Source organism: Occultella aeris (assembly GCF_902703175.1).
Classification (GTDB): domain Bacteria; phylum Actinomycetota; class Actinomycetes; order Actinomycetales; family Beutenbergiaceae; genus Occultella; species Occultella aeris.
In genome coordinates this window covers 1-227,818 of record NZ_CACRYJ010000068.1, presented here as the reverse complement: position 1 = coordinate 227,818, position 227,818 = coordinate 1, and the positions used below count along the sequence as shown (strand labels likewise).

Below are 227,818 nucleotides of genomic sequence, written 5' to 3'. Positions count from 1 at the left end.
CGCCCGGGCCGTCGCGATCCTGGCCGGCTCGCCGTCCGAGGCTTCCGCGACGGCCGGCGCCGAACCGGCGCACCGGTCCACGGCGCTACCGCGCGCGTCGTGGACGAGCCGCCTGTTCGCCTGGCTGAACGACGCCCAGGAGCCGCTCTGGGAGCGGCCCGGACCCAGCAGGACCCAGCAACGCCGGGACATCCTCGGCACGATCGTGTTCATCATGGTGGGCCTCGGCCTGACCGTGGCCACCAAGTCGTTCGGCCTGGTGATCGAGGGCGAGGAGTCCTGGCGTGCCTACGTCGCGGTCGCCGCCATGATCGCGCCGTTGGCCATCCGGCGGCGCTACCCGATGGTCGCACTGGTGATCTCCTCGGCCCTGTTCCTCGGCCTCGCCTACCTCAGCCCCGAGGCGAGCGTCCAGCTCCCGTTCCAGACGGCCTACTTCGCCGCGATCTACGCGGCCGTCGCCTGGGCGCGCGAGCGCCGCTGGCTCTGGATCGCCGTGGCCCTGGTGCTGCTCGAGATGGCCGCCTGGATCGTCATCTCGTTCACGATCTCCAACGCCGTCGCGATGTTCTACGGCACCGATGGCCCCACCGGCCCGCTCGACCCGGTCCTCGCCTACGTGCTCTACACGGCGGTCATCAACCTCGCCTACTTCGGAGGGGCCATCCTCGTCGGCCGGAACTCGTGGCGGGGCGCGCTGCAGCGTGCCCGGCTGGCCGACCAGGCGACGCGGATCCACGCCCAGGCAGACGAGCTCGCGCGCCGGGCCGTGGTGGACGAGCGGCTCCGGATCGCCCGTGAGCTGCATGATGTCGTGGCCCACCACGTCTCGGTGATCGGGGTCCAGGCGGGCGCGGCCCGGCGGGTGCTGACCCGCTCACCGGAGGCCGCCGAGGGTGCACTACGCACGATCGAGGGAGCGAGCCGGGACGCCGTCGGGGAGATGCGCGCCCTGCTCGGGGTGCTGCGCAGCGAGACCGACGCCGGCCGCAGTGCCGAGTCCCGGGCGCCGGAGCCCGGCCTCGCCGACCTCGACGACCTGGCGCAGCAGCACCGCCGGCAGGGACTGCGGATCACCCTGACCCGGGTGGAGGCCGCCCCGGGCGACCTGGATCGGGTGCCGCCCGCACTCGGCCTGTCCGTGTACCGCTGCGTGCAGGAGTCACTCACGAACGTGGTCCGCCACTCGACGGCGGGTTCCGCGTCGGTCACCCTCCGCACCGGAACCGCCGGTCGCACTGCCGACGGCGGACCCACGGACTCAGCCGCCGGCGCCTTCGTGGAGGTCGAGGTCCTCGACGACGGACAGCCGCGCGGTGGCACGTCCGGAACCGGCTACGGTCTTCGCGGGGTGTCCGAGCGCGTCTCGCTGCACGGCGGTCAGGCCGAGATCGGCCCACGCCTGACCGGGACCGGCTGGCGGGTCCGAGCCCGGTTCCACCTCCGCGACACCGACACCAACACCGAGAGCGAGACCCGATGACCATCCGCGTCGCCATCGTCGATGACCAGGCCCTGGTCCGGTCCGGGTTCGCCATGGTGCTCTCGATCGAGGACGACATCGAGGTGGTCGGCCAGGCCGCGGACGGCGCCCAGGCCGTCGACCTGCTCGCGACCACGCCCGCGGACGTGGTGCTGATGGACGTGCAGATGCCCGTGCTCGACGGCATCGCGGCCACCGAGCGGATCGTCGCCGCCGGCGGCGCGAAGGTCATCATCCTGACCACATTCGATCGCGAGGACTACCTGTTCGCGGCGCTGCACGCGGGCGCGAGCGGCTTCCTGCTCAAGAACGCCGACCCGGACGACCTGGTCGCCGCGATCCGTGCGGTTGCCGACGGTCACGCGCTGCTGTCCCCGGAGGTCACGGTCAAGGTGATCGCCCGCCTGGCAGCCGGCGCCGACCCGGTCCCGGATGCACCCGGCTCGCCCGGCCGGGCGACCGACGGCACAGCCACCAACCGCGCGGCGGCACCGGGCTCGGATTCGGCGCGTGCCGTCGAGAGCCTGACCGCCCGGGAGCGGGACGTGCTCGCCCTGCTGGCCGAGGGGTACTCGAACGCCGAGATCGCGACCGAGCTGTTCGTCGGCGAGTCCACGGTCAAGACCCACGTCTCCCATGTGCTGGCCAAGGTCGGTGCCCGGGACCGCGTCCAGGCCGTGGTGTTCGCACACCGATCCGGCATCGTCGGCGCCGGCGACTGACAACAGCGCCGCTCACCTCCGGCTACCGGCGCCCACGTCTCCCCCTCGCGGCGGATCTTCACGGCTCCCCCGTGCGGCCGACGCGCCGGGGCACCCGTCCTTCCTAGGCTCGGACCAGGCCGAACGGCAGCGACCAGCGCCGCGGCGAGGACCGGAACAACAGGAGGACCAGCATGAGGCAAGCGGACGCCAGGCTCGAGGTGCGGGGACTGACCCGCCGCTTCGGCGAGAAGGTGGCCGTGGACGACGTGTCGTTCACGGTGGAGCCGGGCCGGATGACCGGGTTCGTCGGCGCGAACGGCGCCGGGAAGACCTCGACCATGCGCATGATCATGGGCGTCCTGGTGATCCACGGCGGCGACGTCCTCTGGGACGGCCGGCCCATCACGGCCGCGGACCGCTCCCGGTTCGGGTACATGCCAGAGGAACGTGGCCTGTACCCGAAGCAGGGCATCCTCGACCAGCTCTGCTACCTGGGCCAGCTGCGCGGGATGAGCCGAGGTGACGCCGCCAAGGAAGCCACCCGCCTGCTGGAGCGGTTCGGGCTCGCGGACCGGGTCAAGGACAAGCTCGAGTCGCTGTCCCTCGGGAACCAGCAGCGCGTTCAGATCACCGCGTCGCTGCTGCACGGGCCGAGCGGTCTGATCCTGGACGAGCCGTTCTCCGGCCTCGACCCCGTGGCCGTGGACTCCATGGTGGAGCTGCTCCGCGACCGCCTCCGCCAGGGCGTGCCCGTGTTGTTCTCCAGCCACCAGCTCGACCTCGTCGACCGGCTCTGCGACTCGCTCGTGGTCCTCTCGGACGGCAAGGTGATGGCCGCCGGTTCGGCGGACGACCTCCGCAACGCCGGCCCGACCCGCTACCGCATCGTCACCTCGCCGGACGCCGGGTGGCTCCGCGACGTGCCCGGCGTGAGCGTGCTGGACGTCGACGGCCCGAGCGCCGTCCTCGAGCTGGCAGACGGCGCCCGGGAGCCGCTGCTGAAGCGCGCCGTCGAACGCGGCCTCACCGAGTTCGCCCCCATCACCCGGTCCCTGTCCGACATCTACCGCGAGGTGACCCGATGACCACAACAGACTCCTCCCCGCAGACGCCGACGCCGTCCCTGGACGAGCAGAGCCCGCCGGCCCCGGTGCGCAACCCCTGGCTGATCGTCACCATCCGCGAGATCATGGTGAAGCTGGCCGACAAGAGCTTCGTGATCTCCACCATCGTCACCCTGGCGATGATCGCGGCCAGCGTCGTCATCGGCGCCGTGGTCGGCAATCGCACGTCGGACTACACGGTCGGCACGAGCCAGGCCGAGGCGGCCGTGGTGGCGCAGGCCGGCACCGAGTCCATCACCTCCTCCGGCGACACCCTCGAGATCACCCAGTTCGACTCCGAGGACGCCCTGCGTACCGCGGTCCTCGAGGGCGATGTGGATGCCGGCCTCGTCGCCGGCGGGGACGGCTGGGTGCTCCTGGGCGGTTCCGAGGTGGACTCCGCCCTCTCCGCCGCGCTCACGGACGCGGTGAGCCAGTCGGTCCTCGCCGCCAATGCGGAGGCGGCCGGGACCACGCTCGGTGACCTCATGGCCGGGTCGGAGGTCACCACGGAGCTCCTGGACCCGGACGCCGACCGTGGCGCCCTCGCCGTCATCGTCGGCTTCATCTTCGCGTTCCTGTTCTACATGGCCGCGATCATCTTCGGGATGACCATCGCCAACTCGGTGCTCGAGGAGAAGCAGAACCGCGTCGTCGAGATCCTCGCGACCGCCATCCCGATCCGCCAGCTGCTCTACGGCAAGGTCCTCGGCAACTCGCTGCTGGCGTTCGCGCAGATCCTGCTCTACTGCGTGGTCGGCCTGACCGCGGTGAACCTGACCGGACTGGCGGGCGACATCGGCTGGATCCTGAGCGCCTCCGGATGGTTCATCGCGTTCTTCGTGGTCGGGTTCACGGCGCTCGCCGCCGTCTGGGCCGTACTCGGCTCCCTGGCCAGCCGCAGCGAGGACCTGCAGTCCAACACCGGCCCGATCATCACCGTGATCATGGTCGCCCTGTTCGTCGGACTGTTCGCCGAGGGGATCTGGCTCGACATCGCGAGCTTCGTACCGGTGGTCTCCTCGGTCGCGATGCCGATCCGGATGCTCGCCGACGACGTCCCGGTCTGGCAGGGCCTGGTCTCCCTGGCCCTCACGGCCGTCGCCGCGTACGGACTGCTGCGCCTGGGCGAGCGGATCTACCAGCGAGCAGTGATGCAGGGCGGCACCGCGCTCTCCTGGCGACAGGCCCTCAAGCTCCAGGCCTGAGGCCGGAGTCAGCCAGATACCCCTCGAGGAATACCCTCGGGGGGTATATGGTTCCACCACCATGGAGCCGCACCACACGCACGCCACACCAGAGCAACACGCCCCCGATGCTCATGACGAGCACACCGCGCGGAAGGAACACGCCGAGCACGACCAAGGCCAGCACGACGCCCACGCAGGCCACGACGCCCACGCAGGCCACGACGCCCACGCAGGCCATGGCGGCCACGAGGGCCACGTCGCCCAGTTCCGACGGTTGTTCTGGGTCACACTGATCCTCGCGATCCCGACCGCAGCCTTCAGCGGCATGTTCGCGGACATCCTCGGGTACACCCTGCCCGCCGGCACCGGTTGGGTCTCCCCCGTGCTCGGCACCGTCATCTTCGTCTGGGGTGGGCGCCCGTTCCTGACCGGTGCCGTCGACGAGATCCGGTCCCGGCAGCCCGGCATGATGCTGCTCATCGGAATGGCGATCACGGTCGCCTTCGTCGCCTCGCTCGGCTCGAGCCTCGGGCTGTTCGCGCACGACCTGGACTTCTGGTGGGAACTCGCCCTGCTCGTGGTGATCATGCTCCTCGGGCACTGGATCGAGATGCGCTCGCTCGCGCAGACGACGTCGGCGCTGGACTCACTCGCCGCCCTCCTTCCCGATGAGGCCGAGCGCCTCGACGGCGAGCAGATCACCCTGGTTGCCCCGGCCGACCTCGTGGTCGGCGACGTGGTCCTGGTGCGCCCCGGCGGCCGGGTCCCGGCCGACGGGCTCGTCACCGACGGCTCCGCGCACGTGGACGAGTCGATGATCACGGGCGAGTCCGCGCCGGTGCGCCGCGGCGCCGACGACCGGGTGGTCGCCGGCACCGTGGCCACGGACTCCGCGATCAGGGTGCGGGTGGCCGCCGTCGGTGACGACACGGCCCTCGCCGGGATCGGCCGGCTCGTCGAGCAGGCGCGCTCGAGCTCCTCCCGGGCCCAGCGGCTCGCCGACCGGGCCGCGGCAGCGCTGTTCTGGTTCGCGCTCGGGGCGGCAGCGCTGACCCTGATCGCCTGGCTCTTCTGGGGTACCCCGGAGGAGGCCCTGATCCGGGTCATCACGGTGCTGGTGATCGCCTGCCCGCACGCGCTCGGCCTCGCCATCCCGCTGGTCGTCTCGATCTCCACCGAACGGGCGGCGCGGGCCGGGATCCTCGTCAAGGACCGGATGGCCCTCGAGCGGATGCGGACCGTGGACACGGTGCTGTTCGACAAGACCGGCACCCTGACCAAGGGCACCCCCGCCGTGCTCGCGGTGACCTCCGCCGTCGGGCAGGACGCGGACGAGGCACTGCGCTACGCGGCTGCTGCCGAGGCGGCGAGCGAGCATCCGTTGGCCCGCGCGATCGTCGCGGCCGCGGCCGAGCGTGGCCTGGCGGTCGAAGCCGCCACCGATTTCCGCGCGGTGCCAGGTCAGGGCGTCCGGGCCGTGGTGCCCGACGGCGCAGGGGCGGCCCGCGAGGTCTCGGTGGGTGGCCCCGGGCTGCTCGCCGCGACGAGCCGGGAGCCGCTCGCCGACACCGCCTGGCTCGCCGAGCAGGCGGACGCCGGACGCACGGTCCTGCACGTGCTCGTCGACGGCCGGGTGGTCGCCGCGCTCGCGCTCGCCGACGAGGTCCGGCCCGAGTCCCGCGAGGCGGTCGCGGCGCTGCGCGATCGCGGCGTCGAGGTCGTCATGATCACCGGCGACGCCGAGCCGGTGGCCCGTGCGGTGGCCGCCGACCTCGGCATCACCGAGGTGTTCGCGGGGGTGCACCCCGAGCACAAGAGTGCGAAGGTGCGCCAGTTGCAGGAGCGGGGAGCCGCGGTGGCTATGGTCGGCGACGGTGTGAACGACGCACCGGCGCTGGCCCAGGCCGACGTCGGCATCGCGATCGGCGCGGGCACGGACGTCGCGATCGCGTCCGCGGGCGTGATCCTCGCCTCCGATGACCCCCGGGCCGTGCTCTCGATCATCGAGCTGTCCCGGGCCGCCTATCGCAAGATGAAGCAGAACCTGTGGTGGGCCGCCGGCTACAACCTGATCTCGGTGCCGCTCGCGGCCGGGCTGCTCGCACCGATCGGGTTCGTCATGCCGATGGCGGTCGGGGCGCTGCTCATGTCCGCCTCGACGGTGGTGGTGGCCCTGAACGCGCAGCTGCTGCGGCGCCTGGACCTGCGGCCGGACCGGCAGGGCTGATCACCCCGCCGGCCGGCGCGTCGGTCAGCTCACGCCGACAGCGACGACCGCCTCACCGGCGCCGTCGGAGTACTCCGACATCATCAGGATGTAGACGCCCGGATCGACGGCCTCCTCGACGAAGGGGTCGTAGGTGTCGCCACCGACCTGCCCGGCGATGTCCGGCCCCCGGTCGTCGTTGGCGATCCAGCCACCCAGCGGGCTGATCACGGTCATCAGGAGATCCGCGTCGTTGGTGGTCCGGGCGTCGATCGTCATGGTGCCGGCCGCGTCGACCACCACGTAGTTCACCCACACGTTCCCGGCGGTCATCGAGATCGTGACGTCGGTGTCCTGGGGTAGCTCCGGGATCGCGGTGAGATCCTCGGCGAGGACCTGGAACGAGGCCGGGGCACCGGCGAGCTCGGTGATCACCACCGCGTACTGCCCGGCCTCGAGATAGATCGGCAGCAACGGGTTCAGGGAGTTGGGCTGGAGGACGTCGGCACCCTGCGGGATGTCATCGATGAAGGAGATCGCATTGAGTCCCTCGTCGTACAACGTCAGCTCCAGGTCCTCGGCACCGTCGGCGAGCCCATGGAGGAGGTAGACGCCCGGCGTGGTGATCGGGAGCAGGGCCCCCCAACTCCCGTGCGCCGCGAAGGAGCCGGGCAGTGCCGTGCCCAGTGCGAGCGTCTCGACCATCTCCGGCATATCGCCGGTGGGAGCGTCGGTGGGGCCCTCGACGGGTTCGGTCGGGGCGTCCGTCGGGGCGTCGGTCGGCGCGCTGGTCGGCCCGGGTCCTGCGGTCGGCTCGGGATCGCCCGGGTTGAGGGCGCGGAACCCGAAGTAGCCGCCCACCCCGAGGACCACGACCAGGACGGCGACGAGAGCGACGATCAGACCGGTGTTCTTCTTCTGCGGCCCGCCGCTCTGACCGTAGCCACCGCCGTAGGCACCCGGGCCGCCGGGTTGCCCGTATCCTCCGGCCTGGCCATAGCCGGCAGGTGCGCCCGCCTGGCCGTAACCAGCCGGCGCGCTCGCCTGGCCGTAGCCGCCGGACGGGACTCCGGGCACGGGCGGCACGGTGGGACCGGCGCCAGGACCGCCGTACGGCCCCGCCTGTGGGTAGCCGGCGGGGGCCGGCGCCGCAACGGCCGGGGCAGCGACACCCGGGGCAGCGGCTGCGACCGCTGGGGCGGGCGTGGTCGGCGCAGGCGTGATCGGGGCGGTCGGCGCTGCCGACGCATCCGCGGTCGGGGCCGCCCCAGCGGGCCGGGGGGCGTAGTTCTCGGTCCAAACGGCGCCGTCCCAGTAGCGGAGGCGGTCCTGCCCCTCCGGATCGGGGAACCAGCCAGCAGGTGCACTCATGGAAACCTCCAACGCAGTTGGCCCAAGGGGACCGGTGAGATAGGGCGACGACGGGAGGCCGGGCCGCAGCCGAGGCATCTGGAGTCTATGGTTCGCGCGATCCCGGCGTCCGGTGATCGAGAGGACAGTTCCCCGCGGTCTGATCCGGCGGGGTGCGGGGGGGGTCAGTCCACCGTGACTGCGATACTCGCCTCGGACTCGGCTCCGGTCCAGTCGGAGACCATCACGAGGTACACCCCGGGTTCGACCGGGAAGGTGAGATACGGGTCCCACTGACTCCCGCCGTACTGGGCGGCCGACTCGCTGCCCCGGTCGTCCTGGTCCTGATACGTGCCATCCGGGGAGATCACGGTCAGGACCGGGTCGGCGTCGGTGGTGGTGCGAACGTCGACGGTGACCATTCCCGTGGCCGACACCGGAACGTAGCCGAGCCAGACGTTGTCCTCGGGGATGGCGATCGAGTGCGCTCCGCCGGTCGGGATCTCGGTGACGACGTCCAGGAGCGCGGCGGTGAAGTCGAACTCGGTCGCGTAGCCCCCGTACTCCTCGAGGCGGACCGTGTACTCCCCCGGCTCCAGGTACAGGCCCAGCAGCGGATCGCGGCGGTTGGACACCAGGACGTCGGCGTTGCCGGGCGGGTCGTCGTTGAAGGCGATCTGCTGACCGCTCCCGTCCAGCAGCGTGAGCGTCAGGTCGATGCCCTCCTCGGCATGACCGATGAACGCGTACACGCCTGCGGCAGCGATCGTGACGACGCCGTCCCAGGTGCCGTCCGCGGGCAGCGTGCCCGCGGTCGTGGCGCCCAGGGTCACCGGCGCCGGAGCGCTCTGCGTGGGCGCGGCCGTCGGCGTCGGCGTCGGCGTGGCTGTCGGCGTCGGTTCCGAGGTCGGTTGGCTGGTGGCGGTCGGGCCGGCCGTCGGGCCGGGCTCGCCGCGGTCCGTCAGCGCGCCGTACGCGAAGAAGACGGCCACGGCGATCACAAGCACCACGGCCACCGCGACCGCCACGATGACGGGTGTCTGGTTCGGGGACGGCGGCGCGCTGGCCGGGCCGTAGTAGCCGGCGCTACCGGGTGCACCGGCCTGGGTGCCCGGCGCGGCGTACCCGCCGGAGCCGCCGTAGGCGCTCGTGGTGTCGGCGCTGTACGCCGTCGGTGCTGCCGCGTAGCCGGACAGTCCGGCGCCGCCCGGCCCGCCGGCGTTCTGCCCGTACGCATGGGTCTGGGCGTGCCCGCCGGTGGCCAGCCCGTACGGATCAGCCTGCGTGTGACCCGGGGCAGCACTGGCCGGCCCGTACCCGCCAGGCGCACTCGCCTGCCCGAACCCGCCGGGCTGCGACCCGCTCGCACCGACGTGCTCCGACCAGTTGGCACCGTCCCAGTACCGGAGCTGGTCGGCGCCGCTCGGATCGGGGAACCAGCCGGCTGGTGTCGTCACAGGGGCCTCACAGGGTCGTCGGGTCCGGGGCGCGGATCGGCTCCGGTCGGGGCGAGATCCGCATGATCATACGATCCGCATCGGGGCCACCGGCGAGCGCGTCCACGGGCAGAACTCCCCTGACCGACCGGCGGATCGGTCCGTCAGCCCTCCCTCAGCACCGTGACGCTCCAGGGCGCCACCGCGTAGCCGCCGACCACATCGGCCGCCGTGGCGGTGGGCGCACCCGCCTCGTCGAGCCACACGTTGAACTCCGGCTCCGCCCACGGTGCGGTGTCGATGATCCGTCGCCAGCTGGCGCCGCGCGGACAATCCGGGACCGCAAACCCGACCTCCGCCGTCGACATGTTCACCAGGACCAGATAGTCGTGCCCGCCCACGCCGGAGCCGTCGATGTGCACCCGCACGGCACGTTCGCCCTCGCCGGGACCGTCGGAACCGTCCGGCCGGGCGAAGAAGTACGAGACGTCGTCGTCATCGTGGTCCAGGTCCCCGTAGCGCGCCTGCCGCAGCGAGGGCTCGGCCGCGCGCAGCCGCGCGAGCGCGACCGCGAACCGGAAGTACGGGTTGATGTCCGACGGCGTCGCGGCCGCTCCGAAGTTGTCGTGGTAGGCGATCTCGGGTCGGGCCGGGTCGACGCCGATCCGGTGCGGGGCATTCGTGGCCAGCATCCCGTAGTTGCTCCAGATCCCGATGGAGTTCAGGCTCCACGGGTTGTTGTTCCCGTTCTGGGTGCGTCCGAACTCGTCGCCGGAGACCGTCATCGGCACGCCGCGGGAGAGGAACAGGATCGCCCAGAAGTTGCGCAACCGGGCGCGGCGCAGCGCGTGGTCACCGCCGGAGTCCCAGGACTTGTTGTCGTCGCTGCCGCCGTCCGACGGTCCGAACGGTGGCGGGGAGTCGTTGACCTTGGCCGGGTAGCTCACCAGGTCCATCAGGGTGAACCCGTCGTGCGCCGTGATGAAGTTGATGGAGCGCTGCGCGCCGCCCTGGTCGGCGAAGTGGCGGTGGTCGCCGTTGAACGTGCGCATGAACTCGGCGACGTTGCCATCACCCTTGAGATACCCGCGCATGGTGTCCCGGTAGCGCCCGTTCCACTCACCCCAGCCCGGCGGGAAGTTGCCCACCTCGTAGCCCCACAGGTCCCACGCCTCCGCGATCACCTCGATGTGCCGGCGCCGGGCGAACTCCGCTATCTGGACCAGCAGCGGGTGCTCGGTGAGGAACCGGCGCTGAGCCTGCCAGTCCTCACGCCCGAAGGCGCTCGGGGTCCGGCCGAGCACGGTGGCGAGGTCGAACCGGAAACCGTCCACGTCCATCTCGTCGACCCAGTACCGCAACGAGTCCAGGACGAGGGCCTGACTCGCCGGCGAGGAGTGGTTCATCTGGTTCGAGGTGCCGGTCGCGCCGTCGATCAGGCGATGCTCGTCCGTCATCGAGTAGTACTCGGCGGTCGCGAAGTGGCCGAGGGAGGTGAACCCGGTGGTGTGCAGGTCGCCGGCCCAGTGCCCACCCTCACCGGTGTGGTTGTAGACCACGTCGAGGTACACCTCGAGTCCGTGGTCGTGGAACGCCCGGACCATCGCCTTGAACTCGTGCGTCGGACCCCCGGGCCGCTGGTCGTGCGCGTAGTCCCGGTTCGGCGCGAAGAAGGCGAGGGTCTGGTAGCCCCAGTAGTTCGAGGTGCCCGCGTCACCCGGCACGGCCGTGGTGTCCGACGCGTGCACGGGCAGCAGCTCCACGGTGGTGAATCCGGCAGCGCGCAGGTACGGCGCGAGCAGACCCAGCCCCGCGTAGGTGCCGCGGAGTTCTTCGGGGATGTCCACCACGTCCTCGAACCCGGGCACGCCAGCCAGGGTCTCCCGCAGGGCGCCTGCCGATGGGTGCGCCGTGGACGTGCGTACGTGCGCCTCGCAGATCACGGCGTCCTCGGCGCGCCGCCGGGGTCGCACGCCGGTGGGCGTCTGGTCGTGGACGAGGACGGACTTCGGCGCCCATCGGCCCGAGTCGAGCTCGCGTCGCGGCCTGCCCCGCACGATCTCGCCGCCGGTGCCGAGGACCTCCGCGGCGCCCTGGGGGCCGGCGAGCGCGGGGTGCGACAGGTTGTGGCTGATCTCCCGCGCGTACGGGTCGAACACCACCTTGTTCGGATTGAACCGGTTCCCGACCTCGTCGAAGTCTGCGCTGAATCCGGCGCCGCTGTCCCCGCGGGTCCACTCCGGCGCCACGTCCCAGCCCGGTCCCCAGACCCGGAACGCGTAGAGCACTCCCGGTTCGAGGCCGCCGATCCTTGCCCGCCAGACACCGTCCGCGCCGCGAGCCATCACCGCGTCGGCGGCTGCGTCCGCGCCGACCGCATCGGGATAGAACTCCAGGAGCACCCGGCTGGCGAGAGGTGCATGGACGGCGAACGAGGCGGTGCCGGTGGCCTCGTCCCACTCGGCCCCGAGCGGCCAGGTGGCCTGCGCCCACCCGGCGGCATCCTCGTTCGTGATCATCAGACCCATCAGACGTCCCCTCCAGCCCTTCAGCGACGGCGGCCCCCACGGCCCGGCGTTCCGGTGACGGTATCCAGGTGGGATGAAGTTCGCACGGACAGCGCGTGAACCTCGCCCCTACCGGACGTGACATGCGTCTCACAGAATTTAGTTGATGGACCTCAACCATCAGCGTATAGTTGCTGTCGATCAACTAATTCTTCGTCGTTAGGAGCACGCTCGCGTGAGCACCAACACCGCAAGCAGTGCCGGCCGGCCAGCCGACACCGTCACAGCCGCACCACCCTCCAACGAATCCCCCGCCCGGATGACGCACGCCGAGGTACTCCAGGCCCTCACCGGCCTGCTCCTGGCGATGTTCGTCTCCATGCTCGCCAGCACCGTTGTGGGCACGTCCCTGCCGGTCATCGTCTCGGACCTCGGCGGCTCCCAGACGTCCTACACCTGGGTGATCACGGCGACCCTGCTCGCGACCACCGTCTCGACCCCGATCTGGGGAAAGCTCGCCGACCTGTTCAACCGCAAGTTCCTCCTGCAGCTCGCGCTCGTCATCTTCGTGGTGGCCTCCGCGGCCGCGGGGTTCTCCCAGGACACGTCGATGCTGATCGGCATGCGCGTGATCCAGGGCCTCGGCGCCGGCGGCCTGGCGGCCCTGACCCAGATCGTCATGGCGGACATCGTGAGCCCGCGTGAGCGCGGCCGGTACATGGGGCTGTTCAGTGGTGTGATGGCCCTCGGCATCGTGGGCGGACCGCTGCTGGGCGGGTTCCTCACCGACACGATCAACTGGCGTTGGAACTTCTTCGTCGGCGTCCCGGTCGCGATCGTCGCGATCGTCATGCTGCAGAAGACGCTGCACCTGCCCGCGATCAGGCGGCGCACGGTCAAGATCGACTTCCTCGGCGTGGTGCTGCTTGCCGCCGGTGTCTCGCTCCTGCTCATCTGGGTCAGCCTGGCCGGCACCCAGTTCGAGTGGGCCTCGGCGACCACGGCCTGGATGGTCGGTGGCGCCGTCGTCGCCCTCGTCGCCCTGGTGTTCGTCGAGCTGCGTGCCGACGAACCGATCATCCCAATGTCCATGTTCAAGAACCGCACCTACACGTTCTCGGTGCTCGGTTCGATCGCGGTCGGCGTGGCCATGTTCGGCACGTCCGTGTTCCTCGCCCAGTACATGCAGCTCGCTCGCGGGGCCAGCGCCACCCAGTCCGGCCTGATGACCATCCCGATGGCCGCCGGCATGCTGATCCTCTCCGCCGTCGTCGGCGCCGTGATCACCCGGACCGGCGTCTGGAAGCGCTACATGGTGCTTGGCTCGATCCTGTTCACCGCGGGTCTGCTCCTGCTCAGCACGATCGCCTATGACACCAACTTCGCACTCGTCTCCCTCTACATGTTCATGCTCGGCGCCGGCGTCGGCATGGTGATGCAGAACCTCGTCCTGGTCGTGCAGAACGCCGTGCCGCCGGAGGAGATCGGCGTGGCCAGCTCCGGCGTCGCCTTCTTCCGCAGCCTCGGTGGCACGATCGGCATTGCGGTCCTGGGCACCGTCCTGGCGGACAAGGTCACCGAGCTTCTGACCGCTCGCCAGACCGAGCTCTTCGGTGCGATCGCTGCCCTCGGGGACGAGGGCACCCCGATCGCCGACGGGTTGGCCGCGGGCACCATTCCGGCCGTGCACTCCCTGCCCGAGTCCGTGAAGGTGATCATCGAGTCGGTCTACGGTGAGGCCGTCGCCCACGTGTTCCTCGTCGCCGCACCCCTGGCACTGCTGAGCATCGTGGCCGTGGCGCTGTTGCCGAACCTGCCGCTGAGCAACCAGACCCGCCACGAGCGCGAGCTCGACGAGGCCGGCACGGCCGAGGCGGAACTCGTCGGCGTGGCCGCGGCAAGCGCCGGGGTCGCCACCGTCGGCGACGGTCGCGATGGCGTACGAACCGAAACCTCGGACGGCGACGGACCCGCTACCGGCGAGCAGCCCCGCGTGGTCGTGCCGGCTCAGTAGGATGCCCACCATGACCCGGTCCGGATCCGATGTGGCCCAAGCCGCGTCGGGTCCGGACGACCCGGAGCTGCAGGAGGCCATCCGCGAGGTGGAGATCCAGTTCTCCAACCTGTTCGTGCACGCCAAGCAGTTGTTCCGGCGCCGCGCGCTGGGGATCCACCCGGACCTGTCCATCCTCGGATACCGGATCCTCGGCACCGTCGTCCGCGAGGGCGCCCTGCAGCAGGGGCACATCGCGGAACGGCTCGAGCTGGACAAGGCCGTGGCAAGCCGCACCATCAAGCACCTCGAGGACCTCGGCCTGGTGGAGCGGGCGGCGGATCCCAGCGACGGCCGCGCGTTCCTCGTCACGGCCTCCGAAGTGGGTCGGGCGCGCTACGACGCGGTCAGTCAGCGCGAGCGCGCGGTGCTGCAGGCGCGGCTCACCGAGTGGGGTGTGGAGGACCTCCACCGGTTCAGCGACCTCCTCGGCCGGCTCATGGATGGACTGGACGTACGCCACGGGGAGTAGGTCCGCCTGCACCCCGCAGCGGACGACGCCAGGGCCCGTACGGCCTAGCGTGGTCTGGTGACCTGGGCCTGGGACGAGCAGACGCGACTGCGACGGGGTCGACGCGCGGCCGTGTTCGGGCCGGTGGCGATCGCCGTCGTCGCGCTGTTCGGGACGTTCGGCGCCTGGCACAACCAGCCGGACGCCAGAGGGCCCGGGCCGCTCGGGGTGCTGCTGCTGCTGGCCGGCCCTGCCGCGCTCCTCGCGGCACGCCGGCGCCCCCGGGCCGTCCTGCTGGCGGTCCTCGCGATCACGCTCGGCTATCTGGCCCTCGGCTTCCCGTACGGGCCCGTACTCCTCTCGCTCGCCGCGGCCGTGATCGTCACGGTGGTGCGCGGGCATCGCGCGTTCGCCTGGCTGACCGCCGGTGTCGCCCTGCTCGGTGTTCAGCTCATCCGGGTGGGCCTGCGCGGCGAGGACTTCTCCTGGTTCGGTCTCACCGCGACCATCGCCTGGGGCCTGATCGTCCTCGGCGTCGGCGAGCTCATCCGGCTCAACCGGGCCCGGCAGGCGGAGTGGCGCCGCGCCCGCGCCGAGGCGCAGCGGCGCCGGGCGAGCGAGGACCAGCTCCGAGTGGCCCGCGAACTGCACGATGTGGTGGCCCACCACATGTCGCTCATCAACGTGCAGGCAGGCGTCGCCCTGCACCTGGTGGATCGGCGGCCCGAGCAGGTCGAGCTCGCGCTGACCACGATCAAGGACGCCTCCAAGGAGGCGCTCACCGAGCTCCGGGCGCTCATCGGGGTGCTGCGCGCCGAAGGGGAGGATGCGCCTCGCGCGCCCGCGGCAGACCTCGCCGGGCTCGCGCCGCTCATCAACCGCGCCTCCCAGGCGGGCGTCACTACCACCCTGGAGGTGGACGGCGACCTCGACGACGTGCCCGCCGCCGTCGGCGCCGTCGGCTTCCGGATCATCCAGGAGGCGATCACGAACGTGGTCCGCCACAGCGGCGCCACCCGCGCCCGGGTCCGGGTCACTGTCGGTCCCGGCACCCTGGACCTGGGCGTCACCGACAACGGTCACGGGCCGGGCCCAAACCCGGTGCCCGGCAACGGCCTGCGCGGCATGACCGAGCGGGCGACCGCCGTCGGCGGCACGGTCCGGCTGGACGACGGGCCCGACGGCGGGGCTGCTCTTGTCGCACATCTACCGTGGGGGATGGACTCATGATCCGGGTCGTGCTCGTGGACGATCAGGCGCTGCTGCGCGCGGGCTTCCGCGCGCTCATCGACGCCGAGGACGGCCTGGAGGTGGTCGGCGAGGCCGGTGACGGCCGCGACGCCGTCGAGGTGGTACGCCGCACCCGGCCGGACGTGGTGCTGATGGACATCCGGATGCCTCGCCTGGACGGGCTCGAGGCGACCGCCCGGATCACCGCCGACGCGGACCTGGGCGGCACCCGGATCATCATCCTGACCACCTTCGAGCTCGACGAGTACGTGTTCGAGGCGATCCGGCAGGGCGCGAGCGGTTTCCTGGTCAAGGACACCGAGCCGGTGGACCTGCTCGCCGCCATCCGCGCCGTGGCGGACGGTGACGCGTTGCTGTCGCCCTCGGTCACCCGCCGGCTCATCGGGGAGTTCGCGCAGCGTAGTCGCGCGGCCGCGCCGACCGGCCGACTGGACCGGCTCACCGACCGCGAGCGCGAGGTGGTGGCGCTCGTCGGCGAGGGCCTGAGCAACGACGAGATCGCGACCCGGCTGGTGCTCAGCCCCGCCACCGCGAAGACACACGTCTCCCGCGCCATGATCAAGGTCGGCGCCCGCGACCGCGCCCAGCTCGTCGTGCTCGCCTACGAGACCGGCCTGGTCCGGCCCGGCTGGGCACCCTGACCGGTTCCCGCCAACCCGTCAAGTACTCCCGCCGGGGTAGTTGCACGGCCCTCCGGTGGTCCCGGCGACGCAGCCGAAGTGTCCTCCCCCGCCCGACGACGTAGCGGCCCGCGATCGCGAGGATCGATCACGTCCCGAGACACGGGATCGAATCCGCACCGAAGGAGCACACCATGAACACCCTCACCGACATCGCGGCCCAGCACGGGCCGATGTGGGCCGGTGGCGGCGGACCTGGCTGGTGGATCGTCTTTCCCATCGTCTGGTTCCTCGTCATCGTGACCGTGATCCTGCTCGTCGGCCGGTTCGGCCGCCGCCGCTGGGCCGAGGCCCGCAGTGGCGTGGGAGCCGGGCGGTCCCGGCTCGCCGAGCGGTTCGCCGGCGGCGAGATCGACGAGCAGGAGTACCGCCAGCGCCTGGCCGTCCTGGACGAGGTTCGCCGCAAGTAGGCGGCCGGGCCACCCGAAGCCCGACCCTGCCGACCTCTCCACCGGGGGTGTTGCTGCGACCGTCGTGGTCCCGGCAACACCCCCGTTCGCGTCCGTGCCCACGCACCGCCCCACCTACACTGGCCGGGTGCGGAGGTTGTGGGCGTCACCGGCGGTCCGGATCGGCGCCTCGATCGCCGTCGCGACCGGGCTGTACGGCGTGTCGTTCGGCGCCCTCGCCGTCGCGTCCGGACTGAGCGTGCCCCAGACGATGGCACTCAGCCTGCTCATGTTCACCGGCGGCTCCCAGTTCGCCTTCATCGGCGTGATCTCCGGCGGCGGGACGGGCTCGGCGGCATTCGGCGCGGCCACGCTGCTCGGGCTCCGGAACGCCGTCTACGGCACCCAGATCAACCGGATGCTCAAGACCCGGTGGCCGCTCAAGCTGGCCGCCGCCCACGTCACCATCGACGAGTCCACCGCGACCGCCGTCGGGCAGGAGGACCCGGACGAGCAGCGCCGCGGGTTCTGGGTCGCCGGGGTCGGCATCTACGTGCTCTGGAACGCCTTCAGCCTCCTCGGTGCGATCCTGGGCGGCGCCTTGGGCGACCCGGCCCGGTGGGGGCTCGACGGCGCCGCCGTGGCCGCGTTCCTCGGCCTGCTCTGGCCCCGGCTGAAAGGGCGCGAGCCGGTGGCCATCGCCGTGGTGTGCGCGCTCGTCACGGTGCTCGCGGTGCCGCACCTGCCGCCGGGCGTACCGATCCTGGTGGCCGGCCTGGTCGCCGCGGTCTGGGGCTGGATCAGCCACGGCAGGGCGGACGAGGGTCTGGAACCGGACGTCGATCCGTACCCGTCGGACGGGCACGGCCCCACCGACCCGACCCACGGGGAGGTCCGGTGAGCACCGGCATCTGGTTCTGGATCCTGCTGGCCTGTGCCGTGGCGTTCCTGACGAAGCTCGTCGGCCACCTCGTACCGGCGCGGCTGCTGGAGGACGAGCGGATGACCCGGGTCGCAGGGGCTCTGACGATCGGCTTGCTGGCCTCCCTGGTCGCCATGAACACCGTCTCCAGTGGGCAGCAGGTCGTTCTGGACGCCCGCCTCGGCGCACTCGTCGCCGCGGCCATCGCCCTGGTGCTGCGGGCTCCGTTCCTCGTGGTTGTGCTCGTCGGTGCGGGCGCCGCCGCGCTGTTGCGCCTGACCGGGATCGGCTGACGAGCGGCTCAGGTCCGCCCGAGCCGCCGGGGCAGCAGCACCCACAGCCCGAGCAGGACCACGACCGCCAGCCCGGCGGCGATGAGCGCGGTCGTGCGGCCGGCCACGACGTCGAAGACGAACAACGCCGTCCCGGTGATCACGAGCGCCAGGGTGAGCAGGCCGACCTGCGCGAGCCGGTTCGCGGCCGAGACCAGCTCGGGCTTGCGCCGACGCCGGAACAGCACCCGGTGCAGGCTCACGGGTGCCACGACGAGGGCCGTCGCGGCGAGCGCCAGGGCGACCAGCACGAGGTAGATGGCCACCTGATCGGGGCGCAGGTCCGCGAACCGTTGCTGGAACGGCAGCGTGAGGAGGAAACCCGTGAGGATCTGGGCGCCCGTCTGGGTCACCCGAAGCTCCTGCATGAGTTCGTCCCAGTTGCGGTCGGCGCGCTCGGAGGCCGACTCGTCACGTCCGTCGCCGTGAGGTTCCGCGGTCATGACACCAGTGTGCCGCGCACCGGCGGGCGGCGCCCGTGGTGCGCACCACCGGCTGGACGTCGGAGGCGACGCCCTCGCCCGCCGGGTAGGTTGCCACGTGAGTGGCGGCCCCTGTGCCGCGGAGAGTGAGCATGGTGGCAGTAGGCAACGCGCCGGAGAACCGGCTGTGGACGAGGGACTTCGTGTTCTCGATCGTCACGAACTTCTTCATCGCGATGATCTTCTATCTCCTCATGACGACGATGGCCGTGTACGCCATCGACCGGTTCCAGGCCAGCCAGACGGCGGCCGGGCTGGCGTCCAGCGGCTTCATCCTCGGCGCGGTGGCCGGCCGGGTGTTCGCCGGGAAGCTGCTCGACGCGCTCGGGCGGCGCCGGATCCTGCTGGTCTGCCTCGCCCTCTTCGTGGTCATGTCACTGCTGTACATCCCGGCGCAGAGCCTCGGCCTGCTGATCACGGTCCGGGTCCTGCACGGGATCGCCTTCGGGGCCGGCACCACTGCGCTCGCCGCCTCCGTGATGGGCTTGATCCCACCCCTGCGCCGCGGCGAGGGCACCGCGTTCTTCGGCACCAGCAACACCCTCGCGACCGCGATCGGACCGTTCCTGGCGCTGCAGCTCGTGGCCGGCCCGGGCTACCCCACGCTGTTCGCGCTGTGTGCCGTCGTGTCCGCCCTGGCCATGGGCGTCGGGGTGCTGATCCGGTTCCCGACCGTGACGCTCTCGGTGGACCAGCGCGCCGCCGTCCGGCGCCTGCACCCGAAGGAGTTCGTCGAGGTCAGCGTCCTGCCGATCGCCTCGATGATGCTGCTCGTCGGACTCGCGTACTCCGGGATCCTCACCTTCATCAACTCCTACGCCCTCGAAACGGATCTGGTCGACGCGGCCAGCACGTTCTTCATCGTGTTCGCGGTGGTGACCCTGGTCTGCCGCCCGTTCGCGGGCCGCCTCCAGGACAGCCGCGGCGACAACATCGTGGTGATCCCGGCGATGCTGGCCTTCGCCGCCGGCCTGGCCGTCCTCGCCCTCGCGCAGTCCCCCGCGATGATGTGGACGTCAGGCGGCCTGGTCGGCCTCGGCTTCGGAACCCTGATGTCGAGTTCCCAGGCGATCGCGGTCACCTCCGCGCCGGTCCACCGGGTGGGGCTGGCGACGTCCACGTTCTACCTCGCGACCGACCTCGGTGTGGGCGTCGGCCCCCTCCTGCTCGGGCTGCTGCTCGGAGCGACCGACTACCGCACGATGTACCTGACCCTCACCTTCGTGGTGCTGGGCGGCATCGTGCTCTACTACGTGGTCCACGGCCGTGACCACCGGCGGCGGCGCGGCGCCGTGCAGCAGGCGGCCGACGACGACACCGACCCTGACGACACCCGAGGAGATCCTCAGGTGAATCCCTGACTCCCGACCGCCGTCGTCATCCGTTGGTAGGACGATCTCCGACGCTCGGTTCCGTCCACGGCGTGACGAGCGGCGGCCCGGTGCGCGGTTAGGCTCGTCGGGTGCGCAGCGACAACTCCGTGACGGTCCTCGCCGGTGGCGTGGGCGGCGCGAAACTCGCCGAGGGCTTCGCCCGCCTCGACGGCGACCTCAGCGTCATCGTGAACACCGCCGACGACGCGCGCGTCTACGGGCTGGCCATCAGCCCGGACCTCGACACCGTCATGTACACACTTGCTGGGATCGCGAACCCGCGGACCGGCTGGGGCATCGACGGAGACACCGTCGCCGTCCTTGACCAGATGCGCCGACTCGGCCAGGACACCTGGTTCACCCTCGGCGACGCCGACCTCGCCACCCACGTGCTGCGCACGGACCGGCTCCACCGTGGGATCCCGCTCTCGACGGTGACGGCGGAGCTCGCCACCGCACTCGGTGTGCGGGCCGCCCTGGTACCGATGACCGACGACCGGGTCGCGACACTCGTGGACACCACGGCGGGCCGGTTCGGGTTCCAGGAGTACTTCGTCGCCCGCCGGCACGCGGACACGGTCACCGCTCTGACGTTCGACGGCGTGGCCGACGCGACTCCGGCCCCGGGCGTCCTCGAAGGGTTGCGGGAGCCCGACGTGGTCGCCATCGCACCGTCCAACCCGTTCGTGAGCGTCGGGCCGATCCTGGCCGTCCCCGGCGTCCGGGCCGCGCTGGCCTCTTCGTCGGCCTGGCGGGTCGCGGTCAGCCCGGTGATCGGTGGTGCGGCGCTGAAGGGCCCGGCCGCCCAGATGCTCGCCGACCTCGGGCACGAGGTGTCCGCGCTCGGGGTCGCCCGGCTCTACACCGGCCTGATCGATGCCATGTGCATCGACGAGCGGGACGCCGGCCTCGCCCCCGCGATCGCCGACCTCGGCGTCGACGTCATCGTCACGAACACCGTGATGGCCGGCGGCGCCGACCGCGAGCGGCTCGCCCGCGAACTGCTCGCGGAGCGAGCCCGATGACCGCACCACCGACCAGCGTGACCGGGCAGCCGGCCACGGCGACCGCCGTCGTCCCCCTGCGGGACGGCCGCACCGGCAAGACCCGCCTCGCCGAGCACCTGCCCGCGGCCGAGCGCGGCCGGCTCGTGGTCGCCCTGGCCCGGCACGTCGTGGCCACCCTGCTCGCCGCCGACGGCGTCAGCCGGGTCCTGGTCGTGACCGCCGATCCGGCCTTCGTCACCGACGCCCTCGATGCCGATCCTCGGCTGGAGATCCTCACCCAGCCGTCCGCGCCCCCCGGCCTGAACGCGGCGGTGGAGTTCGGTCGCGAACAGGTCCGCCGGCGCTGGCCCGGCGACCGGCTGCTCGTCATCCACGCCGACCTGCCCGCCCTGACCACCGCCGACGTGGCGGCCCTGCTGGCGCCGGCCGCACCGGTCACGCTCGGCCCCGACCGCGCCGGCCTCGGCACGAACGCGGTGCTCCTGCGGCCCGGCACCGACGCCTTCACGTTCGCCTTCGGCCCGGACAGCCTCGCCCGGCACCGCCACGAAGCCCAGTCCTTGGGCTCCCCCGCCACCCTGGTCCGTCGGGACGGCACCGCGATCGACCTCGACACCGAGGCCGACTTCAGCGCGCTGGACCCCTTCGTACAGGAACGGCTCCGGGCCGCGATCGCAGCAACCGACCTTCTCCCGAGACTTCAGGCACTCCCATGACGTTCCCCGTTCACCAGCGCCCGACCCGCTATCTTCGAGGGGTTCACGCCACCGTCACCCACCAGGTCTTCAGTGAGTCACACCAACATCTGCGACTGGAAGTTGCTCTATGACGCTCGCCTTCATCCCGCCCACCCGCACTGGCATCGAACCGGAGGCAGTCCGCACGGACCTGCCCCGGATCAACCAGATGTCCGAGTCAGTGTTCGGTCCCAGGGGCCACGGGGTCCACACGGCATTCCTGGAGACCACCCAGGGGCTGCGTGACCTGGGCTACCAGGTGGGCACGAACGAGCGCTGGCGCGACGGCATCCTGCACGTGCACACTCTCGGGCCGTGGCCGCTGTACCGGCTGCGGACCCATCGGGGACCGAAGGTCGTCTCCGCGCACGTCACGGCGGACAGCCTGCGTGGCAGCCTGCGCGGCTCGACCCTGTTCCGCAAGCCCATCGAGGGCTACCTCCGGTACTTCTACGGCAGTGCCGACCATGTCGTCGCCGTCTCCGAGGCGGCGAAGGCCGAACTGCTCGAAGGCGGCGTGCGCACCCCGATCAGCGTGATCCCGAACGGGATCGACCGGCGGGCGTTCGCGCGCTCCGCCGACAGCCGGGGCCTCGCGCGGGCGGACCTGGGCGTGGGCACGGACGAGTTCGTGGTGCTCACCGTGGGCCAGGTGCAGCCCCGCAAGGGTGTGGAGACGTTCCTCGAGGTGGCCCGCACGCTGCCGCACGTGACGTTCGTGTGGGTCGGTTCGGTCCTGTTCGGCGCCCTGGCGTCCTCCCGCGGCCAGCTCGAGGCGCAGATGCGCTCGGCGCCGCCGAACGTCCGGTTCGTGGGGCAGCTCGACCGGGACCGGGTCGCGCAGTGGTACCTGGCCGCGGACGTGTTCACCTCGACGGCCCGCCAGGAGACCTTCGGGCTGGTGGCCCTCGAGGCAGCGGCTGCGAGCCTGCCGATCGTGCTCCGGGACATCACCGTGTTCCGGGAGCTGTTCGGCGCCGACGGCGCCCTGTTCCCGTCCGACGTGGCCGGGTTCGCCGAGGCCGTGGAGTCGCTGCGCCTGGATCCGAAGGCTCGGGCCACCGCGGCCACGAACGCGGAGCAGCTGGCGCACACCTATGGCGCAGAGGTCGTCGCCCAGTCCGCCGCGGACCTGTACCGGTCCGTCCTCGGCGCCCCGGCCCTGGTGCGCGCCCGCCGCTGAGCGCGCCCAGCGGCGCGCCAGCGCGCCGGTGTGACGTCACACGGCAGGTCAGAGCCGCCCACGTACCGGTGTCCGCTCGGCCGGGTCACCGCCGTCGGGCATGACCATCTCGGCCCGCACCCCGAGCAGCCGCACCTCCCGCTCGGGATCGAGGTCCGCGGTGAGCGCGAGCGCCGCCGCTACCACCTCGGCCCGGTCCCGGGTCGGCGCCGGCAGCTTGCGGGCCCGGGTGAACGTGAAGAACGGCGCGTACCGCACCTTCAGGGTCACCCGCATGACCGCGCGCCCTTCGGCGTCGGTGTCCGCGAACGCCTGCTCGGCAAGCACCGCGACGGCGTCGGCGACCTCCGCGGGCGTGGTCAGGTTGCGCTGGTAGGTGCTCTCCCGGCTGTGGCCTCGTGCGATCCATGGACTGTCGTCGACCTCCGTCGGGCCCTCGCCGCAGCCCAGATCGTGGTACCACCGGCCCATCCGCGGCCCGAACTCGGCGACCAGGACGTCCTCGTCGGCGGCCGCCAACTCACGCACGCTGCGGATCCCGTGGCCGAGCAGGCGCTTGGACACCTTCGAGCCAACGCCCCAGAGCGCGATGGTGTCCCGGTCCCCCATCACCTCGAACCAGTTCGCGGCCGTCAGCACGAACGTGCCGCGGGGCTTGCCGAAGTCGGTGGCGATCTTCGCCCGCACCTTGTTGTCCCCGACGCCCACCGAGCAGTGCAACTCGGTCGCGTCCAGGACGGCGGCACGGACCCTGGCGGCGAACGCCACGGGATCGGCGAACATGCCCGGGTCTGCTGCGGGGGCGCCGAGGAACGCCTCGTCCCAGCCGAGCACCTCCACGACCACGCCGAGGCCGCGCAGCGTCGCCATCACGTGTTCGGACGCCTCGTTGTAGGCGTCGTGGTCCACCGGCAGGATGACCGCGTCCGGCACCTTGCGCGCCGCGATCCGCAGCGGCATCCCGGACCGGGCGCCGAACTCACGCGCCTCGTAGGACGCAGTGGAGACCACGGCGCGCTCGGACGGGTCGCCCCGGCCGCCGACGATCACCGGCCTGCCGGCCAGCTCCGGCCGGCGCAGCACCTCGACGGCGGCGATGAACTGGTCGAGGTCGACGTGCAGCACCGGGTGCACGGTGGTGCCGGGCGTGCTCGGGCCCGGCTCGGCGCTCATCAGGTCAGTCTTGCGCCGATGCCGGTCCCTGTCACTCCCCTACCAGGCGTAGTCCTCCGGCGCCGTGCGGTGGCCGGGGAAGATCTCGTCCAGTCGCGCGAGCGCGTCGGCGTCGAGGCGCAAGTCCACGGCCCGGACGGCGGAGTCGAGCTGGTCCTGCACACGTGGCCCGACGATCGGTGCGGTGACCGCATCCTGGTGCAGCAACCACGCGAGCGCCACGTCCCCGGCCGGGTGGCCGAGCTCGTCCACGAAGTCCTCGTAGGCCTGCACCTGCTCGCGCCGCTCCGCGAGGACCTGGGCGGCCCGGCCCTCGGTGCGGCGCACGCCGTCGCGCTCCTTGCGCAGCACGCCGCCGAGCAGCCCGCCCTGCAGCGGGGACCAGGGCAGGATGCCGAGCCCGTAGTGCTGGGCGGCCGGGATCACCTCGAGCTCGATGTTGCGAGTGGCGAGGTTGTAGAGCGACTGCTCCGAGACGAGGCCCATGGTGTGCCGGGCCGTCGCCGCGGCCTGCGCCTGGGCGATGTGCCAGCCGGCGAAGTTGGAGGAACCGGCGTACAGGATCTTGCCCTGCGCGATCGCGACGTCGATCGCCTGCCAGATCTCCTCCCAGGGCGTGTTCCGGTCCACGTGGTGGAACTGGTACAGGTCGACGTAGTCGGTCTGGAGCCGCTGCAGGCTGGCATCAAGTGCCCGGCGGATGTTCAAGGCGGAGAGCTTGCCCTCGTTCGGCCACTCCCCCATGTCCCCGTACACCTTGGTCGCCAGCACCGTGCGCTCACGCCGGCCATCACCCTTGGCGAACCAGTTGCCGAGGATCTTCTCGGTGGCGCCCTTGCCCTTGTCCCGGCCGTAGCCGTTCGCGGTGTCGAAGAAGTTGATGCCGCTCGCGTGCGCGGAGTCCATGATCGCGTGCGCGTCCGGCTCGGAGGTGAACGGGCCGAAGTTCATCGTGCCCAGGCAGATGCGACTGACGGACAGGCCGGTGCGGCCGAGGTGGGTGTAATCCATGTCACCCAGCCTGACCCTCCCGGCCCGACGAACGCAACGTCGTCCACGGGCCGGACGATCCACGACGGCCCGGCGCCCTGCCCGAGCGGTGGATCGTGCATGATGGCGGCCATGCATCGACGCGCAGCGGGCCGCCCCGACGTGGCCACGATCAGGACCGAGTGGGAGATCAGGGACGAACGGTTCCGCGGCATCGGCGGGGACCGGTTCGTCCAGGTCCTCTTCGAGGGCGGCCGCTGGCTCGAGGGCCCGGTGTACTCGCCGGCCTGGCGTTCAGTACTGTTCTCCGACATCCCGAACAACCGGGTGCTGCGCTTCGACGAGACGACCGGTGCCGTCGGGGTCTGGCGCGAGGGCGCGGGCTACGCGAACGGGCGCACCCTGGACCGGGCCGGCCGGGTGATCACCTGCGAGCACGGGACGCGCTCGGTCTCCCGGATCGAGCCGGACGGCACCCGCACGGTGCTGGCCGACGCCTGGGACGGCCACCCGCTGAACAGCCCCAACGACGTGGTCACGCGGGCCGACGGGACCATCTGGTTCACCGACCCCGCCTACGGCATCGACTCCGTCTACGAGGGCCACCCGGGCGAGACCGAGACCGGCGGTTGCCACGTCTACCGGGTCGGGACCGACGGCGCCGTGACCCGGGTGGCGAACGACTTCGACCGACCGAACGGCCTCGCGTTCAGCGCCGACGAGCGCACCTTGTACATCACCGACACCGGGCGGCGCCACCTGCGCCGGTTCACGTTGGGCCCAGCGAGCACAGCGGGCACAGCGGGCACAGACGGCCCGCTCAGCGGCGGCGAAGTGATCGCCGAGTGCGACGCGGGCGGTTACGACGGGATCCGCCTCGACGCCGCAGGCCGGATCTGGGGCGCCGCGGCCGACGGCCTGCACTGTCTGGCCCCGGACGGCACCCTGCTGGGCAAGCTCCTGCTCCCGGAGATCTGCTCGAACCTGACCTTCGGCGGCCCGCGCGGGAACACGCTGTTCGTGACCGCGACGAACACGCTCTACTCGCTGATGGTGAACGTCACCGGGGCCCGCTACCCGGATGCGACGGCGCAGTGATCAGGTCTCCGGTCCGGGTCCGCACTCGTCGCGACGGATAGGCTCACCGGCATGGCCTGGCAGACCAACGACTCCCGCATCGTCTACGAGAACCCGTGGATCTCCGTGCGAGAGGATGCCGTCACCGGGCCCGCGGGCGACGGTATCTACGGGGTGGTGACGTTGCGGCACCCCGCCGTGTTCGTCGTCGCCATCGACGAGCGCGAACGTGTGTGCGTGGTCACGCTCGACCGCTACACGGTGGGACACTCCATCGAGGTTCCGGCCGGTGGCAGCGACGGCGAGGACCCGCTGCCCGCCGCTCAGCGCGAACTGCTCGAGGAGACCGGCCTACGTGCCGATGAATGGACCCCGATCGGCACGATGAACGCGCTGAACGGCGTGACGGTGGCCCCGGAACACGTGTTCCTGGCGCGCGGACTCCACGCCGCCGACGGCGAGGCGCGCGAGGAGGAGGGCATCGAGGACGTCTCGTGGGTGCCGTTCGACGAGGCACTGCGCATGGTCGCCGACGGCCGCATCAGCGACGGGGAGACCGTGGCCGCTCTCGCCTTCGCCGGTATCCGCCTCGGCAGGTTCCGCTGAGCGGTCAGGCGAAACTGATCTCGATCAGGTGCGGCACGTACACCGACGAGTCGATGAACGTCATGTAGGTGATCCTGCCGCCGTCGCGGGCGAACTCGGGGTGCTCCTTACCGGCGTTGAACAGCGACTCCGGGTGGGCCGGCTCGGGGCGGAACACGACCTGCGGCTTGCTCCACGGGCCGGTGAGCTCCGGGGCAGTGCGTATGACGAGCATGTTCTCGCGCCGGTACGTCGTCAGCGAGATGAACGCACCCAGGTGCTCGTTCCAGGACGAGGACATCTCGTTCGGTACGTCCGAGAACAGGCATGCGGTCGGGGTGAACGTCTGCGCCCATCGGGGCTGCACGCCCGGTCGCTGCAGGGTCGGCGCCTCCACCAGGTAGGAGTACGCGGAGAGGTCCTCGATCTCCTCCGGCCGGACCCGGGCCAGGTACATGTCGCCCGACGACTTCTCCGCCGGCTGGATGGAACCCCACAGGTAGAGGTGGTCACCGTGCTCCTGCACCCAGACGCCGAAGCCGGGCTCGTCCCCTTTCCACCACTCGTGAGTGCCGTCCGGTGCGGGCATCCGTTCGAAGTGGTGGTCCGGTCCCGCCTTGGCCACGCCCATGCCGTCGAGGACGAAGGTCTCGAAGACGTCGACCTCCGGGTCCATGGTGATCCGGTGATAGTAGAGGTACAGCTGGTCGCCGACCTGGGCGCCATGGATCGCCCACAGCCGCTGCCGCGCCCTGTGCTCCGGTGGGATGAACCGGATCAGCTGGCGGGCCCGGGTGCCGTCCGGCTCGGTCAGGTACCGGAACTCCTGGACCCCGTTCGAGATGTCCTGCAGCGGCACGATCGCCCCGGTGTTCGAGAGAACCTCGGTGAGCTCGAAACCGCGGATGGAGTCGAACGGGCCCTCGATGGTGTCCCCGAAGATCCAGAACGTCGTGCCGTCGGCGAGTTCCACCGAGCTCACTGCGTCCTGCCCCGTGATGTCGACGTCGTTCTTCAGGAACTGGACGCCGAGGTCCCGCACCGATGCCACCAGCGGACTGTCCTGCAACGTCATCGTCGCCTCCTGATCCAGTAGGTGCCCCCTCGAGCACCGGGATCAACACTAGCCAGCGGCAGTGGGCCGGCGGCTCGAATACCAGTCCGAGGCCACCTCGAACCCGGCCTCGGTCAGCTCTTCGGACAGTCCGGACCTCGGCGTCGCGGGGACCACGGCAAGGACGGCACCCCACTCGGCCGCGGCGGTCGCCACGGTGCTCGCCGCCGTGCCCTCGTCCACGCGATGGGCCAGGAACACCGGGCCGCCGGGGTCGTAGACGGGTGGTGCCGGGCCGAGGATCCCACTGAAGCCGTTCCCCTCACGCGGGCCGGTCCGGGGATCGTCCGTACCGGGCCGGAGTTCCTTCACCCACCACTGTTCGACGAGTCGCAGGCCGACCTCGCGTAGCAGCGCGCTCTTGGGGAGGTCCCGCTGCGCGGTCACGACGAGGACCTCCGCGGCCCCGCGAGCGTGCAGCTGCGCGAGGGCCGCTTCTAGGAGCGCCCGCCCGTGCGTCGGCCACAACGCGGGCGCGGCCACGGCGAAATCGTCGACAACGGCACCTTCGCCACGGACCTGCCCGACCAGGAATCCGCCATCGGTGCGCAGGGCGAGGGCATCGCCCTCGATCTGGTCGGCCAGGAACGCGGCATGCCCGGGCACCGGATCGGCCGCCGGGCGCCAGAACACCGGCGAATACGTTACGTATATCCGGCGGCGAGCGTCCATGAGCGCCGCAGCCCACTCGGCATCGGCGGGTGTCATCGACGCGACCTCCAGGGTCATCGGCGACCACCCGAACGCAGCATGGCCGGGCGCAGCCACGACTAGGCGTCGAGCTGGCCGGGCCTGCCGTAGGCCTCCAGCAGCCGCAGCCAGACCTCGCTCATGGTCGGGTAGGACGGCACCGCGTGCCAGAGCCGGTGCAGCGGCACCTCCCCGACCACGGCGACGGTCGCCGAGTGGAGCAGCTCGGCCACGTCCTGCCCCACGAACGTGACCCCGACCAGGACCTCGCGGTCGGTGTCCACGACGATCCGGGCCGTGCCCGTGTACCCGTCGGCCTGCAGTGAGCCCCCGGCGGTCTGCCCGATCTCGTAGTCGAGGACCCGGGTTCGCAGACCGGCCTGCTCGGCCGCGGCCGCGGTGAGCCCGATGGAGGCCACCTCCGGGTCGGCGAACGTGACCTGCGGGACACTGCGGTGATCGGCCGTGGCCACGTGGGTGCCCCAGGCTGCGTCGTCGACCGCCCGGCCGCGGGCACGCGCCGCGATCACATCGCCGGCGGCCCGGGCCTGATACTTGCCCTGGTGGGTGAGCAGGGCGCGGTGGTTCGCGTCCCCGACGGCGTACAGCCAGTCGATCGGCGCGCCGTCGGCGCCGAGGACCCGCAAACTATCGTCGGTGGGCAGCCAGGCGCCGTCGTCAAGCCCGACGGCGTCCAGCCCCAGGTCGTCAGTGCGCGGTTCGCGGCCGGTCGCCACGAGCACCTCGTCCGCGGTGAGCGTGCTGCCGTCGCTCAGCGCGAGCCGCACCTCGCCGCCCGCCTGCGGCCGGGTCACCTCGTCGACACTCACCCCGAGGCGCACGTCGACGCCGGCCTCGCGCAGGCCGGCGCCGACCAGCTCTCCTGCGAACGGTTCCTCCTTGGCGAGCAGTCCGCCGCGCACCAGGAGGGTGACTTCTCCGCCCAGGTCCGCGTACGCGGTGGCCATCTCGACGGCCACCACGCCCCCGCCGATGATGGCCAGCCGGCCGGGGATCTCCGTGGCGGACGTGGCCTCCCGCGAGGTCCACGGGCACGCGGCCCGCAGGCCGGGCGTATCGGGGACCGCGGCCCGCGACCCGGTGCAGACCGCGACGGCGTGCCGAGCCCGCACCGTGCGGACGGCCGTCTCGCTCGCGTCGTCGTCCGCGACGGTCGAGGTGGTCACCTCGACGGTCCGCTCACCGGCGAGACGCCCACGACCGCGCAACAGGTCGATCCCCGCCGATGCGACCCAGTCGACCTGCCCGGAGTCATCCCAGTCGCTGGTGAACGAGGTGCGCCGCGCGAGTACCGCAGCAACGTCCAGTGGGCCGGTGACGGCCTCCCGGGCGCCGGCGACCCGTTGAGCCGCGCGGCGGGCCGCCCCGCTGCGCAGCAGCGCCTTCGAAGGCATACACGCCCAGTAGGAGCAGTCTCCTCCGACGAGTTCGTTCTCCACGAGCAGCACGCTCAGTCCGCCCTGGACTGCGCGGTCTGCGACGTTCTCCCCGACCGCTCCGCCGCCGATGACGATCAGGTCGTACTCCGGCTCGATCCGGTCCTGCGTGGCACCCTGCTCGGACATGTGATTCCCCTCGGCGGATCGGCGTCGGGGCCGTCGGCTCGGCCTCAGTCACCGGACGGCCCGGTTCGCACCCTAACCCGCACCCCGTCCGCCGGGTAGGTCCACCGGTCCGGGGAACGACCCCGATGAGCCGGTGTCGGCGCCTCCCGTTACGCTCGGGCCCATGCCAGCGACACTTCGCCGACCCTCGCCGATGCCGTGATCGAGTTCCGCGGTGTCGGGAAACGCTTCGCGGACGGGACGGACGCCGTCATCGACTTCAGCCTGGTGATGCCCTCGCACCAGGTCACGGTGCTGGTGGGGTCATCCGGATCGGGCAAGACGACGATCCTGCGGATGATCAACCGGATGGTGGACGCCACCGAGGGCGCGGTGGAGATCGACGGTGAGAACGTCGCCACCCTGGAGCCGGTACAGCTGCGACGGCGGATCGGCTACGTCATGCAGAGCGCCGGTCTGCTGCCGCACCGGCGGGTGCTCGACAACATCACCACCGTGCCGCGCCTGAACGGTATGGGCCGCGCCACAGCCGACGAGCTCGGCCTGTCCCTGATGGACACCGTCGGGCTGGACCGGTCCCTTGCGCGCCGCTACCCGCACCAGCTCTCCGGTGGGCAGCAGCAGCGTGTCGGCGTGGCTCGCGGGCTCGCGGTGGACCCGAACATCCTGCTCATGGATGAGCCGTTCGGTGCCGTGGACCCGATCGTGCGCGCGGACCTGCAGGCCGAACTGATGCGCCTGCAGCGAGACATCGGCAAGACGGTGGTCTTTGTGACCCATGACATCGACGAGGCGTTCCTGCTCGGGGACCAGGTCGTGATCCTGGCCACCGGTGGGGTGATAGCCCAGAAGGGAACCCCAGCCGAGATCCTCGCCAACCCGGCCAGTGACTTCGTGGCCGACTTCATCGGCGCCGACCGTGGCCGGCGCTCGCTGCGGATCGTCGACCAGGGTGGGCGACGCATCGTGGTCGACGGCGACGGGCGGGCCGCCGGGGTGCTCACCGACGATTCGGCGGCCCGGTGAACTGGGTCGGCGCCAACCGCGACCTGATCGTCGAGCTGACGCTGACGCACGCCCGGCTCAGCCTCCTGCCGATCCTGATCGGGTTCGTCGTGGCCGTCCCGCTCGGCGCGTTCGCGTGGCGGTTCCGATGGGCGCGCGGTCTGACCCTGACCGTCGTCGGCCTGCTCTACACCATCCCCTCGCTGGCGCTGTTCGTGCTGCTCCCACCGATCATCGGGATCAGTTTCCTGAGCGAGCTGAACGTGACTATCGCGCTCAGCATCTATGCGGTCGCCCTGATGACGCGGTCCGCGACGGAGGCCCTGGAGTCAGTGGACCCGGACGTGCGCGGTGCCGCGGCGGCGATGGGCTACTCCGGGTGGGGGCGGTTCTGGGCGGTCGACCTGCCGCTCGCCGGTCCGGTGCTGCTCGCGGGCCTGCGGGTGGTGTCGGTCAGCACGGTCAGCCTCGTCACCGTCGGCGTACTGGTGGGTAGCCGTAACCTCGGCTATCTGTTCCTGAACGGCCTGCAGCGGGGCATCGTCGCCGAGATCGCCACCGGGATCGTCATGACCGTCCTGATCGCCGTGGTCTTCGATCTGCTCCTCGCCCTCGCCGGGCGCCTCGTGATGCCGTGGACCCGTGACGCCGCCGGCGGCCGGACCCGACGGGCCGCTCGACGCGTCGCCCTCACGGAGGGTCCGACATGAACCTGTTCCAGGACGCACTGGCCTGGCTCACCGACCCCGAGCGCAGCTCCGGTGCGAACCCGCTGGTGGACCGGATCGGCGAGCACCTCTGGTACACCGTGCTCGCCCTCGTGGTCTCCGCGCTCATCGCGATCCCGTTGGGCTACCTGATCGGACACACCGGGCGCGGGCGACAGCTGGCCGTCCTCGGGTCAGGGGCCGCGCGGGCGCTGCCCTCCCTGGGACTGCTCACGATCTTCACGCTGCTCGTCGGCGTCGGGAACGCCCAAGTCGCCGCGATCGCCGTGTTCGTGATCCTCGGCGTGCCCTCGATCCTCGCCGGGGCCTACGCGGGGGTGGAGGCCGTGGACCGCACCGTCGTGGACGCGGCCCGTGCGATGGGAATGACCGAGACACAGATCCTGTTCAGGGTTGAGGCGCCACTGGGCCTGCCGCTGCTGCTCGGCGGTCTGCGCAGTGCCGCGCTGCAGATCATCGCCACGGCGGTCCTCGCGGCCTACGTGGGCCTCGGCGGTCTGGGCATCTACATCCAACGGGGAATCTCGTTACGGACCTACGACGAGATGCTGGGCGGGGCGATCCTGATCGTCCTGCTCGCGCTGGCCGTGGACGCCCTGTTCGCCATCGGCGAGTGGGTCGCGCGGCGGGCCATCGGCTCCGGCCCGACCCGCTCCCGGCCTCACCCCGACCGAACCGAACCACTCACCACCGACCAGCAGTCAACACTGGAGGAGATCCGATGAGCATCCGAACCGTCCGGACGGGGCGCCTGGCCACAGGTGCATTCGCCGTCGGCGCCGTCCTTGCCCTGGCCGCCTGTGGCTCCGGCGACCCGCTCGCTCCGGAGGACTCCGACTCGCAGACCGGCGGCGGCAGTGCCTCCGGTCCGATCGTGATCGGCTCGCAGGCCTACTACTCGAACGAGATCATCGCCGAGATCTATGCCCAGGCCCTCGAGGCGGACGGGTTCGAGGTGGAGCGGCAGTTCCAGATCGGCCAGCGCGACGTCTACATGGCGGCCATGGAGGACGGCTCGGTCCAGCTGATCCCCGAGTACTCCGGCAACCTGCTGCAGTTCTACGACGCCGAGACGCAAGCCCGCAGCACCGAGGACGTCGCCGCCGCGCTGCCGGACGCCCTGCCCGACTCGCTCGCGGTGCTCGACCCGGCGGACGCCCAGGACGCCGACTCCTACAACGTGACCGCGGCCTTCTCCGAGGAGAACGGCATCACGTCGCTCGCCGACCTCGCCGGCTACGAGGGCACCGTCACCGTCGGCGGCAACGCCGAGCTCGAGTCGCGCCCGTACGGCCCCCCGGGACTGAGCGAGTTCTACGGCGTCGAGGTGGAGTTCCTCGCCATCGGGGACAGCGGTGGCCCGCTCACCAAGGACGCGATCCGTGACGGCACCATCACCATGGGCGACATCTACACCGCCGACCCGGACCTCGCCACCGGTGACTTCGTCACCCTCGAGGACCCGGAGAGCATGATCCTGGCGCAGAACGTGACCCCGGTGGTCGCGGCCGACCTGGCCGAGGACGTGGCACCCACCCTCGACGCGGTGAATGCCCTGCTCACCACGGAGGAGCTCATCTCTCTCAACGCGAGCAGTGTCAACGATGAGCAGGACTCGGCGACCATCGCGACCGCGTGGCTGACCGACAACGGGCTGCTCTGAGCCGATGAGCGTCAGCACGGACATCCTGACCGACGGATTCTCCCGCGTACAGGGAGTGGTCCACCGCATCCTTGAGGGCGCCGACGAGGCGGTCCTCACCGCTCGTCTGGACCCGGCGTCGAACACGATCGCCTGGCTGGTGTGGCACCTGACCCGGGTGCAGGACGACCACATCGCCGACGCCGCCGGATCGGACCAGGTGTGGACCTCGGCCGGTTGGGCGGACACGTTCGACCTGCCGCTGCCTGCCGCCGACACCGGCTACGGGCACTCGGCCGAGCAGGTGAGTCTGGTCCGCCCCGCCGCGGCGGACCTGCGCGGGTACCACGATGCTGTCCACGCCCGCACCCTCGGGTACGTGGCCGGGCTCACCGAGGACGAGCTCAAAGCCGTTATCGACACGAGCTGGGACCCGCCCGTCACCCTGGCGGTGCGCTTGGTCAGCGTCATCGCCGACGACCTGCAGCACGCGGGTCAGGCAGCGTTCATCAAGGGCGCGCTCGGCCGCACCTCCTGACCGTGCACGGACGGCTCGGGTCCACGGACCCGGGCCGTCCGGCCGTTCGCCTGCCTTGCTCGGCGGTGCGGATCAGCGCACCTCGGCGAAGAACTCCCGAACATCCGTCACGAACTCCTCCGGCGCCTCCATCGCGGGGAAGTGACCGCCGACCTCGTACTCGGTCCAGCGGCTGATGCTCCCGGTGTCGATGAGCGAGCGCACCGAGGTGTCGGCCGCGAACACGGCAACCGCGGTGGGCACCGACGGTTGTGACCACTGCTCGCCTGGATCCGTGGCCCCGGCATCGCCCTCCGCCTCAGGTCGCTCATCGCCCTCGACGCCCGGCGGAGCCCAGGCGAGTTCGCCGTTCATGGACTCGTAGACGAAGTTCGCCGAGCCTGCCCCGCCCTGGAAGAACCACGTGAGGGTGACGTTGGTGAGGAGTTGGTCGCGGTCCACGGCATCCTCGGGCAGCTGCTTGGCCGGATCGGTCCACGCCTGGAACTTCTCGACGATCCAGGACAGCTGCGCGACCGGTGAGTCGGTGAGCGCGACCGCGATCGTGGACGGCTGGTTGCTCTGCAGCAGGAGGTACCCGGACCTGTGCTCGCCGAGCTCCGCCTCCACGCTCAGGCGCTCCTGCTCCCGAGCCGTGAAGGTCTGACCCGCGGTGGGCTTGGCGAAGTTGGTCGGCCCGTTCATGTGGATCCCGACCACGGACTCCGGCGCCACCCCGGCCAGCATGCCGGCCACGCCGGCGCCGATGTCGCCGCCCTGAGTGCCGTACCGCTCATACCCCAGCCGGCGCATGAGCTCGGCGTACGCGTCGACCGTCCGCGGTAGACCCCAACCCGTGGCCGCCACCTCGGGCGAGAGCCCGAATCCCGGCAGACTCGGGATCACCAGGTGGAACGCCCGGCTCGGGTCGCCGCCGTGGGCCCGCGGATCCGTCAGCGGCCCGATGACCCTCTCGAACTCGGCGACCGTGCTCGGCCAGCCATGGCTCATCAGCAGGGGCAGCGCGTCCGGTTCGGGCGAGCGCACGTGCAGGAAGTGGATCGCCTGGCCGTCGATCTCGGTGGTGTAGTTCGCGTACGCGTTCAGCCGTGACTCCTGTGCCCGCCAGTCGAAGCCGGTGCGCCAGTACTCGGCCAGCTCGCGCAGGTAGCCGACCGGGGTGCCACGCTCCCAGCCGACGCCGGGCAGCGCGACCGGCCACCGGGTGCGGGCGAGGCGCTCGTGCAGGTCGTCCAGTTCGGCCTGCGCGATGCTGATGGAATAGGGCCTGATCTGCGTGTTCATCTCCATACCGACGACCGTACGAGCGAATGTGGCGGACTTGCTTCCGCATCTTCTGCCACGATCACGCAATGATCTCGACGTCGGCCCGACTGCTCCGGATGCTCTCCCTGCTGCACGCCCATCGCACCTGGTCCTCCCGGGACCTGTCGGAGCGCCTGGGCGTGAGCACCCGCACGGTGCGCGCCGACATCGAGGCGTTGCGCGAGCTCGGATACCCGGTCGGTGCGGTCCCCGGCCCGGGTGGCGGCTATCGGCTCGTGGCGGGCACGAAACTGCCACCGCTGCTGCTCGACGACGAGGAGGCCGTCGCCGTCGCCGTCGGGTTGCGCTCCGCGGCGACCGGCGTCGTGGGCGGGATCGAGGAGACCTCACTGCAGGCACTTGCCAAGCTCGAGCAGGTACTGCCCGGTCGGCTGCGGCACCGGGTCGCCACGTTCACCGAAGCCGTCGTGCCGATCCCGACGGCGGAGCCCACCGTCGCCGTCGACGTGCTGACCGCGATCGCGTCGGCCGCGCGCGAGCACCAGCGCCTCCGGTTCGACTACACCGACCACCGGGGCGCGATCACGCGGCGCGACGTCGAGCCGCTCCGACTCGTGCACACCGCCAGCCGCTGGTACCTGGTGGCATGGGACACCGATCGACGGGACTGGCGCACGTTCCGCGCCGACCGGATCGAGCCGAAGGTACCGGTCGGCCCTCGCTTCCCACCCCGCGAACCGCCCGCGACGGATCTCGCGGCGTATGTCAGCGAACGCACCGGGACCGCCGTCTGGCAGGTCCAGGCGCGCATTCGGCTGCACGCCCCGGCTGCCGCGGTGGCTGGGCGGGTCAACCCGACGATGGGGTCGGTGACACCGATCGACGACGAACACAGCGAGTTCCGCACCGGCGGCTCGAGTCTGGCCGTACTCGCGAGCTATCTCGGTCTGCTCGGCGTGGACTTCGAGGTGCTCGCCCCCGCGGCGCTCGTCGAGCACGTGCGCACGCTCGGCGACCGGTACCAGCGGGCGGCGGACGCCGCGGGGTGAGCCCCGCGGAAGGTGACGCGTCAGGACTCGGAGGGCTGCGCCGTCGGGGTTCTGATGCCGATCCAGGAGAACGCCGCACCGATCCCCATCAGGACGGCGCTGACCACCAGGCCGCGGTAGAACCCGGCCAGGTCGAGCGCCCCGCCGACGATCACGCCGATCATCGCCACAGCGACCAACCCGGCCACGCGGGCGATCGCGTTGTTGACGGCGGAGGCGATGCCGGCGCGCTCGGATGCCACGGCGCCGAGCACCGCGGACGTCAGTGGGGCCACGGTGACGCTCAGGCCGAGACCGAACACGATCACGCCGGGCAGCATCTGGGTCCAGTAGTTGAGTGGCTCGGTGACGCTGAGCATCAGCAGGAACCCGGCTCCGGCGAGCAGTGGTCCCACGGTCATGAACAGCCGCGGCCCGAACCGTCCGGCGAGCCGCCCGAATGTCGAGGAGAGGGCGATCATCAGGATCGTCGTCGGGATGGTGGCGAGCCCCGCGAGGGTGGCGCCGAAGCCGGCTTCCTGCTGCAGGTAGACGACGATCACGAACCCGGACAGGCCCAGCGCCGCGTAGATGAACGTGGTCGCGAGGTTGCCCCAGGCGAAGTTGCGCGCCCGGAACAGCCCGAGCGGCATGATCGGTTGGGCCGTGGTCGCCTGCCGGTGCAGGAACAGGGCCAGGGAGATGACGCCGACGGCCAGCGGCACCCAGATCGCCGGGTGTGACCAGCCCAGGTTCCCGTGCTCGATGAGCGCGAACACGGTGCCGCCAAGGCCCAGGACGGCCAGCACCGCGCCCGGGTAGTCGATCGTGGCACCGGGCCGACGGACGTCACGCTGTTCGAGCCGCCCGAGCAGGTACAGGCAGACCGCGATCGGCAGCACGTTGACCAGGAACGCCGCGCGCCACGAGAGCAGATCGATGAACCCACCACCGACCAGTGGCCCGGCGAGCTGGGCAACCGACGTCCACCCCGTCCACGACCCGATCGCGCGCGCCTGCGCAGCGCCCGAGAAGTTGGACATGATGAGGGCGAGCGAACTCGGCACCAGGAGCGCACCGGCGACACCCTGGAGCGCACGCAGCACCACGATGAACTCGACCGTCGGCGCGGCGGCGATCAGGGCCGATGTGACGCCGAACCCGATCAGCCCGACCCGCAGCACCACCAGGCGCCCGTACACGTCGGAGAGGGACCCTGCGATCAGGATCAGCGCCCCGAGCGTGATCAGATACGCGTCGACGATCCACTGCTGCGAGCTGAGGCCACCACCCAGTTCCTCGCGGATCGCGGGCAGCGCGACGGTCGCGAGCGTGCCGTCCAGGAACGAAACGAACGATCCGAGCACGGCGATCGCAAGTACCAGGCGCTGTTCGCGCGTCACGTCGGCAGCCTAGCGCGCGGTGGTCGGTAGGCTCGGGGCCGGGTTCGGCGCCGCGGCGGTGTGCCCCTGGGACCAGGCAGGCGATCGTCGACATCGAGGACCACACGTGAGCGAGAGTACGGCCGGAGCGGCACACCTCGGGGGCTTCCCGGGCACGCCGCCGCAGAGCGCGCCGCAGCAGTTCGACCACTGGGCGGACGGGGTCCGCATCACGGTGCGAGCGGCTCCCGAGCTCGCGGTCCAGGCGAACTCGTTCCTGGCGCACTTCGCCGCGAACGGCACCACGCTGCCCGACCTCGCAGGCTTCCCGATCCATGTCGGGTTCAGCCCGTACGTCATCCAGGAGATCGGTGCCGGCGCCTTCACGCTCCTGGGTGCGGACTATCGGCGGAACCCGCTGGCGGACACCACACCCGACCTGACCATCCCGCTGTGGATCCACGGGATCCAGCAGCGGTTGCTCGATGCGACCGGTGCGGCGACGGACCCGATCACGTCTGCGTCCGTGGTGCGCTGCCAGCGCGGCATCCTGGACACGATCATCGCCGGCGCCGCGCCGCCGCTCTACCTCGAGCGGATCACCGGTGCGACGCAGCGCGAGGATGGGGCCCAGCTGACCGGGTGGATGCTCGCGAACGCCGGTCCGGCGACCGGTGCGCAGGCCGAACTGGTGGATGTGCCGGCGGCTGCACTGGTCTCGTTCGCGCCGTACCTGGCCGCGCCGCTGATGCTCGGTGTCGACCATTTCGTGATGTTCAGCGGGGGGCTGATCGCCGGCGCCTGGCACATCCCGCCGGAGGGCCGACGGCGGCTGGACAGCGACCCCTCGCTCCGGGGCGCGAGCATGCTCGACGGCCTGCGACTCGTCGGCCGGCCGCTGTTCGGCGCGGGCGTACCGGTTCAGCCGGTTCAGCCGGTTCAGCCGGTTCAGGCCGCACCGGTTCAGGCCTCGCCCGCCCAGGTAGCACCCGCCCAGGCCGCCGCGGCCCAGGACGAACCGCCACCCCCGGACACGCCGACGACCCCGACGCGCGAGAAGTTCACCATCACCCTGTTCGGGCAGTCGTTCGCGGGCGAGGCCGACCCGCAGTTCCGCAAGGAGGCCGAGGAGATCGTCGGCCTCATCGGCAACCTGCACGCCGGCTCGATCAAGGACCTCGGCTCCTTCTGGGGCGGCTTCTGGTGGCACTCGATGCACGCCGTCGAGGGCGGCTACCGGGTGAGTCAGACGAACATCGACGCCGAGCGCGACTCCGCCAACCAGTGGGACCTGAGCCCGGCGGCGCGGCTACGACACGAACAGACCGCGATCTACCGGTACCTCAAGGACGCGGCGTGGAGTCCGGTCAACTTCAACAAGACGGTCCGGGTCGCCGCCGGCTCCGACCTGACCGCCCCGGAGATCGCCATGACGCGGACCCAACCCGACGGCGACTTCGGCGGCTGGGTCGTCGGCTCGCCGGCAGCGACCGAGTTCGAGGTCCTTCGCGGGCGTGACCTGCACCGGCGGAACCGGAACCTGGCCAAGTTCTTCGTGCTGCCGGTCGGTTACTCGGTCGTCGCCAGCGGCACCAGGATCGGGCGGCTCGTGGACCCCTCCGGCGCGGTGCGCTGGACGAAGAAGTGAGCGGCCGGGTCCCTCATCCGGTGGCGTCCAGGTAGCGGCTGAGCACCTGCGCCTCTTCGCGGAGCCGCGCGCTGCCTTCGGTCCGCCCGGCCGCCTCGTACTCGAGCGCTGCGTCGGTGCGCTCGCGCACCTCCCGCGCGACGATCGCAGCGATGTCGGCCTCGCTCAGGTCTCGGCGGGTCGTTTCCGCGGCGCCCAGCCCGACGGCGGAGCCTGCGATCGTGGGTCCGTCGCCGGGGTACTCCGGCTCGCCCTCGCGGCCGGTCGGCACCTCGACGGCCTCGGCATTGTCGATCGCGGCGAGCGCCGATCGCAGGGCAGCGACAGTGACCCGGTCCCTCGCCTTGAGTGCGACCAGGAGGTCGCGGCGCATGGTGGCGCGCATGACGGTCCCTTCGGGTGTTCTCGATGAAGCGCCTCAGGGTAGGGCGTGGCCCGCTGCCGTGAACAGCCGATACCACTCCTCCCGGGTCAGCGGGATCTCCGAGCCCGCCGCGGCGTCCGCCACCCGCTCGGGGTTGGTGGTGCCGAGCACCACCTGCATGTTCGAGGGGTGTCGGGTGATCCAGGCGACGGCGATCGCGGCCGGGGGGACCCGATAGGCTTCCGCCAGGTCGTCGATCTCGTCGTTGAGGGGGCCGAAGTGCTCCCGGTCGCCGAGGAATACCCCCGAGTCGAACCCGCTCTGGAACGGCGACCACGCCTGCAGGGTCATCCGGCTGAGCCGGGCGTGGTCGAGGATCCCGCTGCCGCGGTCGATCGAGGCGTCCAGGTGCGCGATGTTCGCGGAGAGCCCGCTCGCGATCAGCGGTGCGTGGACGAGGCTCAGTTGGACCTGGTTCACCGCCAGCGGCTGGCGAACCGAGCGGCGTAGCACCTCGATCTGGCCGGGTGTGTGGTTGGAGACCCCGAAGTTGCGGACCCTCCCGCTGGCCTGGAGCTCATCGAAGGCCTCGGCGACCTCATCCGGCTCCATCAGGGTGTCCGGTCGGTGCAACAGCAACAGGTCGAGGTACTCGGTGCGCAGGGCGAGCAGCGACTCCTCGACCGAGCGGACGATGTGGGCCTTGCTGAAGTCGTAGAAGCCGTGCCGGATCCCGACCTTCGACTGGATGACCACAGACTCGCGCTCGGACGGGCTGAGGCTGATCGCATCACCGAACCGTTGCTCGCAGGCGTGCCGCTGGCTCCCGTAGATGTCCGCGTGGTCGAACGTGTTCACGCCTGCATCGCGGGCCACAGCCACGAGGTGGCGGATCTCGTCGTCACGCAGCCGCTCGATGCGCATCATGCCGAGCACCACGTTGGAGGAGTGCAGGTCGGTGCCGTGGATGGGAAGGATCAACATGGGTCCATCTTGGCGGCTACTCGACGAGTTTGCCTTCCTGGCTCACGTCCCCGATGAGTTCGGTGATCTCCGCCGAAACAGGCGGGACCGGCTCGGCGACCACGCCCGCCCCCGGGGACCAGACCAGGTTGACCTGCAGGGCCGGATCCTGGTCCGGGTAGTCGCTGCGGTTGTGGCACCCGCGGGACTCCCGGCGCTCCAGCGCCGCCGCGAGGGTCGCGCGGGCCGCCAGCGCGGAGGCCTTGAGGTCGAACGCGTGGGCGAGATCGGCGTAACCGGCGATGTCCGGGTGGATCCCGACGTCCTCGATCCGCGCCTCGATCGCGTCGAGTTCGGCCAGGCCCGCGAGCAGGCCATCCTCGGAGCGGACCACGCCGGCGTGCTCGGTCATCGTGTTCCGGATCGCCCGCTGAAGGGCACGCACGTTCTCCGAGCCCTCGGCGGCCAGCAGGTCGTCGATCTCGGACCGGGCCCGGGCGACGGCGTCCGCGGACCGGTGCTGCGCCTCGAGTCCGGCCGAATACGCGGCCGCGGCCTGCCCGACGATCCGCCCGAACACGAGGAGTTCGATCAAGGAGTTCCCGCCGAGCCTGTTCGCGCCGTGCAGCCCACTGGAGGCCTCCCCGATCGCGTAGAGCCCGTCGACGTCGGTGCCGTGATCCTCCGGACGCACCCAGACCCCGCCCATCGAGTAGTGCGCGGTGGGTGCGATCTCGATCGGGCTCTTCGTGATGTCGAGCATCTGCAGCTCCAACAGGGTCTGGTACACCCGAGGCAGCCGGGTCATGATCGTCTCGCGCGGGAGATGGGACACGTCGAGCCAGACGCCGCCGTTCGCGGTGCCGCGGCCTTCGCTGATCTCGGTGTAGGCGGCCAGGGCCACCCGGTCCCGGGTGGACAGTTCCATCCGCTCGGGGTCGTAGCGGGACATGAACCGCTCACCGAGACCGTTGCGGAGGATCCCGCCCTCCCCACGGGCCGCCTCGGAGACGAGGGTGCCGGCCGCGTTCTGCGGTTCGAGGATGCCGGAGGGGTGGAACTGCACGAGTTCGGGATCCCGCAGCCTGCCGCCGGCCTCCACGGCGAGCCGGAACGAGTCGCCCGTGTTCTCGTCCCGACGGGAGGACGTGCGGCGCCAGATCCGGGTGTGCCCGCCGGCGGCGAGGATGACGGCGTCGGCGTGGATGAGGTAACGGGTGCCGTCCTCGAGGTCGAACCCGTACGCGCCGAAGACCACGTTGTCACGGACCAGGAGCCGGGTGATGTACACCCCGTCGAGGATCGGGACGTCGAGCTGCTCCGCGCGGCGGACCAGGGTCCGCTGGATCTCCAGGCCCGTGTAGTCGCCGGCGAACGCGGTCCGGCGGTAGGTGTGCGCGCCGAAGTACCGCTGCGAGATCCGGCCGTCGTCCTCGCGAGCGAACGCCATGCCGTAGCGCTCCAGGTCCGCGATCCCCTGGCCAGCGCCCTTGGTGACGATCTCCACGGTGTGCGGGTTCGCCAGGTAGTAGCTCTCCTTGATGGTGTCGGCCGCGTGCTGACGCCAGCTGTCCTGCGGGTCCATGGTGCCGAGCGCGGCGTTGATCCCGCCGGCGGCGAGCGCGGTGTGGGCGTCCATTCGGGGCCGCTTGCCGACCGCGAGCACATCGACACCGGACTCGGCGAGCTCGATGGCCGCCCGCAGTCCGGAGCCACCCGTCCCGATCACGAGGACGGAGGTGGAGAGGCGATGTTCAGCTGCAGGCATCGGATGGGTCCTTCGGGTCGCAGAGGCGGAACCTTTCACTCCTATGACCACGCTACGTCCGAGGACGTGACACCCCCCTGGGCCCAAGGTCCCTGGACACCGGTGACCCGGCCGCGGGAGGCTACCGGGTGTGGCGCGCACCGACCGGACCGGCATCTGGCCCCTGATCCACGCCGAACGAGCGGCACTCGCAGCCGACCTCGCCGACCTGGACGAGGATGCCTGGCGGACCCCCTCCCTGTGCGCGGGCCTGACCGTGCGCGAAGTGCTGGCCCACCTGACCGCGGGCGCCAGCCTGAACGGCATCCGGTGGTTGGCCGGGGTGGTCCGGTGCCGGTTCGACTTCGACAAACAGGTCCGGATGCGCCTGGACGAGCAGCTCGGGTCGTCCGGGGCGGACACGCTGGCGCGCTTCGACGCCGTCCGCGGCGGCACCACGACTCCCCCGCTGCCGCGCCAGGCGATCCTCGGCGAGACGATCGTGCATGGCAGCGACATCCGCCGTCCGCTCGGCCTGGTTCGGACCTTCCCCACCGACACGCTCGTCACGCTGGCCCGGTACTACGCAGGCACGGATCAGGTGGTCGTGGCGAAGGGCCGGATCGGCGGACTGCACCTGCGGGCCGACGACTCCGAGTTCGAGGCGGGCTCCGGCGCGCCCGTGATCGGATCGACGCTCGCACTGATCATGGCGATGACCGGTCGCGCCGACTACTGCGTGGAGCTCACTGGCGAGGGGGCCGCGGTCCTCGCCGAGCGGGCCGTGAGGTCCTGAACCCGGCCGGCGGCGCGGCGGGCCGGGACAGCGCCCCGGTGACCCGCCGTCACCCGAGATCCTTCTCGGCCAGCTCGCGGAAGTCGTCCGGCACACCTGCGCCCCGACCCAGCGTGGCCGGCAGGTAGCCGACCGCGTTCCTGCCGAACCGCGCCCGGGCCGCATCCATCGAGGCGTCGAGCGCCCACCGGGCCGAGCCGATCGCCGATCCGGGCCGCCACGGGTCCTCGGTGCCGAGCGGCAGTTCGAGCTGCACGCCGTGCTGGGGACCGAGGTTGGAGACCGAGATCGCGAGCAGGCTCACCTCGGGCACCGGCTCCCCCTGGTCGCCGAGCGCCTGCCAGACGAGACGCTCCGCCACCTCGGTGATCGTGAGCGTGGACGAGACGGGCGCGCCAAGGGTGCTCGAGCGGGTCACGGTCCGCATTCCTGCGAAGCGCACCCGCACGGTGATGGTGCGCCCGGCCCGGTCCTTCGCGCGCATCCGCCCACCGACCCGCTCGGCCAGGTGACCGAGCACGGATCGGACGAGCTCCGCCGTCGGCTCCCTCCGTCCGAGCGCGGACTGGGCGCCGACGGAACGGGCCCGCTGACCCGCGGACACCCGCCGGGGGTCGGTGTTGTGGGCGAGGGCGTGCAGCCGCTCGCCGGCGGCGGGGCCGAGCAGGGAGCGCAGCATGGCCGGGGTGGCCTGTCCGAGCTCGCCGATGGTGTGGATGCCACGATCGGCCAGGTGCTGCTGGGTCACCGGTCCGACGCCCCACATCAGGGCGACCGGCAACGGATCGAGGAACCCCCGCTCCCGCTCCGGTTCCACCACCACCAGCCCGTCGGGCTTCGCCACCTGGGAGGCGACCTTCGCCAGGTGCTTGGTCCGGGCGGCCCCGACCGAGATCGCGAGCCCGACCTCGGCCCGCACGCGGGCGCGTAGCCGGGCGCCGATCACACCGGGCGGCCCGAACAGGTGCACCGAACCGGACACGTCCAGGAACGCCTCGTCGATGGAGATCCGCTGCACGGCCGGGGTCAGGTCCCCGAGGATGTCCATGACCTGGTCAGCCAACGGCTGGTACCTCGAGAAGTTGCCGCGCACGAAGACCAGCTCCGGGCACAGCCGGGCGGCCCGCCAGCCCGGCATCCCACCCTGCACGCCGAACGCCTTCGCCTCGTACGACGCCGCGAGCACGACGCCCCCGTGCGCACTGCCGCCGACGGCGATCGGCCGGCCGCGCAGCGCAGGGTCCAGCAACTGCTCGACCGACGCGTAGAACGCGTCCAGGTCGGCGTGCAGGATGGTCGGTCCGACGAACACAGACCGAGTCTAATCGCACATCTGTTCGACGTCGAGAGAGTGCGCCGACCGGCCGACCGCGATCGCTATCAGAGGCACACCTCACCGGAACTAGTCATTGACAAGTTACCGTCTTGCCACCTAATCTAGACAGTGACAAGTTGGCGGGTGAGCCGCGCGAACGACTCTCAGCACAGGAGTGGACAGATGGAACCGGTGATCGTGTTGGTAGGGGTGACGGGCGTGCTCCTGGTCATCGGGCGGGTCGGGGTCCGACCACTGCGGCGCCCGGCCGTCGCTCTCCGTGGCGGCCTGGCGGCCATGTTCCTGCTCACCGGTGGTTCGCACTTCGTCGGCATGCGACCAGAGATGATCGCGATGGTGCCCGACTGGGTTCCCGCACCCGAGTTCGTCGTGACGCTGACCGGTCTCGCCGAGATCGCCGGCGCGATCGGCCTGCTGTGGCCGCGCACGGTGGCCGCGGCGGCCAGTTGCCTGACGCTACTGCTCGTCGTCATGTTCCCCGCGAACGTGCACCTTGCCCTCTCGGGCGGCCCGCTGCCCTGGTGGGACGAGCTACTTCCCCGCACCATCGCGCAACTGGTGTTCCTGGCGGCCACCACGACCGTCGCCGTCGATGCCTGGCGGCGACACAGCCGCGGTCTGCGGCGCCGGGACGAGGACGTGCGCGAGCCGGATGCGGTGCGCACCGGCGCCCGCTGAGGTTCAGCCCGCGGCGACGACCCAGGTGCCGACGTCCATCAGAGTGACACTCTCGAGCTCGGCGGAGTCCGCGGTCAGCAGTGCCACGCAGTCGACGAGTGGCTCGTCGTCGGTGAAGCCGGCGTTCGCGGAGCCGTCAACGGTGCAGTCGTAGTCGCCGATCACCTGCAACGGCTGCGCATCGGCGCCGTTCGAGACCTCGCCGGACCACTGGTCGGGTGCGAGCGATGGCATCAGGTCACGGTCGACGTCCTGGATCGTGCCCTCCGTCAGCCCCATGGTGACCGTCACGAACCACGGGACCCGGCCCGCCAACGAGGACGCGTCGACACCCATCGTGCTCAGGTCCTCGACCGTGCCTGCGCGAACGTCCGTCACGGTCACGGCGAGCGACGCCGCCTCCCCGGCGCTCACCTCGACCGACGTCCCGACGGCGAGGTCGTCACCGTCGCCGCTCGCCGCCGAGCAGGCGGACGTCAGCAGGAGGAGGGCCGTGGACGCGGCGGCGACAGGCAGGATGCGGCGCATCTGCACAGATTAGCGGTGGGTTCCGGCCCTGCGAGGCGTCCGACGACGCCAGAGGCGGGACCACCGCGATTCGATCTCGGCGACCACCCCTGGCCGCAGTTCATGGGCCCCGCCGGCCGTCGACCGGCCGGTGCTCCTACCGGCCTGAGCGGCCGCGGCGTCAGGCCGGCGGAGCCGGGTCCCTGCCCGCGCCCGCATCGCGGTGGATCGGGCCGCTCAGTTCCGCCAACGGACGACCGGACCCGCCCGCACGTGCCGCTACGACGTGCGACATGATCGACACGGCGGTCTCACGAGGGCTGCGGCCGGCCAGGTCGAGCCCGACCGGTGAGTGCAGCCGGGAGAGGGCTTGCTCGTCGAGGCCGCGCTCGCGCAGGCGCTCGAGCCGATCGGCGTGCGTGCGGCGCGAGCCCATCGCCCCGACGAAGCCGACGTCGGCGCCGAGCGCGACCTCGAGCAGCGGCTCGTCGAACTTCGGGTCGTGAGTGAGCACGAGGACCACGGTACGAGCGTCGACCCGGCCCGCGGCCTGCTCGCCGGCCAGGTAGCGGTGCGGCCAGTCGATCACGACCTCATGGGCGTCCGGGAACCGTGCGCGGGTGGCGAAGGCCGACCGCGCGTCACAGAGGGTCACCTCGAAGCCGAGGAACCTGGCCATCGACACCACGGCGGCGGCGAAGTCCGTGACCCCGGCGACGATCAGTCGCGGGGGCGGCGCGACGACGTCGACGAGCACGCGGATACCCACGCCCTGCCGGGACCCATCGACCCCGTAGGTGAGCTCCGCGGTCCGACCGGTCTCGAGCACCGCCGCGGCGTCGGCCGCCAGTGCCGCGTCCAGCCAGACCGACCCGGTCGCCCCGCTCGCCCGGCCCACGTCGTCGACACTCAGCACGGCACCCTGACTGGTCACCGCACCCTCGGCACCGTCGACCACGGTGGCCAGGGCCGTGGCGCGTCCGGCCGCCACGGCAGCTGCGAATGCCGTCAGCGCTGCCGCTGCAGCGTCGGCGTCGCCGGCAGGTGCGGACCCATCGCCCGGCTCCACCCGCTGGACGAGCACCTCGATCGTCCCCCCGCAGGTGAGCCCGACTGCGCCAGCCACCTCATCGCTGACGCCGTACCGCACGAGGCGAGGTGCGCCGTCGGCCAGGACCTCGCCCGCGAGGGCATAGACGTCCCCCTCCACGCAGCCGCCTGACACCGACCCGACCACGGACCCGTCGGAGCGCACGAGCATCCGCGCCCCACTCTCGCGCGGCGCCGAGCTCCAGGTGGAGACGACCGTGGCGAGCGCGAAGGGTTCCCGCTCACTCGCGATCGCATCGAGGACGGCGTACATCAGGCCTCGCGCACCGCCCGAGCCCGGAGCCGGGGCAGGATGTGCTCGGCGTAGCGCTCGATGAAGGCGGCCTGGTCCGCGCCGGGGTCGTGGAACACCAGGTGCGTGAAACCCATCTCGACGTAGGCCCAGATCGCGTCGACGTGCTCGTCCGGGTCGTCGGAGACGATCCATCGGCTCGCGGTCCGCTCAACCGGGAGGGCGTCGGAGAGCCGCTGCATCTCGACCGGGTCCTCGACACCGGTCTTCTCCTCCGACGTCAGCGCGAGCGCGCCCCAGTTCCGGGTGACGTCCATGGCGCGGGCACGGTCGGTGTCGAAGGACACCTTCACCTCGATCGTCAGGTCCAGGTCCGCGAGGGTCCGCGCGGACTTCGCGGCACCGTCGGCCAGCGCCGGCAGCAGCGTCTCGGTGTAGAGCTCGCGGCCCTTCCCGCTCGTGCAGATGAACCCGTCGCCGAGGCGGCCGGCCAGCCGGGTGGCCGCGGGGCCCGAGGCCGCGATGTAGATCGGCACCGGAGACTCGGGCAGGTCGTAGATGGTCGCGTTGCGGGTGCTGTAGTAGTTGCCCTCGATCGTGACCCGCTCACCGGCCCAGAGCGCCTGGATCAGCGCAATGGCCTCCTTGAACCGGGCGAACCGCTCCTTGCCGGCCGGCCACTCGAGTCCGAGCGGTGACTCGTTCATCGCCTCGCCGGACCCGACGCCGAGGATCACCCGCCCGGGGGCCAGGCAGCCGAGCGTCGCGAAAGCCTGCGCCACGACGCCGGGGTGGTAGCGCAGAGTCGGCGTCAGCACGCTGGTGCCCAGGAGCACCCGCTCCGTGCTGGCTGCCGCCGCACCGAGCCACGGCAGGGCGGCCGGTGCGTGGCCGCCGTCGTGGCGCCACGGCTGGAGGTGATCGCTGACGAAGACCGAGTCGAAGCCGGCCTGTTCGGCAAGCACGGTGTAGTCGAGCAGGTCGCGGGGGGCGAACTGCTCGGCGGAGGCCTTGTAGCCCAGGCGCAGCATGGTGTTCCTTCGGGGGTTCGTCGGGTCGGGGGAGGTCAGGTGGCGTCGAGCTCGGCGCGGATCACGTCCCGCACGAGCGCGCGCACGCGTTGGCGGGCCTGCTCGGTGCCGGCGGCGATGTGCGGTGTCAGGAAGACGTTGTCCAGGTCCAGCAACGGGCTGAACGCCGGCAGCGGCTCGGTCGCGAACACGTCCAGCGCCGCGGCCGCCGGGCGGCCGGCCCGGAGGGCGTCGACCAGCGCGGCCTCGTCGACGAGTTCGCCGCGGGCGGCATTCACGAGGACGCTGCCCTCCCGCATGCCCGCCAGGCGGGCGGCGTTGAGCAGGTGCCGGGTGCCGTCGGTGAGCGGGGCGTGCAGAGTGACCAGGTCGCTGCCGGCGAGCAGCTCGTCGAGGTCCACCTGGGTCGCCCCCTCGGCGTCCGCGGCGGTCAGCGGGCGCGGGTCGCTGCACAGCACCCTGGCGCCGAAACCTCGCACCCGCCGGTGCACGGCGCGGCCGATCGCGCCGAAGCCGACGATGCCCACGGTCATGGCGCCGAGCTCCCGGCCGAGTGGGCGGGCGTGCCAGCCGTCGCTGCGCAGGTCCCGGTCCGCGCCGACGCCGTCCCGAAGGGTGGTCAGCATCGCCAGCAGGGTCCAGTCCGCGACCGCCTCGGCGTTGTAGCCGGGAGCGTTGACGACCCGGATGCCCGCGGCCGCCGCAGCGGCCAGGTCCACGACGCCGTCGAGCCCGACAGCGGGGTGCACGAGCAGCCGGCAGCGCCCCATCCGGGCCAGCACGGCGGCATCCAGGGGGTAGCGCCGCGCCGCGTCGCCGACCACGATGTCCGCGCGTTCGAGGTCGGGGAGGAGGTGCCCGATCGGGGCACCGTCGGCGAGCACCACCTCGACACGCGCGGCGCGCTCCACCCAGGACTCCACCAGGTCCCTCGGGTAGGCGGACAGGCACACCAGCACGGTGCCGGTGGGGCTCGTGGTGTTCATGCGCCGGTCCCGACCACACGCTCGGAGACGACGGTCGCCGGATCGATCGCCATCCCGAGGCCGGGCCGTGTCGGCGCGGCGATGCGACCGTTGACCGGACGGACCGGCGCGGCGAGGAAGTGCTGGTACATCGGCATCAGCCGGTGCAGGTACTCCATCTGCGGGATCAGGGCGGGCGAGGCCGCGAACGAGACCGCTGCGTTGCACTGCAGCGACTGCCCGTGCGGGATGAGCTGCCCGCCGGCCGCGCTGATCAGAGCCATGATCTTCGTGGTCTCGGAGATGCCACCGTCCCAGTGCGGGTCGGGCTGGTACAGGTCGAGGGTGTCGGTGGCGATCAGGTCGGCGTAGCCCCAGCGCCCGTACTCATGCTCGCCGCCGGCGATCCGGACGCCGACGGGCAGGCGGCTGCGCAGGGTTCGGTAGCCGGCCACCTCGTCCGCGAGCAGCGGCTCCTCGATCCAGGCCACGCGCAGGTCCCGGGTGGCGTGCGCGACGTCGAGGGTGAACGGCACGTCCCACCCGCTCCACGCGTCGAGCATGATGTCGACGTCCGGGCCCGCCGCGTCCCGCACGGTGCCGACGAGTGCGACGACGGCGTCCAACCCGGCCCGCCCGTCCTCGGGGCCCCAGCGCGGGAACCACTTCAGGCCGCGGTAACCCTGCTCGACCAGGTCGGCCGTGCGGGCCGAGACCTGCTTCAGCTCGAGGCTGTCACCCAGCGTGGACACGTACGCCGGGATGTCGGTCCGGGTGGGCCCGCCGAGGAGCACGTGCGCCGGCACCGCGAGGTGCTGGCCGCGAAGGTCCCAGAGAGCGCAGTCGACGGCGGAGAGCGCCACCATCCCGGCACCCCGGCGGCCGTGGATCGAGGAGCGGTACAGCACGTCCCAGATCCGTTCGGTCGCGAGCGGGTCCGCGCCGAGCAGCAGCGGCCGGAGCGTGCGCATGATGATGAACGCCTGCTCGCCGGACAGTTGCGCGGTGCTCCCGACCAGGCCGGTGTCGGTCTCGATGTGCAGGAAAGTCGATCGGATCTCGTACCGCCCCGGGGCCACCTCGGGAAACTCCTGCGCTCCGGCGGCGCGGAACTCCGGGTACACGTCGCTCGGGCGGCGCAGCCGGTCGGCGAAGATCGGCTCCGGGGCGTCGATGTGCCCCACGTACTCGACGCACCTGACGTCGGTGATGATCACGGGGTGTCCTCTCGATCGGTGGGTGCGGGAGCCCGGCGCGCAAGCACCGGTGCGAGCCCCATGATGCCCACGACTGCGACGGCTACCGCACCGGCGAGCAGTGCGCCGTCACCGCTCCAGGCGGTACCGGCCGCGAAACCGAGCACGGACGCTCCGGCCGCGGTGCCGCCGTCGAACGCCGCGTTCCAGACCGCACTCGCGGTGGGCGCGTCCTGCTCGGGCACGGCGCTGTAACTCAGGTCCAGCAGCACCGTCTGCATGCCGCCGTAGGTGAGCCCGAACAGGGCGGCGCCCACCATGAGCGTGGCGACCGTTCCTCCTGCGAGGCCGTGCGCGGTCAGGATCAGGCCGGCGACCCCGACGACCAGCAGCAGCGGGTACAGGCCGCGGTGCCCGATCCGGTCGGTGAGATGGCCGATCCGCCATCGCGCCACCATCCCCACGGCCCCGTACAGGAGCAGCGCGGTACCGGCTGTGCCGCCCGCGGGCAGCTGGAGCGGCAGGATCGTGACCAGACCTCCCCCGGCGGCCGTGACGGTGAGCAGCACCGCGGCCGGGATCAGCAGTGGAAGCAGGACCCGCCGCCAGGGGCCGGATCCGTTCGCCGGGCCACCGAGCGGGGTGCGGGAGACAGGGTGGGCCGCGACCAGCGCCACCACCGGCACGAAGCCGAGCGTCGCGACGACGGCGAAAGACCCGCCAAGGGTCAGCGCGGCGCCGCCGGCGATGCCGAGCATCATCGGGACCGCGGCCGCCAGGCCGAAGATGCCGATGGCCTCGCCCCGCCGGTGCGCGGGGGCGGCGCGCGGGATCGCGAGCGCGCCGACAACCGTGACCAGGGCGAACCCGACACCTCGCACCGCGGAGATCGCATACAGCGCCCAGAGATCGGTGCCGAGCAGGTACAGCGGCGACGGCAGGCCGAGCAGCAGACAACCCACGATCAGCAGGGTGCGCGTGGAGTACCTGCGCATGAGCGTGGCCGAGCAGAGCTGGACGAGGACGGTGACGCCGAGCATCACCCCCGTCACGGTGCCGACCACGGTGTCCGCGTGGCCGTGCTGGGCGGCCCAGGCAGGCAGCGCGGCGAGCGTGATGGAGAAGCTGGTCAGGCCCGCGAAGCACAGCACGAAGACCGCGCGGATCTCCTCGATCGCCCACAGCGACCCGGGGCGGGTGGTGGCGACGCTCATCCGGTCACCTCGTGCACGGGACCGGAACGGTCGACGGCGGTGCGTGCGACGAGCCGTCCGGCTCGCCAGACGAGCCGCTCGGCCGAGGCGAGGGCGACGGCGTCGCCCACGGAGTCGGCGCGGATCGCGACCAGGTCCGCGCGCGCCCCTGGCACGGGGCCGGCCGGTGGGTGGCCGATGACGGCGCGGGCGTCGGTCCCGATCATCGACCAGGCACGCTCCGGGCTCTGGTGCGCCGCGGTGACGGCCAGCGACGCGGTCTCGAGCGGGTCGAGCCGGCCGGCCGGGTTGAACGGGTCGCGCACGTTGTCGCCACCTGCCGCGACGCGCACCCCCGCCGCCAGGAGGGCGTCGACCGCGGTCAGGCCCCGAGGCCGGGGCCACGTGCGGCGGCCCTGCAGGTAGAGGTTCGTCGCCGGCAGGGTCACCACGGACACCCCGGCCGCGGCGACCTCGGCGGCCACGTCCGCGGCCACGCCGGGATCCTGGAAGCCGAGCGAGACGCAGTGGCTCGCGGTGACCGGCACGCCCACCTGCGTGGCCAGAACGGCGAGGCGGCGCAGCAGCAGCATGGAAGGGTCCGTGGTCTCGTCGACGTGCAGGTCCACGGGCACACCACGCTCGGCGGCGACCGCGACGCACTCCTCCAGCGCCGCGACCGGGTCCGCCTCGTTCGAGGGGTTGCCGCCCACGACGTCGGCCCCGGCGTCGAGGGCGTCGGTCAGCCGGCGCCGGTGCACCCGCCACGTCTCCCCCGCGCCCGGGCCGCCGACGTGCGCGACCAGTTCCAGGTCCACGAGGTCCCGCAGGTCCTCCCGCACGGCCACGAGCGAGAGCACCGCACGCACCCCGAGGAGGCGACCGCACCCGACGTGGCTGCGCACCGCCGTCGTCCCGTTGGAGACAAGGGTACGCAGCGCGCGCCGCGCCCGGGACTGCACGTCCGCATCGGACGCGTCCGCGAGGATCGTCTGATAGCCGGCCATCGCCCCGGCGAGGGTGCCGTCACCGGTGGGTACCCGGTCCGCGGTGAACACCTTGTCCAGGTGCGCGTGCGGCTCGACGAACGCCCCGGCGAGCAGGTACCCGGTCAGATCCGTGCTCGAGCCGGCGGGTTCATCCGTGCTGCTGTCCGGCGTGCCCGCGGGGAGCACGGCGGCGACCTGTTCACCCTCGATGCGGACGTCAACGCGTTCACCGGAGGCCAGGTGCGCGCCGCGTAGGAGATGTGCCGCCATTCAGCCCTTCACCCCGCCGCCCGCGATCTGGGTGACGTACCGCTGCAGGTATCCGAAGATGGCGAGCACCGGGATCATCACAAGCACTCCGGCCGCCAGCAGGCGGCCCCAGTCGGTGGTGAACTCCCCGATCAGGGAGTTCAGGCCCACGGACAGGGTGCGCTTGGCGTCGGTGTCGATGAACGTGTTGGCGTAGAGGAACTCCTCCCACACCTGGATGATCGTGAACACCGCCGCGGCCATCACACCGGGCATCGCCGGGGGCAGGACCACCTGCCACAGCGCCCGGAACCGGGAGCAGCCGTCGATGAAGGCAGCTTCCTCGGTCTCCACCGGTACCGCCATGAAGTAGTTGCGCATCAGCCAGATACAGAACGGCAGCGCGAACGAGATGTAGACCAGGATCAGGCCGGTCAGCGAGTCGAGCAGGCCGAGCGTCTTGACCGTGATGAACAGCGGGATCGCGAGCATGACCGCCGGGAACATCTGTGCGGCCACGACGATGAGCAGCATGCCGCGGTTCCCGATGAACGTGAACCGGGCGAAGCCGTAGCCCGCCAGGATCGCGAGCAGCAGGGCGATCGTGGTCGTGGCCGCCGCGACGATCACCGAGTTCAGGAAGTACGTGAAGAAGTTCGTGTCCGCGATCTTCTCGAAGTTGCCGAGGTAGAACCCACTGGGCAGCAGCCGCTTGTCGACGCCGTTGAGCTCCATCGGGGTCTTGAACGCGGACAGCACCATCCACGCGAACGGCAGCAGAGTGCCGAGCAGGAGCAGGATCGCGAAGGCGTGGGCGCCGGGCGAGGCGTAGCGCCGGTCCCGGCGGCGCGGGCGTGTGGTCGGGGTGGTCACCGCTTGTCTCCCTTGCGTCCCTCGACCACGTAGAAGTACACGACGGCGACCGCCATCATCATCACGAAGATGATCACGGAGATGGCCGCGGCCTTGCCGAAGTCGAACTCGGTGAACGCGGTCCGGTAGGCCATCGTGGTCAGGATCTCCGTGGCTCCCACGGGACCGCCGCGAGTGAACAGCCAGATGCCGTTGAAGTTGTTGATCGCGCCGGAGATCGTGGTCAGCGTGACCAGCGCGAGCGAGGTGCGGATGCCGGGTACGGTCACGTTCCGGAACCGCTGCCAGGCGTTCGCGCCGTCCATCATCGCGGCCTCGTGCTGCTCCGGCGGGATCTGCTGCATCCCCGCGAGCAGGATCACGGCGGTGAACGGCGTCCACTTCCAGGCACTGATCAGGACCAGGACGCCGAGGACGAACCGGGTGTCGGCCAGCCAGACCGGCGGGTTCTCCCAGAGCCCGGTGCCGCGCAGGATCTCGTTGATGGGGCCGGAGACCGGGTCCAGGAGGAACCGCCAGATCAGCGCGACCAGCACGGTCGGCACCACCCACGGCACGATGAGCGTGGTCCGGATCGCACCCCGGGCGAACAGCTTCTTGTTCAGCGTGTTCGCGATGACGAGCCCGAGGCCGACCTGCACGATGAGCGCGGCGCCCGCCCAGACCAGAGTGCGGCCCATGACGACCCAGAACGCCGGGTCGCGGAAGAGTCCCGTGAAGTTGTCGAACCCGGCGAACGTGTCCTGCCCCGGCGCGAGCAGGCTCGCGTTCAGGAAGCTGGTGCCGATCGCGTTGAACACCGGGTACCCGATGATCAGTGCGATGGCCACGAAGGCCGGTCCGATGTAGAGGATCGGTGCGAGGCGTTGCCTGCGGACGCGCTGCTTGCGCGCGTGGGCTGCGTGTTCGGGCGACGTGCGCGGGCGCTCAGTGGTGATGGTTGCCATGGTCTTCCTGGCTCGGGTCCGGAGCCGGTCGCCGCCAGGGGCGGGGCGACCGGCTCGGTGGCGGACTAGCTGGAGAGCTTCTGATTGGTCTCTTCGGCGGCAGCGGCCAGGGCGTCGGCGGGTGCCTGCTGCCCCTGGATCACCGCGTCCCACATATTGGCCATGACGCCCCACTCGATGTCGCCCCAGACGGGCAGCGCCGGGCGTGCCCTGGAGACCTCCATCTGCTCGACGAACACGAGCCGGTCGGGATCCTCGGAGGCCCAGTCGGAGTCGATGACGTCCCGGCGGCCCGGGATGTTGCCGGTGTCCTGGATGTAGGGCATCTGGTCGGAGGCGGTCAGCCAGCTGACGAGCTCCCAGGCCAGATCGCTCTGGCCGGAGTTGTGCCCGACGCTGATCGTCGCGCCGCCGAGGACGGATGCCTGCGAGGCGCCGCCGGGCAGCGGAGCCACCGCCCAGTCCAGCTCCGGGTTTCCCTCGACGACGGGCGCCGTGCCCCACGGCCCGATCGCCATCATGGCGCAGCGACCCTGGACGAACGGAGCCACGTACTGGTCCCAGCTCGCGTTGGAGCCGACGAACTCCGGCGGTGCCACCTTGTCACCGACCGCGAGGCCGGCGTAGAACGCGAAGGCCTCCTGGCCCAGGTCGTCGGCGAACGTCGCGGTGGTGAGATCCTCGCTGAGGATGGTCCCGCCGTTCTGCCAGAGCCACGGCCAGAACAGGAACGCACCCTGACCCTGGGCGCCCATCATGTACCCGTACTGGTCCCCACCCGTGAGCTCGATCGCGGCCTCTCGCAGCTCGTCCCAGGTGGTCGGCACCGCGATGCCGGCACCGTCGAGTAGCTCACGGTTGTAGTAGAGGCCCACGTTGTTCGTCGTGTACGGGAGCCCGAAGAGGCTGCCGTCGTAGCTCGAGCTGGCGAGCAACTCGTCGCCGAAGTCGCCGGTCACCGAGCTCGCCTGGTCCGTGACGTCGGCGAGCACCTGCGCGGCCGCGAGCTGCGGCACCGAGGAGACGTCCACGATCGCCACGTCCGGGCCGGACCCGCCACTGCTCGTGGTGGTCAGCTTCGGGACGAGATCCTGGGTGGGGATGCCCTGGACGTTCACGGTGACGCCGTTGGCCTCACCCCACGCCAGGACGGCGCGCTGCAGACCCGAGTCGGAGTCGCCGGCGATCGCCGCGTTCGCCCAGAGTTCCAGGGTGCCACCGCCGGAACCGGAGCCGCCGCCGGTCGGGTCGTCACCGCCGCCACCGGAGCCGGTGCCGCAGGCGGCGAGGGTGAGGCCGGACGCGACGCCGCCACCGATGGCGAGCAGCTGACGGCGGCTGAGGCGGGGAGAGGAAGTGCTCATGTTCTTCGTTCCTTGTCTCTTCACTGAGGGGGAGCTGTGCGGGAGGGGATGTCCCAGAACTGCGGGACGCTGGAACCGGTGCGAGCGGCGAGACTCCGGATCACGGAGGCCGCCTCCTCGGCGATGGCGACGTCGTCAGCAGCCGTGAGCTCGCCGTCGCGCAGGATGTGCCGGCCGGCCACGACCACGTCGGTGACGTGGGCGGGCGCGGCGCGGTGGACGACGGACCACACGGGGTCCGCCAGGGGCTGCAGGGCCGGTGCAGTGAGGTCGATGCGGACCAGGTCTGCGCCGTCGAGCCCCTCCGGCAGCCCGAGGGCGCGGGCGCCGGCGCCGGTGGCCATGTCGAAGGCCTGGGCCGAGGTCAGCGCGCCGGGGTCACCGGCTGCCTGCCCCTGGGCGTAGACCGCCTGGCGCATCTCGTGGAACGGGCTCTCCATGCCGTCGACGCCGAGCGTGACGGCGGCGCCCGCGGCGAGCAGGTCGGTGACCGGCGCGAACCCCTTCGCGAAGCGAAGGTGGTTCGTGGGGCAGTACGCCAGTACTGCACCGCTGCCTGCGATCAGGGCGATCTCGGCGTCGCTGAGGCGGACGCCGTGGACCAGGACCGTACCGGGGCGCAGGAAGCCAGAGTGGTGGAGCAGTTCCACGGGCCGGACCCCGTGCTCGGCGTGGCAGGCGTCCACCTCGGCCTGGGTCTCGGCGATGTGGGTGTACAACCGCACGCCGAGCCGCTCGGCCGCCCGCGCCGCGACCGCGTAGTCGTCCGGGGCGTTGGACCGCATGGAGACCGGCGCCAGGTAGAGCTGCTCGCGGGGCAGCAGTACGTCGGCCGCCCGCTCGGCGAGGCCGATCACGTCTTCCACCGAGGTGCACAGATCCGCCGCACCGCGGGTCATGATCCCGAGCGCGACGTACCCGCGCAGGCCGACGGCCCGGTGTCCCTCGACGACCGCCTCGAGCAGGCCGTCCCGGTGCAGCGGGTACACGTGGTCCACGACGGTGGTCACGCCGGCGTGGACCTGACGGGCGGCGCCCAACGCGGTCAGGGCCCGGTAGTCGTCCTGCCCGGCGACCGCTTGGGCAGCCGCCGAGGAGGTGATCGCGGTGGCGAGCGGCATCCCCTCGGACGCGCGCCCGGTGGGCAGGAACGCCCGCAGGTGGTCGTGCATGTTGACCAGTCCGGGCAACAGAGCGGCCCCGGCCACGTGCGCGCCGAGGTCTGCCCCGCCGGTGAGCGTCTGGACGCGCACCGCACCACCGGCGACCGTCGCGGTCGCCGGCACGGGCTCGCTCGTCGCGTCGGCGACGGCGAGACCGGTCAGTACGGTCGGGGAACCCACGCCGGTCACCACCACCCGGTCCGGGTGGCCTCGAGCAGACCGTCCCGGCCCACGCCGTCGAGCCCGAACGTGGCCAGCGTGCGCCCCTGCGCCCGGTAGTCCGTCCCGGTCGCGATGCCCGCGAGGTGGATCATCGCGTCGACCGTCGGGGTCGGCACACCGACCTCTCGGCCGATGGAGGCCATCAGGCACAGTGCGTAGGGCACGTCCTCGGTGATGTACCGGCTCTCGAGCGCGTTCGGGCCGGTGCCGAACGTGGAGTCGGAGAACGCCGACGACTGCAACGTGGCGTGCAGGTCGCCGAGGAACGTCGGCGCGAAGCCCTGCTCCACGAGGTAGGTCTCGTAGCCCTTGAGGTTGGCGAATCCCAGGGTCCGGCGGATGTCGATGAGCTCGGCGTCGATCGCGCCGATGAAACGGGCCACCGCGGGGCTGGCGCCCTCGCCCCAGAGGAGGAACTTGCCCGGCCGGCCCTCGATGGCGCCCAGGTTGGCCAGGATCGGGGGCACGTGGTCGATCGCGTTGAAGTTCAGCAGCACGGTCTCCAGGACGCTCTCCCCCGCGCTCACGGAGGACCAGATCGCACACGCGGTCCGCACGGCGCGGTTCCCGGCCGGCATCCCCGCCACGATCGTGCCGCCGATCTTGCGGGAGGCGGTGATCAGTCCTGGTTCCCGGACCCGCGCGCCGTACGGCAGGCTGTTCAGCTCGGCGATGTCGACCTCGACGCGGCGGCCGGCACGGCGCATGGCGGCCACGAGTGCGAGGCTGCCACCGCCCTCACCGGCGAAGATGACCTGCTCGCCTCCGGACAGGTTCGCCGCGAGGAGGTCCGCGAACGTGTCGTGCCCGAACGCGGGCACCGACACCACGATCACGTCGGCGTCGCGGATGGCGGCGGCCGGGTCGAGGCTGCCGCGCGCTGGGCTCTCGGTGATCCGGTGCCACGGCGTCTTCAGGCGGATCACGCCGTGGGCATTGATCGCGTCGATGTTCGTGCGGAACCGCTCGAAGTCGGCGACGGTCACGTCCACGCCGGCCAGCGAGAGCTCCATGGCGCTGGACAGGGCTCCGGCGCCGGAGCCGAGGACGGTGACGGACTGGGGCAGTGTGGTCAAGAGGAGAGGGCCTCCGAAAGAGCGGTGAGCTGGTGTGCGGTCTGGTCGGGAGTCGAGCCGCCGACGCTGACGATGACCTCGTCGACGCCCGCCTCGAACAGGGTGTGCAGCCCGGCGGCGACCTGCTCGGCAGACCCGGCGAGGCCGAATGCCTCCGCCATCGAGTCGGTGACCTGGGTCGCGGCCGCGGCGCGGTCGCCGCTGCGCACCGTGGCACGCAGGGCCCGGACCTCGTCGGCGTCGAGGCCGTAGATCCCGATGAGCTCGTCCGCGTAGGAGCCGCCGGCCATGGTGACGCAGCGGGGCGCCAGGGCCCGCAGGGCCTCGGTCCGGTCGTCGTTGATCTCGACGTCGAGCATGAGGCAGATCGCCGCCGAGTCGGCGCGACCGGCGCCGCCGGCGGCGACCTTGTCCTTGACGAAGTCGATGTGCCCGGCGGAGATGCCGTGCGTGATCACGCCGTCGGAGATCGCACCGGCGAGCTCGAGCATCTTCGGGCCGCGGGCGGCGAGGTAGAGCGGGCCGTCCTGCGGTGCCCAGCGCAGCGCGGAGCCGTCGGCGGAGAACGTCTCGCCGGTCACATGGGCCGCGCCACGACCGAGTTCTCGGGCGATCTGCACGGTCTCACGGGTGATCTGCAGCGGGCGACGCATCGAGATGCCCATCTCGCCCGCGAACTCGTAACCGCCGGTGCCCAGTCCAAGCACGAACCGGTCCGGTCCGATCTCGCGCAGGGTGGCGGCGAGACTCGCGAGCAGCGTGGGATGACGTAGGAACGGGGACATCACCGCGGTGCCGAGCCGGACCCGCTCGGTGCTCGCCATCATCAGGGCGAGCGCCGCGGACACGTCCCGGTGGAAGTAGTGGTCCGCGAGCCACACGGTCGAGAACCCGAGGTCTTCGGCTCGCTGCGCGCCCTCGGCGGCGGCCGTGATGGGCTGGTCCAGGCGGACGGTGACGCCTACGTTCACTGGTTCTTCTCTCTCGTGGTGGGGGTCACGTACTGGTCGGCTCGGGCGGTGCCCGACGGCGGCAGGAGGGCCTCGCGCAGAAGCCCGGCCGCGCATCGGCGGCGGTAGTGCGCGCTGGCGCGCAGGTCGTCGATCGGGCTGATGTCGGCGTCGATCGCGGCGACGGCTGCGTCCACGACGTCCTGGGTGGGTAGCTGTGCCTCGAGGAGCGCCGCCGCGGTGCGCAGCCGCACCACCGTGGGTGCGACGGATCCCATCGCGAGCCGCACGCCGGTCAGCCGGCCGTCGGGCTCCCGGTGCCACTGCCACGCGAGGTTGAGGAACGAGATCGCCTGCGCGCGCCGGCCGCCGATCTTGCGGAACCCACCCTCGACCGGCGGCTGTGCGACGCGCACGCTCGTGACCCACTCGCCGGCGGCCAGGTCCACGCGCCGGGGGCCGAGCAGGAACGCTGCGAGGTCCACGGTGCGCAGGCCGCCGTCTGGCGTCACGATGTCGATGGCCGCACCCGCCGCGAGCAGGGCCGGCACGGTGTCCGCGGCCGGGGAACCGGTGACCAGGTTGCCGCCGATGGTGGCGCGGTTGCGGATCGTGGTCGAGGCGAACTGGCCGATGGCGGCACTCAGCGCGGGGAACGCGCCGGCGGCTCCGTCGGTGAGGCCGGTCGCGAGGTCGGTGAGCGGGTGCACGGCGGAGATCGTCAGCTCGCCGGTCGCGTCATCGGAGGTGACGGCCGGGCGCGTGCGGGCGAGCCCGGTGAGGTCCACCAGCGTGGGCACCTCGGCGCCGGCGCGGCGCTGCACGAGCAGGTCGGTGCCACCGGCGACGGCGCGTGCCCCGGCCAGCAGTCCGGACACGGCCGCGGGGTCCGTGGGCCGCAGCAGCGTCGGGGTCGCGGGCGTCATGCGCCGGCCCCGTTCGGATGGCGGGCCGCGGCGGCGTCGTGGACCGCGTCGTAGAACCGGTTGTAGGCGGTGCAGCGGCACAGGTTGCCGTCGAGCGCTTGGCAGATCTGGGCGTCGCTCGGGTCGCTCTCGCGGTCCAGCAGCGCGGCGCAGGAGTTCAGCACGCCGGGGATGCAGTAGCCGCACTGCACCGCCTGCCGCGCGACGAACGCGTCCTGGAGCGGGCCATGCCCGGCCGCGGCGAGGCCCTCGACGGTGCGGATCTCGGCGTCCAGCACCTGACCGACGAGCACCAGGCAGGACGTCATCGCCCGGCCGTCGATGATGACGGTGCAGCTGCCGCACTCCCCCATGCCGCACCCTTCCTTCGCGCCGGTCAGGCCGAGGACCTCGCGCAGGTAGTCGAGCAGACGTAGGCCGTGGTCGGCTTCGGCGGGCGTGGCGACCGGGGCTCCGTTCACACGCATGGTGCCTCCTCGATCAGGGCGAGCATTCGTTCCGGTGTGATGGGCAGTTCCTGCGGGAGCACCCCGACGGCGTCCAGGATCGCGGCGGCGATCGCCGGCGGGGTCGGCACCACGACGACCTCGGACATGCCCTTCGCGCCGAACGGTCCGGAGTCCTCGCTGCCCTCGATGAACAGCGTGTGCATGCGTGGGGTGTCCGCGATGGTCGGCACCAGGTAGTTCTCGAGGCTGGTGGTGCGGGGTATCCCCTCGCTGACGCGGTGGTCCTCCATGATCGCCAGGCCGAGGCCCTGCAGGATTCCGCCCTCCGCCTGTCCGATCGTGGCCGCCGGGTTGATCGGGGTGCCGCAGTCGAGCACGCACAGCAGTTCCGGGACCCGGACCTCCCCGGTGAGGACGTTCACCTCGACGCGGACCACCTGGGTGCAGGTGCCGTACACGCGGTGCGGTGCGAACGTGGCGAGCTGCTCCGGCGGGACGATGCCGATGTCGTCGGTGTCCGGGAGCCGGAACTCGGCGTTCACCTCGGCCTCGCCGAGCTCGAGGAGCTTCGTCCCGACGCCCGCGGCGTCGGTGCTCAGCGGCAGGCCGAGTCCGCGGCACCGTGCGACGAGCTCGTCGCACGCCGCACGTACCGCGGCGCCGCCGGCATAGGTGGACCTGGACGCCGCCGTCGGGCCTGATTCCGGCACCCCGCCGGTGTCCCCGACGCGCACGTCGATGGTCTCGATGGGCAGGCCGAGCGCGTCCGCGGCGACCTGCCCGTAGGTGGTCTGGATGGACTGGCCGGTATGGTTCGGCCCGGCCCAGATGATGACGTGCCCGCGGTCGTCGATGTGCAGCCGGGCACGCGCGGTGTCGCCGGTCCCGGAGCCCATCCCGACGCCCTTCATGGCGACCGCGATCCCGGTGCCGCGGCGCCACGGGCCGACGGCGCCGGCCTGCCACGGGCGCCGCTGCGCCCAGAGCGGATGCTCGACGGCGGTGCGCAGGGTCTCGCGCACGTTCAGGCTCGTCGTGGTCCGGTGCCGGTACAGGCTGTGGCGGTCGCCGCCGTCGAGCACGTTCCGTAGCCGGACCTCGGCCGGGTCGAGGCCGAGCTCGTGCGCGGCCTCGGTGATCGCGTTCTCGATCGCGAAGGCGACCTGGGGCACGCCGTAGCCGCGGAACGCGCCGGCGTTGGCGTTGTTCGTGTAGTAGACGGTGCCGTCGAAGGAGGCCACGGCGAACCCGTACGGGCCGGTGGACATCTCCGCCGAGGTCTTCATCACGTTCGGGCCCGAGGTGATGATGGGGCCGGTGTCGGCGATGGCGCGCACGGCCGAGCCGAGGATGCGGCCGGCAGCGGTGAACCCGATGTCGATCGACGTCCAGAACGGGTGCCGCTTGGCGCCGGCGGCCATGACGTCCTCGCGGGTCATGTGCACGTGCACCGGGGCACCGGCCGCGCGGGCCAGGAGCGCGAGGAAGACCGGCATCGGGTCGTCGTTGCGGGAGCCGAACGCACCGCCGACGGGGTTGGCGATCATCCGCACCGACTCCGGCGGGATGTCCAGGGCGCGGGCCACCTTGCGCTGGTGCAGGCCCGGGTTCTGGGATCCGCACCAGATGGTCACCGAGGTCGCGTCGGCATCCCAGCGGGCCACCCCGCCAGGGGTCTCGATCGCGACGTGCTCCTGGGCCGGCGTGCGTACGCGGCGGCGCAGCACCAGGTGGGCGTCGGCGAGGGCCGCATCGACGTCTCCCGAGGAGAACGCGATGGCGCCCGAGACGTTGCCGCCCTCGTGCAGCTGCGGTGCGCCGGGTGCGGCGGCGGCGGTCGGGCAGTCGACGACCGGCAGCGGGGTGAGGTCGAGCCGGATCAGGCGGGCGGCCGCTTCCGCGGTCCGGGCGTCGGTGGCCGCGATGAGCGCGATCGCCTCGCCGACCTGGCGGATCACCGTGTCGGCGAGTGCGGGGCCGTCGACGTCTCGCGGGCCGAGGGCGTTGACGGGCACGTCGGCCGCGGTGACCACGGTGACCACGCCGGGCAGGGCGAGCGCCTCGCTGACGTCGATCCCATCGATGCGTGCATGCGGCACCGTGCTGCGCAGCACGGAGCCGTGCAGCATGCCGTCCTCGCGCCGGTCGGTCACGTAGGTGATGGCGCCGGTGACGATGTCGTTGCCCTCGAGCGAGGGGCGGGACCGGCCGACCCACGGTGCGGGTGCCGTCCCGATGGCGTGCGCGTCCGCCGTCATGATTCCTCGTCCGTGGCCCAGGCCAAGGCGGCCGCTGCGGTCCAGGACTGGTTCCTGCTGCCGAGCGGTGCGCCGGTGACCGCGTCGTAGTACTCGGAGAACGTGCCGTCGGCGAGCTGGTCGCGGCCGGCGGCCGCGATTGTCTTGGCCGCCTCGGCGTGGCCGTGGTGACGCAGGGCCCAGGTGAACAACCAGGTGATGACCGGCCACTGCGGACCACGCCAGTAGTTGCGGCTGACGAACGCTGGACTGTCCGGGGACGTGGTGGGCGGCAGCGGATTGGCCAGGCGCGGGTGTCCGCACCAGTCGGGACCGAGCAGGTCGCTCGTCAGAGCGGCGTAGACGTCCGGCTCTGCGCCGCAGATCAGCGCCGCGAAGCCCCCGATCGTATCGGCGCGCAACCACTCCTCGGCCCGCATGTCGAAGTCCCGGGCGTGCCCGGTCTCGGGGTCCGCCGTGGCGGCGACGGCGGCCCTCGCCCGCGCGGCCATCCCCCGCAGCGTGTTGGCCTGCGCCGTCCGGCCGAGTCGGTCGCCCAACGTCGCCAGGACTGCGGCGGACAGCGCGTGGGTGGCGGTGAAGAACACGTCGCCGACCCGGAAGTCGATCACCTCGCGCGCCGCCGCGTCCTCGTACCCGACCGAGACGAGCTGCTCGACGAGCCAGAGGTAGCGGTCGTAGTCGGCGTCCGCCGGCCGTTGCTCCACGTCCGCGACGTGCTTGGTGTCCTCCCGCACGTACGGCGCCATCTGCCCGACCCGCACCCTGGCGCACGCGGCGTCCCAGCGGGGCGAGTTGTCCATGCCGGACTCCCACGGGTGATGGATCTCGATGAGCCCGCTCGGGTGCGACCCGCGAGCGTCGTCCAGCCACACGTGCCAGCGGAACCACGCCTCGAACGTGTCGGCGAGGAACGCCTCGAACGCCTCTGCGTCGGCGCCGCCGTTGCGGCGGGCCTGTTCCCCGATCACCCAGACCGCGAGGCTATGTACGGCCGGTTGACAGATTCCCGAAGTCTGGACGTCGGTCGGCACGGTTGGCAGGCCCTGCGTCCGCCACCGGTCCGGGCCCGGGAAGTAGCCGGGCTCGGCGCTGAAGACGATCTGCGGGATCATCCCGGTCGCCCACTGGCCACGAAGGAGGTGCCGGAGCTCGTCGAGCGCCCGCGGCACCGACACGGTTCCCCAGCCGATCGCCACAAACGCGGCATCCCACGACCATTGGTGCGGGTACAGCCGCGGCGCAGCAACCGTGCGTTCGCCCCGGTCATTGGCACGCAGCACATCGGCTGCGGCGTACATGAGCGGGATGGCGACGTCGGGCATCTTCGTCCTTCGTGGGGCTGGCATCGGTATCGCGAATTGTGTTCGCGCCCTGAACATAACTGCTTGTTCGAGGGACGTCAACGTGTCATCATTGCGACACGCCGCGGCGCTCACGCCGAGCCGCCGGCGCAAGGGGACCGGCACTCGTTCGCCTCTCCCGGACCGGATCGAGGAAGGCAGTCGATGGCTACGGACCCAACCGCATCGCCGCCCGCCGCACCTGTGCCGACCCTGACCGCAACGCTCCCGGCGACCTCCCACGGGGCACTCGTGTCCTTCATCCGGTCCCGGCCGGGCTGGACGCGGCAGCAGTTGCTGTCCGCGACGGGGTTGTCCCGGACCACCCTGTTCGACCGCCTCGACGGCCTCTTCCAGCACGGCTACGTCTACCAGGACGGGTCCGCACCCCCCGGCGGGGGATCGCGAGGACCGGGCCGACGCTCCGAACTGCTGCGCTGGGACACGCGTGGTCGGGTCGTCCTGGTGCTCGATCTCGGCCAGACCCACGCGCGGATCTGTGTGACCGGGGTGGACGGCGGGATCCGACGGATGCGAGACGTCGCTCTCGATATCGACACCGACGCGAAGGGCTACCTGGAGCAGGTCGCCCAGATCGGCGACGTACTTCTGCGGGCCGGAGGGGACGAGACCCTGATCGGCGTCGCCCTCGGCATCCCGGGCCCGGTCGACCCGGGCACCGGCGTGCTCGGCACCTCCACCACGATGCCGCGGTGGGACGGGTATCCGGTGTTCCAGAGCCTGCGCGAGCGTTGGGGGGTGCCCGTGGTGATCGAGAACGATGCCCGCGCCTTCGCCCTGGGCGAATCGAGTGTGATCGGTGCGGACCGCTCCGTACTCGCGATCAAGTACGCGACCGGAATCGGCGCCGGCATCGTCGACACGGGGCACGTGCTCGAGGGTTCCGACGGTGCCGCCGGGGACATCGGCCACGTCCGGATCAGCGACGAGGGTCCGATGTGCACCTGCGGGCGGCGCGGCTGCCTCGCCGCCTGGGCGTCCGGGCACGCGCTGATCCGTCGGCTCTCCGACACCGGGGTACGGGACCTGAAGGACATCACCGAACGCGTCGCGGCCGGGGACCCGGTCGTGTGCGCGGCCGTGGACGATGCAGCCGCGCGCCTGTCCCGGGTGCTCGCCACCGTGGTGGCGGCGGTCAACCCCGACAATCTCGTCCTGGGCGGTTCCCTCGGTCGGCTGCCCCGGGTGGTGGCCCGGATCGATGCGCTGATCCGCGAGGACGTGACCGAGCGGGCCCGGCGACATCTGGTGGTGGGCGCGGCGCACCTCGGGGCCGACGGTGCGGTCGTCGGTCTCACCCGCAAGGTCGTCGACCTCGTGTACGACCCGGCCGTGATCGACGCCGCCATCGCCGCCCGCGTGGCCGCGGCCCGGGCGGGTACGAGCGCCGAGCCGGCACCGGCGTGACCTCGGTGTGGCACGGATCTCACCGCCCCGGGCGGCCGGAACCATGCCGACCATCGGCATAATGGAGCCGTACGACAACTGAATGCCACCGAACCGCGGCGGGAGAGTCCCGCACCAGCGGGCGCCGAAGGAGCAACCTCCCCGGGAAACTCTCAGGCCCCTTGGACCGCCAGCGGCGAGGCTCCTCTGGAAAGCAGCCCTTCGGGGCTCACCGACGGTGTAAGCGGGTCACGGCTCGCGAAAACTCTCAGGTCCGATGACAGAGCGGGGAACCACCGCCCCGTCCCAGGCGTCCCCGCGCCCTGTCCCAAGGAGTCCCGTGGCACTCACCGTCGGCACGCCCCCGCTCTCCGCAGAGGGAGCTCATGTGCCCCATCCCGGGGCCACTCGCGAGCCGGACCCTGCCCGCCTCGGCCCGAACCGGCGGCTCGGCATCCTGGCGATCATCGTGTCCGCCACCGCGATGGGTGCGGCCGGACTGTTCAGCCGGATGGCGACGCCGTCCGGCGCCGTGATCGGCGAGTCCTTGACTCTCGGCCGGATGCTGGTCGGCGCGATCGGAACCTTCCTGGTTCTCGCGCTGGCCGGTCGGCTCGGGCAGCTGCGCCGCGTGCGACTGTCACCATCGGTGGTCCTCGGCGGCGTGTTCCTCGGCCTCTCGCTGGCCACCTATCTGTCCGCGACAGTGCTCGCGGACCTCTCCCGCGCCGTCGTGCTCCACTACATCGGACCGGTCTTGGCAACCGTGCTCGCCCGGGTGCTGCTGAAGGAGCGTCCGGGCCGGGTGGACGTGCTGTCCCTGGGGATCGGTTCGATCGGGATGGTCCTGGCTGCCGGGCTGCTCACCTCGGGAGCCGGCTCGTCCCACCCGCCGGAGCAGGAGACGCTCGGCACGATCCTCGGAGTGATCTCCGGTGTCTGCTACGCGGTCGCGCTGCTCTGCTACCGGTACCGGACCGACATGCCCGCCGACGTGCGAAGCTTCTGGAACTTCGTCTTCGGGGCCCTCGGCACCGGCGCGATGGTGGCGCTGACCCGGCCGGACCTGTCCGGTATGACGTCGCAGAACTGGGCCTGGGCCGGCGCGTTCTTCCTGATCTGCGGGCTCCTCGCCCTCGGCCTGCTGGTCGTCGCGGGCAAGCACCTGCGTGCCGCCGAGCTCTCTGGCCTGTCCTACTGGGAGGTGGTCGTGGCGATCGGTATCGGCGCGGCCGTGTTCGGTGAGGGCATCTCCCCCGTCGCCGCCGTCGGCGCCGCGCTCATCGCCCTCGCGATGGTGCCGATGCTGGCGCGCCGGCAGCCCGGGGCAGGTCCGCCGGCGCCGGAGGCCTGAGCCTGACCGGCGTCCTGAAACCAGGACCGGCACACACCGGACCCACCAGATTGCTGCACCGTGCCTCATGAACCCGGCTCCACGCCGTCGACCCCGTCCCTGATCCTCAACGGCGTCCCCCGGTTCGATGACCGGGGACGGACCGAGAACGCCCACGGCGCCTGCATCGTCGCGGACGGCGAGGGGTACCACCCGCGGGCACAAGACCGACGGCGGGCGGCCGGAACCGGGCCGCATCGGCGAGTGGGGGAAGGAGATGGGGGTGCCCCTCGATCGGGCGGCTCATCAACTACCACCTCAGCGCCCGGGCGGTAGCCGGCACGTCGACTCACTGGGATCTGCTCGCACCAGGCGCCCGCGGCCACGTACGTATGGCGGCCGATCAGCGTCGACGGGACCCGCCTGACCATCGGCGAGTACTGGGCGGCCCGGGACGTTGCCCGCGTGCGGCCCGTCACACCGGAGTCGGTGTTCGATGGACCACCGATCGAGGTGAGGTTCTCGTTCCGAGAAGTCAGGGGACGCCGTCGGCGTGCCGTTCGCACGCATGTCACGGTCACCGGGGACGGGGTCCGTGTTCTAAGAGGAGGACGAACGCGACTCGGCACCCAGGGATGCCGAGTCGCGTTGGACCGCCTGCTCGTGCGGCCCGAGGTCAGGCCTTCTTCGCGAAGTCCTCCGGGAAGCCGTTGAACTCGTCCGGATGGAAGCCCGTCCGGTCGCCGCGCTCGAGGCCGTTGATCTGGTCGATGTCGGCGTCGGTCAGCTCGAAGTCGAAGACGGCGATGTTCTCCTTGACGCGCTCGGGCGTCACGGACTTCGGGATCACGATGTTGCCCAGCTGCAGGTGCCAGCGCAGCACCACCTGCGCGGGGCTGCGGCCCAGCCGCTCGGCGATCGCGGTGATGACCGGGTCGGCCAGCACCCGCCCCTGACCGAGCGGGCTGTAGGCCTCGGTCGCGATCCCCCGCGCGGCGTTGAACTCGCGGACCTCGCGCTGCTGCAGGTAGGGGTGCACCTCGATCTGGTTGACGGCGGGCAGCGGCAGGCCCGCGTCGAGGAGCTGCTGGATGTGGTGCGGCAGGAAGTTGGAGACGCCGATCGAACGGATCCGGCCGGCCTCCTTCAACTCGCTGATCGCGCGCCAGGAGTTCGCGGCCTCGCCGCGCTTCGGGCAGGGCCAGTGGATCAGGTAGAGGTCGACGACGTCCCGGCCGAGGGCCGTCGCACTCGCGTCGAACGCCGCGAGGGTGCTGTCGTAGCCCTGGTCGTCGTTGGCGAGTTTCGTCGTCACGAAGACCTCGTCGGTGCCGAGCTCGGAGGCGGCGAGCGCTGCCCCGACGCCGGCCTCGTTGCGATAGCGGGCGGCCGTGTCGATAGCGCGGTAGCCCGCCTCGAGCGCGTGGGTCACCGCGATCTGGGTCTCCTCCGGCGGCACCTGGAACACTCCGAAGCCGAGCTGCGGGATCGTCACGCCATCGTTCAGTGTCACCTGGGGCAGGGTCATGGTGCTCCTTCTCTTGTATCCGGTGGTTAAGTATGACCATAGGCGACGGCGTGGGACCCGCGGCTGCCGATCTCGCCCTCTGAGCCGGCCGGGTGGGCGGCGCGTCGGGCGCACGGTCACCTCCTCTGGTCGGGCTCGGCTCTTGGCCGCGTACTCGTCCTGCGCGAGCGCGTCGTCGCGGCGGCACCGATACTGACCACGTGACCACCGAACCGACGTCCTCCTCCCACCCCGAACTCAGGCGCCTCGCCGGCAACGGACCCCGCCCATCCGCCGTGATCGTCAACCCGCACCGGCTTGACGACGTCGAGGGACTGCGCCGGACCATCAGCGCCGTGCTCTCCGATGCCGACTGGCCCACGCCGATCTGGCTGGAGACCACCCAGGACGATCCAGGTACCGGGCAGGCCCGTGAGGCCGTCGCCCGCGGCGCCGAGGTGGTGTTCGTCAGCGGGGGCGACGGCACGGTGCGGGCCTGCGTCGAAGGGCTGGCCGGGAGCGATGCCGCCCTGGCCATCCTGCCGGGCGGAACCGGGAACCTGCTGGCGGGGAACTTCGAGGTCCCCACCGATCCCGCCGAAGGGGTGCGCCTGGCGGTCGCTGGCGGGCGTCGCCGCATCGACGTCGGTGAGGTCGGCGGCCAGGTGTTCGCGGTGATGGCGGGCATGGGCTTCGATGCCAAGATGCTCGACAGTGCGTCCACGGAGTTGAAGGCACGGATCGGCACTCCTGCGTACGTGTTGTCCGCCGGCAAGCACCTGCTCGACCACCCGATGCGGGTGCAGGTCACGGTCGACGACGCCGAGCCGCTGGTGCGCAAGGCCCGTTCGGTCATCGTCGGCAACGTCGGGCAGATCCAGGCAGGCGTGGCCCTGTTCCCGGACGCCGAGCCGGACGATGGCTACCTCGACGTGGCGATCCTCGCGCCGAAGCACCTCGGCCACTGGGTCTCGACCGTGGCTGGAGTCCTCACACGACAGAAGCGGGTGCCGAACCTCGAGATCCTGCGCGGCAAGCGCATCCGGGTGCGGAGCACGCAGGAACAGGAGCGTGAGCTCGACGGCGACGTGGTCGAGCCGGGCCGGGAGCTCGTGGCCACCATCCGTCCGGCCTCGCTCTGGCTGTGCGTGCCGATCGACGATGCCCTGGACGCAGGCTGACCCGTCCCCGCTCGACCGGTCGAGAGGAGCTCGAGTTCGTCTACCTCCCGTGCGCGCCGGCGGGGTTGCGGCGATCTCGGCGGCCGAGGCGCCGGCGCGCCCGGCCCGAGGATGGCCAGCGAGCCGACGTCGAGCGCCGGCAGACGCTCGGCCAGTGAGCCGGTCAGCGTGCGGCCGGTGAGCCCCAGCAGCAGACCGAGCTCGCAGTTGGCGGCTTCACCGTCCTCGACGACATCCAGCGGCATGGTGTCCTCGTGACCGTCCACGAACATCAGCCCGGACGGAACTACCGCTCCGCCGTCGTCCCTCGACCAAGAGCAGCCACCGCGGCCTCGACCGCAACCGCGCGGGCCTGCTCGTCCTCGATCTCCGGCAGCACGAGCGCCCTGGTGAGGCCACCGACGGCGACGGCGGTGCGCACCCGGCTCTCCGCCGTCGCCTCCTCGTACCCGAGCAGGGCGGACAGCTTGGCCAGCCACCGGAAGCTCGCGCCCTCAAGGTCGAGGTCGGCCACGGCGCCCGGGTCGCGGAGCGTGGCCGCGAGCGCCCCACGGTGCGGCAGGAGTGCGCCGGCGTAGGCAGCCAGCACGTCCTCGGCTGGAAGCCGCCGACCGCCCAGATCGTCCAGGACGGCATCGACATCGTCGATGAACGGCTGGAAGACACCACGCGCTAGGTCCGCCTTGGCCGGGAAGTGGTAGTAGAGGGCCGCCTTCGTGATGCCGAGCTCGTCGGCGATGTCCTTCAGGCTGGTGGCGGCGAAGCCCTTGGTCACGAACAGCTGCAACGCCGTGGACTCGATGCGTTGGCGCGTGTCGGTCGTCCGACCGTCGCGACGGGGCGTGGAGTCTCCCACGGGCATGGTCACCACCTTCCTCGAACTCGGTCCCCAGAGACTACGAGACGTGTGCCACCGAACCGTTCATTGATATCTAGCCGGTCGGCAAGTAATCTACTCCCATGGCACACAACATCCTCATCTCCGGTGCCGGCATCGCGGGATCGGTCCTCGCGTACTGGCTCGCAGAACGCGGCTTCAACCCCACCGTCGTCGAGAAGCGGCCACACCTGCGCCAGACCGGCGGCCACGCCGTCGACCTCGCCGGCGTCTCGATCGAGGTCATCGAGCGGATGGGCATCCTGCCCGCCGTCTCCGACGCCCACGTCCGGCACGATCGAATGGTCTTCCACCAGCGCCGGGGGCGCCCGATCGAGATGCCCCGCCTGACCGCCACGCTCGCGGACCGGCACGTGGAGATCCAGCGGGACGCGCTCGTCGAGCTCCTCCACGGCGCGGCCGGCCCGCACGCCGAGTACATCTTCGGGGACACCATCACCGCCATCACGGACGGCCCGGACGCCGTCACGGTCGAGTTCGAGAGTTCGGCCCCGCGCGCGTTCGACCTCGTGCTCGGCGCGGACGGTCTGCACTCGATGGTCCGGCGTCTCGTGTTCGGTCCCGAGGACGCGTACCGCCACGACCTCGGTGCCTACCTGTCCGTCTACAGCTACCCGAACACCGTCGGCCTCGGCAGTGAGGTGGTCGGCTACTTCGACGTCGACCGCGCCGCTTTCACCTACCCCGTCGACGACGGGCGCCTCGCCCGTGCACTGCTGCTCTTCCGTGGCGGACCCATGGGCGATCTGCGCGACCCGGCACGCCAGATGCGCACGGTTCGGGACGCCTTCGCGGGCATCGAGAGCCACCTGCCGTTCCCGATCGACGAGCTGCACCAGTCCGAGGACTTCTACTTCGACTCGATCAGCCAGATCCAGATGAACACGTGGTCGAAGGGACGCGTCAGCCTCGTCGGTGACGCCGCCTACTCCCCCGGTCCCGCCGTCGGCGGCGGCACGGCGATGGCGGTTCTCGGCGCATACGTGCTCGCGAACGAGTTGGCGCTCGCCCGCGATGACCACACCGCGGCCTTCGCGAGCACCGAGGCCGTCATGGGTCCGGCGGTCGCGCAGAGCCGGAAGGTCGGTCCGAGTTCGCTCCGCCAACTCGTGCCCGGCAACCGTCTCACCGCCTGGCTGACCCCGCGCTCCCTCCGGCTCCTCGTCCGGCTACCGAGGCCGGTCGCGCTGGCCCTGTTCTCCCTCCAGGGCAGCGACACGAGCCGGCTCGACGACTTCTCCTCCGAGCGCCTCCCCCTGGGCTGACCGGGCCCAGCACCCCGATCGCGGCGGGCAGCAGGCCCGCGTGCCGGCACGCAGGCACTACCGTGAGCGCGGGCATCCCCGCCCCTCCGCTCAGCCCGAAGGATCCTGCGTGTCGAACGATGCTCCACTGAGAGTCCCCGATCCGGCCACCGACCCGCAGAGGGGCACCGGCTCCCCCGAGGCCGACGAGTCCTTCTCCGTCCGCGCCGCGCTGCGCTCCCCCCGCCGCCTGCGCACGGAGGTGCTCGGCGGACTGGTGGTCGCCCTCGCGCTGATCCCGGAGGCGATCTCGTTCTCGATCATCGCGGGGGTGGACCCGCGGCTCGGGCTCTTCGCGTCGTTCACGATGGCGGTCACGATCGCGTTCGTCGGCGGCCGCCCGGCGATGATCTCGGCCGCCACCGGCGCCGTCGCCCTGGTGGTGGCGCCCGTGGTTCGTGATCACGGCGTCGACTACCTGATCGCCACCGTGATCCTCGGCGGGATCCTCCAGGTCGTGTTCGGATTGCTCGGCGTCGCCAAGCTGATGCGGTTCATCCCGCGCATGGTCATGGTCGGCTTCGTCAACGCGCTCGCGATCCTGATCTTCATCGCCCAACTGCCGCACCTGCTCGGGGTGACCTGGATCGTCTACCCGTTGCTCGCCGTCGGCATCGCGATCATCGTGCTCTTCCCCCGCCTGACGAAGGTGGTACCCGCGCCCCTCGTCGCGATCGTGGTCCTCACCGCGTTCACGGTGCTCGCCGGTGTGACGGTGCCCACCGTCGGCGACGAGGGCGAGCTGCCCGAGTCGCTGCCCTCCCTGCTGTTCCCGGACGTGCCGCTGTCCTTCGAGACGCTGCGGATCATCGCGCCGTTCGCGCTCGCGATGGCGCTCGTCGGGCTTCTCGAGTCCCTGCTGACCGCGAAACTCGTCGACGACGTCACGGACACCCACTCGAACAAGACGCGCGAGGCGTGGGGCCAGGGCATCGCGAACATCGTGACCGGCTTCTTCGGAGGGATGGGCGGCTGCGCGATGATCGGCCAGACCATGATCAACGTCAAGGCCTCCGGCGCCCGCACCCGTATCTCCACCTTCCTGGCCGGGCTGTTCCTGCTCGTCCTCGTGGTCGGCCTCGGCGACCTCGTGGCGATCATGCCGATGGCCGCCCTCGTGGCCGTGATGGTCATGGTCTCGGTGGGCACGTTCGACTGGCACTCGATCCGGCCCTCGACGCTGCGCCGACTGCCGAGGTCCGAGGTCGCGGTGATGGTCGCGACGGTCGTGGTCACGGTCGCCACCAGCAACCTCGCCTACGGCGTGCTCGTCGGGGTGCTCATCGCCATGGTGCTGTTCGCACGCCGGGTCGCCCACTTCACGTCGGTCACCCGGCTGGACGCCTCGGACGACGACGGCGAACGCGTCTACGCGGTCGAGGGCGAGCTGTTCTTCGCGTCCTCGAACGACCTCGTCTACCAGTTCGACTACGCCGGCGACCCGAGCCGGGTGGTTATCGACATGACCAACGCGCACATCTGGGATGCCTCCACCGTCGCGACCCTCGACGCGATCACCACGAAGTACGAGGCCAAGGGCAAACAGGTCCGGATCGTCGGACTGAACCCGGACAGTGCCGCCCGCCACGACCGGCTCAGCGGCAACCTCGGTTCCTGACCCGGGTCACGAGGGCGGGGCCATCTCGAGCGAGGACACCAGCACCGCGACCGCCTCGAGCGCGCCCTGCAGGTCGGCACGGGTGAGCGGCCCGAGGTGCCGGGCCGCGGTGAGCAGCCCGATCGTCGTCGCGGACAGCGCGAGTGCGAGCGGTTCGGGCGCCACCCGCGTGCTCAGCGAGCCCTGCTGCTGCAGGTCGGCGATCCACGCCACCACGGCGCGGTGCCGCTCGGCGTACCTGTCGTCGGTGACGCCGTCGACGTAGGAGCCGAGCACGCCGTGGTCGTCGAGGAACGCGGCGGTCATGAGCTCGTCGTCGAGGAGTACCTCCACGGCGACGGCGTAGGCCCGGCTCGGCGAGGGCGGCTCCGCGTCCCCGAGCCGCTGCCTTGCGGCGGCGTTCATCCGGTCCATCGAGCGGGCCAGCAGGACGTCGAGGATCTCGCGCTTGCTGGCGAACTCCCGGTACACCGCCCCTTTGGCGATGCCGACCTCGGTCGCGACGGCCTGGATGCTCATCGCGTCGAAGCCCTGGGCGAGGACGAGCGCCTGAGCCGCGTCGAGGACCTTCGTCCGCCGGTCAGGGATGAGCGGGCGCGGCATCGTCGCCTCCGTCCAACTCACCCCGGGTGTCGAGGAACCGCACGACGGCGGGGGTCACCAGGTCCGGCCGGTCCCGTTGGACCCAGTGCCCGGCTCCGTCGACGACGAGCAGGTGGGCGTCGGGGATGCGGGCCGCGGCTTCTCGAGCACGGGCGACCGGCACGCCGGAGTCCTGTGAGCCGTGCACGACGAGCGTCGGCGCAGCGACGTCGTGGAGCCGGTCCTGGTAGTTCGTGCGGGTCCGGTTCCACAGGACCTGGTCGCGCTGCCACTGCTCGAATGCCACCCGGGCGCCCTTGCGCCCCGCTGCCACGGTGATCTCCGCGAGGAGGTCCTCGGTCAGCCGGTCGGGACTGCGGACGATCTGCCGCATGCCGCTGGCCAGCAGTCGCGGGCTACGCGCGTACGCCTCCTGGGCCAGGCCGAGCAGGCCCGTGCGCAGCGCCAGCCAGGTCAGGGTCTGGGTGGGCAGGCTGAGCCACCCGCCGGTGAGGCGGTCCTGGAGCCCGTAGCTACCGAACAGCATGGCGCCCGTGACGCGCTCGGGACGGGCGAGGACGTGCCCGATGGTGAGCCCGCCACCGAGCGAAAGGCCGCCGATCACGTAGTACTCCAGCCCGAGGGCGTCCACGAGCTCCCCGACGTAGGCGACGAGTCGGTCCTGGGTCGCCGTCCAGGGGGCGCGCGGACTCTCGCCGAATCCCGGGTGGTCGGGCGCGACCACCCGGTGCCCGGCCGCGGCCAGGTGACTACCCAGCTCGCCCCAGGACAGCGACGCGCTGTCGGCGTTCCCGCCGTGCAGAAGCACCACGACGGACGGTGAGGACGAAGCCTTCGCCGCCGGCGACCAGTGCAGGTAGGAGACCGGCCCCCACGGCAGGTCGATGATCGATCGGCTCGGTTCCATGACACCCTTTCCGTTATGACCAGGATAACTTATCTGGTCATAACGGTGGGTCTACTCGGCTCCGAGCACCCCGCCGAGCCCGATCTCGTTCCCGTCAGGATCGCGGTAGATCATCTTGCGCACCCCGTTCCCGAAGTTCTCCTCGCTCTCCGCGTGGATGCCCCGCCGGGCCGCCGCATCGACCATCGCGGTGAGGTTCCCCACGTACAGGGTGACCAGCGCGTGGCCCGCGTGTTCGGGCAGCACGATCACGTACAGGTGCCGACGTTCGGCGACCGTCCACACCCGCTCGACGTCGTTCGGCTCGAACGTCTCGACCTCGCCGAAGAGCCGGTCGTACCACCCGACGGCGCGGCCGAGATCGGTCACCGCGACGCCGGCGAACAGGTCCAGTTCCCTCTCGGTATCCATGTCGGTACGGACCTGGGCCGGAACCGGAACTCATCGCCGGACGCTACTGGTCGATCCGCACGACCGTGCCGAGTCCTCCCCCGAACAATGTGCCGGTCGTGACGTAGACGGCGCCGTCGCGCCCCACCGCGATCCCGCCGGGCGCCACCAGCGCCCCGTCCGCGACCTCGCTGCGCACGCCGTCCGGTGTCACCTTGATCAGGGCGCCCTCGAAGTCGCCGGTCGAGAATGCGTTGAGCAGGCCCTGCTCGGCGATCTCCAGGACGTACAGGTTGCCGTCGGAGTCGAACGCGACGTCGATGATCGACGTGAAGCCCTCCGCGTAGACCTCGGCAGAGCCGTCGGGCGTCACTCGGTACACCCGCGACTCGCCGGGTGCGAACGGAAACCCGAGCAGTTCACCGACGTAGTACGCGCCGTCCGGCCCCACGGTCACGGCGTCCGGCACGGACTGCGCGAGCACCGTGCCACCGGCGAACGGCACCTCCCGGTCGGCGAAGGTCGCGAGGGTGCGCAAGTCGCCCGAGTTCGCCAGGAACAACAGTGCGTTCGCGCCGGGGTCGGCGATCACCACGCCGCCGGGAACGGCGGCCGCGGAGTGCGGATTGGAGTCCGGTAGACCGCCGTCGGGATTCACGGCGGCCTCGTAGGCAGCCAGGTCGACAACCGTCCTCGTCCGGCCGTTCGGCGACACCCGGAGCAGGACGCCGAGCCCTTCCGTGGGCCGGGCGGCCGGATCGTCGCCCAGGCCGACCGGCACAAACATGTTGCCCCGGCCCTGGAACGTCACGTCGTGCGCCCCGACGACGTCTCCCGCCGGTGCGAGGTAGGTCGGCAGTCCGTCAACGACGGTCGTCATGGTGCCGGTCCGTGGCGCGAGCCGCACGACCGCACCATCGTCGGAGCCGTTGCCGACCGTGGCGACGTACAGTCCGCCGTCGGGGCCGAAGGCGAGCCCGCGAGGATTGTTCAGACCGTCGGCGACGACCGTCACCGTGTCCGACTCGTCGGCGACGGCAGGCCCCGCCTGCGCACCGATCAGCAGCACGACACCCGCTAGAAGCGCGATTCCGCGTCGAGTCCTCATCTGGCACCTCTCCACCACACGTCGGAGGCCGACGCGTCATCAGGCAACGTGGCCTCGAGAAGTCGGGGCGTGCTCGTCCCGCGCGAAGAACCCTACGACCGGCAGCGAGGCGGGCACCAGAGCGTGGTCGGGTGAGGTGGGGTGATCCTTGCGGTGCCGAGCCCGGTGACGGACGGCTCGGCACCGCAAGGAGGCGGTCGTCGGATCAGGGACGACCCTGTCCCGGACCGTCGGGGTAGAGCCGGTAGGGCTCGGCGAGCGCGTCGAAAGCAGCGAGGTCATCCTGCCATCCGGCGATGATCTCGTCCGGCGTGACGCCCGCCTCGAGCTGGGCGCGTACGTCCCGGGTACCGGTGAGCTGGTCGATCCAGCACCTGTCCGCCGCGGTGCGGCAGGCGGCGCCCTCCCGCCAGTCGACCTCGTCGATCTGGTCGAACAGGACGTCGAGGACGTGCAACCCGGTCCGGATCGGCTCGTAGGCGGCCGCGTCGGTGAAGTGGATCTGGACGCCGCCCGAGAACGCACCGGCGTGCTTGCTCGAGGTCGGCGTGGCGGACATCGGCCGGAAGGTCACTCCGGGCAGCCCACGGGAGTTGAGCTCGGCGGCCAGCGCATAGGACTCCGCCTCGTCGATGTACGGTGCGCCGAACCAGAGGAACGGCGTGGTCGTCCCACGGCCCTCGGAGACGTTGATGGACTCGATGAGCCCCGTGCCGGGATACACCAGCGCCGTCTCCCGGGTTGGGATGTTCGGCGACGGCAGCACCCAGGGCAGGTCCCAGTCCTCCACGATGCTGGCGGCGTCGTAGTTGCGCATCGTGACCACGTGCAGATCCGCCGGCGTCTCGAGGAACTCCCCGTTGAACACCTGGGCCAGCTCACCGACCGTGAGGCCGTGCTGCAGCGGGATCTCCCGGAGCCCGACGAACGAGCTCAGCTCCGGGTACTCGAGGACCGGACCGTCCATCCGGTCGCCGAGCGGGTTCGGCCGGTCCAGCACCACGAACGGCTTGCCCTGCTCGGCGGCCGCCTCCATCGCGTAGTACATCGTCCAGATGTAGGTGTAGAAGCGTGCGCCGATGTCCTGGATGTCGAACACCAGCACATCCACGTCCTCCAGCATCTCGGCGGTGGGCTTGCGGGTGGGTCCGTACAGGGAGTACACCGGCAGACCGGTGCGCTCGTCGACGTAACTCTCGACGTACGCACCCGCCGGGACCCCGCCGCGCACCCCGTGCTCCGGCCCGTAGAGCGCGGTGAGCTCGTAGTCGCCCTCGGCCTCCCCGGCGATCAGGGCGTCGATGGTGTGGGTGAGGTCGCTCGTGGTTCCGGTCGGGTTCGTGATCAGGCCCACCCGCTGGCCGGCCAGGAGGTCGAGTTCGTCGGCGAGCAGGACCTCCACGCCGAGCTGGAGCGGGCGGTCATGCCCGGGTGGCGTCTCCGGCCGCCCTCCGGGCCCGCCGCCCAGGGGCGCGATCACGCCGGCGACTCCGACGGCGGCCGCGGCCGCGACGGCCAGAGCACTCATCAGCATCGGTCGTTTCCTGGACATTGCGGTCCTCATCTCACTCGGGATCGGGGGTCTAGTCGGTCGGGCGGCCCGGGTGCGAGCACCCGCCCGGTCCGGCGTGGTCCGGTGGTCCGGCGTGGTCCGGCGGTCCGGCGTGCGGCGGTCGCCCGTCCGGCGGTCCGGCGTTCGTCGGTGGTCCGGCGTGCTGCGGCGGCCCGGGGTAGGAAAGACCGCTGCCGAGCGGGAGCAGGACGCCGTCGCCGTCGGCCTCGGGGACGTCCACCGGGAGCCGGCCCGCAGGGTTGATGTCCCCGGCGATCGCCCTGACGACCCCCTGGAAGTTGATCACCCCGGTGCCGTAGCTGTTGATCACCGCGTCCGCACCGGGCAGCACGCTGATGTCATACGGGTTGCGGGTCGCGATGACGACCACCGGGACCCCGGTCGCGGCGAGCTCGGCGACCATCTGCTGCTGTGCCGCGTTGCTGGTCGCGTTGTTCGACGTGAACACGATGACATCGGCCTCGGCGGCGGCCGCCACGGCGCGCGCGCGGTACGCGGCCGACGGCGAGGAACCGTTCTCGTAGTCCTCGATCACCTGGTAGCCGTGGTCGGCGAGCATCGGACCGACCCGCTCGGGCCAGCCGGAGCCGGCACCGACCATCAGGATCGTTTCGTCGCAGCCGAGCGGCAGCACGCGTGCCTCGTTCCGCAGCAGCGTGGCGGCCCGGTCGGAGATCGTCGCCGCCGTGGCTTGGTGTTCCGCGGAGCCGACCACGTCGTCGATTGCGTCGGGGTCGGTGAACGGGTCCACCAGGATCCCCCGCTCGGCCTTCCAGGTGAGGATCCGGCGGACCGACTCCTGCAGCCGCTCAATGGTGATCTCGCCGTCCGTGACCGCCTGGCGGACGCCGGCGAACGAGGCGTCCACGTCCGGGGAGTTCAGCAGGATGTCCGAACCGGCCAGGATGGTCAGGCGAGCGATGTCCTCCTGGCTCCAGTTCGCCGCGAGCGCGGCCATGTCCAGGGCGTCGGTGGTGACGATCCCCTCGAAGCCCATCTCCTCACGCAGCAGACCGGTCAGCACGGCGCGCGAGAGCGTGCCGGGCATCGTCGGGTCGATCGCCTCCACGATGATGTGCGCGCTCATGATCATGTCCACCCCGCCGTCGATCGCGGCCTGGAACGGCGCGAGGTGCTCCTCGAGGGTGGCCCGGTCGTAGGTGACCACGGGTAGCCCGTAGTGCGAGTCCTCGGCGGTGTCGCCGTGGCCGGGGAAGTGCTTCGCGGCAGCCGCGATGTACTCCTGGATCCCCTGGATCTGAGCGACCCCGAGTTCGCTGACGACGTCCGGGTCCTCGCCCATCGATCGGATCCCGATCACGGGGTTGTCCGGGTTGGAGTTCAGGTCGAGCACGGGAGCGAAGTCGACGTTCACGCCGAGTGCCTGCATCTCGGCGCCGAGCACCTCGCCCTGTCGTCGGGCCAGGTCCTCGTCGAACGTCGCGCCCAGCGCCATGTTCCCGGGCAGCAGCGTGGCCGGCGGTCCGACCCGGGCGACGAGGCCGCCCTCCTGGTCGATCGTGACCGCGAGCGGGATGCCCGGGCCGCCCTCGCCGATCGCCGCCTCCTGCAGACCGTTCGACAGCGTGACGGTCTGCGCGGGGCTGCCGGTGTTGCCGGACCAGGCGAAGTAGAGGACGCCGCCGAGGTGGTACTTCTCGACCACCTCGGCCGGGGTGTCCACCCCGTAGCGGGCCTGGTTGCTGGCGGCCATCGACGTGTCGTCGGCGGACGCGCCGTAGACGTGCGTCCAGGTCATCTGACCGATGAGTTCGTCGAGGCTCATGGCCGCGACGATGGCGTCGATCTCGGCCGCGGTGGGCGTGTCCCCGACCTCCATCACCGCGACGCCGCCCGGGTCGGGCGCCCGGTTGGCACCGGCAGCGGGCGCGAGAGCGGAAAGGACAAGGGCTCCGGTCGCGAGCGCGGTGAGGCCGGCTCGGACCGTTCGCGAACCTGTCAGAGTCACGGTGTGTCTCCTCGGTCATGCCCCGGGCGACAACGACGTCACTCCGACGGCTCTCCGCACGGCCGGACCTCGTTGCCCAACCGCCTGTCCGGGACACTATTGAGGGCCGGACGCTGCGTCAAGTACTTCCGGATCTTTGCGGGCCTGTGAAAACTACTTCCGTAATCGCCGAGTCAGGACAAGACGTCCTTCGTGCTGAACCGCCCGTAGGCGAGCGCCCCGAAGAACGCGACGTACGCGGCCTGGAGCAGGGCGTTCTCGGTGAACGAGGTCCACACGATCGGCTCCCGGAGCAGGTCGGCGAACGCGAGCCAGTGGTGCGTGAACAGCCACGGGTGCAGCCAGGCGAGCTGGTCCAGCTGGCCGAGTACCTGCGCGACGATCGTGAGCACGGCCACGGCGGCCATGGCGCCCACCCCTGCGTCGGTCAGGGTCGAGATGAACAGCCCGACGGCGGCCAGCCCCAGCATGCAGATCGTCACATGGGCGCCCACGAGCAGGGACCGGACGACGGCGTCGCCGACGCCGATCGTGTCCCCGGAGAGCAGCGTCGCCTCCCCCGTGCCGAACAGCGCCGCGCCGATGAGCCAACCGGTGAGGAGCACCGTGCCACTCGCGGCAACGCAGAACGCGACGGTGGAGACGTACTTCACCAGGAGCAGCCGCACCCGGCCGGCCGGTGCGACGAGGAGATAGCGCAGCGTGCCGAGGCTCGCCTCGCCGGCGATCGTGTCCCCGGAAACGACGGCGACGGTCAGGGGCAGGAACAGCGGCGTCGTCAGCACGAGCGCGGTGACGGCAACGAACATGCCGTTGTTGGTCACCTGGTCCAGGAACGGCGGGCCCTCCCCCGGTCCCGGCGGCTCGGAGGAGAGCCGTACCACGACGGCCATGAGCACCGGGATCGACGCCAGCGCGGCCAGCATCGCCCAGGTGCGCCAGCGGCGGAAGAGCACCCGCAGCTCCGAGGCGAGCAGGGCGCCGCCATGGGTCCGGGCGGAGGCAGTGTCAGCGTCAGCGTGCAACGTCGAACCCCTCCCCGGTCAGGGCCACGAACCGGTCCTCGAGACTGGGCCGCGCCAGGTCGAAGCCCCGCACCCGCACCCCGGCGGCCACCAGCGCTGCGACGAGATCCTCGGCGGCCGGCCCGTCGTCGGGCAGCGGCGCCTCCACCACGACCTCGCCCGGCCCGGCCCGCAGGGCCGGACCCGCCAGCGCCGCGTCCAGCCCGAGGCGCGCGAACTCGGCAACCGTTCGATCGCCGTCGGGCGTCTCGACCCGGACCACCCGGCCACCTGTGCCCCGCAGGTCGTCAAGGCTGCCCTGCGCGACGAGCGAGCCGACGTGCATCACGGCCGCGTGCGTGCAGATCTGCTCGACCTCGGCGAGCAGGTGGCTGGACACGAACACGGTGGTGCCCTCGGCGGCCACGGCACGGATGAGCGAGCGCACCTCGCGGGTTCCCTGCGGGTCGAGGCCGTTCGTGGGCTCGTCGAGCACGAGCAGGTCGCGCGGGGTGAGCAGAGCGGCGGCGATACCGAGTCGCTGCTTCATGCCGAGCGAGTAGGCGCGCGCCTTCTTCCTGGCGGCGTGCGAGAGGCCGACACGGTCCAGCGCGCGGGCGACCCGGGCATCGCGGGTCGCGGGATCGGCGCGGGCGTCGGCCGAGTCGAGTCGGCGCAGGTTGTCCGCCCCGGACAGGAACGGGTAGAACGCGGGCCCCTCGATGAGCGCCCCGACCCGCGGCAAGGCCTCGGCCAGTTGGGTGGGCACGTCGTTGCCGAGCAGGCGGGCGCTGCCGCTGGTGGCTGCGGCGAGGCCGAGCAGGACCCGGATCGTGGTGGTCTTTCCGGAGCCGTTCGGGCCGAGGAACCCGAACACGGAGCCACGGGGCACGGCCAGGTCGATGGCGTTGACGGCGATCTGGTGGCCGAACCGCTTGGTCAGGCCGGTCGTCGCGATCGCGAGGTCGGCGGCGTGCGTGTCCGCCTCATCCGCGGCGGTCGCGGTCTCGCTCACTCAGCGGCCGCGGCCTGGAGCCGCTCGAGCGGCACCGCCCCGACCAGGACCCTGCCGTCGTCGGCGATCAGCACGTTCACGAGATCGGTGCCGAGCAGGCGACCCCCGTCGACGGCGGTGGTCAACTGTGCGAGGAGCGGTTCGGCTCCGATGTCTGTGGTGCCGGCGTCGAGGATCGCCACGGACTCCCAGCCGGTCCCGACCACGGTCGGTTCCGGGTGTTCGACCTGCTCGGCGTCGTCGCGTCCCTGGTCCTGCGCCGGCGGCGCGATCTCCTCGACCTCGGCACCCGCCGGCGGGGTGAACTCGAACAGGTCGGCATCGGGGGCGGCCAGATCGAGCGAGGTGTAGCCGAGCTGGAAGGCGGGCGCGTGCTCGCCGCGGGCGGTGACGCTCACCCGCAGCGGTTGGCCGGTCTCACCGTCGACGGCGATCGCCACCTCGGCCACGAGCGTCGCGTCGGTGCGTGGGGTCAGGACGAGGTCGTAGGCGGCGCGGCCGGCGACCTCCACGTCCTCGCGGACACTCAACTCCGTGCTGGGGCCGACGGCCTCGATGAACCGGTCGGCGACCTCGTCCGGTGTCAACTGCTGGTCGAGGGGGGCTGTGCGGGCGTCGGCGGGCACGGTCGCATGGGTGGCGGCATTCTCGTCGGAGTCATAGACCCAGACCTCGTCGCCGTTGACGATGACGTCGCGCTCGCCGAAGCTCTCGAACACCTGGACTCGGGCCTGGTCCTGCTCGCCGACCAACACCCGCCCGCCGTGATCACTGGTGAGCGCCTCGAGGGCTGCGGTCACGGCGGCGGCGTCACCGTCGGCATCCGGGAGGTCCACGCCACCGGGCAACTGCGGGAGGCCGAGGTCGGAGGTCTGTTCGAACTCGCCGGAGTACGGTTGGTGGTCCCGGTCGGCGAGAAGCGTCAGGACGTCCTCTGGAGTGCGTTCGGGCAACTCGTCGGCCCCCGCCTGCGCGGCGAACGCGACCGAACCGGCGACCACGAGTGGGACGGCCGCAGCCGGTAGCCAGCGGGACCAGGTGCGTGCCATGAAGATTCACTCCCTCGAAGACGTACGTCTGGTCCGACGGTACGTCGCGAGGACGGCGATCACCAGTGCATCGGTGCGGAGGATCTGTGTGGAAGGCGACGGATCGCGCTCACGCGCCCGGCTCGGCCTCGCGTCGTGCCGCCCCATGGAGTGCCTGATCGACCAGGCGCGGGGCGAGTGTCTCGTCGAACGGCACCCGGAGCACGAGCATCCGGTGGTAGACGGCACCCCACAGCTGGTCGACCATCACGTCGAGGTCGACACCCTCGCGCAGCTCGCCCCGGTCGCGGGCGATCCGGAGCCGAACACGGGCGAGCTCGCGGCGCGGGAGCGCGTAACTCTCCGACCACGCGCGGCCCAGCTCGGGGTCCAGCTGAGCCGCACCGATGAGTTCGGAGACCGGCCGGCCGGCCCCTGCGACCGTGAGCAGCCTCACGAACGCGGTCAGCTGGGCCGTCAGGTCCGCCGCCAGGTCGCCGCTGTCGTGGAAGTCGAGCGCTTCCTCGCTGCCGGCGAAGTACGCCTCGGCCGCAAGTGCGCCGGGCGAGGGCCACCACTTGTAGAGGGTCATCTTGCTCGACCCGGCCTCCCGGGCGATACGGTCGAACGTGACCGCCGGCAGGCCCTCCTCGAGGAGGACGCGACCCGCCGCCTCGAGGACGCTCGCGCGTACCTCGGCCGCCGGCCGCCGGCCGCGGCCGCGCCGCGGCGCTTGGTGACCCGTCATCGTTCGTGCTCCTATCTGGACAGGGTGTACATTTCCGTGTCACCATGAAAATGTACACGTAGTCCACATACTAGCGGGAGGTTCAGACCATGACGAACAACGGGGATCGCGTCGCGATCGTGACCGGCGGCTCGGGCGCCATCGGGAGCATCAGTGCCGGACGCCTGGCCGCGGACGGCTTCGCCGTCGTCGTGCACCACGGGGGTGGCCGCGAGCGCGCGGACGAGGTGGTCGCCGCGATCCGAGCCGGCGGCGGCCGCGCGGTCACCGCCGGGGGCGACGTGGCGGACGAGACGGCGATGGCGGCACTGTTCGATGTCGCCGAGCGAGAGTTCGGCGGCGTCGACGTGCTGGTGCACACGGCCGGCATCATGCCGCTGGCGCCGGTCGCGCAGATGGACCTGGACGCGTTCGACCGGGTTCAGCGCGTCAACGTCCGCGGGACGTTCGTGGTCGACCAGCTCGCCGCGCGCCGTCTGCGGGCGGGCGGGGCGATCATCAACCTGTCCACGTCGATCACCCGGCTCCAGACGCCGACCTACGGCGCCTACGCCGCCTCGAAGGGCGCCGTTGAGGCGATGTCGCTCATCCTCGCCCGCGAACTACGGGGCCGGGACATCACGGTCAACGCCGTCGCGCCCGGTCCCACCGCGACGCCCCTGTTCTTCGAGGGCAAGAGCCAGGAGCTGGTCGAGGCGATCGCGGCCGCGAACCCGATGGGGCGCCTCGGCAGTGCCGAGGACACCGCGGAGGTGATCGCGTTCCTCGCCGGGCCGGCCCGGTGGGTGAACGGCCAGGTCCTCCACGTCAACGGTGGCGCCGCCTGAGCACACGCGGCCGGGGCAGCCGGTCGGTCTCACGCTCGCACAGCGCACTTCTGTCTGACGCCGTGTGGCGCTATCATCGCCATATGACGATGCCGCAACTCGAGGCGGAGAGCGCCCAATCGCAGGACCTGGCGCCGGCGGCGGCGCTGTTCCACGGCCTGTCCGACCCGACCCGGTTGGCGATCCTGCAGCACCTGACGCTCGGCGAGCACAAGGTCCGTGACCTCACCGAGCACCTCGGTCTCGCCCAGTCGACGGTCAGCGCACACCTCGCCTGCTTGCGCGACTGCGGCCTCGTGGCGTCCCGGCCACAGGGTCGCGCCTCGATGTTCTCGCTGAGCACCTCCGCCGAGCTGCTCGATGTGCTCGCGAGCGCAGAACGCCTGCTCGCGGCCACCGGATACGTCGTGACCCTGTGTCCGAACTACGGCATCGGGACCACCTCGAACCCGGCCCCGGCGGACCTGCGGGCCCACCCGAACAGGGCACCGTGACCATGGGTGAGCACAGCCACGCACACCCGCCGACCACGCACCGGGGCCGGTTGGCGATCGCGTTCGCTATCACGGCCACCATCCTGGTCTCCCAGGTGATCGGAGCCCTGATCACCGGGAGCCTGGCGCTGCTCGTCGATGCCGGCCATATGGTCACCGACGCGGGCGGCCTACTCATGGCCCTGCTGGCCGCGACCCTGATGGCCCGGCCGGCGACCTCCCGGCGCACCTGGGGCTGGCGCCGCATCGAGATCCTGGCCGCCGGCGCGCAGGCGGCGCTGCTGTTCGCGGTCGGCATCTATGCCTTGATCGAGGGTGTCCGGCGGCTCCTCGATCCACCCGAGATCGCTGCGACCGGCACGCTCGTCTTCGGCATCATCGGCCTGGCCGGGAACGTTGCCGCCATCGCCGTCCTCAGTACCGGCCGCGACGCGAACCTGAACATGCGAGCCGCGTTCCTCGAGGTGGTCAACGACGCGCTCGGCTCGGTGGCCGTGATCGTCAGCGCGCTGATCATCACGTTCACCGGGTGGACCCGAGCGGACGCACTCGCCGGCATCGCCATCGCCGTCCTGATCGCACCCCGGGCGCTCGCGGTCCTGCGCACGGCCGGGCGCGTGCTCCTGGAGACCACGCCCGAAGGGCTCGACCTGGACGTCGTGCGCGACCATCTCCTCGCCCAGCCGCACGTCCGGGGCGTGCACGACCTGCACGCCTCGCAGATCGCCACCGGACTGCCCGTCCTGACCGCCCACATCGTGCTCGACGACGAGTGCTTCCAGGACGGCCACGCGCCCCGCATCCTCGACGACCTCCAGGCCTGCGTCGCCGAGCACTTCGACGTCGGCGTGCAGCACTCGACGTTCCAGCTCGAACCCTCGACCCACTCGGGGCACGAGCACGGCATGCACGACTGAGCCGGCCGCGCCCCACATGTCCTGCAGCCGTTCGGTGACGATGCGGGTGACGGCGCAGACGAGGAGGAGGTCGGTGGCGGCCCCGTTCGCCGAGCTCCAGCGCGAGCAGATCGAGACGGGACACCCCGCCGCTGGCGAGCATGACCGAGCTGGCTGCCGAGCTGCGTTCGTGGCTCCGGACCGCCGATCCGGCTGCGCGTGCCGCCGGCACGCCCGCGTAGCGGCACTCGCCATCTCCCCCACTGCCGCGACCTGATGATCCCGCCTGCCTGGCGGGACGTTTGGATCTGTCCCGACGAGAGCGGGCACATCCAGACCGTCGGCACCTGCGACGCCGGCCGCCGCCAGTACCTCTCTCACCCATCGTGGAGCGCGGAGCGGGATGCGGCGAAGCACGAACGGATCCGCGAGATCTGGCCACGCGTTCCTGCTCCTCGAATCAGGGACTGTTCCGGATCGGCGGCGAGGCCTACCGCGCCGACAACGGTAGTTTTGGGAATGGCGACGGGCGGTGATGGCGAACTGTTGGCCTACCGGGAGGGTTCGCAGCGGGGCGGCACTTGGCGCGGCCTGTGCAGCACCGACATCGGGGCTTCCGTCAAGGAGCGTCTCGGCGAGGATGCCTCCGCCAAGGACTTCCGGACCTGGCACGGCACCGTCCTGGCCCCAGTCACCCTCGCGCACGGCGAGCGCGACCCAGGTCCTGAGCAGGACCGCAGCGTGCGGGACGCCGTCGCCGAGGTGGCCGAACGGCTCGGCAACACCCCTGCGGTCAGTCGCTCCGCCCACATCGACCCGCGGGTGATCGTGGCCTACGAGCAGGACGCCGTGATCGCGAGCCTGCCGGTACCGGACACGGCAACGACCACTCCTGCGCCACCTCGTGTCGAGGCGGCGATGCTCGAGGTCCTCGGCGGCACCGACCCGTCGTCCTGGCCCTGCTCGACATGCGGGCCGTGGCGCACTGACCTAGCGTCGAAGGAGTACGGACCCACACCGGGTCCGGCGGAAGGAGGCCGAGATGGGCATCGACGACAAGATCCGCAACGCCGCCGAAGACGCCAAGGGCAAGGTCAAGGAGGCCGCAGGCAAGGCGACCGACAACGAACGGCTGCAGGCCGAGGGCAATGCCGAACAGACGGAGGCCAACGTCAAGAAGGCCGGCGAGAACGTCAAGGACGCCTTCAAGTAGGAGTTCCGACGTCTGCTGGGCCCGCGGGATGCAGCCCCCCGCGGGCCTTGCGTTGTGTCCTGAGCAACGCGCGACGACCGAGCCTAGGCCCGGTCGTCCGCCTGGGATGCGGCACATGCCGAGCACCGGCATCCGGTGGTCCTCGTCCGGAGCATCTCGGCCACGGCGTGTCCGTCCCCACTACGGCCTCCATCGTGACCACGCCGGTCGTCCGGACCGCGTGCGTCAGTTCCGGTCAGCGACTGGGTATCGATGATGTCGACCAATTCGTTCAACTGCGTCGCCTCAAGGAGGAACAGTACGAGCGCGGGTGGGTCGATCATCCGCACGCGACTGGGCAGCCGAGTCGCCAACAGGGCGAGGGCGGCGATCGCCGCCGAGTCCATGTACGTGACCTCGGCGGTGTGGACCTCGAGCGGCCGACCCAGTTCCAAGACCTCCTCGACGACGGCGGTCAGGCGTCTGTTCATCGCGATATCCACCTCACCACGAAGCACCAAACGTGTCGCGGCTCCCGACACGAGCAGGCTCACCGAGCCATCGCCTGCGGTGTTGTTCTCCCGTGACGTCCCAAGCACTGCCATCTCGCGTTGTCCCGCCCGTCGCCTTCGGTGGCGTCGCCGGGGTCAGGAGCAACTTGTGACCGTCACGTCGAACGCGCGGTGCTGAGTTGATATTACGACGGGCCGGCTCATGCACACAAACGGCACGACCGGGCGCGGGCCCGGTGATCGGTGCGCTCAGCGGCTCCGGGCCGATCTCCCCACGCCATCCCGACCTGCGGGAAGGGTCGCCTGGATGGACCCTCGATCACGGGTCCATGCGACGAAGGGACCGACATGTCGGATCAAGGCGAGACGAAGACGGCTACCGAGCTCATCAGGCGCAGCCCAATCGCGATGTCGAGCACCCGTCGGAGCCCTCAACGAAGGTCAATGCAGCGACCGGCGCTGCTGGTTGGATCTGACGAGGAGGAAATGCAAGAACCGTACGACGGCGCCGACTGGCACAGCGTGGACCTCGCCGCACACTCGGGGTGGTCGAGGCTTTGGCGGGGCGTCCCAAGGTGCGGATGCCGGGATCCACCTGGTCTGGGCGACCCAACCCAACACCGATCACAGGGCCGCGCAGGAGCGGTTGCTCGACGAGATCGAGGCAGCAGGCCCAAGTCTCACCGTCACCCGGATGCGGACCGCGCTGATCTTCCAGGTGACGCCGGCGCCCAGATCGTGCGCTACTTCCTCGGCCCGTGCGCACCGACGTCGTCGCTGCGCACCGGTGCCGTACCGGCACCTCCCCTGCCGTGGGGCCTGAGCCTGCAGGTGGTCCACGCGGACGACGTGGGCCGCGCCTGCGCCACCGTCGTCGCGCGGCGTGCCGGTGGGGCGTTCAAGCAGCGCACCGCCGAGGATGTCCAACGTGAGCTGCTCGTCGGGATGAGGGAGTGCCGAGGCATGCCGAGCCCCTCCCTGCGGGCCGGCGACACCCTGCACCTCACGCACCATCAGGTGGCGGCCGGCGAACGTCGCTCCGACACGCATGCGGCTGGCGGGAGCAACACCGGCACTACGCACCGGTTCCCGGAGGCCGACCAGTTTACGTGTGTCTCCAGGTGGGCACCGCGTAAACTTGCACCCACTGACCTGGCACTTCACCTGCGATCGACTCGTCGGCAGGGCACCACATACAGCCGCTGTTCGAAGGAGATCAACCCTCGTGTATGACCACGCAGAGTTCGTCCGCACGACGTCGGAGTTCGCGCAGAAACTCATCGAGCCCTACGAGGTCCATGAGGTGCTCGGCGATCTCGCGGAACGGACGTCGCAGTTGTTGGCGCTGGCAGGCGGCGGCGTCACGGTCGAGGTTGACGACCGAGTGCGGGCCATCACCACGGTCCCGGAGTGGCTTGCGGACCTGGGACGGCACCAGGAGGACACCCAGAGGGGCCCGTGCATCGACGCCTCCGCCACGGGCGCCGTGGTGGCGGTCGCCGACCTCCGAGCAGATATGAGGTGGCCGGACTATCGCACGGTGGCCGCGCGCATCGGCGTGCGGTCCGCCGCTGGGATCCCGATGCACCTCGGCACTCACACGCTGGGCGCCCTGAATCTGTACGGCGAGGCTCCACGCATCTGGGACGCCGAGGACCTGGCCGCGGCTCAGGTCCTGACCGATCTGGCAACCGGCTTCCTGATCAACGCCTCCTCGCACGCCAAGCAGGCACTGGTCACCGAGCAACTGCAGCACGCCTTGGACAGCCGGATCGTGATCGAGCAGGCGAAGGGGATTCTTGCGGAAGCACGCGGCCTGGAGGTCGCTCGGGCCTTCGACGTGATGCGTAAGTACGCACGGGATCGGAACCTGAGGCTGGTCGAGGTTGCACGTGCGATCGTGCACATGGGTCTGCGGCCCTAACCCCTCAGCAGTTCCAGGCACGAGTCCTGGTCCAGCACCGGCTGACGCATCTCCTCGCTGAGGAAGGTCAGGGCTGCCTCGGACAAGTACGGGTTCTCTGAGGCGATCACGTCCCCCGCGATCGCAACGTGCAGGTCCTCCGCGAAAGCGGCCATCGCCGTCTGGGCGACACAACTATGAGTGGACACTCCGCCGATCAGCAGATGGCGAACGCCGAGTTCCACGATGACCTCGCGCAGACGGGTTCCATGGAACGCGTTGTCACGTGTCTTGCCGATGTCGGCGGCGTCCCCGACCTGCAGGCCTTCGACGTAGGCCGCCTGCTCGGTGCCCGGGAACGCAAAACCCTCGTCGTCGTCGAGCATGTTCAAGGTCCACGTGGATCGGTCGCGTGCGTGGACGGTCCGGACCAGGATCACCGGCCGGCCGGCCGCACGCGCCGCACGGATGAGTTCGTTGGCGTGCTCGAGAAGGGCAGGCAGCACGGCGGCGAGAGCGGGATTCTCGAAGTAGGCGTTCTGCATGTCGATGATGAGCAGAGCCATGCCGTTGCGCGTCGGCCCGTGCATCTTGGGGCGCAGCCACGTGTCCCGCGGGTCATGGGTGTCGCCCGCGTGTTCCGTCATGACACCCAACGGTATGCGCCGACGGTGCCTCCCACACCCGGGGCGCGGGGTAGGTCAGGACGGCGCGGTGATCGGGTACCCGGCGCTCGGTGATCGGTCCGGCTCGCGGGTTCCGAGGATGTCCGCAACCATGACCCGATGACCGAAGCCGAACCATCGCCCACACGTCTTCGCCAAGGCATCGGCGCGGGCTTGTTGTTCGCGTTCATCCTCGGTGACGTGCTCGGCGCCGGCGTCTATGCGTTGACCGGAGAGCTCGCTGCCGACGCGGGCGGCCTGATGTGGGTACCGATCGTCATCGCGATGGGCATGGCATTGCTCACTGCGGGCTCCTACGCCGAGCTCGTCACGAAGTACCCGCGCGCCGGCGGGTCGGCCATCTTCGCCCAGCGCGCATTCGGCCGACCGGTCGTCTCCTTCCTGGTCGGCTACTGCATGCTGTGTGCGGGCATCGTGAGTGTGGCGGGACTCGCGATCGCATTCAGCGGCGATTACCTGGCCACGTTCCACGTGATCCCCGTTCCCGTGGCTGCTCCCATTTTCCTGCTCCTGCTCGCCCTCCTGAACCTGCGTGGCATCAGGGAGTCGGTGACGTCGAACCTGGTGATGACCATCATCGAGGTCAGCGGTCTGGTTCTGGTGATCGTTCTCGTCGGACTGGCCCTCGGAGCGGGTCGCGGCGACGTGGCTCGGGTGCTGGAACCGCCGCCGGGTCCCGGGGCCGGCTTCGCGGTGCTGGGTGCGGCGCTCCTCGCGTTCTACAGTTTCGTCGGGTTCGAGACCTCGGCCAATGTGGCCGAGGAGGTTCGTGACGTCTCACGGGTGTACCCACGCGCTCTGTTCGGCGCCTTGATCGTGGCTGGTGTCGTCTACGTCCTCATCGCTCTCGCCTCGGCGGCGATGCTTCCGGCCCAGGACCTCGCCGGCTCGAGCGGTCCGCTGCTCGACGTCGTCAACGCCACCGGGTTCTCGGTCCCCAACTGGCTGTTCAGCGCGATCGCCCTGATCGCCGTCGCGAACGGGGCACTGCTGACATCGATCATGAGTTCCCGCCTCACCTACGGCATGGCCGATGAAGGGCTCCTCCCCACCGTGTTCGCCCGGCTGCTGCCCGGGCGCCGCACTCCGTGGGTGGCCATCCTCGCGACAACGGCGCTGTCCGCGCTCCTGGCCGCTGTCGGCACCCTTGAACTGCTTGCCGAGACCGTCGTGTTGTTCCTGCTCTTCGTCTTCATCTCAACAAACCTGGCGGTCCTGCTGCTGCGACGCGACGAACCCGGGCACACGCACTTCCGGGTCCCCAGCGTTGTTCCGGTCCTCGCCCTGATCAGCTGCCTGATCCTGCTGGTCCAACAGTCCTGGCAGGTGTGGGCGCTGGGTGGCGGCCTGATCATCCTCGGTCTCGTCCTGCATGGCGTCCATCGGCGGTTCAGCGACGCGAACGACTAGGCCGCACCGACGTCAGCCCGCCCTGACATCGGTCCGCATCCGAGCGTTACTTGAGTCGTTCACGATTTCGATCTACGGTGCGGGTATGACCGCGATCGCCGACCCGTCGGATCTCGAGGCGCTGCGCGCCTCGGGGCTGCGGGCGACCTCGGGACGTCTGGCGGTCCTGGCGGTCCTTGACGAGACCCCCCACCTCGACGCCGAAACGCTGCGGCGACGCCTCGGCGAACACGCACCGAGCCTGCAGGCGGTGCACAACATCCTGGCCGACCTGCACCGAGCCGGGCTGGTCCGCCGGTTCGAGCCGGCGCGGTCATCCGCGCGGTTCGAGCGCTTGGTGCATGACAATCACCATCACGCCGTCTGCTCGGTGTGTGGGAAGGTGACGGACGTCGCATGTACGACCGGCGAGGCACCCTGCCTGCACGGGCCCACCCCGCCCGGCTTCGCGGTGGCAACCGCGGAGGTCATCTTCTGGGGCATCTGCGACGAGTGCGTCCGACCTGCATCCGAATAGGCACGCCTCTCCTTGCTGGCGCGAGTGAACCGACCGTCCTAAACTGGAGTCGTTCACGAAAACAGCACCAGCACCGCCGCCCGACCGGCGGCCAGAAAGGCAGGATCTCGTGTCCATCACCACCACGACAGCCTCAGAGAAGCTGCGCGCCAACCTCCAGCGGGTCCTGGTCGCACTGGTCGACCTGCACGTCATGGGCAAGCAGGCCCATTGGAACGTGACCGGCCGCGGCTTCCGGGACCTGCACCTGCAGCTCGACGAACTGGTCGACGTGGCGCGTGAGCAGAGCGACGTCGTCGCCGAGCGCATGCGCGCGCTGCAGGTCGTGCCGGACGGCCGGACCGAGACCGTCGCCGCCACCACCGACCTGAGCCCCTACCCCGCCGACCTCGTTTCCGTCGGCGACACGGTCGAGACCATCGTCGAGCGCATCGCCCAGGCGACCGCCGTCGCCCGCGAGGTCCACGACGACGTCGATGCAGAGGACCCGACGACGGCCGACCTCCTGCACGCGATCATCGCCGACCTGGAGAAGCAGGCGTGGATGATCTCCTCGGAGAACCGCGAGGTCTGATCCCGCGACACCCGGCCGCATCGGCCCACCGCCCGAATGCCCGGTCCGCTCGGTGCGGACCGGGCGTTCGTGCCATCACCGGGGCATGGCGTGCCTAACGATCGGCGAGATAGGCGATCTCCTCGAGGATCGCCGCCCGTGCGGTCTCGTCCGGGATGCGGCGCCCCGCCGCCGAGGCCAGTTCGTCCCAGTCCTCGTTGTCGAGCGCGGTGAGGAGTTGCCTCTGGAAGCCGGTGGGCAGGTCGACCGCGATGATCCGCTCCCGAAGACCCTCGACCGTGACGACCACGGTGAACGCGACCTCGTCGGTGGCGGTACCGCGCTCCCCCTCGGCGGTCGCGGTCAGCAGGTGGGCCCCCAGGGCCAGGTCGGACGCGGCGACCACATCGCCGACGGACACGGCCACGCCGTCGAGCTCGTAGGCGACGGACGTGACATCGGTGCTCGCCGCGGCCACGATGATCTGCCCGCCCCGCTCGACCTCGGCATCGTCGGCGACCGCGACCAGGTCGACGGTCGGCTCGCTCGGCTCACCCGGCTCGGCCGCGTACTGGGCCTCGCGCCAGCCGACGTAGGCACCTGGGCGGTCGGTGACGATGCCGTCGACACCCAGGTCCGTCAGTTCCTGCCAGGCGCTCACGCCGTTCACGGTGTAGGGCAGCACCGCGATGCCGGCCTCGTGCAGCCGATCGATGATCTCGGCAGTCAGGCCACCGGTCGCAGAGGGGTTGTACATGGTGGCGCCCACGGACTGGGCAATCGCTACCGGGTCGGCATCCACCGCGCCACGGAGCACCCCGCGCGGGATCTCGGGGGCGTAGTCGCGGGCGTAGCCCACGGCAGCGAGGTCGAAGGACTCGATGACCACGCGGTCGGACATACCGGCGGCGCGGATCAGATCGAGCATGTGCTCGACCTCGGCGCGGGTCTCCGGGCCCTTGATCTCGAGCATCAGGGTGGCCGGGTTGCGCTGCATCAGCTCGAGGATCTGCGCGAACGTGGGCAGCGGCTCACCCGCGAAGACGGGATCGCGCCACGACCCGGCATCGAGGGTCTGCAGATAGCTGCTCTCGAGCAGTGCCACGTCGCCGGTGCCGTCGGTGGTCCGGTCGACCGTCTGGTCGTGCAGCACGATCGGTACCCCGTCGGCCGTGGTGTGCACGTCTATCTCGAAGTACTCCGCGCCGGACTGCATGGCGGCCGCCTCCGAGATCAGAGTGTTCTCGGGCAGGACCTGCGAGTACCCGCGGTGGGCGATGGCCACCGGCAGTTCCCCCTCCTCGAGGATGAAGTCTGCCGGCTCGATCTCGGTGACGAGAATGTCGTCGAAGCTGACGGTCGAGTTGTCCGCGACGAGGCCGAGAACCCCGGCCTCGGAACGCTGGATCTGACCCCGCAGGACGAGCTCGCCGTCGAAGTACCACCTCGCCGTGGTGCCCTGGACCTCGACGGCGACGCGGACATCCTGGCCGACGCCGGCGTCGTACCGGGCGGCACCGGTGTAGGGCACGTTCCAACTGCCGGCCGCCGTTCGGTTGGCGAGCTCGATGCCGTTGCTCGCCGAACTCGCGGTCCGCAGCGCCGCCTGCCACCACGGCGCCGAACCGTCACCGGCGATGTCGAGAGCGATGGCCGCCCACCTTGTGGCGTTGGCGACCTCCTCGAAACGGACGGTCGCCTCGATCCGGTAGTTGTTCAGGTGGGTACCGAAGGTGAGCTGGTCGATGCCGCCGGCCGTGACGACGAGGCGACCCTCCTCGACCCTCCAGTCCCCCTCGACCGGGTTCCAGCCGTCGGGCAACTCGCCCGAGTCGAAGTCCTCCGAGATGACGATCTCGCCGGGATCGGCGGATGACGCGGCTGGGAAGGCGACGACGATCCCTGTTGCGGCGAGCGTCATCGCGGCCAGACCCGTGATCGTGCGCCGTGGTGTGCTGTTCATGGGAGCTCCAAGTTCTCCGGTGAAGGTTGGCGCCTCGATCCTATGAAGCCCGCATGGCCCGCCATGGTCCGTCAGAAGAACACCGGGTGGCGCATCGACGGCGAGCGTGCGATGCACGGCCAGGTGCGTACGGGGATCACGATGCAGCGGTCCGCATCGGCGCCGCGACCTTGCAACTGGTCACGAGTTGATCAGGCCGCCGTCGTCACGGTGGCCGAGAACACGACCGTGACGACGACGATCACCGTCACGGCCACCACCCGGGCCACCGCCCGCCGACTGCTGCCGGCCGCCCAGCCTGCCCCGGCTGCACCGAGCCCGAGCGGCAGTCCGTAGGCGATACCGATCGGCAGTCCCACGCCCCAGGAGACCCAGCCCGCCAGCGCGAGCCCGGCGAGGATCGCCGTCGGCGCCATCGACAGTGGTCTGCCGGAGCCGAGCGAGACGACGCAGACGACCACGACTGTCACGAGCACGGGCAGGAGGGCCCAGACCAACAACGCGTAGCCGACGAAAGCGGGAAGCGACGACACGCCAAGCGACCGCACGGCCGCACTCGCCGCCAGCACGAGCACGATACCGAGGGACGCCCAGGCCGCCCGCCGCAGGCTCATTCGCACGGCGCCGGCTCGCTGCGAGTTCGACCCGGTGGGCTGTGCCGACATCGCGGTGGTCACCTCCCCAAGGTATCCCCCCGCCCGGGCCGGCACCGGTAGGGTCGTGACTCACGTCGAGGAGGGGCCATGGGGGCCGGTACGGGCGGGGATGGGCAGCGACTGCTCGAGAACGACCTGGGCGCGCCCCCGGGCGCATCGCTGGTGCTCCCGTCGGGACCGCTCGGCCTGGTGGTGCGCGCGCTGATCGCCGTCCTGATGGTCGCGGGCCTCGTCCAGATCGCCCTGCAACCTGTGGAGCGGACGGTCGACGAACTGCGCAACGACCTACGCGCCGGTCGCGTGTCCGAACTGACGATCGAGCGGCTGCCGGCCGGCGGGGAGGGCCAGGGAACGTTCTGGGTGGAGTGGTCCGGTGACTCCGGTCATGGCGTGGCCCGCTACGAGCTCTCGACCTTCGCCGGGTCGCCATACGTCGACGAGGGCGCCACCATCCTCGCGGCCGCCGAGGACTCGCCGGCGCCCGTGGCGGTCACCCAACGCCAGGGCTGGGATCAGCCGGGCGTCCAGGTCAGCCTCGCCGCGTTCGCCGCCACGGCTGCGCTGATCCTGCTCGTCGTGGGCCCGCAACCCCGGCTCGCGACGAAGTGGGCGTGGTTCTGGCTCACCTGCGCGGCAGCCCCGATCTGGCTGGCCTACCTGATCCTCGAGCCGGTCCCATGGTGGCAGCGGAAGCTGGTGCCGCCCAGGCCCCGCCGGCTCACTGGTGGCTGGGCTTTCGCAGCCGCACTGTTCCTCGTTCCGTTCGTGCTCGCGATGATCCCGGGTGGCTCGCGCTTCTACGGGTGGTGATGCCCGCGCTTGACCTTCTCACTGTGACAAGGTCTGTCATGGAGGGTGGAGGTGGTCACCATGACCCATACGCGTCACCACGGCGCACAGTCCCTACGAACGCGGCTGCAGGCCCCCGACCCGTCGGCGCGCCTGCAGGCGGCGCTGTCCGCCGGAACATACCCCAGGCCCGAGTACGTCGAGGTGCTGGTGGAGCGGTGCGCGGTCGAACCGGACTTCTACGTCCGCGACATGCTCACCTGGGCGCTCACCCGGCACGGCGCGCCGGCCACCGTCGACCGGGTACTGCGCGAGCTGACGTCGCAGATCCCGCAGGCGCGGAGCCAGTCGCTGCACACGCTGTCGAAGTTCGGCGACCCGCGGACCTGGCCAGCGATCACCACTGCGCTGCTCCAGGACGACGACGCGGAGGTCGCCCGCGCCGCGTGGCGCGCCGCCGTCGCCGTCGTCCCGCCGGATGGCGTCGCCGAGCTCGCCGAGGTCCTGGCAACGCAGTTCGACCGGGGCGACCACGATGTCCAACGCAGCCTCAGCCGGGCCCTCGTCGCCCTCGGGGACCCGGCCTCCGCCGTCGTGGAGCGGGCGAAGGCACACCCGGACACCGGGGTGCGCAGGCACGCGATGGCGACCGAACGGCTCATCGAGAACCCCGACGAGGGGTTCGAGGCGGCGGTCCATGAGGCGAACCGGGTCCTCGCACTCCTCGGTTCGCCCGAGGTGCGGGAATGAGCCGATGCTGATCGGCGAGGTCTCCGAGCGGTCCGGGATCAGCGCCCGGATGTTGCGACACTACGACGCCATCGGGCTGGTCCGACCGACCGGGCGGACGGCAGGCGGGTACCGGCAGTACTCGCCAGACGACGTCCGGCGTCTCTTCCACGTGGAAGGGCTCCGGGCGCTCGGACTCACTCTTGCCGAGATCGGCGGTGCGCTCGAGGACCTCTCGTTCAGCCCGGCGGCCATGGTGGTGCAGCTCCTCGAGCGCACCAGCGAGCGTCTCGCGCGCGAGCAGGAGCTGCTCGGCCGGCTCGGGCAGGTGCGCGCGAGCGAACCCGCCGACTGGTCCGACGTGCTGCGCACGATCGGCCTCATGCGGGCGCTCGACGCGGGCAGCGCGGCGCGTCAGCGCGTCGCGCTGTCGATGCCCGACGGCGGCCGGTCGAGTGACGCGGTCGTCCTCGCCGAGGCTGTGCTCTCCGAGGCGGAGCCCAATGCTGCCGGCGCGCTCCAGTGGGCCCTCGCCCGGACCGGGGAGGCAGCCCTCGGGGTGCTCGCGCACGCGCTGGCCTCCGCCGACGCCGATCGGCGGCAACGCGCGGTGGTCGCACTGACGAAGTTCGAGTCGTCCGGCGCCGACGCGATCCTTGCCGGTGCCCTCCGGCACGAGGACCCGATCGTTCGGGCGCGCGCGGCCCTCGCGCGGGGGTCGCGGGGCGATCTCGACGCCGTCCCAGAGCTCGTCGCCATGGTCGTCGACGGTTCCGACGACGTGGCAGCCGCCGGCGCGCTGGGCACGCTCGCCGAACGCCACGACCGCGGCGACGAGATCGCGGGCGCTCTCGCCGACGCGCTGCCCGGGGCGGGCGCCGCGTCCAGACAGCGCCTCGCGACCGCGCTCGCGGACGTCCCCGGCGTCGCGGCCAGGACCATCCTCGAGGCACTCGTCGACGATCCGGACCGGCCGGTCTCGCTCACAGCGACCGCCGTGCTCCGCACTCGAAGCTCCGTATGACGACGCCGACCTGAGAAATCGCTTTCGCGCGGCATCCGCCCAATGCGGTGGCCGACGCACTACGATTGCGACCATGGCGGTCTCGAAGAAGAAGGTCACGCTCAGCGACGTCGCGGCAGTCGCCGGCGTGTCGCTCTCGACCGCTTCGAAGGCACTCAACGGCGGAGGTCGGATTTCGGCAGCAACGCGTCAGCGGATCGAGGAGACAGCCCTTCGGCTCGACTTCCGACCGAACGGGCTGGCGCAGTCCCTCGCGCTCGGCCGGAGTCGGACGGTGGCCGTCCTCACCGACCGCGCCGAGAGCACGTTCGCCCGCCCCGTGATCATCGGCGCCGCGACCTACCTCGGCCAGCATGAGCAAGCGGTATTGCTCTACGACGCCCGCCTGCGGCGCCGAGACGACATGGCGGAGAGCATCCGGGCCCTGAACGCCCGCCGGATCGACGGCGTGCTGGTGGTCGGCGAGGGTCTGCATCACCGGACCCGTTCGGTCTCCGCCGAGTTCTCGGTGCCGGTCACCTACGCGTTCACCCTTTCCGACGAACCGGACGACGTCATGTTCGTCCCGGACAATCGGGCGATCGGGCGGATGGCGGGTGACCACCTGCTAGCCCTCGGGCGCCGACGCATCGCGCACGTCACCGCCGAGGCGGACGACCTGGCGGCCCAGCTGCGCATCGAAGGGCTGCGAGAGACTCTCTCGGAGGCCGGCGTGACCCTCACGCACGAGGTGCTCCACGGATCGTGGACCGAGGCATGGGGACGAACCGCGGCCCAACGGATGCTCGCGGAGAACTGGGAGATCGACGCGGTGTTCGGCGGGAACGACCACATCGCCCGAGGCGTTGAGAACGTGTTCGCCGCCGCCGGCGTGCAGGTGCCGCAGGATGTCGCCCTCGTCGGCGTCGACAACTGGGAGGGTCTGATCATCAACCAGTCCGAGCGCCACCTGACCACGATCGACGTCGGTCTGACCGGGATGGGCGAGGCGGCCGCTGCGCACCTGCTCGGTGGCGAACAGTCGCCCGGGCTGCACTACCAGCCACCCACGCTGATCGTCGGCGAGACGACCGGCTGAGACACCTCAGCCCTTGATCGCCCCAGCGCTGCCGGCGGCCCGCAGGAACTGGCGCTGGAACGCCAGGAACAGTGCGACCGGGATGACCACCGAGATGAACAGGGCCGCCATGAACACTCCGAGGTCGGTGCTGGACTCCACCCGAGGCAGAGCCACCGAGATCGGCTGCAGGTCGTGGTCGGGCAGCGCCAGCAGGGGCCACAGGAAGTCCTTGTACGCGCCGATGATCGTCAGCAGGGACACCACCCCGAGGATCGGCTTGGCAAGCGGTAGGACCAGGCTCCAGAACACCCGGAAAGCACCGGCGCCGTCGATCCGGGCAGCCTCGAACAGCTCACGTGGGATGGCCTGGAAGTAGCGCGAGACGAGAAGCACGTTGAAGGCGCTCGCCGAAGCCGGGAGCCAGACCGCCCAGAACGTGTTCAGCAGGTTCACGTTCAGCAGCGGCAGGTTCACCACGGTCAGGTACAACGCGACCAGCGAGATCACACCCGGGATGAACAGGGTCGCCAGCACCGCGATCTCGACCACCTTCGCGTAGGCGGGCCGCAGCACCGCGATGCCGTAGCCACCGGTCGTGGCGACGAGGAGCCCGAAGAACCACGACCCCGCACAGATGATGAGCGTGTTGCGCAGGTAGGTGCCGAACCTGACCGTGCTCCACGCGGCGGTCACGTTCTCCCAGTGCAACCCGCTCGGCCACAGTCCGAACGGCTGCGCGAGGGTCTCGGTCGACGTGGAGGTCGCCGCCTTGAAGAGCCAGAACAGCGGTCCGGCACACGTGATCACGAGGGCGACCAGCAGCAGTCCACCGGCGACGGCAACCACCCCCCGTACGAGTGGTGACTTGCGGTCCATCGTGGAGATGATGCTGCGTTCGTCGCGCACATCCTCCGGCCTGGCGCGACGTCGGCGGGGAGGGGTCGGCGCCACGGTCGCCGGCTGGGTCGTCGCGTTCGTCATGAGGTGCTCCAACGTCGGGTGGCCCAGAGGTAGATCGCCGAGAGCAGCGAGAGCGCCAGCGCGAGCAACAGGCTCAGCGCGGTGGCCCGGCCGTAGTCCCCGGAGACGAAGGCGTAACGGTAGATGAGCAGGAGCAGGGTCATGCTCCGGTTCTCGGGCCCGCCGCCTGTCATGATGTAGGGCTCGGTGAACACCTGGAACGTCCCGATCAGCTGCAGCAGCAGCATGATGAGCAGGATGCCTCGCATCTGCGGCAGGGTGACGTGCCAGAACCTGCGCAGGATGCTCGCGCCGTCGATCTCGGCGGCCTCGTAGAGCTCCGTGCGGATCGTCATCAGCGTCGCTAGGTAGATGATGACGGCGGTACCGAAGCTCGCCCAGGTGGCCTGCACGACGATGGCCGGGATGACCAGGTTCGGATCGTTCAGCCAGGGCAAAGGTCCGAGCCCGAACCACCCAAGGATCGTGTTGAACAGGCCGGCCTCGTCGGGACGGTAGAAGGTCTTCCAGAGCAGCACCGAGACCACCGGCGGGATGATGACCGGCAGGTAGGCGAGCACCGAGGCGAAGCCACGGGTCCGGCGCATCTCGGCGATGAGCACGGCGAGCAGGATCGGCACCGGGAACCCGATGGCGACGGCGAGCAGGGTGAAGTAGGTGGTGTTCCAGACCGCCGTCAGCAGAAGCGGGTCGGCGAGAACACGCTCGAAGTTGGCCAGTCCGACCCACTCTGTGACGATGAAGTTCGTCTGCTGGAGGCTGAGCACGAGGCTACGCAGGATCGGCCACCAGGAGAAGTACGCGAATGAGAGCAGGAGCGGAAGGAAAAACACGAGGGTGGTGAGCCCGCCACGCCGCAGCCACGTCATCGGGGAACGCTGGCGACGGCGCGTCGGGCTGGATCGGTGCGCGACGGCCGGTGGGTCATCGAGGGCAACCATGCAGGACCTCCTATCGGGGACGGCGGCGGCGCGGCCCATCGGCGACCGCGCCGCCGTGGACTCATCCGGCGTCGAGCGCTGCCTGCACGGTGCCCTGTGCATCGGTCAGGAGCTGGTCGATGTCCGCGTCCTCCCGGGTCAGGACCGCCTGCACCACCGGGTCGAGGCTCGCGTACAGTTCCTGAGCCTTCACGGAAGGTTCGGGGATCAGGGGGATGTCCTCGACCGTGCTGAGGTACAGCTCGTAGTTCTCACGCGGCACATTGATCACCGGGGCGATCCATTCGAGGTACTGCGCGTCCAGTTCCGCGTTGACCACCGGCAGCCCGGGCGCCCCGACAGCCAGCCCGTCCGCGGCCGCCGCCTCGGCGTTCGCGACTGCGACCTCCTCGTCCGTGAACTGTTGGAAGCTCCGGAACTCGATCCACTCGAGCCCGGCGGCGATCTCCTCCGGCGTCGCGGTGGGGTTGATGATCGAGATCGTGCCACCGCCGAGCGTGCCGAGACCCTCATCGGTCTGCGGGAGCGGGGCAACCCCGAAGTCCTGCGGGTCCATGCCCCGGTTCACGACCATGTTGCTGTAGTTGTCGGCCCCCTGGACGAACATGCCCATCTGTCCCGACGCGAACGCGTTCACCGCGTCGTCGTAGTTCAGCAGGAAGTTCGAGCCCATGCTGTTGTCCTCCCACCGCAGCGAGCGGTAGAACTCGAGCACCTCGGTCGTGGCCGGGTTGTCGATCGTGGCCGTTGCGCCGTCGTCGCTCTGCAACGTGCTGCCGAACGCGTACGACGTCGTGGTGAGGATCCACCCGCCGGTGTTGTCCAGCGTCATGGTGCCGAAGCCCTGGGCGTCCGTGGCCTCATCGATCGCCTGCGCCGCGGCCCGGACCTCCTCCCAGGTCTGTGGCGGTGCGTCCGGGTCGAGTCCGGCCTGCTCGAACAGGGCACGGTTGTAGAGCAGACCCATGGTGTACGCGGCGATCGGGACACCGAAGATGCGATCGCTGTCATCGGTCACGACGTCCATCACCGTGGGGTTGAGGTGCTGAAGGACCTCGCTCCCCTCGATCTGGTCGGTGATGTCCGCGACCTGTTGACGTTCGATCAGTGCGCCGATCTCCGTGAACGGGACCTGCATCACCGTCGGCATCGTGCCGCCGGCGAGGAGCGCCTGGAAGGTGTCAGCCTCCCACAGCGTCTCCTCCGCCTCCACGGTGATGTTGGGGTGGTCCGCGGTGAACTCGTCCAGTCGGCGCTCGAAGTCGGCGAGCTGTTCGGGGTTCTCGGTGGTCGGCTTGCCGCCGACGGAGATGGTGACCGGTGCATCGGTGTCGGCCGGGGCACCATCGGTGGGGTCGTCGCCGCTTCCGCCGCCGCTGCACGCGGAGAGGATCATGGCGGCAACGCCCAGGAGAGCGAGCGGTGCCGCTCGTCGTGTCCTGCGTCTCATCGTTGAAACTCCTTCAGGGTTGGGTAGGTGAATCAGGTCAGGGGGCGATGAGCCCCCCGTCGAGGCCGCGCACCTGCGCGGCCCATTCGTCGTGCCTGGACAGTTCCGCCGGGAATCGCGCTGCGGCGATCTCATCGATCTCGATGCCCCAGCCGGGCGCCTCGTTCGGCCGGAGCCAGCCGTTCTCGATCCGCAGCGTGCCGGGGAACACCTCGTGTACCGCCTCGTGGTACACGTGCCCTTCCTGGATCCCGAATGCGGCGGACGTCACGTCGAGGGCGACGTTGGCCGCAGCCCCGATCGGGGACGTGTCCCCGGGGGCGTGCCAGGCGGTGCGCACTCCGACGAGTTCGGCGGCGGCAGCCAGTTTCCGCGCGGGAGTGAGTCCGCCGAGCATGGACACGTGTGACCGGATCAGGTCCACTCCCCCGTCCAGGACCAGCCGGGTGGCGTCGGTCATCGACGTGGTCAGCTCGCCGACCGCGATCGGCACCGGGGACGCGGCCCGGACCTGGGGCAGCGCATCCCAGTGTTCCGGCGGCAGCACGTCCTCGAGGAAGAACAGCCGGTACGGCTCGAGCGCACGCGCGAGCGTGACCGCCTGCTTCGGATCCAGCCTCGAATGGACGTCGTGCAGGAGTTCGACGTCCTCCCCCAGCCGCTCCCGCGCGGCCTCGAACAGCTGCGGCGTCCGGCGCAGATACTCGGAGACCCGCCAGCCGCGCGGGTAGGGCGCCGTCGCGTCCGTGACGGTGTCCAACCTCGGTGCCCCGTAGCTGCCGGCACCCGCCTGGGCAACCTGCAGGCGCACGTGCCGCCACCCTGCCGCAACGAACCCCTCTGCCTGGTCGAGGGTCGCTTCGATGTCCGCCCCACCAGCGTGGATGTAGGTGTCCGCGGCAGCCCGCACCCGCCCGCCGAGGAGTTCGTGGACCGGGAGCCCGGCCCGCTTGCCGGCGATGTCCCAGAGCGCCTGGTCGAGCCCGGAGATGGCATTGTTGCCGACCGGCCCCTCCCGCCAGTACGCGGAGAACCGGGCCAGGCGGGTGAGGTCCTCGATGTCACCCGGGTACCGGCCGATCACGAGCCGCGCGAGGTGGTCCTCGACGAAGCTGACGACCGCGCGCCAGCGCTGGGTGAAGGTGGCGCAGCCGAGTCCGTACAGGCCCTCGTCGGAGGTGTCCACCCGGACCACTACGAGCGGGATCCCTTCGGGTGCGGTCACGATGGCCCGCACCCCGGTGATCCGCACGTCCGTGCGCGCCTCCCACGGCTGCGTGAAGGCAGCGGTTTCGATGGTCTGGGTGGTCACTGCGGGGCTCCGACGGGTGCGGGCGCCGGGCCTGAGCCCTCGGACGCGTGGATCGAGTGACGCGGGCTGAAGCCGAGCAGGTTCGCCGCTCGGGTGGTGTCGATGAGGCTGTCGCGGCCTGTGAAGGCCCGACGGCGGGGCACGTCTGGGGCGTACCGGTCCAGCAGGGTGGTGGTGTCGGTCGCGAGAAGCGTGTCCCGCGCTGCGACCGCGATCACATGGGCGCCGTCGAATGGGACGACCAGGCCGAGCAGCAGGACGCGCACGGCGTCGCGCAGGTCGAGGTAGGACCAGCCCTCCCGGACCAGGCGCGCCGGGGCCAGCGCCGCCCGCGCCGCGTAGTCGCACAGGTTGTCAAGGGGCGCGACGTGCGGAAGCCGGACGGCCAGCACGTCGATGCCCCAGTGGCTCGCCGCCATCGCGGCGGTCAGCTCGTCGCTGCGCTTGGACAGCGAGTACCAGTCGTCGATCTGAGTCGGGATCTCCTCGTCGATCGGGAAGTACGCGGGCTGGACGTCATGGTGGTTCATCGGCACGCCGAACGCGTTGATGCTGCTCGCGATGACCGCCCGCGAGATGCCACGCTGCCCGGCCTGGGAGAGCACGTTGAAGGTGGCGCTCGTGTTCGTCCGGTACACCTCGTAGGGCGGCGCAAGATCACGGTGGGCGATCGCGCCGAGATGCACCACGGCATCGACGTCGGCAAGTCCGTCGGAGACGTCGGCGACCTCGGTGGCGTCACCGGTCACGATCCGGTCGGCAGGGCTGGGTCGGTCCCACTTCGGGGACAGCGCCGTGACGCCGACCCCTGCCTCCACCAGCTCAGCCACCACGGCTCGTCCGATCAGGCCGTCGGCGCCGGTGACCAGGACCCGTCCGGGTCGGACGACCGAGCGGTCGGACCAGGCGTCCAGGGACTCGGACGAGTTCACAGTGATCCCTTCAGCAGCGTTGCTCAGGTCTTGATGCTCTTGCGAAAGTGCTTTCGCACACGAGCATGGCGGCACTTGGCGCTACCTGTCAAGCCCTGGAGCGAAGATTGCGAAAGCGCCAGCCCGATGCTGCTGCTGGTGTCGGGGCTGGATCCGCGCGCACCGCTCCAGGTTCGGGCGGGTCGACCCGGCATCGTCCGCGCCCGCGGATGGAAGGGATCATCCAATATGACGATGCGCGATGTCAGACCCCTGATCTAACCTCGACGACGGCTCGAACCTCACCTCCCGGGAGCACCCTTCATGACCTTGCTTCGACTCTCCCTTCAGTACGCCTCCCCCTACAAGCGCTGGGTGGCCGCCGTTGTCGTCCTCCAGCTGATCTCCACGATCGCCGCCCTCTACCTGCCCAGCCTCAACGGCCGGATCATCGACGAAGGTGTCAGCACCGGCAACGTCGACCTGATCTGGGAACTCGGCCGGCAGATGTTGATCTGGTGTGGTGTCCAGGCCGTCACCGCCGTCGCCGCCGTGTACTTCGGCGCCAAGACTGCGATGGCGGTCGGCCGCGACATCCGACGCGACATCTACCGCAAGGTGGACAGCCTCGGCGCGCTGGACATCTCCTCGATCGGCACCGGCTCACTGATCACCCGCAACACCAACGACGTGCAACAGGTCCAGATGCTCGTGCTGATGACCCTGAACTTCATGGTGTCGACGCCGATCATGTGCATCGGTGGCATCATCATGGCCCTGCGCGAGGACCCCGGCCTGTCCTGGCTGGTCTGGGTCTCGGTGCCCGCCCTGTTCATCATCGTGGGCTTGCTGGTGCGGATCCTGCTGCCCCTGTTCCGTCTGATGCAGGACCGGATCGACCGCATCAACGACGTCACCCGCGAGCAGATCGTCGGCCTGCGGGTCATCCGCGCGTTCGTGCGCGAGCCGTTCGAGGAGGACCGGTACCGCGACGCGAATCTTGCGATCACCGAGACCTCGGTCAAGGTCGGCAACGTCTTCGTGCTGATGTTCCCGATCATCATGATGGTGCTGCACATCGTGACGGCAGCCGTGCTGTGGTTCGGCGGCCACCGGGTCGACGCCGGCCAGATGGACGTCGGTCAGCTGAGCGCGTTCCTGCAGTACGTGCTGCAGATCCTCGTCGCCGTGATGATGGGGACGTTCATGGTCATGATGATCCCCCGAGCGGTGGTCTGTGCGGAGCGCATCGACGAACTGCTCGTGACCGAGACCTCGATGCCGGTCCACGAGCGGGGCACGGAGGACTTCCCGGCGAGCGGTCGCGTCGTCTTCGACCACGTCACCTTCGGGTACCCGGGCGCCGAGCTTCCGGTGCTCGACGACATCAGCTTCGTCGCCGAGCCCGGCACGACCACGGCGATCGTCGGCTCGACGGGAGCGGGAAAGACCACGCTGGTCAAGCTGATCCCCCGGCTCTTCGACCCGCAGTCGGGTCAGGTGACGATCGACGGCGTCTCCGTGAGTTCGCTCACCCGTCACCAGATCGCGGGGCTGGTCGGACTCGTTCCGCAGCGCCCGTATCTGTTCTCGGGAACCATCGGTTCGAACCTCCGGTTCGGCAACACCGAGGCCGACGACGAGGACCTGTGGCAGGCACTGGACGTCGCGCAGGGCGCCGACTTCGTCCGTGACAAGCCGGGCGGGCTCGATGCCAAGGTCGCACAGGGCGGGACGAACGTCTCCGGGGGTCAACGGCAGCGCCTGTGCATCGCCCGGGCCCTCGTCGCCCAGCCGAAGGTGTACGTGTTCGACGACTCGTTCTCGGCCCTCGACGTCGCGACGGATGCCCGGCTCCGGGCCGCGCTCGACGACGCCACCGGTGGTGCGACCGTGATCATCGTTGCCCAGCGCATCTCGACGATCTCGGAGGCGGACAACATCGTCGTCCTCGACGACGGCGCCGTGGTCGGCCAGGGCCGGCACGAGGAACTGCTCGAGTCCAACGAGACCTACCGCGAGATCGTCGAGTCCCAGATGAGCATCGAGGCCGCACGATGAGCCCCCGCAAGCGTTCCGAGGAGAGCCCGAACGTGAACAACAACCGCGTCGACCCGGCCGACGGCCCGGGTGCGTCGACCACGAAGCCAGGCGTCGCCGTCGCCGTGGCCGAGGCACCCGAGGACGAACTGGAGGAGTTCACCCCCGGCGAGGCCGACATGGGGATGTTCGGCGAGGGCGCACCCGCGCGCAAGCCGAAGGCCTTCTGGCCCTCGGCGAAGCGGCTGTTCGGGTTGTTCGGACCACACCGGGTGCGGTTCGCCCTGGTCGTGGTGCTGGTGGCCGCGTCGGTGGTGCTCACCGTGATCGCGCCCAAGGTGCTCGGCCAGGCCATGGACGTCATCTTCGACGGCGCCCTCGGCCGACAGCTGGGCGACCAGTTCCCGGGCATGTCCCTCGCGGAGATCATCGAGGTCCTGCGGGCCAGCGATGACCCGGGGGCCGACCGGTTCGCCGACGTCCTGTCCGGCGCCGCGGGCATCGTGCCCGGCATGGGGATCGACTTCGCCCTGCTGGCCCGGCTGATCCTGACCGTCCTCGTCATGTACGTGGTCGCGTCGATCCTCATGTGGGCGCAGGGGTTCATCCTCAATGCGCTCACCATGCAGGTCATCTACGACCTGCGTCGGCAGATCGAGGAGAAGATCCACCGGCTGCCGCTGTCCTACTTCGACACCCGGCAGCGCGGCGACCTGATGTCGCGGGTCACGAACGACGTCGACAACATGCAGCAGGCACTGCAGCAGGCCTTCAGCCAGCTGGTGCAGTCCGCGCTCCAGGTGATCGGTATCGGCATCATGATGTTCATCGTCAGCTGGCAGCTCGCGCTCCTCGCGCTCATCGCGCTGCCGTTGTCGGCCATCATCGCCGGCGTGGTCGGCTCCCAGTCGCAGAAGCTGTTCACCAAGCAGTGGAAGAGCACCGGCGAGCTGAACGGGCACATCGAGGAGTCCTACTCGGGACTGGAACTGGTGCGCGTGTTCGGCCGCGACAAGGAGATGCTCGAGGAGTTCGACAAGCGCAACGACGGACTGTTCACCAGCTCGTTCGGCGCCCAGTTCGTCAGCGGCATCATCATGCCGGCGATGCAGTTCGTGAACTACCTGCAGTACGTGCTGATCGCGGTCGCCGGCGGCCTCCGCGTCGCGTCGGGCACGCTGACGATCGGCGACGCGACGGCGTTCATCCAGTACTCGCGCGAGTTCTCCCAGCCGCTCGGTCAGATCGCCGGGATGGCGAACATGCTGATCTCGGGGGTCGCCTCGGCGGAGCGGACGTTCGAGCTGCTCGACGCCGAGGAGGAGGACCCGGACAGCGACGACGCGCACCTGCCGGAGCGCACCGACGGGCACGTGGAGTTCCAGGGGGTGTCGTTCTCCTACAGCAAGGACACGCCGCTCATCGAGGACCTGTCGTTCTCGGTCCAGCCGGGTCAGACGGTCGCTATCGTCGGCCCGACCGGCGCCGGCAAGACCACGCTGGTCAACCTGGTGATGCGCTTCTACGAGCTCGATGGCGGTCGGATCCTGATCGATGGCGTGGACACCCGCAAGCTCAGCCGTGCCGCCCTGCGCAGCCAGGTCGGCATGGTGCTGCAGGACACGTGGCTGTTCCAGGGCTCGATCATGGAGAACATCCGGTACGGCCGGCTGGACGCGACGGACGAGGAGGTCATCGCTGCCGCCGAGGCCACGATGGTCGACCGGTTCGTGCGTCAGCTCCCCGAGGGCTACGACACCGAGGTGAGCGCCGAGGGTGGCTCGATCTCTGCCGGCGAGCGGCAGCTGATCACCATCGCGCGCGCGTTCATCGCGAACCCGTCGCTGCTGATCCTCGACGAGGCGACCTCGAGCGTGGACACGCGCACCGAGTTGCTCGTCCAGCACGCGATGAACGCGCTCCGCACCGACCGGACCAGCTTCGTCATCGCGCACCGGTTGTCCACGATCCGCGACGCGGACACCATCCTGATGATGGAGGACGGCCGGATCGTGGAACGCGGCACGCACGACGATCTGATCGCGGACAAGGGGGCCTACCACGACCTCTACATGACGCAGTTCCTCGGTGGTCACGCGCACCCGGAGGACGAGCTGGCCGCCGTCGGCGAGGCTGCGCCGGAGATGGGGCCGGAGGCCGCCGAGGAGGCGCCGGCACAGGGCTGACGGGCTCGGGGTTGATACCGTTCCGAACGTGACCGACCCCGATCCCACCCCGTCCGGTGGGCCAGGAGGTCCGGGGTGGTCGTTCGATCCCCGGACGCTCCTGCCCCGGATCGACGACCTCTCGGCGTTCCATGCCGCGCACCGCGACGACGAGGCCCTGCAGGTGCTGGAGGAGCTCTGGAGTGGCCGACCGGACCGAGCCCTCCCCCATGCCGAGATGCTGCTCGCCACGAACGACACCCCTCGTCATCGCGCGCTGGTCGCTGATGTGCTGCGGGACCTCGGCCGCCACGACGAGGCAATCGCCAGGTACGAGGAACTGGTGGCACAGGCCGGCGTGGGACCTCGGCAGGCGGTGATGGTCCAACACCTGGGCAAGGCCCTCTTTGCCGCCGGCCGGATCGAGGACGCCGCCGGGGCGTTCCGTCGCGCTCTGGAGCTTCGGCAAGCCGCGGGCGCGGGCGCCGAACTCATCGCCTCGTCGCAGTTCGCGCTCGACCGGACGAGCTCGCTACTCCACCGAAATGACCCCTCGCGCGCGACGATCCGGCAGTCCACCGCCTCGGACGCGAGTTCCCTGGCACGCATCAACCGTGCGACGTTCCGGGAGACGTACGGCGATCGCCTGGGAACCGCGTTCTGGGACCGCTTCACTCTGGAGCGAGCGGAGGAAGCCTGGCGAACGTGGCTTGCTGACGGCGCCGTCCGCTGGGTAGCCCTCGTGGCCGAGGAGATCGTTGGGTTCGCCTTCGCGCGGACGGCTCGACCGACCGGTGCCCACGGGCCGGTACGGGACGTCGAGCTGTACTCGCTCTACGTCCTCGCCGCGTACCACGGCAGCGGGGTCGGCCAACGGCTGCTGGATCGAGTGGTCCTGCCCGGCACGCCGGCCCAGCTGTGGGTCGCGAGTGACAATCCGCGCGCCCTCCGGTTCTACGAGCGCAATGGCTTCCGGCCGGACGGCGTCACCGACGACGGCGCCGCGTTCAATGGCCTGCCGGCGCTTCGCATGGTCCGCTGAGCTCACGCCGGACAGTGATCGATCCGTCTGGCCCGCTCCGGCGACCAGTCACCAGGGCAAGCGACCGTCCGCGCTGAAGAACCCGCCGGTCGGTCCATCCGTGCCGATCGTGGCCGAACCAGGACTGCCGCACTCTGCGCGGGCGTGAGGTTGCCGCTGTGCTTGTTGCTGTCGGTTTCGACAAAACCGGGAGCGACGGCGTTGACGACAGCGGGCCGTCCGGGACGCTGCTGATCGTCAGCGACGCGGCATGACTACTCACGTTGACAATCCGCGGCGCCTGGGAGTTCCGGAGCAGCGGGAGCATGGCATTGATCACCGCGATGACCCCGAGGACATTCGTCTCGAACACCGATCGGACCATGTCCAGGTCGACGGAGCTCGGGACCTGATCCAGGGCGTCCTGGGGTGCGACCTGGCCGGAGCCGGTGATGCCGGCATTGTTGATCAGCACGTCGAGGTGCCCGAAGCGTGCCTCGACCTCCCTCGCAGCCGCCTGGGCGGTGGCCGGGTCGGTGACGTCCAGGGCGACGGCGTGGACGTCACCGCCGACCGCGCGCAGGTCCGCAGCCGCCTGCTCGCGACGTCGTGCATCTCTGGTGCCGATCAGTACCGTCATGCCCAGCGCCGACAGTTGCGCGGCGGTGGCACGTCCGATGCCCTTGTTCGCCCGGGTGATCAGCGCGATCGTGCGTGTGGTCTGCTCTCCCATGCCCAGCTCCTTGCTCTGCAACAGTGTTCAGGAGACCTGCCTTCGGGACCTGTGACGAAGCAGAGCGACCGTCTGTGACATGGGAGCGGAGCAGCCTGAGTGCCTACCTGAGCGGCGCTGGGATGACGTGGACGGTCGCCCGATCCAAATGCGGCACTGTCTGGACGAGGGTCCGGTTCACACCGTCGGCGATGGCGTGTGCGGCTTCGACCGTGAGGGTCGGATCGACGCTGATGTCGAGGTCGGCCTCGAGTCGGTGGCCCATCCAGCGGGCCCGGGCCCGGTCCACCGAGACCACGCCGTCGACCCCGACGGTGGCCGTCTCGATGCGGTCAAGGGTGCCGTCGTCAACGCCATCCATAAGCCGACGTACCACGGTGCGCATCGAGGCGATCAGCACCGCGATGATGACCGCAGCGATGACCAGCCCCACCGCCGCGTCCAACTGCGGTAGACCGAGCCAGGCACCAGCGACGCTGATGACGACGGCCAGGGAGGTCAGCGCGTCTGTGCGTGCATGTTGTCCTTCGGCCACGAGCGCGACCGAGCCGATGCGCCGGCCGGCACGGATCCGATAGCGCGCGACGACCTCGTTGCCGGCCGCGCCGACGATGGCGGCGGCGAGGACCCAGCCCAAGTGAGACAGCGGACGAGGGTCGGCCAGAGCCCTGACGGACTCCCAGATGATCAGAGCCGCCGAAACTGCGATCACCACCCCGATGAACAGCCCGACCAGGTCCTCGGCGCGGCGGAACCCGTAGCTGTAGCGCCGGGTGGGCGCCCTGCGCCCGAGCCGGAACGCCAGGATCAACGGGATGGTCGTCGCCAGATGTCCCAGGTTGTGCACAGTGTCGGCAAGCAGCGCCATCGAACCGCTCAGCGCGACGATGACGATCTGCAGCACCGCGGTCGCGCCCATCCCGGCCAGGCTGAACCAAGCCGCCCGGATCCCCAGGCTGCTGGCCTCGTCCGCGGTCTGGATCGCCTCGGTGTGATCATGGCTGTGCGGCGTGAACGCGTGCCGCGCCCGAGCCCACACGCCGTGCTCGTGCTCGTGCTCGTGCTCGTGCTCGTGCTCGTGCTCGTGCTCGTGCTCGTGCTCGTGCTCGTGGCTATTGTGATGGCTCTGCTGATCGCGCCGCTCGGGGGCGCTCTCGCGTGGTGACGACCTCTGCATAACGCCATGCTACCTGCGTATATGTGCAGGTATTGACGTCCCGGTACTATCAATGCCGTGCATGACAACCCGATCCTTGCCGTACCGGACGACAAGCACGCCCGCGTCGCTGCCGACTCCTTCCGCATGCTGGCCGACCCGACTCGGGTCAAGATCCTCTGGGCCCTGCTGCAGGGCGAGACCAGCGTCAGCTCACTCGCAGAACTGGTGGACTCCTCCCCCACTGCCGTCAGCCAGCACCTGTCCAAACTACGGCTGGCGGGACTGGTCGACAGCCGCCGTCAGGGCACGTTCGTCTATTACTCGGCGACGGACCGGCACGTGCACCGCCTCCTCGCCGAAGCCCTCTCCCACGCCGAGCACAAGACCGGTGTCGCGACCGGGGACGACCGGCACACCTTCCGCGCCTGATCCCGCCTTGCCTAGGGTGCGAGGAAGCCTGACATCGCGTCCGGTGCGCTGGCGAGGGACAATGTCGTTGCCATGGACCTCCGCCAGGTCGAGCAGGAGTTGGAGCGTGCCCGGCGCACCTTCCACGACCTGGTCGCGCAGGCGTCCGCCGAGGGTTTGCGCCGTCGGTCCGACGGAACCCGGTGGACCAACCGGCAGTTGCTCTACCACATGGTCTTCGGCTACGTGATCGTCCGCGCCCTGGTCCCCCTGGTGCGCGTGCTCGGGCGGCTCGGGTGGAGCCGGCGCTTCGCCGCTTCGCTGGACGCCTGCCGCGGGCCGTTCCATCTGGTCAACTACCTCGGCTCCTGCCTCGGTGGCCAGATCCTGCCCGCCGGAACCGTCGGCATTCTCATGGATCGCACCATCGACGCGCTGCAGCGTCAGCTCCGAACCGCTAGCCCTGGCACGCTGGCTCTGACGATGCACTTCCCGACCAGTTGGGATCCCTATTTCACTCCCACCATGAGCGTCCTGGACGTCTACCGCTACGGCACCCGGCACTTCGAGCACCACCGCAGCCAACTCACGCTGTGACTGTGCGGTCGCATGCCTCTGGAGTTGGCGTCATATGTCAGCCGAGCTCGGCATCGATGATCCTCGCAAGCGCCCCGATGAGCGGCCAGGCGCCCTCGGAACTGTTCCCGAGCACACTCACCGTGGTCTGTGACTCGATGATGTGTGTCGAGCGGAAGGACGCGCCGGCGTCGTAGCCCTCGAGGACCAACGCCGGTGCGGTCCGGTGCAGCCAGAATCCCATGCCGTAGCGCATTCCCTCGTCGGGCACGTCGTGCCGCGGGCGGGTCATCGCCTCGACGCCGGCTCTGGAGACGATGCGCCCGTCGAGCAGTGCCAGCCAGAACCGGTGCAGGTCGGCTGCCGTCGTGAACGCTCCGCCATCCCCGTTTCCGAGCACGGGCAGGTGCAGTGTGTTGACGAGGTCGCCCTCGTCGAAGACGTATCCGGGTGCGGCATCGGCCGGCAGAGCGTTCAACGGCAGGAAGTCGGTGGCCTCAAGACCGGCAGGTGCGAGGACCAGGCGCCGCACCACGTCGTGATACGTCTCGCCGGTCAGCCGCTCGATCAGGACCGCGAGCACCATGTAGCCGCCGTTACAGTACGAGAACCGCTCGCCGGGTGGAAACTTCTGCTCGTGTCCGTCGAGCATCGACAGGAAGGCGACGGCGGTCGTGAGCGTGTGCGCCGGCACGGTGAGCACGTAGTCGGGTGCGTCCCAGTCGGCCTCCTCGTCGAGGTAGTCGCCGATGCCGGAGGTATGGGTGAGTAGGTGCTCGACCGTCACGCCGTCGTCGATGAGCGGCAGGTCGTCACCGAGCAGGTCGCGGACCACCTGGTCGAGTCGCAGCGCACCGTCCTCGACGAGCCGCATCACCGCCAGGGCGGTGAACGACTTGCTGCCGCTGGCGATGGCGATCCGGGCCTTGGCGGTCATCGGCACGCCGAGCGCTCGGTGCAGAAAGCCCTCGGTCCGCTCGAGGGTGCGTTGGCCGGCGACGTCCACCGTCACCACCCCCGAGAAGGTCGCCTTGGCGACAGCTTCGTCGAGGTCGGCAGTGTCGATGTGCATCTCAGGCTCCGTGCTGTTCGTGGGTGGTGTCAACCCTTCGGCTCAACGGCAGTTCGTTGCGCGCTCCGGAGCAAACCTGTCACGTAGCCGGTCCGTGAGGCCATCGAATATCGCTCCCCACCGCTGCCACCAGCGGCTCACGGCTCGCGCGCAACGCTGACGCCCTGCGCCTGGATCACCTGCCACCCGCCATCTTCGAACAGCCAGGTGCGGGTGTAGACCATCTCCGCTTCGAACGCTTGGCCGCCCGCAAGACCCGCGATCCTGACCCGTGTCCGGGTGACCCCCGCAGAGTCGAACTGACGGGCGACGCTCCGGACTGGATCCAGCCTGGTCAGGCGAAGCTGCCCGGAGGAATGTGACTCCAGGTCCTGTGCCTTGCCGAACTCGGCTCCATCGGGGCCGATGTAGACGACGTCGGCATCCAGCAGGGAGTCCAGCGCGAGGACGTCGCCCGCCAGTTGGGCACGCTGCAGTTCGGTCTCGGCCGCCGCCAGTGAGCCATCCGCGGGGACGGTCCGACCACCGCTGTCCAGCACGTGACGCAACGTGGCGGCGAAGGCCGCCGGGTCATTGTCCGGAGTCCACTCGTTGGCGGCGAAGCCACCATGGTCACCAGGAAAGGTGACGGGCGCGATGCCCAACAACCTCGCGAAGGCCTCGCCGCCGCGGCGTGCCATGGCGCCCTCACCCTCGGCACCGACGGCCGGCACGATCCGCACTCCTGATGAGATCAGTGCCGCCGCGTCCGGGTTGTACGGCGGCATGGCCATGTTGTAGGCGAGCAGGGCGTCGTCGCGTGATCCGTCGTCCTCGGTGGGCAGTCCGAACTGTGCCGGGTCAGGGTCGGGCCCGTCCAGGTAGTCCGACGGCAAGGGGCCCGGGTGGCTCACCAGTTGGATGAACTTGGCCATCGCGGGGCCGAATCCGCGCCGCCGGTAGGTGTCGACGATGTCCGCGTTGACCTTCAGGAGGATGTCGGCGTCCTCCAGCAGCACCGCAAGGGGAGGCTCGTGCGCGACTAAGGTGCGGATCTCGTCCGGGTGCTGCAGCACCCACGGCAGTGCGGACACGGCGCCGCCGCTCGACCCGAACGCGTCGACGGTTCCGAGACCGGCAGCCTCGGCGACGCGGTGGAGGTCATCACCGTGGGTCTCCGTGCTCACCGTGCCACCGTCCTCGAGGTGGCTGCGTTCCGTCATGCGTGGGTCGTAGGTGATCACGACGCGGTCGTCGAAGTGCAGTGCCAGCTGCTCGAACCCGGATGCGCCCATCGGCGAGCCGAAGATGAACAGTGGCGGGTGGTCGCCCGGCCGGTCCGGCTCCCGAATGTCGTAGGTGAGCACCGCACCGGGCACGGCCAGGGTGTGAGTCGTGGTCGTGGGCATGCTCGGGTCCTCTCGGCCGGCGATCAGTCGTGTCGACTGTGGGTCAGGAGCAGTGTGCCACTCGGGGTGTGCTCCGCCGCCGCGAGTTCGAGCCTGAGATGGCGGCCCACTCCGTCGAACGGCCGCCGCCCGCTCCCGGCGATCGCCGCTGAGACCACCAACCGCAACTCATCGACAAGACCGGCGGACAAGACAAACTGCGCCAGGTTGATACTGCCGGTGCATGCCGATATCGCCGCCGTCCGCGCGCTTGAGCTCCGCGACGTACTCCGTGGCTGGCCGATCGACGGCGAACGTGTCCGCCCATTCCTGATCCAACGGCCGCCCACTCCTGATCCAACGGCGCGGAGGTGAAGAGGTGCTTGGGTGTCTGGTTGATGAGGTTCGCCTTGCCCCGAGCTACCCCACGGCGCAGGCTGTACGGGTGAGACGCGATCGGGTGAGTTCGGAGGCGGTCGCCTCCGTCGGGTACGACGCTACGACGAATGAACTCGACATCGAGTACATCAGCGGGGACGTCTACCGCTACGCGATGGTGCCGCCCTCGGTCCATCGGGACCTCCTGGCGGCGAGGTCGATCGGCGCGTTCGTCAACCGTTTCATCAAACCCCACTACCCGGGCCGGGAGACCTTCGACAGCTGACCCGCTGACGGTGAAACGCGATGAGCGAACAGTCGTGGACGAGCTAGCAATCGCGGCCACGGGGCGCGCTGCACGTCAGATCTTGTGTCGGACACGAGAGAGCCGCACCGGATCTCCTCCAGCGAGGCTCAGACCCGAAACACGTCAGGCTGACAGGATTTGAATCTGCGACCCCTGCCCCCTAGACGCCAGGAATAGGGCTCCCAGGCCTCTTGACCTTGGGTCTTGCCTTTCAATGCACGCGCTGCGCGACGGAATCGAGGTTGCTCATCCACCCGTTATTGCACGAGGCACAGAAGCTCTTCACAGTTTGCCGGTACGGCGGCCTGCTCCCCGTTTCGCGCGGCAGAGAATTCAGCGGGACATGCTCGCGGATCAGGGGCCCTGTGGAAACACAGAATGCACAAGAATCAGGCATGCGCCCATTCTCCATCACCTGGGCCGCTCCCCGACCTGCAAGTGGCGCGGAACTCCGAAACGACGGTGCTCCAGAGAGCCGTCGCGAGCCCGACTGACTGGAGACGAGAGGTGCGGCGTCGAGATCCGCCGGGCGACAAGGTGGAAGCCCGCGCTCAACGCATTCGCGATCACTTTCGCCGGAAAGGTCGAGAGAACCGCTCACAGATGAAACGCCAGACTCCACACACCGTATTTCGGACATCCCCTTCTACGTCGCTGCACCGATGGTTGTGATCCGCTGGGTCACCGCGCCGGCGGTTGGCGCCTCTGCGCGCCAAGCGATGTAACCGTCGGGTCGCACGAGCAGGGCGGCCCCGGGCCGTGCGCGATAGCTCTTGCGGAATGTGCCGTCGCAGTCCCTGACCACCCGTCCAGGGAAGGAACTGGGCGAGTCGTCGGCGATGAGGTAGGCGTCCACGTCCTCCTCCAGGTCGTCGACGCTGAGGTGGCGCGTGGCCTGGTCGCCCACGAGCAGCAGGGTCCAGTGGGGGCCGCGGAGCAGGTCGTGCAGTCGCAGCCCCCGCCCGCTGGAGGGGTCGGTGAGGCGGGCGTCGGGGGCGCGGTCGCCGGGGTGCACTCGCCCCCCGGGCGAGTCGTCGTGGGCCAGTGGGCCGCCGCGGTAGCCGATGTCGATCTGGGATACACGGCTGGCCAAGGCGCGGTTGATCGCGGGGCGGCTCAGCAGGGGGAGCAGAAGACGTTGCATCGCGAGTCGGACAAGGGGGTTGCGGCTGGTGACAGCGTCGAGGATATCGGTGCTTTGCTCGAGCGCGCGGCGCGCGACTGGGTGACGTTCGGCCTGGTATGTGTCGAGCAGGGCGTCGTCGTGGCCGCGGAGGCCCGCGGCAAGTTTCCAGCCCAGGTTGTAGGCGTCCTGAATCCCGGTGTTCATGCCCTGTCCACCGGTCGGCGGGTGCACGTGTGCGGCGTCGCCGGCAAGCAGGACCCGGCCGTGACGGTATTGCTCGACCATGCGGACGTTGACGCGGAAATTCGACAGCCAGGTCGCATCTGTGAGCCGGACCTCCGGGTGGCCGGACCGTTCGTCCCACAGTCGCTGCAGGGCCATGAGGTTCGGTTCGGACTCGTCGTCGGCGTCGAGGCTGGCACCGATCTGCCACTGCCCGGTGCCGGGAAGGCCGGCCAGCCCGAGGAATGACCCGTCGGTACCGAGCCAGGCATGGGAACGGACGGTGTCGTCGGTCTCGGGTTCCCAGCCGGGGATGGTGACGTCGCCGAGCAGGTAGCGTTGCGAGTTGTCGGTGATGCCAGCGAACTCGAGAGAGAGCGTTCGGCGTACCCGGCTGTGTCCGCCGTCGCAGCCGACGAGGTAGCGGGCTGTGACTTCCTCTCGCTCACCCTGGGGGTTGGCCACCAGGACCCGGACGGCGCCACTGCTCGTGGCGAACGACTCCAAACGGGTGCTGAACTGGATCGCGCCGCCGAGTTCGTGCAGGCGGTCGGCGAGCACGGTGGTGGTTCGCCACTGGGGGATCATCACGATGTTCGGGTATGGCAGGTCGGGTCGCGGGTCGGCCAGTCCGGCGGGCAGCCGGGCCAGGCGCCGCCGGTCTCGGTAGAGAGTGATGTCTTGGCGTGTCTTACCGTTGGCAAGTAGGGCATTGACGACGCCGAGGTCGTCGAGCACCTCCAAGCTACGTGGTTGCAATCCCTTCCCGCGGGACTGGCGGGGCAGCGCGGACGCGGCCTCGATCAGCGTCACCTTGACCCCCCGGCGGGCCAGGTCGACCGCCAGAGTAAGCCCGGTCGGGCCAGCCCCAACGATCAGTACGTCGGTATCGGTCATCTCGTTCTCCTCGCCGGATAGGTTCTGCGAGCGGGAGTGCTCGCTAGATGGACTCCGGCTGGGCGACCGCGTCCACCAAGAGCGCCGTGCCCACAGCCGGGTTGTGTACCAATCGCGCAGTGCATCCGTTACGTGGCCTCGGATGGCGGGCCGACCCGCGGTTGCTCGGTCCTGGTTTCCGAGGGGGCTGTGCTGTGCCTAGATCGAGAATCGGTAGGTCGACTGGACGGCACCGGCGTTGAGTTGCCGTGTCTGCTCGAGCTCGGCATGGACGGGCGAGGGAAGCGAACCGAACAGGGGGATTCCGTTGCCGAGGAGGATGGGGAGCCGCGTGATGATGAGGTCGGATAGCAGGCCGGCTGCGAGGAATGCCTGAACCGTTCGGCCCCCGTCGACGTATGCGCGCGTCACTGCGTCGGAGGTGAGGGCGTCACGCAGCGCGGCAATGTCGGCGTGGACCGTCACCGTGGATCGACCCATGGGGTTTCGGGCCCCCGGGGCGAGGGTGTGGGAGAGGACGTGGATCGGGGTGCCCTTGTAGAACTCCGGGTCCGAGTCGCGCATGGTGTCGTAGGTGGCGCGTCCCATCACCAGGGCATCGACCGAAGTGAAGAAGTCGTTGTATCCGGTGTCGCCGAGTCGTTCGTCGAACTCGAACAGCCACTCCAGTTCGCCACCGGGACCGGCGATGAAACCGTCGAGGCTGCAGCCGAGAAACGCGTGGAAGCTGGTCACCTGCCCACTGCCTAGGGGGTGCCTGGTGGTGCGCTCGTCGATGGTCCGTTCGTGCATGGCGTCTCCAGTGCTTGTTGGGTGCGGGTCGGGTCTGATCTGACTCATTCGTCAGAGCTCGTGCGGACGTGAGGGACGAGCTGCGTCAGCAAGCGAAGACGCGGCCTAGCTCGAGAGTTGTTGGGGTCGGCTGTGCGACGGAGGCGCCGATAATCACGAGGTGGGGGGCCGAGCGCGGCGATACGCGCTCGGTCCGCGTCGCCCGCCGACCACCGGATCCGCGCTTCCAGTGTCGGCTTGAAGCGGGTGCCTGCTGATGGCCCGCCGTTGGCGAAACGGTGATGGAACGAGCCCTTCGTCCGCTGCAGGGTCGGCGCCGGCCGGTCGATCCGGACAGCATCGATGCCGCCCTCGCGCAGCGCCTCGAGGCCTACATCGATCCACTCATCTCGCACAGTCACTCACCAAACCATACCATGCCGTATGGTCCGGTCGGAGCCGCGACCTTCACTACCGATCCCCCGGCGCAGCTCATCGCCAAGTGCTTCCGCGACGTCGGCTGGGACTGCTGCAGGTTCGGTTGCCACGGGGTGAGCGTGATCATGCCGCAACGGTTGCGGTCTGGGCGGTGAAGGCGAGTTCGGACTGGACGGGCGTGAGTTTGCCGAGGGCGCGCTGGCGTCTGCGGCGGTTGTAGGTGCGCTCGGTCCAGAGCACGATCGCTTGGTGCAGTTCGTCGCGAGTGCGCCCGCGACGACGGTCCGGGACGTTCTTCAGCAGCAAGGCGTGCCAGGACTCCATGGCGGCGTTATCGCAGGCGCAGGCGAGGCGTCCCATCGAGTTCTCGCGCCCGGCAGCGGTCAGGACGGCGCGGAAGCTTCGTGCTCGAGATTGAGCCTCGGTCCGACTGGACCACGACGACGCCGGTCGGCTTCCGCCTGGCGTCGGCGGTGCGCAGCGCGGTGACGGCGAGTTGTGCGGTCATCGGCTCGTCTAGGGCGTGGGCGAGGATTCGGTTGCAGAACAGGGCCATGATGGCGCAGCGGTAGGGCTTGCCTTCCGCGGCGGGGCGCCGTCGTGACCGGCTCGTTCGAGCTCGTCGGCCAGGAGCCGGTATCCGAACTCCGAGTCGTCCCCGTGGGCGTCGATCGGAGCGTTGGGCAGATAGGCGTCGTCCATCTCGCGCTGGCTGATCGGGCGCGGTAAGTCAGCCTGGAGTGGCCGAGCACCCTGCAGGTCAACCGCACCCGGATGCCCTCGGCGGCCAGGTCACGGACCAGCGGGTAGCTCATTTCGGGAGCGATCCGGCAGCGAAGTACGCCGCGGCTCGGTGCAGGATCCCGTTCTCGAGGTCCAGCCGGCGCTTGTCAAGGCGCAGCTGTATGAGCTCGTTCAGCCGGCTGCTCGTCTGGCCGCCGGTGGCGCCGTCGTCGAGGTCGGCCTGGCGCACCCAGCGCCCGACCGACTCCACGGAGATGTCGAATTCGGTGGCGACCTCGCCGGGGCTCAGGTCGCCGCGGCGGGCGACGCGCACGATGTCACGCTTGAACTCGAGGAGAACCTCTTGGGCACAGCGACATCCTTGCAGCGGGAGCTGGTCCCACAGATGGAGCGTCGACCAGCCCTGCAGCAGTCCCACGAAGCCCTGGTGAAAGTTGCCTCTCACCAGGGCTTTTGTCGGGATGACAGGATTTGAACCTGCGACCCCTTGACCCCCAGTCAAGTGCGCTACCAAGCTGCGCCACATCCCGTTGTTCAGTTTCGAGCCATCTCGCCGCTTCAACTCACCTGAGCCCAGTCAAGTGCGCTACCAAGTTGCGCCACAGCCCGCCGGCCCGCGTGAACGGGCCTGGATGAGACTACCGCAGCGATGGCGTGGAACCGAATCCGCCACGTGTCAGATCCATGATGCAGACTGGATCCGTGGGACAGATCACAGGACTGCGGAACCGGCTCAGCCACTCCCTGCTGGAGAAGGTCGCCGGGCCGAACGGCACCGAGCAGAAACGCCGCATCCATCACACCCCGGGGCCGAGGTGGTTCCCGCAGGGGTCGCCGATCCGGGTGGTGCACGCCGATGAGTCGATGTACATCGGCGGGATGCGAGCGCTGCTGCTGCAGGCGCTGCACCCGCTCGCGATGGCCGCCGTCGAGGAGCACTCCGACTACCGGGAGAACACCTGGGGGCGGCTGGCACGCACCGCCACCTACATCGCCGAGACCACCTACGGCACCATCGAGCACGCGGAGCGGGCGATCCGGATCGTGCAGGCCGTGCACAAGCGGGTGCATGGCACCGCCCCGGACGGGCGGCCCTACCGGGCGGACGACCCGCACCTGCTCACCTGGGTGCACGTCGCCGAGATCGACTCCTTCCTCGTCGCCCACGAGCATTTCGGCAGCAAGCATCTGACCGCGGCGCAGTTCGACGAATACGTGGCGCAGGCGGGCGAGGTCGCGACCCGGCTCGGCGCGGTCGACGTGCCGACCACGCGGGCCGGCCTGACCGCCACGATCGAAGCGTTCCGCCCGGAACTGCAGGGCACCCCGGCAGCGGCCGACGTGGCCCAGTTCCTGCTCCGGCACGCGCCCCTGTCCCGGCCGATCAAGCCGGCGTACTGGCTCCTCGGCCGCGCCGCCGTCGCGACCCTGCCGCGGTGGGCACGCGAGCCGCTGCGGGTGGCCGACCACCCCCTCCGCGACCGCATGTCCCTGCTTGGCGGGCGGATCGGCACCGCCGGGCTCCGCTGGCTCACCGACGCCGAGCCGATGCGTAACCCCGCACCCCCGCCGAACCCGGGTAGCACCCCAGTAGCGGCCGGCCACGACACCCGGGAGACCCGATGACGCTGCCCCCGATCCCCGAGGACTGGACCAAGGCGCTCGCCGTCGTAGCCCACCCGGACGACCTCGAGTTCGGCACGGCCGCCGCCATCGCCCGGTGGACCGGCCAGGGCAAGGAGGTCGTCTACTGCATGGTCACCTCTGGCGAGGCCGGCATCGACGGCATCCACCCGGACGAGTCCGGACCGCTGCGCGAGGCCGAGGAGGTCGCCTCCGCGCGCGCCGTCGGCGTGGACACGGTCGAGTTCCTGCACCTGCCGGACGGCGTCCTCGAGTACGGCGTCGACCTGCGGCGGGCGATCGCGAAGGTGGTGCGCGTACACCGGCCGGAGATCGTCATCACCATCAACTTCGCCGAGTCCTTCCCCGGCGGTGGGCTGAACCAGGCCGACCACATCGCCACCGGCCGCGCCACCCTGGACGCGGTCCGGGATGCGGGCAACCGGTGGGTGTTCCACGACCAGCTCACCGACGGCCTCGAACCGTGGAGCGGGGTCCGCCAGGTCTGGGTGGCCGGCTCCCCCGACGCCACGCACGGCGTCGACACCACCGACACATTCGACGCCGGTCTCGCATCGCTCTCCGAGCACAGGGCCTACATCGACGGGCTCTCCTGGCATTTCGACCCCGAGGAGTTCCTCACCGGGCTCGGCACGGCCGGCGGCGAGGCAACCGGCACCCGCTATGGCACCACGTTCGAGGTGATCGGGCTCGGCTTCGGCTCCGACGACTGAACACCGTCCGGAGACTCGGCGTCGAAACCCTTGTCCGGTCGCCCGTGAGCACGTAGCGTGAACGTTCACCAGATCAGCGTCCCGATGTTGGTCCGCGTCCTTGTCGAACCGTCGTTCCCCGAGTCTCAAAGGTGATCTCCCCCATGACCTCCCCCGTTCGCTGGGCCGTGCTCGGCCCCGGCCGCATCGCCCGTCGCTTCGCCACCCAGCTCTCCGCCAGCGCCCACGGCACCCTCGTTGCCGTCGGCAGTTCGGACCCCGGCCGAGCCAGGACCTTCGCCGAGGAGTTCGCCGCCCAGCACGGCGAGCTGCGCACGGGTGACTACGAGCAGATCCTCGCCGATCCAGAGGTGGACGCCGTCTACATCGCCACGGTGCACACCACGCACGCCGAACTGGCCATCGCGGCGCTGACCGCGGGCAAGCATGTGCTCAGCGAGAAGCCGCTCGCCCCCAACCACGCCCAGGCGATGGCCATGGCCGACGCCGCCCGCACCAGCGGCAAGGTGCTCCTCGAGGCGTTCATGTACCGGTTCCACCCTCAGACGACCAGGGTCCTCGAGCTCGTCGCCACCGGTGCCATCGGCGAATTGCGCCACGTCGACGCGGCGTTCGCGTTCGCCACCGGATCCACCGAGGGCCGGCTGTTCGAGCCGGATCTGGCCGGCGGCGGCATCCTCGACGTGGGCGGCTACCCGGTCTCCTACGCCCGCGCCATCGCCGGCGCCGCCGCCGGGACCGCGTTCGCCGACCCGGTCGAGGTCAGGGCTGCCGGCACCGTCGAGAACGGCGTCGACACCTGGGCCGTCGCGGACCTGACTTTCGCCGGCGGGACGACGGCGTCGGTGCGCACCGGCGTGCGCCTCGCCGACGTCGCGCTCACCGTCCACGGCTCGGCCGGCTACATCCGCCTGAAGAACCCCTGGACGATCGCGGACGACAACGTACTGACGCTCGCCGTCGTCGGGCAGGAACCGGTCACGGAGACGTTCGACGGGCACCAGCCCTACGCCCTCGAGGCTGACGCCCTCGCGGAGGCGATCGACACCGGTGAGGTGGCTCGGGTGAGCCTGGCGGACTCCCTCGGCAACGCCCTGGTCCTCGACGAGTGGCGCGCCCAGATCGGTCTGACCTACCCGTTCGAGCGGGACGAGGCGCAGATCCACACCGTCTCGGGTACCCCGCTCACGTTCGGTCGCGACGCCATGCGCTACGGCCGCATCCCCGGCGTGGACAAGGACATCTCCCGCGTGGTGATGGGCTGCGACAACCAGCGCACCCTCCCCCACGCCGCCGCGATGTTCGACCACTTCGCCCAGGCCGGCGGGAACGCCTTCGACACCGCGTTCCAGTACGGCGGCGGCCGGATGGAGACCCTGCTCGGGCGCTGGCTCGCCACCCGTGGTGTGCGCGACGAGGTGGTCGTGATCGCCAAGGGCGCACACACCCCGAACTGCAATCCTGAGGCGCTCAGCAGCCAGTTGCTCACGTCACTGGACCGGCTCGGCATCGACGGCGCGGACGTCTACATGATGCACCGGGACAACCCGGACATTCCGGTCGGGGAGTTCGTGGACGTCCTCGACGAGCACGCCAGGGCGGGCCGGATCGGGGTGTTCGGCGGGTCCAACTGGACCATCGAGCGGTTCGAGGAGGCGAACGCTTACGCCGCGGCGAACGGCCGGCAGGGCTTCAGCGTGCTGAGCAACCACTTCGGGCTCGCCGAGGCGTACGACGTGCCGTGGGCGGGCTGCCGGCACGCCACCGACCCCGAGTCGAAGGCGTGGCTGACCCGCACCGGGACACCATTGCTGCCGTGGTCCTCCCAGGCCCGCGGGTTCTTCGCCCGCGCCGATCCGGAGGACCGCTCCGACCCCGAGCTCGTGCGCTGCTACTACAGCGACGAAAACTTCGAGCGGCTGAGGCGCGCCCGCGAGCTCGGGCAGGAGTTCGGGGTGCACCCGACCGCGATCGCGCTCGCCTTCGTGCTGCACCAGCCGTTCCCGACGTTCCCGCTGATCGGGCCGCGCACGATCGCCGAGACCCGGTCCTCGCTGGAGGCGCTAGCCATCGACCTCACCCCGGGGCAGGTGGACTACCTGGACCTGCGCTCGGACACGCCATGAGCGCGCGCGCCGACCGGCCCGGGTCCGGCCCGGCCACGATCATCGACGTGGCCGAGGCGGCCGGGGTGTCCCGGCAGACGGTGACCCGGGCCATGAACGACATGCCCGGGATCAAGGAGGCGACCAAGGAGCGGGTGCTCGCGGCCGCGAAGGAGCTCGCCTACCGCCCGTCCCGGTTCGGGCGCGGCCTCGTCGGCCACACCCAGCGCACGGTCGGTCTCGTGGTCGACGATCTGATGAACCCGTACTACCCACAGTTGGCGTCCGCCGTCGTCTCCAGCGCCCGTGACCGCGGCTGGAACGTGGTCCTCGCCCAGACCGCGAAGGCGGCGGACCAGTACACGCTCATCGCGGACCTCGCCAAGCAGGCGGACGTGGTGGTCGGGTACCCGGCGCTGACCGACAACCAGGCGCAGGAGGTCCTCGCGGGGGTGCCGTTCGTGCGCATCGACATGGGCGAGTACACCTACGGTGGCGGCATCCAGATGGACGTGGGCGACGCGATGGGCGCCATGGCCGACCACCTGCTCGAACGGGGATCCCGGCGCCCGGTGTTGCTGGACGTGGGCCTGCCGGGGTTCCCGTCCGCGCGGGGGAAGTCCTTCCTGGCGGCGATGTCCGCGCGTGGCGTGCAGGTCCCGACGGTCAGCGCCGCGACCAAGTCACTGAGTTCCGGGGTGGCCGGCGCGAACGCCCTGCTCGAGGCGCACCCGGACGTCGACGCCATCATGACCTTCAACGACATCGTCGCCTGCGGCGCACTGAAGGCGTTGCACGAGGCCGGTGTGGACGTGCCCGGGCAGGTGCGTCTGGCCGGCTGCGACGGGCTCAACCTCGGCCGGTTCGTCTCCCCCGAGCTGACCACGCTCGCGGTGGACATGGGCGCAGTGGCCGAGGCCGCCGTCGGGATGGCCCTGGCCATGTACGCCGGCGAGGTGCCGCTGCAGGGCGCCCGCACGCAGGTGGCCCATCACCTGCTGGTCCGCGCATCGACATGACACCCGGTGGCGCCGGTTCGCTCAGTCGCGCGGATTGCGGCCCGCGATGGTCGCGTTCAGGACGGTCGCGAATGCGCACCACAGCGGATACGGCACGAGCGCGCGGGCCGCGCCTCGATGCACCCGGCGGATCCGGCGGACGAGCAGTGCCGAGTGGCCGGCGAGGACGAGGCACTCGACGGTCGCCAGCCACGGGCGGCGGGTCCGCCAGAACAGCCAGCTCCAGGTGCCGTTCAGGACGAGGTTCACGGCGAGCGAGCGCCGCAGCGCTGCCCGCTCGGCCGGGTCGGTGCAGGCGTCGATCGCTACGGCACCGGCCACGGCCAGGTCCGTGTAGAGGGCGGTCCAGACGATCGGGAAGGTCGCCGCCGGCGGGTAGAAGTCGGGCAGGTCCAGGGAACGGAACCAGTCGCCATCCGGATCCGTCGCCACCGAACCTGCGACGGCGGTGGCAGCAGTGGCCAGGGACGTGGCAAGCAGAGTACGTGCGCGCATGGTCCCAAGGCTCATCCCGGGCGGCCACTGCCGCAAGCCGGGCGCCGACCGCCGCCGAACATCAGGCGCGCGTGAGCGCGCCCACCTGCTCCTTGAGCAGGTCCACGACCCGGAGCGCGGCGGGGTGCTGAGCCGCCGAGTCCTTGACCGCGACCCCGATCCGGCGCGACGGCGCCGGCGCCACCACGGGCACGGCCCGCACGTTCGCGGGCAGCAGCCCGACGGCGAGCGAGGGCATCACGGCCACGCCAACCCCGGCCGCCACGAAAGAGATCGCGGTGGCGTACTCGGGTGCCTGCACCCGGAACTGCGGGGTGAAGCCTGCTTCGGCGCACGCACTCATCGTCACCTGCCGGCAGTACCCGGCGTAGGGATCGCTGTCCACCCAGCGCTCCCCGGCGAGGTCGGCCAGCGGGACCTGCCCGACCGCGACCGCCGGGTGCGTCCGGGGCAGGATGGCAAGGTACTCGTCGCGCATCAGCGGGTGCACCCGGTAGCCGCCGAGCACCGCGTCGTACTGCTCGTCCACCACGATCTCCACGTCCGCGCCGGCGGTGTTCGTACCGCCCACGTCGTTCAGGCCAAGGTCCACCCGCAGCTCGGGGAACTCCTGCACCAGAGCCGCCACCACGGTGGGGATCCAGGCGGTGCCGGCGCTGCTGAAGTAGCCGAGGGAGAGCGTGCCCACCCGGCCTGCTCGAAGGTCCGCGACCAGCGACTCCATCCCGCTCAGCGAGACCATCACGTGTTCGGCTTCGGCGGCCAGGGCCCGCCCGGCCGCGGTCAGGTTGATGCCGCGGCCGGCTCGTTCGGTCAGGCGCAGGCCGGTCTCGCGTTGCAGCGCGCTCACGTGCTGGCTGATCGCGGACGGGCTCTAGCCGAGCAGGGCGGCGGCGGCGCTGACCGAGCCGGTGGCCGCGACGGATCGCAGGATGCGCAGGCGGTGGATGTCGAGCATGCCGCGATACTACAGCGCTGCTTACGAATGGTGCAGAAAGCCGTGCTTGTCCTTACGGGTTATAGGTCGCAGGATGGTGTCCATGGTCGCCTCCCCCACTACTCGCACCGGTTCGGGACCTGCCCGCCCGACGGCGCCCCGCACCTCGATCCCGCGTCTCGCCCTGGTCGCCGCGGGGGTCACCGCCCTGTTGTGGGGTTCGGCGTTCGTGGTGATCCGCGGCGTGGGCGCGGAGTTCGCGCCGGGCCCGATGGCGCTGGCACGGGTGGGCGTGGCGGCGTTGGCGCTGACCCCGTTGGCGCTACGCGCCGGGGGGCTGCGTGGCCTGCCGCGGGGCCGGGTGCTGCTGCTCGTCGGCCTGTACGGCGCCCTCTGGTTCGGCGGCTACAACCTCGTGCTGAACACCGCGGAACGCTCCATCGACGCCGGCACGGCCGCGATGCTGGTTAACACGGCGCCGATCCTGATCGCGGTCGGAGCCGGCGTGTTCCTCGGCGAGGGGTTCCCGCGCCCGGTGCTGATCGGGACGGTGGTGGCGTTCGCCGGCGTGGCGCTGATGTCCCTGAGCGGACGCGGGCCCGGCGGGCTGGATCCAGCCGGGCTGGCGCTGGCGTTGCTGGCGGCGCTGCTGTACGCCGTGTCCGTGCTGATCCAGAAGGTGCTGCTGCGTGACCTCGATGGGTTACGGGCCACCTGGCTGGGCGCGGTGGTGGGCACGATCGTGCTGCTCCCGTTCGCGCCGGCGCTGCTGGCCGCGCTGCCGACCACCCCTGGTGGCGCCGTGGCCGGGACCGTCTACCTCGGCCTGTTCCCGACCGCCATCGCGTTCCTCACCTGGGCCTACGCGCTGCGGCGGCTGCCCGCCGGGCGCGCCGCCCTGGTGGGATACGTGGCCACGCTCTGCTCGGTGCTGCTGTCCTGGGCGTTCCTCGGCGAGGTGCCCACCGCCGTCGTGCTCGCCGGTGGGGCGCTGTGCCTGGCAGGTGTTGCGCTGACCAGGTTGCCGGCCCGGTCCGCGCGCCGTCCCTGACCGCCCGGCGGGCCGGCCCGACGTGCCTCAGCGCTTGCGCTTCTCCCGGACCCGGACGCTGATCTCGATCGGGGTGCCCTCGAATCCGAACGTCTCCCGCAGCCGACGCTCGATGAACCGTCGGTAGGCGGGGTCGAGGAATCCGCTCGCGAACACCACGAACCGCGGCGGCCGGGTGCTCGCCTGGGTGGCGAACAGGATCCGGGGCTGCTTGCCACCGCGCACAGGGTGCGGGTGCGCCGCGGTCAGCTCGCCGAGGAACGCGTTCAGACGCCCGGTGGGGATGCGGGTGTCCCAGGAGGCCAGTGCCGTGTCCAGGGCGCGGGTGAGCCGGTCCACGTGCCAGCGCGTCTTCGCGGAGAAGTTCACACGCGGCGCCCACTGCACCTGGACGAGCTGCTGCTCGATCTCGCGCTCAAGGAACGGGCGCCGGTCCTCGTCCATCAGGTCCCACTTGTTGTACGCGATCACGAGGGCCCGGCCGGCATCGATGACCTGCTGCACCACGCGGATGTCCTGCTCGGTCATCGGGGTGCTCGCGTCGACGAGCACGACGGCGACCTCCGCCTTCTCCAGCGCGCCCTGGGTGCGCAGGGAGGCGTAGAAGTCGGCGCCGGAGGTCTGGTGCACGCGGCGCCGGATACCGGCGGTGTCCACGAACCACCAGGCCCGGTCCCCCATCGTGACGAGTTCGTCGACCGGGTCGCGCGTGGTACCGGCGACGCTGTCCACGACCACCCGGTCCGTGCGCGTGATCGCGTTCAGCAGCGAGGACTTGCCCACGTTCGGCCGGCCGATCAGGGCGACCCGGCGCGGACCGCCCTCGGGGATCCGGGTACCGACTGCAGAGACCTCCGGCAGGAGCGCCATGGCGGCGTCGAGCAGGTCGCCGGCCCCGCGCCCGTGCAGCGCCGAGACGACGAACGGCTCGCCGAGACCGAGCGACCACAGCATCGCCGCGTCGGCCTCGCCACGCTGGTCGTCAACCTTGTTCGCGACCAGGATGGTCGGCTTGTTCGCGCGACGGAGCAGGTTCACGACGTAGGAGTCGGTGTCGGTGGGACCGACGGTGGCGTCCACCACGAACAGCACCGCGTCGGCGAGCTCGATCGCGATCTCGGCCTGGTCGGCCACGCGGGAGGCGAGCCCCTTGACGTCACGTTCCCAACCGCCGGTGTCCACCAGGGTGAAGTTGCGCCCGGCCCAGTCGGCCGCGTAGCCGACGCGGTCCCGGGTGACGCCCGGGACGTCCTGGACCACGGCCTCACGGCGGCCGAGGATCCGGTTCACGAGGGTCGACTTGCCCACGTTCGGGCGCCCGATGACCGCGAGCACGGGCAACGGGCCCTTGGCGCCCGAGTCGACGCCGTCGCCCTCGCCCTGCTCGAGCAGACTGAGGTCCGCCTCGTCCAGGTCGTAGTCTGACAGTCCGGCCCGGAGCGCATCGGCGCGCTGGACGTCGTCGGTCGTGTCGGCCACGTCGTAGCGCTCGTCGCGCTGCTCGGCCGCCGTTGCGTCGAGGTCATCGACGGCGGCGCGCGGGAACTCGGCGGGGGCTGACGGGTCGTTCTGCTGCTCGTTCACCCGCCCATTGTTCCCGCTCGACGCCCGATGACCTAACGCGCCGCCGTGTCCGCCACCCTCGCGCGCCGTCAGTGGTTACGCAGTGCGTCGATCAACTCGGACTTCTTCATCTTCGAGCGGCCCTCGATTCCGATCTCCTTCGCGCGCTCGCGCAGCTCGGAGACGGTCCGGTCCTCGTAGTCCTCGGCCGTGCCGCCGCGCTTGCCCACCTTGGACCGGGACGAGGACGCCGCCTCGTTCGCGATCCGGGCGGACTTCTCCTTCGAGTTGCCCTCGTCACGGAGCTTCTCGTAGAGCTCGGGGTCCTTCACGCTCGGTCCGGGACTCTTCCTGCCAGGCATACCTGCTCCCTCCGCAATTGCCCGAGCGGTGCGTGTCTCGTACCGCCGGGTCACTTCAGCGTGCGCCCACAGCGGCCCGGGCGCATCTGGGGGAACTCAGATCTCGGTGCTCCCCGGCAGTTCCACGCCGGTCAGCTCCGACGCCGCGTGGACGTGCTCGCTCATCCGGGTCTGGATGGTCTCCATCGCCTCGGCCACGGCCTTGCGGCCCTTCCCCGTGGCCGGATCGGCCGCGACGAACGGCTCCCCGAACACCACGTGCAACCGGGTCCGGAAGAACGGGATGTGCCCGGGCTTCTTGCCGGTGGGCCGAGTGCCAAGGATCGCCGCCGGCACGACCGGGGCACCGGAGTGCACGGCGAGCCAGGCGATTCCGGCCTTGGTGTCCTTGACGTCACCGCGCCCGCGGGTGCCCTCGGGGAACACCCCGACGAGCCGGTCCTCCTTGAGCAGCGCGAGCGCCGTCTGCAGGGCGGCCCGGCCGTTCTTGCGGTCCACCGGGATCTGACCCGCGCCACGCATCAGGAAGCCGATGATCCCGGAGAACATCTCCTCCTTGATGATGATGTGCGAACTGCGCGGGATCACGCCGTGCAGCAACGGCCCGTCGATGACGCCGGTGTGGTTCGCCGCGATCAGCAGCCGCCCGGTCCGCGGGATGTGTTCGGCCCCGATGACCGTCGTGTTCCAGAACACGTGGGCGAGCATCCAGCCCACCCGGCGCGACCACACCGGGCCCCAGCGCCGGATGTCGTCCGGGGTGACGATCTGACCGGGCGAACCGGCCGGCTTCGCGGACCTGGCGGCGCCGGCGTCCTTCGGCTCCGTCATCGGGCGCCCTCCTCGATCGTGGCCAGGGCCCGGGTGACGATGCCACGCACGGTGTCCACGGACTCCTCCAGGGTCATCGTGGAGGTGTCCACGGTCAGGACACCGTCCGCAGCGGTGGTGAAGTTGGAGACGGTGGAGTCGTCCGCGTCGCGACGCACCACCTGGTCCCGGGTCGCCTCCAGTGCGGCCGAGTCCGTGGTTCCGTGCAGTTCCCTGGCACGGCGGGCGAGCCGGGCCGCCTCGTCCGCGAGGAGCAGGATCCGCACCTGCGCGTCCGGGGCCACCACCGTGGTGATGTCCCGCCCCTCGGCCACGATGCCACGGCCGCCGGAGAACCCGTCCGGGCGCTGCTCGGCGGCGATCGCGGCACGCTGACGGTCCTGCAGCTGCGCGCGCACGTCCAGGTTCGTCGCGACGGCGCTGACCATCGTGGAGATCTCGGTGCTTCGGATCACGACGCTCACGTCCTCGCCGCCGACGGCGAAGCTAGGCTCACGCGGGTCCGTCCCGATCTGCAGGGGTAGCTCACGCACCTGCGCGGCGACGGCGGCCGTGTCGGCCAGGTCGATGCCCTCGCGCACGCACCACCAGGCGGCGGCCCGGTACATGGCGCCGGTGTCGAGGTAGGCGAGGCCGAACTCGGCGGCGATCCGCCGGCTGATCGTGGACTTGCCGGTGCCGGACGGTCCGTCGATCGCCACCACCAGCGCCGTCACGGCGCCACCACGCGCCAGCCCCGCTCCTCCAACGCCACCTCGAGCGTCGTAGCCGACGCCGGGATCACCGACACGATCGCCATCCCCACTCTCTGCCTGGTGGCATGTTCCATCTGGAAGTCCTCGATGTTGACGCCGATCTCACCGATCTCGGTGAACAGCCGACCGAGCTCACCCGGCTCGTCGGGTACCAGCACGGTGACCTCGCTGTAGCGCTTGCGCAGACCGCCGTGCTTGCCGGGGATCCGCGCAGCACCGTCGTTGCCGGCGGAGATCACGCCGGCCATGCCGGCGATCGCGCCGAGTGCGAGCGGCCCGTCGACGGCGGCCCGGTCCAGGGCCTCGAGCAGCCCGTCCAGATCGTCACGGACGCCACGCAGGTGCGTACCCACAGCGGCGGCGTTCCCGGTCAGGATCGCCGACCACAGCCGCGGGTCGCTCGCGGCGATCCGGGTGACGTCGCGCAGGCCCTGGCCGGCCAGGCCGAGCGCCGCCTCCGGTGCCTCGACCAGCCGCCCGGCGGTGAGGGAGGCCATCAGCTGCGGTAAATGGGAGACCAGGGCTACCGCGTCATCGTGCTCGGCCGGAGTCATCTGCACCGGGCCGGCGCCGAGGTCCACGGCCAGGGACCGCACGGCCAGGAGCGCCTGGGGGTGCAGGCCGGCACGGGTGGTGATCACCCAGGGCCGTCCGACGAACAGGTCCGCGGAGGCCGCCCCGGCCCCGGAGCGCTCCCGGCCGGCCATCGGGTGCGACCCGACGTAGCGGCTCAGGTCGAGGGAGTCCATCGCAACGAGCTCGGCGAGGATGACCGACTTCACGCTCGCCACGTCCGTCACGACGGCGCCGGGGTATGCCCGCAGCTCGCCGGCCACGACCTGCGCGGCGACGTCGGGCGGCACCGCCACGACGACGAGCGTCGGGACCGCGTCCTCCGTCCGTGCGATCGCCCCGGCACCCACATCCCGGGCCAGGGCCTGCGCCGTGGGCGAGGCGTCCGAGAGCGTGACCGGGACCCCCTGCGCGGACAGGCCGAGCCCGATGCTGGCACCGAGCAACCCAGCGCCGACGATCCGGACCGGACCGTGGGTCGCAGCGACGTTGCTCGGCTCGGCGTTCACGAGGGCTCACCCTACCGTCGGCGGTGGCCACCCCGGCGCATCAGCGGTGCGACCAGCTCCGCGGCCGGTCCAGGTCCGCGTGCCGGCCGTCGGCCTCGGACCAGTCCAGGTCGCGGCCATGCGGATCCGCCGTGCCCAGGACGCGGTCGTCGAGACTGAGCACGAAGCGCCCGCCGGCGTCGGGGACACCCGCCAGGCCGAGGTCACGGGTCACCTGGGCGCCCTCCAGGCCGAGCCTGCGCACGTCGAGCACGGCCAACACCGCGGCAAGCTGGGCGCGGGCGTCGGCATCGGCGTAGGCGACGGCGGCGCTGTGCAGCACCACGACCGTCGCCCCGGGTGCCCGCTCGTGCAGGTGGTCGACGGCGGCCGGCACGTCGGCCGGGAAGAGTCCGGTCCGGATCGGGGGCGGGTCGGCGGCGGCCGCCGCCAGAGCGGCGTGCAGCCGTTCGGCCCGCTCGGTGTGCTCCGGCCAGATCAGGCACTCCAGCCAGCGCTGCTGGTCCGGGGCGGCGGCGTCGATCGGATTCGCGTCGAGGCCGAGTCGGGCGACCACGTCCGGCATCACCGTCGGCAGCGGCGCCGGCCCGCTGACCCTGGCGCCCACGCTCACCTGGTCGGGCCCACCGGAGCCGAGACGCACCAGGCTCCCATCGGGCCGGGTCCACTCGTAGGACCAGCGGTCCGGGAGCAGGCACAACCCGGCGCTCGCCCCGAGCTCGAGCAGGGCCACCGGGCCGGGCACGAGCGCGAGGGCGGGCAGCATCACCGCGCACCGGGCCACCTCGTTCGTCTGGGTGGCGTGGTCGAGCATGAAGCAGCGCAGGTCCTCGGCGCGGTCCGCGATGAAGGCGAGGGCCGCCGTCGGCTCCTCGACGGGCGCACCGAACCAGCGCAGTGCGCCGAGCAGCAGGTTCGGCTGGCGCTTGTGGCGCGGCAGCGAGGCGAGCACGGCGAGCGTCGGCGCCGACTCGGCGATCGCGAGGCAGAGCGCCTCGTAGATCGGCGAGGAACCGCGGGCCTCGAGCCGCGCGAACCGGCGGTACAGGCCGGCGGTGTCCGGCGCCTGCGTCTCCACGGGCCTGGCTACATGCCGACCGCGGACATCAGGGACCCGAGCTCGCGTCCCTCGATGACCCGGGTGCGCCCGACCTTGAGGTGACCGAGGCGGATCGGGCCGATCTGGGTGCGGGAGAGCTTGACCACGGGGTGGCCGACCTCCTCGAACATGCGACGCACGATGTGGTTGCGGCCCTCGTGCAGCACGACCTCGACGATGGAGGCACCGGGGGTGGTCTCGAGCACCTTGAAGGAGTCGACCTTCACGGGGCCGTCCTCGAGTTCCACGCCCTCCATGAGCTGGCGGCCCAGTCCACGCGCGACCCGGCCGTCGACCTCGGCCAGGTAGGTCTTGGCGACCTCGTAGGAGGGGTGGGTGAGCCGGTGCGCGAGCTCGCCGTCGTTCGTGAGCAGGATCAGGCCCTCGGTCTCGGCGTCGAGGCGGCCGACGTGGAACATCCGCTCGGTCCGATCCGCCACGAACTGGGCGAGGTCGGGGCGGCCCTGCTCGTCGCGCATGCTCGAGTAGACGCCGAAGGGCTTGTTCAGCGCGATGGTCACGACGCTGTCGTCGAGCTGCACGCGGTCCCCATCCACGTGGATGACGGCGGTGGTCGGGTCCACTCGGACGCCGAGTTCGCGCACCTGGACACCGTCGACGGTGACCCGGCCGGCGGTGATGATGTCCTCGCAGGCCCGGCGGGAACCGAGGCCGGCGCCGGCGAGCACCTTCTGGAGGCGGACACCGTCGGGGTCGTGGACATCTCTGGGCGGATTGTTCGGTCGCTGGGATCGGGGGGTCATCGGGTGGCTCCGTCAATGTCGTCGAACGCGTCGATATCGGGCAGGTAGGGGGCGAGTGGCGGGAGGTCCTCCAGGGAACGGAGCCCGAGCCGCTCGAGGAAGTAGGAACTGGTCCGGTACAGGATCGCCCCGCTCTCGGAGTCGGTACCCGCCTCCTCGATCAGACCACGGGTGAGCAGGGTCCGCACCACCGAGTCCACGTTCACACCGCGGATGGCCGCGATCCGACCGCGGGCCACCGGCTGACGGTACGCGATCACGGCCAGGGTCTCCAACGAGGCCTGGGTGAGCCGGGCCGTCTGCCCATCCAGCACGAACGCGTCCACGGCCGCGGCGAACGCGGGCGCGGAGTAGAACCGCCACCCGCCGGCGACCTCCCGCAGCTCGAAGCCGCGTGGCCGGGAGCCACCGGTGTAGTCGGCGACCAGGTCCGCGAGCGCCTCGGCCACCTCGACCTCGGGAACGGTCAGGACCGTGGCCAGCTGGGCGGCGGCGATCGGGGTCTCGGTGACCATGAGGATCGCCTCGAGCGCCGCGTGCAGCCCGCCCGGGGCGTCCAGGACACCGGCTGCGGCCGGCGCAGCGGGCTCCGCTGCTGAGCCCTCGTCCGCGGGAAGGTCCTCCCCTGTTGGGCGTTCGCCGGGGGGCGCCGCGGTGGACGCACCGTCGGTCTCGCTCGGCTCCGTGGTGAACTCGGTCATCCTTGCTCCTGCTCTCCGGCCGGGTCGGGCGCTCCGGCCGGGTCGGCCTCGTCCTGCGGCACCACCGGTCCGTCCTCGTAGTCGTCCTCGACGGCGACGTCCCCCTCGTCGGCGCCGGTCCAGCGCACGGTCAGCTCCCCCAGCGCGTCGGCCTGATCGAACGCGACGGCGCTCTCCCGGTACAGCTCCAGCAGCGCGAGGAACCGGGCCACGACCACGTTCGTGCCGTCGGCGTCATCGGTGAGGGCCCGGAAGGACAGCGATCCCGACCGGCGCAACCGGTCGACGATGTGGGCCGCCTGCTCCCGCACGCTCACCACCGGGTTGTGCAGGTGGCTGAGGTCCACGCCGGGTGGCGGGGCCTTCGGGGCGAGCGCCGTCGCGGCCAGTGCGGCCAGCTCGGCAGGGCCCACCTGCATCACGAGCTCAGGCAACAGCGCCGCGAACCGCGCCTCGAGGGCCACGCTGCGGGGGTAGGACCTGCCCATCCGGACCCATTCGGCGTCCAGGTGCCCGGCGACCTCCTTGAACGCCCGGTACTGCAACAGCCGTGCGAACAGCAGGTCTCGGGCCTCGAGCAGTTCCAGGTCCTCGGCGTCGTCCACCACGCCCCGGGGCAGCAGCCGGGCCGCCTTCAGGTCCAGCAGGGTCGCGGCGATCACCAGGAACTCGCTCGCCTGGGACAGGTCCCACTCCTCCTGCGCGCGGATGTGCGCGATGAAATCGTCGGTGACGACGGCGAGGGCCACCTCGGTCACGTCCATCTTGTGCTTCGCGATCAGCGAGAGCAGCACGTCGAACGGACCCGAGAAGTTGACCAGGCTCACCTCGAAGGTGGCCCGCCGCACCGCCTCGTCGGTGGGCGTGTCGCCGGCGAGGGTGTCTTCAGGCGACGTCGCCACGGGAGATGAGTTCGCGGGCGAGCTTGCGGTAGTTGTACGCACCTGCGTGGTTCGGGGCGTAGGTGGTGATCGGCTCGGTCGCCACGGATGCGTCCGGGAACTTCACGGTCCGGGTGATCACCGTGTCGAACACCGTGTCACCGAACGCCTCCCGCACCCGGGCGAGCACTTCCCGCGAGTGCAGCGTGCGGGCGTCGTACATGGTCGCCAGGATGCCGTCGGTGTGCAGGCGCGGGTTGAGCCGGTCGCGCACCTTGTCGATCGTCTCGACCAGCAGCGCGACGCCACGCAGCGCGAAGAACTCGGTCTCGAGCGGGATGATGACACCGTGCGCGGCGGTCAGCGCGTTCACCGTGAGCAGTCCGAGCGAGGGCTGGCAGTCGATCAGGATGACGTCGTAGTCGTCGGTGATCGGGCGCAGCACCCGGCCGAGGGCCTGCTCCCGGGCCACCTCGTTGACCAGCTGCACCTCGGCCGCGGACAGGTCGATGTTCGCGGGGATCAGGTCCAGGTTCGGTACGCCGGTCTCCCGGATCACCTGGTGCACGTCCGGCTTCGCCGCCATCAGTTCCGTGTAGATGGTGTCGTCGAGCTCGTGGGCGGCCACCCCGAGTCCTGCGGACGCCGCGCCCTGCGGGTCGAAGTCCACGATGAGCACCTTGCGGCCGTACTCCGCCAGCGTGGCACCCAGGTTGATCGTGGTGGTGGTCTTGCCCACCCCGCCCTTCTGGTTGCACATCGCGATGATCCGAGCCGGACCGTGACCGTTCAACGGCTGGGGCACCGGGAAGTCGCGTTCGGTCCTGGTGTCGGAGGCTTCGGTACTCACCCCGCCAAACTACTGTCCTGACCGGACATCACCAACTGCGCGCGCCGCACACGTTCGGTTTCCGCGCCCCCTACGCTGGCCCGATGACCTTCACCACGCGGGAGCTCGGCCCCGACGACATCGCGGCCAGCCGCCGCCTCGGCGCGGAGGCCTTCGGCATGCCAGCAGGCGGCCTGACCGCCCCACAACCGGTCTCCTACCCGGCCGGGATGCACCTGTGGGGCACCTTCGACGACGACCGGCTCGCCGCCCGCGTCATCGGCCGCGAGTACGAGTCCTGGTGGGACGGCGCCTCGATCCCCACCTGCGGCATCGCCGGCGTCACCGTGGCGGCCGAGTACCGCGGCCGGGGACTGCTCGAGGCCCTGTTCGAGCGGGTGCTGGGCGGGGCCCGCGAGCGCGGCGAGGTCATCTCGACGCTCTTCCCCACGGCGCCCGGGATCTACCGCCGGTTCGGCTACGAGCAGATCGGGGCCGCGGACACCGTCGAGGTGCCGACCACGGCGGCCGCTGCCGTGCGGCCCGGCACCGGCGTCACCACGCGTCGCGCCGGCGCCGCGGACATCCCCGCCGCGCGAGCCGTCTACGACGCGTGGGCCTCGCTCCAGCGTGGCCCGCTGAGCCGCCGCGGGGTGTCCTTCCCGGCCACGGACGCCGAGGTCGTCGACGCCTTCACCGGGGTGAGCGTCGCGCACGACGCGAGCGGCGCCGTCGTCGGCTACGTCAGCTGGACTCGCGGACCGGACGAGCGCGACCCGCTCGAGGTCGAGGACCTGCTCGCGCTGACCCCGGACGCCTACCGTGAGCTGTGGCGGGTGCTCGGCTCGTTCTCCTCCATCATCGAGACGATCAAGCTGGAGACCTCCGGGGCGGACCCCGCCCGCCTGGTGCTGCCGTCCGCCGCGTGGCGGCAGGTGCGCACCGAGGGGTACATGCTCCGTGTCGACGACGTCGCCGGGGCGTTCGCGGCCCGCCGCTCGCACGGCTCGGCGCGGGCGAGGTTCGCGGTCGCCGGGGACCGGCTCGCCTCGATGAACGGCGTGTACGACGTGCGGGTCGACGGCGGAGCGATCGACTGCGCGCGGGTGGCGGCCGGCCCGGGCTCGCCCGAGCAGGTCACGACGTTCACACCGCAGGGGCTTGCCCTGGCCTGGGCGGGGGTGCAGTCCTGCGCGAACCTGCGCCTGGTCGGGCACCTGAGCGGCCCGACCGAGGCCGACCAGGTGATCGACCACCTGTTCGGCCCCGGCCAGGTACACATCCGCGACCACTTCTGAGGGGCGGAGAACTGCTGACCGGTGCGTCGGCAACGAACCACACCCGCTCCGGCTCCAGTCGTGCGTCACCGCAGCGCCATCGATTGACAGTCCCCAATCACTTGCGCATGCTGATCGGCATGCCCCAGTCAGGCGATCCGAGCGCGGCCGCGGACGACCCCGTCGGGTCGATCGAGGCGACCGAGCCGACGACGGCACGCGATGCGCCGCGGGGCTCGCTCTGGCGCGACCGGAACTTCATCACCATGTGGTCCGGGCAGGCGCTCGCGCAGGTCGGCTCGCAGGTCACCGAGCTCGCGATCCCCGTGCTCGCAGTGCTGCTGTTGCACGCGACCGAGTTCGAGGTCGGACTCCTGAACGCCGCCGCTGTCGCCGCGTTCCTCGTCGTCGGGCTTCCGGCCGGCGCCTGGATCGACCGCATGCGCAAGCGTCGGGTGATGATCTGGGCGGACGCGGTGCGCGCGACCGCACTGCTCACCCTGCCGCTGCTGTGGTGGGCGGACCTGCTCGAAATGTGGCACCTCTACGCCGTGGCGCTCGTGGTCGGGATCGCCACGGTCTTCTTCGACGTCTCGTACCAGAGCATCATCCCCTCGCTCGTGCGCGAGAACCAGATCGCCGAGGCGAACGGAAAGCTCGAGGCAACCCGCGAGCTCGCCAACATCAGCGGGCCGGCCCTGGGAGGGTGGCTCATCGGCCTGATCACCGCACCCTTCGCGATCCTGGCGACGGTGGGCACCTACATCACGTCGCTCATCGCGCTGCTGCTCACTCGCGATCACGAACAGTCGCGCGCTCCCGAGGACCGCGCTCCGATCCTGCAGGAGATCGGGGAAGGGCTGCGCTGGGTGTTCGGCAACGAGCTGCTGCGGCGCATCGTCGGCACCACCGGCATCTCGAACTTCTTCAACACGATGTCCTTCACGTTGCTGCCGATCTTCCTGCTGCGCGAGCTGGGGTTGACACCCGCCGCCATGGGCCTGATCTTCTCGCTCGGCTCGATCGGCGGCCTCGCCGGCGCCGTCGCGACCCCGCACATCGTGCGGTGGATCGGCGAGGCGCGCGCGATCCCTGTGAGTGCGGTCGCCTTCAGCACGGTCGCGTGCCTGCTGCCACTCGCCGCCACCTTCCCCGCCGTCGCGTTCCCGCTCCTGGTCGTGCAGGGCTTCATCGGCAGTTTCACCGTGCTCCTCTACAACATAACGCAGGTCACCTTCCGCCAGCGCATCACGCCGCCCCGCCTGCTCGGCCGCATGAACGCCTCCGTGCGCTTCTGTGTGTGGGGTGTGATGCCGATCGCTGCGCTGCTCGCAGGCGCCCTCGGCACGTGGGTGGGTGTCGTCGCGACGATGTGGATCGGAGCGGCTGGGCAGCTGCTGTCTGCCCTGTGCGTGGTGATCGGGCCGTTCTGGACCATGCGTCAGTTGCCCGACGCGCAGCACTGAGCCCGGCGGTGGACCGCCCACTACTCGTCCAGGAAAGCCACCCAGACCGGCGACGGCACGCAGGCACGCCCGCCCGGACCGATGACGAGATCGTCGTCGCGTAGGGCGATGTAGGGCTCGTTGTGCCGTAGCGCGACGTGCTGCGGCCACGAGCCGCCGGCATCGATCTCCGTGTCGAACCTCAGTCCCGCCGCGCCACCACTGACGTCGAGGAGCCCGAGCGTGCCGGCGCCACGGTTGGCGACGAACACCCGGCCGGACGCAGCAACGGTGATCTCACCGGGATGCGTCAACGGTCCGTCGCCGTCGTGCGCCGAGGTGAAGGCCGTACGGCTTGCCGGTTGCGCCCGCCACTGCGCCGCACCCGCCAGCACGTCCGCGAGCGGTGCCGCGAGCACCTCGTTCGACAGTTCGGCGCTCACCACCAGGCTCGCCCCATGGACCGCGAGGTGTCGTGGCCCGGACCCTGGTGGGGTCGCACAGGCGCCGACCTGTGCGACCGCGCGACCGTCCCATCGGAACAGTCGCAACGCATCGCAACCGAGGTCGGAGACCACCACCCAATCGCCGGTGACGAGGGCGAAGTGGGGGTGCGGAGCCTCCTGCCGACCGGGCACCACTTCGGCACCGGGGCCGGCGAGCACGATCCGCTGCACGATGCGGGGGCTGCCGGTCAACCCGACCACGAGCAGTGAACCCTCGAGGTAGTAGTTGACGACCACGAGGTGCTCACGGTCGGGCAGCAGCGCCGCGTGGCACGGCTGCCCGCCCTTGGTCGCGAGTTCTGCCACGACGGCGTACCGGTCTGCGCGGCGCTCAAAGATCCGCAGGTGCCCGTCCTCCTCGCCGCCGAGGGTGATGACCCGACCGTCCGGGAGCGGGAGCACGAAGGCCGTGTCGGGCGCGTCCGCGACCTGCTCCGCCGGCCCGGTCGCGCCGTCCCAGCGCCACAGGCCGCCGGTCGGAGTGCGTGCGGCGATCAGCAGCGTCGGCTGTGCGGTCATTGGTGCGCTTCCTCCACGTCGGCTGTCATGCTCGGTACTTCCCCACCATCGACGCGACGAAGGAATGCGACATGACCACCTCCCGCCCCGCCCCGGGAGCGTACCGCCGACCGTCCTCCTCGGGACCGCGGGCCTCCGATGGCTGACGCCTTGGACCTGGCCGGCCTCGGCCTGCTGCCGCCGGATCCACTGGGCAAGGTCATCGGGCCCGGATTCGACGGCGTCGCTCGCGGTGATCTCGCGTCGACCACACCGCCGGTCGCGGCACTGTCGTCGCCGTACCTGACGATCGAGGCAGACGCCGTTGCCGCGAACATCGCGGCGCTGCAACGCTGGTGCGACGACCGCGGCTACCTGCTGGCCCCGCACGGGAAAACGACCATGGCGCCACAACTGTGGTCGCGGCAGGTGCAGGCGGGCGCTTGGGGCATCACGGTGGCCACGCTGCCGCAACTGCGGGTCGCGCTCGCGTTCGGGGTCCGACGCATCCTGCTCGCGAACCCGTTGGCCACCGCATCCGCGGCGCAGCGCGTCCGGGACGCCCTCGGCGACGATCCGCGACCCGAGATCCTGTCGTGGGTGGACAGTGAGGCGGCCGTCGACGCCCTTGCCGCCGAGAACGGGCCCGACCTCCCCGTCCTGCTCGACATCGGCCGCCCCGGTGGCCGGACCGGCGTTCGCGACCTCGACGAGGCGCGCGCCGTGGTCGCCCGCGTGCGGGCCACCCGCGGCGTTCGCCTCGCCGGGTCGGCCGCCTACGAAGGTGCGATCGGGGGTGATCCGAGCCGCGCCGACATCGCTGGCTTCGCCACGCACGTGCTCGCGACGCACCGGGAGGTCGTGCTACCGGTGATCGGACCGGACGCCTACCTGAGCATCGGGGGCAGCGACCACCTCGGTGAGGTCACCGACGGTCTCTCTGACGCCACGGCAGCGGACGGGCGGGTCCTCGTGCGCTCCGGAGTCAGCATCGCCCACGACGACTGGCACTACCGGCACGCGCAGGACCAGGCGCCGCCGAACGCACCGCGGTTCCGCCCCGCGCTGCGCCTGGTGGCCACTGTCCTCGCGGTGCACGACGACGGCGTTGCCCTGCTCGACGTGGGGCGGCGCGACGCCGGCCACGACAACGGGCTGCCGGTACCGCTCGAGCTGTGGCGCCATGGCGAGGTCCTCGACGTCTCCGGCGCGGATCAGCGGCCGGTGTCCGCGATGAACGATCAGCACACGTTCGTGCCGTCCGGCACCTTCGGCAGGCAGCCGGTGGTCGGCGATCTCATCGTGCTCGGCATCTCCCACCCGTGCACGACCTTCGACAAGTGGCGCGACATCGTCGAGGTCGATGGCCGGCTGACACCGGACTCCGTGGCCGTGGGGCTCGTGCGCACGTACTTCTGAGCGACGCCGCCGCACTGGGTTGACCCTCCCCCAGGGGCAGGGCCAACACTGGGGTCATGACCGCGACGGACCACTTCACGATCGGCGAGTTCGCGCGCCGGACGGGCCTGTCCCTGAAGGCGCTGCGAGGCTACGACGAGTCCGGCCTGTTGGTGCCGGCCTCGGTGGACCCCTACACGGGCTACCGCTACTACTCCCCCGCCCAGGAGCCGACGGCCCGGCGGATCTCCCTGCTGCGTCGCCTCGACATGCCGCTGGCCAGGGTCCGGGCGATCCTGGCCGCGCAGAACCCGGCTGCCGCCACCGATGACCTGATCGCGTGGTGGGCCGAGCAGGAGCGCGCGCTCGCCACCAGGCGTGGCACCGTGGAGTATCTCGTCGAGCAGTGGCGCGACGGCGCCACCTCCCCCACGTTCGACGTCGCCGCCCGGGTGGTTCCCGAGCGACTGCTGGCGTCGATCACCACGCACGTGCTGCAGACCGAGCTCATGGGGACCCTGAACGGCTCCGTGAGCCGCATCCGCGACCACCTGGGCACCCAGGAGGCCACGTTCGGCGACGAATGGTGGGCGGTCTTCCACGGCGTGGTCTCCCCGGACAGCGACGGCCCCATCGAGGTGTGCGTGCCGTACGAGGGCACCGCTGGCCCGTCGGGTCCGATCGTGATCCGCCTAGAGCCGGCGGGTACGGAGGCCGCCACCACGATCACCCGGGCTCAGTGCGCCTATCCCCAGATCCTGCATGCCTACGACGCCGTCGGGCGCTGGGCCCGCGCGCACGGGACCGTGACCAGGCCTCCGCGCGAGGTCTACCCGACGCCCTGGCCCGACACACCGTCCGCGCCCGCCGCCCAGATCGCCCTGCCCTATCGAGAGGATCACCGATGACTACGACACCCCAGACCCTGCCCGACCAGGCAGGCATGCCCGCACCGGCGCCGGACGCCGTGGCCCACTATGCCCGGCACTCCCGGTACAGCGACCCCGGGCCCCACGCCGACCTGCTGCGGGCCGTGAACCCGACCATCGCCGAGGTCTCCGCGGCCGCGCGGAACCTGATCGCGCACTACCGGGGTGAACAGGCCCAGCTGCCCGAGTCCACCCGCGGCGACATCGACCTGCGCTGGCTCGCCGACCAGCTCGCCACCGACCAGGCCCGGCACGGCCAGCCGCTGAGCGCACCCCGGGCACTGCCCGAGCGGCTCCAGGGCTGCTGTCGGGACCACTCACTGTTCAGCGTCGGGGTGCTGCGCGAGCACGGCGTGCCGGCCCGGACCCGGATCGGGTTCGCCGACTACTTCCGGGCCGGGTTCCACCACGATCACGTGGTCGTCGAGGTGTTCGACGGCGGACGCTGGGTCCGCTTCGACCCCGAGTTGGACGTCGGTTACGCGCCCGGATTCCGGCCACCGTTCGACGTCACCGACATCCCGACCGGCCTGGGTACCCCGTTCGAGACGGCCGCGCAGGTGTGGCTCGCCCACCGCGCCGGCACCCTCGACGCGGACACCTACGGGGTGGACCCGACGCTGCCGCTGCGTGGCCCGGTGTTCGTTGCCGAGTACGTGGTCTTCGAGGCGGCCCACCGGCACCGCGACGAGCTGCTCCTGTGGGACATCTGGGGGCTCCTGAACGAGGGACCGCCGCCCGGCGATGTCGATGGCCTCGCGCCCTTCCTCGACCGGATCGACCGTGTGGCCTCGCTGCTCGTGGCGGTCGACGACGAGGAGGCGAACGGCGTGCACGGTGGGCCGGCCGCCGTCGAGCTGGAGGAGCTGTACCGCACCGAGACCCTGCTACACCCGGGGAACGAGATCCGCACCGCCGATCCGTTCCACCCCGACGCACCGCCACGGGTCACGACCCTGCGCTGACCCGGGCCCGCAGGGCGGGAGTCAACGCCCGAGCGCGCGCTCGAGCCCAGCCAGGTACGCCGACACCGGGCCGAGGGTGAACAGGCCCGTTCCGGCTCCGGCCTGCTCCTCTGCGGCCGGGCCGAGGGCCGCCTTGGCGCGCCGCATCGTTGGCCGGTCCCCGACGGCGATCGCGGCGTGGGCGATCAGGCACCACATCGCCTCGAGCAGGTGGTCCGGTGGCGGGTCCGGCAGGTCGGCGAGCGTGGCCGCGGCCGCGTCGCGATCCACTGCGAGCAGGCGCACCGGGCGGGTCCAACGGGCGTACGGACCGTCCCGGGCGCCGACCGCGTCGGGTCCGCCAGGGCCGCGGTCGCAGGCCTGATCAGCGGTGCCACGAGCTGCCGCCGGTGCGGATCCGCGCTGGATCTGCGCGGCGAGCAGCATCACCGGCAGCAGTCCACGCTGCAAGCCGGGCATGCCCGCGCCCTCGAGCCGGGCTGCGGTGGCCCGGTAGGCGGCGGACACCTCGGCGACCCCTGCACCGGTGCCGGCCAGGCGCAGCGCCCGGTACCCCTGCGTGAATACGCCCACGAGCGGCGCGTCGTGGCACTGCGCGAGCGCGTCGGCGGCCGCGGCGTGGGCGTCCGCCCCGTCCCAGTCCGCCATGGCGCTCCTGGCCTGCAGCCGGATCAGGCGCCCGAGCATCGCGTAGGTGGCGAGGTCGTGCCGGGTGGCGAGTGCGATGAGCTCGGCGCCGATGGCGTCCCGACGCGCAGCCGACCCGGTGCGATGGAACGACTGCATGAACACCCCGTTCAGGGCGAATGCGAGCAGGCCAGGATCGCCGGCCCGGCGGGCGATCTGCTCGGCGAGGCGCGCCGACGTGCGGGCTCGCTCGGGGCTGTCGGCATCGCCGCCGCGGGACTCGACCGCGATCGTGGCGAGCAGCCGCGCCCGGGTGGTCTCCGCAGCCTCCGGGGGCAGCGCGGCGAGCGTCCGCTCCGCGGCGGCCACGATCCCGGCGGCCTGGGCCGGGTCGTCGGAGCGGGTCCAGATCGCCGGGACGTCGTAACCGCCGATGATCGCGGCCGTGAGGCTCGCCTCCCCCAGGTCCTCGGCGGCGAGGATGGTGGCCAGCCGCTGCTCGCGCGCCGCCACGAGCCCGTCGCCACCGGTGATGGCGAGGCCCCGCAGCAGGTCCACCGTGGAGCGCAACCGGGCCCGGGCACCGCCTGCCACGGCACGGTCGTAGCTCGCCGCCGCCTCGGCCCAGACCCGGTCCGCCGAGCGCTCCGGCCACGGACCGGCCTCCAGTGACGTGGACTGGGCCAGGACGTCGGTCTCCAACCGACGCAACGCCGCACCGGGGTCCACGCCCAGGTCGTCGACCAGCAGTGCCCGGGCCCGGCGCAGCACGTCGAGCGCGTCCCCCTGGCGGCCGGCCCGGTAGAGGGCGAGCGCCAGCAGTCGCCAACCCTCCTCGCGCCAGGGGTGTGACATGACGTGCGCCTCCAGGTCGGCGACCGCCTCGGCGGCCCGGCCCAGGTCGAGGCGGGCACCTGCCTGCAACTCGATGGCGTGCAGGCGCAGTTCGCGCAGCCGCGCGCCTTCTGCCCGTGCCCACGACGCTTCGGCGACGTCAGCGAGCGCGGGACCGCGCCAGCGCGCCAGCGCCCGGCCCAGGTTCGCCAGCGCCCGCGCGGGCACCAGACCGGCTGCTGCCGAGACCTCCTCGGCGAACCGGTCCGCATCGATCACGGCTCCGCGCAGCGCGTAGCCGTTGCCGACCGTGACCAGCAGGCGCGGCGGGGTGCGTGGGGGGCGATCGGGCTCCAGGGCGCGTCGCAGGGCCGCCACGAACGTGCGCACCGCGGCCACCGCGCCGACCGGAGGATCCTCCCAGAGGTCCTCGACCAGCATCGAGGTGGGAACCGCGTGCGGGTGGGCCACGAGAAGCCGGGCCAGCACCGCTCGGTGCCGGGGTCCCCTCAGGCCGACCTCGAGGCCGTCGATCCACGCGGTCACCGGCCCGAGCACCCCGAGCTCCACCACCGGCTCGTCGTTGCTCATCCGATACTCATTCACGCCATGGACTCTTGTCACTCCCGCACCACCGAGCCGAAGGACGACCCATGACGACCATCATCCCCGACTTCACCGACGAACGGATCACCGTCGCCGACGGCGTCCAGCTGCAGGTCTCCATCGGCGGATCCGGGCCCCCCGTCGTCCTCCTGCACGGCTTCCCGCAGACCCGCCTGATGTGGGCGAGGGTGGCCGCGGAACTCGCCACCGATCACACCGTGATCTGCCCGGACCTGCGCGGCTACGGCGAGAGCGACAAGCCGGCCGGGACCGATCCCACCAGTTACTCCAAGCGGACCATGGCCGCGGACGTGGTGGCGCTCGCGGCCGCTCTCGGACACCCCCGGTTCGCGCTCGTCGGGCACGACCGCGGCGCCCTCGTCGCCTTCCGGGCGGGCCTCGACCACCCCGGCGCCATCACCCAGCTGGCCTGCCTCGACGTGCTGGCGACGCTGGACATGTGGGACGTCATGCACGGCGCGAGCGCCGCCGTCGGTTTCCACCTGTACCTGATGGCGCAGCCGCCCGGCCTGCCGGAAGCCCTCATCGGCGCATGTCCGGACGCATTCTTCGGCCACTTCCTGGACGTCTGGACGAAGGACCCGAACGCGATCGGAGCGCAAGCCAGGGCGCACTACCTGCGTGCGAGTGCAGCGGCCGTGCCCTCGATCGTGGCCGACTTCCGCGCTTCGGCGGGCATCGACGTCGACCATGACCGCGCGGACCGCGATGCGGGTCGAACGCTGCGGATGCCGGTGAGCGTGCTCCAGCAGGACTGGGGCGCCGCGCTGGGCTACGACGCCGCCCAGCTGTGGGGCGCCTGGGCACCCGACCTCGTGCACCGGACCACCGACGCCGGGCACTTCATGGCGGAGGAGGCACCGGCTGAGGTGGCTGCCACGATCCGGGACCTGCTCGCCCGGTGATGCTCACGCCCGTTCGTCAGCCCCGAGCCCGCGGGTGTGCCGCGGCGTACACCTCGCGCAGCGTGTCCGGGGTGACCAGGGTGTAGATCTGCGTGGTCGTGACCGAGGCATGCCCGAGCAGCTCCTGCACCACCCGGACGTCGGCCCCGCCGGCGAGCAGGTGGGTGGCGTAGGAGTGCCGCAGGGTGTGCGGGGAGATGTGCGCGGTGACTCCCCCGCGCTCGGCCGCGGTCTGCAGCACCGCCCACGCGCTCTGCCTGCTGAGCGGGTTGCCCCGCTGGTTCAGGAACGCCGTCGGCGTGCCCCGCCCGGACTGGGCGAGCACCGGCCGAGCCCGCACCAGGTAGGCCTCCAGCGCCTCGACGGCGAACCGTCCCATCGGGACGATCCGCTCCTTGCGACCCTTGCCGAACAGCCGCACCGACGGTGCCGCATGGTCCAGGTCCAGATCGTCGATGGCCAGCCCGACGGCCTCGCTGATCCGGGCGCCGGTGCCGTAGAGCACCTCCACCAGGGCACGGTCACGAAGACCGAGCACGCCGTCGGCGGCCGAGGCCCCGGTCAGCAGCCGGTCCACCTCGTCGGTGGAGATCGCCTTCGGCAGGCGCTTCGCGCCGCTCGGCGGGCGGACGGCGGCGGCCGGGTCATGGTCGGTGCGTCCCTCGAGGGCTTCGAAGCGGTGCCAGCCCCGCACCGCCACCACCGCCCGGGACGTCGACGACGCCGAGAGCGGGCTGCCGCCGTCGGACCCGGCGCGCAGCGCCTCGACGTACGCGCCGACGTCCGCCTCGGTGACCTCGGCGAACGAGGTCCGCCCGAGCGATCCCAGGAACGCCGCATACCTCAGCAGGTCCCGCCGGTAGGCGGCGAGGGTGTGCACGGACAGGCCGCGTTCGATGCCGAGGTGCGCGAGGTATTCGCGCAGTTGCGCACCGAAGGGAGCGGACTCGTCGGCCGGCATCGGGTCAGAACGGCAGGAACGGGTCGATCGAGAGCGCCACGAACACCAGGGTCAGGTACGTGATGGAGCCGTGGAACACCTTCATGGCGCCCAGCTTGCGTGTGGTGCCGGCCACCGCCCGGCGGTACAGGTTGATGCACAGGATCAGGAACCAGCCACCGGCGGCGACCGCGGCGACCGTGTAGAGCAGGCCCATCTGGGCGACCGGGATCAGCGCGAGGGAGCAGGCGATCATCGCGACCGTGTAACCGATCATCTGCCGGGCCACCCGGGTGTCCGCGCTCACCACGGGCAGCATCGGCACCCCGGCGGCGGCGTAGTCCTTCTTGAACTTCATCGACAGCGGCCAGTAGTGCGGCGGTGTCCAGAAGAAGATGATCCCGAACAGCAGGAACGGCGCCCAGTCCAGGGAGCCGGTGACCGCGGCCCAGCCGATCAGGACCGGCATGCAACCCGCGGCCCCGCCCCAGACGATGTTCTGGGAGGTGTGTCGCTTCAGCAGGATCGTGTATCCGACCGAGTACATGATGTTCGCGGCGAACGCCAGGCCGGCGGCCACCCAGTTCACTGCGAGGCCGAGCCACAGGACCGAGAACACCCCGAGGGCGATGCCGAAGATCAGCGCGCCCGTCGGGCTCACCGCGCCGGTGACCAGCGGCCGCTTCTTCGTGCGGTTCATCAGGGCGTCGATGTCGCGGTCGTAGTACATGTTCAGCGTGTTCGCGGAACCGGCCGCGGCGGTGCCACCGACGAGGGTCGCGATGATCAGCCACCAGGACGGGAACCCGCCCTGGGCCAGGATCATGGTCGGCACGGTGGTGACCAGAAGCAGCTCGATGATCCGTGGCTTCGTGAGCGCGATGTAGGCCCCGACCTTGGCTCGCCAGCCCGACCGCGCGGGTCCGGCGAGGGCCGGCCCACCATGGAACGAGGAGGTGGCGCCGTCGGACCGGTCGTTCGGCACGGTCCGGTCAGGCCGATCAGGCACGGTCACGGGGCGGTGGTCAGCCACTGGGTCAACATCTCCGGATCATCATGCGCCGAACGACGGCGCCATCGGGCGGGCATGACCCGCCTTCGCCAGTGTAGGGCGCGGTGAGGCAACTGCGGGCAACCACGTGCCCTCCGGCCGAATATGAGTAGGGTCGGGACCAGCGTCGGACCGCTGTGAGCGGACCGCCTCCCGAACCCGCAACAGATCCCATTCGCGCCCGCACGCACGCGGACGCAGGAAGAGAAGGCTTCAGTGAACGCGCAAGCCCCGAAGTCGGACACCGTCGGCTGGAACGAACTCGACCACAAGGCCGTCGACACCGTCCGAGTCCTCGCCGCTGACGCCGTCGAGAAGGTCGGCAACGGCCACCCCGGCACCGCGATCAGCCTCGCGCCGCTGGCGTACCTGCTGTACCAGAACGAGATGACGATCGATCCGAGCGACCCGGAGTGGCTGGGCCGGGACCGGTTCGTGCTGTCCGCCGGACACTCCTCGATCACCCAGTACATCCAGCTCTACCTGTCCGGATACGGCCTCGAGCTCGAGGACCTGGAGTCGCTGCGTACCTGGGGATCGCTGACCCCCGGGCACCCCGAGTGGGGTCACACCAAGGGAGTCGAGACCACCACCGGCCCGCTCGGCCAGGGTGTCGCGACCGCCGTCGGGATCGCCATGGCGCAGCGCCGCGTCCGCGGGCTGCTGGACCCGGACGCCGCTCCCGGTGAGTCGCCCTTCGACCACCGCGTCTATGTGATCGCCTCCGACGGCGACCTGCAGGAGGGCGTCAGCGGCGAGGCCTCCTCGCTGGCCGGCACCCAGAACCTCGGCAACCTCGTGGTCGTCTGGGACGACAACCACATCTCGATCGAGGGCGACACCGACATCGCGTTCACCGAAGACGTCGTGGCACGCTACGCCGCCTACGGCTGGAACACGATCCGGGTCGACTGGACCCAGGCCGATGGCAGTTACCGCGAGGACGTCGACGCCCTGAACGCCGCGCTGGCGCAGGCACGCACGGTCACGGACAAGCCGACGTTCATCGCGTTGCGCACCATCATCGCGTGGCCCTCCCCCGGCAAGCAGGGCTCGCACTCCGCACACGGCTCCAAGCTGGGCGGCGACGAGGTCAAGGCGCTCAAGGAGATCGTCGGGTTCGACCCGGAGAAGTCCTTCGACGTGGACGCCGAGGTGCTCGCGCACACCCGTGAGGTCGCCGAGCGCGGCGCCAAGGCGCACGCCGAGTGGGATGCGGCACTGGCCACCTGGTCGGCCGCGAACCCCGAGCGGGCCGCTCTGCTGGCCCGGCTCCAGGCGCACGAGCTGCCGGACGGCTGGGCGCAGGCCCTGCCCACGTTCGAGGCCGGCAAGGACGTGGCCACCCGTGCCGCGTCCGGAAGCGTCCTCAGCGCCCTCGCCCCCGTGCTGCCCGAGCTGTGGGGCGGCAGCGCCGACCTGGCCGGGTCCAACAACACCACGATGAAGGGCGAGCCGTCCTTCGTGCCGGTCGAACGCTCCACCGAGGAGTTCTCCGGCACGCCGTACGGACGCACGCTGCACTTCGGGATCCGCGAGCACGCGATGGGCGCGATCGTCAACGGCATCGCCGTCGACGGCCTGACCCGAGCCTATGGCGGCACGTTCTTCACCTTCAGCGACTACATGCGCGGCGCCGTCCGCCTCGCCGCGCTGATGAAGGCGCCGTCGATCTACGTGTGGACGCACGACTCGATCGGCCTCGGTGAGGACGGTCCCACCCACCAGCCGGTGGAGCACCTCGCCGCGGTGCGCGCGATCCCGGGCCTGGCCCTGGTCCGCCCCGCCGACGCCAACGAGACCGCGCAGGCCTGGAAGGCCATCCTGGAGCGCCGCGACGGCCCGGCCGGGATCGTCCTGACCCGGCAGAACGTGCCCACCTTCCCGCGCGGCACCGACGGCTTCGCCGAGGCCGACGGCGTCGCGAAGGGTGCGTACGTGCTGCTGGAGTCCTCCACGGACACGCCGGAGGTCATCCTGATCGCGACCGGCTCCGAGGTCCAGATCGCCGTGGCCGCCCGGGAGCAGCTCGAGGCGAAGGGGGTGGGCACCCGGGTGGTGTCCGCGCCGAGCCTCGAGTGGTTCGAGGAGCAGGACGCCGACTACCGAGAGTCCGTGCTGCCCAGCGCGGTACGGGCCCGGGTCAGCATCGAGGCCGGTATCGCGCTGTCCTGGTACAAGTACCTGGGCGACGCCGGACGCGCCGTGTCCCTCGAGCACTACGGCGCCTCCGCCGACTACAAGGTCCTGTTCGCCGAGTTCGGCATCACCGCGGAGGCGACCGTCGCCGCGGCCAAGGAATCGATCGCCGCAGCCAGGGCCTGAGCCTGGTGCCGACGGCGGCCGCGTGCCGCCGTCGGCACCATCGACCGCAACGAGGGAGACCACGATGACCCAACCGTCCGCGACCACCGCCAACGCCCTGACCGCCATCAGCGAGGCCGGGGTGTCCGTCTGGCTCGATGACCTGTCTCGCGAGGCGCTGACCTCCGGCGCCCTGCAGAACCTCATCGACACCCGGTCCGTGGTGGGCGTCACCACGAACCCGACGATCTTCGCCAAGGCCATCGCCGAGGGGAACGCCTACGACACGCAGCTGCGCGAGCTCGCCGCTTCCGGCACGGCCCTCGATGACGCGGTCCTGACCCTGACCACCGACGACGTGCGCAACGCGTGCGACCTCTTCGCCGGGATCCACGCCGCGACGGGCGGCCAGGACGGGCGTGTCTCGATCGAGGTCGACCCGCGCCTGGCCCGCGAGACCCAGGCCACCATCGCCTCCGCGCACACGCTGTGGGACACCGTCGACCGGCCGAACCTGTTCGTCAAGATTCCCGCCACGGTGGAGGGTCTGCCTGCCATCACCGCTGCGATCGCGGACGGCATCAGCGTCAACGTCACCCTGGTGTTCAGCCTGGACCGGTTCCGTGCCGTGGCGCAGGCCTACATCGACGGGCTGGAGCTGGCGCACCAGGCGGGCAAGGACCTGTCCGCCATCCGCTCGGTCTCCTCGCTGTTCCTGTCCCGCATCGACACCCAGGTCGACAAGGCACTGGCCGAGATCGGCACCGAGGAGGCGCTCGCGCTCCGGGGCAAGGCCGCGATCGCGAACGCGCGACTGGCCTACGAGGTCTACGAGGAGGTGTTCGCCACCCCCAGGTACGAGGCGCTGGCAGCCGCGGGCGCGCACACCCAGCGCCCGCTGTGGGCCTCCACCGGCACCAAGGATCCCGCGTACCCGGACACGATGTACGTCGACGAGCTCGTCGTGGCCGACGTCGTGAACACCATGCCCGCCAAGACCCTCGAGGCGGTCGCCGACCACTCACCGGCCGACGGCACCGACACCGTGCACGGAACGTTCGAGGAATCGCGCCAGATACTGGACACCATCGAGCGTCTCGGGGTCCCGTACGGCAAGATCCTGGAGGGTCTGGAGGACTCCGGCGTCGACTCGTTCGAGAAGAGCTGGGCGGAGCTGCTGGGGGACGTCACCGACGGCCTCGCGGCCGCCGGCTCCTGACCTGACCAGGCGAGACAGCAACGAAGGGTGGTACCACCGGATGGCACCGGCGAAGGTGACGAACGGGCACAACCCGCTCCGTGACCCATCCGATCGGCGACTGCCGAAGATCGCCGGGCCCAGCGGCCTGGTGATCTTCGGCGTCACCGGCGATCTGGCGCAGAAGAAACTGCTGCCGGCGGTCTACGACCTGGCGAACCGAGGGCTCCTCCCCCCGGCCTTCGGCCTCACCGGGTTCGCCCGGCGGGACTGGGAGGACCAGGACTTCCGCAAGATCGCGCACGACGCGATCTCCAAACACTCGCGCACCCCGTTCGACGAGGGTGTCTGGGAGCAATTGTCCAAGGGCTTCCGGTTCGTCTCCGGGGAGTTCTCCGACGACTCCGCCTTCGAGCGGCTCGCACAGACGGTGCAACGTCTCGATGACGAGCGCGGCACGCGGGGCAACCACGCCTTCTACCTGTCCGTGCCGCCCGGGCAGTTCCCGCTGGTGCTCCAGCAGCTCGCGAAGGTGGGCCTGTCCACGCCAGCCGAGGGCACGTGGCGGCGGGTGGTCGTGGAGAAGCCGTTCGGCCACGACCTCACCAGCGCCCGGGAGCTGAACGACGTGGTGGAACAGGTCTTCCCACCGGAGTCGGTCTTCCGCATCGACCACTACCTCGGCAAGGAGACGGTCCAGAACCTGCTGGCGCTGAGGTTCGCGAACCAGATGTTCGAACCGATCTGGAACGCCAACTACGTCGATCACGTCCAGATCACGATGGCCGAGGACATCGGCATCGGTTCGCGGGCGGGCTACTACGACGGCATCGGCGCGGCCCGGGACGTCATCCAGAACCACCTGCTCCAACTGCTCGCACTGACCGCCATGGAAGAGCCGGTCTCCTTCGAGGCCGACGAACTGCGCGCCGAGAAGGAGAAGGTGCTCTCCGCCGTCACCATCCCACGGGACATCGGCCGGCACACCGCCCGCGGTCAGTACGAGGCGGGTTGGCAGGGCGGCGAGGAAGTCCTCGGCTATCTGCAGGAACAGGGCATGAGCACCGGCTCGATCACCGAGACCTACGCGGCCATCCGCCTCGACGTCGACACCCGGCGCTGGGCCGGGGTGCCGTTCTACCTGCGCGCCGGCAAGCGCCTCGGCCGCCGCGTCACCGAGATCGCCATCGTCTTCAAACGGGCGCCACACCTGCCGTTCGATCTGAACGAGACCCAGGAGCTCGGCCAGAACGCCATCGTGATCCGCGTGCAGCCGGACGAGGGTGTGACCATCCGGTTCGGCTCGAAGGTGCCCGGCACGGCAATGGAGGTCCGCGACGTCACCATGGACTTCGGCTACGGCCACGCGTTCACCGAGTCCTCGCCCGAGGCATACGAGCGGCTCATCCTGGACATGCTCCTGGGCGACCCGCCGCTGTTCCCGCGCCAGCGCGAGGTCGAGCTCTCCTGGCAGATCCTCGACCCGATCATCGACTACTGGGCGAAGCACGGGAAGCCGGAGCAGTACCGTCCGGGCACCTGGGGCCCGCCCTCGGCCGACGCCATGCTGGCCCGCGACGGACGCACGTGGAGGCGGCCATGATCATCACCCTCGAGGACACCACCAGCTCCGCCATCGGTGCCAAGCTCGTCGCGCTGCGCGAGGAGGGTGGCGCCGTGGCCCTCGGCCGGGTACTGACTCTGGTCATCGTGGCGACCGGCGAGGACGTCGAGTCGGCCGTGGAGGCCGCCAACGACGCCAGCCGGGAGCACCCGTGCCGGGTGATCGTGGTCGACCCGGGCGACGGTCGCAAGGCCGCCGGGCTGGACGCCGAGATTCGGATCGGCGGCGACGCCGGGGCCAGCGAGGTCATCGTGCTGCGCCCGTTGGGTGCCGCCCGCGACGAGGTGGACACACTCGTGGTCCCGCTGCTCCTGCCCGATGCGCCCATCGTGGTGTGGTGGCCGCACGAACCGCCCGAGAACATGGCCGCCGACCCACTCGGCGCGATGGCCCAGCGCCGGATCAGCGACGTGGGCACCTGTGCCAAGCCCATCGAGCACCTTGCCGGGCTGGCCGACACCTACGCGCCGGGCGACACCGACCTGTCCTGGGCCCGCACCACGTTGTGGCGTGGCCTCGCCGCCGCGGCGTTGGACGAGCCGCCCTACGAGACGGTCCGGGCCGTACGGGTCATCGGCAGCCGGGACCGCCCGTCCACACACCTGTTCGCGGCGTGGCTCGCGGCGAATCTGAAGGCCCCGGTCACCATCGAACACGACCCGGAGGCGTCCGCGATCACCGGGCTCGACCTGGAACGGCGCAACGGGTCGATCACGATGCGCCGCCCGGAGGGCAGCGCGGTGGTGACCGTCACCCAGGACGGCACACCGACGCAGCAGATCGCCATGGCCAAGCGACCGATCGCCGACTGTCTGATGGAGGATCTGCGCCGACTCGACCCGGACGAGACCTACGCCCGCAGCCTGCTCAAGGGCCTGCCGAAGGTGGCCGGGGAGTGAGCCCGGTGGACGGCGCCGGCCCGGCCCACCAAGGGCCCGCGCGCGCCGTGGTCGTGCACCCATCTGCCGACGCTCTGGCCGAGGCCACGGCCGCTCGGCTGCTCCTGGCCATCCTCGACGCCCAGTCCGTGCGCCACCCCGTCCACGTCGCGCTCACCGGCGGCACGGTCGGGATCCGGCTCCTCGAGCGGGCCCGGCGGACCCCGTTGACCGAGGCCGTCGACTGGACCGGGGTACACCTGTGGTGGGGCGACGAACGGTTCGTGCCGCGCGCCGACCCCGAGCGCAACGAAGGTCAAGCCCGAGCGGCCCTGATCGACCACCTACCGATCCCGGCCCAGAACGTCCACCCGATGGCGGCGACCGAGGACGTCGCCACGGCGGAGGAGGGCGCCGCCGCCTACGCGGCCGAACTGGCCGCGTACGGGGGCGCCGACGGGCCCCTCGTGTTCGACGTGGTCCTGCTGGGCATGGGCCCGGATGCCCACGTCGCCTCGTTGTTCCCCGGCCACCCCGCGCTGGGCGCGACCGGCACCACCGCCGTCGCGGTCCACGACTCGCCCAAACCGCCGCCGGACCGGATCTCGCTGACCTTCGAGGCACTCGAGTCGGCCCGCCAGGTGTGGCTCGTCGTCGCGGGAGCGGAGAAGTCGGGCGCGGTGCGCCGCGCCCTCGGCGGTGCCACCGACGCGCAGGAGACGCCCGCCGCCGTCGTCGCCGGACGGGACGTGACGCTATGGCTGCTGGACACCGCAGCGGCCGGAGCCGACCCCGGGCTCGTCTGACGATCGCCCTGCTCTCCGATAAGGTGAGCCGGGCATTTGCCTCACGACATCAAGGGGATGGAACAGGGTGGACTTCGAGCCGGGCCAGGTCTTTGCTGGCTACACCATCGAGCGCGAGCTCGGGCGTGGCGGCATGGGCTCGGTATATCTGGCCAAGCACCCGCGGCTCCCCCGCCGCGACGCACTCAAGATGCTCAGCACGTCCCTGTCGTCCGACGAGAGTTTCCGGACCCGGTTCGAGCGCGAGGCCGACCTCGCCGCACAGCTCTTCCACCGGAACATCGTCGCCGTCTACGACCGCGGTGAGTTCGAGGGTCAACTCTGGATCGCGATGCAGTACGTCGAGGGTACCGATGCCTCGCACGCGATCGCAGCCGCCGGCGGCGGTCTCGACCCGGCCCGGGTCGTGCACATCGTCACCGAGGTCGGCAACGGACTCGACTTCGCCCACCGGGCAGGCCTGTTGCACCGGGACGTCAAGCCCGCCAACATCCTGCTGGCCCCCGGCCTGGACCCGGACGATCCCGAGGAGCCGGAGCAGGTCCTGCTGACCGACTTCGGGATAGCCAAGGCCATCGACGATCGCGACAACAACCTCACCGGCACCGGCAACATGCTCGCCACCTTGGCGTACGCCGCTCCCGAGCAGATCGAGGCCCGCTCCCTCGGCCACGAGGTCGACGTCTACGCGCTCGGTTGCGTGCTGTACGAACTCCTCACCGGCAGCGTGCCGTTCGTCGCCGACTCACCGTTCGCCAAGATGACTGCCCATCTCACCCAGGACCCGCCGAAACCGTCCGAGGCCCGGCCCGGACTGGGCACGAGTTTCGATGCCGTCGTCGCGAAGGCGATGGCCAAGAAGCCCGAGGACCGGTACCAGAGCTGCCGGGCGCTGAGCCGGGCAGCCGCTGCCGCGCTGAAGACGCTGACCGAACAGTCCGAGACCGAGACGGTGCTGCAGCCCGCCCGGACGCCCGCGGCGGCACCGGGCGAGCAGCCCGGCAGCCCGCACCCGACGCCCACGCCGAGCCGGGCACACACCGGCCCGCGGCCGCCGTTCACGCTGAAGGTCCGCCGCTACTTCGCCGACGGCCGCCAGAGCCAGGAGGTCGGCCCGGTCGACACCCGGAACGTGCCGATGGCCGACCGCACCGCACTCGAGGCGCTCCTGCACGAGGCCCGCTTCTTCGACCTGCCGCCGCGCCTGCCGCTCGAGCGTCAGATCACCGGCGACTACCTCGAGGAGATCACCGTCGGCGCCGGCGAGCGCACCTGGACGGTCGCATACGAGCACCAGGGGTCAAGGCACCCACTGGTGCTGGACCAGATCGCACCGCGCCTGGCCCGGATCTCACCCTGGCACGTCACCTCGGCGGCCCCGGCCGCGTACCTGCGGGCGAACAACGCACCGGGCAACCGCAGCTGGTCACCGAACGCCACCATCGGCCCGATCGGACAGGGCGGCCGCGACACCGGCCCGAACGCGACCGGTCAGGTCCCACCCGTGCCGATGCCGACCGGACCGATCCCGGCCAGCCCGATGCCGACCGGCCCGATGCCGACCGGCGCGATGCCGACCGGCGCGATGCCGACCGGCGCGGCGCCGACCGGCGCGGCGCCCACCCGGAGCACCGGCGGCATGCCGAGCTACCTCTCCGCGCCCGCCATGCCCACCGCCCAGCACACCGGCATCCATGCCGTGGGTCACAAGGCCCCCCTCCGCCGCGGACCGAACCCCGCCATGATCACGGGGTTCGCGGTGGCGCTGGTCGCCATCATCGTGCTCATCGTGATCGCCGCCAACGGCGGGTTCGGCGGCGCGAACGACGATCCAGACGGGATCGAGGCGCCGGCCGACCTCACGATCACCGTGAACGGCGACGGCGAGACGGTCGTCAACTGGAGCTCCGTGCCGGACGCCACAGGCTACGAGCTGGACCGGGACGGTGAGCTCGTCTACGAGGGCACCGCGCGCCAGTTCGTCGACACGGCCCCCAGCGGGCAGGAGTACACCGTCCGCGCCATCGGGCCGGAAGGTGAGACCTCGGATGACAGCACCCCCGCCGTCGCCGAAGCGTCGCTGGATCCGGGCAGCTGGGGTGATGCCGAGTTCATGCGCACGGCGTTCCCGAGCCTCGTGCCCGACGGTCCGAACCTGGCCGGTCACAACGACGCCACCTGCGCGCTCGGCAGTTCCGAGCAGCTGCCACAGCCGGACACCGTCGACGCCGCGATCACCTGCACCCAGTCGGACGGCCTGGTGTTCACACTGCTGCACTTCACCTCGGCGGACGCGTTGGCCACGTTCGGCTCCGAGGGTGTGGCCAACGAGGGGTGGTTCAGCCAGGAGTGGTTCTACGACTCCGCTCCGGATGACCCGGCCGGGACCGAGTACGGCAGCCAGGACGGCGTGACCGACCCCGGCTTCCTGTACACCACATTCGTCCACCCAGACCGCACCCAGTACATGGTGGCCGTGTGGTGGCCCGACCACGAACGACTCGACATCCGCCGGGACTGGTGGGTCGGCGCCCCGTTCTGAGGGCTCCGCGGCTTGATCAGGCGCGCAGGCCGGCGATCGCCTGCGCGACGGCCTGCGCCGTCTCGTAGCGCTGCCCGAGCGGCGCGAGGCAGCGACTGACCACCTCGGCCTCGGCCGGGGACAGTCGCTCGGACAACGTCGGACCATCGGCCTTGAGCACCGTGCGGATGGCCAGCAGCGGCTGGTTCTCGGGCAGGTCGCCGTACAGTCCGACACCCGCGAGGACGCGGTGCGCGGTGGCGCCCAGGCCCCAGATGTCCGTGGCGCGTGAGGGTGGCTCCCCCAGGAGCAACTCGGGATCGACGAACTCGACGGAGGTCTCCGGTGCCATCCCCGTCAGTGTGGCGCCGGCCGCGAACACCCGGGCCAGGCCGAGGTCGGACACCTTGCCACCGGTCTCGGTGATCATCACGTTCGCGGGCTTGACGTCGCCGTGCGCGAGCCCTGCCTCGTGCAGGGCGTCGATCGCGAGGGCGGCGTGTTCCATCACGGTGAGCGCCCGGGCCCGTTCCAACGGCCGCGCCGGGCTGGCCAGTGAACCGAGCGGGAAGTACTCCATCGCGTAGAAGAACCGGTCGTCCAGCACTGCGTCGTACACGGTCGCCAGGTACGGCGAGTCGACGGCGGCGAACGCACGCAGCTCGCGGGCCCCGCGCCGGTAAGCATCCTCGGTGACCTGGCCGGCGAAGACCTTGACGGCGACGTACTCGTCGGCGATCCCCAGCCGCGCCGGCGGGCGCGCCAGGAAGAACTGCCCGTGGTTACCGTCACCGATCGGCCGCACCACCTCGAAGTCGGCCAGGACGGGCAGGTCGCGGACACGCTGATCACGCAACGACATCTGACTTCCCCAAACGTGGACTCGGTGGGTCACGGACCCAATATCATTCGTGGCAGATCAGGCGAAAGTCTATCGGGCAGGCTCCTCCACCACGAGGGGAACCGTCCCCATTCCGCCGGCCACAAGGGACTCCAACGGTCATGCACACAGCGGCGCACGTGTTCCTGGCGATCGCCGTCATCATGCTCATCGCGCGGCTCTTCGCCCGGCTCGCCGGAAAGATCCACCAGCCCCCGGTGGTGGGTGAGATCATCGCCGGTATCGCGCTCGGGCCGAGCGTCCTCGGGCTGTTTCCGGGCGATTTGGACGCGAGACTGTTCCCCCCGGAGATCCTTCCGTATCTGGACATGCTCGCCCAGCTCGGCCTGGTGCTGTTCATGTTCATCGTCGGGCTCGAACTCGACGTGACGCTGGTTCGAGGCCGGGAGAAGCTCGCCGGCACGATCTCGTTGAGCTCGGTCATCCTGCCGTTCGCGATGGGCTTCGGTCTCACGTTCGTGCTGTACCCGTTCCACAACGAGACGGACGCGGGCACGGTGCCGTTCCTGGGCCTGGCCCTGTTCCTCGGGATCGCGATGGCCATCACGGCCTTCCCGGTCCTCGCTCGGATCCTCACCGACCGAGGAATGCACCGCACCACCACGGGCGTGCTCGCACTGGCCTGCGCCGCGGTGGACGACATCCTCGCCTGGACCCTGCTGGCGTTCGTGGTGGCGGTGGTCCAGGGCGAGGGACCGGCCGACGTGATCCGGATCGTCGTCCTCACCGCCGCGTTCGCGGCCCTGATGTTCGGAATCGTGCGGCCACTGCTGAAGCGGCTGGTCGACGCCTACCAGCGGGCCGGCCGCCTCACCCCCAACATCCTCGCGATCGTCCTGATCGGTGTGCTGGCCTCGTCGGTCATGACCGATGTCATCGGCATCCACGCCATCTTCGGTGCGTTCATCTTCGGCGCGATCATGCCGCGCCAGGGCGCCGCAGACCTCACCCGGGAGATCCTCGAACGGCTCGAGCAGGTGAGTGTCCTGCTCCTGCTCCCGCTGTTCTTCGTGGTCACCGGCCTCAGCACGGACATCGGCGGCATCACCGGCGCCGGGCTCTGGCAGTTGGCGCTGATCATGCTGGTGGCGGTCGGCGGCAAGTTCGGCGGCGCGTTCGTCGCGGCCCGCCTGATGAAGGTGCCGAGCCGGCAGGCCACCGCGCTCGGCGTCCTGATGAACACCCGCGGGCTCACCGAGCTGGTGATCCTGCAGATCGGCCGCCAGCTCGGCGTCCTCGACGGGGAACTGTTCACCCTGCTCGTGCTGATGGCGATCCTGACCACGATGATGACCGGCCCGCTGCTGCGCCGCGTCTACCCGGACCGGGCGATCGCCAAGGATATCGCCGCCGCCGAGCGGGCCGCGCTCGGTGTGGACGAGTCCTACCGGGTGCTGGTCCTGGTCGACGACCCCGCCAGGGCGGACCGGATGGCTGCGATCGCCGGCACCCTGCTCGGCACCGGCCGACCCGGCAAGGTCGTGCTCAGCCGGTTCGTGGCCCGCGAGGCCTCACCGGTGGAACTCGGCGCCGGCCTGTCCTCGAACCTCACCCTGATGGCCGCCACGGTTGACGACCTCAACGCCCTCGCCTCCCGTGTTCAGGCGACCGGGGTTCCGGCGACGGTGCTGTCACGGTTCACCGCGGATCCCTGGTCCGATCTCCTTGGTCAGGCCGACACGGCCGAGGCCGCCGTGGTGCTGGTGGACGCGGACTGGTTCGCAGCCAACGCACCGGCCGGCACCGGCGAGGGAACCGGCACCGACCTGTCCGGGCACCGGTTCAGCGTGGCCACCGTGCGCCTGCCCGAGGCTGATGCCGCGGCAGACGCACCCGTTGTCGTCATCGCCGGCGGCGACCCGGACGGTCGTGGCGCGGTGCTCGCAGGAGCCGCGGCGGCCCGCGCCCGGGGGACGGAACTGCTCCTGCACCTGCCGGACGGGGTCCGGCTCGCCCGGCGTTTCGGCGCTGCGCTGGCGGCGCTGCACGCGGACGGCCTCGGCTACCGTGTGGTCGAGCGCGGCGAGGCGGACGCCGCGGGCGCGGCCATCCGGGTGGTGGCAGCAGGCCTGGCCGACGGCGCCGCATCCTCGCCGGGTACCGCTGCGGTCACGCTGTGGGCGGGTCAGGACGTGGCGGACGCCGAGCTCACCGAGGCCCTCGGCGCGCTCGTCACCGAGGACGAGGAGACCACCGGGGCGCCGAGGACGTGAGGTTCCGGCCGGAATACCGCCTCCGGGACCCTGCCGCAGGCAGCCTCAACGCAGGCGGGCCGCAGAGGACTCGAACGTGAACGTCCGCTGCCCCACCCGCACGTGCGTGCCCGGCGTGAGCACGAAGTGCTGGTTCGGTGCCAACCGCTGCCAGGACTGCTCGTCCGTGGCCGCCACGTAGGTGCCGTTCGCTGAACCGCGGTCGATGAGCACGACGTCCCAGCCGGAGAGCCGGATCTCCGCATGCACCCGGGAGAGCGCGCCCGAGGTGTCATCGAGCCGGACCGGACGGAGCGTGCCCTCGCGGACCGCGGCGTCCGACTCGGGGTTGCGGCCGAGCACGTAGTTGTCGTCAAGCACGAACGTCGCGCCGACGTCGAGCACCAGCAGACCGAGCGGCGGGCGCCGCTCCTCGACGAGTACGCCGGTCATCTGGTCCATCCTGATGCCACAGACGCGGCAGAACGAGACCCGCGGGTCGTTGAGGTGCTTGCGGGAGCACCGGAAACCCTGGACGTAGTCCTGTGGGCGCTCCTTGACGCCGGCGGCCTTCTCCGCGGCCTTCTGCTGTGCGGTCTGGCGCGGAGCCGGCGCGGCCGGCGGGAGCGGCGCCCGCGGGGGTTCCGGGGGGCCGTCCTGGATCAGTTCGGACAACCGTGGCGGCGCGAGCGCGGCCGCGGGCGTGCCCGCTGACGGAGGCGGGGGCACCACGGGTGCACCGGTCGGCGGTGGCGGCACCACCGGAGTACCGGCGGACGGCGCCGGCGGCACCACGGACCTTCCCGAGGGCGGTGGCGGAGGCACGGCACGTGCCGAGGGCGGCGCCGGCACGGAGGAGCCGGCCGCCGCGGACGGCGGCGGAACCTGAGCGCCCGCACCCTCAGCCATCGGCTCGCCGTCAGCCATTGCCTCGCCGTCAGCCACCGCCTCACCGGACGCCGGCTCGGCAGCCATCGCCTCGCCGTCGGACATCGCCTCGGCGTCGTACGCGGCTGAGGAGAGGGTCGCGGACGAGCCGGGCACGGGGCCGTGGGCACCCGGGCCGGACGGCACCGGTACGTCGGGCCCGGCCAGGTGGCTGCCGGACGTGGCCGGGACGTCGGCGACGGCCGGCTCGCTCATGTGGTCGGTGACCGGCCCGAACAGCAGCCCGCCGCCGGGGGTCACGCCGCGGTGGAAGCCGGCCCAGGCAGGCATCGGACCGTCGGCGGAGGCGAGCGCGTCGGCGGCGTGCTCGGGGATGTCCAGCTCGCCGTCGGCGTCGTCGTCGGCGATCAACTGCAGAGCGCCCGCGGGCCACGGCAGCAGCCGGTCCACGGTGAACGCCGCATCCTTGCCGAACAGCGCGACCCGCTCCTCGGGCGACGTCGCGGCATCAGCGACGCGCTCGGTGACGCTGATATCGCCGTACAGGAAGATCGCGACGCCGTTCTCGCTGGCGGAGATGGAGCCGAACCCCGGGGCGACTCCGTTCGTCTCCTCGAACCGGCTCAGCCAGATCGACAGCTGCCGGGCGAGGTCGCGCCCCGGCGCCGTCGGCGCGGTCCGGGACGACGTCTGGATGCGCTCGAGGAGGTCGTTGGCGGCGTCCGGGTCGGTCCCGGGGTCGGTGCGGATGATGGCGACCACCCCCGGCAGACGCACCAGGTGATGGCGGCCCGGGTGGACCCGAGCCGGGACATCGTCGAAGTTCACCTTCACAGGAAACGACCTCCATTGAAGCGCCAGCGGATGAACGGGACCCGCAGGGGTCCGTTCTGGACCGCCCAGATGAGGATCCATGTGGTGCAGAACTGGATCACGAACGCCCAGCCCGGCACATGTTCGACGCCGGGGATCCAGCCGAGGTTGATCAGCAGCCAGATCAGCAGGCCCTCGTTGATCCCGGTGAACAGACCCCAGATCGTGGGCCAGTCCTTCTCCCACCGGAACTGCTGGAGGAAGTGGTAGAGGAACTCCCAGAGCACGCCGAGCACGATGACCGTGAGCAGGATGATGAACGTCGTCCGGTAGCTCTCGCCCAGGGGTGCGCCGGTCGGCAGCACCGGGGTGATGATCAGCGTCCAGATCCCGCCCAGGATGGCGGTGACGAGAATCCGTGATTGGAGTCGCCCGTTGAGGGTGGGTAGCACGGTTCGCCTTCCTAGATCGGCCGGTTCCGGGCCCAGCGCCACCACTGGGCGATGGATCGACCCGGACCCAGTCTCTTCACGAAGCCCAGTCGGGCGAGGTCGTCCGCGATCTCCTGCGCGGAGATCTGCAGACCGAGGAACGTGTCCACACCGGGGAACGGGCCACCGAGGGTCGAGCTCCCGGAGGCGTACAGACGGCCCGGGCGGCTGCGGGTGCCGATCACCTCGAACTGCTTGTTCACGTCGAGTCGGCCCTTCGGGTTCCGGCCGGCACCACTGTGGTCGAGCAGGTCGGCGAGCACCCGGCTCTCCCGGATGTCCGCCTCCAGGCCGGTGCAGTCGACCACGAAGTCCGCGTACTCCTCGAGGGCGCCGTGCTGGGTGCTCATCGCGACCACCACGCCGGCGCCGTTCGGTCCCGGGCGGAGCGAGTCGAACGCGCCCTGCATCTCGCGGTACCAACCCTGTGACCGGCCGCGCTTGAGCTGCTCGAGCCAGTTCTTTCGGAACGGCGTGTTCGTGCCGCCCATCTCCTCATAGGCCTGCGCGCGGGCGTCGCCCTCGAGCTTGGCCATCTTCTCCTTGAGCTGACCGCCCCACACCGACTTCGGGTAGTTGAAGCCCTGATAGGCCCAGCCATGGCCGCCGGGGCGCCGGTTGAATATGTCCTTCCCGTGCGGCCCGGTATAGAACGTGCGGAACACCTGGAGGATCTCCGTCTGCAGGTTGTACTTGTCCCGGTCGTCGATGAGCCGCTGCAGCACCCGCGAGGCGACGATGCCGCCGCCACGCACGATCACCTTGCCCGGGCGGATCCGGAGCTGGTCGTAGACCTGCTCGTGCGGCTCGTAGGCGTTGACCACCTTCGTGGGGTCGCGGTAGCGCTCCCGGTAGTCCTGCAGGTCCTTGAGCAGCCTCAGGCCGGGGTATCCGATCGCGATGTGCACGTACTGGCTCTGGTAGGCGATGCGCTTGGTCTGCGCGGCCCCCGCGGGCGGGGTCAGGATCGTGTAGTACCCGCCGCCCGCACGCCGGCGGACCATCCGGACCTGCCCCTTGCGCACGGACTGGAGGTAGCCGATCCGGTTCATCTCCTTCTCCATCGAGGAGAACGCCTGGCCGGCCCTCGGGGTGAAGTAGTTCGTCAGGATCGGCTCCGTGAACACGTTCCAGAGCGGCCACACGAACTCCTTGAGGCTCTTCGCCGCGAACGCCTCGGAGAGCGCATAGGACGGGAAGCCCCAGATGTTGTCCGGCCGCGACTGGGAGTCCGAGCGCAGCCGCTCGTTGCGGGGGATCTGGGAGACCCGCGTCAGGTACTCGTAGCTCTGCCACGGCACGTCAAGACCGGTCAGGACCACGATCTGCTGCGCCGGCACTCCGTAGATCCGTAGATAGTCCACGGTCACGAAGGAACCGATGCCGCCGCCCACCGTCACGAACGGCACCGGCACCACGGGGATGCCCGCGCGCGCCACCATCTCGTCCGTCCAGATGTCGGTGTCGATGAGTTCCGGGGTGAGGTCACCCGGTTCTGTCGTCGGTGCTGCGGATTGCGGGAGTGGCTGATCGCCGCTCATCCGTTCTCCCTTCGATGCAACGTGTTCTGTGTTCGCACAGGGCGAGGATCGCCCGCAGGGAGCACGCTATCGACTCAACGCAACCGACGGGGGCGCTTTCCGGCGGTCCGCGCGGGCAGATCGCCCCATCGACTCCCCTCGACCGTCACCGTAGCGGATGCGCCCTCACCCCTAGTCAGGGCAGGCGCCGTTTGTCAGGATCGAGGCATGGACACAGAAGGATGGACAGAAGTCGACCGGTACTTCGCCGACCGCCTCCGACCTCGCGACCACGCCCTCACCGAGGCCGTCGCGGCCGGCTCCGAGCTCCCGCAGATCCAGGTCTCCGACCTGCTCGGTGGGCTGCTCGGCGTGTTGGCCCGGACCGTCTCGGCCCGGCGCATCCTGGAGGTCGGCACCCTGTTCGGATTCTCCGCGATCCACCTGGCCCGGGCGCTTCCTCTGGACGGCAGGCTCATCTCGCTGGAGTACTCCCCCGAGCACGCCAGGATCGCCCGGGAGAACATCGAGCGGGCCGGCCTGCAGGACTTGGTCGAGGTGCGGGTCGGGGCCGCCCTGGACACGTTGCCGGGCGTCGCCGCCGACATCGACGCACCGTTCGACCTGGTCTTCGTCGACGCCGACAAGCAGAACAATCCGGGCTACCTCGACTGGGCGTTGCGCCTGACCCGGCCCGGCGGGCTGATCATCGTGGACAACGTGGTGCGCGGCGGCGCCGTCGCCGACCCCGACAGTGACCGCCCGGACGTCCGGGGCACGCGCACCATGGTCGATGCCGTGGCGACGGCGGTCGCCGAGCAGCGTCTCGACGCAACCGCCCTGCAGACCGTCGGGAGCAAGGGATACGACGGCATCCTGCTCGCCTACGTGCGCTGATGTCGGATCCGCAGACGACCGTGCTGCAGCTGCGGCCGCCACGGAACCGGTACGACCACCGCGTGGTCGCCTGGTGGCGCTGGAGCGCGATCTGCTGGACCTCGGTCATCGCACTCCCCCTCGTGATCCTCGGCATCATCATCGCGCCGGCCCGCGTCTGGCTGCTCGGGCCGGCCGCAGTCGTGATCGTGATCGGCGCAGCCCTCGCCGTGGCGCTGCCCAAGTGGTGGTACGCCAAGCACCGGTGGGAGGTCACCTCCCACGCCGTCTACACCCGCACCGGCTACTTCTGGCAGACCTGGCGGGTGGCGCCGATGAGCCGGATCCAGACGGTGGACACCACCCGCGGGCCGTTGCAGCGGGCGTTCGGGCTCGCCACCGTGGTGGTCACGACGGCGTCTGCGGCGGGCCCGGTGTCGATCGCCGGGCTCGACGACGAGCAGGCGGCCGAGATCGCGCACGGGCTGACGATCGTCACGAACGCGACCCCCGGCGACGCGACGTGAGCGCACCCGAGGAGGAGTCCCCCACGCCCACGGGGGCCGACGGCGGTCCGAACCCTGAGGACTGGCACCCGCTCGACCGCCGGACCGCGCTCGTCACGGCCATCCTGCTGTTCGCGATCTTCGCGGGAAGCTCGGTCCTCATCGTCGTCCCGATCTGGGCACAGAGTGACGCGGGCCCGGCCGCGCTCGCCTGGAGCGTGGCCGGCACCGTGCTGATCACGGCGGGCTCCGCCGTCGCCGACCACCTGCGCTGGCGCACCACCCGGTACCGCCTCACGGACACCCGCCTGGAGATGCACAGCGGCATCCTGTTCAAGCGGCGCCGGTCCCTGGCCCGGGAGCGAATCCGGAACGTGGACCTGACCGCCAACATCCTGCTGCGGGCGTTCGGGCTGGTACGCCTGTCCATCGGCACCGGGGAGAAGGTCAGTGAGAGCGAGGGCCAGTCGATCGTGCTCGACCCGGTCGCCAGGGCCGAGGGCGAGCGCCTGCGCACGGACCTGCTCCGCCGCGCCGGCCCCGCCGCGGATCCGGCCGACGAGACGGCGCTGGCCGTCTGGTCCCCGCGCTGGATCCGGTACGTCCCGATATCCGTCTTCACATTGCTGATCGCCGCCGGCGCGGCGGGCGCCGTGTTCCAGGTCACGGAGTGGTTCGGCGTCCCCGAACTGCCGGTGACGTGGGCGCGCTCGCTCGCGGACCGGTTCGGCGCCTGGCCCGCGCTCCTGGGTGCCAGCGTGGTGTTCGTCGTGGCCGGCGCGGTCGGCCTGACGGCGCTCGGACTGGAGTCCTGGTGGAACTACCGGCTGGAACGGGCCGACGGCGTGCTCCGGGTCCGACGCGGACTGCTCACGTCCCGCTCGACCAGCTTCGAGGAGTCCCGGGTCCGGGGCGTCGAACTCGTGGAGCCGCTCGGCATCCGCCTCGCGGGCGCGGCGCGCCTGGACGTGCTGGCGACCGGCCTGCGCGCGGACGCGGAGAAGCAGGACGCGGCCACGCTGGTGCCGGGATCACCGCGGGACGTCCCCCTCGCAGTGGCCGAACGAATCCTCGGCGTGCCGCTGCCGGCGGACCTGCGCCCGCACCCGCGCGCGGCACGCAACCGCCGCCTGTTCCGGGCCGCCCTGGTGATCGTCGGGCTCGTCGCCGTGGTCTGCATGCTGGTGCTCACGGTACGCCCGACGGCGTTCTGGACGTCGGTCATCATTGTCGCCGCCGTGGTCGGCTCGATGATCGCGGTCGCAGTCGCCGTGGACGGCGCCCGCAGCCTCGGGCACGCGCTCACACCCGACCACCTGGTGGCCCGGCGCGGCAGCATCCGACGGAGCACCGTGTCGCTGTCCCGGCCCGGGATCATCGGCTGGCGGATCCGGCAGTCGGTCTTCCAGCGCCGGGTGGGCGTGCTCACCGTGACGGCCACCACCGCAGCGAGCCGCGGCAGGTACTCCGTCGTGGATGTCGGATCGGCCACCGGTCTCGGACTCGCCGATGAGGCCGTGCCGGGGTTGCTGCGACCGTTCCTGATGGCGGCTGAACCGATGGGCGCCGACACGGAGGGTGTCGGCGCCCGTGGGGACCAGGTGGGCCGGCGGCCATAGTGGCGAGAACGGTGCGTTTCCGACGTGCCAGGTACGTCGGAGTCACACCACAACAGGGCGGTGGGCCAACCTCGGAGCCGGCCGCAGGCACTGGGCCCGTCGGGCCCCGCACGAGTAGCAGGGCTCGACTGGCCGCTCGCTTCGGTTCAGCCGCCCCGGCGGGCGCGGAGCGCCGCGAGAGCCTCGTCGAGGAGCGCGGCGCCGTCGGAATCGGTCCGACGCTCCTTCACGTACGCGAGGTGGGTCTTGTACGGCTCGTTCTTGGGAGCCGAGGGCGGGTTCGCCTGGTCCTGACCGGCGGGCAGCCCGCAGCGTGGGCAGTCCCAGGTCTCCGGGACCACCATGCCGGGCTCCTGCGCGAAACTCGGCCGGGTCTCGTGACCCGACGCGCACCAGTAGGAGATCCACACCCGCGGTGCGGCGTCTCCCCGTTCGGCCTCGCCCATCGGTCCGGCGCCGACGCGCGAACCTCGAATTGCACTACCACCAGCCACGTGAAGACTCCCTGCTCAGATCGTGAACTTCTGGATGAGACCCAACAGCACGACCACAACGCCCCAGATCACGGCGGAGCCGATCGTGATCCGGTTGAGGTTGCGCTCGGCCACTCCGGACGAACCGAGGCTGGAGGACATGCCACCGCCGAACATGTCGGAGAGGCCACCGCCCTTGCCCTTGTGCATGAGGATCGTCATGATCAGCACGCCGCTGGTCATCACCAGCAGGACCTGCAGGATGATGGTCATTACCGTCACGTCGTCAGTACTTCCTCACGTCTTATGGGCATGCGCGGACGGCGCACAACCTTGGAACCCTCGGTGAGTTTACGCGATCGGCGCGGGGACTTCACGCCTTGCCCCCGCGCCGACGCGCACACCTGCCTACAGACCCACGTCGTGGGACTGGTACCGCGCGATCGCGGCGAACTCCGTCGGGTCGAGACTCGCCCCACCGACGAGCGCGCCGTCGACGTCCGGCTGGGCCATGATCGTGGCCACGTTGCCGGACTTCACCGAGCCGCCGTAGAGGACCCGGACGGCGTCGGCGACCTCGGCCGAGTACAACTCGGCGAGCCGGCCACGGATCGCGCCGCAGACCTCCTGGGCGTCCTCCGGGGTCGCGACCTCGCCGGTGCCGATCGCCCAGACCGGCTCGTAGGCGATCACGGAGCGGGCGGCGTCCTGCTCGGAGATCCCGTCGAAGGCACCGTCCACCTGGGCGAGGGTGTAGGCCACCTGCTCGCCCGCCTGACGGATCTCCAAGCCCTCGCCGACGCAGACGATCGGGATGATGTCCGCGGCCAGCGCCGCCTTGGCCTTCGCACCCACGAGCGCGTCGTCCTCAGCGTGGTACTGGCGGCGCTCCGAGTGACCGACGACGGCGTAGCCCACACCGAGCTTGGCCAGCATCGCCGCGGAGATCTCGCCCGTGTAGGCGCCCTTGGCGTGCGCGGAGATGTCCTGCGCGCCATAGCCGATCTCGAGCTTGTCGGAGTCGACCAGGGTCTGCACCGAACGCAGGTCGGTGAACGGCGGGCAGACCACGACCTCGACGGCGTTGAAGTCGTGCTTCGCGTCCTTGAGGGTCCAGGCCAGTTTCTGGACGGTGTGCGTGGCCTCGTGGTGGTCGAGGTTCATCTTCCAGTTCCCCGCCATCAGCGGGGTGCGGTTCTTTGCCATCTTCGGTGGCGCCTTCCTGCTTCGTCCGGTCGGGGTCAGTTGAGAACGTCGATGCCGGGCAGGACCTTGCCCTCGAGGAACTCGAGGGAGGCTCCGCCACCGGTGGAGATGTGGCTGAAGCCGGCTTCGTCGAAGTCCAGCTGACGCACCGCCGCCGCCGAGTCACCGCCACCGACGATGGTGAACGCGCCGGCCGCGGTCGCGTCGACGAGGCCCTGCGCGACGGCCTTCGTACCGCCGGCGAACGCGGGGAACTCGAAGACGCCCATCGGGCCGTTCCAGACGACGGTCCTCGCTGACGCGATCGCCGCGGCGAACGCGGCACCGGACTCGGGGCCGATGTCCAGCCCGATCTGGTCGTCGGGGATCTCGCTCGCGGGCACGACGGTGGCCGGGGAATCCGCCTTGAACTCGGGCGCCACGATGATGTCCGTGGGCAGCACGATGTCCACGCCCTTCTCGGCGGCCGTGGCGAGGTAGCCCTTGACCGTTTCGATCTGGTCCTCCTCGAGCAGCGACTTGCCGACGCTGTACCCCTGGGCGGCGAGGAAGGTGAAGACCATGCCGCCGCCGATGAGTAGGCGGTCCGCCTTGCCGAGCAGGTTCGCGATCACGCCGAGCTTGTCGGAGACCTTGGACCCGCCGAGGACGACGACGTAGGGCCGCTCCGGGTTGTCGGTCGCGCGCCGCAGCGCCTCGATCTCGGTCTGCACGAGACCGCCGACGGCGGCGGGCAGCTTGGTCGCGACGTCGTAGACGCTGGCCTGCTTGCGGTGCACGACGCCGAACCCGTCGGAGACGTAGGCGTCCGCCAGCGTTGCGAGGTCGTCCGCGAGCGCGCCGCGCTCGGCGTCGTCCTTGGACGTCTCGCGTGGGTCGAACCGGATGTTCTCCAGGAGCACGACGTCGCCGTCGGCGGCAGCGGCCACAGCCGCCTGCGCACCCGGGCCGATCGTGTCGGGCGCGAGGACGACCTCTTGGCCGAGCAGCTCACCGAGGCGGGCCGCCACCGGCGCGAGGGAGTACTTGTCCTCGGGCGCACCCTTGGGGCGACCGAGGTGAGCCGTCACGACGACCTTCGCTCCGCCGTCGACCAGCGTCTTGATGGTGGGCAGGGCGGCACGGATGCGGCCGTCGTCGGTGATCGTGGTGCCGTCCAGCGGCACGTTGAAGTCGGAGCGGACGAGCACGCGCTTGCCGCGCAGGTCGCCGAGGTCGGAGATGGTCTTCATGGTTGCCACGGTTCCCGTGGATCCCTTCTGGGAGTGGTTCGGTTCGGGACATGACGACGCCCGCGTACACACCGGTACGCGGGCGCCATCATGAGCGGAGCGAGGGTCAGAGCTTCTCGCCGACGTAGACCGTGAGGTCCACGAGACGGTTCGAGTAACCCCACTCGTTGTCGTACCAGGCCACGACCTTGACCTGGTCGCCGATCACCTTGGTCAGGCCGGAGTCGAAGATGCTCGACGCCGGGTCGGTGACGATGTCGGTGGAGACCAGCGGGTCCTCCGAGTACACGAGCAGGCCCTTGAGCTCGTCGGTCTCGGCGGCCTCCTTGACGGCGGCGTTGATCTCCTCGACCGTGACCTCGCGGGAGGCGGTGAAGGTGAGGTCGGTGGCCGAGCCCGTCGGGACCGGCACGCGCAGCGCGTAGCCGTCCAGCTTGCCCTTGAGCTGCGGGAGCACGAGGGACACGGCCTTGGCCGCTCCGGTGGAGGTCGGGACGATGTTCAGGGCGGCGGCGCGGGCGCGACGCGGGTCCTTGTGCGGGCCGTCCTGCAGGTTCTGGTCGGCCGTGTAGGCGTGGATCGTGGTCATCAGGCCACGCACGATTCCGAACTTCTCGTCCATGACCTTGGCCAGCGGCGCGAGGCAGTTGGTGGTGCAGGACGCGTTCGAGATGATGTGGTGGTTCGCCGGGTCGTAGTCGGTGTGGTTCACACCCACCACGAAGGTGGCGTCCTCGTTCTTCGCCGGGGCGGAGATGATGACCTTCTTGGCGCCCGCGTCGATGTGCGCCTTGGCCTTGGTCGCGTCCGTGAAGATGCCGGTCGACTCGATGACGATGTCCGCACCGAGCTCGCCCCAGGGCAGAGCGGACGGGTCACGCTCGGCGAGTGCCTTGAACGTGTGGTCACCGACGGTGATGGTGTCCTCGCCGTAGGACACGGGTCGGTCGAGCCTGCCGAGGATCGAGTCGAACTTCAGCAGGTTCGCCAGGGTCTCGTTGCTCGTCAGGTCGTTGACACCGACGACCTCGATGTCAGCACCGCTGGCCAGGACGGCGCGGTAGAAGTTCCGTCCGATGCGGCCGAAGCCGTTGATTCCGACGCGGATGGTCACGTTTTCCTCCTCGCGCGCTCACTGCGCGCATAGCGTCTGTCGGTCTTCGCGCTCACGCGCGAGTTTGTGGGGAGTGTGATGACCCTTCGATTGTTGCTTCATGGTGGGTCATTCACCAGATCCAAAGGTACACCCGCTCCAGGGCCCCGCTCCCGTGCCGAAGGTCCCACGGTGGTGGGCGTTCACATGTCGAGCATGTCCTGCGTCAGGTTGCTCTCGGTGTCCGGGATGCCCTGCTCCGCGGCCTTCTTGTCGGCCATCGCCAGGAGCCGGCGGATCCGCCCGGCGACGGCATCCTTCGTCAGCGGCGGGTCGGAGATCTGCCCGAGCTCCTCCAGGCTCGCCTCCTTGTGCTCCAGCCGCAGCCGGCCGGCCTTGAGCAGGTGCCCGGGGACGTCCTCACCGAGAATCTCGAAGGCCCGCTCCACGCGCGCACCGGCGGCGACGGCGGCCTGTGCGGAGCGGCGCAGGTTCGCGTCGTCGAAGTTGGCGAGCCGGTTCGCGGTGCCCCGCACCTCCCGGCGCATCCGCCGTTCCTCCCAAGCCATCACCGCGTCATGGGCTCCCATCCGGGTGAGCATGGCGCCGATGGCGTCCCCGTCGCGGATCACGACCCGGTCCACGCCGCGGACCTCCCGGGCCTTCGCGCCGATGCCGAGGCGCCGGGCGGCGCCGACAAGTGCGAGAGCGGCTTCCGGGCCGGGGCAGGTCACCTCGAGGGCCGAGGACCGGCCGGGCTCGGTGAGGGAGCCGTGGGCGAGGAACGCGCCCCGCCAGGCGGCGACGGCGTCGCCGAGGCTCGCGTTGACGACGTGCGGCGGGAGGCCGCGCACAGGTCGCCCCCTTGAGTCGAGCAGGCCGGTCTGCCGCGCGAGCGCCTCGCCGTCCTTGACCACGCGGACCACGTACCGGTTCCCGCGCCGGAGCGCTCCGCCGGAGACGACTATCACCTCGCTGGTGTGCCCGAAGACCTCGTGGATGGCCTGCCGGAGCCGGCGTGCGGCGATGCCGGTGTCCAGCTCGGCCTCGATCACGATCCGTCCGGAGATGATGTGCAGACCGCCGGCGAACCGCAGGGTCGCCGCCACCTCGGCCTTGCGCGCGGACATCTTGTCCACGCGGAGCCGGGCCAGCTCATCCTTCACCTCGGCCGTCAGGGACATGAGGGTCATCCTCCCACTCATCGCGACCGCTCCCCCACGTCGGAGAGGAAGCGGTCGAAGGCATCACGGTAGGCGGCCGCGAGCCGCAACGTGTCATGGTGCGGGGTGCCGTCGCCCGCGGAGACCTGGCGCAGCAGCATGGCGCCGCCGACGTCCTCGGCAGCGGCGCTGAGGTCGTCTAGGTCCTCGACGGCACCCGGATCGGCGATCACGACGTCGACCCTCAGGTCGGGCGCGTACTCGCGTAGCGACCGCAGGTGGTCCGCGGCACTGAAGCCGTCCGTCTCGCCCTGCTGGGGGGAGAGGTTGAGGGTCAGCGCGAGCCGCGCGGAGGTCTCGTGCAGAGCTCGGGCGATCCCGGGCACGAGCAGGTGCGGCATCACCGACGTGTACCAGGAGCCGGGTCCGAGGATCACCCAGTCGGCCCCCATGATCGAGGCGACGGCCTCGGTGCACGCGGGCGGTTCCTCGGGCAGCAGCCGGACCTTCGTGACCCGGCCGGAGGTCACCGCGACCCGGCTCTGTCCGCGCACGAGCGTCGCCTGGTCGGCGGGCCCGTTCGGCAGTTCCACGTCCGCCTCGATCTCCAGTGGCACGGAGGCCATCGGCAGCACCCGGCCGCGGGAACCGAGCAGCTGGCCGATCAGGTCGAGGCCCGCCACCGAGTCCCCGAGCAGCTCCCACACGGCGACGATCAGCAGGTTCCCGACCGCGTGCCCGTCGAGCGGGCCCTCGGACGTGAACCGGTGCTGCAGGACGTCGCGCCAGATGTGGCCCCACTCGGACTCATCACACAGCGCCGACAGCGCCATCCGCAGGTCCCCGGGTGGAAGCACGCCGAGTTCCTGGCGCAGCCTCCCGGAGGATCCGCCGTCGTCGGCCACGGTCACCACGGCGGTCACGTCGCGGGTCACGTGCCGGAGGGCGCCGAGCGTCGCGGCGAGTCCGTGGCCGCCGCCGAGGGCAACCACACGCAGGGCGTCGGGGCGGGCGGCACCCAGCCAGGCCGGAGCGGTCGCCCTCATTCGCGGCCCAGATCACGATGGACGGTGCGCACGCTCTGTCCGCCCTCCCGCAGCCGGGCGGCGATCGCCTCGCTGATGGCGACGGAGCGGTGCTTGCCGCCCGTGCATCCCACGGCGATCGTGACGTAGGGCTTCTGCTCGGTGAGGTAGCCCTGGAGCACGGGTTCGATCGCTGCGACGTACCGCTCGACGAACTCCTCCGCCCCGGGCAGGCCGAGCACGTAGTCCCGCACCGGTTCGTCCTTGCCGTTCAGGTGCCGTAGCTCGGTGACCCAGTACGGGTTCGAGAGGAACCGCACGTCGACGACGTGGTCGGCGTCCAGCGGCAGGCCGTACTTGAACCCGAACGAGACGGTGGTGATCCGGATCCTGCGGTCCCCGGCCTCCCCCGCGACGACGTCCCGGACCTGCCGGGCGAGATCGTGCACGGACAGGTCGCTGGTGTCGATCACGACGTCGGCGCGCGAGCGCAGATGGTCCAGGAGCCGGCGCTCCTGTGCGATGCCGTCGAGCATCCGGCCGTCGCCCTGCAGCGGGTGCGGGCGGCGCACCTGCTCGAACCGGCGGACCAGCACCTCGTCGGCCGCGTCCAGGAACACGATCCGGTAGTCCACCTGCCGGGTGCGCAGGTCGGCGAGCACCTGGACCAGGTCGGAGAAGAACTCGCGGCTGCGTACGTCCACGACGGCGGCGAGGCGACGCACGCCGCCGTCGGCCTGGGTCATCATCCCGGAGAGCGCAAGCAGCATCTTGGGCGGCAGGTTGTCCACCACGTACCAGTCGAGATCCTCGAGCACGGCCGCCGTGCGGCTCCGCCCGGCGCCCGACATGCCGGTGATGATGAGCACCTCGGGGCGGGCATCCTCGGCCGGCGGGGTGTCGCGCTCGAGCAGCGGGATGCCTTCCGGGACGGTCGGGGGCAGCGCGGGATCGGTCGCCTCGGTCATGGGTCTCAGAATGTCACGTTCGGGCAACGTCGGCCCGCCGGTCCGCCTCCGGAGCCAGCGCTTCCGCGATGGTCGCGGCCATCTTCGGCCCGATCCCGGGCACCTGTCCGATCTCGGCCACGGAGGCCGCCCGGATCGCCCGCACCGAGCCGAACGCCTTGAGCAGCGCGGACTGGCGGGTCGGGCCGAGACCGGGCACCGAGTCCAGCGCGGACCGGGTCATGCCCTTGGCGCGGCGCTTGCGGTGGTGGGTGATCGCGAACCTGTGGGCCTCATCACGCAGCCGTTGTAGCAGGAACAGCCCGTCGCTGGTACGGGGCAGCACGAGCGGGAACTCCTCCCCCGGCACCCAGACCTCCTCGAGCCGCTTGGCCAGCCCGACCAGCGCCACATCCACGATGCCCAGCGCATCCAGCGCGGACTGGGCGGCCGCGACCTGCGGTGCACCGCCGTCGACCACCACGAGGTTCGGCGGATAGGCGAACCTCTTCTTCGGCGCCCCCGCGCCGGCCTCACCCGGGGACAGGTCGAGGGGACCCGACGGCGTCACCCGAGCTGCGCCGTCGACCGTGGTCTCGTCCACGGCCACGGACGCGGCCGCACCGTCGAGGCCGAGCGGGGCACCGCCGTCGACCTCCTCCTGGGTCGGCGACCCGGCCGGCTCGGCGAGGTAGCGCCGGAACCGGCGGGTGAGGACCTCGTTCATGGCCTCGGTGTCATCGCGGGCTCCGGTGCCGTCCGGGCCGCGCACCACGAAGTGCCGGTACTCGCTCTTGCGGGGCAGCCCGTCCTCGAACACGACCATCGAGCCGACCTGCTCGGTGCCCTGGGTGTGGGAGATGTCGTAGCACTCGATCCGCAGCGGTGACTCGCTCAGGCCGAGGTGCTCCTGGAGGTCGGCGAGCGCGTGCGACCGGGCGGTGAGGTCGCCGGCCCGGCGGGTCTTGTGCAGGGCGAGCGCCGCCTTGGCGTTGCTCTCGACGGTCTCGGCGAGGGCACGCTTGTCACCGCGCTGGGCCATCCGCACGCGGACCTTCGCACCGCGGATCTCGCTGAGCCACAGTTCGATCTGGGCCACGTTGTCCGGGACGGTTGGCACGATGATCTCCCGCGGCACGGCCCGCTCGGAGCTCTCGGCGTCGGGGCTCGCGGCGATGTCGCCGTAGACCTGCTCGAGGAGACGCTCGACGAGTTCCCCGGGGCGGAGGTCCTCGACCCGCTCGGTCACCCAGCCGCGCTGACCGCGGACCCGGCCGCCGCGCACGTGGAACACCTGCACCGAGGCCTCGAGGTCGTCGCTGGCCATCGCGAACACGTCCACATCGGTGTCGTCGCCGAGCACGACGGCGTTCTTCTCGACCACCTTGCGCAGCGCCCCGAGGTCGTCGCGCAGGCGCGCGGCCCGCTCGAAGTCGAGCTCACCCGCGGCGGCCTTCATCTGCGCCTCGAGGCGGCTCACCGCGGACCCGGTGTTGCCGGCCATGAAGTCGCAGAAGTCGTCGGCGAGGTCGCGGTGGTCCTCGACCGAGATCCGGCCGACACAGGGCGCCGCGCACTTGTCGATGTAGCCGAGCAGGCACGGCCGCCCGGACTGCGCGGCGCGCTTGTAGACCCCGGGTGAGCAGCTGCGGATCGGGAAGACCCGCAGCAGCAGGTCGACGGTCTCGCGGATCGCCCAGGCGTGGGAGTAGGGGCCGAAGTAGCGGGTGCCCTTGCGCTTCGCACCGCGCATCACCTGCACCCGCGGCACCTCCTCGCCCATCGTGACGGCAAGGTACGGGTAGGACTTGTCGTCGCGGTACTTGACGTTGAACCGGGGGTCGTACTCCTTGATCCAGGAGTACTCCAGCGCCAGTGACTCGACCTCGGTCGCCACGACGGTCCACTCCACCGAGCTCGCGGTGGTGACCATCTGCTGGGTGCGGGGGTGCAGGGCGGTGATGTTCTGGAAGTAACTGCTCAGCCGGGAGCGGAGGTTGATCGCCTTGCCCACGTAGATGACCCGTCCGTGCGGGTCCCGGAACCGGTAGACGCCGGGTGACTCGGGGATCTCCCCCGGCTTGGGTCGGTACGTGGAGGGATCAGCCATGCCCTCAAGACTAGTTCGCGCTAGCGTGTGTCAATGGGCCCGCTGCACATGTACACGGTCAACGTGGACTGGACCGGCGCCGGAGAGCACGGCACCGAGACCTACACCTCATACACCCGAGATCACGTGGTGCAGATCGGCGAAAAGCCGCCGCTGCCGGGATCCTCGGACGCTGCGTTCCGCGGGGACCCCTCGCGGTACTCGCCGGAGGAGCTGTTCGTCGCCTCGCTGAGCCAGTGCCACATGCTCTGGTTCCTGCACCGAGCTGCGATGGCGGGCGTGGTGGTGGTCGGTTACACGGACCGGGCCACCGGGACGATGCGCGTGGAGACGGCGGGTGCCGGGCAGTTCACCGAGGTGGTGCTGCACCCCGGGGTGACCGTGGCGGCGGAGGTCTCCGAGGAGCAGATCGCCACGCTGCACCAGGAGGCGCACGACCACTGCTTCATCGCACGGTCCGTGAACTTCCCCGTGCGGCACGCGCCGCTGGCAACCGAGGTGGGAGCACCCCAGGGCGTGTGAGGAGCGACCGGCCGGCGGCTGGGGTCCCGAGGGTGTCATCTTGCGGCTCATGCGACGGATGGGCCGCAAGATCGCACGGTCGCACAGTCGCGCCATCCGCGAGGGTGCCATTCCGCGGCCCAAGCAGCCCATCCGCCGCACGACCGCACCCTCGCGCGGCCACGTCCCGGTGAGCCGGGGCGGATCGCTCGTCACGGTCGACCCGGAGGTGGAGGTCCTGCTCGAGGAACGGCGAGCCGCCACACCCCGGCCAGGGGTGTCGCGGGCCACCTCAGGCGGTCTTGGCCTTCTGCGCCCGGCGTACCGAGCGTGCCTTCGGCTTCGCGAGGTCGGCCACCTTCGTGATCGGCTTCAGCTCGGCCACCGCGTCCGTGCCGAGGATCTCGGCGAGGAACTTCCCGGTGTGCGACGCGGGCACGGCCGCGACCTGCTCCGGAGTTCCCTGCGCCACGACGGTCCCGCCGCCGTTACCGCCCTCGGGGCCCATGTCGATGATCCAGTCGGCGTTCTTGATCACGTCGAGGTTGTGCTCGATCACGATGACGGTGTTGCCCTTGTCCACCAGGCCCTGGAGCACGTCCATCAGCTTGCGGATGTCCTCGAAGTGCAGGCCGGTGGTGGGCTCGTCGAGCACGTACACGGTGCGGCCGGTGGACCGCTTCTGCAGCTCCGACGCGAGCTTGACCCGCTGCGCCTCACCACCGGAGAGCGTCGGCGCCGGCTGACCCAGGCGCACGTATCCGAGACCCACGTCGACGAGGGTGTTCAGGTGGCGGGCGATCGCCGGCACGGCGGCGAAGAACTCCGCGCCCTCCGAGATCGGCATGTCCAGCACCTCGGCGACCGTCCTGCCCTTGAAGTGCACCTCCAGGGTCTCCCGGTTGTACCGGGCGCCGTGGCACACCTCGCAGGGCACGTACACGTCGGGCAGGAAGTTCATCTCGATCTTGAGCGTCCCGTCACCGGAGCAGGCCTCGCAGCGGCCGCCCTTGACGTTGAACGAGAACCGGCCAGGGGTGTACCCACGGACCTTGGCCTCGGTGGTCTCCGCGAACAGCCGGCGCACGTGGTCCCAGACACCCGTGTAGGTGGCCGGGTTCGACCTCGGGGTTCGACCGATCGGGCTCTGGTCCACGTGCACGACCTTGTCCAGCTGGTCCAGACCGGTGACCCGCTTGTGCCGGCCGGGCACGTGCCGGGCGCCGTTCAGCTCGTTCGCGAGCACGTTGTAGAGGATGGTGTTGACCAGGGTCGACTTCCCGGACCCGGACACCCCCGTGACGGACACGAAGCACCCGAGCGGGAACGAGACATCCACACCCTGGAGATTGTTCTCCCGGGCGCCCTCGACGGTCATGTATCGCCCCTTCTCGGGCCGACGGCGCTTGGCCGGCATCGGGATGGAGCGTCGCCCGGAGAGGTATGCCCCGGTCATCGAGCCCTCGTTGGCGAGCAGCCCGGCGTAGTCACCGGAGTGCACGATGTGCCCACCGAGCTCGCCTGCACCAGGACCGATGTCCACGATCCAGTCGGCCGCGCGGATGGTGTCCTCGTCGTGCTCGACCACGATCAACGTGTTGCCGAGGTCACGCAGCCGGGTCAGCGTCTCGATCAGGCGCCGGTTGTCCCGCTGGTGCAGGCCGATGCTCGGCTCGTCCAGCACGTACAGGACGCCGACCAGACCGGACCCGATCTGGGTGGCCAGCCGGATCCGCTGCGCCTCGCCACCGGAGAGTGTGGCTGCCGGGCGGGACATGGACAGGTAGTCGAGACCGACGTCCAGCAGGAACCCCATCCGGGCGTGGATCTCCTTGAGCACCTGCCCGGCGATCGCGGCCTCCCGCTCACCGAGCTCGAGGCCGTCCAGGAACGTCTTCGCCTCGTCGATGGGCAGGGCGCACACATCCGCGATCGACTTGCCGCCGATCTTCACGGCAAGCACCTCAGGCTTGAGCCGGGTGCCCTCGCACACCGGGCACGGCACCTCCCGCATGTACTCCTCGTACTTCTCCCGCGACCACTCCGAGTCCGTCTCGGAGTGTCGCCGCTCGAGGAAGGCGATGACCCCCTCGAACCCGGTGGAGTACGAGCGTTCGCGGCCCCACCGGTTCTTGTACTTCACGTGCACCTTGTGGTCCTTGCCGTACAGGACCGCTTCCTTCGCGCGCTGGGGCAGGGCCCGCCACGGGGTGTCGATGGAGAACCCGAAGTCGTCCGCGAGCGCGGCGAGGACCCGGTCGAAGTACTGCGAGGAACTCTGTGCCCACGGGGCGATCGCTCCGCCGGCAAGGCTCAACTCGTCGTCGGAGACGACGAGGTCGGGGTCCACTTCGAGTCGGGTGCCGATCCCGGTGCACTCCGGGCACGCGCCATAGGGGGCGTTGAACGAGAACGTGCGCGGCTCGATCTCATCGAGCGTGAGCGGGTGTTCGTTGGGGCAGGCGCGCTTCTCCGAGAACCGCCGTTCCCGGCCCGGGTCATCGACGTCGGCGTCCACGAGGTCCACGATCACGAGGCCCTCGGCAAGCCCGAGCGCCGTCTCGACCGAGTCGGTGAGCCGCTGACGCATGTTCTCGCGCACCACGAGCCGGTCGACGACCACCTCGATGCTGTGCTTGAGCTTCTTCTCCAGCACCGGCGGCTCGCTCAGCTGGACGACCTCGCCGTCCACCCGGGCGCGGCTGAACCCGCGCGACTGCAGGTCCCGGAACAGGTCCGCGTACTCCCCCTTGCGGCCGCGGATCACCGGCGCCAGCACCTGGAACCGGGTGCCCTCGGGCATCTCCCGGAGCTGGTCGACGATCTGCTGCGGCGTCTGCGCCGTGACCCGCTCGCCACAGACCGGGCAGAACTGGGTGCCCGCACGCGCGAACAGCAGGCGGAGGTAGTCGTAGACCTCCGTGATCGTGCCCACCGTCGACCGGGGGTTCCGGTTCGTCGACTTCTGGTCGATCGAGACCGCGGGCGACAGCCCTTCGATGAAGTCCACGTCCGGCTTGTCCATCTGGCCGAGGAACTGCCGCGCATAGGCGGACAGCGACTCGACGTACCGGCGCTGCCCCTCCGCGAAGATCGTGTCGAAGGCCAGCGAGGACTTCCCCGAGCCGGAGAGCCCGGTGAACACGATCAGCTGATCCCGGGGTAGGTCGATGCTGACGTTCTTGAGGTTGTGCTCGCGTGCGCCGCGGACGAGAAGGGTGTCACTCACGCCCAACATGGTAAGTCGAATCTCGGACATCGTACAACCGTTCGACGGCGTGTCGGTGCCGACTCGGCGCGCCGTGCGCCTGCGCTGCCCACCGGCACCGGCCACAATGGCTGGGATGAGCAGCCCAGGCACAGCCGCATCGCGCACGCCGATCGAGGACTACGCCGTCCTCGGAGACTCCCGCACCGCCGCCCTCGTCAGCCGGACCGGCTCCATCGACTGGCTGTGTCTGCCCGCCCTGGACTCGCCGGCGTGCTTCGCGAACCTCCTCGGCACCCCCGAGAACGGCCGGTGGCTCATCACCGCCCCGGACGCGACCGACGTGCGACGCACCTACGACGGCGGGTCGTTCGTGCTGACCACCGTGTACACCACCGCGACCGGCCGGGCCCGGGTGACCGAGTGGATGCCGATGGAGGACGAGCGCGCCGACGTGCTGCGCCGCATCGAGGGCCTCGAGGGCACGGTGTCGTTCCGACACGAACTGGTCATCCGGTTCGGGTACGGCGCCATCGCGCCGTGGGTACGCCGCACCGAGGATCCGAACGGGAAGCCGGTGATCCGGGCGGTCGCCGGCCCGGACGCGCTGACCCTGCACGGTGACCGGCTCCCCCGCGCCACCGACAAGCGCCACGAGGACGACTTCGACGTCCTCGCCGGCGAGCGGATCCAGTTCAGCCTGACCTGGACCCCCTCGTGGGCGGACGTCCCGGAGTCGCTTCCGGCCGACGACTTCCTCGGTGCCACGGCCGGCATCTGGGACGCCTGGGCGTCGGCGGGTGAGTACGGCGGCGCGTACCCCGACGCCGTCAAGCGGTCGCTGCTCGTGCTGCGTCTGCTCACGAACGACGAGACCGGCGGGATCGCGGCCGCGGTCACCACGTCACTTCCGGAGGAGTTCGGTGGGGTGCGCAACTGGGACTACCGCTACTGCTGGCTGCGGGACGCCTCGCTCACGCTCGAGGCGCTGCTCGACTTCGGGTACCGCGAGGAGGCAGCCGGCTGGCGGTCCTGGCTGCTGCGCGCCGTCGCCGGCGACTACGAGGACCTGCAGATCATGTACCGCATGGACGGCGGTCGCGACCTGCCCGAGCGGGAACTGCCCCACCTACCCGGCTACGCGGCCTCCGCCCCGGTACGGATCGGGAACGGCGCCGTCGGGCAGGTCCAGAACGACGTCCTCGGTGAGGTGATGGTCGCTCTCGACCAGGCTCGCGAGGCCGGCCTGGTCGAGAGCGAGGATTCCTGGTCGCTGCAGGTCCACCTGGTGGAGGACATGCTCGAGCGGTGGCGCGACCCCGACCACGGCATCTGGGAGATCCGCGGCGAGAGGCAGCACTTCACCCAGTCGAAGGTGATGTGCTGGGCCGCCGTCGACCGGGCCATCCACGGCGTGGCGGCGCACGGCCTGCCCGGCCCGATCAAGAAGTGGCACGCCGCGCGCGAGGAGATCCGCGCGGACATCCTCGCCCACGGCTACGACCCCGCGACCAACAGTTTCACGCAGCACTACGGGTCCACCGAGGTGGACGCTTCCCTCCTGCAGTTGCTCCAGGTGCACTTCCTGCCACCCGATGACCCGCGGATCGTCGGTACGGTGACCCGGATCGACGCGGAACTCGCGCACGGGCCGCACGTGCTGCGCTACCACACCGCCACCGGCGTGGACGGGCTGCCCGCGGGCGAGCACCACTTCTATGCGTGCTCGTTCTGGCTGGTGGACGCGCTCGCGCGGATCGGGCGCACGGACGAGGCCGCCCGGCGGATGTCCGAGCTCGTCGCCACCGTCAACGACCTCGGGCTGCTCGCCGAGGAGTACGACCCGACCAACGCCCGGTTCGCGGGCAACTTCCCACAGGCGCTCTCCCACCTCGCACTGGTGCGCGCCGCCCACACCCTGGAGGCCACGGCGTGAACAGCGCAGCGTTCGTGCCCGGGCACGTCAGTCCGGGCGGTCCGTCCGCCCACTGGGTGGTGCCGGGCCTGGAGATCCGCAAGGCCAGCGTGTCCGCGCAGGACAACAACTGCTACGTGCTCACCGAGCCGGACGGCGGCGCGCACCTGATCATCGACGCCGCCGACGACGCCGCACGGGTGCTGGCGCTCGTCGCCGAGGCGGGCGGTGGGCCGGTCACGGCCGTCGTCACCACCCACCGGCACTGGGACCACCACCGTGCGCTGGCCGAGGTGGCCGCCGAGACCGGCGCGCGGGTGCTCGCTGGCACCGCCGACGCCGACGAGCTGCCGATCCCGGCCGACGGCGAACTCGCCCATGGCGACACGCTCACCCTCGGCGGGGTGGACCTCGCCGTGGTCGGCCTGCGCGGACACACGCCGGGTTCGGTGGCGCTCGCCTTCCGCGAGGACCGGGGCGACGGCGGAGGCCGGGTTCATCTGTTCACGGGCGACTCGCTGTTCCCGGGTGGGGTGGGCAGGACCGGCTCGCCCGCCGAGTTCGCCTCGCTCATCGACGACGTCGAGGACCGGCTCTTCGGCGTGTACGACGACGACGCGGTGGTCCACCCCGGGCACGGCGACAACACGACGCTGGGCGCCGAACGCGGACAGCTGGCGCAGTGGCGCGAGCGCGGCTGGTGACGCGCTAGCGGTCCTCGCCCGGCCCACCGGGTGCCTCGCGGCCGATCATCCGCTCGCTCATGGCCCAGAGGCGCCGGGCGGATCCGGGATCGATGGCGTGCGGCGCCACGTCGACCGGGACGTCGACGCCGGGATCGGTGAGGTCGATGGGCCGCAGGTCCGGGTCGACGGGTGAGATGTCGGAGTTGTTCAGGTACACGCCGCCGATACCGTCGAGCAGCGGGCTGGTGGCTGCGAACACGATCGTCGCGGCCCCCTGCTCCGGGGTCTTCTTGCCTCGGTCCGGCTCGATGATCGGCCGGCCGGCAGCGTCGATGAGGAGCATGGCGCGCTGCGCGTCCTCGCCGACCGACCGGTTGAACGAGGTGGCCGGCACGATGCCCGGGTGCGGGGCGTACCCGCGGATGCCGTCGGCGGCCCAGCGCCGGTCGAGTTCGACGGAGAACAGCACGTTCGCGGTCTTCGACTGTGCGTAGGAGAGGCCGAAGTCGTGGGCCCCGGTGGTGAAGTTCGGGTCGTCCCACAGGATGTCGGAGGCCCGCTGGGCGCCGGAGGTGGTGGTCACGACCCGGGCCCCGCGTGCGGCACGGAGGGCGGGATACAGGGCGAGTGTCAGCTGGAAGTGGCCGAGGTGGTTCACCGCGAACTGCGCCTCATAACCACGCGCGTCCCGGACGATCTCGGCCGAGCCGGGGAAGCCCGCGTTGTTGATCAGGATGTGCAGCGGCCGCCCGGTGTCTAGGAAGCACGCCGCGAAGTCGGCGATCGAGCCCGGGTCCAGCAGGTCCAGCCGGCCGACCTCGACGTGCTCGATGCCGGCGACCGCCTCGGCTGCCCGGTCGATGTCACGGGATCCCACGGTGACCGAGGCACCGACCCGGGCCAGCGCGCGGGTGGCCACCAGGCCGAGCCCGGAATGGCCTCCGGTGATGATCACGTTGTGGCCGGTCAGGTCGATGCCCGCGAGTACGTCGTCCGCCGTCGAGGAGGGGGTGAATCCGGACCCGACCGGGTACTGCTGGCGTGTGGTGGTGTCTCTCATGCCTCCATCGTCGTCAGCGGCGGCGGGACCTTGAATACTTGTGGATCCATATTTCCTTCGCGATAGTACGAACATGAGCGCAGACCAGCTGTCCGAGGTGTTCGATCTGGTCGAGGTCCGCGGCGTGCTCTCCGGCGGTTTCGTGGCCCGCGACCGGTGGGTCTCGCGAGGTCCGCTCCAGACGCCGCTCAAGTTCTTCGCCGTCGTCAGCGGCCGAGCACGGCTGACCACGGACGGCATCGACGCTCCCCTCGAGCTCGAGCCGGGCGATGTCGCCATGCTGAACAACCGGGCCTGGCTCGAGCTGGAGGGTGGCAGCGGCGATGGGCCACCTCGCGAGATCCGGCCCGAGGAGAACGGCCCGCTCACCGACCCTGCCGTCACCGACCACCGCACCGACGCCATCGTTGGCGGTCGGATCGACCTCAACCCGGCCGGCCGGACGCTGCTGATGCAGGCACTGCCACCGGTGGCACACCTGCGCGGATCCGACCCGAGCGCCACCAGCCTGCGCGGCACGCTCCACCGCCTGTTCGAGGAGGTGCGGTTGCCTCGGATCGGCGCCGAGTTCGCGATCCGACAGCACGTCCAGCTCCTCGTGCTCGAGATGGTGCGCGCCCACGCCGGGCAGGCGGACCTGCCGCCGGGCTGGCTTCGGGTCCTGACGAACGAGCGGTTGCGGCCAGCCATCGCCATGATGCACGCCGAGCCCGGCGCGCCCTGGAGCCTCGCGGACCTGGCCGGGGCGGCGGCGATGTCGCGCACGTCGTTCGCCGAGCATTTCCGGAGCGTGGCGGGCATCCCGCCGCTGACCTACCTCGCCCGGTGGCGGATGCTGCTCGCCCAACGGGCACTGCGCGACGACGAGGTTCGCGTCGGAACCCTCGCCGCGCAGCTCGGGTACGCGTCCGAAAGTGCGTTCAGCACCGCGTTCAAACGGCAGGTCGGACTGTCACCGTTGCGGTACCGGCAGAGCCTGACCAGCGCGCCGCGAGGCCTGCCGGGCCAGTAATGTCGCAGGCATGCTGACTACCTTCGCCGTCGAGTACACCTACGACATCACCCGCACCGCCGAGATGGACGAACTCCGCCCGGACCACCGCGCCTACCTGCGCGACCTCCTCGAGAAGGGCACGCTCCTGGCCTCCGGGCCGTGGCTCGACAGCGCCACGCCCGGTGCGCTGCTCCTCGTGGCGGCCGACGACGCGGACGCGGCGCGCCGGATCCTCGACCAGGACCCGTTCCAGCGGGCGAAGTTCATCACGCACCGGACGGTACGTGCGTGGAACCCCGTGATCGGGCCGTTCGCCGCGCAGAACGACTGATCCGCGACGACGCACGAATGCCGGCGGGCAGGGCCCGCCGGCACTCGCGTGTCGTGACTGAGGAGCGGGTCAGCGAGGGTCGAGCTCGCGCTCCTGCTCCTGTGCAGTGGCCGCTGCCTCGGCGCGCTTCTTGCCGAAGGTGAGCGAGGCGACCGTCGTGACGGCGAGGATGCCGACGATCACGACCAGCGAGACGTTCGTACTGATCTCCGGGATGGCGTGGATCGGCTCGCCCCCGTTGATGAACGGCACCTCGTTCTCGTGCATGGCGTGGATCACCAGCTTGGCGCCGATGAAGGCCAGGATCGCGGCCAGCCCGTAGTTGAGGTAGACGAGCTTGTCGAGGAGCCCGTCGATGAGGAAGAACAGCTGCCGCAGGCCGAGCAAGGAGAACGCGTTCGCTGCGAAGATCAGGTAGGTCTCCTGGGTGAGCCCGAAGATCGCCGGGATCGAGTCGACGGCGAAGAGGATGTCCGCGCTGCCGATCGCCAGCATCACGATCAGCATCGGCGTGATGTGACGCCGTCCGTCCTGGACCACGAGCATCTTGTCCCCCACGAAGCCCTCCGTGGTGGGGAAGATCCGACGGACCAGACGCAGGACGGCGTTCTCCTTGAACTCCTCGTCGTCGGAGTCCTTGGCCTTGATCTGCGTGTACGCCGTGTAGAGCAGGAACGCGCCGAAGATGTAGAAGACCCAGGCGAACTCGTTCACGATCGCGGCGCCCAGGAAGATGAAGACGGTGCGCAGCGCGAGCGCGATCACGATGCCGATCAGCAGCACCTTCTGCTGATACTCCCGGGGTACCCGGAAGCTGGCCATGATCAGGACGAACACGAACAGGTTGTCGACCGAGAGTGACTTCTCGGTGATGTAGCCGGCGAAGTACTGGTTGCCGAAGTCGCCGCCCCAGACCATCCAGACGTACACGCCGAACAACAGCGCGATTCCGACGTAGCCGGCGGACCAGAGTGCCGCCTCCTTGAGACTGGGGGCGTGTGGCTTGCGCACGTGGCCGACGAAGTCGACGGTGAGCATGATGACGATCAGGCCGAGGGTTACGCCCCAGGCCCAGGGGTGGACATCCACTTATTCAACCTCCGGTGAGCGGTACTGGACACCGGAGGTCTCCCTCACCCGAGAATCGGGCCGGTGGCACCGAGTCGATCCGAGATCGACTGTGATGACGACACCACCGCTTGTGAGGTACTCCCCTCCAACACCGGACACCTTACGCCATCGCAGGGCCGGCGCCCCACCGGTTGCGGCGTGTTGCCGCGGCTTCGCCCCAGGCGTACTCCGATCGACGTCCGGCGCCGGTTTCGTCGGTGACACTTAGCGGGTGCGTACCCTTGGTGTCGAGGAAGAATTCCTGATCGTAGATCCCTACAACGGCGCTCCCCTGCCCCTGGCCGCGGACCTGCTGCGCCTGGAGGACCCGGGCCGCGAGCCCGTCGACGCCACCGCTCACCCCACGCTCACGGCCGAGCTGCATCAGGAACAGCTCGAGGTCATCACCCGCCCGCACAGCAGCCTGAGCGCACTCGCGGACGAGATCGTGGCCGGACGCGCGTTCGCCGACTCCCTCGCCCGAAGCGCGGGCGCGCGGATCGTGGCTCTCGCCACATCGCCGCTGGCCCTCGTACCCCACCCCACCAGCACCGACCGCTACGATGCGCTGCTGGTGAAGTACGCCCTGACCGCACGCGAGCAACTGACCTGCGGCTTGCATGTCCACGTCTGCATCGGCTCGGACGAGGAGGGCGTCGCGATCCTGGACCGCATCAGGGCGTGGTTACCACCGCTGATCGCCCTGAGCTCGAACTCGCCGTTCTGGCACGGCGCGGACAGCGGCTACGCCAGCTTCCGCACACAGGCCTGGAACCGGTGGTCCACCGCCGGTCCGACGGAGGTCTTCGGCTCGGCGCAGGCCTACCAGGCACTGATCGCGGACCTCTCGGGCACCGGTGTGGTCGTCAGCCCGGACTTCGATGCACGCCTGTCGGCCCGGCACCCGACCGTTGAGATCCGGGTCTCCGACGTGTGCCTTGACCCCCGCGATACCGTGCTGATCGCGGCCCTGGTGCGGGCGCTGGCAGAGACCGCTGCCCGGGAGTGGAGGGCCGGAACGGCGCCGGACCCGGTTCCGGCCATCGTCCTGCGTCAGGCGGCGTGGCAGGCCAGCCGATGGGGCCTGGCCGGTGACCTGCTCCACCCGGAGACCCATCGGCCGGTCCCCGCGAGGCGTGCGATCACGGCACTCCAGAACCATGTCCGGGTTGCCCTGGACGAGGCCGGTGACGCGACGCACGTCGAGGAGTCCCTGCAGCGGATCCTCGGAGACGGGACGGGGGCGACCCGCCAGCGGCGGGCCTACGAACGCCGCGGCCTCCTGGCCGACGTCGTCAGCGAGGCCATCGCCATCACCCACGGGCTACCCGCCGAGGACGCCCGTCGGGTGGAACGGCTTCTCGTGTCGGACCGTGCGGCCGGCGCTGCCCGCGGCGATAGCCACCGTACTCCGATCAGTCTCTAGGAAGGGCCGGCGCCGCCCCAGCGGCACCGGCCCTTGCCCGCCAGAACTGCTACTTCATGGTGCCCTGGGACACCGAGCCCTGGAGCTGACGCTGGAAGACGACGTACACGATGAGCACCGGAACCACGGTGATCACCACTGCGGCGAACAACGAGCCGAAGTCGACGGCGTAACCAGCCGACGACGCGAATCCCGCCATCCCCTGGGACAACACGTAGTTGTCCTGGTTCGTGTTCAACGCAACCGGGAGCAGGAACTGGTTCCAGAGCCCGAGGAAGTTGAAGATCGCGACGGACGCCATGCCTGGCCTGGCCATGGGCAACATCACCTGGAAGAACGTGCGCCACTCCCCCGCCCCGTCGACGGCAGCCGCCTCGGAGATCTCCTCCGGGAGCCCTCGGAAGAACGAGTAGAGGAAGAACACCGTGAACGGCAGCGCGAACGCGACGTAGGTGAGGATCAGGCCGGGCAGCGTGTTCAGCATGCCGATGTTCCGCAGCACGAAGAACAGCGGCACGATCGCCAGGAACACCGGAAAGGTGAGCCCGGCCAACATCAGGTAGTAGATCGCCCGCCGGCCGGGGAACGCGAACCGAGCCAGCACGTACGCGCACATGCCGCCGAGCAGCATCACGAGCACGAGCGCGAACCCGACCACGATGACCGTGTTCAGGAACATCCCGCCGATACCGGCCTCGGACCACGCCGAGACGTAGTTGTCGAAACTCCACTCCGCCGGCAGAGCGAACGGCGACGCGAAGATCTCCGAGGAGGTCTTGAACGAGGACAGCAGGGTCCACAACAGCGGCAGGATGACGATGATCGACCAGATGATCAGCACGGTGTGCGAGACCGTGGCGACCGCGCGGTCCCCACCGGCAGTGTCGCCCTTCCTGGCTGGAACCACCACGGGCGGGCCAGGGGTACTGGTCCGGGTGAGCGTGGTCATGCTCGTCCTCCTTCGTCGCGGCCGCCGGTCGCCCAGTTGATGACGAACACCAGGGCGGCGAAGAGCAGGGTGATGATGGCCAGCACCACACCCATCGCACTCGCGTACCCGAACTGCCCTTGCGTGAACGCGGTCCGGAACAGTTGCTGGGACATCACCAGGGTGGAGTTGTCCGGCCCGCCGCTCGGATTCAGGGCCTGCACGAACACAAACGCGTCGAGCGCCATGATGCCGAGGTAGATGAACGCCGTCTGCACGTTGTCCCGGATCAGCGGGATGACGATCGAGACCGCGGAACGGAACCGTCCGGCACCGTCGATCCGGGCGGCCTCGAGCGTCTCCGCCGGCACGCCCTTGATCGCCGCGATGAACAGCAGCATGTAGAAGCCGACGGCGCCCCAGATGATCACGAACATGGTCACCGGCAGCGCCGTGCCCACCTTGCCCAGCCAGGCGTAGGACTCGAACTGTTCGAAGCCGAGCCCGGTCAGGATGCCGTTCAGCAGCCCGGCGGAGGGGTCGAACATCTGCCGCCAGATCAGGGCGATCACGATGGCGGGGATCACGTACGGGAAGAACGAGACGACCCGGTAGAAGCTGGAGTTGCGGATGCCTCGGATCTGGCCCCGGCTGGAGCCGCCCACGGTGATCAGGGTCGCGAACGTCAGTGCGATCACGATCGTCACGAGCGGCACCACGATCGCGATCTTGATGCTGTTGCCCATTGCCCGCATGAAGATCGGATCGTTGATCAGCTTCTCGAAGTTGCCCAGGCCGATCACGTTGAACTCGGCCGTGAAGCCGGTCCAGTCCGTCATCGAGTAGAACACGGCCTGGATGAACGGCCAGATGACGAAGATCAGGAAGATCGCCAGCGGCAGCCCGAGGAACACCAGCATGAAACTGACGTAGTCGAAGGACAGCTTGCGCCGCCGGGGCCCCCGGGACGGCATGCGCCGCCTCCGGGGGCCCACCTGGACGCCGAGCGCGTCCGCGGCGTCGGTCGCGGTCATTGGACTTCGATCTTGGTGATCGAGTCATCCTCCCGGATCCGGTCGGTGAGGCCCTGCAGATCGGCGGTGAGCTTCTCCACGGTGCTCTGCCCGTCCAGGAAGGAGTTCCAGAACACGAGCTGCTCCTGGTTCATGCCGTAGGTGGCGACGAAGTTGTAGGTGAAGATGTCGTCGCCGGCGGCCGAGAGCATGTCCGTCTGCGAGACCAGGGCGGTGGACCCGAAGCCGTCCTCGGGCACGAGGTCCTTGATCACGGTCGGCGCGAGCTTCGTCTTGCTGAAGTTCTCCGCCGACTCCTTCGAGAGCATCGTGCGCAGCAGCTCCTTGCCGCCCTCGACGCTGGCGGCGTCGGACGGCACGATGAACGGCTCGCCCGCCGTCGAGTGCAGCGCGGTGGCCGGGAACGTCGAGTCCGCGGTGACGGGGAACGTGTTCGTTCCCGTCATCTCGAAGCCCTCCGCCGTCTGATCCTTCATCTCGTTCTCGATCCAGGAGCCCGACGGGTACAGCAGTGCCTCCTGGCCGTTGCTCCACTGTGCCTGCGCAGCGGTGAACTGGGTGCCGGAGCCACCGGGCTTCATGTAGCCGAGGTCGATGATCTCCTTGAACGCCGTGAACACCGACTGGATGGCCGGGTGGGACCAGCAGCCCTCCTCCAGGTTCTCCAGGGCAAGACGCACCTCGTCCCCGCCCTCGATGATCGCGGAGTCGATGCAGAGCGTCTGGTAGTAGGTGGCCGCCTCGGTGCCGAACAGGAACAGGTACTTGCCCTGCTCCGCCGCCGCGGCACCGAGCTCCTTCGCCTCCGCCCACGTCGTGGGCGGGGTCCAGCTGTTCTCCTCGAACAGGCTCGCGGAGTACCAGAGCGCGTACACGGTGAGGACGTAGTTGATCGCGGCGAGCTTGCCGTCGAACGTGCCCGGCGCGAGCACCCCGCCGTACAGCGTGTCCCGGATCGTGGTGCCCTCGAGGTTGGGTGCATCGATGACGTCGGTGAGGTCCTCGAGCTGGTCCAGGATGGTGTTGAAGCCCATGGACTGAGCGCCGGAGTTGTCGATCAGGTCGGGCGGGTTGCCGCCGACGAATCGCGGCTGCAGCTCCGTGGCGATCTGGGTGGAGGATTGCACCTCGACGCTGGAGCCGGAGTGGGTCTCGGCGAGGATCGCAGCGGCGAACTCGACATAGTCGATGCCGTATCCACCGTCGAAGATGACGGCGTCCACGACGGTGTTCTCCGCCATGCCGAACGGGTTGGTGTCCGACGCCTCGCCGGTGTTGCCACCGTCGGTCGGGTCGTCGTCGCCTGCGCCACCGGTGGCGCAGGAGGCGAGGGCGCCCGCCGTCGGGATGCCGATCGCGGCGGCGAACGCGCCGCGCAGAACGGTGCGCCGATTCATTGGAACGTGTTGGACGGTCATGGTGGTGGTTACCTTTCTTGGGGGGTAGGCGGCGGAGGTTACCGAGACGCCTGCGGGTCAGACACTCCAGCGGATCCTGTCGCGGTACAGGTGCTGCAGTGCCCGGTTGTGCTCATCGCCGCCAGGGACATTGGCGGAGAGGTAGACGGGTGGCGTGCCACCCGCATCGGCGAGGCGCTGGGCCACGCCGAGGGTCAACAGTTGGGCGACGAACGCCCCGGTGATCGAGGAGACCGCACCCACGCCCACGCCGTCGGCGATGGTCAGGGTGGTGTCCCCACGAGGAGCGAGGTTGTCGACGACGACGTCGGCAACCTCGGCCAGTCGGACCCCGCTCGGGTGCTGGGGCTCGACGCTGTTGGTGTGCTCGAGGCTGGTCACTGCGATCACCTTGTGGCCGCGCTCCTTGACCGCGAGCGCGAGCCCCACGATCGACCCGTTCACACCGGAGTTCGAGGCGATCAGGAAGACGTCCTCCTCCCCGATCCGGGTGACGCGGAGCAGTTCGCCGACGACGTTCGGGTCGCGCTCGAGCTCGCTTCCGAACAAGGCGGCGGGCTCCCGGTTCCCGAACAGGACGACGTCACGGAGCGCGATGCCGTTCGTCGGGATGAGCCCGCCGGCGCGGCCCGCCATCTCCATGGCGAACGCCTGGGAGTGCCCGGTCCCGAACGCCTGGATCACCCCTCCGGCGTCGATCGCGTCGACCATGAGGTCGATCGCGGGGTCGTAGGCCCCGTCGGCGGCCGCGGCTGCGAGCCGCTCCAGGCGACCGGTTGCCTCGGTGAGGAGATCGGGTGCGCCGGCGATCATGACGCGCTCGGATCGTTGCGGTCCGCCGAGGCGAACCGACGGTGCCCGGAGACTGCGCGGGCGGACGCCGCGATCTTGTTCACGCTGTCAGTGAAGTCCTGCTGGATTACCAGGAGGTAAATCAGGTCCAGGACGAACAACTGGGAGTGCTTCGCGGAGAGGTCGGCGGGGTGCAGGTACTGCTCCGGCACGGACGCGGTCAGGCAGACGTCCGCGAGTTGTCCCAGTGGGGAGGTGTGCCGGTTCGTGATGGCCACCGTGAACGCCCCGGACGCCTTCGCGCGGGCGAGCATCTCGATCGTCTCCTTGGTGCGGCCACTGTTGGAGATGCCGATCGCGATGGTGCGCTCGTCCTGGATCGAAGCGCTCGCCAGACCGGCGTGCACATCGCCCCAGGAGTGCACGTTGACGCCGATCCGGTAGAGCCGGTTCTCGAGCTCGTCGGCCATCGCGGCGCTGCCGCCGGTCCCATAGATGTCCAGGTGCCGGGAGTTGGCGATGCGCTCCGCCACGGCCGCGCACTCGGCAACGTCGACCGTGCCCGCCGTGGCGCGCAGCGAGCGGATGTGGGCATTCAGCAACGTCCGCAGCACGGCCTGCGGCGGGTCGGTCGGAGAGAGTGTCCGCCCGATCTCGTCGCGCCACTGGTCGTCGGCCTCGCCGCGGCCGCTGTCCGCCGCGACGGCGACCCGGAACTGGACGTAGCCGGGATACCCGAGCTGGCGGCAGAACCGGGTCACGGTGGCCGCCGAGGTCCCGGCCCGGTCGGCGAGCTCGGTGATGGAGAGTTCGAGCGGTGCGGCCGGCTCGGCGAGCAGCAGGTCACCGATCTTCGACATCGTCGCGGACATCTGTGGGAGGTTCGCCTGGATGCGCTCGACCATGCGGAGCGTGCCGTCCGCTGTCTCGACAGAATCCAGTTCCACTGAAAATTCCTCTCACGACGCCGTGGGTATCGCTGAAAGGTATTCTCGCAACGGGGGCGCGTCAAGTCGTTCCGGTCCGGATGAGGTCCCGATTTGGTAACGACTCGGCGGACGGCGCGTCAGGCGCTCGGGCCGGCCAGCACCACGGTGTGCCAGAACCCCGGCAGATTCTGCTCCACGGCGGTCCGGATCGCGTTCGAACTGACCATCCGGGCCAGATCCGTGGGTGCGGTCGGCCCGTTCACGCGTGCGTTGCTCGCATTCAGGTTCATCCCGAACACGTCACCACGGGCAGGCGGCGCGGCCACGTTCAGGGTGCTCCACGGGAACGCCGCCTCGATCAGGTACCCCTGCTCGGTGAACTGCAGCCCGGTGTCGACGCCGAGATCTCCGATCGCGGCCTCGAACGTGCCCCGCCCGCCCGGGGCGTTCGCGGCGGTCAGCACACGCTCCGCGGTGACCCCGAGCAACACGTGCAGGTCATCGGGGCGCAGCCGCTCGGTGTCGGCGAGCGCGCGGGGGTCCGGGCCGAACTCGAACGAGACCCCGTCGCCCTCCCAGAACGCGGACGGTGAGTACGGGTCGACCGGCGTATGGGCGGGGTCCAGGACCTCGACGTGGACGAACAGGAAGTCCCTGGTCCACACCAGATACCAGGCGCTCGCGAAGTCGGTGGCGCCGGCATCCTCAGGGTTCGCGTACACCGTCTCGCTCGCGTGCCAGGCCGGCACATCCCCCCAGTCCGACATGTCCCCGTCCATCACCGGCGCCTGCAGGGCGCACGGGATGCTGACGAGGTCCGGGCTCGGATCGGGCAGCTCGGCCTCCTCGCCGCACGCGGTGACCACGTAGTCCTGGTCCACGCTCGGACTCGCACCGCTCGCCGAGTCGGCCGGCTGGACCGACCTCCACAGCGCATAGCCACCGACGCCCCCGAGGACCAGAGCCGCGGTGAGCACGACGGCGGTGGTGAGCCTGCGTCGTCGGCGTGGGTCCGTGTGCGGCGTGCTCGGGCCGACGGGTGGGAGCGTCTCCGGCGGTGCCGGCGGGGCAGGCTGGGGTGCCCGGTAGCGCGGCTGCGGTCCGGGCTGGACCGGAGGATCTGCGTGCCCGTCGGGCCGGACCCGGTGGGTGGGGTCACGGGTGGTATCGGCGCGTGCGTCGGTCTGCACCCGGGCGAGCAACGCCGTCGCCCCGTCGTCAGCGGGGTTCTCGGCCACCAGCTGCTGCAACAACGGCACCGCGACCCGGTCGGAGCCGGCCGCTGCCGCCTCCTGGGCAGCGGCGCGCATCGCGGCCCAGTGCTGGTCCCGGGTGGGCAGCGCAGCCGGCCGGGTGAGCAGGAACGGCTGCTCCTCGGCCGCGGACCGCAACAGCACCGGGGTGCCCCACTCGGAGTCCTCGTAGGTGAGGTAGATGGCCTTGCGCGCCTCGACGACCGCCTCCTCGACCGAGCGACCGCTCGCGAGCACGTAGTAGAACTCGTGCGAGAACGCCACTGCGGCGCGGTCGGAGATCTCCGACTGCATCGCCACCACCGCCGGCAACCCCTGCCGGATCAGCGTCTGTCCGACGCCGGAGAAGACGTCCTGGCCCGACGTCTGCGCACCCTCGCACGCGTTCAGCACGGCGAGTTGGCAGCTCTTGGCATCGTGCAGGAGCGTGCCCAGCTTCGCCGCCGAGACCAGGTGGGAGGTGCCGTCCTCGCGCTCCAGGACGAGGACCCCGGTGCCGGCCGCCCGGTCGAAGCCGCCGTGCCCGATGAAATGGAAGACGTGGAAGCGCTGATTGATCGCGTGCTGCAGCCCGGTCAGGGTCGCGGACTCGAGGAACACCAGTTCGAGCGAGCCGGCCGCGGTCAGGTCCGCCGTCGTCGTGCGGAGCAGTTCTGCCTCGCGGTGCACATCCAGTCGGGCGGCGTCGCTCGGGCTGGAGATCATCACGAGAACGCGCAGCGGCGGGTCCAGACCGGCCGGCGTCGACCGCGCCGGGGTATCCAGGAAGCGCACCAGCGGAGTGTCGGTGGACAGGGTGAGGAACCGGCTCAGCGCGTGCGAGTACAGGTACTCCCAGGGCACGCCGGCCAGGTCCGGGGCGCCGCTCAGGTTCAGCCGGATCCTCAGCCCCTTCCCCTGCTGCTCGGCGAGCGTGAGGCTGCGCTGGAAGCAGGCTCGGATGTCACCGGCGAAGATCGCGTCGTTGAGCCGGCCGCCGATCTCCTGGAGGTCGAGCGGGCTCGGGCTCAGCGAGATACCCCTCGCCGGCGTTCGTGCGGGGCCGGTGGCGACCAGGAATCGAGCCAGCTCCATCGGCGTGACGGGCAGCTCGAACGCGGCCTCCGCAACGCCTGCGGGCGAACTCGTGACGCGCGCGTGGACCGCGCCGCCGCGCTCGGAGACGAGGGCCAGATCCAGATCGAGATATGCACGCACGAGTAACACCTCCGCTCCGCGGACCGCGTTCATCGGTGAACGCCGAGGACGGCTCGGTTCCATTGTCCGACCACTGCGCAGCCCGGCACAGCGAATTCCCGTGTGATTCCCGTGAGCCGGCGGATTCACCCGGGGACGATCGCCGAATCACCCGTCGCGGCAGGTCCGACCGCGCGAGACTTGAGCATCACGGCCGGCGACAAGGGAGGAACACATGGCCGGCACCGTTCGCGCACTTCTCGTGGGTATCGACGACTACCTCGCGATCACGCCTCTCGCGGGCTGCGGCAACGATGTCGCGGCGGCTGAGCAGGTTCTGCGGGTGCGCGCGGAGTCCGCGGGGGCCACGCTGGAGGTGCGCACCCTCCGTGACGCCGAGGCGACCAGGGAGGCTCTGATCGCTGCGTTCGTCGAACACCTGGGCGGCACCGGGCCGGACGATGTCGCCGTGTTCTGGTACAGCGGGCACGGCTCCCAGGAGCAGGCACCGGAGTCGATCTGGCACGCCGAGCCCGATCGACTGATCGAGACCCTGGTCCCCTACGACGCCCGCACTCCCGGCGTGTTCGACCTGGCGGACAAGGAGCTCTCGCAACTGCTCGGCCTGGCCGCGGGGCACGGTGGTCATGTGCTCGCCGTGCTCGACTGCTGCCACTCGGGGGGCGGGACCCGCACGATCGACGACGACACCGGCGGTGTCCGCGCGGCGCCTGCGGACGAGCGGATCCGCCCGCCGGGGGTGAGCCTGTCCCTGCCGACCACCAGGGGCCTTGGCGAGGCGAGGCCGCCCGGACCCGGCGGCGGTCCGGCCGCCCGCTGGGTGGCGTTGTCCGCCTGCCGGTCGGACCAGAAGGCCAAGGAGCGACCGGTGCGGGGTGTTATCAGGGGTGTGCTCTCGGCGGGCCTCGAGCGGGCTCTCACGGGTGCGATCGGGCCGCTCTCCTACCGGGACATCCACCGGATGTGCAGCGCGGCCACCCTGGACCTCGTCGCAGATCAGAGCCCGCAGCTCGAAGTCTCCGAGCCGGGCGACCTCGACCGGCCGTTCCTCGGCGGAGCCGCGGTGCTGGCCGCGCACCCGTTCACGGTGAGCATCCGCGGTGGTGGGTGGCTGCTCGACGGCGGGGCGGTGCACGGACTCCCGGACGTCGCCGTTGGCCGCACGGAGATCGCACTGTTCCCGATCGGTACCCCGCGGGCCGGTACGCCGCAGAGCGGAGCGCCGCCAACCTCGGCCGGACCGCTCGCGCGGGGTGTTCTCACGCAGGTGCGGGTCGGCGAGAGCGACGTCCGGATCACCGACGGCGAGGGCGCCCTCGATCCCGCGCGCACGTATCGCGCGAGCGTCGGCCGTGCGGGCCACGCCCCGGGCGGCCCGGCTGGCGGCACGGCGAGTGCTGGCCCGGTCGGCGGCCGCACGGACGCCGGCGACGTGGGCGGTGGCACGGCCGGTGACCTCTCCGGCGACGCAGGCGGGGATCCCGGACGGGCGGCGCACATCGGTCGCTGGCACGACCTGCTCGACCGGCGCAACCCGGGCACCATGATCCCGGTGGGGACCGTCGACGTCGCCGTCGAGCAGCCGGACGGCACCCCGCTACCCGTGGACGGCACCGTGGAGGTGCGGTGCCCACGCGGGCAACGGTGGGCGCCCGCGCGGATCCGGGTGGTCAACCGGCTCGGGCCCAGGCTGTTCTGTGCGTTGTTCGCGCTCACCCAGGACCACGGCGTGGTGCCGCTGCTGCCGGGTGGCGGCGCCTGGCTCGGGGCCGGCGAGGAGGCCTGGGTCCTCGACGCCGCCGGAGAGCCGATGGTGCGGATGACGGTGGCCCCGGGCCGGTCTCGCGCGGTCGACGTTCTCAAACTGTTCATCAGCACGGTCGAGTTCGACGCCCAGCAGATGCAGCAGGCCGAGCTCGGCGCCGACGCCAGCCGGGGGCTGACCCTTGATCCCGCGGCCCTCGTCGCGGACGCCGCCGCGGTATCCGCGCAGGACTGGACCGCGGCGGAGTGGGTGATCACGACCCTGGCGCCGTGACGGTCGCGTTGCCCCAGCACACCCCGCGCGGGCGGGCCCCAGGTCTCAGGCCGTCGCCTGCGTCATCTGCCGCAGTTCCTTCTTCAGGTCGGAGACCTCGTCGCGGAGCCGGGCCGCGAGCTCGAACTGCAACTCCTCCGCCGCCGCGTGCATCTGGTCGTTCAGCTCCTGGATGAGGTCCGCGAGATCCGATGCAGCCGCCCCCGCGAGCTTCTCGCGAGTGGTGCTCGGCGTGGGCGCCTTCCCACCGCGTCCCTTGCCCTGCTGGCGGTAGCCACCGGACAGGAGCTCCTTCGTGTCGATCTCCTCGCGGGCGAGCATCTCGGTGATGTCCCCGATCCGCTTCCGCAGCGGGGTCGGGTCGATGCCGTTCGCCGTGTTGTAGGCGACCTGCTTCTCCCTGCGCCGGTCGGTCTCCTCCAGTGCCATCTTCATGGACGGCGTGATCGAGTCCGCGTACATGTGCACCTCACCGGACACGTTCCGTGCGGCCCGCCCGATCGTCTGGATCAGGGACGTGGACGAGCGCAGGAAGCCCTCCTTGTCCGCGTCCAGGATGCTCACCAGGGACACCTCGGGGAGGTCGAGACCCTCCCGGAGGAGGTTGATGCCGACGAGCACGTCGAACACACCCGAGCGCAGCTCGCGGAGCAGTTCCACCCGGCGCAGCGTGTCCACCTCGGAGTGCAGGTAGCGCACCCGCACGTCCCGTTCCAGGAAGTAGTCGGTGAGGTCCTCAGCCATCTTCTTGGTGAGCGTGGTGACCAGCACCCGCTCGTCCCGACCCGCGCGCTCCCGGATCTCGGCGAGCAGGTCGTCGATCTGGCCCTGGGTCGGCTTGACGACCACCTTCGGGTCGACCAGACCGGTGGGCCGGATGATCTGCTCGACGACGCCGTCGGACTGGGACAGCTCGTAGGAGCCCGGGGTGGCGGACAGGTATACCGTCTGCCCGATCCGGTCCAGGAACTCCTCCCACCGCAGCGGACGGTTGTCCATCGCGCTCGGCAGCCGGAACCCGTGTTCGACCAGGGTGCGCTTACGGGAGGAGTCCCCTTCGAACATGGCTCCGATCTGCGGCACGGTGACGTGTGACTCGTCGATGACGAGCAGGAAGTCCTCGGGGAAGTAGTCCAGCAGCGTGTGCGGGGCGGAGCCCGCCTCGCGCCCGTCGATGTGCCGCGAGTAGTTCTCGATCCCGGAGCAGGATCCGATCTGGCGCATCATCTCGATGTCGTACGTGGTGCGCATCCGCAGCCGCTGCGCCTCGAGGAGCTTGCCCTGAGCCTCGAACTCGGCCAGCCGCTCGGCGAGCTCGACCTCGATCGTCCCGATCGCCCGTTCCATCCGCTCCGGCCCCGCCACGTAATGGGTGGCCGGGAACAGGTGCGTCTCGGTCTCCGAGCGCACCACCTCACCCGTGAGCGGGTTCAGCGTCTGGATGGACTCGATCTCGTCCCCGAACATCTCGATCCGGATCGCGAGCTCCTCGTAGACGGGGATGATCTCGATGGTGTCTCCGCGGACCCGGAACGTGCCCCGGGTGAAGGCCATGTCGTTGCGGGTGTACTGCATGGTCACGAAGTGGCGGAGCAGATCGTCGCGGTCGATGCTGTCCCCGACCCGCAGCGGCACCATCCGGTCCACGTACTCCTGCGGGGTGCCGAGACCGTAGATGCAGGACACCGACGCGACCACGATGACGTCGCGCCGGGTGAGCAGGTTGTTCGTGGCCGAGTGCCGCAGCCGCTCGACCTCATCGTTGATCGAGGAGTCCTTCTCGATGTAGGTGTCCGACTGCGGGACGTACGCCTCGGGCTGGTAGTAGTCGTAGTAGGAGACGAAGTACTCGACGGCGTTGTTCGGCAGGAGCTCGCGGAACTCCGTTGCCAACTGGGCGGCCAGGGTCTTGTTCGGCGCCATCACCAGAGTGGGCCGTTGCACCTGTTCGATCAGCCAGGCCGTGGTCGCCGACTTCCCGGTACCGGTCGCACCGAGGAGCACCACGTCCTTCTCCCCCGCCTTCAACCGCTCCGTGAGGTCGGCGATGGCGGTCGGCTGGTCCCCCGAGGGGGTGTACTCGGAGATCACCTCGAACGGGGCGACGGTCCGCTGCAGATCGGTGACAGGGCGCATGAGACAAAGGTACGTCGGACCGCTGACATTCATCGATCGCGCCGGTACGCCGTCGGCCGAACGAGGCATGCCAGACTTCCGCCATGTCGACACTTCGCCCCGAGACCCTGCCGCTGGACGCCGGGGCGACGGTCTGGTCGGTACCGCCGAACCGGGTCGACGCGGCGCTCGACGCGCGTCCGCTGCTCGTCCTGCTGCACGGCTTCGGCTCCAACGAGGCCGACCTCGCCGGCCTGATCCCGCACCTGCCGGCTGAGTTCGTGATCGCGAGTCTGCGGGCGCCGCTGCCGGTCGAGGTCGGCGCCGGCCGCGGTTACGCCTGGTTCCCGATCACTGACCCGGGCCGCCCGGACCCGGCCTACCTCGACGCCGGTGTGCGGGGGATCCGCCGCTGGCTGGAGCACACGCACGCACGGGTCCGCACACCGGGGCCGGTCGCCCTGCTGGGGTTCTCCCAGGGCGGCGCAATGGTGACCCACCTACTGCGACACAACCCCGAGGACTACGCGTGCGGCGTGGTCCTGTCCGGCTTCACCGCCGGTGGACTCGTGGCCGGCGACGAGGCCCTCTCGCAGATCCGCCCGCCGGTGTTCTGGGGCCGCGACGAGGCCGATCCGGTCATCCCGGCCATCGCCGTCCAACGCACGACGGCGTTCCTCACCTCACACGTCGACCTCACCGAGCGCCGATACCCCGGTGTGGGCCACTCCGTCGCCGCCGCCGAGCTCGAGGACGTGGCCCGATTCCTCCGCGAGCACGTCGGTGCGCCCGGGTCCTGAACCGCGCTGTCGCGAAGGCGGCCGGCGGGGCAGACTGGCTCACGACGCCGCGCACGGAACGTCCGGGCGGGCGAAGGAGGAATCGACAGATGGCACTCGTCAGCCGTGCAAGCGCATCCTGGTCCGGGAACCTGTTCCAGGGGTCGGGCTCAGCGAGCCTGGACAGCTCCAAGCTCGCGACCTTCGACATCAACTGGAAGGCGCGCACCGAGGAGAACGGCGGTACCACCAACCCCGAGGAGCTCATCGGTGCCGCGCACGCCGCGTGCTACTCGATGGCGTTCTCGAACGTGCTCGACTCCAACGGCACTCCGCCGACGCAGATAAACACCGGCGCCAAGGTCACGTTCGACCCGGGCGCCGAGGGTGGCGCCGCGATCACCGGCATCCACCTGACCGTCTCGGCGACGGTCGAGAACCTCTCGGAGGAGGACTTCCAGAAGCTCGCCGTCGCGGCGAAGGAGGGCTGCCCGGTCTCGAAGGCCCTCGCGGGCACCGAGATCACGCTGACGGCGTCGCTCGCCTGACCCTGCCCGATCCGGTTCGCGCCGCGGGGGCCGCTCAGCCGGCCTCCGCGGCTGCGTCGATGGACATCTCGACCACGTCCAGTAGCCGCTCCAAGGTCGTCTCGAACGCACCGGCATCGTTGTCGAAGGCGCCCGCGAGATAGATCCCGGTCATCACCGGATACCGCTCGACGTCGAACCAGTCCTCCCAGAAGCTGCTCATCGACTCCCAGTAGTCGTCCTGCCCGACCCCACTGGCGTCGCGGTCGACGGACTCGGCGATCGAGCTGCGCGCGAGGCCCTGCAGCACCGTGTCCACCAGGCCGATGGTCTGCACCACCTGGACAGGGGCCAGCGACGTGCGGATCAGGGTGCGCAGACCCGCCTCCTGGGCATCGAGCACGCGCGGTGACAGCGGGGCACGCCACATGTTCGTCTGGAGCAGCCAAGGCTCGCGCTCGTAGAGCGCCCAGAACCCGCGGCAGTACTGCGCCAGTGCCGTCCGCCAGGGTTCACCCGCCTCGGGCAGTCCGAGTCCGCCATAGACGCTGTCGATCATCAGGTCGATGAGCTCGGCGCGGCCGGGTACGTAGGTGTACAGCGACATCGCGCCGACGCCGAGCTCCTTGGCCACCTTGCGCATGGACAGCGCCTCGAGGCCCTCCGCCCGCACCACCGCCAGCCCCGCCGAGATCACCTCCGCGAGGCTCGTGCTGGCCGGCCGGCCCTTCATCGACGGCCCCGGCGGCGACCAGAGCAGCGCGAGCCGGCGAGTCACCTCAGGCGTGCGGGTGACGAACGGGTACCCGTCGGCGCGCGCCTTCTGCGCGGCGAGCTGCTTCAGCCCGTCACCGCCGTCCGCATCGTGATCCTCGATCGTCACCGGCCCTCATCCCTTCTGCGTCGCGTGCGGAGCAATCTGACCACATCTGCTGGCCGCCACTTTCCGTACAGCGTATGATATCGTCCGTTACTCAGTTTCAGTACACCGTACGAGAGGAAGCTCCAGGGTGATCCGCGCACGAGGCCTGACCAAGACCTTCCAACGCAAGAAGGAGACCGTCGAGGCGGTCAAGAGCATCGACGTCGACGTCCACGAGGGTGAGCTCGTCGCGTTCCTCGGCCCGAACGGAGCCGGGAAGTCCACCACGCTGCGCATGCTCACCAGCCTGCTCGAACCCAGCTCCGGCACCGCCGAGGTGGCGGGTTGGGACGTCACCGCCGACCCGGCGCAGGTGCGCGCTCGGATCGGTTACATCGGACAGGGGAACGGCGGCGGCTACTCCTACCGGGTACTCGACGAGGTGCACAACCAGGGCCGGTTCTACGGGCTGCCCGCCGAGGAGTACCGGCGCCGCACCTCGGACCTGCTCGAAGCGCTCGAACTCACCGGCCTCGAGAAGCGCACGGTGCAGAGCCTCTCCGGGGGCCAGCGCCGCCGTCTGGACGTGGCGATGGGACTGATGAACCACCCGCCGCTGCTGTTCCTCGACGAACCCACCACCGGGCTGGACCCGCACAGCCGGGCCAACCTGTGGGAGCACATCGGCGCGATGAGACAGCGCTACGGCATGACCATCGTGCTCACCACGCACTACCTGGACGAGGCGGACACCATGGCCGAACGCGTGGTGGTCATCGACCACGGCACGATCATCGCCGATGCACCGCCGTCAGTCCTCAAGCGCGAGTACGCCGACGACGTGATCACGTTAACGCTGGCCTCCGGCGGCCGAGCCGAGGAGATCACCGCGCTGCTCGCGGGCGCCGGTGGCGAGGTGCGCACCGAACCGGGACCGGGCGCCGCGCTGGTCGCCGTGATCACCACCGCGCACGGATCGGACCGGTTGCCGGCCGCGATCGAGGCGCTGCGCCTGGCGGGACACACGGTCACCTCGGCCGACCTCAGGCGGGCCAGCCTGGATGACGTCTTCCTCAACCTGACCGGGCGCAGCCTGCGAGAGGAGGCCGCGTGATGTCCACGCTCACCCAGGAGCCCGAACGCGAGGTCCGGACCGTGCTGCTGCACACCGGCGCCAGCAAGTTCATCGGCGACGTCGGCGCCGTGTTCGTTCGGGAGATCCTGCTCGTCATCCGCGACCCGTTCACGCTGATCTTCTCGTTGCTGCAGCCGCTGGTCTTCCTCGGCCTGTTCGCGCCGATGCTGACCGGCGCAGTCGGCGGCCTCGGTGGTGGCGGCGGTTCCACGGCCGAGACGCTGCAGTGGTTCGTGCCCGGGGTGATCGTGATGATCTCCCTGTTCGGTACCTCGATGACCGGATCGAACCTGCTGTACGAACTGATGACCGGGTCCTACGAGCGGGTACTGGCCACGCCGCTGAACAGGTCCGCGATCCTGATCGGGCGCTCGCTCAAGGAGTTCGCACCGCTGGTGGTGCAGGGGCTGATCATCGTGCTGATCTGTGTGCCGTTCGGCTTCCGTCTCTACCCACTGCACCTGCTCGTCGGCCTGGCCCTGCTCGGCCTGTTCGGGATCGGCGTGGGTGCGCTGTCGATGGCGCTGGCGCTGGCCGCGAAGAGCCGGGAGTGGCTGTTCTGGGGGGTGCAGCAGGCGCTCCTGTTCCCGCTGCTCATCCTCTCCGGCATGATGCTGCCGCTGGAGAGCGCACCGAGTTGGATGCAGGTCGCGGCGCAGTTCAACCCGCTGACCTACATCGTGGAGGCGGAGCGAGCCCTGCTCAGCGGGTCCTTCGGAGCCGCCGAGGTGCTGTGGGGCTGGGTGGCGGCGGCGCTGACCTGCGCCGTCGGGCTGTGGGTGGGTATCCACCGCACCCGCAAGACGGTCTGAGCGCGCGGCGCTCCCGTGCCGTTCCGATCGGCACGGGAGCGCCGGTGCGTCCTTCAACGGGCCGGTGGCCGCCACCGTTCGGCCCCGACCCACGCCTGCAGGCGCGGCCAGACCTGGGTGAACCAGGGTTCCTTCGCTGCCGCGTAGGCGCCGGTGTCGGCAGTGCCCGACGCGGTGCGGCGTTTCAGTGCCGCGTACTCCTCGCGGGCGGCATCGTCGGCGCGGAGCCAGTCCCGGAAGGCAAGGGCGTAGGTCCAGCCGGGTCCGTCCACCACCCGCACGTGCAGGTTCACCGCTCGGCCTGGATCGGCGTTGCCGTGCAGCCGCTTGTCCCAGCGGCGCGCATCGGGTTCGTTCGGCTTCGGGGTGTCGACCCACTCCCCCGCTCGCACCGGGAACCCGGCCCGGCCGAGCGCTTCGGCGATCCGGTCCGCATCCGCGAGGGTGTCCACACCGAGCTGCAGGTCGAGCACGTCCTTGGCCACCAGCCCCGGCACCGCGGTGGACCCGATGTGCTCCGCCGAGCGGACCCGTTCCCCGCCGGCGCGGCGCAACCGGGCGAGGATCTGGTCTGCCTGCACCGCCCAGGTACGCGGCGGCTCGGGTGGTTCGAGCAGCACTGCCGGCCCGGATCGGGCCGCCACGACGCCCGCCTCGAGGTTGCGCGCGTACGGCGCGATCCGGCTCCTCCACAGCTGCCCGACGGCGGCACGCACCTCGTCCGGATGCCGTTCGTTGTCGATCCAGACGTCGGCGACCCGGCGCCGGGCATCGTCGTCGGCCTGGGCGGCGATCCGGGCCTGGGCGTCCTCGGGCAGCATGCCACGGTCGGTGACCAGCCGGTCCAGCCGCACGTCCGCGGACGCGCCGACCACCAGGACGAGGTGGTAGTTGGCCGCCAGATCGTTCTCCACGATGAGCGGGACGTCGTGCACCGCGATCGCGTCGGCCGGGAGCGCACGAACCCGGGCCTTCGTGGCCTCGCCGACGAGCGGGTGCACAATGGCGTTCAGCCGCTTCCGGGCATCGTCGTCACGGAAGATCAGCCGGCCGAGAGCGGGCCGGTCCAGGGCGCCGTCGGCCGTCAGCACGCCGTCGCCGAACGCCTCGACCACGGTCCGCAGACCCGGGGTGCCCGGCTCCACCACGTCGCGAGCGATCGCGTCCGCGTCGATGAGGTGCGCGCCGAGCTCGGTGAGCATGGTGGCGATGGTCGACTTGCCTGCGGCGATCCCGCCGGTCAGTCCGAGGTGCAGCACGCATCCACCCTAGGGCGTCCACCCGACGGTGATCGCCCCGTCGCGACCGAGCGCATGACCGCCGAGCGAGATCTGCACCGGGTTCTCGCTCGGCTCGAACCTCCGGATCGAGCCCGGTGTGCTCCAGTTCGACGGCACGGTGTACCGGTGGCGCGTGTTCGCCGGGGCCGGTCCCTACGCCCGACCCCAGGACGAAACGGACCGTGCCTTCCGGACGCTCTCCTGACCCGCGTGCCTGGTCAGTCGGGCTCGCCCGCGGCGAGCCGCAGGTCCACCGCGACGTCCAACGCGGCATCGGCGCTGACGCGCACCGCGCGGGCGAGCGTCGCCAGACCGGGCGAGCCGACGCCGTCGGGCATCGGCACATGCACGAAGCCGGCGCGGCGGCCCTGCGCGAGGCCCGCCCACGCCGTCGCGCGGAAGAACATCGCGTTGCACACGAACGTGCCCGCGGTCATCGACAGCTCCGCCTCCACGCCGGCCTCCGCGAGCAGGGCCCGGGTGGCCTTGACCGGCAGCGACGTGAACAGGGCGGTCGGCTGCCCGACGAGCACCGGTGCCTCGGCGGGCTGGGCACCGTCGTTGTCGGGGATCCGGGCGTCGCACAGGTTCACGGCGAGCCGCTCGAGACTGACCCGGTCCCGCCCCGGGGCAAGGCCGACGCCGATCACGACGTCCGGCTGGTGCTCGCCGAGCAGGGCGTCCAGGTCGGCGCCCATCCGCTCATAGGCCACCGGTAGCTCGGCCGCGACGAGCCGCTCGGCACGGTCCCAGTCGCGCTCGACCGCGCGCACCGCCTCGATCGAGGGGTTGCGGGTGGCACCGTCGAAGGGCTCGAAGCCGGTGAGGAGCACGGTGCGGTTCAGGGCGGGCACCCGTGCAGCCTACGTGCGCCGACGGCGACGGCCCGCCACCCCGGTGCGGGGTGACGGGCCGTCGAGGTACTGCGTTGGGTGCGGATCAGCCGCCGGTCAGCTTCTCGCGCAGCGCGGCGAGGGCCTCGTCGGAGGCCAGCGTGCCGGCCGCCTCGACCGGAGCCGAGCTGTAGGACGAGGAGTCCGAGCCCGAGTCCGAGGAGGAGGACGACGACGACGAGGAGCTACTGGAGGAGGTGCCCGGGTCGGCGTCGGCCTCGATGGCCGCCGCGACCTGCTGCTTGTGGGCCTCCCAGCGAGCCTGGGCCAGCGCGTACTGCGCCTCCCATGCCTCGCGCTGGGTGTCGTAGCCCTCGAGCCACTCGTTCGTCTCCGGGTCGAAGCCCTCGGGGTACTTGTAGTTGCCCTGCTCGTCGTACTCCGCCGCCATGCCGTACATGGACGGGTCGAAGTCGTCGCTGCTGGGGTCGACGCCCTCGTTGGCCTGCTTGAGGGACAGCGAGATCCGGCGACGCTCGAGGTCGATGTCGATGACCTTGACGAACACCTCGTCGTCGACCTTCGCGACCTGCTCCGGCAGCTCCACGTGGCGCTGGGCCAGCTCGGAGATGTGGACCAGGCCCTCGATGCCGTCCTCGACGCGCACGAACGCACCGAACGGAACGAGCTTGGTGACCTTACCCGGCACGACCTGCCCGATGGCGTGGGTGCGGGCGAACGCCTGCCACGGGTCCTCCTGGGTCGCCTTCAGCGACAGGGAGACACGCTCGCGGTCGAAGTCGACGTCGAGGACCTCGACGGTGACCTCCTGGCCGACCTCCACGATCTCGTTCGGGTGGTCGATGTGCTTCCAGGACAGTTCGGAGACGTGCACGAGACCGTCGACGCCGCCGAGGTCCACGAACGCACCGAAGTTGACGATGGAGGAGACCACACCGGGGCGGACCTGGCCCTTCTGCAGCGTCTGCAGGAAGGTGGAACGAACCTCGGACTGGGTCTGCTCGAGCCAGGCGCGACGGGACAGGACCACGTTGTTGCGGTTCTTGTCCAGCTCGATGATCTTGGCCTCGATCTCCTGGCCGATGTACGGCTGGAGGTCGCGGACGCGGCGCATCTCCACGAGGGAGGCGGGCAGGAACCCACGCAGGCCGATGTCGAGGATGAGGCCGCCCTTGACGACCTCGATGACGGTGCCGGTGACGACGCCGTCCTCCTCCTTGATCTTCTCGATCGTGCCCCAGGCCCGCTCGTACTGCGCGCGCTTCTTGGACAGGAGCAGACGACCCTCCTTGTCCTCCTTCTGGAGGACGAGGGCCTCGACGCGCTCACCCACGGAGACGACCTCATCGGGGTCGACGTCGTGCTTGATGGAGAGCTCGCGGGAAAGGATGACGCCTTCGGTCTTGTAGCCGATGTCGAGGAGGACCTCGTCCCGGTCGACCTTGACGACGGTGCCCTCGACGATGTCTCCGTCGTTGAAGTACTTGATGGTCGCATCGACGGCTGCGAGGAAGTCTTCTTCCGAGCCGATGTCGTTGATCGCGACCTGCGGGACCTTCGTCGTGGCGGGGGTGGTGATAGTCATAGAGTGTTGGACTCCGATGTGGACAGGAATAGTACGGACAGGGGCTGGTGGCACGCGTAGCCCCCGCGAACCGTGTGTTCCCATGGTGATCGGAGTTCCGATCGCCGGGCGGCGCAGGAGGGCACGAAAAGCCGTCTACTAGTCTATCGTGTCCGGCCAGGCATCGCTACCAGCCTCCGATGTCGGCCGCGACACCCGGGCACCGCGGCTCACGCGAGCGCGGACGCGACCGCGATCAGCTCGTCCGGGACCCGCTTGAGTCTGCCCGCGACCTCGCTCAGCGGCACCAGTTCGACCCGGTCCCCGCGCAGCGCGGTCATGACGGCACTGCGACCCTCGGCGAGGGCCTCCACCGCGGCGTAGCCGAACCGGGAGGCGAGGATCCGGTCACCCGGGAGCGGCGTGCCCCCGCGCTGCACGTGACCGAGCACGGTGACCCGGGTCTCGAACCCGGTCCGCTCGGCGATCGCGGCGGCGACGCGCTCCCCCGTGGAGCCGGCGATGATCTCGCCGTGCGGACCGAGCCGGGTCTCGAAATCCAGCGACGTTCCCTCGGCGGGGACCGCACCCTCGGCCACCACCACGATGGAGAACGACGCGTGCGCCCGGTGCCGGTGCTTGAGCGTGCGGACCACTCGGTCCATGTCGAACGGTGCCTCCGGTGCGAGCACGATCTCGGCGCCGCCGGCGATGCCGGCCTGCACGGCGATCCAGCCGGCGTGCCGGCCCATCACCTCGACCACCATGACCCGGTTGTGCGACTCGGCGGTGGTGTGCAGGCGGTCGATCGCCTCCGTGGCGACGTGCACGGCGGTCTCGAACCCGATCGAGGCGTCCGTGCCCTCGACGTCGTTGTCGATGGTCTTCGGGATCCCGATGACGTTCACCCCGTGCTCGGCCACGACACTGGCCGCGTGCAGCGTGCCGTCCCCGCCCACGCAGATCATCGCGTCGATCCGCTCCGCCTCCAGGGTGGCCAGGACCGCGTCCATGCCACCGGGCTCCGAGTGCGGGTGGAACCGTGCGGTGCCGAGCAGGGTTCCGCCGAGCGCCAGCACACCGCGGATGTCGTCGCGGGCGAGCGGTCGGACGTCGCCCTCCGCCACGCCGCGCCAGCCGTTGCGGAAGCCGGTCACCGAATGTCCGTAGGAGCCGTGCGCATGCTTGACGACCGCCCGGATCGCGGCATTCAGTCCGGCGCAGTCGCCGCCCCCGGTGATCAGTCCGATGCGCATGGCCACTCCCTGATGTCGATTCCCGTCGGCTGGTCGCTCGGCATCAGGGCCGCCCGGGTTCGAGTCTAGGCTGACGCCGAACGAGGGAGGACCCATGTGGACCGATCGGCGCGGGCCGTTGGCGAGGGCCGGGTACCAGCAGGTCGACGGCGGCCGCGCGGCGGGCGCGAACGCCGCCTGGTGGAGCGAGGGTGCGCGGGAGTACCTGGACGAGCACGGCGAGTTCCTGGGTGCGGCGGACTTCTGCTGGTGTCCGGAGGGGTTGCGGGAGGAGCGGGCCCAGTTGTTGGGGCCGACGGCGGACCTCGCCTCCCGCTCGGTGCTGGAGGTCGGCGCCGGGGCGGCGCAGTGCTCCCGGTGGTTGCGTTCGCGAGGTGTACTGGATGTGGTCGCCACGGACGTGGCGCCCGGGATGGTGGCCGCGGCCGCGGCGCTGGACGCCGCCACCGGGATCGGCGTGCCGACCGTGGTGGCCGACGCCCGCGACCTGCCCTTCGCGGACGCCTCCTTCGACGTGGTGTTCACGGCGTTCGGGGCACTGTCGTTCGTGCCCGACGCCGACCGGGTGCACGCCGCGGTGGCGAGCGTGCTGCGCCCGGGCGGGTTGTGGGTGTTCTCGGTGACCCACCCGATCCGGTGGGCGTTTCCCGACGACCCGAGCGCACACGGGCTGACCGCGGCCCGGTCCTACTTCGACCGCACTCCCTACGTCGAGACCGACGACGCCGGTGAGCCCCTCTACGCCGAGTTCCACCGGACCCTGGGCGACCATGTGCGGGACGTCATCGGGGCCGGCCTCGTCATCGAGGACCTGATCGAGCCGGAGTGGCCGTCGGACAACACGAACGTGTGGGGTGGCTGGGGCCCGGAGCGGGGAGCCCTGCTGCCCGGGACCGTGATCCTGCGGACCCGGCTGCCGGGCTGACCTCCTGGCCCGACCCGCGGCGACAACTGCACCAGGACGGCCGCGGTGCCCTGGGTGCCACGACCGGTCCACATCCGTCAGTGACCAGCGTCGCGCCAGCTCTTCCCGGTGCCGACTGAGACGTCCAGCGGCACCGCGAGGTCCGCGGCAGCACCCATCTGCTCGCGCAGCACCGCCTCCGCCGCCTCGGCCTCACCGGGCGCGACCTCGACCACGAGCTCGTCGTGCACCTGGAGCAGCAGGCGGGACTTCAGCCCCTGCTCGCGCAGGGCCCGCTCCACCCCGATCATCGCGACCTTGATGATGTCCGCCGCGCTGCCCTGGATCGGTGCGTTCAGGGCCATCCGCTCGGCCATCTCCCGACGCTGTCGGTTGTCCGAGGTGAGGTCCGGCAGGTACCGCCGGCGGCCGAGGATGGTCTCGGTGTAACCGGTGGTGCGGGCCTGCGCGACCACGGAGGCGAGGTAGTCGCGGACGCCGCCGAAACGCTCGAAGTAGCCGTCCATGAGGGTGCGCGCCTCGGACGTCTCGATCTTCAACTGCTTGGACAACCCGAACGCGGACAGACCGTAGGCGAGCCCGTAGGACATCGCCTTGATCTTCGAGCGCATCGCGGCTGTGACCTCCTCCGGCTCCACCTCGAACACCCGCGACCCGACGAACGAGTGCAGGTCCTCCCCCGACCGGAACGCCTCGATGAGACCGGCATCCCCGGACAGGTGCGCCATGATGCGCATCTCGATCTGGGAGTAGTCGGCCGTGAGCAGGTTCTCGTAGCCGGAGCCGACCACGAACGCGGCTCGGATCCGAGTCCCCTCCTCGGTGCGGATCGGGATGTTCTGGAGGTTCGGGTCCGCCGACGACAGCCGGCCGGTGGCTGCGATCGTCTGGGAGTAGGTGGTGTGGATCCGCCCGTCCGGGGCCACGGTACGCAGGAGTCCCTCGACCGTCTGCCTGAGCCGGATCTGGTCCCGGTGGATGAGCAGGTGCTCCAGGAAGGGGTGCTCGGTCTTGGCGTACAGGTCCGCGAGGGCGTCGGCGTCCGTGGTGTACCCGGTCTTCGTCTTTCGGGTCTTTGGCATCCCGAGCTCGTCGAAGAGGACCTCCTGGAGTTGCTTCGGGGAGGACAGGTTCACCTCGCGGCCGATCACCTCGTAGGCCTTGGTCGCGGCGTCGGTGACCGCGTCGCCGAACTGGCTCTCGAGCTCGTTGAGGTAGTCGACGTCCGCGGCGATGCCGGCCTTCTCCATCTCGGCGAGGACCACGGCCACCGGAAGCTCGAGGTCGGTGAGCAGCTCGGCCGCACCCCGGTCCGTGAGGTCCGTGCGCAGAGCGGCGGCCAGATCGAGGACGGCGGCAGCCCGGACGGCGCCGATCTCATCCTCCGCGGGACCCTCCAGGACGAGCATCTGCTGACCCGAGTCGTCCTCGCCGACGCGCAGTTCCCGGTGCAGGTACCGCACGGACAGGTCCGCCAGCGTGAAGCTGCGCTGGTCCGGGTGGCACAGGTAGGCACCGATGGCAGTGTCGAGTGTGATGCCGTTGAGAACGAGGCCGCGCCCGTCCAGGCTGTGCCACGCGGCCTTGGCCTCGTGCACCACCTTCGGCGCGGCCGGGTCCGCGAGCCACGCCGCGAGCGCCGTCTCGTCCTCGACCGAGATGTCGGCGAGGTCGATCGTGAGGGCGGTGCCGCCGTCGGCCGCCAGCGCCAGGCCCCACGCGTCTCCGCTGCCCTGGGCCGCGGAGCCGCGCACATCCAGACCCACCTCGGCACCGGCGCCCGCTTCCAGCCAGGCGGACAGGCCACCCGGCGCGAGCGCTGTGACGTCCAGGTCGAAACCCTCGGACGCCTCGGTCTCGGCGTCCTGCGGGGTCATCTCGAACAGCCGGTCCCGCAGGACCCGGAACTCCAGCGCGTCGAAGACCTGATGCACCTTCTCCCGTTCGAACGGGCGGCGGGCCAGGTCGTCGACGCCGAGCGGAAGCTCCATGTCCCGGAGCAGGTGGTTCAGCTGCCGGTTCAGGATCACCTGGTCCAGGTGGGCCCGCAGGCTCTCCCCCGCCTTGCCTGCGATGGCGGGGGCGTTCGCGATGATGCCCTCGAGACCGCCGTGGGTGTTGATCCACTTCGCCGCCGTCTTCGGACCGACGCCGGGGATCCCGGGCAGGTTGTCGCTCGTCTCCCCCACAAGGGCGGCCAGGTCCGAGTACTCCGCGGGCGTGACGCCGTACTTCTCGGTGACCGCCTCCGGGGTCATCCGGACCAGATCGGAGACCCCCTTGCGCGGGTAGAGCACCGTGACCGATTCCCCGACGAGCTGGTAGGTGTCCCGGTCCCCGGAACAGATGAGCACGTCCAGACCGGCGGCGCTGGCCTGGGTGGCAAGGGTGGCGAGGATGTCGTCCGCCTCGAAGCCCTCCTTGCCAAGGGTCGGGACCGCGAGCGCGGCCATGACCTCCTCGATCAGCGGGATCTGTCCGCGGAACTCCTGCGGGGTCTCGCTCCGGGTGCCCTTGTACTCTGCGTAGGTCTCCTTGCGGAACGTCTGACTCGAGACGTCGAACGCGACGGCGACGTGCGTGGGCTCCTCGTCACGGAGCAGGTTGATCATCATCGAGGTGAACCCGTAGACGGCGTTCGTGGCCTGCCCCGTCGAGGTGGAGAAGTTCTCCACGGGCAGGGCGAAGAAGGCGCGGTACGCCATCGAGTGCCCGTCGATCAGCAGGAGCTTGGGTCGCACGTTCTCACTCACAGGTGCCACCCTATGCGTCATGACTGACATCGCGGACCTGGCCGACCTGACCCGGGGCACGCTCATCGAGAAGCTCGGTATCGAGATGCTCGAGATCAGCGCGGACCGGGCCGTCGGCCGGATGCCGGTAGCCGGGAACACCCAGCCGGTCGGCCTCCTGCACGGCGGTGCGACCGCCGCGCTCGCGGAGACGCTCGGCTCCTTCGCGGCGATCGCGCACGCGGGACCCGGTCGCTACGCCGTCGGGCTGGAGCTGAACGCCACCCACCACCGCGCCGCACGGGAGGGCTGGGTGACCGGGACGGCGACGGCCATCCACCTGGGCCGCTCGACGGCGACCTACGAGATCGCGGTGGCGGACGAGTCCGGTCGGCGGGTATGCACGTCCCGGTTGACCTGCATGCTGCTCGACGCCCCGTCCTGATCGGCCCGGTCGGTCCGCTCCGCGCGGTCTGCCAGGTCCACCAGGCTGAGTCCACGAGGCGGCGTCTCGGGCAGTCCACGGGACCGCCGACGGCGCGCGATCAGTTCGTCGATGCCACGGACCCGCTTGTCACGGCCGCCGGCCGGCTGCTCCAGGCGGCGGAGCAGGGCGGCCGTCTCGGCGATCCGACGGGAACCTGCCGGGATGAACCCGAGCCCGGAGAGGAAGCGTTGTTCGCTGCGGGCACCGGTGAGCGGCATGGTCACGACGCGCTCGCCGGCGCAGCGGGCGGCGACCACCGCGATCTGGTGCATCAGCGCCCGACCCACGCCCCGCCGTCGGTGCTCGTTGTCGACGTAGAGCGCCTCGATGTGCAGGTAGGCGATATCCGAGAACAGGTTCACGTCGATCTGCTGGACGAGGGCAAGCCCGACGATCGTCTCGTCCACCTCGGCGATGATCAGGCTCGAGTTCTCCATCCCGAACCAGGCCCGCAGAAGCTCGTTGAGGGCCCCGGAGTCGGGGTTGATCAGCTGGACGCCGAGCGGCGAGTCGGCTCGCGCGGCCCGGAGGACGGGGAGGACGGCCTCGAGGTCCTCGGCGTGTGCCACCCGTGCGGTCACACCACCCATCCGAACCAACCGTCTCACCACCGTTCGTCGTCCGTTCCAGCGAGGTCGGCCCCCACCATACGCCCGATGGGGCCACGGGCAGAAGTCCCGATATGCATTCGAACGAATGAAACCCGGACCAGGATTGAAACGCCACACCAACGGCCGACGACCATGACCGCGGGTGCGGTGGCTCGGGTCGTCGGCCGCTGCGTGCGTCAGTCCTTGGCCGCGCCGACCTGCGCGATGACGGCGTCGGCGACCTCACGCATGGTGAGGCGCCGGTCCATCGAGGTCTTCTGGATCCACCGGAAGGACTCCGGCTCGGACAGGCCCATCTTCGTCATCAGCAGGCCCTTGGCCCGGTCCACTCGCTTGCGGGTCTCGAAGCGGTCGGTCAGGTCAGCGACCTCGGACTCCAGGGCCGCGATCTCCTGGTGCCGCGAGAGGGCGATCTCCAGGGCGGGCAGCAGGTCGTTCGGGGTGAACGGCTTGACGACGTACGCCATGGCGCCGGCGTCCCGGGCGCGCTCCACGAGTTCGGTCTGGGAGAAGGCGGTCAGCAGCACGACCGGGGCGATCCGTGCCTTCGTGATGCGCTCGGCCGCGGAGATGCCGTCCAGGATGGGCATCTTCACGTCCATCACCACGATGTCCGGCTCGAGCTCGGTGGCGAGCCGCACCGCGGTCTCCCCGTCACCGGCCTCGCCGACCACTTCGTACCCGGCCTCGTTGAGCGTCTCGACCACGTCGAGCCGGATCAGGGCCTCGTCCTCGGCCACGACCACGCGTCGGGTCCGCGCCGCCTTGGGCTTCGACGCCGGCTCGGCCGCAGGGGCCGTGTCGAGGTCGAGGAGATCTGCGTCGTTCGACGCCTTCTTGCCCGGCTTCCCGCCGGTGGTCTCATCCGTGCTCACGATCGCCTAGCCTAGTGCCTGTGCCAGAATGGCACGACAGAGATCGCAGTGACGCGGCGCACTGGCCCCGATAGCCCAACCGGCAGAGGCGTTCGGCTCAAACCCGATCCAGTGTGGGTTCGAATCCCACTCGGGGCACCAGCAGCGAGGTACAACCAGACCCACCGGGTGGCACTTTCCGGCTTCATCAAGGGGCCCTGAACAAGCCCCCGCAGGCTACTCCAACTGGCTACATCTGGCCCATGCTTCGCGAGGGGCTATGACAGTCGCGACACAGACCGTCACCTTCGCCGTCGACGGCGTGAGTTACGAGATCGACCTCATCGACGACAACGCCGCCCAGTTGCGCGAGGCAGTGACCGCCCGACCGGTTGTCGGCGAGCCGGCCACGGGCAGGTCCAACAGGGCGACTCTGGTGACCGCGTCCACCCGGGTGCGGAACCCGGCCTGGCCCCGATCGACCGACACCCAGGTCATCGGTGGATCAAGGCTAAGGGAGTGTGTGCAGCGAGACCTGCAGGAGGTTGCGCCCGGTGATGGTGAAGAGGTCGGCCCCGTCCGCGGCCACCATGGGAAAGCTGGTCGGGTCTGCAGCCAGTTCATCCACCAGTGTCTCGGCGCTCAACGTGGTCGGGTCGATCCTCCAGAGACGTTGGTGATCAACGGCGTAGAGCACGTCGTCAGAGACCGTGAGATCCACACGGGCCGTGCCGATCTCGGCCGTTCGGAGCAGTTCGCCGCTGCGGGTGTCGATCCTGAACAACAGGCCATCATTCGTCGTGCCGTAGAGCGCGTCGCGCAGGACGACCAGCGACGGGATCGACGTCGCCGCACTGTCGGGCACCGTGGTGCCGACTCGGGTCCGGGTCCCCAGGTCGAAGATCGCCACGGTTGCCGGACCGTACGAACTGTCGGCCGGAGCACTCCCGACGTACGCGAGGCCGCGCCGCTCATGGGCGGCGACCGAGACCAACGCGTGGTTCTCGACCAGGTTGCGGTAGACATCGAGCTTCCGGGTGCGCACGTCCAGCGTCGACAGCGCTCCACCCAGCTGGCCGTAGCCAGGGCTGGTCGGGACGAGGAGAAGCTGGCTCCGGCGATGGTAGGTGATGTCGCCGGGGCGGTTCTGGTCGTGTCCGATCGACGCGATCGTGTTCAGGGCACCCGTGGTCGGGTTGTAGGCCACGATCGTCGCCGAGGGATACATCGCGAGATAGAGCGTGTTCCGCACTGCCTGCATCGCCTTGACCTCACCACCGAGGCGGACTCGATCCGTGGCAGCCGGCACCCTCCGGTGGTGGATCTGGAAGCCACCGTGCCCTCCGACATAGACACTGTCGGCGTGGACGGCGATCGACTGTGGCAGATCGGGTGCGGAAGGCATCCCGGCCGCCTGGAGATCAGCCATGGACATGGTTCCCGTGCTGCGGTCGTAGGTCCACATGGTCGCCGAGTTGGTGAAGACGGCGACCGTGGTGGCGCGAATGCTGACCGCGGTGATGAAGTCCCCGCCGGCCGTGGCGCCGACAGCTTCTGCGACCCCAGTGATGAGGTCGAGGTGCCAGAGAGAATCACCGGCGCCGTAGTAGACATCGTCGTCCTGCGCTGCCATCTTGCCGATGGTGATGCCCGAGTCGGGGTGCACGATCCGATAGTCGCCCGGATCCGCCTTCGAGATGATCGCGATCACACCGGAGCCATGGGTGCCGCCGATCACGTGGCTGTCGGTCTGAGTCAGTTGATAGATGAAGGCTTCACCGCTGAGCTCCGGCGGTGTGATGTCGGTCCGCGTGCCGGTCCCGCGGTCATAGGCCACCAGGGTGGCTTGCGCCCCCACGCCCGCATAGACGGTGGTGTCGTCGGCGACGATGCTGCGCACGTATTTCTGCCCAGCGACGGCGACGCCCCTGTCGATCAGGGTGTTGTCGGCGGGCCGGTACTCCCAGACCTTCCCGTCCGGGTAGGTGCCCAGGAAGATGGTGCCATCCGAGGTGCGCGTCATATCCCAGATGTACGTCGCTCCTGCCGGGCTGGCCAGCTTGTCGAGCCGGTGCGTGGTCGTGTCGAAGGCGTACAGGTCGGCGACGGTGTGCGTACCGACGTAGATCCGCTCGGCGTCCACGAGACTTGCCCAGGCTCCTCCGCCGGAAGGGATCTCCACCAGGTCGACGATCTGGTCCGCGGCGGGAGTGAACACGCCGAGTCGCACGGGCTGCAACAAATGGGAAACGATGTAGGGACGATCGCCGACGAAACCTCCCGAGAGGGTCGTGCAGGCCAACGTGGCGGGTCCGCGGTCAACGGTCTCTACCGGCTCTTGCGCGCCGGCGCTCGAGCTCGAGGTCCACGCCATCCCCGTGCCCGCCCCGGCGGCCAGCACGGTCACGCGCAACATGGTCCGACGATCCATCTCGTCTCCTAATTTTAGACCCAACATAATCAACCATTGGGGCGACTGTAATTGGATCTGACTGATCGTAGGTGCGGTGCCGATGGGCGTCAAGGATGCGCGTTGACTCATGACGACCTCCGCGTGGATCCAGACGTTGCCCCAGTTGAACCTCTGAGAACGTCCGCATGTCGGTGTGGCGTCGCGTGGTGGTGGGTGGAGTGCTCGACGCCAGATGGATGGGTCTGACTTTCACCGGCTGTGCGGGTGTGGGTTCGATTCCCACTCGAGGCACCGCATACTCGCAGTTCAGAGGACCAGCTATAGGCCCGTGTAATGATCGTGTCATTGCGTCTCGTCGTCGAGCAGCCTTAAGGCCTGGTCGACTGGTCGACTGCGTTCAATTTAGAGCGGCCTCGTGCGGTGTCAAACGTGCCGGTGATGTACGGGGCGGGGTCGCTGGGCCGAGGACGGCGGGACCCGCGTGGCGTCTGCGACGTAGCCCATGACGAGGCACGACCGATCTGCGGCGCGACCTACTCCACACACTCGGGGCGCAGTGCTCGCGGTTCGTCCGGGTCGACGCCATCACCGCCGGCTGCGAGTTCGTCATCGCGTCCGTCCGCTTGGACGTCAGCGAGCACGCATCGACGGGACTGTCTCGATGCCGCTCTGGCTTCGGACAAGTACATCCTCGTCGACGGGTCGTTCACCGCGAAGGATGGGCGCAACCTGGTTGCGTTGCTGCCGGATGGCTTTCCGCCGTTGCGGACCCACCAGCCCGCAATCGGGCGCCCGCTGTCGATCGGGTCCGAGCCGGACGGGTCCTTCATGGAGGTCGACATGAACCCGCCGTGCGTGGCCAGCTCGCCGGTGGCGATGATGTCGGGGCCGTTCCTGTTCGGTGAGGTCAGGAAGCCTGGTCCGAGGTGGGTTGCCGGCGAGGGCTGTCCCGAGGCAGCCCCGCGCATCTTCCGTGACGTGCCGTTGTCGGTGTCGTTCGCCGTGTGCCCCGGTCGAGGCGGGGGGTCGCAGCGTGACCTCGTAGTCGAGGGGCGTCGGGCTGTCCCTGGATGTGGCGGGGACGCGGTTCGACACCATCCTCGCCACGCGACCCGGGTGCCGAGGGTCGCAGGCCTGCACGGCAAGGTCGCGGCGTTCACGCAGGCCGCCAACACAGCGGTCCAGGCGGGCTGCGAGGGATCGTTCAGGTCGGCGACTTCGGCACCGGCCCATTCGGTGACGACTACAGGTAGAGCGCCATGTACTTCGGAGAGCAGTTCGACGATGTCACGGCTGTGGCCGGCTACATCCTGGGTGACCGTGGCCTGGTGATGCTGGTGGTGCCCGGGAACCACGACAACTACGACCGCATCTTCGACCGGGACATCACGCCAGGTGTCGATGCCGATTCTCGCCGTGCTGGCGGGCACTGCTACGCGGGTTCCGGTTCGAGGTGGGTGGACGCCGATTCGGTGCGGTTGGCGGTGCGCACTCCATCGACCGTGACTCCCCTCCCCCCGTACCTGTCCTGGTGGGAGCAAGAACCTGTCACCCAAGCTGACATCGACACGCTGGGTGACGAACTGCTCGAGGTGCTCCTCACCCATGACGCGCCGGAGGGTACCCGGTGAAGTCCCACCCGCAGTTGCCCGAGATCCACGAGCGCCTACCCCGGGACGGCCAGTTTGCTGCTGGCGGAAGCAGCACGGCGTAATCAGCCGCAGATGGTGTTCTCCGGGCATTGGCACCAGCGAGTGTCCGGGGCACTGAACGAGCGGCGAACCCGTGTCGAGGTCGTCAACATGGATCGCGCGACCGGGTCGACGGTGGTGCTGAACCTGGCGGGCCTGAGGGTCGACCGGAAGTCCATCTGCGCACACTCGCGTGCAAGAACCATTGATTCCCTAGTCAATCTTGACAGCATGGAGGACCCGCCTGTCTACTCAGTACATAGTTGCGACGGTGCCACCCGACCTTCTGTCACCTCAGCGGCGCGGCCGGGCGCATTCTGCGCAGGCAGCAGCGGGTCAGTGTTCGGCACTTCGTTCGGAAGGTCCTACCGAAGAGCAGTCACGACTCGCTCACGAGACACCTGGGAGAACACATATGGCCCGCTCCGAACATCGGAGTTCGCTTCACGAGCCGAGACGGCAGATCCCGCTCGACGACGAGTCCGACGTTGTCGTGTGTGGAGGGGGACCGGCTGGCGTCGCTGCCGCACTAGGTGCTGCGCGGCTCGGCGCGCGCACCACGCTCGTCGAGTCTCAGGGCACGCTGGGCGGAGTCTGGACCTCGGGCGCGTTGTCCTGGATCATCGATGCCGCTCTAAAGCCAGGAGTCATGGCTGAGATCGTGGAAGCGCTGGAGGCAGCTGGTGCGGACACCCCCGTCGGCTTCCCCGACTTCTCCTACGACGTCGAGAGAATGAAACTGGTGCTCGAGAGTCTGTGTACAGACGCCGGGATACGGATGCTGTTCAACACCGATGTAGTAGGCGCTCGGGTCCACGAGGGCCAACTCCAGGCAATCATCACTGAGTCGAAGAGTGGCCGCATTGCCTTCTCCGCGTCGACTTTCGTCGACTGCACGGGCGACGGCGACGTCGCTGCACTGGCCGGATGCCAGTTCGAGATCGGCCACCCTCAGACTGGGCAACTGCAACCCATGTCTCTCATGGCGCTGGTCAGCGGCATCTCCGTCGACGAGATGCACGACGTTATTATCGCCAACGACGTAGTTCGCGCAGATGAGGAGAACTTTTCACTGGCACGAAGGCGCAAGATCTCCAAGCACAATCTACTTCGCGAGCTCGGTAAGGCTGGATTCGACCCGAGCTATACGGGTATCAGTCTCTTCAAGGTTCACGACGATGTCTTCGCGCTGATGGCGAACCACCAGTACGGCGTTCGGCCGGACGATGTCGGGGCGATTACCTCGGCAACGATCGAGGCGCGCCGCGAGATCAACCAGGTGGTCGAGGCCCTCCGTCTATTGGGGGGCCGCTGGTCGGGTCTGCGCCTCATCAACACTGCTGCTCAAATAGGGGTACGTGAAGGGCGGCGCATTGCTGGGCGCTACCACATCACGCGAGACGACGTCATGCGGGGCGCTCAGCACGAGGACGCTGTGGCGCGAGTCGCCTTCGGCTTTGACGTGCACGCGCTCACACGCGCGGAAGGCGGCTACCGCAGTCCGACAATGTCTGATGTCGAGACGCGTGCGAGGCCCTACGAGATCCCGCTTCGCGCCCTCATCGCGCGGGATGTCGATGGCTTGCTGATGGCCGGACGGTGCATATCTGGCGACTTCTGGGCACACTCCAGTTACCGCGTCACGGGCAATGCCGTTGCCACCGGCGAGGCAGCAGGGGTCGCCGCGGCTGTAGCAAGCTCATTGGGATGCACGGTCGCCCAGACCCCGTGGGCCGAGATCTCCAAGGCACTGCCATACCAAGCTGTACGAACTCTCGAACGGGTCTAAGCCCCGCTGAGCACCCGCTCGCCCAGGCTAGGGGCGCTCCGCGCGTGACATACATCTACTCGGTGGACGCCGCCCACCAACGACTGGTGCTCGCTGGGTCCCTAAGCCCGGGTGTACGCAGGGGACTTCAGAGCCTCCGCAACCGGATCCAAGGCATCTCCTGCAGCCTGTTCCACGCCAGCACACCTCACGGTTGCACCTCCGCCTCGCTTACGATGAAGACCACGTGAGTCCAGTTACGCGACGCGAGCCACGACCGAAGGGGATCGTCAGCTGAGGCTGTTGGTAGGCGGGCCACTCGCTATTGGGCAGTTGCGGCGGGCTCTGGAGCCGCATCACGCCACTGACCTACCGGATTGACGGGGCAAGCCTCGGGCGCCTACCTCGGGTTCAATGTTGACAGTTGGCCGCAGTCCGGCCTGCCCCCGCAGGTAGGCCAGAGTTGGTCCAACTCCTCGGATATAACGCCGACCTGTTCTGCCCAGCGAGATGGCTGGCTGTACCAGAGTCCGGATCCGGAGCCGGCTGGCTCGGTGAACAAGCGCTACCGGTTGCCGAACGACTGCACGGGTCACTGTGTGGTTGGAGCGCCTCCGGGGCCGCGTCAGCCAGCGACGAGCATGCCTTCCCGTCGGCAGCAACGGCAGTAGGTGTCTGCGATGAACGGCGAGGCGCCCGAGATCGGGACTCGCGAGCCGACGGGCCCACTGGCGCGGGGACCTGACCTGCGTGTTCTGAGTTGCGAGGTCTTCGACCAGGGCAGCCACGAGCGGCAATGTGTTGATTGCCCGATCAATCTTGACTCAACTGGATCGGAACAGTTGACTCAGCTGGTCGAGCCGTCCGGTTCCCCTGCCCGCCAGGTGGGGCCCACACATCCTGGCGGAACGGCACACCACAGCAGGATTTCAGCGCTTCACCATGGCGTTGAAGCCACGAGAAGGAGTAGCAGTCAATGGCGAAGCATCTACTCTTCGGCAGCTCATACAGTCGGCGGACCGCGCTGAAGGTGGTCGCAGCGACGTCCGCCGCCGTGGTGGCCGGGCCGCCGGCGCTGGCACAAGCGTCGAGTCATGGGGCCGGCCCCCAGTACCTCCGCGATTCCCATCCGCGGCTCCTCGCGAAGCCCAGCGACTTCGACGCTGTGGCCTCCCGAGTCGTCGCGGACGAGGTATCCCAGGGATGGTTCAGCACACTGGAGGAACTCGGCACGGAGTTGTTGGCTGCCCCCACGCCGGCCTTCCCGAACAACGCCAGTTTGCTCAGCACCGCCAGAACAGCCGTCAATCGCATCTACACACTCGCCCTGCTTGAGCAACTTGGGGGCGACCCCGCCTACGCGCAACGCGCACGTGCGGAGATCGCGGCAATCGCGGAGTTCCCACAATGGAGCCGAACGAACCCACCGAAGCTCGCCGACGACTTCCTCTCGATCGCGGAGATGACCCACGCGATGGCCATCGGGTACGACTGGCTCTACCACACCATGAGCGAGGACGAACGTGCCGATGCCCGCGACGCCATCATTGACAAGGGGCTGCAGACTGCCCTGAACGCGTACCGGGAAGACTCGATCTACACGAGTTCCCCCAACAACGTGGGGATCGTCACCAACGCTGGATTCGGGGTGGGGGCACTCGCCATAGCGCCAGAGTCTCCTTCGATTGCAAGAGAGGTCCTACGGAAGAGCCTGCACAGCATCCGACCTGCCGTTGAGCAGCTCAGCCCAGACGGGAGCAGCCCAGAGGGAGGGTACTGGGGCTACGTCATCAGGTACCTCAGCATCTACCTCGCAGCCTTGGAGTCCTCTGACGTACGCGACCGTGGGCTCTCGCACGTCGTCGGGCTGTCCGAAACAGGCAACTATGCGATCTACCTGACGGGTCCGTCGGGGCAGTTCTTCAACTACTCAGACTCCGACCCAACTTCGCAGCAGCCTCCGGAACTGCTTTGGTTGTCGGAGCGGTACTCGAAGCCTGTCTACACGTGGTGGGGAAGCCGAAGCAGGTCAACAAGCACCCTCTACTTGCCTCGCTACTTGTTGTGGTACGACCCGAGTAAGGACGTCGGTCCGCTGGAGTCTGAGCTTCCTCTCGACATCCATTTCGCGAGCGTGGAGGTTGCAACTTTCCGCAGTGCGTGGGAGGACCCGAACGCCTTGTTCGCCGGCTTCAAGGCGGGCGACAACGCCAGCAGCCACGGCGACCTCGATGAGGGCACCTTCGTTATCGATGCGAATGGGCGCAGGTGGGCGACGGAGCTGGGCAAAGACAACTACGGCCTTTCCGGCTACTTCGACTACGATGGCGGCAGGCGCTGGAACTACTACCGCAAGCGTGCCGAGGGCCAGAACACACTGGTCATCAACCCAAGTTCGGCACCTGACCAACTCCCCGACGCCTCTTGCACCATCCCCCGCTATGAGTCATCCGCATCGGGTGGATACGCAATCGCGGACCTAACGAGCGCTGTTCCCGGAGATGCAGTCACGTCCTGGAAGCGCGGCCTCGCTATGGTCGACCAGCGCCAGCGCATCCTGGTGCAGGACGAGGTGAGTCCCAACGGTCACGTTGCGGCGTGGTGGTTCATGCACACGACAGCACAGGTTGCGATTTCCGAGGATGGCCGGTCTGCATGGTTGACCATGGAGGACGAGGACGGCGGTAACCCTGCAAACCTCCTGGTCCAGATGTTGTCCGCTCCCCCGGGCTCGGTTTTCACACTTCGTGACGCAGCACCACTTCCGACATCTCCCCACCCCCAGGGGCAATCGCCGAACACCGGTGTCTCGAAACTCGCGATCGAGGTGTCTGCTGATGAAGCGTTCAGGCTGGCAGTGCTCTTCACCCCTATTACGGCGCCAGTAGACCAGGACTTGCCGATTCCTAGCGTCATCGCGCTCCAGGATTGGTCGACGGACATGTAGTGAGTTCTCGTTCTGGTTTGCAGGCGCGTGGCCAGACCGACTCAGCGACTTCTCCCATTGGCGGCCGTCCTGTCGCCTAGCACCAGCACGACGCAACTCCGACGGAAGACCGTCGGAACTCACCGAAGCGATCACAGCGCCGACGGCGGCCGCCAAACGTATGCCTGCCATCTGTGGGCGTAGACCCACGCCCCTCCTAGACCTCTCCGCACAAGATTCAGGAGCATCACATGCATCACCCATCCTTCGACCGACGCACTTTCCTCCTCGGAGCGGGCGGAGCTTTCGCCCTTGCCGCGTTGCCAAGCTGCTCCACCGGAGGCAGCGGCTCCCAAGGTCCGACAACTGCCAACAGCGGTGTCGTGTTGCCCTCGTACATCCCCTACACGGGTATTGAGCCGGACCTCCAGGGTACGCCGGAGGGCGTGCCGGACGGGTTCTTCAATTACCCCGTCGATCAGCACCGTTCCGTCACCGAGACGCCGGGGGCAGGTGAATCGATCAGCGGGATGGCGATGATCTCCACGGCCGTACCGCCGACACGGTCCCAGAACGCCTATTGGCGAGAGGTGGAGAACCAGCTCGGCGTATCGCTTGACCTCACGATGACCCCGTCGGCTGATTACGATCAGAAATTGGCCACAGTCGTTGCGGGCGGCGACATCCCAGACATGGTTCAGATTCAGGACGCGCCGGATCTTCCTCGACTACTCGAGTCGCAGTTTCAAGACTTGTCCGAGTACCTGTCTGGCGACGCGGTAAAGGACTACCCGAATCTGGCGAGCCTGCCGCCCCTGACTTGGCGGGGGGCCGTCTACAACGGGGGGATCTACGGCATTCCGAATCCACGGCAGGCGGTCGGGAGCTACGTGTTTGTGCGCCAAGACACCTTCGACTCGCTAGGCCTGTCGACCGAGCCAGAGAACCTCGAGGAGTTCCTCGAGACCTGTCGTGCCCTCACCAACGAACAGGAGAATAGGTGGGCGATGGGCGATTCGGGATCCGCAGCGGCGCTCGTGATCATGGGCATGATGTCCGGAGTGCCAAACGAATGGCGCAACGACGACGGCTCGCTCACTCATAAGTACGAGACCGAGGAGTTCTCACGCTCGGTCGAATGGGTGACGCAACTCTGGCAAGACGGCTTGATGCACCCCGACACGTTCGCGAGTTCAGATACGAGCGGTCAGTGGTTCCATGCCGGCCGAACCGGGATCTGGCTGACGGGCAACGGCCACTGGAACAGCGCGTTGAAGAACCACCCGACGTCGGAACTCGGCCTCATGACCTTGCCGAGGTGGGATGGCGGTGGCCTCGCGCCGTGGAGGCTCGGGTCAGGTTTCTTCTCGATCAATGCCTTCAAGAAGGCCGAACCCGAACGAATCCGACTGCTGCTCCGGGTCTGCGACTGGCTTGCCGCGCCGTTCGGCAGCGAGGAGAACTACCTCCGCGCGTATGGTCTGGAAGGCGTGCATCACACCGTCGACGCCGATGGGAACCCGGCTCTCACCGAGTTGGGTCAGGCAGAGTTGCGGCTCCCGATCAGTTACCTGGCGGCGCCACCTGCTCCGTTGTACACGCCCGGGCAACCCGACGATACCCGCGTCCAGCATGCCTATCAGTCCAAGTTGATCCCCGTGGGAGAACCTAACCCGGTGATCGGTCTCTACTCGGCGACCGACGCCGAAGACGGTGTCCGGCTGAAGCAGACGTTCGACGATTCCGTCAACGACATCATCACTGGCCGGGCAACCATCTCGACGCTCACTGATGCCGTGGACGGGTGGAAACGCGATGGGGGCGACACGATGAGGGCCGAGTACGAGGAACAACTCGCTGCCTACCAGATCGACTGAGCGAGAGGCAATGCGATGACACGTGCTGTGATAACACACGGTGACCTCGGAACCGAGATGTCGCGTCCAGGCCCACCGACATGGCCAACACAAATCGATGCCCCCGCAGTTTACTGGCTGCCGGCGGATGGGCACAGCCCGATCCGGATCGGTTGCCAGGGCAATGTCCCACCCGCGATCGGTGCGGTCGCGGTGCTGGCCGAGCGGCGGGGATGACGATGGTGATCGTCAAGACCCGTCCGAGCGCGGGGCAACGGGAGCAGATGACGCATTCCGGTGGCCCCAACCCTTCGGTGGAACGACGTGTGCGGCGTCGTGGTCGCTGGCGGCGGGACAGATTGCTGCTGCTGTTGGGGTTGCCGGGCCTCGCGGTGGTACTGCTGTTCAACTACGTCCCGCTTCTGGGGAATATCATTGCCTTCAAGGACTATGTGCCGTATGTCGGGATTCTGGAGTCTCCTTGGGTGGGCTGGGAGAATTTTCAGGTCATCTTCAATGGAGATCCGGAGTTCCTGACGGCACTGTCGAACACGCTGATCATCTCGCTGGTGCAAATTGCGTTCGTGTTTCCAGTGCCCATCGCGCTCGCGCTGCTTCTGAACAGTCTCGTCAGTGAGCGAATTAAGCGCGTGGTGCAGTCGGTTCTATACTTGCCGCACTTCATGTCGTGGGTGGTCGTCGTCGCGATCTTCCAGCACATGCTCGGCAATGCTGGGCTGTTGAACAGCTGGCTACGCTCGCAAGAGTTGATCACACTCCCGATTATCGGCAACCCCGACCTGTTCATTGGGCTGATCACGTCGCAGGTGATCTGGAAGGATGCAGGTTGGGGCACGATCATCTTCCTGGCGGCGTTGTCCAACATCGACGTGCAACTCTACGAGGCAGCCGCGGTCGACGGTGCCAGTAGGTTGCGGCAGCTTTGGCATGTCACCCTGCCGGGAATCCGGAGCGTGATCTTCCTGATGCTCATCCTCAAGCTGGGTGACGTACTGACGGTCGGGTTCGAGCAGATTCTGCTGCAGCAGGGTCCGGTCGGGCTGCATGCGTCAGAAGTGCTGGACACCTACGTGTACCGGAACGGTGTCTTGAGCGGCGACTGGGGTGTGGCCGCGGCCGTCGGCCTGGTTAAGGGCCTCGTCGGAGTGATGCTGGTTCTTGGTGCCAACAGACTGGCCCACGTGTTCGGCGAACGAGGGGTGTACTCACGATGAGAGCCAAGATCATTCCCGGGCGTCCCGCCAAGGCGTTGCGCACGGCCGGTGCGTTGACTCCGCCAAACCCGCTGGTGAGTGGTAGCAAGGGTCTCGTGTTGCTGCTGTGCTGCGCCGTGGTCATCGTCCCATTCCTATCGGTGGTCTCGACCAGCCTGGCAAGCCCGGCCGAGGTCACGGCCGCCGGCGGGTACGTGCTCTGGCCATCGCAGCCAAGCCTGGATGCCTACCGTGCGATTTTCGCCGGTGGGGTGGTCACCCGCGCGCTGCTAGTTTCGGTTGGGATCACAGTGGTGGGCACCACACTCTCGCTGGTTTGCACGACCCTCTTGGCCTACTCACTCAGCCGGCCAGATTCGTTCGGCAGCAAGCCCGCACTGATGATCGTGCTGTTCACTCTGCTGTTCAGCCCCGGCATGATCCCCATGTACTTGCTGATCAAGCAGCTTGGGTTGCTCGACTCCTACTGGTCGCTCATCCTGCCTGGGCTCATCAGCGGATTCCTGGTGATCATCATGCGCGGGTTCTTCCTCGACCTCCCCCGTGAGCTGTTCGACGCAGCGCGTATCGACGGCGCCAATGAGCTACAGACCCTGCTACGTATCGCGGTGCCGCTGTCGAAGGCAGTGATGGCCGTTGTCGGCCTGTTTATGGCTGTGGCGTACTGGAATGCGTTCTTCAGCGCGTTGCTGTACATCAACGACACAGACAAGTGGCCACTACAGCTCGTGCTACGCAGTTACGTCGTGAACAACACCCCGGTCGGCGCCGAGGGCTTCGCTGGCGAGATCGCACCTCCCCAACAGTCCCTGCAAATGGCGATCCTCGTTGTCAGCCTGGTCCCGATCGTCCTCGTCTACCCGTTCCTGCAACGTCACTTCGCCAAGGGCATGCTCATCGGCGCCGTCAAGGGGTGAGCATTCACCACGCTGCGAGCAATCGAATCGCGAACCTAGCGCGCGTCCGGCCGTGCTGCTGGGGCAGGCTTGGAGGGCGCACCGGTTAGACAAACTCGACGAGAAGCGCGGGGCGCGGCGCCCGCGCCCGCCCCCCGCG

At 70.3% G+C, this 227,818-nt stretch carries 203 protein-coding genes, 2 tRNA genes, 2 pseudogenes and 1 riboswitch (1 of these 208 cut by a window edge); of the genes and pseudogenes, 94 read left to right on the top strand and 113 right to left on the bottom strand.

Annotated elements, in window-relative coordinates; genetic code table 11:
• The 5 genes from HALOF300_RS24800 to HALOF300_RS24780 all read left to right on the top strand — a co-directional run.
• Positions 1 to 1,483, top strand: partial view of a sensor histidine kinase gene (locus tag HALOF300_RS24800; RefSeq protein ID WP_156743549.1) — the 3' portion only. The gene continues 662 nt to the left of window position 1, outside the view; 1,483 of the gene's 2,145 nt are visible here — the last part of the coding sequence; its start codon lies off the left edge, out of view; the stop codon is at positions 1,481 to 1,483.
• Positions 1,480 to 2,205 carry a response regulator gene (locus HALOF300_RS24795; RefSeq protein WP_156743548.1) on the top strand — a complete coding sequence of 242 codons (726 nt, stop codon included), beginning with the start codon at positions 1,480 to 1,482 and terminating at the stop codon, positions 2,203 to 2,205. The genes HALOF300_RS24800 and HALOF300_RS24795 overlap by 4 nt, the downstream gene beginning before the upstream one ends.
• A gap of 173 nt (positions 2,206 to 2,378) precedes the next feature.
• Positions 2,379 to 3,272 (top strand): ABC transporter ATP-binding protein, encoded by an 894-nt coding sequence (locus HALOF300_RS24790; protein WP_156743547.1) that lies wholly within the window; start codon positions 2,379 to 2,381, stop codon positions 3,270 to 3,272.
• Positions 3,269 to 4,498 carry an ABC transporter permease gene (locus HALOF300_RS24785; RefSeq protein ID WP_156743546.1) on the top strand — a complete coding sequence of 410 codons (1,230 nt, stop codon included), beginning with the start codon at positions 3,269 to 3,271 and terminating at the stop codon, positions 4,496 to 4,498. The genes HALOF300_RS24790 and HALOF300_RS24785 overlap by 4 nt, the downstream gene beginning before the upstream one ends.
• 61 nt (positions 4,499 to 4,559) lie before the next feature.
• A complete protein-coding gene (locus HALOF300_RS24780) occupies positions 4,560 to 6,707 on the top strand; it encodes a heavy metal translocating P-type ATPase (RefSeq protein ID WP_156743545.1) in 2,148 nt (715 codons plus the stop codon).
• A gap of 24 nt (positions 6,708 to 6,731) precedes the next feature.
• Here the strand turns inward: HALOF300_RS24780 and HALOF300_RS24775 are convergent, their stop codons facing one another.
• The 3 genes from HALOF300_RS24775 to HALOF300_RS24765 form a co-directional block, all read right to left on the bottom strand.
• Positions 6,732 to 8,057: a DUF2510 domain-containing protein gene (locus HALOF300_RS24775; RefSeq protein ID WP_197522822.1), complete on the bottom strand. Its 1,326-nt coding sequence runs from the start codon at positions 8,055 to 8,057 to the stop codon at positions 6,732 to 6,734.
• Between the two features lie 164 nt (positions 8,058 to 8,221).
• A complete protein-coding gene (locus tag HALOF300_RS24770; protein WP_156743543.1) occupies positions 8,222 to 9,493 on the bottom strand; it encodes a DUF2510 domain-containing protein in 1,272 nt (423 codons plus the stop codon).
• Positions 9,494 to 9,636: 143 nt separating this feature from the next.
• Positions 9,637 to 11,991 (bottom strand): alpha-amylase family glycosyl hydrolase, encoded by a 2,355-nt coding sequence (locus HALOF300_RS24765; protein WP_197522821.1) that lies wholly within the window; start codon positions 11,989 to 11,991, stop codon positions 9,637 to 9,639.
• Positions 11,992 to 12,298: 307 nt separating this feature from the next.
• Between HALOF300_RS24765 and HALOF300_RS24760 the strand changes: the two genes are divergently transcribed.
• The 7 genes from HALOF300_RS24760 (at position 12,299) to HALOF300_RS24730 (ending at position 18,018) form a co-directional block, all read left to right on the top strand.
• Positions 12,299 to 13,993: an MDR family MFS transporter gene (locus HALOF300_RS24760; protein ID WP_156743614.1), complete on the top strand. Its 1,695-nt coding sequence runs from the start codon at positions 12,299 to 12,301 to the stop codon at positions 13,991 to 13,993.
• A 10-nt stretch (positions 13,994 to 14,003) separates the two neighbouring features.
• Positions 14,004 to 14,504, top strand: a complete 501-nt coding sequence (locus tag HALOF300_RS24755; protein WP_197522820.1) for a MarR family winged helix-turn-helix transcriptional regulator — start codon at positions 14,004 to 14,006, stop codon at positions 14,502 to 14,504.
• A gap of 57 nt (positions 14,505 to 14,561) precedes the next feature.
• Positions 14,562 to 15,713, top strand: a complete 1,152-nt coding sequence (locus HALOF300_RS24750) for a sensor histidine kinase (RefSeq protein WP_156743540.1) — start codon at positions 14,562 to 14,564, stop codon at positions 15,711 to 15,713.
• The gene (locus HALOF300_RS24745; RefSeq protein ID WP_156743539.1) at positions 15,710 to 16,375 is read left to right on the top strand and encodes a response regulator; all 666 of its coding nucleotides are present in this window, start codon (positions 15,710 to 15,712) and stop codon (positions 16,373 to 16,375) included. Before HALOF300_RS24750 ends, HALOF300_RS24745 begins: the two co-directional genes overlap by 4 nt.
• Before the next feature lie 173 nt (positions 16,376 to 16,548).
• A complete protein-coding gene (locus HALOF300_RS24740) occupies positions 16,549 to 16,824 on the top strand; it encodes an SHOCT domain-containing protein (RefSeq protein ID WP_197522819.1) in 276 nt (91 codons plus the stop codon).
• Between the two features lie 127 nt (positions 16,825 to 16,951).
• Complete coding sequence (locus tag HALOF300_RS24735; RefSeq protein WP_156743538.1) at positions 16,952 to 17,704, top strand: AzlC family ABC transporter permease; 753 nt, start codon at positions 16,952 to 16,954, stop codon at positions 17,702 to 17,704.
• On the top strand, positions 17,701 to 18,018 hold the full coding sequence (locus tag HALOF300_RS24730) for an AzlD domain-containing protein (RefSeq protein WP_231955738.1): 318 nt from the start codon (positions 17,701 to 17,703) through the stop codon (positions 18,016 to 18,018). Before HALOF300_RS24735 ends, HALOF300_RS24730 begins: the two co-directional genes overlap by 4 nt.
• Positions 18,019 to 18,026: 8 nt before the next feature.
• On the opposite strand, the gene HALOF300_RS24725 is transcribed toward HALOF300_RS24730, so the two are convergent.
• Complete coding sequence (locus tag HALOF300_RS24725; RefSeq protein WP_156743537.1) at positions 18,027 to 18,500, bottom strand: DUF6328 family protein; 474 nt, start codon at positions 18,498 to 18,500, stop codon at positions 18,027 to 18,029.
• A gap of 131 nt (positions 18,501 to 18,631) precedes the next feature.
• Between HALOF300_RS24725 and HALOF300_RS24720 the strand changes: the two genes are divergently transcribed.
• The 4 genes from HALOF300_RS24720 (at position 18,632) to HALOF300_RS24705 (ending at position 22,839) form a co-directional block, all read left to right on the top strand.
• A complete protein-coding gene (locus HALOF300_RS24720; protein WP_156743536.1) occupies positions 18,632 to 19,900 on the top strand; it encodes an MFS transporter in 1,269 nt (422 codons plus the stop codon).
• Positions 19,901 to 20,001: 101 nt separating this feature from the next.
• Positions 20,002 to 20,937, top strand: coding sequence for a 2-phospho-L-lactate transferase (gene cofD, locus HALOF300_RS24715; protein ID WP_156743535.1), 936 nt, complete (start codon positions 20,002 to 20,004; stop codon positions 20,935 to 20,937).
• Positions 20,934 to 21,635, top strand: coding sequence for a 2-phospho-L-lactate guanylyltransferase (gene cofC, locus HALOF300_RS24710; RefSeq protein WP_156743534.1), 702 nt, complete (start codon positions 20,934 to 20,936; stop codon positions 21,633 to 21,635). The genes cofD and cofC overlap by 4 nt, the downstream gene beginning before the upstream one ends.
• Before the next feature lie 109 nt (positions 21,636 to 21,744).
• A complete protein-coding gene (locus tag HALOF300_RS24705; RefSeq protein WP_156743533.1) occupies positions 21,745 to 22,839 on the top strand; it encodes a glycosyltransferase family 4 protein in 1,095 nt (364 codons plus the stop codon).
• Positions 22,840 to 22,887: 48 nt separating this feature from the next.
• Here the strand turns inward: HALOF300_RS24705 and HALOF300_RS24700 are convergent, their stop codons facing one another.
• Positions 22,888 to 24,012: a DNA polymerase IV gene (locus HALOF300_RS24700; RefSeq protein ID WP_156743532.1), complete on the bottom strand. Its 1,125-nt coding sequence runs from the start codon at positions 24,010 to 24,012 to the stop codon at positions 22,888 to 22,890.
• A gap of 39 nt (positions 24,013 to 24,051) precedes the next feature.
• Positions 24,052 to 25,023 carry an aldo/keto reductase gene (locus HALOF300_RS24695; RefSeq protein ID WP_156743531.1) on the bottom strand — a complete coding sequence of 324 codons (972 nt, stop codon included), beginning with the start codon at positions 25,021 to 25,023 and terminating at the stop codon, positions 24,052 to 24,054.
• A 111-nt stretch (positions 25,024 to 25,134) separates the two neighbouring features.
• Here HALOF300_RS24695 and HALOF300_RS24690 point away from each other — a divergent pair, with 111 nt between their 5' ends.
• Together HALOF300_RS24690 and HALOF300_RS24685 are read left to right on the top strand one after the other, a co-directional pair.
• The gene (locus HALOF300_RS24690; protein ID WP_197522818.1) at positions 25,135 to 26,100 is read left to right on the top strand and encodes an SMP-30/gluconolactonase/LRE family protein; all 966 of its coding nucleotides are present in this window, start codon (positions 25,135 to 25,137) and stop codon (positions 26,098 to 26,100) included.
• 51 nt (positions 26,101 to 26,151) lie between these two features.
• Positions 26,152 to 26,685: an NUDIX domain-containing protein gene (locus HALOF300_RS24685; protein ID WP_156743530.1), complete on the top strand. Its 534-nt coding sequence runs from the start codon at positions 26,152 to 26,154 to the stop codon at positions 26,683 to 26,685.
• Between the two features lie 4 nt (positions 26,686 to 26,689).
• On the opposite strand, the gene HALOF300_RS24680 is transcribed toward HALOF300_RS24685, so the two are convergent.
• Genes HALOF300_RS24680 through HALOF300_RS24670 form a run of 3 tightly spaced genes read right to left on the bottom strand, consistent with a single transcriptional unit; the run spans position 26,690 to position 30,054 of the window.
• Positions 26,690 to 27,739 carry a DUF4185 domain-containing protein gene (locus HALOF300_RS24680; protein WP_156743529.1) on the bottom strand — a complete coding sequence of 350 codons (1,050 nt, stop codon included), beginning with the start codon at positions 27,737 to 27,739 and terminating at the stop codon, positions 26,690 to 26,692.
• Positions 27,740 to 27,787: 48 nt separating this feature from the next.
• Positions 27,788 to 28,507: a hypothetical protein gene (locus HALOF300_RS24675; RefSeq protein WP_156743528.1), complete on the bottom strand. Its 720-nt coding sequence runs from the start codon at positions 28,505 to 28,507 to the stop codon at positions 27,788 to 27,790.
• A 41-nt stretch (positions 28,508 to 28,548) separates the two neighbouring features.
• Positions 28,549 to 30,054 carry a dihydrolipoyl dehydrogenase family protein gene (locus HALOF300_RS24670; protein WP_156743527.1) on the bottom strand — a complete coding sequence of 502 codons (1,506 nt, stop codon included), beginning with the start codon at positions 30,052 to 30,054 and terminating at the stop codon, positions 28,549 to 28,551.
• A 198-nt stretch (positions 30,055 to 30,252) separates the two neighbouring features.
• Between HALOF300_RS24670 and HALOF300_RS24665 the strand changes: the two genes are divergently transcribed.
• From HALOF300_RS24665 to HALOF300_RS24645, 5 genes are read left to right on the top strand one after another with little or no spacing between them, the layout of a single operon-like run.
• A complete protein-coding gene (locus tag HALOF300_RS24665; protein WP_156743526.1) occupies positions 30,253 to 31,080 on the top strand; it encodes an ABC transporter ATP-binding protein in 828 nt (275 codons plus the stop codon).
• Entirely contained in the window at positions 31,077 to 31,769 is a 693-nt protein-coding gene (locus HALOF300_RS24660; RefSeq protein WP_156743525.1) for an ABC transporter permease, read from the top strand. The genes HALOF300_RS24665 and HALOF300_RS24660 overlap by 4 nt, the downstream gene beginning before the upstream one ends.
• On the top strand, positions 31,766 to 32,512 hold the full coding sequence (locus HALOF300_RS24655; RefSeq protein ID WP_156743524.1) for an ABC transporter permease: 747 nt from the start codon (positions 31,766 to 31,768) through the stop codon (positions 32,510 to 32,512). The genes HALOF300_RS24660 and HALOF300_RS24655 overlap by 4 nt, the downstream gene beginning before the upstream one ends.
• Positions 32,509 to 33,450 (top strand): ABC transporter substrate-binding protein, encoded by a 942-nt coding sequence (locus HALOF300_RS24650; RefSeq protein WP_156743523.1) that lies wholly within the window; start codon positions 32,509 to 32,511, stop codon positions 33,448 to 33,450. Before HALOF300_RS24655 ends, HALOF300_RS24650 begins: the two co-directional genes overlap by 4 nt.
• A 4-nt stretch (positions 33,451 to 33,454) precedes the next feature.
• Positions 33,455 to 33,967, top strand: a complete 513-nt coding sequence (locus HALOF300_RS24645; protein ID WP_156743522.1) for a mycothiol transferase — start codon at positions 33,455 to 33,457, stop codon at positions 33,965 to 33,967.
• Between the two features lie 72 nt (positions 33,968 to 34,039).
• Here the strand turns inward: HALOF300_RS24645 and HALOF300_RS24640 are convergent, their stop codons facing one another.
• Positions 34,040 to 35,257, bottom strand: coding sequence for an epoxide hydrolase family protein (locus HALOF300_RS24640; protein ID WP_156743521.1), 1,218 nt, complete (start codon positions 35,255 to 35,257; stop codon positions 34,040 to 34,042).
• A 62-nt stretch (positions 35,258 to 35,319) separates the two neighbouring features.
• Here HALOF300_RS24640 and HALOF300_RS24635 point away from each other — a divergent pair, with 62 nt between their 5' ends.
• Entirely contained in the window at positions 35,320 to 36,282 is a 963-nt protein-coding gene (locus HALOF300_RS24635; protein WP_156743520.1) for a helix-turn-helix transcriptional regulator, read from the top strand.
• 20 nt (positions 36,283 to 36,302) lie between these two features.
• Here HALOF300_RS24635 and HALOF300_RS24630 read toward each other — a convergent pair whose 3' ends face one another.
• A complete protein-coding gene (locus HALOF300_RS24630; protein ID WP_156743519.1) occupies positions 36,303 to 37,664 on the bottom strand; it encodes an MFS transporter in 1,362 nt (453 codons plus the stop codon).
• A gap of 106 nt (positions 37,665 to 37,770) precedes the next feature.
• Between HALOF300_RS24630 and HALOF300_RS24625 the strand changes: the two genes are divergently transcribed.
• A complete protein-coding gene (locus HALOF300_RS24625; RefSeq protein ID WP_156743518.1) occupies positions 37,771 to 39,291 on the top strand; it encodes an immunity protein Imm33 domain-containing protein in 1,521 nt (506 codons plus the stop codon).
• A gap of 13 nt (positions 39,292 to 39,304) precedes the next feature.
• Here HALOF300_RS24625 and HALOF300_RS24620 read toward each other — a convergent pair whose 3' ends face one another.
• The 3 genes from HALOF300_RS24620 to HALOF300_RS24610 are packed head-to-tail and all read right to left on the bottom strand — an operon-like array spanning position 39,305 to position 42,386.
• Positions 39,305 to 39,676, bottom strand: a complete 372-nt coding sequence (locus tag HALOF300_RS24620) for a GatB/YqeY domain-containing protein (protein ID WP_156743517.1) — start codon at positions 39,674 to 39,676, stop codon at positions 39,305 to 39,307.
• Positions 39,677 to 39,709: 33 nt separating this feature from the next.
• Positions 39,710 to 40,639 carry an aldo/keto reductase gene (locus HALOF300_RS24615; protein ID WP_156743516.1) on the bottom strand — a complete coding sequence of 310 codons (930 nt, stop codon included), beginning with the start codon at positions 40,637 to 40,639 and terminating at the stop codon, positions 39,710 to 39,712.
• Between the two features lie 16 nt (positions 40,640 to 40,655).
• The gene (locus HALOF300_RS24610) at positions 40,656 to 42,386 is read right to left on the bottom strand and encodes an L-aspartate oxidase (RefSeq protein ID WP_156743515.1); all 1,731 of its coding nucleotides are present in this window, start codon (positions 42,384 to 42,386) and stop codon (positions 40,656 to 40,658) included.
• A 130-nt stretch (positions 42,387 to 42,516) separates the two neighbouring features.
• On the opposite strand from HALOF300_RS24610, the gene HALOF300_RS24605 reads away from it, so the two are divergent.
• A complete protein-coding gene (locus HALOF300_RS24605) occupies positions 42,517 to 43,161 on the top strand; it encodes a maleylpyruvate isomerase family mycothiol-dependent enzyme (protein ID WP_156743514.1) in 645 nt (214 codons plus the stop codon).
• 49 nt (positions 43,162 to 43,210) lie between these two features.
• On the opposite strand, the gene dinB is transcribed toward HALOF300_RS24605, so the two are convergent.
• Entirely contained in the window at positions 43,211 to 44,473 is a 1,263-nt protein-coding gene (dinB, locus tag HALOF300_RS24600) for a DNA polymerase IV (RefSeq protein WP_156743513.1), read from the bottom strand.
• Between the two features lie 186 nt (positions 44,474 to 44,659).
• Here dinB and HALOF300_RS24595 point away from each other — a divergent pair, with 186 nt between their 5' ends.
• Positions 44,660 to 45,175 (top strand): DoxX family protein, encoded by a 516-nt coding sequence (locus HALOF300_RS24595; RefSeq protein WP_156743512.1) that lies wholly within the window; start codon positions 44,660 to 44,662, stop codon positions 45,173 to 45,175.
• Positions 45,176 to 45,178: 3 nt separating this feature from the next.
• On the opposite strand, the gene HALOF300_RS24590 is transcribed toward HALOF300_RS24595, so the two are convergent.
• The 17 genes from HALOF300_RS24590 to ggh all read right to left on the bottom strand — a co-directional run bounded on the left by HALOF300_RS24590 (position 45,179) and on the right by ggh (position 64,200).
• Complete coding sequence (locus HALOF300_RS24590) at positions 45,179 to 45,703, bottom strand: hypothetical protein (RefSeq protein WP_156743511.1); 525 nt, start codon at positions 45,701 to 45,703, stop codon at positions 45,179 to 45,181.
• Positions 45,704 to 45,863: 160 nt separating this feature from the next.
• A complete protein-coding gene (locus HALOF300_RS24585) occupies positions 45,864 to 47,045 on the bottom strand; it encodes an XdhC family protein (RefSeq protein ID WP_156743510.1) in 1,182 nt (393 codons plus the stop codon).
• A complete protein-coding gene (gene fgd, locus HALOF300_RS24580) occupies positions 47,045 to 48,055 on the bottom strand; it encodes a glucose-6-phosphate dehydrogenase (coenzyme-F420) (RefSeq protein WP_156743509.1) in 1,011 nt (336 codons plus the stop codon). The genes HALOF300_RS24585 and fgd overlap by 1 nt, the downstream gene beginning before the upstream one ends.
• Before the next feature lie 35 nt (positions 48,056 to 48,090).
• Positions 48,091 to 49,041, bottom strand: coding sequence for a 2-hydroxyacid dehydrogenase (locus HALOF300_RS24575; protein ID WP_156743508.1), 951 nt, complete (start codon positions 49,039 to 49,041; stop codon positions 48,091 to 48,093).
• Entirely contained in the window at positions 49,038 to 50,237 is a 1,200-nt protein-coding gene (locus HALOF300_RS24570; RefSeq protein ID WP_156743507.1) for an enolase C-terminal domain-like protein, read from the bottom strand. Before HALOF300_RS24570 ends, HALOF300_RS24575 begins: the two co-directional genes overlap by 4 nt.
• Positions 50,234 to 51,430 carry an MFS transporter gene (locus HALOF300_RS24565; RefSeq protein ID WP_156743506.1) on the bottom strand — a complete coding sequence of 399 codons (1,197 nt, stop codon included), beginning with the start codon at positions 51,428 to 51,430 and terminating at the stop codon, positions 50,234 to 50,236. The genes HALOF300_RS24570 and HALOF300_RS24565 overlap by 4 nt, the downstream gene beginning before the upstream one ends.
• Positions 51,427 to 52,668 (bottom strand): amidohydrolase family protein, encoded by a 1,242-nt coding sequence (locus HALOF300_RS24560; RefSeq protein ID WP_156743505.1) that lies wholly within the window; start codon positions 52,666 to 52,668, stop codon positions 51,427 to 51,429. The genes HALOF300_RS24565 and HALOF300_RS24560 overlap by 4 nt, the downstream gene beginning before the upstream one ends.
• On the bottom strand, positions 52,669 to 53,520 hold the full coding sequence (locus tag HALOF300_RS24555) for a carbohydrate ABC transporter permease (protein WP_156743504.1): 852 nt from the start codon (positions 53,518 to 53,520) through the stop codon (positions 52,669 to 52,671).
• Positions 53,517 to 54,467, bottom strand: coding sequence for a carbohydrate ABC transporter permease (locus tag HALOF300_RS24550; protein ID WP_154794013.1), 951 nt, complete (start codon positions 54,465 to 54,467; stop codon positions 53,517 to 53,519). The genes HALOF300_RS24555 and HALOF300_RS24550 overlap by 4 nt, the downstream gene beginning before the upstream one ends.
• 65 nt (positions 54,468 to 54,532) lie before the next feature.
• Positions 54,533 to 55,831, bottom strand: coding sequence for an ABC transporter substrate-binding protein (locus HALOF300_RS24545; protein WP_156743503.1), 1,299 nt, complete (start codon positions 55,829 to 55,831; stop codon positions 54,533 to 54,535).
• Between the two features lie 20 nt (positions 55,832 to 55,851).
• On the bottom strand, positions 55,852 to 57,174 hold the full coding sequence (locus tag HALOF300_RS24540) for an amidohydrolase family protein (RefSeq protein ID WP_156743502.1): 1,323 nt from the start codon (positions 57,172 to 57,174) through the stop codon (positions 55,852 to 55,854).
• Between the two features lie 5 nt (positions 57,175 to 57,179).
• Complete coding sequence (locus HALOF300_RS24535) at positions 57,180 to 58,292, bottom strand: NAD/NADP octopine/nopaline dehydrogenase family protein (RefSeq protein WP_156743501.1); 1,113 nt, start codon at positions 58,290 to 58,292, stop codon at positions 57,180 to 57,182.
• The gene (locus tag HALOF300_RS24530) at positions 58,289 to 59,263 is read right to left on the bottom strand and encodes an LLM class flavin-dependent oxidoreductase (protein WP_197522817.1); all 975 of its coding nucleotides are present in this window, start codon (positions 59,261 to 59,263) and stop codon (positions 58,289 to 58,291) included. Before HALOF300_RS24530 ends, HALOF300_RS24535 begins: the two co-directional genes overlap by 4 nt.
• Positions 59,260 to 60,168 (bottom strand): FAD binding domain-containing protein, encoded by a 909-nt coding sequence (locus HALOF300_RS24525; RefSeq protein ID WP_156743499.1) that lies wholly within the window; start codon positions 60,166 to 60,168, stop codon positions 59,260 to 59,262. Before HALOF300_RS24525 ends, HALOF300_RS24530 begins: the two co-directional genes overlap by 4 nt.
• On the bottom strand, positions 60,165 to 60,635 hold the full coding sequence (locus tag HALOF300_RS24520) for a (2Fe-2S)-binding protein (protein WP_156743498.1): 471 nt from the start codon (positions 60,633 to 60,635) through the stop codon (positions 60,165 to 60,167). The genes HALOF300_RS24525 and HALOF300_RS24520 overlap by 4 nt, the downstream gene beginning before the upstream one ends.
• The gene (locus HALOF300_RS24515) at positions 60,626 to 62,875 is read right to left on the bottom strand and encodes a xanthine dehydrogenase family protein molybdopterin-binding subunit (RefSeq protein ID WP_156743497.1); all 2,250 of its coding nucleotides are present in this window, start codon (positions 62,873 to 62,875) and stop codon (positions 60,626 to 60,628) included. The genes HALOF300_RS24520 and HALOF300_RS24515 overlap by 10 nt, the downstream gene beginning before the upstream one ends.
• A complete protein-coding gene (gene ggh / locus HALOF300_RS24510) occupies positions 62,872 to 64,200 on the bottom strand; it encodes a glucosylglycerate hydrolase (RefSeq protein WP_156743496.1) in 1,329 nt (442 codons plus the stop codon). Before ggh ends, HALOF300_RS24515 begins: the two co-directional genes overlap by 4 nt.
• 183 nt (positions 64,201 to 64,383) lie before the next feature.
• On the opposite strand from ggh, the gene HALOF300_RS24505 reads away from it, so the two are divergent.
• A complete protein-coding gene (locus HALOF300_RS24505) occupies positions 64,384 to 65,646 on the top strand; it encodes an ROK family protein (RefSeq protein WP_156743495.1) in 1,263 nt (420 codons plus the stop codon).
• A gap of 89 nt (positions 65,647 to 65,735) precedes the next feature.
• Positions 65,736 to 65,826, top strand: a riboswitch (glycine riboswitch).
• Positions 65,827 to 65,965: 139 nt separating this feature from the next.
• Positions 65,966 to 66,979, top strand: coding sequence for a DMT family transporter (locus HALOF300_RS24500; RefSeq protein WP_197522816.1), 1,014 nt, complete (start codon positions 65,966 to 65,968; stop codon positions 66,977 to 66,979).
• A 655-nt stretch (positions 66,980 to 67,634) separates the two neighbouring features.
• Here HALOF300_RS24500 and HALOF300_RS24495 read toward each other — a convergent pair.
• Positions 67,635 to 68,486 carry an aldo/keto reductase gene (locus tag HALOF300_RS24495; RefSeq protein WP_156743493.1) on the bottom strand — a complete coding sequence of 284 codons (852 nt, stop codon included), beginning with the start codon at positions 68,484 to 68,486 and terminating at the stop codon, positions 67,635 to 67,637.
• A gap of 200 nt (positions 68,487 to 68,686) precedes the next feature.
• On the opposite strand from HALOF300_RS24495, the gene HALOF300_RS24490 reads away from it, so the two are divergent.
• Positions 68,687 to 69,646: a diacylglycerol/lipid kinase family protein gene (locus tag HALOF300_RS24490; RefSeq protein WP_156743492.1), complete on the top strand. Its 960-nt coding sequence runs from the start codon at positions 68,687 to 68,689 to the stop codon at positions 69,644 to 69,646.
• A gap of 286 nt (positions 69,647 to 69,932) precedes the next feature.
• On the opposite strand, the gene HALOF300_RS24485 is transcribed toward HALOF300_RS24490, so the two are convergent.
• Entirely contained in the window at positions 69,933 to 70,508 is a 576-nt protein-coding gene (locus HALOF300_RS24485; RefSeq protein WP_156743491.1) for a TetR/AcrR family transcriptional regulator, read from the bottom strand.
• Between the two features lie 98 nt (positions 70,509 to 70,606).
• Between HALOF300_RS24485 and HALOF300_RS24480 the strand changes: the two genes are divergently transcribed.
• Positions 70,607 to 71,809: an FAD-dependent monooxygenase gene (locus HALOF300_RS24480; protein ID WP_156743490.1), complete on the top strand. Its 1,203-nt coding sequence runs from the start codon at positions 70,607 to 70,609 to the stop codon at positions 71,807 to 71,809.
• 109 nt (positions 71,810 to 71,918) lie between these two features.
• On the top strand, positions 71,919 to 73,466 hold the full coding sequence (locus HALOF300_RS24475; RefSeq protein ID WP_156743489.1) for a SulP family inorganic anion transporter: 1,548 nt from the start codon (positions 71,919 to 71,921) through the stop codon (positions 73,464 to 73,466).
• A 6-nt stretch (positions 73,467 to 73,472) separates the two neighbouring features.
• Here the strand turns inward: HALOF300_RS24475 and HALOF300_RS24470 are convergent, their stop codons facing one another.
• The 10 genes from HALOF300_RS24470 to HALOF300_RS24425 form a co-directional block, all read right to left on the bottom strand.
• The gene (locus HALOF300_RS24470; protein ID WP_156743488.1) at positions 73,473 to 74,069 is read right to left on the bottom strand and encodes a TetR/AcrR family transcriptional regulator; all 597 of its coding nucleotides are present in this window, start codon (positions 74,067 to 74,069) and stop codon (positions 73,473 to 73,475) included.
• Complete coding sequence (locus HALOF300_RS24465; RefSeq protein ID WP_156743487.1) at positions 74,047 to 74,976, bottom strand: alpha/beta fold hydrolase; 930 nt, start codon at positions 74,974 to 74,976, stop codon at positions 74,047 to 74,049. The genes HALOF300_RS24470 and HALOF300_RS24465 overlap by 23 nt, the downstream gene beginning before the upstream one ends.
• Positions 74,977 to 75,027: 51 nt before the next feature.
• Positions 75,028 to 75,387: a VOC family protein gene (locus tag HALOF300_RS24460; protein WP_156743486.1), complete on the bottom strand. Its 360-nt coding sequence runs from the start codon at positions 75,385 to 75,387 to the stop codon at positions 75,028 to 75,030.
• A 43-nt stretch (positions 75,388 to 75,430) separates the two neighbouring features.
• Positions 75,431 to 76,474, bottom strand: coding sequence for a ScyD/ScyE family protein (locus HALOF300_RS24455; protein ID WP_156743485.1), 1,044 nt, complete (start codon positions 76,472 to 76,474; stop codon positions 75,431 to 75,433).
• A gap of 205 nt (positions 76,475 to 76,679) precedes the next feature.
• A complete protein-coding gene (locus HALOF300_RS24450) occupies positions 76,680 to 78,026 on the bottom strand; it encodes an exo-beta-N-acetylmuramidase NamZ family protein (RefSeq protein WP_156743484.1) in 1,347 nt (448 codons plus the stop codon).
• A gap of 31 nt (positions 78,027 to 78,057) precedes the next feature.
• Positions 78,058 to 80,016: a glycoside hydrolase family 3 protein gene (locus tag HALOF300_RS24445; protein WP_231955737.1), complete on the bottom strand. Its 1,959-nt coding sequence runs from the start codon at positions 80,014 to 80,016 to the stop codon at positions 78,058 to 78,060.
• Positions 80,017 to 80,189: 173 nt separating this feature from the next.
• Positions 80,190 to 81,041, bottom strand: a complete 852-nt coding sequence (locus HALOF300_RS24440; protein WP_156743483.1) for an ABC transporter permease — start codon at positions 81,039 to 81,041, stop codon at positions 80,190 to 80,192.
• On the bottom strand, positions 81,031 to 82,035 hold the full coding sequence (locus HALOF300_RS24435) for an ABC transporter ATP-binding protein (protein WP_156743482.1): 1,005 nt from the start codon (positions 82,033 to 82,035) through the stop codon (positions 81,031 to 81,033). Before HALOF300_RS24435 ends, HALOF300_RS24440 begins: the two co-directional genes overlap by 11 nt.
• Positions 82,032 to 83,084: a LolA family protein gene (locus HALOF300_RS24430; protein ID WP_156743481.1), complete on the bottom strand. Its 1,053-nt coding sequence runs from the start codon at positions 83,082 to 83,084 to the stop codon at positions 82,032 to 82,034. Before HALOF300_RS24430 ends, HALOF300_RS24435 begins: the two co-directional genes overlap by 4 nt.
• A gap of 109 nt (positions 83,085 to 83,193) precedes the next feature.
• Positions 83,194 to 83,811 carry a TetR/AcrR family transcriptional regulator gene (locus HALOF300_RS24425; RefSeq protein ID WP_156743480.1) on the bottom strand — a complete coding sequence of 206 codons (618 nt, stop codon included), beginning with the start codon at positions 83,809 to 83,811 and terminating at the stop codon, positions 83,194 to 83,196.
• 89 nt (positions 83,812 to 83,900) lie between these two features.
• Here HALOF300_RS24425 and HALOF300_RS24420 point away from each other — a divergent pair, with 89 nt between their 5' ends.
• From HALOF300_RS24420 to HALOF300_RS24405, 5 genes and pseudogenes are all read left to right on the top strand, one after another.
• Positions 83,901 to 84,638, top strand: a complete 738-nt coding sequence (locus HALOF300_RS24420) for an SDR family oxidoreductase (protein ID WP_156743479.1) — start codon at positions 83,901 to 83,903, stop codon at positions 84,636 to 84,638.
• 83 nt (positions 84,639 to 84,721) lie between these two features.
• Entirely contained in the window at positions 84,722 to 85,132 is a 411-nt protein-coding gene (locus HALOF300_RS24415) for an ArsR/SmtB family transcription factor (protein ID WP_156743478.1), read from the top strand.
• Between the two features lie 2 nt (positions 85,133 to 85,134).
• Complete coding sequence (locus HALOF300_RS24410; RefSeq protein WP_156743477.1) at positions 85,135 to 86,049, top strand: cation diffusion facilitator family transporter; 915 nt, start codon at positions 85,135 to 85,137, stop codon at positions 86,047 to 86,049.
• Positions 86,050 to 86,247: 198 nt separating this feature from the next.
• A pseudogene (locus tag HALOF300_RS27810) lies at positions 86,248 to 86,364 on the top strand (hypothetical protein); the annotation flags it as partial.
• Between the two features lie 706 nt (positions 86,365 to 87,070).
• Positions 87,071 to 87,241: a CsbD family protein gene (locus HALOF300_RS24405; protein ID WP_156743476.1), complete on the top strand. Its 171-nt coding sequence runs from the start codon at positions 87,071 to 87,073 to the stop codon at positions 87,239 to 87,241.
• 83 nt (positions 87,242 to 87,324) lie between these two features.
• Here the strand turns inward: HALOF300_RS24405 and HALOF300_RS24400 are convergent, their stop codons facing one another.
• Together HALOF300_RS24400 and HALOF300_RS24395 are read right to left on the bottom strand one after the other, a co-directional pair.
• The gene (locus HALOF300_RS24400; RefSeq protein WP_156743475.1) at positions 87,325 to 87,825 is read right to left on the bottom strand and encodes an STAS domain-containing protein; all 501 of its coding nucleotides are present in this window, start codon (positions 87,823 to 87,825) and stop codon (positions 87,325 to 87,327) included.
• Between the two features lie 531 nt (positions 87,826 to 88,356).
• A complete protein-coding gene (locus HALOF300_RS24395; RefSeq protein ID WP_156743474.1) occupies positions 88,357 to 88,782 on the bottom strand; it encodes a hypothetical protein in 426 nt (141 codons plus the stop codon).
• A gap of 175 nt (positions 88,783 to 88,957) precedes the next feature.
• Here HALOF300_RS24395 and HALOF300_RS24390 point away from each other — a divergent pair, with 175 nt between their 5' ends.
• Positions 88,958 to 89,656, top strand: a complete 699-nt coding sequence (locus HALOF300_RS24390) for a GAF and ANTAR domain-containing protein (RefSeq protein ID WP_197522813.1) — start codon at positions 88,958 to 88,960, stop codon at positions 89,654 to 89,656.
• Here the strand turns inward: HALOF300_RS24390 and HALOF300_RS24385 are convergent.
• Positions 89,653 to 90,282: a cysteine hydrolase family protein gene (locus tag HALOF300_RS24385; RefSeq protein ID WP_231955736.1), complete on the bottom strand. Its 630-nt coding sequence runs from the start codon at positions 90,280 to 90,282 to the stop codon at positions 89,653 to 89,655. The two genes, HALOF300_RS24390 and HALOF300_RS24385, sit on opposite strands and share 4 nt — an antisense overlap.
• A gap of 138 nt (positions 90,283 to 90,420) precedes the next feature.
• Here HALOF300_RS24385 and HALOF300_RS24380 point away from each other — a divergent pair, with 138 nt between their 5' ends.
• The 3 genes from HALOF300_RS24380 (at position 90,421) to HALOF300_RS24370 (ending at position 92,822) form a co-directional block, all read left to right on the top strand.
• Positions 90,421 to 91,731 (top strand): APC family permease, encoded by a 1,311-nt coding sequence (locus HALOF300_RS24380; RefSeq protein ID WP_156743472.1) that lies wholly within the window; start codon positions 90,421 to 90,423, stop codon positions 91,729 to 91,731.
• 85 nt (positions 91,732 to 91,816) lie between these two features.
• Positions 91,817 to 92,248, top strand: a complete 432-nt coding sequence (locus HALOF300_RS24375; protein WP_156743471.1) for a Fur family transcriptional regulator — start codon at positions 91,817 to 91,819, stop codon at positions 92,246 to 92,248.
• A gap of 109 nt (positions 92,249 to 92,357) precedes the next feature.
• Entirely contained in the window at positions 92,358 to 92,822 is a 465-nt protein-coding gene (locus HALOF300_RS24370; protein ID WP_231955735.1) for a Dps family protein, read from the top strand.
• A 94-nt stretch (positions 92,823 to 92,916) separates the two neighbouring features.
• Here HALOF300_RS24370 and HALOF300_RS24365 read toward each other — a convergent pair whose 3' ends face one another.
• Complete coding sequence (locus HALOF300_RS24365; RefSeq protein WP_156743470.1) at positions 92,917 to 94,764, bottom strand: glycerophosphodiester phosphodiesterase family protein; 1,848 nt, start codon at positions 94,762 to 94,764, stop codon at positions 92,917 to 92,919.
• Positions 94,765 to 94,955: 191 nt separating this feature from the next.
• Positions 94,956 to 95,441 (bottom strand): hypothetical protein, encoded by a 486-nt coding sequence (locus HALOF300_RS24360; RefSeq protein ID WP_156743469.1) that lies wholly within the window; start codon positions 95,439 to 95,441, stop codon positions 94,956 to 94,958.
• A gap of 66 nt (positions 95,442 to 95,507) precedes the next feature.
• Here HALOF300_RS24360 and HALOF300_RS24355 point away from each other — a divergent pair, with 66 nt between their 5' ends.
• The 4 genes from HALOF300_RS24355 (at position 95,508) to HALOF300_RS24340 (ending at position 99,040) form a co-directional block, all read left to right on the top strand.
• Positions 95,508 to 96,230 carry a hypothetical protein gene (locus HALOF300_RS24355; RefSeq protein ID WP_156743468.1) on the top strand — a complete coding sequence of 241 codons (723 nt, stop codon included), beginning with the start codon at positions 95,508 to 95,510 and terminating at the stop codon, positions 96,228 to 96,230.
• A 60-nt stretch (positions 96,231 to 96,290) separates the two neighbouring features.
• Positions 96,291 to 96,959 (top strand): HEAT repeat domain-containing protein, encoded by a 669-nt coding sequence (locus tag HALOF300_RS24350; protein ID WP_156743467.1) that lies wholly within the window; start codon positions 96,291 to 96,293, stop codon positions 96,957 to 96,959.
• A gap of 4 nt (positions 96,960 to 96,963) precedes the next feature.
• Positions 96,964 to 97,962, top strand: a complete 999-nt coding sequence (locus tag HALOF300_RS24345; protein WP_156743466.1) for a MerR family transcriptional regulator — start codon at positions 96,964 to 96,966, stop codon at positions 97,960 to 97,962.
• Between the two features lie 73 nt (positions 97,963 to 98,035).
• Positions 98,036 to 99,040 (top strand): LacI family DNA-binding transcriptional regulator, encoded by a 1,005-nt coding sequence (locus tag HALOF300_RS24340; RefSeq protein WP_156743465.1) that lies wholly within the window; start codon positions 98,036 to 98,038, stop codon positions 99,038 to 99,040.
• 6 nt (positions 99,041 to 99,046) lie between these two features.
• Here the strand turns inward: HALOF300_RS24340 and HALOF300_RS24335 are convergent, their stop codons facing one another.
• The 5 genes from HALOF300_RS24335 to HALOF300_RS24315 form a co-directional block, all read right to left on the bottom strand.
• Entirely contained in the window at positions 99,047 to 100,003 is a 957-nt protein-coding gene (locus HALOF300_RS24335; RefSeq protein WP_231955734.1) for a carbohydrate ABC transporter permease, read from the bottom strand.
• The gene (locus HALOF300_RS24330; RefSeq protein ID WP_156743464.1) at positions 100,000 to 100,944 is read right to left on the bottom strand and encodes a carbohydrate ABC transporter permease; all 945 of its coding nucleotides are present in this window, start codon (positions 100,942 to 100,944) and stop codon (positions 100,000 to 100,002) included. The genes HALOF300_RS24335 and HALOF300_RS24330 overlap by 4 nt, the downstream gene beginning before the upstream one ends.
• Before the next feature lie 61 nt (positions 100,945 to 101,005).
• Positions 101,006 to 102,394, bottom strand: coding sequence for an ABC transporter substrate-binding protein (locus HALOF300_RS24325; RefSeq protein WP_197522812.1), 1,389 nt, complete (start codon positions 102,392 to 102,394; stop codon positions 101,006 to 101,008).
• 37 nt (positions 102,395 to 102,431) lie between these two features.
• Positions 102,432 to 103,706 (bottom strand): enolase C-terminal domain-like protein, encoded by a 1,275-nt coding sequence (locus HALOF300_RS24320; RefSeq protein ID WP_231955733.1) that lies wholly within the window; start codon positions 103,704 to 103,706, stop codon positions 102,432 to 102,434.
• Complete coding sequence (locus HALOF300_RS24315) at positions 103,703 to 104,638, bottom strand: NAD-dependent epimerase/dehydratase family protein (RefSeq protein WP_156743462.1); 936 nt, start codon at positions 104,636 to 104,638, stop codon at positions 103,703 to 103,705. Before HALOF300_RS24315 ends, HALOF300_RS24320 begins: the two co-directional genes overlap by 4 nt.
• Before the next feature lie 303 nt (positions 104,639 to 104,941).
• Between HALOF300_RS24315 and HALOF300_RS24310 the strand changes: the two genes are divergently transcribed.
• From HALOF300_RS24310 to HALOF300_RS24295, 3 genes are read left to right on the top strand one after another with little or no spacing between them, the layout of a single operon-like run.
• Positions 104,942 to 106,678, top strand: a complete 1,737-nt coding sequence (locus tag HALOF300_RS24310) for an ABC transporter ATP-binding protein (protein WP_156743461.1) — start codon at positions 104,942 to 104,944, stop codon at positions 106,676 to 106,678.
• Positions 106,675 to 108,843 (top strand): ABC transporter ATP-binding protein, encoded by a 2,169-nt coding sequence (locus HALOF300_RS24305; protein WP_156743460.1) that lies wholly within the window; start codon positions 106,675 to 106,677, stop codon positions 108,841 to 108,843. The genes HALOF300_RS24310 and HALOF300_RS24305 overlap by 4 nt, the downstream gene beginning before the upstream one ends.
• A gap of 28 nt (positions 108,844 to 108,871) precedes the next feature.
• Entirely contained in the window at positions 108,872 to 109,864 is a 993-nt protein-coding gene (locus tag HALOF300_RS24295; RefSeq protein WP_231955732.1) for a GNAT family N-acetyltransferase, read from the top strand.
• Here the strand turns inward: HALOF300_RS24295 and HALOF300_RS24290 are convergent.
• Positions 109,830 to 110,576 carry an SDR family NAD(P)-dependent oxidoreductase gene (locus tag HALOF300_RS24290; protein ID WP_231955731.1) on the bottom strand — a complete coding sequence of 249 codons (747 nt, stop codon included), beginning with the start codon at positions 110,574 to 110,576 and terminating at the stop codon, positions 109,830 to 109,832. The genes HALOF300_RS24295 and HALOF300_RS24290 overlap by 35 nt on opposite strands.
• Positions 110,577 to 110,679: 103 nt before the next feature.
• The gene (locus HALOF300_RS24285; protein ID WP_269455330.1) at positions 110,680 to 111,615 is read right to left on the bottom strand and encodes a cation diffusion facilitator family transporter; all 936 of its coding nucleotides are present in this window, start codon (positions 111,613 to 111,615) and stop codon (positions 110,680 to 110,682) included.
• Between HALOF300_RS24285 and HALOF300_RS27470 the strand changes: the two genes are divergently transcribed.
• The 3 genes from HALOF300_RS27470 to HALOF300_RS24275 all read left to right on the top strand — a co-directional run bounded on the left by HALOF300_RS27470 (position 111,574) and on the right by HALOF300_RS24275 (position 112,740).
• On the top strand, positions 111,574 to 111,741 hold the full coding sequence (locus tag HALOF300_RS27470; protein ID WP_231955729.1) for a hypothetical protein: 168 nt from the start codon (positions 111,574 to 111,576) through the stop codon (positions 111,739 to 111,741). The two genes, HALOF300_RS24285 and HALOF300_RS27470, sit on opposite strands and share 42 nt — an antisense overlap.
• A gap of 69 nt (positions 111,742 to 111,810) precedes the next feature.
• The gene (locus tag HALOF300_RS24280) at positions 111,811 to 112,164 is read left to right on the top strand and encodes an ArsR/SmtB family transcription factor (RefSeq protein ID WP_197522811.1); all 354 of its coding nucleotides are present in this window, start codon (positions 111,811 to 111,813) and stop codon (positions 112,162 to 112,164) included.
• A gap of 72 nt (positions 112,165 to 112,236) precedes the next feature.
• Complete coding sequence (locus tag HALOF300_RS24275) at positions 112,237 to 112,740, top strand: DinB family protein (RefSeq protein WP_156743458.1); 504 nt, start codon at positions 112,237 to 112,239, stop codon at positions 112,738 to 112,740.
• A gap of 37 nt (positions 112,741 to 112,777) precedes the next feature.
• Here the strand turns inward: HALOF300_RS24275 and HALOF300_RS24270 are convergent, their stop codons facing one another.
• The 3 genes from HALOF300_RS24270 to HALOF300_RS27805 form a co-directional block, all read right to left on the bottom strand.
• Positions 112,778 to 113,791, bottom strand: coding sequence for a serine hydrolase domain-containing protein (locus HALOF300_RS24270; RefSeq protein WP_156743457.1), 1,014 nt, complete (start codon positions 113,789 to 113,791; stop codon positions 112,778 to 112,780).
• A 137-nt stretch (positions 113,792 to 113,928) separates the two neighbouring features.
• A complete protein-coding gene (locus HALOF300_RS24265) occupies positions 113,929 to 115,179 on the bottom strand; it encodes an alpha/beta fold hydrolase (RefSeq protein ID WP_156743456.1) in 1,251 nt (416 codons plus the stop codon).
• A 23-nt stretch (positions 115,180 to 115,202) separates the two neighbouring features.
• A complete protein-coding gene (locus HALOF300_RS27805) occupies positions 115,203 to 115,508 on the bottom strand; it encodes a dihydrofolate reductase family protein (RefSeq protein ID WP_156743455.1) in 306 nt (101 codons plus the stop codon).
• 95 nt (positions 115,509 to 115,603) lie between these two features.
• On the opposite strand from HALOF300_RS27805, the gene HALOF300_RS24255 reads away from it, so the two are divergent.
• A complete protein-coding gene (locus tag HALOF300_RS24255; RefSeq protein WP_156743454.1) occupies positions 115,604 to 115,822 on the top strand; it encodes a KTSC domain-containing protein in 219 nt (72 codons plus the stop codon).
• Between the two features lie 667 nt (positions 115,823 to 116,489).
• Here HALOF300_RS24255 and HALOF300_RS24250 read toward each other — a convergent pair.
• The 5 genes from HALOF300_RS24250 to HALOF300_RS24235 all read right to left on the bottom strand — a co-directional run bounded on the left by HALOF300_RS24250 (position 116,490) and on the right by HALOF300_RS24235 (position 120,571).
• The gene (locus HALOF300_RS24250) at positions 116,490 to 118,088 is read right to left on the bottom strand and encodes an FAD-dependent oxidoreductase (RefSeq protein WP_156743453.1); all 1,599 of its coding nucleotides are present in this window, start codon (positions 118,086 to 118,088) and stop codon (positions 116,490 to 116,492) included.
• 198 nt (positions 118,089 to 118,286) lie between these two features.
• Positions 118,287 to 118,880 (bottom strand): dihydrofolate reductase family protein, encoded by a 594-nt coding sequence (locus tag HALOF300_RS24245; RefSeq protein ID WP_197522810.1) that lies wholly within the window; start codon positions 118,878 to 118,880, stop codon positions 118,287 to 118,289.
• A 540-nt stretch (positions 118,881 to 119,420) separates the two neighbouring features.
• A complete protein-coding gene (locus HALOF300_RS27800; protein WP_408637026.1) occupies positions 119,421 to 119,621 on the bottom strand; it encodes a hypothetical protein in 201 nt (66 codons plus the stop codon).
• A 487-nt stretch (positions 119,622 to 120,108) separates the two neighbouring features.
• Positions 120,109 to 120,486 (bottom strand): transposase, encoded by a 378-nt coding sequence (locus tag HALOF300_RS27795; RefSeq protein ID WP_408637024.1) that lies wholly within the window; start codon positions 120,484 to 120,486, stop codon positions 120,109 to 120,111.
• 11 nt (positions 120,487 to 120,497) lie between these two features.
• A tRNA-Pro gene (locus HALOF300_RS24235) sits at positions 120,498 to 120,571 on the bottom strand.
• Between the two features lie 172 nt (positions 120,572 to 120,743).
• Here HALOF300_RS24235 and HALOF300_RS24230 point away from each other — a divergent pair.
• From HALOF300_RS24230 to HALOF300_RS24215, 4 genes are all read left to right on the top strand, one after another.
• Positions 120,744 to 121,667 (top strand): oxygenase MpaB family protein, encoded by a 924-nt coding sequence (locus HALOF300_RS24230; protein WP_231955728.1) that lies wholly within the window; start codon positions 120,744 to 120,746, stop codon positions 121,665 to 121,667.
• Complete coding sequence (locus HALOF300_RS24225; protein ID WP_156743451.1) at positions 121,664 to 122,398, top strand: PIG-L deacetylase family protein; 735 nt, start codon at positions 121,664 to 121,666, stop codon at positions 122,396 to 122,398. Before HALOF300_RS24230 ends, HALOF300_RS24225 begins: the two co-directional genes overlap by 4 nt.
• A gap of 143 nt (positions 122,399 to 122,541) precedes the next feature.
• On the top strand, positions 122,542 to 124,524 hold the full coding sequence (locus tag HALOF300_RS24220; RefSeq protein ID WP_156743450.1) for an aldo/keto reductase: 1,983 nt from the start codon (positions 122,542 to 122,544) through the stop codon (positions 124,522 to 124,524).
• On the top strand, positions 124,521 to 125,522 hold the full coding sequence (locus tag HALOF300_RS24215) for a LacI family DNA-binding transcriptional regulator (protein WP_156743449.1): 1,002 nt from the start codon (positions 124,521 to 124,523) through the stop codon (positions 125,520 to 125,522). The genes HALOF300_RS24220 and HALOF300_RS24215 overlap by 4 nt, the downstream gene beginning before the upstream one ends.
• Positions 125,523 to 125,543: 21 nt before the next feature.
• On the opposite strand, the gene HALOF300_RS24210 is transcribed toward HALOF300_RS24215, so the two are convergent.
• Together HALOF300_RS24210 and HALOF300_RS24205 are read right to left on the bottom strand one after the other, a co-directional pair.
• Positions 125,544 to 126,017 (bottom strand): TspO/MBR family protein, encoded by a 474-nt coding sequence (locus tag HALOF300_RS24210; protein ID WP_156743448.1) that lies wholly within the window; start codon positions 126,015 to 126,017, stop codon positions 125,544 to 125,546.
• A gap of 61 nt (positions 126,018 to 126,078) precedes the next feature.
• Positions 126,079 to 126,879, bottom strand: a complete 801-nt coding sequence (locus HALOF300_RS24205) for a LysR substrate-binding domain-containing protein (RefSeq protein WP_269455329.1) — start codon at positions 126,877 to 126,879, stop codon at positions 126,079 to 126,081.
• Positions 126,880 to 127,057: 178 nt separating this feature from the next.
• Between HALOF300_RS24205 and HALOF300_RS24200 the strand changes: the two genes are divergently transcribed.
• The gene (locus tag HALOF300_RS24200) at positions 127,058 to 128,005 is read left to right on the top strand and encodes a DMT family transporter (RefSeq protein WP_156743447.1); all 948 of its coding nucleotides are present in this window, start codon (positions 127,058 to 127,060) and stop codon (positions 128,003 to 128,005) included.
• 27 nt (positions 128,006 to 128,032) lie between these two features.
• On the opposite strand, the gene der is transcribed toward HALOF300_RS24200, so the two are convergent.
• The 10 genes from der to HALOF300_RS24150 form a co-directional block, all read right to left on the bottom strand.
• Positions 128,033 to 129,484 carry a ribosome biogenesis GTPase Der gene (der, locus tag HALOF300_RS24195; protein WP_231955758.1) on the bottom strand — a complete coding sequence of 484 codons (1,452 nt, stop codon included), beginning with the start codon at positions 129,482 to 129,484 and terminating at the stop codon, positions 128,033 to 128,035.
• Positions 129,485 to 129,657: 173 nt separating this feature from the next.
• Complete coding sequence (locus tag HALOF300_RS24190; RefSeq protein WP_156743445.1) at positions 129,658 to 129,930, bottom strand: DUF7218 family protein; 273 nt, start codon at positions 129,928 to 129,930, stop codon at positions 129,658 to 129,660.
• A gap of 96 nt (positions 129,931 to 130,026) precedes the next feature.
• Positions 130,027 to 130,761: a lysophospholipid acyltransferase family protein gene (locus tag HALOF300_RS24185; protein ID WP_156743444.1), complete on the bottom strand. Its 735-nt coding sequence runs from the start codon at positions 130,759 to 130,761 to the stop codon at positions 130,027 to 130,029.
• Positions 130,758 to 131,477 carry a (d)CMP kinase gene (gene cmk / locus HALOF300_RS24180; RefSeq protein ID WP_156743443.1) on the bottom strand — a complete coding sequence of 240 codons (720 nt, stop codon included), beginning with the start codon at positions 131,475 to 131,477 and terminating at the stop codon, positions 130,758 to 130,760. Before cmk ends, HALOF300_RS24185 begins: the two co-directional genes overlap by 4 nt.
• Positions 131,474 to 132,598 (bottom strand): prephenate dehydrogenase, encoded by a 1,125-nt coding sequence (locus tag HALOF300_RS24175; RefSeq protein WP_156743442.1) that lies wholly within the window; start codon positions 132,596 to 132,598, stop codon positions 131,474 to 131,476. The genes cmk and HALOF300_RS24175 overlap by 4 nt, the downstream gene beginning before the upstream one ends.
• A gap of 40 nt (positions 132,599 to 132,638) precedes the next feature.
• Entirely contained in the window at positions 132,639 to 133,676 is a 1,038-nt protein-coding gene (locus tag HALOF300_RS24170) for a DUF2332 domain-containing protein (protein ID WP_156743441.1), read from the bottom strand.
• A gap of 8 nt (positions 133,677 to 133,684) precedes the next feature.
• Positions 133,685 to 134,461: a pseudouridine synthase gene (locus HALOF300_RS24165; protein ID WP_156743440.1), complete on the bottom strand. Its 777-nt coding sequence runs from the start codon at positions 134,459 to 134,461 to the stop codon at positions 133,685 to 133,687.
• Complete coding sequence (gene scpB / locus HALOF300_RS24160) at positions 134,458 to 135,162, bottom strand: SMC-Scp complex subunit ScpB (RefSeq protein WP_156743439.1); 705 nt, start codon at positions 135,160 to 135,162, stop codon at positions 134,458 to 134,460. Before scpB ends, HALOF300_RS24165 begins: the two co-directional genes overlap by 4 nt.
• Positions 135,159 to 136,064 (bottom strand): segregation and condensation protein A, encoded by a 906-nt coding sequence (locus HALOF300_RS24155; RefSeq protein ID WP_408637022.1) that lies wholly within the window; start codon positions 136,062 to 136,064, stop codon positions 135,159 to 135,161. Before HALOF300_RS24155 ends, scpB begins: the two co-directional genes overlap by 4 nt.
• Positions 136,048 to 136,893 carry a ParA family protein gene (locus tag HALOF300_RS24150; RefSeq protein ID WP_231955727.1) on the bottom strand — a complete coding sequence of 282 codons (846 nt, stop codon included), beginning with the start codon at positions 136,891 to 136,893 and terminating at the stop codon, positions 136,048 to 136,050. The genes HALOF300_RS24155 and HALOF300_RS24150 overlap by 17 nt, the downstream gene beginning before the upstream one ends.
• Positions 136,894 to 136,976: 83 nt before the next feature.
• Here HALOF300_RS24150 and HALOF300_RS24145 point away from each other — a divergent pair, with 83 nt between their 5' ends.
• Together HALOF300_RS24145 and HALOF300_RS24140 are read left to right on the top strand one after the other, a co-directional pair.
• Positions 136,977 to 138,170: a GNAT family N-acetyltransferase gene (locus HALOF300_RS24145; protein ID WP_156743437.1), complete on the top strand. Its 1,194-nt coding sequence runs from the start codon at positions 136,977 to 136,979 to the stop codon at positions 138,168 to 138,170.
• 119 nt (positions 138,171 to 138,289) lie between these two features.
• A complete protein-coding gene (locus tag HALOF300_RS24140) occupies positions 138,290 to 139,615 on the top strand; it encodes an MFS transporter (protein ID WP_231955726.1) in 1,326 nt (441 codons plus the stop codon).
• Positions 139,616 to 139,635: 20 nt separating this feature from the next.
• Here HALOF300_RS24140 and HALOF300_RS24135 read toward each other — a convergent pair whose 3' ends face one another.
• On the bottom strand, positions 139,636 to 140,619 hold the full coding sequence (locus HALOF300_RS24135; protein ID WP_156743435.1) for a lactonase family protein: 984 nt from the start codon (positions 140,617 to 140,619) through the stop codon (positions 139,636 to 139,638).
• Positions 140,620 to 140,757: 138 nt separating this feature from the next.
• Between HALOF300_RS24135 and HALOF300_RS24130 the strand changes: the two genes are divergently transcribed.
• Genes HALOF300_RS24130 through HALOF300_RS24120 form a run of 3 tightly spaced genes read left to right on the top strand, consistent with a single transcriptional unit; the run spans position 140,758 to position 143,890 of the window.
• Entirely contained in the window at positions 140,758 to 142,017 is a 1,260-nt protein-coding gene (locus tag HALOF300_RS24130) for an alanine racemase (protein ID WP_156743434.1), read from the top strand.
• Positions 142,018 to 142,073: 56 nt separating this feature from the next.
• Positions 142,074 to 142,904 (top strand): MerR family transcriptional regulator, encoded by an 831-nt coding sequence (locus HALOF300_RS24125; protein WP_156743433.1) that lies wholly within the window; start codon positions 142,074 to 142,076, stop codon positions 142,902 to 142,904.
• The gene (locus HALOF300_RS24120) at positions 142,901 to 143,890 is read left to right on the top strand and encodes a transglutaminase-like domain-containing protein (protein WP_197522808.1); all 990 of its coding nucleotides are present in this window, start codon (positions 142,901 to 142,903) and stop codon (positions 143,888 to 143,890) included. The genes HALOF300_RS24125 and HALOF300_RS24120 overlap by 4 nt, the downstream gene beginning before the upstream one ends.
• Positions 143,891 to 143,911: 21 nt before the next feature.
• Here HALOF300_RS24120 and HALOF300_RS24115 read toward each other — a convergent pair whose 3' ends face one another.
• The gene (locus HALOF300_RS24115; RefSeq protein WP_156743431.1) at positions 143,912 to 145,942 is read right to left on the bottom strand and encodes an AfsR/SARP family transcriptional regulator; all 2,031 of its coding nucleotides are present in this window, start codon (positions 145,940 to 145,942) and stop codon (positions 143,912 to 143,914) included.
• 62 nt (positions 145,943 to 146,004) lie between these two features.
• Between HALOF300_RS24115 and HALOF300_RS24110 the strand changes: the two genes are divergently transcribed.
• Positions 146,005 to 146,883 carry an alpha/beta fold hydrolase gene (locus HALOF300_RS24110; RefSeq protein WP_156743430.1) on the top strand — a complete coding sequence of 293 codons (879 nt, stop codon included), beginning with the start codon at positions 146,005 to 146,007 and terminating at the stop codon, positions 146,881 to 146,883.
• A gap of 16 nt (positions 146,884 to 146,899) precedes the next feature.
• Here the strand turns inward: HALOF300_RS24110 and HALOF300_RS24105 are convergent, their stop codons facing one another.
• Together HALOF300_RS24105 and HALOF300_RS24100 are read right to left on the bottom strand one after the other, a co-directional pair.
• Complete coding sequence (locus tag HALOF300_RS24105; protein ID WP_156743429.1) at positions 146,900 to 147,844, bottom strand: site-specific tyrosine recombinase XerD; 945 nt, start codon at positions 147,842 to 147,844, stop codon at positions 146,900 to 146,902.
• A gap of 4 nt (positions 147,845 to 147,848) precedes the next feature.
• On the bottom strand, positions 147,849 to 148,838 hold the full coding sequence (locus HALOF300_RS24100; protein ID WP_269455327.1) for a heme o synthase: 990 nt from the start codon (positions 148,836 to 148,838) through the stop codon (positions 147,849 to 147,851).
• Between the two features lie 252 nt (positions 148,839 to 149,090).
• Here HALOF300_RS24100 and tkt point away from each other — a divergent pair, with 252 nt between their 5' ends.
• The 6 genes from tkt (at position 149,091) to HALOF300_RS27135 (ending at position 158,226) form a co-directional block, all read left to right on the top strand.
• Positions 149,091 to 151,199, top strand: coding sequence for a transketolase (gene tkt / locus HALOF300_RS24095; RefSeq protein WP_156743428.1), 2,109 nt, complete (start codon positions 149,091 to 149,093; stop codon positions 151,197 to 151,199).
• A gap of 64 nt (positions 151,200 to 151,263) precedes the next feature.
• Complete coding sequence (gene tal / locus HALOF300_RS24090) at positions 151,264 to 152,397, top strand: transaldolase (RefSeq protein WP_156743427.1); 1,134 nt, start codon at positions 151,264 to 151,266, stop codon at positions 152,395 to 152,397.
• 40 nt (positions 152,398 to 152,437) lie between these two features.
• Positions 152,438 to 153,979, top strand: a complete 1,542-nt coding sequence (zwf, locus tag HALOF300_RS24085; RefSeq protein WP_156743426.1) for a glucose-6-phosphate dehydrogenase — start codon at positions 152,438 to 152,440, stop codon at positions 153,977 to 153,979.
• Positions 153,976 to 154,899, top strand: coding sequence for a glucose-6-phosphate dehydrogenase assembly protein OpcA (locus HALOF300_RS24080; RefSeq protein ID WP_156743425.1), 924 nt, complete (start codon positions 153,976 to 153,978; stop codon positions 154,897 to 154,899). Before zwf ends, HALOF300_RS24080 begins: the two co-directional genes overlap by 4 nt.
• Complete coding sequence (gene pgl, locus HALOF300_RS24075; RefSeq protein ID WP_231955725.1) at positions 154,896 to 155,684, top strand: 6-phosphogluconolactonase; 789 nt, start codon at positions 154,896 to 154,898, stop codon at positions 155,682 to 155,684. Before HALOF300_RS24080 ends, pgl begins: the two co-directional genes overlap by 4 nt.
• A 67-nt stretch (positions 155,685 to 155,751) precedes the next feature.
• Complete coding sequence (locus tag HALOF300_RS27135) at positions 155,752 to 158,226, top strand: serine/threonine-protein kinase (RefSeq protein ID WP_197522807.1); 2,475 nt, start codon at positions 155,752 to 155,754, stop codon at positions 158,224 to 158,226.
• A 16-nt stretch (positions 158,227 to 158,242) separates the two neighbouring features.
• Here HALOF300_RS27135 and HALOF300_RS24065 read toward each other — a convergent pair whose 3' ends face one another.
• Positions 158,243 to 159,067: a serine/threonine-protein kinase gene (locus tag HALOF300_RS24065; RefSeq protein WP_156743424.1), complete on the bottom strand. Its 825-nt coding sequence runs from the start codon at positions 159,065 to 159,067 to the stop codon at positions 158,243 to 158,245.
• A 140-nt stretch (positions 159,068 to 159,207) separates the two neighbouring features.
• Here HALOF300_RS24065 and HALOF300_RS24060 point away from each other — a divergent pair, with 140 nt between their 5' ends.
• Positions 159,208 to 161,319, top strand: coding sequence for a cation:proton antiporter (locus HALOF300_RS24060; RefSeq protein ID WP_156743423.1), 2,112 nt, complete (start codon positions 159,208 to 159,210; stop codon positions 161,317 to 161,319).
• A 45-nt stretch (positions 161,320 to 161,364) separates the two neighbouring features.
• On the opposite strand, the gene HALOF300_RS27585 is transcribed toward HALOF300_RS24060, so the two are convergent.
• The 3 genes from HALOF300_RS27585 to HALOF300_RS24045 are packed head-to-tail and all read right to left on the bottom strand — an operon-like array spanning position 161,365 to position 165,031.
• Entirely contained in the window at positions 161,365 to 163,014 is a 1,650-nt protein-coding gene (locus HALOF300_RS27585; protein ID WP_156743422.1) for an FHA domain-containing protein, read from the bottom strand.
• A 2-nt stretch (positions 163,015 to 163,016) separates the two neighbouring features.
• Positions 163,017 to 163,451, bottom strand: a complete 435-nt coding sequence (locus HALOF300_RS24050) for a hypothetical protein (RefSeq protein ID WP_156743421.1) — start codon at positions 163,449 to 163,451, stop codon at positions 163,017 to 163,019.
• An 11-nt stretch (positions 163,452 to 163,462) separates the two neighbouring features.
• A complete protein-coding gene (locus HALOF300_RS24045; protein WP_156743420.1) occupies positions 163,463 to 165,031 on the bottom strand; it encodes an FAD/NAD(P)-binding protein in 1,569 nt (522 codons plus the stop codon).
• A 207-nt stretch (positions 165,032 to 165,238) separates the two neighbouring features.
• On the opposite strand from HALOF300_RS24045, the gene HALOF300_RS24040 reads away from it, so the two are divergent.
• The 3 genes from HALOF300_RS24040 to HALOF300_RS24030 are packed head-to-tail and all read left to right on the top strand — an operon-like array spanning position 165,239 to position 168,011.
• Entirely contained in the window at positions 165,239 to 165,907 is a 669-nt protein-coding gene (locus HALOF300_RS24040) for an O-methyltransferase (protein ID WP_156743419.1), read from the top strand.
• Positions 165,907 to 166,413, top strand: a complete 507-nt coding sequence (locus tag HALOF300_RS24035) for a PH domain-containing protein (RefSeq protein WP_156743418.1) — start codon at positions 165,907 to 165,909, stop codon at positions 166,411 to 166,413. Before HALOF300_RS24040 ends, HALOF300_RS24035 begins: the two co-directional genes overlap by 1 nt.
• The gene (locus HALOF300_RS24030) at positions 166,410 to 168,011 is read left to right on the top strand and encodes a PH domain-containing protein (protein WP_156743417.1); all 1,602 of its coding nucleotides are present in this window, start codon (positions 166,410 to 166,412) and stop codon (positions 168,009 to 168,011) included. Before HALOF300_RS24035 ends, HALOF300_RS24030 begins: the two co-directional genes overlap by 4 nt.
• Before the next feature lie 146 nt (positions 168,012 to 168,157).
• Here HALOF300_RS24030 and HALOF300_RS24025 read toward each other — a convergent pair whose 3' ends face one another.
• The 9 genes from HALOF300_RS24025 to uvrC form a co-directional block, all read right to left on the bottom strand.
• A complete protein-coding gene (locus HALOF300_RS24025) occupies positions 168,158 to 168,505 on the bottom strand; it encodes an RNA polymerase-binding protein RbpA (RefSeq protein ID WP_133109147.1) in 348 nt (115 codons plus the stop codon).
• A 15-nt stretch (positions 168,506 to 168,520) separates the two neighbouring features.
• Positions 168,521 to 168,757, bottom strand: coding sequence for a preprotein translocase subunit SecG (secG, locus tag HALOF300_RS24020; protein ID WP_408637019.1), 237 nt, complete (start codon positions 168,755 to 168,757; stop codon positions 168,521 to 168,523).
• Between the two features lie 135 nt (positions 168,758 to 168,892).
• Positions 168,893 to 169,690, bottom strand: coding sequence for a triose-phosphate isomerase (gene tpiA, locus HALOF300_RS24015; protein ID WP_156743416.1), 798 nt, complete (start codon positions 169,688 to 169,690; stop codon positions 168,893 to 168,895).
• Positions 169,691 to 169,725: 35 nt separating this feature from the next.
• Entirely contained in the window at positions 169,726 to 170,922 is a 1,197-nt protein-coding gene (locus HALOF300_RS24010) for a phosphoglycerate kinase (protein ID WP_156743415.1), read from the bottom strand.
• 106 nt (positions 170,923 to 171,028) lie between these two features.
• Positions 171,029 to 172,036 (bottom strand): type I glyceraldehyde-3-phosphate dehydrogenase, encoded by a 1,008-nt coding sequence (gene gap, locus HALOF300_RS24005; RefSeq protein ID WP_156743414.1) that lies wholly within the window; start codon positions 172,034 to 172,036, stop codon positions 171,029 to 171,031.
• A 182-nt stretch (positions 172,037 to 172,218) separates the two neighbouring features.
• The gene (whiA, locus tag HALOF300_RS24000; protein ID WP_154793912.1) at positions 172,219 to 173,199 is read right to left on the bottom strand and encodes a DNA-binding protein WhiA; all 981 of its coding nucleotides are present in this window, start codon (positions 173,197 to 173,199) and stop codon (positions 172,219 to 172,221) included.
• A gap of 17 nt (positions 173,200 to 173,216) precedes the next feature.
• The gene (locus HALOF300_RS23995; RefSeq protein WP_156743413.1) at positions 173,217 to 174,224 is read right to left on the bottom strand and encodes a gluconeogenesis factor YvcK family protein; all 1,008 of its coding nucleotides are present in this window, start codon (positions 174,222 to 174,224) and stop codon (positions 173,217 to 173,219) included.
• Positions 174,221 to 175,171, bottom strand: a complete 951-nt coding sequence (rapZ, locus tag HALOF300_RS23990; RefSeq protein ID WP_156743412.1) for an RNase adapter RapZ — start codon at positions 175,169 to 175,171, stop codon at positions 174,221 to 174,223. The genes HALOF300_RS23995 and rapZ overlap by 4 nt, the downstream gene beginning before the upstream one ends.
• A gap of 13 nt (positions 175,172 to 175,184) precedes the next feature.
• A complete protein-coding gene (gene uvrC / locus HALOF300_RS23985; protein ID WP_156743411.1) occupies positions 175,185 to 177,260 on the bottom strand; it encodes an excinuclease ABC subunit UvrC in 2,076 nt (691 codons plus the stop codon).
• 33 nt (positions 177,261 to 177,293) lie between these two features.
• On the opposite strand from uvrC, the gene HALOF300_RS23980 reads away from it, so the two are divergent.
• Entirely contained in the window at positions 177,294 to 177,782 is a 489-nt protein-coding gene (locus HALOF300_RS23980) for an OsmC family protein (RefSeq protein WP_154793908.1), read from the top strand.
• A gap of 271 nt (positions 177,783 to 178,053) precedes the next feature.
• Here HALOF300_RS23980 and uvrA read toward each other — a convergent pair whose 3' ends face one another.
• Positions 178,054 to 180,990, bottom strand: a complete 2,937-nt coding sequence (gene uvrA / locus HALOF300_RS23975; protein WP_231955724.1) for an excinuclease ABC subunit UvrA — start codon at positions 180,988 to 180,990, stop codon at positions 178,054 to 178,056.
• Between the two features lie 115 nt (positions 180,991 to 181,105).
• On the opposite strand from uvrA, the gene HALOF300_RS23970 reads away from it, so the two are divergent.
• The gene (locus HALOF300_RS23970; RefSeq protein ID WP_156743410.1) at positions 181,106 to 182,905 is read left to right on the top strand and encodes a glycoside hydrolase family 15 protein; all 1,800 of its coding nucleotides are present in this window, start codon (positions 181,106 to 181,108) and stop codon (positions 182,903 to 182,905) included.
• Complete coding sequence (locus tag HALOF300_RS23965) at positions 182,902 to 183,588, top strand: MBL fold metallo-hydrolase (protein ID WP_156743409.1); 687 nt, start codon at positions 182,902 to 182,904, stop codon at positions 183,586 to 183,588. Before HALOF300_RS23970 ends, HALOF300_RS23965 begins: the two co-directional genes overlap by 4 nt.
• A 4-nt stretch (positions 183,589 to 183,592) precedes the next feature.
• On the opposite strand, the gene HALOF300_RS23960 is transcribed toward HALOF300_RS23965, so the two are convergent.
• Positions 183,593 to 184,630, bottom strand: coding sequence for an SDR family NAD(P)-dependent oxidoreductase (locus HALOF300_RS23960; RefSeq protein WP_156743408.1), 1,038 nt, complete (start codon positions 184,628 to 184,630; stop codon positions 183,593 to 183,595).
• Positions 184,631 to 184,703: 73 nt separating this feature from the next.
• On the opposite strand from HALOF300_RS23960, the gene HALOF300_RS23955 reads away from it, so the two are divergent.
• Together HALOF300_RS23955 and HALOF300_RS23950 are read left to right on the top strand one after the other, a co-directional pair.
• Positions 184,704 to 185,642 carry an AraC family transcriptional regulator gene (locus tag HALOF300_RS23955; protein WP_156743407.1) on the top strand — a complete coding sequence of 313 codons (939 nt, stop codon included), beginning with the start codon at positions 184,704 to 184,706 and terminating at the stop codon, positions 185,640 to 185,642.
• A gap of 10 nt (positions 185,643 to 185,652) precedes the next feature.
• Complete coding sequence (locus HALOF300_RS23950; protein WP_231955723.1) at positions 185,653 to 185,955, top strand: YciI family protein; 303 nt, start codon at positions 185,653 to 185,655, stop codon at positions 185,953 to 185,955.
• A gap of 69 nt (positions 185,956 to 186,024) precedes the next feature.
• On the opposite strand, the gene HALOF300_RS23945 is transcribed toward HALOF300_RS23950, so the two are convergent.
• Positions 186,025 to 187,044: a TerC family protein gene (locus HALOF300_RS23945; protein WP_156743406.1), complete on the bottom strand. Its 1,020-nt coding sequence runs from the start codon at positions 187,042 to 187,044 to the stop codon at positions 186,025 to 186,027.
• Positions 187,045 to 187,297: 253 nt separating this feature from the next.
• On the opposite strand from HALOF300_RS23945, the gene HALOF300_RS23940 reads away from it, so the two are divergent.
• Positions 187,298 to 188,491, top strand: coding sequence for a carboxylate-amine ligase (locus HALOF300_RS23940; protein WP_156743405.1), 1,194 nt, complete (start codon positions 187,298 to 187,300; stop codon positions 188,489 to 188,491).
• Positions 188,492 to 188,540: 49 nt separating this feature from the next.
• On the opposite strand, the gene HALOF300_RS23935 is transcribed toward HALOF300_RS23940, so the two are convergent.
• The 6 genes from HALOF300_RS23935 to HALOF300_RS23910 form a co-directional block, all read right to left on the bottom strand.
• Positions 188,541 to 189,440 (bottom strand): carbohydrate ABC transporter permease, encoded by a 900-nt coding sequence (locus HALOF300_RS23935; protein ID WP_154793900.1) that lies wholly within the window; start codon positions 189,438 to 189,440, stop codon positions 188,541 to 188,543.
• Positions 189,437 to 190,393: a carbohydrate ABC transporter permease gene (locus HALOF300_RS23930; RefSeq protein ID WP_231955754.1), complete on the bottom strand. Its 957-nt coding sequence runs from the start codon at positions 190,391 to 190,393 to the stop codon at positions 189,437 to 189,439. Before HALOF300_RS23930 ends, HALOF300_RS23935 begins: the two co-directional genes overlap by 4 nt.
• Positions 190,394 to 190,449: 56 nt before the next feature.
• On the bottom strand, positions 190,450 to 191,871 hold the full coding sequence (gene ngcE, locus HALOF300_RS23925) for an N-acetylglucosamine/diacetylchitobiose ABC transporter substrate-binding protein (RefSeq protein WP_156743403.1): 1,422 nt from the start codon (positions 191,869 to 191,871) through the stop codon (positions 190,450 to 190,452).
• Positions 191,872 to 191,928: 57 nt separating this feature from the next.
• Complete coding sequence (locus HALOF300_RS23920) at positions 191,929 to 192,684, bottom strand: sugar isomerase domain-containing protein (RefSeq protein ID WP_156743402.1); 756 nt, start codon at positions 192,682 to 192,684, stop codon at positions 191,929 to 191,931.
• Positions 192,681 to 193,610, bottom strand: a complete 930-nt coding sequence (locus tag HALOF300_RS23915) for a MurR/RpiR family transcriptional regulator (RefSeq protein ID WP_231955722.1) — start codon at positions 193,608 to 193,610, stop codon at positions 192,681 to 192,683. Before HALOF300_RS23915 ends, HALOF300_RS23920 begins: the two co-directional genes overlap by 4 nt.
• Before the next feature lie 119 nt (positions 193,611 to 193,729).
• A complete protein-coding gene (locus HALOF300_RS23910; RefSeq protein ID WP_197522806.1) occupies positions 193,730 to 196,042 on the bottom strand; it encodes a CHAT domain-containing protein in 2,313 nt (770 codons plus the stop codon).
• A 214-nt stretch (positions 196,043 to 196,256) separates the two neighbouring features.
• On the opposite strand from HALOF300_RS23910, the gene HALOF300_RS27580 reads away from it, so the two are divergent.
• On the top strand, positions 196,257 to 198,080 hold the full coding sequence (locus HALOF300_RS27580; RefSeq protein WP_156743400.1) for a caspase family protein: 1,824 nt from the start codon (positions 196,257 to 196,259) through the stop codon (positions 198,078 to 198,080).
• A gap of 45 nt (positions 198,081 to 198,125) precedes the next feature.
• Here HALOF300_RS27580 and uvrB read toward each other — a convergent pair whose 3' ends face one another.
• Complete coding sequence (gene uvrB / locus HALOF300_RS23900; protein ID WP_156743399.1) at positions 198,126 to 200,216, bottom strand: excinuclease ABC subunit UvrB; 2,091 nt, start codon at positions 200,214 to 200,216, stop codon at positions 198,126 to 198,128.
• An 83-nt stretch (positions 200,217 to 200,299) separates the two neighbouring features.
• On the opposite strand from uvrB, the gene HALOF300_RS23895 reads away from it, so the two are divergent.
• Together HALOF300_RS23895 and HALOF300_RS23890 are read left to right on the top strand one after the other, a co-directional pair.
• Positions 200,300 to 200,995, top strand: a complete 696-nt coding sequence (locus HALOF300_RS23895; RefSeq protein WP_156743398.1) for an alpha/beta hydrolase — start codon at positions 200,300 to 200,302, stop codon at positions 200,993 to 200,995.
• 89 nt (positions 200,996 to 201,084) lie between these two features.
• Positions 201,085 to 201,522, top strand: coding sequence for an OsmC family peroxiredoxin (locus HALOF300_RS23890; RefSeq protein WP_156743397.1), 438 nt, complete (start codon positions 201,085 to 201,087; stop codon positions 201,520 to 201,522).
• Between the two features lie 34 nt (positions 201,523 to 201,556).
• Here HALOF300_RS23890 and HALOF300_RS23885 read toward each other — a convergent pair whose 3' ends face one another.
• Positions 201,557 to 202,384: a TetR/AcrR family transcriptional regulator gene (locus HALOF300_RS23885; protein ID WP_156743396.1), complete on the bottom strand. Its 828-nt coding sequence runs from the start codon at positions 202,382 to 202,384 to the stop codon at positions 201,557 to 201,559.
• 127 nt (positions 202,385 to 202,511) lie between these two features.
• Here HALOF300_RS23885 and HALOF300_RS23880 point away from each other — a divergent pair, with 127 nt between their 5' ends.
• Both HALOF300_RS23880 and HALOF300_RS23875 read left to right on the top strand, forming a co-directional pair.
• Complete coding sequence (locus HALOF300_RS23880; protein ID WP_156743395.1) at positions 202,512 to 203,477, top strand: ABC transporter ATP-binding protein; 966 nt, start codon at positions 202,512 to 202,514, stop codon at positions 203,475 to 203,477.
• Entirely contained in the window at positions 203,477 to 204,310 is an 834-nt protein-coding gene (locus HALOF300_RS23875) for an ABC transporter permease (RefSeq protein ID WP_156743394.1), read from the top strand. Before HALOF300_RS23880 ends, HALOF300_RS23875 begins: the two co-directional genes overlap by 1 nt.
• 53 nt (positions 204,311 to 204,363) lie before the next feature.
• On the opposite strand, the gene coaE is transcribed toward HALOF300_RS23875, so the two are convergent.
• From coaE to HALOF300_RS23855, 4 genes are all read right to left on the bottom strand, one after another.
• Positions 204,364 to 205,569 (bottom strand): dephospho-CoA kinase, encoded by a 1,206-nt coding sequence (gene coaE / locus HALOF300_RS23870; protein ID WP_156743393.1) that lies wholly within the window; start codon positions 205,567 to 205,569, stop codon positions 204,364 to 204,366.
• Positions 205,570 to 205,808: 239 nt separating this feature from the next.
• The gene (locus HALOF300_RS23865; RefSeq protein WP_231955721.1) at positions 205,809 to 206,444 is read right to left on the bottom strand and encodes a pyroglutamyl-peptidase I family protein; all 636 of its coding nucleotides are present in this window, start codon (positions 206,442 to 206,444) and stop codon (positions 205,809 to 205,811) included.
• 85 nt (positions 206,445 to 206,529) lie between these two features.
• Complete coding sequence (rpsA, locus tag HALOF300_RS23860) at positions 206,530 to 208,029, bottom strand: 30S ribosomal protein S1 (RefSeq protein WP_154793887.1); 1,500 nt, start codon at positions 208,027 to 208,029, stop codon at positions 206,530 to 206,532.
• A gap of 209 nt (positions 208,030 to 208,238) precedes the next feature.
• The gene (locus tag HALOF300_RS23855; RefSeq protein WP_156743392.1) at positions 208,239 to 209,264 is read right to left on the bottom strand and encodes a 6-phosphofructokinase; all 1,026 of its coding nucleotides are present in this window, start codon (positions 209,262 to 209,264) and stop codon (positions 208,239 to 208,241) included.
• Between the two features lie 94 nt (positions 209,265 to 209,358).
• Here HALOF300_RS23855 and HALOF300_RS23850 point away from each other — a divergent pair, with 94 nt between their 5' ends.
• On the top strand, positions 209,359 to 210,189 hold the full coding sequence (locus HALOF300_RS23850) for a class I SAM-dependent methyltransferase (protein WP_156743391.1): 831 nt from the start codon (positions 209,359 to 209,361) through the stop codon (positions 210,187 to 210,189).
• Between the two features lie 77 nt (positions 210,190 to 210,266).
• Here the strand turns inward: HALOF300_RS23850 and polA are convergent, their stop codons facing one another.
• On the bottom strand, positions 210,267 to 212,963 hold the full coding sequence (polA, locus tag HALOF300_RS23845) for a DNA polymerase I (RefSeq protein ID WP_156743390.1): 2,697 nt from the start codon (positions 212,961 to 212,963) through the stop codon (positions 210,267 to 210,269).
• Between polA and HALOF300_RS23840 the strand changes: the two genes are divergently transcribed.
• Positions 212,962 to 213,366 carry a PaaI family thioesterase gene (locus tag HALOF300_RS23840; protein WP_156743389.1) on the top strand — a complete coding sequence of 135 codons (405 nt, stop codon included), beginning with the start codon at positions 212,962 to 212,964 and terminating at the stop codon, positions 213,364 to 213,366. The two genes, polA and HALOF300_RS23840, sit on opposite strands and share 2 nt — an antisense overlap.
• Here HALOF300_RS23840 and HALOF300_RS23835 read toward each other — a convergent pair.
• Entirely contained in the window at positions 213,282 to 213,989 is a 708-nt protein-coding gene (locus HALOF300_RS23835; protein ID WP_197522805.1) for a GNAT family N-acetyltransferase, read from the bottom strand. The two genes, HALOF300_RS23840 and HALOF300_RS23835, sit on opposite strands and share 85 nt — an antisense overlap.
• Before the next feature lie 206 nt (positions 213,990 to 214,195).
• Positions 214,196 to 214,894, bottom strand: coding sequence for an ANTAR domain-containing response regulator (locus HALOF300_RS23830; protein ID WP_156743387.1), 699 nt, complete (start codon positions 214,892 to 214,894; stop codon positions 214,196 to 214,198).
• Between the two features lie 64 nt (positions 214,895 to 214,958).
• On the opposite strand from HALOF300_RS23830, the gene HALOF300_RS23825 reads away from it, so the two are divergent.
• Both HALOF300_RS23825 and HALOF300_RS27790 read left to right on the top strand, forming a co-directional pair.
• Positions 214,959 to 215,035 (top strand) — tRNA-Leu (locus tag HALOF300_RS23825).
• 118 nt (positions 215,036 to 215,153) lie between these two features.
• A pseudogene (locus HALOF300_RS27790) lies at positions 215,154 to 215,210 on the top strand (hypothetical protein); the annotation flags it as partial.
• Here the strand turns inward: HALOF300_RS27790 and HALOF300_RS27785 are convergent.
• Positions 215,201 to 215,371, bottom strand: a complete 171-nt coding sequence (locus HALOF300_RS27785) for a hypothetical protein (RefSeq protein ID WP_408637016.1) — start codon at positions 215,369 to 215,371, stop codon at positions 215,201 to 215,203. The pseudogene HALOF300_RS27790 and the gene HALOF300_RS27785 sit on opposite strands and share 10 nt — an antisense overlap.
• Before the next feature lie 13 nt (positions 215,372 to 215,384).
• Positions 215,385 to 217,304 carry a ligand-binding sensor domain-containing protein gene (locus HALOF300_RS27780; protein ID WP_231955720.1) on the bottom strand — a complete coding sequence of 640 codons (1,920 nt, stop codon included), beginning with the start codon at positions 217,302 to 217,304 and terminating at the stop codon, positions 215,385 to 215,387.
• A gap of 1,241 nt (positions 217,305 to 218,545) precedes the next feature.
• On the opposite strand from HALOF300_RS27780, the gene HALOF300_RS23815 reads away from it, so the two are divergent.
• From HALOF300_RS23815 to HALOF300_RS23790, 6 genes are all read left to right on the top strand, one after another.
• Positions 218,546 to 218,917, top strand: a complete 372-nt coding sequence (locus tag HALOF300_RS23815; RefSeq protein ID WP_156743386.1) for a hypothetical protein — start codon at positions 218,546 to 218,548, stop codon at positions 218,915 to 218,917.
• Positions 218,918 to 219,392: 475 nt separating this feature from the next.
• Positions 219,393 to 220,766 carry an FAD-dependent oxidoreductase gene (locus HALOF300_RS23810; RefSeq protein WP_156743385.1) on the top strand — a complete coding sequence of 458 codons (1,374 nt, stop codon included), beginning with the start codon at positions 219,393 to 219,395 and terminating at the stop codon, positions 220,764 to 220,766.
• Between the two features lie 955 nt (positions 220,767 to 221,721).
• Positions 221,722 to 223,692: a heparinase II/III domain-containing protein gene (locus tag HALOF300_RS23805; protein ID WP_156743384.1), complete on the top strand. Its 1,971-nt coding sequence runs from the start codon at positions 221,722 to 221,724 to the stop codon at positions 223,690 to 223,692.
• A gap of 230 nt (positions 223,693 to 223,922) precedes the next feature.
• Positions 223,923 to 225,548, top strand: coding sequence for an extracellular solute-binding protein (locus HALOF300_RS23800; RefSeq protein WP_156743383.1), 1,626 nt, complete (start codon positions 223,923 to 223,925; stop codon positions 225,546 to 225,548).
• A 218-nt stretch (positions 225,549 to 225,766) separates the two neighbouring features.
• Positions 225,767 to 226,762, top strand: a complete 996-nt coding sequence (locus HALOF300_RS23795) for an ABC transporter permease (protein WP_197522804.1) — start codon at positions 225,767 to 225,769, stop codon at positions 226,760 to 226,762.
• Entirely contained in the window at positions 226,759 to 227,679 is a 921-nt protein-coding gene (locus HALOF300_RS23790) for a carbohydrate ABC transporter permease (protein WP_156743381.1), read from the top strand. Before HALOF300_RS23795 ends, HALOF300_RS23790 begins: the two co-directional genes overlap by 4 nt.
• Positions 227,680 to 227,818: the final 139 nt, after the last annotated feature.

Excerpts from the sequence above, each read along its gene's own strand:
- HALOF300_RS24795 (WP_156743548.1), top strand. The coding sequence starts at position 1,480 with ATGACCATCCGCGTCGCCATCGTCGATGACCAGGCCCTGGTCCGGTCC.
- HALOF300_RS24790 (WP_156743547.1), top strand. The coding sequence starts at position 2,379 with ATGAGGCAAGCGGACGCCAGGCTCGAGGTGCGGGGACTGACCCGCCGC.
- HALOF300_RS24785 (WP_156743546.1), top strand. The coding sequence starts at position 3,269 with ATGACCACAACAGACTCCTCCCCGCAGACGCCGACGCCGTCCCTGGAC.
- HALOF300_RS24780 (WP_156743545.1), top strand. The coding sequence starts at position 4,560 with ATGGAGCCGCACCACACGCACGCCACACCAGAGCAACACGCCCCCGAT.
- HALOF300_RS24775 (WP_197522822.1), bottom strand. The coding sequence starts at position 8,057 with ATGAGTGCACCTGCTGGCTGGTTCCCCGATCCGGAGGGGCAGGACCGC.
- HALOF300_RS24765 (WP_197522821.1), bottom strand. The coding sequence starts at position 11,991 with ATGATCACGAACGAGGATGCCGCCGGGTGGGCGCAGGCCACCTGGCCG.
- HALOF300_RS24760 (WP_156743614.1), top strand. The coding sequence starts at position 12,299 with ATGACGCACGCCGAGGTACTCCAGGCCCTCACCGGCCTGCTCCTGGCG.
- HALOF300_RS24755 (WP_197522820.1), top strand. The coding sequence starts at position 14,004 with ATGACCCGGTCCGGATCCGATGTGGCCCAAGCCGCGTCGGGTCCGGAC.
- HALOF300_RS24745 (WP_156743539.1), top strand. The coding sequence starts at position 15,710 with ATGATCCGGGTCGTGCTCGTGGACGATCAGGCGCTGCTGCGCGCGGGC.
- HALOF300_RS24740 (WP_197522819.1), top strand. The coding sequence starts at position 16,549 with ATGAACACCCTCACCGACATCGCGGCCCAGCACGGGCCGATGTGGGCC.
- HALOF300_RS24725 (WP_156743537.1), bottom strand. The coding sequence starts at position 18,500 with ATGACCGCGGAACCTCACGGCGACGGACGTGACGAGTCGGCCTCCGAG.
- HALOF300_RS24720 (WP_156743536.1), top strand. The coding sequence starts at position 18,632 with ATGGTGGCAGTAGGCAACGCGCCGGAGAACCGGCTGTGGACGAGGGAC.
- cofC (WP_156743534.1), top strand. The coding sequence starts at position 20,934 with ATGACCGCACCACCGACCAGCGTGACCGGGCAGCCGGCCACGGCGACC.
- HALOF300_RS24705 (WP_156743533.1), top strand. The coding sequence starts at position 21,745 with ATGACGCTCGCCTTCATCCCGCCCACCCGCACTGGCATCGAACCGGAG.
- HALOF300_RS24700 (WP_156743532.1), bottom strand. The coding sequence starts at position 24,012 with ATGAGCGCCGAGCCGGGCCCGAGCACGCCCGGCACCACCGTGCACCCG.
- HALOF300_RS24695 (WP_156743531.1), bottom strand. The coding sequence starts at position 25,023 with ATGGATTACACCCACCTCGGCCGCACCGGCCTGTCCGTCAGTCGCATC.
- HALOF300_RS24690 (WP_197522818.1), top strand. The coding sequence starts at position 25,135 with ATGCATCGACGCGCAGCGGGCCGCCCCGACGTGGCCACGATCAGGACC.
- HALOF300_RS24685 (WP_156743530.1), top strand. The coding sequence starts at position 26,152 with ATGGCCTGGCAGACCAACGACTCCCGCATCGTCTACGAGAACCCGTGG.
- HALOF300_RS24680 (WP_156743529.1), bottom strand. The coding sequence starts at position 27,739 with ATGACGTTGCAGGACAGTCCGCTGGTGGCATCGGTGCGGGACCTCGGC.
- HALOF300_RS24675 (WP_156743528.1), bottom strand. The coding sequence starts at position 28,507 with ATGACCCTGGAGGTCGCGTCGATGACACCCGCCGATGCCGAGTGGGCT.
- HALOF300_RS24670 (WP_156743527.1), bottom strand. The coding sequence starts at position 30,054 with ATGTCCGAGCAGGGTGCCACGCAGGACCGGATCGAGCCGGAGTACGAC.
- HALOF300_RS24655 (WP_156743524.1), top strand. The coding sequence starts at position 31,766 with ATGAACCTGTTCCAGGACGCACTGGCCTGGCTCACCGACCCCGAGCGC.
- HALOF300_RS24650 (WP_156743523.1), top strand. The coding sequence starts at position 32,509 with ATGAGCATCCGAACCGTCCGGACGGGGCGCCTGGCCACAGGTGCATTC.
- HALOF300_RS24645 (WP_156743522.1), top strand. The coding sequence starts at position 33,455 with ATGAGCGTCAGCACGGACATCCTGACCGACGGATTCTCCCGCGTACAG.
- HALOF300_RS24640 (WP_156743521.1), bottom strand. The coding sequence starts at position 35,257 with ATGGAGATGAACACGCAGATCAGGCCCTATTCCATCAGCATCGCGCAG.
- HALOF300_RS24635 (WP_156743520.1), top strand. The coding sequence starts at position 35,320 with ATGATCTCGACGTCGGCCCGACTGCTCCGGATGCTCTCCCTGCTGCAC.
- HALOF300_RS24620 (WP_156743517.1), bottom strand. The coding sequence starts at position 39,676 with ATGCGCGCCACCATGCGCCGCGACCTCCTGGTCGCACTCAAGGCGAGG.
- HALOF300_RS24615 (WP_156743516.1), bottom strand. The coding sequence starts at position 40,639 with ATGTTGATCCTTCCCATCCACGGCACCGACCTGCACTCCTCCAACGTG.
- HALOF300_RS24610 (WP_156743515.1), bottom strand. The coding sequence starts at position 42,386 with ATGCCTGCAGCTGAACATCGCCTCTCCACCTCCGTCCTCGTGATCGGG.
- HALOF300_RS24595 (WP_156743512.1), top strand. The coding sequence starts at position 44,660 with ATGGAACCGGTGATCGTGTTGGTAGGGGTGACGGGCGTGCTCCTGGTC.
- HALOF300_RS24590 (WP_156743511.1), bottom strand. The coding sequence starts at position 45,703 with ATGCGCCGCATCCTGCCTGTCGCCGCCGCGTCCACGGCCCTCCTCCTG.
- HALOF300_RS24585 (WP_156743510.1), bottom strand. The coding sequence starts at position 47,045 with ATGTACGCCGTCCTCGATGCGATCGCGAGTGAGCGGGAACCCTTCGCG.
- fgd (WP_156743509.1), bottom strand. The coding sequence starts at position 48,055 with ATGCTGCGCCTGGGCTACAAGGCCTCCGCCGAGCAGTTCGCCCCCCGC.
- HALOF300_RS24575 (WP_156743508.1), bottom strand. The coding sequence starts at position 49,041 with ATGAACACCACGAGCCCCACCGGCACCGTGCTGGTGTGCCTGTCCGCC.
- HALOF300_RS24565 (WP_156743506.1), bottom strand. The coding sequence starts at position 51,430 with ATGAGCGTCGCCACCACCCGCCCCGGGTCGCTGTGGGCGATCGAGGAG.
- HALOF300_RS24560 (WP_156743505.1), bottom strand. The coding sequence starts at position 52,668 with ATGGCGGCACATCTCCTACGCGGCGCGCACCTGGCCTCCGGTGAACGC.
- HALOF300_RS24550 (WP_154794013.1), bottom strand. The coding sequence starts at position 54,467 with ATGGCAACCATCACCACTGAGCGCCCGCGCACGTCGCCCGAACACGCA.
- HALOF300_RS24545 (WP_156743503.1), bottom strand. The coding sequence starts at position 55,831 with ATGAGCACTTCCTCTCCCCGCCTCAGCCGCCGTCAGCTGCTCGCCATC.
- HALOF300_RS24525 (WP_156743499.1), bottom strand. The coding sequence starts at position 60,168 with ATGACGCCCGCGACCCCGACGCTGCTGCGGCCCACGGACCCCGCGGCC.
- HALOF300_RS24520 (WP_156743498.1), bottom strand. The coding sequence starts at position 60,635 with ATGCGTGTGAACGGAGCCCCGGTCGCCACGCCCGCCGAAGCCGACCAC.
- HALOF300_RS24515 (WP_156743497.1), bottom strand. The coding sequence starts at position 62,875 with ATGACGGCGGACGCGCACGCCATCGGGACGGCACCCGCACCGTGGGTC.
- ggh (WP_156743496.1), bottom strand. The coding sequence starts at position 64,200 with ATGCCCGACGTCGCCATCCCGCTCATGTACGCCGCAGCCGATGTGCTG.
- HALOF300_RS24505 (WP_156743495.1), top strand. The coding sequence starts at position 64,384 with ATGGCTACGGACCCAACCGCATCGCCGCCCGCCGCACCTGTGCCGACC.
- HALOF300_RS24495 (WP_156743493.1), bottom strand. The coding sequence starts at position 68,486 with ATGACCCTGCCCCAGGTGACACTGAACGATGGCGTGACGATCCCGCAG.
- HALOF300_RS24485 (WP_156743491.1), bottom strand. The coding sequence starts at position 70,508 with ATGCCCGTGGGAGACTCCACGCCCCGTCGCGACGGTCGGACGACCGAC.
- HALOF300_RS24480 (WP_156743490.1), top strand. The coding sequence starts at position 70,607 with ATGGCACACAACATCCTCATCTCCGGTGCCGGCATCGCGGGATCGGTC.
- HALOF300_RS24470 (WP_156743488.1), bottom strand. The coding sequence starts at position 74,069 with ATGCCGCGCCCGCTCATCCCTGACCGGCGGACGAAGGTCCTCGACGCG.
- HALOF300_RS24465 (WP_156743487.1), bottom strand. The coding sequence starts at position 74,976 with ATGGAACCGAGCCGATCGATCATCGACCTGCCGTGGGGGCCGGTCTCC.
- HALOF300_RS24460 (WP_156743486.1), bottom strand. The coding sequence starts at position 75,387 with ATGGATACCGAGAGGGAACTGGACCTGTTCGCCGGCGTCGCGGTGACC.
- HALOF300_RS24455 (WP_156743485.1), bottom strand. The coding sequence starts at position 76,474 with ATGAGGACTCGACGCGGAATCGCGCTTCTAGCGGGTGTCGTGCTGCTG.
- HALOF300_RS24450 (WP_156743484.1), bottom strand. The coding sequence starts at position 78,026 with ATGTCCAGGAAACGACCGATGCTGATGAGTGCTCTGGCCGTCGCGGCC.
- HALOF300_RS24430 (WP_156743481.1), bottom strand. The coding sequence starts at position 83,084 with ATGGCACGCACCTGGTCCCGCTGGCTACCGGCTGCGGCCGTCCCACTC.
- HALOF300_RS24425 (WP_156743480.1), bottom strand. The coding sequence starts at position 83,811 with ATGACGGGTCACCAAGCGCCGCGGCGCGGCCGCGGCCGGCGGCCGGCG.
- HALOF300_RS24420 (WP_156743479.1), top strand. The coding sequence starts at position 83,901 with ATGACGAACAACGGGGATCGCGTCGCGATCGTGACCGGCGGCTCGGGC.
- HALOF300_RS24415 (WP_156743478.1), top strand. The coding sequence starts at position 84,722 with ATGACGATGCCGCAACTCGAGGCGGAGAGCGCCCAATCGCAGGACCTG.
- HALOF300_RS24410 (WP_156743477.1), top strand. The coding sequence starts at position 85,135 with ATGGGTGAGCACAGCCACGCACACCCGCCGACCACGCACCGGGGCCGG.
- HALOF300_RS24405 (WP_156743476.1), top strand. The coding sequence starts at position 87,071 with ATGGGCATCGACGACAAGATCCGCAACGCCGCCGAAGACGCCAAGGGC.
- HALOF300_RS24400 (WP_156743475.1), bottom strand. The coding sequence starts at position 87,825 with ATGGCAGTGCTTGGGACGTCACGGGAGAACAACACCGCAGGCGATGGC.
- HALOF300_RS24395 (WP_156743474.1), bottom strand. The coding sequence starts at position 88,782 with ATGCGTGTCGGAGCGACGTTCGCCGGCCGCCACCTGATGGTGCGTGAG.
- HALOF300_RS24385 (WP_231955736.1), bottom strand. The coding sequence starts at position 90,282 with ATGACGGAACACGCGGGCGACACCCATGACCCGCGGGACACGTGGCTG.
- HALOF300_RS24380 (WP_156743472.1), top strand. The coding sequence starts at position 90,421 with ATGACCGAAGCCGAACCATCGCCCACACGTCTTCGCCAAGGCATCGGC.
- HALOF300_RS24375 (WP_156743471.1), top strand. The coding sequence starts at position 91,817 with ATGACCGCGATCGCCGACCCGTCGGATCTCGAGGCGCTGCGCGCCTCG.
- HALOF300_RS24365 (WP_156743470.1), bottom strand. The coding sequence starts at position 94,764 with ATGAACAGCACACCACGGCGCACGATCACGGGTCTGGCCGCGATGACG.
- HALOF300_RS24355 (WP_156743468.1), top strand. The coding sequence starts at position 95,508 with ATGGGGGCCGGTACGGGCGGGGATGGGCAGCGACTGCTCGAGAACGAC.
- HALOF300_RS24350 (WP_156743467.1), top strand. The coding sequence starts at position 96,291 with ATGACCCATACGCGTCACCACGGCGCACAGTCCCTACGAACGCGGCTG.
- HALOF300_RS24345 (WP_156743466.1), top strand. The coding sequence starts at position 96,964 with ATGCTGATCGGCGAGGTCTCCGAGCGGTCCGGGATCAGCGCCCGGATG.
- HALOF300_RS24340 (WP_156743465.1), top strand. The coding sequence starts at position 98,036 with ATGGCGGTCTCGAAGAAGAAGGTCACGCTCAGCGACGTCGCGGCAGTC.
- HALOF300_RS24335 (WP_231955734.1), bottom strand. The coding sequence starts at position 100,003 with ATGACGAACGCGACGACCCAGCCGGCGACCGTGGCGCCGACCCCTCCC.
- HALOF300_RS24330 (WP_156743464.1), bottom strand. The coding sequence starts at position 100,944 with ATGGTTGCCCTCGATGACCCACCGGCCGTCGCGCACCGATCCAGCCCG.
- HALOF300_RS24325 (WP_197522812.1), bottom strand. The coding sequence starts at position 102,394 with ATGAGACGCAGGACACGACGAGCGGCACCGCTCGCTCTCCTGGGCGTT.
- HALOF300_RS24310 (WP_156743461.1), top strand. The coding sequence starts at position 104,942 with ATGACCTTGCTTCGACTCTCCCTTCAGTACGCCTCCCCCTACAAGCGC.
- HALOF300_RS24305 (WP_156743460.1), top strand. The coding sequence starts at position 106,675 with ATGAGCCCCCGCAAGCGTTCCGAGGAGAGCCCGAACGTGAACAACAAC.
- HALOF300_RS24290 (WP_231955731.1), bottom strand. The coding sequence starts at position 110,576 with ATGGGAGAGCAGACCACACGCACGATCGCGCTGATCACCCGGGCGAAC.
- HALOF300_RS27470 (WP_231955729.1), top strand. The coding sequence starts at position 111,574 with ATGGCTGTGCGGCGTGAACGCGTGCCGCGCCCGAGCCCACACGCCGTG.
- HALOF300_RS24275 (WP_156743458.1), top strand. The coding sequence starts at position 112,237 with ATGGACCTCCGCCAGGTCGAGCAGGAGTTGGAGCGTGCCCGGCGCACC.
- HALOF300_RS24270 (WP_156743457.1), bottom strand. The coding sequence starts at position 113,791 with ATGCACATCGACACTGCCGACCTCGACGAAGCTGTCGCCAAGGCGACC.
- HALOF300_RS24265 (WP_156743456.1), bottom strand. The coding sequence starts at position 115,179 with ATGCCCACGACCACGACTCACACCCTGGCCGTGCCCGGTGCGGTGCTC.
- HALOF300_RS24250 (WP_156743453.1), bottom strand. The coding sequence starts at position 118,088 with ATGACCGATACCGACGTACTGATCGTTGGGGCTGGCCCGACCGGGCTT.
- HALOF300_RS24245 (WP_197522810.1), bottom strand. The coding sequence starts at position 118,880 with ATGCACGAACGGACCATCGACGAGCGCACCACCAGGCACCCCCTAGGC.
- HALOF300_RS27800 (WP_408637026.1), bottom strand. The coding sequence starts at position 119,621 with ATGGAGTCCTGGCACGCCTTGCTGCTGAAGAACGTCCCGGACCGTCGT.
- HALOF300_RS24225 (WP_156743451.1), top strand. The coding sequence starts at position 121,664 with ATGACGCTGCCCCCGATCCCCGAGGACTGGACCAAGGCGCTCGCCGTC.
- HALOF300_RS24220 (WP_156743450.1), top strand. The coding sequence starts at position 122,542 with ATGACCTCCCCCGTTCGCTGGGCCGTGCTCGGCCCCGGCCGCATCGCC.
- HALOF300_RS24215 (WP_156743449.1), top strand. The coding sequence starts at position 124,521 with ATGAGCGCGCGCGCCGACCGGCCCGGGTCCGGCCCGGCCACGATCATC.
- HALOF300_RS24210 (WP_156743448.1), bottom strand. The coding sequence starts at position 126,017 with ATGCGCGCACGTACTCTGCTTGCCACGTCCCTGGCCACTGCTGCCACC.
- HALOF300_RS24200 (WP_156743447.1), top strand. The coding sequence starts at position 127,058 with ATGGTCGCCTCCCCCACTACTCGCACCGGTTCGGGACCTGCCCGCCCG.
- HALOF300_RS24190 (WP_156743445.1), bottom strand. The coding sequence starts at position 129,930 with ATGCCTGGCAGGAAGAGTCCCGGACCGAGCGTGAAGGACCCCGAGCTC.
- HALOF300_RS24185 (WP_156743444.1), bottom strand. The coding sequence starts at position 130,761 with ATGACGGAGCCGAAGGACGCCGGCGCCGCCAGGTCCGCGAAGCCGGCC.
- HALOF300_RS24165 (WP_156743440.1), bottom strand. The coding sequence starts at position 134,461 with ATGACCCCCCGATCCCAGCGACCGAACAATCCGCCCAGAGATGTCCAC.
- scpB (WP_156743439.1), bottom strand. The coding sequence starts at position 135,162 with ATGACCGAGTTCACCACGGAGCCGAGCGAGACCGACGGTGCGTCCACC.
- HALOF300_RS24145 (WP_156743437.1), top strand. The coding sequence starts at position 136,977 with ATGACCTTCACCACGCGGGAGCTCGGCCCCGACGACATCGCGGCCAGC.
- HALOF300_RS24140 (WP_231955726.1), top strand. The coding sequence starts at position 138,290 with ATGCCCCAGTCAGGCGATCCGAGCGCGGCCGCGGACGACCCCGTCGGG.
- HALOF300_RS24135 (WP_156743435.1), bottom strand. The coding sequence starts at position 140,619 with ATGACCGCACAGCCGACGCTGCTGATCGCCGCACGCACTCCGACCGGC.
- HALOF300_RS24130 (WP_156743434.1), top strand. The coding sequence starts at position 140,758 with ATGGCTGACGCCTTGGACCTGGCCGGCCTCGGCCTGCTGCCGCCGGAT.
- HALOF300_RS24125 (WP_156743433.1), top strand. The coding sequence starts at position 142,074 with ATGACCGCGACGGACCACTTCACGATCGGCGAGTTCGCGCGCCGGACG.
- HALOF300_RS24120 (WP_197522808.1), top strand. The coding sequence starts at position 142,901 with ATGACTACGACACCCCAGACCCTGCCCGACCAGGCAGGCATGCCCGCA.
- HALOF300_RS24115 (WP_156743431.1), bottom strand. The coding sequence starts at position 145,942 with ATGAGCAACGACGAGCCGGTGGTGGAGCTCGGGGTGCTCGGGCCGGTG.
- HALOF300_RS24110 (WP_156743430.1), top strand. The coding sequence starts at position 146,005 with ATGACGACCATCATCCCCGACTTCACCGACGAACGGATCACCGTCGCC.
- HALOF300_RS24105 (WP_156743429.1), bottom strand. The coding sequence starts at position 147,844 with ATGCCGGCCGACGAGTCCGCTCCCTTCGGTGCGCAACTGCGCGAATAC.
- tal (WP_156743427.1), top strand. The coding sequence starts at position 151,264 with ATGACCCAACCGTCCGCGACCACCGCCAACGCCCTGACCGCCATCAGC.
- zwf (WP_156743426.1), top strand. The coding sequence starts at position 152,438 with ATGGCACCGGCGAAGGTGACGAACGGGCACAACCCGCTCCGTGACCCA.
- HALOF300_RS24080 (WP_156743425.1), top strand. The coding sequence starts at position 153,976 with ATGATCATCACCCTCGAGGACACCACCAGCTCCGCCATCGGTGCCAAG.
- HALOF300_RS24065 (WP_156743424.1), bottom strand. The coding sequence starts at position 159,067 with ATGTCGTTGCGTGATCAGCGTGTCCGCGACCTGCCCGTCCTGGCCGAC.
- HALOF300_RS24060 (WP_156743423.1), top strand. The coding sequence starts at position 159,208 with ATGCACACAGCGGCGCACGTGTTCCTGGCGATCGCCGTCATCATGCTC.
- HALOF300_RS24045 (WP_156743420.1), bottom strand. The coding sequence starts at position 165,031 with ATGAGCGGCGATCAGCCACTCCCGCAATCCGCAGCACCGACGACAGAA.
- HALOF300_RS24040 (WP_156743419.1), top strand. The coding sequence starts at position 165,239 with ATGGACACAGAAGGATGGACAGAAGTCGACCGGTACTTCGCCGACCGC.
- HALOF300_RS24035 (WP_156743418.1), top strand. The coding sequence starts at position 165,907 with ATGTCGGATCCGCAGACGACCGTGCTGCAGCTGCGGCCGCCACGGAAC.
- secG (WP_408637019.1), bottom strand. The coding sequence starts at position 168,757 with ATGACCATCATCCTGCAGGTCCTGCTGGTGATGACCAGCGGCGTGCTG.
- tpiA (WP_156743416.1), bottom strand. The coding sequence starts at position 169,690 with ATGGCAAAGAACCGCACCCCGCTGATGGCGGGGAACTGGAAGATGAAC.
- HALOF300_RS24010 (WP_156743415.1), bottom strand. The coding sequence starts at position 170,922 with ATGAAGACCATCTCCGACCTCGGCGACCTGCGCGGCAAGCGCGTGCTC.
- whiA (WP_154793912.1), bottom strand. The coding sequence starts at position 173,199 with ATGTCCCTGACGGCCGAGGTGAAGGATGAGCTGGCCCGGCTCCGCGTG.
- HALOF300_RS23995 (WP_156743413.1), bottom strand. The coding sequence starts at position 174,224 with ATGAGGGCGACCGCTCCGGCCTGGCTGGGTGCCGCCCGCCCCGACGCC.
- rapZ (WP_156743412.1), bottom strand. The coding sequence starts at position 175,171 with ATGACCGAGGCGACCGATCCCGCGCTGCCCCCGACCGTCCCGGAAGGC.
- uvrC (WP_156743411.1), bottom strand. The coding sequence starts at position 177,260 with ATGGCTGATCCCTCCACGTACCGACCCAAGCCGGGGGAGATCCCCGAG.
- HALOF300_RS23980 (WP_154793908.1), top strand. The coding sequence starts at position 177,294 with ATGGGCCCGCTGCACATGTACACGGTCAACGTGGACTGGACCGGCGCC.
- HALOF300_RS23970 (WP_156743410.1), top strand. The coding sequence starts at position 181,106 with ATGAGCAGCCCAGGCACAGCCGCATCGCGCACGCCGATCGAGGACTAC.
- HALOF300_RS23960 (WP_156743408.1), bottom strand. The coding sequence starts at position 184,630 with ATGAGAGACACCACCACACGCCAGCAGTACCCGGTCGGGTCCGGATTC.
- HALOF300_RS23955 (WP_156743407.1), top strand. The coding sequence starts at position 184,704 with ATGAGCGCAGACCAGCTGTCCGAGGTGTTCGATCTGGTCGAGGTCCGC.
- HALOF300_RS23950 (WP_231955723.1), top strand. The coding sequence starts at position 185,653 with ATGCTGACTACCTTCGCCGTCGAGTACACCTACGACATCACCCGCACC.
- HALOF300_RS23935 (WP_154793900.1), bottom strand. The coding sequence starts at position 189,440 with ATGACCACGCTCACCCGGACCAGTACCCCTGGCCCGCCCGTGGTGGTT.
- HALOF300_RS23930 (WP_231955754.1), bottom strand. The coding sequence starts at position 190,393 with ATGCCGTCCCGGGGGCCCCGGCGGCGCAAGCTGTCCTTCGACTACGTC.
- ngcE (WP_156743403.1), bottom strand. The coding sequence starts at position 191,871 with ATGACCGTCCAACACGTTCCAATGAATCGGCGCACCGTTCTGCGCGGC.
- HALOF300_RS23920 (WP_156743402.1), bottom strand. The coding sequence starts at position 192,684 with ATGATCGCCGGCGCACCCGATCTCCTCACCGAGGCAACCGGTCGCCTG.
- HALOF300_RS27580 (WP_156743400.1), top strand. The coding sequence starts at position 196,257 with ATGGCCGGCACCGTTCGCGCACTTCTCGTGGGTATCGACGACTACCTC.
- uvrB (WP_156743399.1), bottom strand. The coding sequence starts at position 200,216 with ATGCGCCCTGTCACCGATCTGCAGCGGACCGTCGCCCCGTTCGAGGTG.
- HALOF300_RS23895 (WP_156743398.1), top strand. The coding sequence starts at position 200,300 with ATGTCGACACTTCGCCCCGAGACCCTGCCGCTGGACGCCGGGGCGACG.
- HALOF300_RS23890 (WP_156743397.1), top strand. The coding sequence starts at position 201,085 with ATGGCACTCGTCAGCCGTGCAAGCGCATCCTGGTCCGGGAACCTGTTC.
- HALOF300_RS23875 (WP_156743394.1), top strand. The coding sequence starts at position 203,477 with ATGTCCACGCTCACCCAGGAGCCCGAACGCGAGGTCCGGACCGTGCTG.
- rpsA (WP_154793887.1), bottom strand. The coding sequence starts at position 208,029 with ATGACTATCACCACCCCCGCCACGACGAAGGTCCCGCAGGTCGCGATC.
- HALOF300_RS23855 (WP_156743392.1), bottom strand. The coding sequence starts at position 209,264 with ATGCGCATCGGACTGATCACCGGGGGCGGCGACTGCGCCGGACTGAAT.
- HALOF300_RS23850 (WP_156743391.1), top strand. The coding sequence starts at position 209,359 with ATGTGGACCGATCGGCGCGGGCCGTTGGCGAGGGCCGGGTACCAGCAG.
- HALOF300_RS23840 (WP_156743389.1), top strand. The coding sequence starts at position 212,962 with ATGACTGACATCGCGGACCTGGCCGACCTGACCCGGGGCACGCTCATC.
- polA (WP_156743390.1), bottom strand. The coding sequence starts at position 212,963 with ATGACGCATAGGGTGGCACCTGTGAGTGAGAACGTGCGACCCAAGCTC.
- HALOF300_RS27785 (WP_408637016.1), bottom strand. The coding sequence starts at position 215,371 with ATGACCTGGGTGTCGGTCGATCGGGGCCAGGCCGGGTTCCGCACCCGG.
- HALOF300_RS27780 (WP_231955720.1), bottom strand. The coding sequence starts at position 217,304 with ATGGATCGTCGGACCATGTTGCGCGTGACCGTGCTGGCCGCCGGGGCG.
- HALOF300_RS23815 (WP_156743386.1), top strand. The coding sequence starts at position 218,546 with ATGTACTTCGGAGAGCAGTTCGACGATGTCACGGCTGTGGCCGGCTAC.
- HALOF300_RS23810 (WP_156743385.1), top strand. The coding sequence starts at position 219,393 with ATGGCCCGCTCCGAACATCGGAGTTCGCTTCACGAGCCGAGACGGCAG.
- HALOF300_RS23805 (WP_156743384.1), top strand. The coding sequence starts at position 221,722 with ATGGCGAAGCATCTACTCTTCGGCAGCTCATACAGTCGGCGGACCGCG.
- HALOF300_RS23800 (WP_156743383.1), top strand. The coding sequence starts at position 223,923 with ATGCATCACCCATCCTTCGACCGACGCACTTTCCTCCTCGGAGCGGGC.
- HALOF300_RS23795 (WP_197522804.1), top strand. The coding sequence starts at position 225,767 with ATGGTGATCGTCAAGACCCGTCCGAGCGCGGGGCAACGGGAGCAGATG.
- HALOF300_RS23790 (WP_156743381.1), top strand. The coding sequence starts at position 226,759 with ATGAGAGCCAAGATCATTCCCGGGCGTCCCGCCAAGGCGTTGCGCACG.